General features: G+C 68.7%; 211 protein-coding genes, 1 tRNA gene, 3 rRNA genes, 1 other RNA gene, 3 pseudogenes and 1 riboswitch (1 of these 220 running past the window's edge). Of the genes and pseudogenes, 86 read left to right on the forward strand and 133 right to left on the reverse strand.

The genetic code is table 11. The features are described 5' to 3' along the window. Window positions 1-310 carry the 5' portion of an SPW repeat protein gene (locus ABD289_RS13335; protein WP_344131039.1) on the reverse strand. The gene continues 80 nt to the left of window position 1, outside the view, so 310 of the gene's 390 nt are visible here — the first part of the coding sequence; it begins with the start codon at window positions 308-310; the stop codon falls past the left edge of the window. 159 nt (window positions 311-469) lie between these two features. Between ABD289_RS13335 and ABD289_RS13340 the strand changes: the two genes are divergently transcribed. Further along, window positions 470-2005 carry a coiled-coil domain-containing protein gene (locus tag ABD289_RS13340; RefSeq protein ID WP_344131042.1) on the forward strand — a complete coding sequence of 512 codons (1536 nt, stop codon included), beginning with the start codon at window positions 470-472 and terminating at the stop codon, window positions 2003-2005. Between the two features lies 1 nt (window position 2006). Here the strand turns inward: ABD289_RS13340 and ABD289_RS13345 are convergent, their stop codons facing one another. Then, entirely contained in the window at window positions 2007-2825 is an 819-nt protein-coding gene (locus ABD289_RS13345; RefSeq protein ID WP_344131045.1) for an alpha/beta fold hydrolase, read from the reverse strand. A 143-nt stretch (window positions 2826-2968) separates the two neighbouring features. Here ABD289_RS13345 and ABD289_RS13350 point away from each other — a divergent pair, with 143 nt between their 5' ends. Then, window positions 2969-3493, forward strand: a complete 525-nt coding sequence (locus ABD289_RS13350) for a GNAT family N-acetyltransferase (protein ID WP_344131048.1) — start codon at window positions 2969-2971, stop codon at window positions 3491-3493. A gap of 33 nt (window positions 3494-3526) precedes the next feature. On the opposite strand, the gene ABD289_RS13355 is transcribed toward ABD289_RS13350, so the two are convergent. The 9 genes from ABD289_RS13355 to ABD289_RS13395 all read right to left on the reverse strand — a co-directional run bounded on the left by ABD289_RS13355 (window position 3527) and on the right by ABD289_RS13395 (window position 11944). Then, entirely contained in the window at window positions 3527-4276 is a 750-nt protein-coding gene (locus ABD289_RS13355; RefSeq protein WP_344131052.1) for an alpha/beta hydrolase, read from the reverse strand. Between the two features lie 51 nt (window positions 4277-4327). After that, the gene (locus ABD289_RS13360) at window positions 4328-4642 is read right to left on the reverse strand and encodes a hypothetical protein (RefSeq protein ID WP_344131055.1); all 315 of its coding nucleotides are present in this window, start codon (window positions 4640-4642) and stop codon (window positions 4328-4330) included. A gap of 36 nt (window positions 4643-4678) precedes the next feature. Then, on the reverse strand, window positions 4679-5638 hold the full coding sequence (locus tag ABD289_RS13365; RefSeq protein WP_344131058.1) for a DUF3558 domain-containing protein: 960 nt from the start codon (window positions 5636-5638) through the stop codon (window positions 4679-4681). Window positions 5639-5754: 116 nt separating this feature from the next. Further along, entirely contained in the window at window positions 5755-6432 is a 678-nt protein-coding gene (gene dhaM / locus ABD289_RS13370) for a dihydroxyacetone kinase phosphoryl donor subunit DhaM (protein ID WP_344131061.1), read from the reverse strand. Beyond that, complete coding sequence (dhaL, locus tag ABD289_RS13375) at window positions 6429-7067, reverse strand: dihydroxyacetone kinase subunit DhaL (protein ID WP_344131065.1); 639 nt, start codon at window positions 7065-7067, stop codon at window positions 6429-6431. The genes dhaM and dhaL overlap by 4 nt, the downstream gene beginning before the upstream one ends. 10 nt (window positions 7068-7077) lie before the next feature. Then, window positions 7078-8073: a dihydroxyacetone kinase subunit DhaK gene (dhaK, locus tag ABD289_RS13380; protein ID WP_344131068.1), complete on the reverse strand. Its 996-nt coding sequence runs from the start codon at window positions 8071-8073 to the stop codon at window positions 7078-7080. Between the two features lie 196 nt (window positions 8074-8269). Then, window positions 8270-9775, reverse strand: a complete 1506-nt coding sequence (locus ABD289_RS13385; RefSeq protein WP_344131071.1) for an aldehyde dehydrogenase family protein — start codon at window positions 9773-9775, stop codon at window positions 8270-8272. Between the two features lie 206 nt (window positions 9776-9981). Further along, window positions 9982-10236: a hypothetical protein gene (locus ABD289_RS13390; RefSeq protein ID WP_344131074.1), complete on the reverse strand. Its 255-nt coding sequence runs from the start codon at window positions 10234-10236 to the stop codon at window positions 9982-9984. A gap of 34 nt (window positions 10237-10270) precedes the next feature. Next, entirely contained in the window at window positions 10271-11944 is a 1674-nt protein-coding gene (locus tag ABD289_RS13395) for a sodium:solute symporter family protein (protein ID WP_344132040.1), read from the reverse strand. Window positions 11945-12257: 313 nt separating this feature from the next. On the opposite strand from ABD289_RS13395, the gene ABD289_RS13400 reads away from it, so the two are divergent. Further along, window positions 12258-12431: a hypothetical protein gene (locus ABD289_RS13400; protein ID WP_344131077.1), complete on the forward strand. Its 174-nt coding sequence runs from the start codon at window positions 12258-12260 to the stop codon at window positions 12429-12431. A 92-nt stretch (window positions 12432-12523) separates the two neighbouring features. Here ABD289_RS13400 and nucS read toward each other — a convergent pair whose 3' ends face one another. Next, window positions 12524-13183, reverse strand: a complete 660-nt coding sequence (gene nucS / locus ABD289_RS13405) for an endonuclease NucS (RefSeq protein WP_344131080.1) — start codon at window positions 13181-13183, stop codon at window positions 12524-12526. A 141-nt stretch (window positions 13184-13324) separates the two neighbouring features. Between nucS and ABD289_RS13410 the strand changes: the two genes are divergently transcribed. Together ABD289_RS13410 and ABD289_RS13415 are read left to right on the forward strand one after the other, a co-directional pair. After that, window positions 13325-14734: an amino acid permease gene (locus tag ABD289_RS13410; protein WP_344131082.1), complete on the forward strand. Its 1410-nt coding sequence runs from the start codon at window positions 13325-13327 to the stop codon at window positions 14732-14734. Between the two features lie 178 nt (window positions 14735-14912). After that, window positions 14913-15449, forward strand: coding sequence for an NUDIX domain-containing protein (locus ABD289_RS13415; RefSeq protein ID WP_344131085.1), 537 nt, complete (start codon window positions 14913-14915; stop codon window positions 15447-15449). On the opposite strand, the gene ABD289_RS13420 is transcribed toward ABD289_RS13415, so the two are convergent. Continuing rightward, entirely contained in the window at window positions 15450-15773 is a 324-nt protein-coding gene (locus ABD289_RS13420) for a putative quinol monooxygenase (protein WP_344131087.1), read from the reverse strand. Between the two features lie 117 nt (window positions 15774-15890). Then, the gene (gene murA, locus ABD289_RS13425) at window positions 15891-17147 is read right to left on the reverse strand and encodes a UDP-N-acetylglucosamine 1-carboxyvinyltransferase (protein ID WP_344131091.1); all 1257 of its coding nucleotides are present in this window, start codon (window positions 17145-17147) and stop codon (window positions 15891-15893) included. 138 nt (window positions 17148-17285) lie between these two features. On the opposite strand from murA, the gene ABD289_RS13430 reads away from it, so the two are divergent. Further along, window positions 17286-17858: a cob(I)yrinic acid a,c-diamide adenosyltransferase gene (locus ABD289_RS13430; RefSeq protein WP_344131094.1), complete on the forward strand. Its 573-nt coding sequence runs from the start codon at window positions 17286-17288 to the stop codon at window positions 17856-17858. A gap of 84 nt (window positions 17859-17942) precedes the next feature. Here the strand turns inward: ABD289_RS13430 and ABD289_RS13435 are convergent, their stop codons facing one another. Continuing rightward, window positions 17943-18413 (reverse strand): GNAT family N-acetyltransferase, encoded by a 471-nt coding sequence (locus ABD289_RS13435; RefSeq protein WP_344131097.1) that lies wholly within the window; start codon window positions 18411-18413, stop codon window positions 17943-17945. 29 nt (window positions 18414-18442) lie between these two features. Then, entirely contained in the window at window positions 18443-18916 is a 474-nt protein-coding gene (locus tag ABD289_RS13440) for a GNAT family N-acetyltransferase (protein ID WP_344131100.1), read from the reverse strand. Window positions 18917-19214: 298 nt separating this feature from the next. Between ABD289_RS13440 and ABD289_RS13445 the strand changes: the two genes are divergently transcribed. Then, window positions 19215-19817 carry a dihydrofolate reductase family protein gene (locus ABD289_RS13445; RefSeq protein WP_344131103.1) on the forward strand — a complete coding sequence of 201 codons (603 nt, stop codon included), beginning with the start codon at window positions 19215-19217 and terminating at the stop codon, window positions 19815-19817. Window positions 19818-19942: 125 nt separating this feature from the next. Here ABD289_RS13445 and ABD289_RS13450 read toward each other — a convergent pair whose 3' ends face one another. The 12 genes from ABD289_RS13450 to ABD289_RS13505 all read right to left on the reverse strand — a co-directional run bounded on the left by ABD289_RS13450 (window position 19943) and on the right by ABD289_RS13505 (window position 30352). Continuing rightward, window positions 19943-20380: a DUF2550 domain-containing protein gene (locus tag ABD289_RS13450; RefSeq protein WP_344131106.1), complete on the reverse strand. Its 438-nt coding sequence runs from the start codon at window positions 20378-20380 to the stop codon at window positions 19943-19945. A gap of 9 nt (window positions 20381-20389) precedes the next feature. Beyond that, window positions 20390-20755 (reverse strand): F0F1 ATP synthase subunit epsilon, encoded by a 366-nt coding sequence (locus ABD289_RS13455; protein ID WP_344131109.1) that lies wholly within the window; start codon window positions 20753-20755, stop codon window positions 20390-20392. Window positions 20756-20916: 161 nt separating this feature from the next. Further along, on the reverse strand, window positions 20917-22347 hold the full coding sequence (gene atpD, locus ABD289_RS13460) for a F0F1 ATP synthase subunit beta (RefSeq protein ID WP_344131112.1): 1431 nt from the start codon (window positions 22345-22347) through the stop codon (window positions 20917-20919). Between the two features lies 1 nt (window position 22348). Then, on the reverse strand, window positions 22349-23269 hold the full coding sequence (locus ABD289_RS13465; RefSeq protein ID WP_344131115.1) for a F0F1 ATP synthase subunit gamma: 921 nt from the start codon (window positions 23267-23269) through the stop codon (window positions 22349-22351). An 11-nt stretch (window positions 23270-23280) separates the two neighbouring features. Next, the gene (gene atpA, locus ABD289_RS13470) at window positions 23281-24924 is read right to left on the reverse strand and encodes a F0F1 ATP synthase subunit alpha (RefSeq protein WP_344131117.1); all 1644 of its coding nucleotides are present in this window, start codon (window positions 24922-24924) and stop codon (window positions 23281-23283) included. A 94-nt stretch (window positions 24925-25018) separates the two neighbouring features. Next, window positions 25019-25849, reverse strand: a complete 831-nt coding sequence (locus tag ABD289_RS13475; protein WP_344131121.1) for a F0F1 ATP synthase subunit delta — start codon at window positions 25847-25849, stop codon at window positions 25019-25021. 22 nt (window positions 25850-25871) lie between these two features. Continuing rightward, window positions 25872-26420, reverse strand: coding sequence for a F0F1 ATP synthase subunit B (locus ABD289_RS13480; RefSeq protein WP_344132043.1), 549 nt, complete (start codon window positions 26418-26420; stop codon window positions 25872-25874). Between the two features lie 33 nt (window positions 26421-26453). Continuing rightward, on the reverse strand, window positions 26454-26711 hold the full coding sequence (locus tag ABD289_RS13485; RefSeq protein ID WP_344131124.1) for an ATP synthase subunit c family protein: 258 nt from the start codon (window positions 26709-26711) through the stop codon (window positions 26454-26456). Between the two features lie 91 nt (window positions 26712-26802). Next, the gene (gene atpB, locus ABD289_RS13490) at window positions 26803-27582 is read right to left on the reverse strand and encodes a F0F1 ATP synthase subunit A (RefSeq protein ID WP_344131127.1); all 780 of its coding nucleotides are present in this window, start codon (window positions 27580-27582) and stop codon (window positions 26803-26805) included. Window positions 27583-27864: 282 nt separating this feature from the next. Then, on the reverse strand, window positions 27865-28320 hold the full coding sequence (locus tag ABD289_RS13495; protein WP_344131130.1) for a Cg1360 family ATP-synthase-associated protein: 456 nt from the start codon (window positions 28318-28320) through the stop codon (window positions 27865-27867). Next, window positions 28320-29495, reverse strand: coding sequence for a glycosyltransferase family 4 protein (locus tag ABD289_RS13500; RefSeq protein ID WP_344131133.1), 1176 nt, complete (start codon window positions 29493-29495; stop codon window positions 28320-28322). The genes ABD289_RS13495 and ABD289_RS13500 overlap by 1 nt, the downstream gene beginning before the upstream one ends. A gap of 206 nt (window positions 29496-29701) precedes the next feature. Next, entirely contained in the window at window positions 29702-30352 is a 651-nt protein-coding gene (locus tag ABD289_RS13505) for an L-threonylcarbamoyladenylate synthase (protein ID WP_344131136.1), read from the reverse strand. A gap of 200 nt (window positions 30353-30552) precedes the next feature. Between ABD289_RS13505 and ABD289_RS13510 the strand changes: the two genes are divergently transcribed. After that, window positions 30553-31440: an alpha/beta fold hydrolase gene (locus ABD289_RS13510; RefSeq protein ID WP_344131139.1), complete on the forward strand. Its 888-nt coding sequence runs from the start codon at window positions 30553-30555 to the stop codon at window positions 31438-31440. A gap of 124 nt (window positions 31441-31564) precedes the next feature. On the opposite strand, the gene prmC is transcribed toward ABD289_RS13510, so the two are convergent. From prmC to rpmE, 3 genes and pseudogenes are all read right to left on the reverse strand, one after another. Then, window positions 31565-32449 carry a peptide chain release factor N(5)-glutamine methyltransferase gene (gene prmC, locus ABD289_RS13515; RefSeq protein WP_344131142.1) on the reverse strand — a complete coding sequence of 295 codons (885 nt, stop codon included), beginning with the start codon at window positions 32447-32449 and terminating at the stop codon, window positions 31565-31567. Between the two features lie 9 nt (window positions 32450-32458). Beyond that, the gene (gene prfA, locus ABD289_RS13520) at window positions 32459-33529 is read right to left on the reverse strand and encodes a peptide chain release factor 1 (RefSeq protein WP_344131145.1); all 1071 of its coding nucleotides are present in this window, start codon (window positions 33527-33529) and stop codon (window positions 32459-32461) included. A gap of 130 nt (window positions 33530-33659) precedes the next feature. Further along, window positions 33660-33863 (reverse strand): annotated as a pseudogene (gene rpmE, locus ABD289_RS13525) (50S ribosomal protein L31); the annotation flags it as partial. A 330-nt stretch (window positions 33864-34193) separates the two neighbouring features. Here rpmE and ABD289_RS13530 point away from each other — a divergent pair. Next, a complete protein-coding gene (locus ABD289_RS13530; protein ID WP_344131148.1) occupies window positions 34194-34520 on the forward strand; it encodes a hypothetical protein in 327 nt (108 codons plus the stop codon). A 130-nt stretch (window positions 34521-34650) separates the two neighbouring features. Here ABD289_RS13530 and rho read toward each other — a convergent pair whose 3' ends face one another. From rho to argS, 6 genes are all read right to left on the reverse strand, one after another. After that, window positions 34651-36564 (reverse strand): transcription termination factor Rho, encoded by a 1914-nt coding sequence (gene rho, locus ABD289_RS13535; RefSeq protein ID WP_344131151.1) that lies wholly within the window; start codon window positions 36562-36564, stop codon window positions 34651-34653. Between the two features lie 898 nt (window positions 36565-37462). Further along, entirely contained in the window at window positions 37463-38380 is a 918-nt protein-coding gene (gene thrB / locus ABD289_RS13540; RefSeq protein WP_344131154.1) for a homoserine kinase, read from the reverse strand. Further along, window positions 38377-39465: a threonine synthase gene (gene thrC, locus ABD289_RS13545; protein ID WP_344131157.1), complete on the reverse strand. Its 1089-nt coding sequence runs from the start codon at window positions 39463-39465 to the stop codon at window positions 38377-38379. The genes thrB and thrC overlap by 4 nt, the downstream gene beginning before the upstream one ends. Next, on the reverse strand, window positions 39462-40766 hold the full coding sequence (locus ABD289_RS13550) for a homoserine dehydrogenase (RefSeq protein WP_344131160.1): 1305 nt from the start codon (window positions 40764-40766) through the stop codon (window positions 39462-39464). The genes thrC and ABD289_RS13550 overlap by 4 nt, the downstream gene beginning before the upstream one ends. Next, window positions 40767-42185, reverse strand: a complete 1419-nt coding sequence (gene lysA / locus ABD289_RS13555; protein WP_344131163.1) for a diaminopimelate decarboxylase — start codon at window positions 42183-42185, stop codon at window positions 40767-40769. 103 nt (window positions 42186-42288) lie between these two features. Then, window positions 42289-43950, reverse strand: a complete 1662-nt coding sequence (gene argS / locus ABD289_RS13560) for an arginine--tRNA ligase (RefSeq protein ID WP_344131166.1) — start codon at window positions 43948-43950, stop codon at window positions 42289-42291. A 308-nt stretch (window positions 43951-44258) separates the two neighbouring features. Between argS and ABD289_RS13565 the strand changes: the two genes are divergently transcribed. Together ABD289_RS13565 and ABD289_RS13570 are read left to right on the forward strand one after the other, a co-directional pair. After that, window positions 44259-45044: a thioredoxin-like domain-containing protein gene (locus tag ABD289_RS13565; protein ID WP_344131169.1), complete on the forward strand. Its 786-nt coding sequence runs from the start codon at window positions 44259-44261 to the stop codon at window positions 45042-45044. Window positions 45045-45049: 5 nt separating this feature from the next. Further along, entirely contained in the window at window positions 45050-45718 is a 669-nt protein-coding gene (locus ABD289_RS13570) for a DUF305 domain-containing protein (protein WP_344131172.1), read from the forward strand. A 120-nt stretch (window positions 45719-45838) separates the two neighbouring features. On the opposite strand, the gene ABD289_RS13575 is transcribed toward ABD289_RS13570, so the two are convergent. Beyond that, the gene (locus ABD289_RS13575) at window positions 45839-46762 is read right to left on the reverse strand and encodes a cation diffusion facilitator family transporter (RefSeq protein WP_344131175.1); all 924 of its coding nucleotides are present in this window, start codon (window positions 46760-46762) and stop codon (window positions 45839-45841) included. A 233-nt stretch (window positions 46763-46995) separates the two neighbouring features. Between ABD289_RS13575 and ABD289_RS13580 the strand changes: the two genes are divergently transcribed. Continuing rightward, window positions 46996-47068 (forward strand) — tRNA-Arg (locus tag ABD289_RS13580). A 141-nt stretch (window positions 47069-47209) separates the two neighbouring features. On the opposite strand, the gene ABD289_RS13585 is transcribed toward ABD289_RS13580, so the two are convergent. The 3 genes from ABD289_RS13585 to ABD289_RS13595 form a co-directional block, all read right to left on the reverse strand. Continuing rightward, a complete protein-coding gene (locus ABD289_RS13585) occupies window positions 47210-47749 on the reverse strand; it encodes a GNAT family N-acetyltransferase (RefSeq protein ID WP_344131178.1) in 540 nt (179 codons plus the stop codon). A gap of 186 nt (window positions 47750-47935) precedes the next feature. Then, entirely contained in the window at window positions 47936-49510 is a 1575-nt protein-coding gene (locus ABD289_RS13590) for a solute symporter family protein (RefSeq protein WP_344131181.1), read from the reverse strand. After that, window positions 49507-49956 carry a DUF485 domain-containing protein gene (locus ABD289_RS13595; RefSeq protein ID WP_344131184.1) on the reverse strand — a complete coding sequence of 150 codons (450 nt, stop codon included), beginning with the start codon at window positions 49954-49956 and terminating at the stop codon, window positions 49507-49509. The genes ABD289_RS13590 and ABD289_RS13595 overlap by 4 nt, the downstream gene beginning before the upstream one ends. 778 nt (window positions 49957-50734) lie before the next feature. Between ABD289_RS13595 and ABD289_RS13600 the strand changes: the two genes are divergently transcribed. The 5 genes from ABD289_RS13600 (at window position 50735) to ABD289_RS13620 (ending at window position 56476) form a co-directional block, all read left to right on the forward strand. Further along, window positions 50735-53671 (forward strand): sensor histidine kinase, encoded by a 2937-nt coding sequence (locus ABD289_RS13600; RefSeq protein WP_344131187.1) that lies wholly within the window; start codon window positions 50735-50737, stop codon window positions 53669-53671. A 31-nt stretch (window positions 53672-53702) separates the two neighbouring features. Then, on the forward strand, window positions 53703-54143 hold the full coding sequence (locus ABD289_RS13605) for a roadblock/LC7 domain-containing protein (protein ID WP_344131190.1): 441 nt from the start codon (window positions 53703-53705) through the stop codon (window positions 54141-54143). A 253-nt stretch (window positions 54144-54396) separates the two neighbouring features. Continuing rightward, complete coding sequence (locus ABD289_RS13610; RefSeq protein ID WP_344131193.1) at window positions 54397-54822, forward strand: DUF742 domain-containing protein; 426 nt, start codon at window positions 54397-54399, stop codon at window positions 54820-54822. 75 nt (window positions 54823-54897) lie between these two features. Then, a complete protein-coding gene (locus ABD289_RS13615; protein WP_344132046.1) occupies window positions 54898-55533 on the forward strand; it encodes a GTP-binding protein in 636 nt (211 codons plus the stop codon). A gap of 202 nt (window positions 55534-55735) precedes the next feature. Continuing rightward, window positions 55736-56476: a hypothetical protein gene (locus ABD289_RS13620; protein WP_344131196.1), complete on the forward strand. Its 741-nt coding sequence runs from the start codon at window positions 55736-55738 to the stop codon at window positions 56474-56476. Here the strand turns inward: ABD289_RS13620 and ABD289_RS13625 are convergent. The 5 genes from ABD289_RS13625 to ABD289_RS13645 form a co-directional block, all read right to left on the reverse strand. Next, window positions 56466-57416, reverse strand: a complete 951-nt coding sequence (locus tag ABD289_RS13625; RefSeq protein WP_344131199.1) for a patatin-like phospholipase family protein — start codon at window positions 57414-57416, stop codon at window positions 56466-56468. The two genes, ABD289_RS13620 and ABD289_RS13625, sit on opposite strands and share 11 nt — an antisense overlap. 64 nt (window positions 57417-57480) lie before the next feature. Further along, the gene (gene arfB, locus ABD289_RS13630) at window positions 57481-57918 is read right to left on the reverse strand and encodes an alternative ribosome rescue aminoacyl-tRNA hydrolase ArfB (protein WP_344131202.1); all 438 of its coding nucleotides are present in this window, start codon (window positions 57916-57918) and stop codon (window positions 57481-57483) included. Window positions 57919-58040: 122 nt separating this feature from the next. Next, entirely contained in the window at window positions 58041-59408 is a 1368-nt protein-coding gene (locus ABD289_RS13635) for a serine hydrolase domain-containing protein (RefSeq protein WP_344131204.1), read from the reverse strand. A gap of 76 nt (window positions 59409-59484) precedes the next feature. Beyond that, entirely contained in the window at window positions 59485-60450 is a 966-nt protein-coding gene (locus ABD289_RS13640; protein ID WP_344131207.1) for a CPBP family intramembrane glutamic endopeptidase, read from the reverse strand. 106 nt (window positions 60451-60556) lie between these two features. Then, the gene (locus ABD289_RS13645) at window positions 60557-62635 is read right to left on the reverse strand and encodes a transglycosylase domain-containing protein (protein WP_344131210.1); all 2079 of its coding nucleotides are present in this window, start codon (window positions 62633-62635) and stop codon (window positions 60557-60559) included. A gap of 324 nt (window positions 62636-62959) precedes the next feature. Here ABD289_RS13645 and ABD289_RS13650 point away from each other — a divergent pair, with 324 nt between their 5' ends. Continuing rightward, entirely contained in the window at window positions 62960-63340 is a 381-nt protein-coding gene (locus ABD289_RS13650; RefSeq protein WP_344131213.1) for a hypothetical protein, read from the forward strand. Here ABD289_RS13650 and ABD289_RS13655 read toward each other — a convergent pair. The 4 genes from ABD289_RS13655 to ABD289_RS13670 form a co-directional block, all read right to left on the reverse strand. Beyond that, entirely contained in the window at window positions 63337-63753 is a 417-nt protein-coding gene (locus tag ABD289_RS13655) for a hypothetical protein (RefSeq protein WP_425564686.1), read from the reverse strand. The two genes, ABD289_RS13650 and ABD289_RS13655, sit on opposite strands and share 4 nt — an antisense overlap. Before the next feature lie 159 nt (window positions 63754-63912). Next, window positions 63913-65046, reverse strand: a complete 1134-nt coding sequence (locus ABD289_RS13660) for an MFS transporter (RefSeq protein ID WP_344131219.1) — start codon at window positions 65044-65046, stop codon at window positions 63913-63915. Between the two features lie 169 nt (window positions 65047-65215). After that, a complete protein-coding gene (locus ABD289_RS13665) occupies window positions 65216-66013 on the reverse strand; it encodes a DUF6319 family protein (protein ID WP_344131222.1) in 798 nt (265 codons plus the stop codon). A gap of 110 nt (window positions 66014-66123) precedes the next feature. Then, window positions 66124-67611 carry a flavin-containing monooxygenase gene (locus ABD289_RS13670; RefSeq protein ID WP_344131225.1) on the reverse strand — a complete coding sequence of 496 codons (1488 nt, stop codon included), beginning with the start codon at window positions 67609-67611 and terminating at the stop codon, window positions 66124-66126. An 83-nt stretch (window positions 67612-67694) separates the two neighbouring features. Here ABD289_RS13670 and ABD289_RS13675 point away from each other — a divergent pair, with 83 nt between their 5' ends. The 3 genes from ABD289_RS13675 (at window position 67695) to ABD289_RS13685 (ending at window position 69778) form a co-directional block, all read left to right on the forward strand. Further along, window positions 67695-68306 (forward strand): TetR/AcrR family transcriptional regulator, encoded by a 612-nt coding sequence (locus ABD289_RS13675; protein ID WP_344131228.1) that lies wholly within the window; start codon window positions 67695-67697, stop codon window positions 68304-68306. Between the two features lie 207 nt (window positions 68307-68513). Next, entirely contained in the window at window positions 68514-69290 is a 777-nt protein-coding gene (locus tag ABD289_RS13680) for a hypothetical protein (RefSeq protein WP_344131231.1), read from the forward strand. Between the two features lie 239 nt (window positions 69291-69529). Continuing rightward, window positions 69530-69778, forward strand: a complete 249-nt coding sequence (locus ABD289_RS13685) for a hypothetical protein (protein ID WP_344131236.1) — start codon at window positions 69530-69532, stop codon at window positions 69776-69778. A gap of 66 nt (window positions 69779-69844) precedes the next feature. Here ABD289_RS13685 and ABD289_RS13690 read toward each other — a convergent pair whose 3' ends face one another. The 9 genes from ABD289_RS13690 to ABD289_RS13730 form a co-directional block, all read right to left on the reverse strand. Beyond that, window positions 69845-72061, reverse strand: a complete 2217-nt coding sequence (locus ABD289_RS13690) for a 3-hydroxyacyl-CoA dehydrogenase NAD-binding domain-containing protein (RefSeq protein WP_344131239.1) — start codon at window positions 72059-72061, stop codon at window positions 69845-69847. Window positions 72062-72075: 14 nt separating this feature from the next. After that, the gene (locus tag ABD289_RS13695) at window positions 72076-73290 is read right to left on the reverse strand and encodes an acetyl-CoA C-acetyltransferase (protein ID WP_344131242.1); all 1215 of its coding nucleotides are present in this window, start codon (window positions 73288-73290) and stop codon (window positions 72076-72078) included. A gap of 226 nt (window positions 73291-73516) precedes the next feature. Beyond that, window positions 73517-74833 (reverse strand): (Fe-S)-binding protein, encoded by a 1317-nt coding sequence (locus ABD289_RS13700; RefSeq protein WP_344131245.1) that lies wholly within the window; start codon window positions 74831-74833, stop codon window positions 73517-73519. Further along, window positions 74833-76086 (reverse strand): FAD-binding oxidoreductase, encoded by a 1254-nt coding sequence (locus tag ABD289_RS13705; protein ID WP_344131248.1) that lies wholly within the window; start codon window positions 76084-76086, stop codon window positions 74833-74835. Before ABD289_RS13705 ends, ABD289_RS13700 begins: the two co-directional genes overlap by 1 nt. Beyond that, a complete protein-coding gene (locus ABD289_RS13710; RefSeq protein ID WP_344131251.1) occupies window positions 76086-77576 on the reverse strand; it encodes an FAD-linked oxidase C-terminal domain-containing protein in 1491 nt (496 codons plus the stop codon). Before ABD289_RS13710 ends, ABD289_RS13705 begins: the two co-directional genes overlap by 1 nt. Window positions 77577-77821: 245 nt before the next feature. Then, window positions 77822-78664 (reverse strand): oxygenase MpaB family protein, encoded by an 843-nt coding sequence (locus ABD289_RS13715; RefSeq protein ID WP_344131254.1) that lies wholly within the window; start codon window positions 78662-78664, stop codon window positions 77822-77824. 5 nt (window positions 78665-78669) lie between these two features. Next, a complete protein-coding gene (locus ABD289_RS13720; protein WP_344131257.1) occupies window positions 78670-79833 on the reverse strand; it encodes an alkaline phosphatase family protein in 1164 nt (387 codons plus the stop codon). A gap of 51 nt (window positions 79834-79884) precedes the next feature. Then, entirely contained in the window at window positions 79885-81027 is a 1143-nt protein-coding gene (locus ABD289_RS13725; RefSeq protein WP_344131260.1) for an acyl-CoA dehydrogenase family protein, read from the reverse strand. A gap of 103 nt (window positions 81028-81130) precedes the next feature. After that, on the reverse strand, window positions 81131-82255 hold the full coding sequence (locus tag ABD289_RS13730) for a CaiB/BaiF CoA transferase family protein (protein ID WP_344131263.1): 1125 nt from the start codon (window positions 82253-82255) through the stop codon (window positions 81131-81133). Between the two features lie 272 nt (window positions 82256-82527). Here ABD289_RS13730 and ABD289_RS13735 point away from each other — a divergent pair, with 272 nt between their 5' ends. The 4 genes from ABD289_RS13735 (at window position 82528) to ABD289_RS13750 (ending at window position 85079) form a co-directional block, all read left to right on the forward strand. After that, window positions 82528-83247, forward strand: coding sequence for a MerR family transcriptional regulator (locus ABD289_RS13735; RefSeq protein WP_344131266.1), 720 nt, complete (start codon window positions 82528-82530; stop codon window positions 83245-83247). 569 nt (window positions 83248-83816) lie between these two features. Beyond that, window positions 83817-84224 carry an SSI family serine proteinase inhibitor gene (locus ABD289_RS13740; protein WP_344131269.1) on the forward strand — a complete coding sequence of 136 codons (408 nt, stop codon included), beginning with the start codon at window positions 83817-83819 and terminating at the stop codon, window positions 84222-84224. A gap of 135 nt (window positions 84225-84359) precedes the next feature. Further along, window positions 84360-84752, forward strand: coding sequence for a YidH family protein (locus ABD289_RS13745; RefSeq protein ID WP_344131272.1), 393 nt, complete (start codon window positions 84360-84362; stop codon window positions 84750-84752). Between the two features lie 3 nt (window positions 84753-84755). Next, complete coding sequence (locus ABD289_RS13750) at window positions 84756-85079, forward strand: DUF202 domain-containing protein (protein WP_344131275.1); 324 nt, start codon at window positions 84756-84758, stop codon at window positions 85077-85079. A gap of 171 nt (window positions 85080-85250) precedes the next feature. Here ABD289_RS13750 and gcvH read toward each other — a convergent pair whose 3' ends face one another. After that, a complete protein-coding gene (gene gcvH, locus ABD289_RS13755; RefSeq protein WP_344131278.1) occupies window positions 85251-85625 on the reverse strand; it encodes a glycine cleavage system protein GcvH in 375 nt (124 codons plus the stop codon). A 163-nt stretch (window positions 85626-85788) separates the two neighbouring features. Beyond that, a riboswitch (glycine riboswitch) is annotated at window positions 85789-85883 on the reverse strand. A gap of 113 nt (window positions 85884-85996) precedes the next feature. Here gcvH and ABD289_RS13760 point away from each other — a divergent pair. From ABD289_RS13760 to ABD289_RS13795, 8 genes are all read left to right on the forward strand, one after another. Continuing rightward, the gene (locus ABD289_RS13760; RefSeq protein WP_344132049.1) at window positions 85997-87559 is read left to right on the forward strand and encodes a helix-turn-helix domain-containing protein; all 1563 of its coding nucleotides are present in this window, start codon (window positions 85997-85999) and stop codon (window positions 87557-87559) included. Between the two features lie 164 nt (window positions 87560-87723). After that, window positions 87724-88839 (forward strand): alanine dehydrogenase, encoded by a 1116-nt coding sequence (gene ald, locus ABD289_RS13765; protein ID WP_344131281.1) that lies wholly within the window; start codon window positions 87724-87726, stop codon window positions 88837-88839. A 473-nt stretch (window positions 88840-89312) separates the two neighbouring features. Continuing rightward, window positions 89313-89846, forward strand: a complete 534-nt coding sequence (locus ABD289_RS13770) for a hypothetical protein (protein ID WP_344131285.1) — start codon at window positions 89313-89315, stop codon at window positions 89844-89846. Between the two features lie 142 nt (window positions 89847-89988). Further along, on the forward strand, window positions 89989-90993 hold the full coding sequence (locus ABD289_RS13775; RefSeq protein ID WP_344131288.1) for an ABC transporter ATP-binding protein: 1005 nt from the start codon (window positions 89989-89991) through the stop codon (window positions 90991-90993). After that, window positions 90993-91847, forward strand: a complete 855-nt coding sequence (locus ABD289_RS13780; RefSeq protein WP_344131291.1) for an ABC transporter permease family protein — start codon at window positions 90993-90995, stop codon at window positions 91845-91847. Before ABD289_RS13775 ends, ABD289_RS13780 begins: the two co-directional genes overlap by 1 nt. 224 nt (window positions 91848-92071) lie before the next feature. Further along, window positions 92072-95854 carry an ABC transporter ATP-binding protein gene (locus ABD289_RS13785; protein WP_344131294.1) on the forward strand — a complete coding sequence of 1261 codons (3783 nt, stop codon included), beginning with the start codon at window positions 92072-92074 and terminating at the stop codon, window positions 95852-95854. 593 nt (window positions 95855-96447) lie between these two features. Beyond that, a complete protein-coding gene (locus tag ABD289_RS13790; RefSeq protein ID WP_425564687.1) occupies window positions 96448-100092 on the forward strand; it encodes a multifunctional oxoglutarate decarboxylase/oxoglutarate dehydrogenase thiamine pyrophosphate-binding subunit/dihydrolipoyllysine-residue succinyltransferase subunit in 3645 nt (1214 codons plus the stop codon). Window positions 100093-100244: 152 nt separating this feature from the next. Beyond that, complete coding sequence (locus ABD289_RS13795) at window positions 100245-100421, forward strand: DUF6104 family protein (protein WP_344131300.1); 177 nt, start codon at window positions 100245-100247, stop codon at window positions 100419-100421. A gap of 47 nt (window positions 100422-100468) precedes the next feature. On the opposite strand, the gene ABD289_RS13800 is transcribed toward ABD289_RS13795, so the two are convergent. The 6 genes from ABD289_RS13800 to hutH form a co-directional block, all read right to left on the reverse strand. Then, a complete protein-coding gene (locus tag ABD289_RS13800; RefSeq protein ID WP_344132052.1) occupies window positions 100469-101437 on the reverse strand; it encodes a zinc-binding dehydrogenase in 969 nt (322 codons plus the stop codon). Window positions 101438-101538: 101 nt separating this feature from the next. Beyond that, entirely contained in the window at window positions 101539-102699 is a 1161-nt protein-coding gene (gene hutI, locus ABD289_RS13805; protein WP_344131304.1) for an imidazolonepropionase, read from the reverse strand. A gap of 14 nt (window positions 102700-102713) precedes the next feature. Beyond that, complete coding sequence (locus ABD289_RS13810) at window positions 102714-104003, reverse strand: formimidoylglutamate deiminase (RefSeq protein ID WP_344131307.1); 1290 nt, start codon at window positions 104001-104003, stop codon at window positions 102714-102716. Further along, the gene (locus ABD289_RS13815) at window positions 104003-105187 is read right to left on the reverse strand and encodes an allantoate amidohydrolase (protein ID WP_344131310.1); all 1185 of its coding nucleotides are present in this window, start codon (window positions 105185-105187) and stop codon (window positions 104003-104005) included. Before ABD289_RS13815 ends, ABD289_RS13810 begins: the two co-directional genes overlap by 1 nt. Continuing rightward, complete coding sequence (gene hutU / locus ABD289_RS13820; protein ID WP_344131313.1) at window positions 105184-106830, reverse strand: urocanate hydratase; 1647 nt, start codon at window positions 106828-106830, stop codon at window positions 105184-105186. Before hutU ends, ABD289_RS13815 begins: the two co-directional genes overlap by 4 nt. Beyond that, on the reverse strand, window positions 106827-108362 hold the full coding sequence (hutH, locus tag ABD289_RS13825; protein ID WP_344131316.1) for a histidine ammonia-lyase: 1536 nt from the start codon (window positions 108360-108362) through the stop codon (window positions 106827-106829). The genes hutU and hutH overlap by 4 nt, the downstream gene beginning before the upstream one ends. Before the next feature lie 77 nt (window positions 108363-108439). On the opposite strand from hutH, the gene ABD289_RS13830 reads away from it, so the two are divergent. Continuing rightward, entirely contained in the window at window positions 108440-109222 is a 783-nt protein-coding gene (locus ABD289_RS13830; RefSeq protein ID WP_344131319.1) for an IclR family transcriptional regulator, read from the forward strand. A gap of 76 nt (window positions 109223-109298) precedes the next feature. Here ABD289_RS13830 and ABD289_RS13835 read toward each other — a convergent pair whose 3' ends face one another. From ABD289_RS13835 to ABD289_RS13850, 4 genes are read right to left on the reverse strand one after another with little or no spacing between them, the layout of a single operon-like run. Then, window positions 109299-110174: an ABC transporter substrate-binding protein gene (locus ABD289_RS13835; protein WP_344131322.1), complete on the reverse strand. Its 876-nt coding sequence runs from the start codon at window positions 110172-110174 to the stop codon at window positions 109299-109301. Further along, window positions 110171-110851 carry an ABC transporter permease gene (locus ABD289_RS13840; protein WP_344131325.1) on the reverse strand — a complete coding sequence of 227 codons (681 nt, stop codon included), beginning with the start codon at window positions 110849-110851 and terminating at the stop codon, window positions 110171-110173. Before ABD289_RS13840 ends, ABD289_RS13835 begins: the two co-directional genes overlap by 4 nt. After that, a complete protein-coding gene (locus ABD289_RS13845; protein WP_344131328.1) occupies window positions 110848-111489 on the reverse strand; it encodes an ABC transporter permease in 642 nt (213 codons plus the stop codon). Before ABD289_RS13845 ends, ABD289_RS13840 begins: the two co-directional genes overlap by 4 nt. Next, window positions 111486-112568 carry an ABC transporter ATP-binding protein gene (locus ABD289_RS13850; RefSeq protein ID WP_344131331.1) on the reverse strand — a complete coding sequence of 361 codons (1083 nt, stop codon included), beginning with the start codon at window positions 112566-112568 and terminating at the stop codon, window positions 111486-111488. The genes ABD289_RS13845 and ABD289_RS13850 overlap by 4 nt, the downstream gene beginning before the upstream one ends. 279 nt (window positions 112569-112847) lie before the next feature. Here ABD289_RS13850 and ABD289_RS13855 point away from each other — a divergent pair, with 279 nt between their 5' ends. Next, window positions 112848-114371, forward strand: coding sequence for a bis-aminopropyl spermidine synthase family protein (locus tag ABD289_RS13855; protein WP_344131334.1), 1524 nt, complete (start codon window positions 112848-112850; stop codon window positions 114369-114371). Here ABD289_RS13855 and ABD289_RS13860 read toward each other — a convergent pair. Both ABD289_RS13860 and ABD289_RS13865 read right to left on the reverse strand, forming a co-directional pair. Continuing rightward, window positions 114358-117156: a sensor domain-containing protein gene (locus tag ABD289_RS13860; protein ID WP_344131336.1), complete on the reverse strand. Its 2799-nt coding sequence runs from the start codon at window positions 117154-117156 to the stop codon at window positions 114358-114360. The two genes, ABD289_RS13855 and ABD289_RS13860, sit on opposite strands and share 14 nt — an antisense overlap. Window positions 117157-117475: 319 nt before the next feature. Next, window positions 117476-118675 (reverse strand): NAD(P)-dependent malic enzyme, encoded by a 1200-nt coding sequence (locus ABD289_RS13865; protein WP_344131339.1) that lies wholly within the window; start codon window positions 118673-118675, stop codon window positions 117476-117478. 467 nt (window positions 118676-119142) lie between these two features. Between ABD289_RS13865 and ABD289_RS13870 the strand changes: the two genes are divergently transcribed. Then, window positions 119143-119760, forward strand: a complete 618-nt coding sequence (locus ABD289_RS13870; protein WP_344131342.1) for a dTDP-4-dehydrorhamnose 3,5-epimerase family protein — start codon at window positions 119143-119145, stop codon at window positions 119758-119760. Between the two features lie 56 nt (window positions 119761-119816). Here the strand turns inward: ABD289_RS13870 and ABD289_RS13875 are convergent, their stop codons facing one another. Next, complete coding sequence (locus tag ABD289_RS13875; protein ID WP_344131345.1) at window positions 119817-120131, reverse strand: S24/S26 family peptidase; 315 nt, start codon at window positions 120129-120131, stop codon at window positions 119817-119819. A 79-nt stretch (window positions 120132-120210) separates the two neighbouring features. Between ABD289_RS13875 and sodN the strand changes: the two genes are divergently transcribed. Next, window positions 120211-120618, forward strand: coding sequence for a superoxide dismutase, Ni (gene sodN, locus ABD289_RS13880; RefSeq protein ID WP_344131347.1), 408 nt, complete (start codon window positions 120211-120213; stop codon window positions 120616-120618). Here the strand turns inward: sodN and ABD289_RS13885 are convergent. Further along, window positions 120570-121781, reverse strand: coding sequence for a tyrosine-type recombinase/integrase (locus ABD289_RS13885; protein WP_344131350.1), 1212 nt, complete (start codon window positions 121779-121781; stop codon window positions 120570-120572). The two genes, sodN and ABD289_RS13885, sit on opposite strands and share 49 nt — an antisense overlap. A 3-nt stretch (window positions 121782-121784) precedes the next feature. Continuing rightward, complete coding sequence (locus ABD289_RS13890) at window positions 121785-122297, reverse strand: helix-turn-helix domain-containing protein (RefSeq protein ID WP_344131353.1); 513 nt, start codon at window positions 122295-122297, stop codon at window positions 121785-121787. Between the two features lie 94 nt (window positions 122298-122391). Here ABD289_RS13890 and ABD289_RS13895 point away from each other — a divergent pair, with 94 nt between their 5' ends. From ABD289_RS13895 to ABD289_RS13945, 11 genes are all read left to right on the forward strand, one after another. After that, entirely contained in the window at window positions 122392-122586 is a 195-nt protein-coding gene (locus tag ABD289_RS13895) for a helix-turn-helix transcriptional regulator (protein WP_344131356.1), read from the forward strand. Continuing rightward, window positions 122583-123101, forward strand: a complete 519-nt coding sequence (locus ABD289_RS13900) for a hypothetical protein (RefSeq protein WP_344131359.1) — start codon at window positions 122583-122585, stop codon at window positions 123099-123101. The genes ABD289_RS13895 and ABD289_RS13900 overlap by 4 nt, the downstream gene beginning before the upstream one ends. Beyond that, window positions 123098-123322 carry a hypothetical protein gene (locus ABD289_RS13905; protein WP_344131362.1) on the forward strand — a complete coding sequence of 75 codons (225 nt, stop codon included), beginning with the start codon at window positions 123098-123100 and terminating at the stop codon, window positions 123320-123322. Before ABD289_RS13900 ends, ABD289_RS13905 begins: the two co-directional genes overlap by 4 nt. Next, window positions 123319-123483: a hypothetical protein gene (locus ABD289_RS13910; protein ID WP_344131365.1), complete on the forward strand. Its 165-nt coding sequence runs from the start codon at window positions 123319-123321 to the stop codon at window positions 123481-123483. The genes ABD289_RS13905 and ABD289_RS13910 overlap by 4 nt, the downstream gene beginning before the upstream one ends. A 2-nt stretch (window positions 123484-123485) precedes the next feature. Continuing rightward, window positions 123486-124532, forward strand: a complete 1047-nt coding sequence (locus ABD289_RS13915) for an AAA family ATPase (RefSeq protein ID WP_344132055.1) — start codon at window positions 123486-123488, stop codon at window positions 124530-124532. 106 nt (window positions 124533-124638) lie between these two features. Further along, on the forward strand, window positions 124639-124917 hold the full coding sequence (locus ABD289_RS13920; protein WP_344131368.1) for a hypothetical protein: 279 nt from the start codon (window positions 124639-124641) through the stop codon (window positions 124915-124917). Then, window positions 124914-125273, forward strand: coding sequence for a hypothetical protein (locus ABD289_RS13925; protein WP_344131371.1), 360 nt, complete (start codon window positions 124914-124916; stop codon window positions 125271-125273). The genes ABD289_RS13920 and ABD289_RS13925 overlap by 4 nt, the downstream gene beginning before the upstream one ends. Then, window positions 125270-125770, forward strand: coding sequence for a hypothetical protein (locus ABD289_RS13930; protein WP_344131374.1), 501 nt, complete (start codon window positions 125270-125272; stop codon window positions 125768-125770). Before ABD289_RS13925 ends, ABD289_RS13930 begins: the two co-directional genes overlap by 4 nt. A 34-nt stretch (window positions 125771-125804) precedes the next feature. Beyond that, complete coding sequence (locus ABD289_RS13935; protein WP_344131377.1) at window positions 125805-125999, forward strand: hypothetical protein; 195 nt, start codon at window positions 125805-125807, stop codon at window positions 125997-125999. Continuing rightward, window positions 125992-126447 carry a hypothetical protein gene (locus tag ABD289_RS13940; protein WP_344131380.1) on the forward strand — a complete coding sequence of 152 codons (456 nt, stop codon included), beginning with the start codon at window positions 125992-125994 and terminating at the stop codon, window positions 126445-126447. Before ABD289_RS13935 ends, ABD289_RS13940 begins: the two co-directional genes overlap by 8 nt. A gap of 182 nt (window positions 126448-126629) precedes the next feature. After that, a complete protein-coding gene (locus ABD289_RS13945) occupies window positions 126630-127535 on the forward strand; it encodes a phage major capsid protein (RefSeq protein WP_344131383.1) in 906 nt (301 codons plus the stop codon). 84 nt (window positions 127536-127619) lie between these two features. On the opposite strand, the gene ABD289_RS13950 is transcribed toward ABD289_RS13945, so the two are convergent. Beyond that, on the reverse strand, window positions 127620-127799 hold the full coding sequence (locus ABD289_RS13950) for a helix-turn-helix domain-containing protein (RefSeq protein ID WP_344131386.1): 180 nt from the start codon (window positions 127797-127799) through the stop codon (window positions 127620-127622). A 122-nt stretch (window positions 127800-127921) separates the two neighbouring features. On the opposite strand from ABD289_RS13950, the gene ABD289_RS13955 reads away from it, so the two are divergent. Beyond that, the gene (locus tag ABD289_RS13955; RefSeq protein ID WP_344131389.1) at window positions 127922-128191 is read left to right on the forward strand and encodes a hypothetical protein; all 270 of its coding nucleotides are present in this window, start codon (window positions 127922-127924) and stop codon (window positions 128189-128191) included. A gap of 84 nt (window positions 128192-128275) precedes the next feature. Here the strand turns inward: ABD289_RS13955 and ABD289_RS13960 are convergent, their stop codons facing one another. Next, complete coding sequence (locus ABD289_RS13960) at window positions 128276-128494, reverse strand: hypothetical protein (RefSeq protein WP_344131392.1); 219 nt, start codon at window positions 128492-128494, stop codon at window positions 128276-128278. A gap of 488 nt (window positions 128495-128982) precedes the next feature. Here ABD289_RS13960 and ABD289_RS13965 point away from each other — a divergent pair, with 488 nt between their 5' ends. After that, window positions 128983-129579 carry a histidine phosphatase family protein gene (locus ABD289_RS13965; protein WP_344131395.1) on the forward strand — a complete coding sequence of 199 codons (597 nt, stop codon included), beginning with the start codon at window positions 128983-128985 and terminating at the stop codon, window positions 129577-129579. Window positions 129580-129720: 141 nt separating this feature from the next. Further along, window positions 129721-130188: a GNAT family N-acetyltransferase gene (locus tag ABD289_RS13970; RefSeq protein WP_344132058.1), complete on the forward strand. Its 468-nt coding sequence runs from the start codon at window positions 129721-129723 to the stop codon at window positions 130186-130188. Between the two features lie 35 nt (window positions 130189-130223). Here the strand turns inward: ABD289_RS13970 and ABD289_RS13975 are convergent, their stop codons facing one another. Next, window positions 130224-130652 carry a hypothetical protein gene (locus tag ABD289_RS13975; protein ID WP_344131398.1) on the reverse strand — a complete coding sequence of 143 codons (429 nt, stop codon included), beginning with the start codon at window positions 130650-130652 and terminating at the stop codon, window positions 130224-130226. Window positions 130653-131053: 401 nt separating this feature from the next. Between ABD289_RS13975 and ABD289_RS13980 the strand changes: the two genes are divergently transcribed. Next, entirely contained in the window at window positions 131054-131980 is a 927-nt protein-coding gene (locus tag ABD289_RS13980) for a diacylglycerol/lipid kinase family protein (protein ID WP_344131401.1), read from the forward strand. A 246-nt stretch (window positions 131981-132226) separates the two neighbouring features. Further along, window positions 132227-132481: a WhiB family transcriptional regulator gene (locus tag ABD289_RS13985; protein ID WP_344132061.1), complete on the forward strand. Its 255-nt coding sequence runs from the start codon at window positions 132227-132229 to the stop codon at window positions 132479-132481. A 290-nt stretch (window positions 132482-132771) separates the two neighbouring features. Here ABD289_RS13985 and ABD289_RS13990 read toward each other — a convergent pair whose 3' ends face one another. Both ABD289_RS13990 and ABD289_RS13995 read right to left on the reverse strand, forming a co-directional pair. Next, window positions 132772-134265, reverse strand: a complete 1494-nt coding sequence (locus ABD289_RS13990; RefSeq protein WP_344131404.1) for a histidine kinase N-terminal domain-containing protein — start codon at window positions 134263-134265, stop codon at window positions 132772-132774. A gap of 27 nt (window positions 134266-134292) precedes the next feature. Then, a complete protein-coding gene (locus tag ABD289_RS13995) occupies window positions 134293-134508 on the reverse strand; it encodes a biotin/lipoyl-binding carrier protein (RefSeq protein WP_344131407.1) in 216 nt (71 codons plus the stop codon). Between the two features lie 184 nt (window positions 134509-134692). On the opposite strand from ABD289_RS13995, the gene ABD289_RS25340 reads away from it, so the two are divergent. Continuing rightward, window positions 134693-134767, forward strand: a complete 75-nt coding sequence (locus ABD289_RS25340; RefSeq protein ID WP_425564688.1) for a 50S ribosomal protein bL37 — start codon at window positions 134693-134695, stop codon at window positions 134765-134767. A gap of 76 nt (window positions 134768-134843) precedes the next feature. Here the strand turns inward: ABD289_RS25340 and rsrA are convergent, their stop codons facing one another. Then, window positions 134844-135173: a mycothiol system anti-sigma-R factor gene (rsrA, locus tag ABD289_RS14000; RefSeq protein ID WP_344131410.1), complete on the reverse strand. Its 330-nt coding sequence runs from the start codon at window positions 135171-135173 to the stop codon at window positions 134844-134846. Next, window positions 135170-135817, reverse strand: coding sequence for a sigma-70 family RNA polymerase sigma factor (locus ABD289_RS14005; RefSeq protein ID WP_425564676.1), 648 nt, complete (start codon window positions 135815-135817; stop codon window positions 135170-135172). Before ABD289_RS14005 ends, rsrA begins: the two co-directional genes overlap by 4 nt. A 225-nt stretch (window positions 135818-136042) precedes the next feature. Here ABD289_RS14005 and ybaK point away from each other — a divergent pair, with 225 nt between their 5' ends. After that, a complete protein-coding gene (gene ybaK / locus ABD289_RS14010) occupies window positions 136043-136519 on the forward strand; it encodes a Cys-tRNA(Pro) deacylase (protein WP_344131413.1) in 477 nt (158 codons plus the stop codon). A 53-nt stretch (window positions 136520-136572) separates the two neighbouring features. Here ybaK and ABD289_RS14015 read toward each other — a convergent pair whose 3' ends face one another. The 3 genes from ABD289_RS14015 to ABD289_RS14025 are packed head-to-tail and all read right to left on the reverse strand — an operon-like array spanning window position 136573 to window position 138680. Continuing rightward, complete coding sequence (locus ABD289_RS14015; protein ID WP_344131416.1) at window positions 136573-137184, reverse strand: alpha/beta hydrolase family protein; 612 nt, start codon at window positions 137182-137184, stop codon at window positions 136573-136575. Next, window positions 137181-137897: an SOS response-associated peptidase gene (locus tag ABD289_RS14020; RefSeq protein WP_344131419.1), complete on the reverse strand. Its 717-nt coding sequence runs from the start codon at window positions 137895-137897 to the stop codon at window positions 137181-137183. The genes ABD289_RS14015 and ABD289_RS14020 overlap by 4 nt, the downstream gene beginning before the upstream one ends. Before the next feature lie 15 nt (window positions 137898-137912). Further along, a complete protein-coding gene (locus ABD289_RS14025; RefSeq protein ID WP_344131422.1) occupies window positions 137913-138680 on the reverse strand; it encodes an SOS response-associated peptidase in 768 nt (255 codons plus the stop codon). A gap of 128 nt (window positions 138681-138808) precedes the next feature. Between ABD289_RS14025 and aroA the strand changes: the two genes are divergently transcribed. The 3 genes from aroA (at window position 138809) to ABD289_RS14040 (ending at window position 142148) form a co-directional block, all read left to right on the forward strand. Beyond that, window positions 138809-140077 (forward strand): 3-phosphoshikimate 1-carboxyvinyltransferase, encoded by a 1269-nt coding sequence (gene aroA / locus ABD289_RS14030; RefSeq protein ID WP_344131425.1) that lies wholly within the window; start codon window positions 138809-138811, stop codon window positions 140075-140077. 16 nt (window positions 140078-140093) lie between these two features. Then, complete coding sequence (gene rsgA / locus ABD289_RS14035; RefSeq protein ID WP_344131428.1) at window positions 140094-141101, forward strand: ribosome small subunit-dependent GTPase A; 1008 nt, start codon at window positions 140094-140096, stop codon at window positions 141099-141101. 189 nt (window positions 141102-141290) lie between these two features. After that, window positions 141291-142148, forward strand: coding sequence for an SCO4651 family lipoprotein (locus ABD289_RS14040; protein ID WP_344131431.1), 858 nt, complete (start codon window positions 141291-141293; stop codon window positions 142146-142148). A gap of 72 nt (window positions 142149-142220) precedes the next feature. On the opposite strand, the gene ABD289_RS14045 is transcribed toward ABD289_RS14040, so the two are convergent. Together ABD289_RS14045 and ABD289_RS14050 are read right to left on the reverse strand one after the other, a co-directional pair. After that, on the reverse strand, window positions 142221-142730 hold the full coding sequence (locus ABD289_RS14045; RefSeq protein ID WP_344131434.1) for a DUF6912 family protein: 510 nt from the start codon (window positions 142728-142730) through the stop codon (window positions 142221-142223). Beyond that, window positions 142727-144163, reverse strand: a complete 1437-nt coding sequence (locus tag ABD289_RS14050; RefSeq protein ID WP_344131437.1) for a WS/DGAT/MGAT family O-acyltransferase — start codon at window positions 144161-144163, stop codon at window positions 142727-142729. The genes ABD289_RS14045 and ABD289_RS14050 overlap by 4 nt, the downstream gene beginning before the upstream one ends. An 83-nt stretch (window positions 144164-144246) precedes the next feature. On the opposite strand from ABD289_RS14050, the gene ABD289_RS14055 reads away from it, so the two are divergent. Further along, window positions 144247-145008 (forward strand): TrmH family RNA methyltransferase, encoded by a 762-nt coding sequence (locus ABD289_RS14055; protein WP_344131440.1) that lies wholly within the window; start codon window positions 144247-144249, stop codon window positions 145006-145008. Window positions 145009-145169: 161 nt separating this feature from the next. On the opposite strand, the gene rrf is transcribed toward ABD289_RS14055, so the two are convergent. The 7 genes from rrf to ABD289_RS14090 form a co-directional block, all read right to left on the reverse strand. After that, window positions 145170-145286: ribosomal RNA gene (gene rrf / locus ABD289_RS14060) — 5S ribosomal RNA — on the reverse strand. 136 nt (window positions 145287-145422) lie between these two features. Further along, window positions 145423-148501 (reverse strand): 23S ribosomal RNA (locus tag ABD289_RS14065). Between the two features lie 236 nt (window positions 148502-148737). Beyond that, window positions 148738-150259, reverse strand: a 16S ribosomal RNA gene (locus ABD289_RS14070). Together the 16S, 23S and 5S rRNA genes form the textbook arrangement of a ribosomal RNA operon. Before the next feature lie 605 nt (window positions 150260-150864). After that, window positions 150865-154527: an FkbM family methyltransferase gene (locus ABD289_RS14075; RefSeq protein ID WP_344131443.1), complete on the reverse strand. Its 3663-nt coding sequence runs from the start codon at window positions 154525-154527 to the stop codon at window positions 150865-150867. 262 nt (window positions 154528-154789) lie between these two features. Then, window positions 154790-156133 carry a type I glutamate--ammonia ligase gene (glnA, locus tag ABD289_RS14080; RefSeq protein WP_344131446.1) on the reverse strand — a complete coding sequence of 448 codons (1344 nt, stop codon included), beginning with the start codon at window positions 156131-156133 and terminating at the stop codon, window positions 154790-154792. Window positions 156134-156269: 136 nt separating this feature from the next. Further along, entirely contained in the window at window positions 156270-157883 is a 1614-nt protein-coding gene (locus ABD289_RS14085; RefSeq protein WP_344131449.1) for an SLC13 family permease, read from the reverse strand. Between the two features lie 128 nt (window positions 157884-158011). Then, window positions 158012-159601 (reverse strand): alpha/beta hydrolase, encoded by a 1590-nt coding sequence (locus ABD289_RS14090; RefSeq protein ID WP_344131452.1) that lies wholly within the window; start codon window positions 159599-159601, stop codon window positions 158012-158014. A gap of 84 nt (window positions 159602-159685) precedes the next feature. Here ABD289_RS14090 and ABD289_RS14095 point away from each other — a divergent pair, with 84 nt between their 5' ends. The 4 genes from ABD289_RS14095 (at window position 159686) to panB (ending at window position 166353) form a co-directional block, all read left to right on the forward strand. Next, window positions 159686-161428 carry an NAD+ synthase gene (locus ABD289_RS14095; protein ID WP_344131455.1) on the forward strand — a complete coding sequence of 581 codons (1743 nt, stop codon included), beginning with the start codon at window positions 159686-159688 and terminating at the stop codon, window positions 161426-161428. A gap of 114 nt (window positions 161429-161542) precedes the next feature. Next, a complete protein-coding gene (locus ABD289_RS14100) occupies window positions 161543-164530 on the forward strand; it encodes a DEAD/DEAH box helicase (protein ID WP_344131458.1) in 2988 nt (995 codons plus the stop codon). Continuing rightward, window positions 164523-165356 carry an SWIM zinc finger family protein gene (locus tag ABD289_RS14105; RefSeq protein ID WP_344131461.1) on the forward strand — a complete coding sequence of 278 codons (834 nt, stop codon included), beginning with the start codon at window positions 164523-164525 and terminating at the stop codon, window positions 165354-165356. Before ABD289_RS14100 ends, ABD289_RS14105 begins: the two co-directional genes overlap by 8 nt. 139 nt (window positions 165357-165495) lie before the next feature. Further along, complete coding sequence (gene panB, locus ABD289_RS14110) at window positions 165496-166353, forward strand: 3-methyl-2-oxobutanoate hydroxymethyltransferase (RefSeq protein WP_344131464.1); 858 nt, start codon at window positions 165496-165498, stop codon at window positions 166351-166353. Between the two features lie 66 nt (window positions 166354-166419). Here panB and ABD289_RS14115 read toward each other — a convergent pair whose 3' ends face one another. The 16 genes from ABD289_RS14115 to cobC form a co-directional block, all read right to left on the reverse strand. Continuing rightward, a complete protein-coding gene (locus ABD289_RS14115) occupies window positions 166420-166815 on the reverse strand; it encodes a DUF4326 domain-containing protein (protein ID WP_344131467.1) in 396 nt (131 codons plus the stop codon). 102 nt (window positions 166816-166917) lie between these two features. Beyond that, entirely contained in the window at window positions 166918-167583 is a 666-nt protein-coding gene (gene npdG, locus ABD289_RS14120; RefSeq protein WP_344131471.1) for an NADPH-dependent F420 reductase, read from the reverse strand. Window positions 167584-167664: 81 nt separating this feature from the next. Next, a complete protein-coding gene (locus ABD289_RS14125; protein ID WP_425564677.1) occupies window positions 167665-169101 on the reverse strand; it encodes an RNB domain-containing ribonuclease in 1437 nt (478 codons plus the stop codon). Window positions 169102-169107: 6 nt separating this feature from the next. After that, window positions 169108-169290, reverse strand: coding sequence for a hypothetical protein (locus ABD289_RS14130; RefSeq protein WP_344131474.1), 183 nt, complete (start codon window positions 169288-169290; stop codon window positions 169108-169110). Window positions 169291-169444: 154 nt separating this feature from the next. Next, the gene (locus tag ABD289_RS14135; protein ID WP_344131477.1) at window positions 169445-169885 is read right to left on the reverse strand and encodes a hypothetical protein; all 441 of its coding nucleotides are present in this window, start codon (window positions 169883-169885) and stop codon (window positions 169445-169447) included. Between the two features lie 43 nt (window positions 169886-169928). Further along, a complete protein-coding gene (locus ABD289_RS14140) occupies window positions 169929-170942 on the reverse strand; it encodes a C40 family peptidase (protein WP_344131480.1) in 1014 nt (337 codons plus the stop codon). Window position 170943: 1 nt separating this feature from the next. Beyond that, window positions 170944-171531, reverse strand: a complete 588-nt coding sequence (locus ABD289_RS14145) for a hypothetical protein (protein WP_344131483.1) — start codon at window positions 171529-171531, stop codon at window positions 170944-170946. An 18-nt stretch (window positions 171532-171549) separates the two neighbouring features. Beyond that, window positions 171550-173451: a hypothetical protein gene (locus ABD289_RS14150; protein ID WP_344131486.1), complete on the reverse strand. Its 1902-nt coding sequence runs from the start codon at window positions 173449-173451 to the stop codon at window positions 171550-171552. Further along, entirely contained in the window at window positions 173448-176345 is a 2898-nt protein-coding gene (locus ABD289_RS14155; RefSeq protein WP_344131489.1) for an ATP-binding protein, read from the reverse strand. The genes ABD289_RS14150 and ABD289_RS14155 overlap by 4 nt, the downstream gene beginning before the upstream one ends. Continuing rightward, complete coding sequence (locus ABD289_RS14160) at window positions 176320-176901, reverse strand: hypothetical protein (RefSeq protein ID WP_344131492.1); 582 nt, start codon at window positions 176899-176901, stop codon at window positions 176320-176322. Before ABD289_RS14160 ends, ABD289_RS14155 begins: the two co-directional genes overlap by 26 nt. Before the next feature lie 6 nt (window positions 176902-176907). After that, the gene (locus ABD289_RS14165) at window positions 176908-177198 is read right to left on the reverse strand and encodes a hypothetical protein (protein ID WP_344131495.1); all 291 of its coding nucleotides are present in this window, start codon (window positions 177196-177198) and stop codon (window positions 176908-176910) included. A 578-nt stretch (window positions 177199-177776) separates the two neighbouring features. Beyond that, an RNA gene (gene rnpB, locus ABD289_RS14170) (RNase P RNA component class A) lies at window positions 177777-178164 on the reverse strand. A 314-nt stretch (window positions 178165-178478) separates the two neighbouring features. Next, entirely contained in the window at window positions 178479-179693 is a 1215-nt protein-coding gene (locus tag ABD289_RS14175; RefSeq protein WP_344131498.1) for a bifunctional RNase H/acid phosphatase, read from the reverse strand. Next, window positions 179690-180415 carry a zinc ribbon domain-containing protein gene (locus tag ABD289_RS14180; protein WP_344131501.1) on the reverse strand — a complete coding sequence of 242 codons (726 nt, stop codon included), beginning with the start codon at window positions 180413-180415 and terminating at the stop codon, window positions 179690-179692. Before ABD289_RS14180 ends, ABD289_RS14175 begins: the two co-directional genes overlap by 4 nt. Next, on the reverse strand, window positions 180412-181263 hold the full coding sequence (locus tag ABD289_RS14185) for a Nif3-like dinuclear metal center hexameric protein (RefSeq protein WP_344131504.1): 852 nt from the start codon (window positions 181261-181263) through the stop codon (window positions 180412-180414). Before ABD289_RS14185 ends, ABD289_RS14180 begins: the two co-directional genes overlap by 4 nt. Window positions 181264-181267: 4 nt before the next feature. Further along, the gene (gene cobC, locus ABD289_RS14190; protein ID WP_344131507.1) at window positions 181268-182305 is read right to left on the reverse strand and encodes an Rv2231c family histidinol phosphate aminotransferase CobC; all 1038 of its coding nucleotides are present in this window, start codon (window positions 182303-182305) and stop codon (window positions 181268-181270) included. An 89-nt stretch (window positions 182306-182394) separates the two neighbouring features. Between cobC and ABD289_RS14195 the strand changes: the two genes are divergently transcribed. The 3 genes from ABD289_RS14195 to ABD289_RS14205 all read left to right on the forward strand — a co-directional run bounded on the left by ABD289_RS14195 (window position 182395) and on the right by ABD289_RS14205 (window position 184867). Then, entirely contained in the window at window positions 182395-182850 is a 456-nt protein-coding gene (locus tag ABD289_RS14195; RefSeq protein WP_344131510.1) for a low molecular weight protein-tyrosine-phosphatase, read from the forward strand. Beyond that, window positions 182847-183704, forward strand: a complete 858-nt coding sequence (locus ABD289_RS14200; protein ID WP_344131513.1) for a fructosamine kinase family protein — start codon at window positions 182847-182849, stop codon at window positions 183702-183704. The genes ABD289_RS14195 and ABD289_RS14200 overlap by 4 nt, the downstream gene beginning before the upstream one ends. Before the next feature lie 293 nt (window positions 183705-183997). Further along, window positions 183998-184867: an SURF1 family cytochrome oxidase biogenesis protein gene (locus tag ABD289_RS14205; RefSeq protein ID WP_344131516.1), complete on the forward strand. Its 870-nt coding sequence runs from the start codon at window positions 183998-184000 to the stop codon at window positions 184865-184867. A 210-nt stretch (window positions 184868-185077) separates the two neighbouring features. Here ABD289_RS14205 and ABD289_RS14210 read toward each other — a convergent pair whose 3' ends face one another. Next, window positions 185078-186007: a cobalamin biosynthesis protein gene (locus tag ABD289_RS14210; RefSeq protein ID WP_344132070.1), complete on the reverse strand. Its 930-nt coding sequence runs from the start codon at window positions 186005-186007 to the stop codon at window positions 185078-185080. Window positions 186008-186133: 126 nt separating this feature from the next. Here ABD289_RS14210 and ABD289_RS14215 point away from each other — a divergent pair, with 126 nt between their 5' ends. From ABD289_RS14215 to ABD289_RS14230, 4 genes are all read left to right on the forward strand, one after another. Then, window positions 186134-187753: a TIGR02677 family protein gene (locus ABD289_RS14215; RefSeq protein WP_344131520.1), complete on the forward strand. Its 1620-nt coding sequence runs from the start codon at window positions 186134-186136 to the stop codon at window positions 187751-187753. After that, entirely contained in the window at window positions 187750-188943 is a 1194-nt protein-coding gene (locus ABD289_RS14220; protein WP_344131523.1) for a TIGR02678 family protein, read from the forward strand. Before ABD289_RS14215 ends, ABD289_RS14220 begins: the two co-directional genes overlap by 4 nt. Beyond that, a complete protein-coding gene (locus ABD289_RS14225; protein ID WP_344131526.1) occupies window positions 188940-193061 on the forward strand; it encodes a TIGR02680 family protein in 4122 nt (1373 codons plus the stop codon). The genes ABD289_RS14220 and ABD289_RS14225 overlap by 4 nt, the downstream gene beginning before the upstream one ends. Window positions 193062-193205: 144 nt before the next feature. After that, window positions 193206-194411, forward strand: coding sequence for a DUF2399 domain-containing protein (locus ABD289_RS14230; RefSeq protein WP_344131529.1), 1206 nt, complete (start codon window positions 193206-193208; stop codon window positions 194409-194411). 205 nt (window positions 194412-194616) lie between these two features. Here the strand turns inward: ABD289_RS14230 and ABD289_RS14235 are convergent, their stop codons facing one another. From ABD289_RS14235 to ABD289_RS14255, 6 genes and pseudogenes are all read right to left on the reverse strand, one after another. Further along, on the reverse strand, window positions 194617-195105 hold the full coding sequence (locus tag ABD289_RS14235; RefSeq protein WP_344131532.1) for a GNAT family N-acetyltransferase: 489 nt from the start codon (window positions 195103-195105) through the stop codon (window positions 194617-194619). Window positions 195106-195153: 48 nt separating this feature from the next. Beyond that, window positions 195154-196203 (reverse strand): saccharopine dehydrogenase family protein, encoded by a 1050-nt coding sequence (locus ABD289_RS14240; RefSeq protein ID WP_344131535.1) that lies wholly within the window; start codon window positions 196201-196203, stop codon window positions 195154-195156. A gap of 154 nt (window positions 196204-196357) precedes the next feature. Continuing rightward, window positions 196358-197089 carry an IclR family transcriptional regulator gene (locus ABD289_RS14245; protein WP_344131538.1) on the reverse strand — a complete coding sequence of 244 codons (732 nt, stop codon included), beginning with the start codon at window positions 197087-197089 and terminating at the stop codon, window positions 196358-196360. Window positions 197090-197116: 27 nt separating this feature from the next. Beyond that, window positions 197117-197380, reverse strand: a pseudogene (locus tag ABD289_RS25345) (zinc ribbon domain-containing protein); the annotation flags it as partial. Window positions 197381-197882: 502 nt separating this feature from the next. Next, on the reverse strand, window positions 197883-198461 hold the full coding sequence (locus tag ABD289_RS14250) for a TMEM165/GDT1 family protein (RefSeq protein WP_344131541.1): 579 nt from the start codon (window positions 198459-198461) through the stop codon (window positions 197883-197885). A 683-nt stretch (window positions 198462-199144) separates the two neighbouring features. Further along, entirely contained in the window at window positions 199145-199627 is a 483-nt protein-coding gene (locus tag ABD289_RS14255; protein ID WP_344131544.1) for a DoxX family membrane protein, read from the reverse strand. An 86-nt stretch (window positions 199628-199713) separates the two neighbouring features. Between ABD289_RS14255 and ABD289_RS14260 the strand changes: the two genes are divergently transcribed. Beyond that, complete coding sequence (locus ABD289_RS14260; RefSeq protein ID WP_344131546.1) at window positions 199714-200316, forward strand: MerR family transcriptional regulator; 603 nt, start codon at window positions 199714-199716, stop codon at window positions 200314-200316. Between the two features lie 83 nt (window positions 200317-200399). After that, a complete protein-coding gene (locus tag ABD289_RS14265) occupies window positions 200400-201122 on the forward strand; it encodes a maleylpyruvate isomerase family mycothiol-dependent enzyme (protein ID WP_344132073.1) in 723 nt (240 codons plus the stop codon). Window positions 201123-201444: 322 nt separating this feature from the next. Here ABD289_RS14265 and mshB read toward each other — a convergent pair whose 3' ends face one another. Then, a complete protein-coding gene (gene mshB / locus ABD289_RS14270; RefSeq protein ID WP_344132076.1) occupies window positions 201445-202266 on the reverse strand; it encodes an N-acetyl-1-D-myo-inositol-2-amino-2-deoxy-alpha-D-glucopyranoside deacetylase in 822 nt (273 codons plus the stop codon). Between the two features lie 80 nt (window positions 202267-202346). Further along, the gene (locus ABD289_RS14275) at window positions 202347-203309 is read right to left on the reverse strand and encodes a DUF3048 domain-containing protein (protein ID WP_344132079.1); all 963 of its coding nucleotides are present in this window, start codon (window positions 203307-203309) and stop codon (window positions 202347-202349) included. A gap of 171 nt (window positions 203310-203480) precedes the next feature. On the opposite strand from ABD289_RS14275, the gene ABD289_RS14280 reads away from it, so the two are divergent. Together ABD289_RS14280 and ABD289_RS14285 are read left to right on the forward strand one after the other, a co-directional pair. Further along, window positions 203481-203669 carry a hypothetical protein gene (locus ABD289_RS14280; RefSeq protein WP_344131548.1) on the forward strand — a complete coding sequence of 63 codons (189 nt, stop codon included), beginning with the start codon at window positions 203481-203483 and terminating at the stop codon, window positions 203667-203669. A gap of 11 nt (window positions 203670-203680) precedes the next feature. Beyond that, window positions 203681-203896, forward strand: a complete 216-nt coding sequence (locus ABD289_RS14285; RefSeq protein WP_344131550.1) for a hypothetical protein — start codon at window positions 203681-203683, stop codon at window positions 203894-203896. A 697-nt stretch (window positions 203897-204593) separates the two neighbouring features. Here the strand turns inward: ABD289_RS14285 and ABD289_RS14290 are convergent. From ABD289_RS14290 to ABD289_RS14305, 4 genes are all read right to left on the reverse strand, one after another. Further along, window positions 204594-205349, reverse strand: coding sequence for a D-Ala-D-Ala carboxypeptidase family metallohydrolase (locus ABD289_RS14290; protein ID WP_344131553.1), 756 nt, complete (start codon window positions 205347-205349; stop codon window positions 204594-204596). Window positions 205350-205557: 208 nt separating this feature from the next. After that, entirely contained in the window at window positions 205558-206133 is a 576-nt protein-coding gene (locus ABD289_RS14295; RefSeq protein ID WP_344131556.1) for a dihydrofolate reductase family protein, read from the reverse strand. 72 nt (window positions 206134-206205) lie between these two features. Continuing rightward, the gene (locus ABD289_RS14300) at window positions 206206-207705 is read right to left on the reverse strand and encodes an MFS transporter (protein ID WP_344131559.1); all 1500 of its coding nucleotides are present in this window, start codon (window positions 207703-207705) and stop codon (window positions 206206-206208) included. Window positions 207706-207724: 19 nt separating this feature from the next. Beyond that, window positions 207725-208294 carry an NADPH-dependent FMN reductase gene (locus tag ABD289_RS14305; RefSeq protein ID WP_344131562.1) on the reverse strand — a complete coding sequence of 190 codons (570 nt, stop codon included), beginning with the start codon at window positions 208292-208294 and terminating at the stop codon, window positions 207725-207727. 17 nt (window positions 208295-208311) lie between these two features. On the opposite strand from ABD289_RS14305, the gene ABD289_RS14310 reads away from it, so the two are divergent. From ABD289_RS14310 to ABD289_RS14335, 6 genes are all read left to right on the forward strand, one after another. Continuing rightward, entirely contained in the window at window positions 208312-209031 is a 720-nt protein-coding gene (locus ABD289_RS14310) for a TetR/AcrR family transcriptional regulator (RefSeq protein WP_344131565.1), read from the forward strand. A gap of 114 nt (window positions 209032-209145) precedes the next feature. Then, window positions 209146-209712, forward strand: coding sequence for a DUF5994 family protein (locus ABD289_RS14315; protein ID WP_344131568.1), 567 nt, complete (start codon window positions 209146-209148; stop codon window positions 209710-209712). A 25-nt stretch (window positions 209713-209737) separates the two neighbouring features. Next, window positions 209738-210484 carry a GAF and ANTAR domain-containing protein gene (locus tag ABD289_RS14320; RefSeq protein ID WP_344131571.1) on the forward strand — a complete coding sequence of 249 codons (747 nt, stop codon included), beginning with the start codon at window positions 209738-209740 and terminating at the stop codon, window positions 210482-210484. 2 nt (window positions 210485-210486) lie between these two features. Further along, entirely contained in the window at window positions 210487-211236 is a 750-nt protein-coding gene (locus ABD289_RS14325) for a GAF and ANTAR domain-containing protein (RefSeq protein WP_344131574.1), read from the forward strand. Window positions 211237-211304: 68 nt separating this feature from the next. Beyond that, window positions 211305-212042, forward strand: coding sequence for a GAF and ANTAR domain-containing protein (locus ABD289_RS14330; RefSeq protein WP_344131577.1), 738 nt, complete (start codon window positions 211305-211307; stop codon window positions 212040-212042). A gap of 207 nt (window positions 212043-212249) precedes the next feature. Then, on the forward strand, window positions 212250-213119 hold the full coding sequence (locus ABD289_RS14335) for an acyl-CoA desaturase (RefSeq protein WP_344131579.1): 870 nt from the start codon (window positions 212250-212252) through the stop codon (window positions 213117-213119). A 367-nt stretch (window positions 213120-213486) separates the two neighbouring features. Here ABD289_RS14335 and ABD289_RS14340 read toward each other — a convergent pair whose 3' ends face one another. After that, on the reverse strand, window positions 213487-214308 hold the full coding sequence (locus ABD289_RS14340) for a bifunctional allantoicase/(S)-ureidoglycine aminohydrolase (RefSeq protein ID WP_344131582.1): 822 nt from the start codon (window positions 214306-214308) through the stop codon (window positions 213487-213489). A gap of 250 nt (window positions 214309-214558) precedes the next feature. Between ABD289_RS14340 and ABD289_RS14345 the strand changes: the two genes are divergently transcribed. Then, window positions 214559-216037: an NCS1 family nucleobase:cation symporter-1 gene (locus ABD289_RS14345; protein WP_344131585.1), complete on the forward strand. Its 1479-nt coding sequence runs from the start codon at window positions 214559-214561 to the stop codon at window positions 216035-216037. A 275-nt stretch (window positions 216038-216312) separates the two neighbouring features. On the opposite strand, the gene allB is transcribed toward ABD289_RS14345, so the two are convergent. From allB to ABD289_RS14360, 3 genes are all read right to left on the reverse strand, one after another. Then, complete coding sequence (gene allB, locus ABD289_RS14350; protein ID WP_344131588.1) at window positions 216313-217674, reverse strand: allantoinase AllB; 1362 nt, start codon at window positions 217672-217674, stop codon at window positions 216313-216315. Window positions 217675-217713: 39 nt separating this feature from the next. Further along, complete coding sequence (locus ABD289_RS14355) at window positions 217714-218439, reverse strand: aspartate/glutamate racemase family protein (RefSeq protein ID WP_344131591.1); 726 nt, start codon at window positions 218437-218439, stop codon at window positions 217714-217716. A 148-nt stretch (window positions 218440-218587) separates the two neighbouring features. Continuing rightward, window positions 218588-219247 (reverse strand): GntR family transcriptional regulator, encoded by a 660-nt coding sequence (locus tag ABD289_RS14360; protein WP_344131594.1) that lies wholly within the window; start codon window positions 219245-219247, stop codon window positions 218588-218590. 402 nt (window positions 219248-219649) lie between these two features. On the opposite strand from ABD289_RS14360, the gene ABD289_RS14365 reads away from it, so the two are divergent. Further along, window positions 219650-220099: an Hsp20/alpha crystallin family protein gene (locus tag ABD289_RS14365; protein WP_344131597.1), complete on the forward strand. Its 450-nt coding sequence runs from the start codon at window positions 219650-219652 to the stop codon at window positions 220097-220099. Window positions 220100-220462: 363 nt separating this feature from the next. Then, window positions 220463-220774: a MerR family transcriptional regulator gene (locus tag ABD289_RS14370; protein WP_344131600.1), complete on the forward strand. Its 312-nt coding sequence runs from the start codon at window positions 220463-220465 to the stop codon at window positions 220772-220774. Between the two features lie 36 nt (window positions 220775-220810). Here the strand turns inward: ABD289_RS14370 and ABD289_RS14375 are convergent, their stop codons facing one another. The 4 genes and pseudogenes from ABD289_RS14375 to ABD289_RS14390 all read right to left on the reverse strand — a co-directional run. Continuing rightward, complete coding sequence (locus tag ABD289_RS14375) at window positions 220811-221305, reverse strand: nitroreductase family deazaflavin-dependent oxidoreductase (RefSeq protein ID WP_344131603.1); 495 nt, start codon at window positions 221303-221305, stop codon at window positions 220811-220813. A 163-nt stretch (window positions 221306-221468) separates the two neighbouring features. Further along, entirely contained in the window at window positions 221469-222020 is a 552-nt protein-coding gene (locus ABD289_RS14380) for a peptidoglycan recognition protein family protein (protein WP_344131606.1), read from the reverse strand. 106 nt (window positions 222021-222126) lie between these two features. Next, window positions 222127-222750, reverse strand: coding sequence for a class F sortase (locus tag ABD289_RS14385; RefSeq protein WP_344131608.1), 624 nt, complete (start codon window positions 222748-222750; stop codon window positions 222127-222129). Between the two features lie 292 nt (window positions 222751-223042). Continuing rightward, window positions 223043-223222: pseudogene (locus ABD289_RS14390) on the reverse strand (excalibur calcium-binding domain-containing protein); the annotation flags it as partial. 543 nt (window positions 223223-223765) lie between these two features. Between ABD289_RS14390 and ABD289_RS14395 the strand changes: the two are divergent. The 3 genes from ABD289_RS14395 (at window position 223766) to ABD289_RS14405 (ending at window position 226209) form a co-directional block, all read left to right on the forward strand. After that, window positions 223766-224173 (forward strand): YciI family protein, encoded by a 408-nt coding sequence (locus tag ABD289_RS14395; RefSeq protein WP_344132082.1) that lies wholly within the window; start codon window positions 223766-223768, stop codon window positions 224171-224173. Then, a complete protein-coding gene (locus tag ABD289_RS14400; protein WP_344131611.1) occupies window positions 224170-225315 on the forward strand; it encodes an RNA polymerase sigma factor in 1146 nt (381 codons plus the stop codon). The genes ABD289_RS14395 and ABD289_RS14400 overlap by 4 nt, the downstream gene beginning before the upstream one ends. 315 nt (window positions 225316-225630) lie before the next feature. Then, a complete protein-coding gene (locus ABD289_RS14405; protein ID WP_344131614.1) occupies window positions 225631-226209 on the forward strand; it encodes a dihydrofolate reductase family protein in 579 nt (192 codons plus the stop codon). 34 nt (window positions 226210-226243) lie between these two features. Here the strand turns inward: ABD289_RS14405 and ABD289_RS14410 are convergent, their stop codons facing one another. Further along, window positions 226244-227443, reverse strand: a complete 1200-nt coding sequence (locus ABD289_RS14410; protein WP_344131617.1) for a saccharopine dehydrogenase family protein — start codon at window positions 227441-227443, stop codon at window positions 226244-226246. Window positions 227444-227808: 365 nt separating this feature from the next. Beyond that, complete coding sequence (locus tag ABD289_RS14415) at window positions 227809-228618, reverse strand: SAM-dependent methyltransferase (RefSeq protein ID WP_344131620.1); 810 nt, start codon at window positions 228616-228618, stop codon at window positions 227809-227811. Window positions 228619-228763: the final 145 nt, after the last annotated feature.

Raw genomic sequence — 228763 nt, forward strand, 5'->3', positions numbered from 1 at the left:
CGACGATCCACGACGTCCACGCCGCACCGAGGAGCTCGGCGTAGCCGAGGACCCACGGTGAGATGAAAACAAGCGCACCCAACAGCATGTGGCTGTACTCGCTGGTCATTGATCCGGGCATGGCCAGCGACCAAACGCTGGCGACAACCAGAAGCGCACCCAGCACGATCATCGCCAACACTGCGGCGCCGTTCGTCGACGTCCACATAGTGGCCAGGATCAAGTAGGCGCCCAGGACCACACCTGCCCAGTCCTGCCAGCGCATCCACGGTTTCGAGGTCGACTGCTCGGCCACGTCGATCACCTCCATTGATGCCCGACTAACTACTCCATAGTCACGCTTGGTTGGCCAGCCGGTCAAGACACGACAGGATGAAGCCGATGTGGTTGGTGTGACGTGGAGAGGAAAATCCCGTTCTTCACCGCCGCACCTCCCACAACAACGTCCGCTTCCAGGTAGCTTTGTCGTATGGGCCTTGCCGACGACCGCGATTTGCTGCCACTGGGGTCTGGCTTCGACCTCGCTCGCAAGAACGGCTATGACCGCGCCCAGGTCGACGAGCACCTCGAGCGACTGGATGCCGACATCCGCATCCTCACGTCGGATCGCGACGCCGCCGTCTCGCAGGCGGCGGACCTGTCCAAGCAGCTCGAGTCGGCCCGCTCGGAGATCGAGAGCCTGCGCGGGCAGGTGGACCGCCTGGCCAAGCCGCCGACAACGCTGGAAGGCCTCAGCGAGCGCCTGCAGCGAATGCTCCGGCTCGCGCAGGACGAAGCCGCCGAGATCCGCAACCGCGCCGAGAACGACGCGGCCGTGATCCGGAACAAGTCCGAAGCCGAGGCCACGAACCTGCGCAACCGCTACGAGCGGTTGATCAGCGAGGTCGACAACCGGCGCAGCGAGATGGAAACCGAACACCGCTCGCTGATGGAGAGCGCCAAGGCCGAGGCCGAGCGCATCACCCGCGAGGCCGAGGAGAACCGCAAGCGCGCCGACGAGGAGTCCGAGGCCCACCGCATCCAGGTGGAAGAGGACTTCGAGATCGCCATGGCCGCGCGGCGCACCGAGGCCATGCGCACGCTCACCGAGCAGGAGCAGACCAGCAAGGCCGAGGCCGAGCGGCGCGTCCGCGAGGCCACCGAGGAGGCCAACCGACGCCTGCGCGAGGGCACCACCGAAGCGCACCGCCGCGTCCAAGAGGCCACCGAGAAGGCGACCTCGCTGGTCAACGAGGCCACCGAGAAGGCCGAGCAGCTCACCAAGGAATCCACCGAGGCCGCGGACGCACGCGAGCACTCCAGCAAGGAGGCCGCGCAGCGCAGGCTCAGCGAGGCCAAGCAGGAGTCCGAACGCCTCGTCCAGGAAGCGACCGACAAGTCCGAGCGGATGCTCCGCGAGTGCACCGAGGAGGCGACCCGGCGCATCGACGTCGCCACCCGCGAGGCCAAGCGCCTGGTCAACGCCACCCGCGCGGACGCGCAGCGCCGGCTGGGTTCGACCAACGAAGAGGTGCAACGTCGGCTGGCCCAGGCCGACGAGCACGTGCACTCGCTGACCGAGCTGCGCGACGCGGTCGCCAAGAAGCTGCGGGACGCCGCGGAGATGCTCGGCCAGACCACTCCGCTGCTGGAGCGCCTCGATCAGGAGGACGCCGAGGAGGAAAAGCTGCGGAAGGCCGCACGCGAGGCTCGCGAGCAGGCGCACAAGGACGCCGAGGCCGCGATCGCTCGCGACGACCGCGAGGTCGGCACCGAAGAGGCCCGGACGCAGGCTCAGAACACCCAGCCACCGCAGGCCATGCCCGCGAATTCGACGCTCACCGAGTCAGGTGCGTCGAAGAGCCCGAGCAAGAGCGAGCTCTCCGCCAACGACGCGCCCACCGACAAGATCCGCAGGCCGGGGCCGGGCAACGAGGAAACCCGAAGGATTCAATTGCCCGTCCCCGACGAGCAGGACAAGACGCACTCCTACAGCGGCGGCAACAACCAGCAGCAGAACGGCTGAGTCAGACGTCGACGCGGCTCAGCCAGGGCCGCACGGCCTCGGCCAACGCCTCCGGCGCCTCCATTGAAGGCAGGTGGCCGGATCCGGGCAGTTCCACCAGCTCACCCCGCGGCAAGGCTTCGGCCATCCGGCGAGCTTCGGCCGTCGGGGTGATGGTGTCCTCCTCGCCCACGACGACCATCGCCGGGCCCTCGAAGCCCTGCAGCGTATCGAGGCAGTCCGGACGTTGGGCCATGGCGCGCTGCGCCCACGCCACTCCCTCGGTCGGCTGAGACTCGATCAAGTCGCGCACCGCGGCAACGATCTCCGGGTGATTTTCGCGGGTCGTCGCGCCGAGCAGCGCGGGCAACATGGCCTCGGACAACCACTGCGCCGTGCCCTCGCGCTCCGCCCGGTCGGCGACATCGCCGCGCTTGGCGCGCTCTGCGTCGGTGTCCGCGGGCGCCTTCGTGTCGATCAGCAGCAGCCCTGCGACGCGCTGCGGCGCGGCCCGCAAGAGGGCCGATGCCACATATCCGCCCATCGAGCAACCACCGAGGACCACGCGCGGCAGCTCCAGTTCATCGAGCAGAGCGAGGATGTCCGCAGCAACCACGTCAACGCTGGGGGTTTCCGCGACGAGGCGTTCCTCCGGCGGTGTGGCCAGGCCGTGCGCCGATGACCCGTCCAGCGAGCTCTCCCCAAGTCCACGCTGGTCAGGGGCGATGACCCGAGCCTGGTCTTCCAGGCGCACGCGCAGCGGATTCCACATTCGCGCGTCCACCGGAAAGGCGTGCAGCAGGACCAGCGGCGTTCCGGCTCCGGATTCGATGTAGTGCACGGGCCCATCCTGCCGGAAATCACGCCCGCGTCGTGCGGGGCAGGCCGAGTCGGGCAGGGGAACCTTCCTGTCAGGTTCCCGCCCGCGCGGTAGCGGGAAAAATCGAGCTGCCGAGCACCTGCGGCTACGGCTAGCGTGTGGCAATGCCCGAACCAGCAGAGCTCCGCACGAATCGCCTGCTGTTGCGTCGGCCGCGACCCGCAGACACCGAGGCGTTCGTCGAGGTGCACACCCGCCCGGAAACACACGCCCATTCGGGATTCGCGCAACGGACCCGCGAGCAAGCGCTGCGGCTGCTGGAGCTGATCCAGCGGGACTGGGACGACACCGGCATCGGCTACTGGACCGTCCTGACCGCCGGTTCGGACGAGATCCTGGGCTTCGGCGGTCTGCGGCACGCCGACGACGGGGGCGAGTCGATCCTCAACCTCTACTACCGGTTCCAGCCCTCGGCATGGGGAAACGGATACGCGACCGAGATGTCGGCGGCAGCCGTGCGGTGGGCACGGCGCGACCTACCCCGCACCCCTGTGCTGGTTCGTACCGCGACCCGAAATGCTCCCGCCGTCGGCGTCGCCGAGAGACTCGGGTTCCGACGAGTCGCAGAACGACTGCACCAAGGCGTCCCCGAGGTGGTGCTCCGGTCTCCGCACCCGGCGGTGTCCTGAGGAAGGGAACCTTCCTGTCACATCCCGCCCGGATCAGGAGTCGACGATGGTCACCTGACGGTTCTCGGACGGCCCATCCCAGGTGCGTGGCAACGGGGTCGGCACGTCCGGGGCCACCGCACCGACGATCGCGTCGAGAGCGGCTTCGGCCTTGCCCACCCACAGGTGCTTGGTGTCCGGGAAGCCGATTACCTGCGCCTGGGTGAGCGGCTCGAAACGCCGCTTGGCTTCTTCGGGCCGCAGGTAATCGTCGAACTCCGGGATCAAGGCGTGCACCGGCTTGCCCGACTCCGCCCAGGAGCGCAAGTGTTCCTCGCCGCTCCAGCGCAGCGGCGGCGAGATCAGCACCGTTCCTTCGACCAGCGGATCCAAGCCGTGTACGAGGGTGAGATCGGTGCCGAAGGACCACCCGATGAGCCACACGTTGGGCAGGTCGTTGAACTCCGCGTACTCCAGGGCCGCGGCGACATCGAAGCGTTCCGAGTCGCCGTTGTCGAAGGAACCCTGGCTCCGGCCCGCTTCGCTAGCGGTCCCGCGGGTGTTGAACCGCAATACCGCGATATCGGCCAGCGCGGGCAGGCGGAAAGCGGCCTTGCGGTAGATGTGCGAGTCCATCATGCCGCCGTGCGTGGGCAGCGGGTGCAAGCAGATCAGCGTGGCCTTGGGCGGCCGGGACTCCGGCAGCGCGAGTTCCCCGATCAACTCCAGCCCGTCGGCGGTGTGCAGGGTGATCTGCTCGCGGCGAGCGGGCAGCATCGTGTTGGCTCGGATCTCGGTGCTCATCGACTCAAATCCTGCCACGGCCGTGTGACGGCCAAGCGGTGACCTGCGTGATCAGGACCAGCGGCGGGTGGGGCCTCGACGAGACCGGGCGTTCCAGCAGCCGTTGTGCCAGTGACGTCGCTCGTCGACTCCCCCCAGCTCGACCTCCGGCCAGGCCACCACGTGAGCCATACCAGGACGGATCTCGTGATCGCAGCCCGGGCAGCGGTAGAACTTGGTGGCCTGGGACCCGGGAACGGTGCGCACCATCCAGTCACCATCCGGCCCGTGCTCGACGCGGGAGGCGCCGTACGAGGTGCCCGAACCACGGTGGCTGGTGTCCGCACGGTAGCCCTTGGCGCGGTGCGGGCGATTACGTCGAGGCACCCCACAACGGTAACGGCTGTGACGGTCTGCGGTCGGTCACGGGTTGACCTGGGGAAGCTCCGGCCACGCCAGCCGAGCCAGCCCGCGCGCGTATTCGCAAGCTTCGGTGCCGTCGCTACCGGGCAGGGCGACCACGAGCTGAGCGACCTCGACACCTCCGGAATCACCGAAGGGGATGTGCCCGGTTTCAGCCGAGCACAAGGGCACCATCGGATCACCACCGACGACGCTGATCACGGTTTTGCGGTCGGCGACCTGCTCCTCGACGGCTGCTCCGTGCAGCAGCCTCGGTGGTTCGCCCGCGGTGTGCAGCAGCCGCACACGTGGTGAGGTGGTCGACTGCTCTCCCCAAGAGCACTCGTGCCCGGTCGGGCTGGGACGTGGTTTCGCTTGCTCGAGCCCGGGGACCTGCCGCACGAACTCGGTGTCGAGCACGCTGCAGGGGTCGACCAGGGCCAAGGAATTCGACGGGGTGTCGCGATGCCCCGCCCGGTGCTGTTGCAGTGCTTCGGCGGCCACGTGCGCGCCGGAATCGGCCAATCCGCACAATCCGGCGGCTGGATCACCGGTGAGCAGATCCGCGCTGACCTGCATCGCGAGGCCATCATCGAAGAGCACCTGCCTGCTGCAATGACCCGGAATCGGCGCGTTCTTGGCGATGCGCAACGAACCGTCCCGGACAACCGGATCACCTTTGCCCCGGGTGTAGGGCACGAGTTCGCCGACGGCCAGCTGGATCAAGGTGTTCTCGTCGGGCCTGACGTGCAACAGGCAGTAGTCCATGGACACGGTGCCGGCCCTGGAGATCTCCCCGAACCCGGTGATGGCCGCCGGGTCGGTCAACGTGCACGGGTCCACTGTGCGCGGATCGCCCATCAGGCTCTGCGCCGTGCTGTCGTGGGTTTCGGCGGGCGGCGGGGCATTTCGCGCAGTGCACGCGGCCAGCAGCACCCAGCACAACACCAGCAGCAGGCCCTGGTGGCGACGCGGCGACATCAACTCAGCCTAACGTCCTGGGCAGCCTCGATCCCAGGCTTTCGGATCACCGAAGGATGGGAACCTTCCTGCCAGATCGATGACAGAAAGGTTCCCATGCTCGCTGCAGCCGGGAACTACTCGTCGAAGTCGCGCCTTGCCAGATCGAGGATGCGATCCACTGCCTGCTGGGCGTCGGGCCCGCTGGCGCGCAGCGTGATCCGGTCGCCCTTGCGCGCCCCCAGACCCATCACGCCGAGAACGCTCGACGCGTCGGCTTCCTTGTCGCCGGACACGACCGTGACCGACGTCTGCAGACCGTTGAGGCTGCGGGCCAGCAGCGCGGCCGGACGCGCGTGCAAGCCGACCTCGTTGGTCAGCTCGAGTTCCTCGGTGACCTCGCCGCTGGTCGAGGGCTCCGCCACGGTCTCGGTTTCCGCACCCTTGCCTGCGCTCTCCGCCGCTGCTGCCACGGCCTGCTTGTCCTTGCCGCTCTGGGCAGCAACCGCGGCCGCGACCGCTCCCTCGACCAGCGGAGCGTCGACGACCAGCGCCGCGTCCGGATCACCGAGGGACTCGACCGCGAGTTCGGCGACCATCTGCGCGCTTCCCAGGTCGTAGAGCACGACCGCGCCATCACCGGTGTCGGCGTCGGAAAGTGCGGCGGAAACCCGTTCGAAGTCGGTGCCGATACCGCCGTCCGGGAGTCCGCCCGCGGCGGCGATGCGGACCTCGGGCGCCATCTGGCCGGCGAGTTCGACAACGCCTTCGGCGAGTTTGGTGGTGTGCGAAGCGATGACCAAGCCGACGCTCATGAACGGGCCCTCGCGGATTCGGCGAATGCGGACAACAACAGTGCGGTGGAACGGGCACCGGGATCGACGTGCCCGGCGCTGCGGTCACCCAGGTAGGAAGCACGTCCCTTGCGCGCCACCATCGGTTCAGTGTTCCGGGCACCCTCGTGGGCGGCCTCGGCGCCCGCGGCGAGCGCCTTGACGCCATCGGCCTCCGACTCGGCCACGCTGCCCGCGGCATCTGCCGCCGGCGACAGCGCGTCGATCATGGTCTTGTCCCCGAGTTCGGCCTTTCCGCGCGCGACAACGCCGTCGACCCCGGCCCGCAACAGCTTGGCCACGGCCGTGGCGTCGAGTTCCTCGGCGTCTCCTGCTGCGGATGCGGCACGCAGCAACGCCGTCCCGTACAGCGGACCGGATGCCCCACCGACGGTGGAGATCAGCACGGTCGCGGCGAGTTTGAGCGCGGCACCTGGGGTCTCCGGCGCGGAGGTGTCCAGTTTGTCCACCACTGCGCGGAATCCCCGCTCCATGTTCTCCCCGTGGTCCGCGTCGCCGATCTCTCGGTCCAGCTGGATCAGCTCGTCACGATGTTCCGCGACGACCGCAGCACCCGCGCGCAGCGCGGCGATCACGTCCTTTGCGGTGCAACCCATCGGTTTCTCCTCACCAGTGCAGCGCCGCGGTGTGCACGGGCGCATCCCAGAGCTCGGTGAGCTCGTCGTCCAGCTTCAACAGGGTCAAGCTCATGCCCTGCATTTCCAGGCTCGTCACGTACGGCCCGACCAGACGCCTGCGCACCGTGATGCCGCGCTCGGCCAGCAGCTGCTCGGCGATGCCGTGCGCGAGGTACAGCTCCATCGGAGGCGTGCCGCCCATGGAGTTGGTGAACAGCAACACCTCGTCACCCTCGGCGAACGGCAGGTCCTCCAGGATTGGTTCCAGCAGCTGCTGCACGATCTCGTCGGCGGACCCCATCGGGACACGCGCACGGCCCGGTTCGCCGTGGATGCCGATGCCGATCTCCATCTCGTTCTCGGCGAGTTCGAAGCTCGGCCGGCCCGCGTGCGGGACCGTCGGGGCGGTGAGCGCCATGCCCATCGAGCGCACCTGCGAGACGACCTTCTTGGCGAGCTCCTCGCACCTGTCCAGGCCAGCTCCGCCTTGCGCGGCCGCGCCCACGATCTTCTCCACCATCACGGTTCCGCCGACACCACGACGGCCCGCGGTGTGCGTGGAGTCCTTCACCGCGACATCGTCGTCCACGACGACGCTGCGCACATCGGTTCCCTCGGCGCCGGCGAGTTCTGCCGCGGTCTCGAAGTTGAGCACGTCGCCCGTGTAGTTCTTGACGATCAGCAACGCGCCCGCACCACCCTCGGCGGCGCTGATCGCTGCTTGCACCGCGTCCGGTGTCGGGGAGGTGAACACCGCCCCGGGCACCGCGGCCGCGAGCATCCCCGAGCCGACGAAACCGCCGTGCAGCGGCTCGTGACCGGAACCGCCACCGGAGATGACGGCTACCTCGCCCCGCACCGGCGCATCGGCGCGCACGATCACCGCCGGGTCGGTCTGCACCCGCAACAGCTCGGGGTGAGCGGCAGCCATGCCGCGCAACGACGCGGCCACCACGTCCGACGGATCGTTGATGATCTTCTTCACCCGCTGGCCTCCTTGCCTGCGTTCATCTGCCGCGCACCTGCCCGGCGATGGGGATTTCACGCGATCGGCCGCACGGGATCAACTCTGCCGGGCAGCCACCACCTGACATCCCCCGGGCCTCCGCCAGGGGGATGCGTGTGAGCAAGGGAACCTTCCTGTCACCGGCACCGCAAGCCCGGCACCGGGGCGGACGACATCACCGACCGCGCATCAGCCGGATCAGGCGTACGACGGTGCCCACAGTGCTCTTCGGGCGGGCGAAGCTCATCGGGTTGAGCGGGATCTTGAACTTGGTTCGGGTCACCGCCTGCGTACGGGCGAACTCGCGCAGCCCGTCGGCTCCGTGGATGCGGCCGAAGCCAGAGTCGCCGACACCGCCGAACGGCAGTGCGGGAACGCCCGCGAACGAGATCACCGAGTTGACCGCGACCATGCCGCTGCGCAGCTTGCGCGCGAGTTCCATGCCGCGAGCCCGGGAGAACACGGTGCCGCCGAGCCCGTAGCGCGAGTCGTTGGCGCGGGCGATGCCCTCATCGGCGTCGCGCACCCGCTGCACCACGATGGTCGGTCCGAAGGTCTCCTCGGCCACCGCGGCGGAGTCCTCGGGCACGTCGGCGAGCACCACGGGCTCGACGAAGGGCGGGCGCACCGAGTCACGGCCACCGACCACCGCACGTCCGCCACCGCTGATCGCGTCGTCGATGTGCTCGCGGATCAGGTCGACCTGCGAGGCCATCGTGATCGGTCCGAACTCGGCACCCGGCTCGGCACCAGGGCGCAGCTTCTTGGCCCGCTCGGCGACCATCTCCAGGAACCGCTCGGCCACGGCCTCGACCACGTACACCCGCTCGACACCGATGCAGGTCTGGCCCGCGTTGGACATCGCGCCCCAGACCGCGGCGTCCGCGGCCGCCGCCAGGTCGGCGTCGGAGTCGACGATGAGCGCGTCCTTGCCGCCGCACTCGACCAGCACCGGCGTCAGGCTCTGCGCGCAGGAGGCCATCACGCGCTTACCGGTCGCGGTGGAACCGGTGAAGGCCACCTTGTCCACACCGGATTCGCACAGCGCGGCGCCGGTCTCGCCGAAACCGGTGATCAGCTGGAACACGGGGTACTCGGGTACCGCCTCGGCGAAGGTCCTCACCAGCCACTCCCCCACGCCCGGGGTGAGTTCGCTCGGCTTGAACACCACGCCGTTACCCGCGGCCAGCGCGTAGGCGATGGAGCCCATGGGGGTGAAGGCCGGGTAGTTCCAGGGCCCGATCACGCCGACAACGCCGAAGGGGAGGTATTCGACGGTGGAGACCTGGTTGGACATCAGCACGCCGGAGGAGACCTTGCGGCGCTTGAGCACCTTCTCGGCGTTGGCGCCTGCCCAGTGCAGATGGTCGAGGACCAGCACGAGTTCGAGTCTTGCGTCGTCGAGCGGTTTGCCCGTCTCGGCGCAGATCACGCCCGCCAGCTCATCGAGGCGTTTGGCCAGGATCTTCCGCCACTTGTCGAGATGTTGCTTGCGCCCGGCGAAGCCGAGTTCGGCCCATTCCCGCTGGGCCTTGCGCGTCGATGCGACCCGGCTGTTCACCGTCTCCGCATCGTGAATCGGGTGCTCACCCACGACCTCACCGGTTCGGGGGTCGATCGATTGGAAGGTCTCCGACCGCGCGCTCGCGATCTCGACGCTCCCCCGGGCGGTCTGGGTCATGGCCGGCCTCCCAAGTTAACGACGTTCGTTGTCACCGTGCAGCCTACGAAATGACCAGCCTAAGAAGAACCGCCCTGTACCGCCGGACTCAACCACTGGACACGCAGGGTTCGTTCCTGGTGCACTCAGCGGCTGGCCACCAGAAATGCGAAACGGCGCCCACGCAAGTCCGCGCGGGCGCCGTTTTAGCTGTTCACCGGGGTAGCTTACTCGCCGCCCTCGGGTTCCTCCGGCACGACGATCGGCCGCAGCCAGGCCCAGCCGACCATCACGATCGCGAACACGAGCATGCCGACGCCGGCCCACAGGTTGATGTTCAACCCTGCGGACTTGGTGATTTCGGCCTGCGGCTCGACCACTCCGAGCACGATCAGCACGACACCGTAGATGGCGAACAGCAGAGCGATGACCGTGCGAATGTCGAAGGCACCAGCGGTGCGCCCCGAACCTCCACTCGCCATTTGAAGACCTCCTAGTCAGCCTTGTCCGGCATCGTCAGCCGAAGATGATGTTGAGAGCGATGATCAGAATCAGCGCGATGCCGGCCAGCAGGCCCGGACGGCGGTACCAACCGGCGTCCTCACCCGTGGTGGAGGCGCGCAGGCTCTCCCGCGGGGTCAGGCCCCACACGAGGCCCGTGAGCTCGGCCTCGGCCTTCGGCCGGGTGGCCAACGAGACCGCGACGCTGACGACGATGTCGACCACGAAGGCCGCGCCGGCGGCGACGAAGCTCGCGCCCTGGCCGGGCAGATCCAGAACGCCGGTCTCGGACATCACGAACACCGCGACCGCCGAGGCCGTACCGAAGACCAGACCGGACCAACCGGCGTGCGGGGTCATCCGCTTCCAGAACATACCGAGGATGAACGTGGCGAACAGCGGCGCGTTGAAGAACGAGAACAGCTGCTGCAGGTAGTCCATCAGGTTCGCGTAGCCCGACGCGATGAACGCGGTACCCACGGCGACCAAAGTGGCGCCGACGGTCACCCAGCGGCCCATCTTCAGGTAGTAGCTGTCCGGCTTGTTGCGGACGATGTAGGACTGCCAGATGTCGTAGGTGAACACCGTGTTGAACGACGACAGGTTCGCGGCCATACCGGCCATGAACGAGGCCAGCAGACCGGCCAGCGCGATGCCGAGAATGCCGTTGGGAAGCAGGTCCCGCATCATCAGCAGGATCGCGTCGTTGTAGTCGTACGGCCCCTCACCGGTGGCCTTGTACTGCGTCATCTCCGGGATCAGCACCGCGGCGATCATGCCCGGGATGATCACGATGAACGGGATAAACATCTTCGGGAACGCACCGATGATCGGGGTGCGCTGCGCAGCGGACATCGACTTGGACGCCATCGCGCGCTGGACCTCGACGAAGTTCGTGGTCCAGTAGCCGAAGGAGAGCACGAAGCCCAGACCGAACACGAGGCCGACCGCGCTCAGGAAGTTGTTGCTGAACCCGGTGAGCTCGGTGCCGGGCCATGCGGTCAACTGCTCGGCGCCACCGGTACCCGCCGAGACCTTGTCGATCAGGCCCTGCACACCACCGACCTTCATCAGGCCGACGATGGTCAGCGGTGCCAGTGCCGCGACGATCACGAAGAACTGCAGCACCTCGTTGTAGATGGCGGCCGACAGGCCGCCCAGCGCGGTGTAGGAGAGCACAACGGCCGCCGCGACCAGCAGCGACACCCACAGCGGCCAACCCAGCAGCGCGTTGACGATGCTGGCCAGCAGGTAGAGGTTCACACCGGCGATGAGTACCTGGGCCAGTGCGAACGAGAGGCCGTTGACGAGGTGCGCGGCCTTGCCGAATCGCCGCAGCATGAACTCGGGAACGCTGCGCACCTTCGAGCCGTAGTAGAACGGCATCATGACCACACCGAGGAACAGCATGGCCGGAACTGCACCGATCCAGAAATAGTGCATCGTCGGCATGCCGTACTCGGCACCGTTGGCCGACATGCCAATGATCTCAACAGCGCCGAGGTTCGCCGAGATGAATGCCAGACCGGTCACCCACGCCGGAAGCGAGCGCCCGGAGAGGAAGAAATCCAGGCTGGTGGAAACAGCCCGCTTGGCCAAGTAACCGATACCCAGCACGAACACGAAGTACAGCGCCAACAACGCATAGTCGACGCCGTTCGCGTCGAGTAGCTGACCTTGGGCTAGCAGCACTGCCGCCCCACCTCCCAGACCAAACAAAGTCGAACGACAACCACCACATTCGCGATAGCGGTCGGACAGTACCGCACACCCGCACGAGCAACACGTAGCCGATATCAATTCTTTGCACAAAACACTAAATCGATCATGGGGAATCCGCTGGGCGGCCCCACTCGCGAACCTTTCCGGAGGCATCCGTGCGCGCCCCGTGTTCAATCGGGGCCGTTCAGGTCCGTGCGAGTGAGATACGCATTTTCCCAACTATTTCGACGCTTCGTGACTGTATGATCACGCAGAGCATCGATCTACTGGGAGGACAACCGTGAACGCCCGGATCGACCTGGCGATCAGCGCCGGACTCGCGGAACACACGCCCGCCCCGACCCCCGATGAACCCGAGCGGTCCGAACGAGCCCGGCGGCTTGCCGCCGTTCTAGCGCCGCTGACCGCCGTGCACCTGAGGCTCTGCGGACGCACCGCCGAGCAGCGCCGCTGAGGCGATCAGGGCGCTCACTTCCACCGCGGAAAGCAACGAGCCCGACCGGGAGCGAAGACCCGGCCGGGCTCGGCGACTGCTGATCGAAAAGCTCAGAACAAGCGGTACTCGTCGGGCTCGATCCCGCGGAGCTTGTCGTAGTCCAAAGTCACGCAACGGATGCCGCGATCCTCGGCGAGCGTGCGAGCCTGCGGTTTGATCTGCTGCGCGGCGAACACGCCGGTGACCGGGGACAGCAGCGGATCGCGGTTGAGCAGCTCGAGATAGCGGCTGAGCTGCTCGACGCCATCGATCTCGCCACGCCGCTTGATCTCGACGGCCACGCTAGCCCCATCAGAGTCCCGGCACATCAGATCGACCGGCCCGATCGCGGTGGGATACTCCCGGCGTACCAGCGACCAGCCCTCCCCCAGGGTGGTGACGTGTTCGGCCAGCAGCTCCTGCAGGTGCGACTCGACGCCGTCCTTGACCAGACCGGGCTCGGCACCCAGCTCGTGCTTGGAATCGTGCAGCACCTCGTCGACGGTGATCACGAGCTTTTCGCCGGCCTTGTTCTGGACCGTCCACACGCCCGGATCCTCGATCAGCCAGCACGGCGGGCTCATCCAGTTCAACGGCTTGTAGGCGCGGTCGTCGGAATGCACGGACACCGAACCATCGGCCTTGACCAGCAGCAAGCGCTGCGCCATCGGCAGATGCGCGGTCAGACGGCCGACGTAGTCCACCTGGCAGCGGGCAATCACGAGTCGCACTCGGCACAGAGTACGGGCGTCGATCTCGTTGTCGAGCACCCCCACGGGTGATCAACCGGGACATATGGGGCGTGATCATGCAAACTTCTGCATAGACACCCGGATGGGGGAGATCAAAGGCACGAGTTACGGTTACTGTTCGTGATTTCCGCCCGTAACCTGCTTCGCGTCAAGCCCGCTGAGCAGCTCTCCAGCGAGGGCTCGCACAGCGCACTGTCCCGCACGCTCGGCCTGGTGCCGCTGGTCGCGCTGTCGGTCGGCGCAACCCTGGGAACCGGCATCTTCGTGGTGCTCGCCGAAGCCGCGCCCGCCGCGGGCCCCGCCGTGGTGATCTCGTTCGTGCTGGCAGGCGTGGCGGCGCTGTGCTCGGCGCTGTCGTACGCGGAGCTCGCGGGCAGCGTGCCGGTCTCCGGTTCGGCCTACTCCTACACCTACGCCACCCTCGGCGAGATCGTCGCCTGGATCTGCGGCTGGTGCCTGCTGCTGGAGTACGGGGTATCGGTCGCAGCTGTGGCGGTCGGCTGGGGCGGCTACCTCAACGAGTTCCTGCAGGGCACCATCGGCATGGCCATCCCGGAGGCGCTGTCGGCGCCACCCGGCGAAGGCGGCGTGGTCAACATCCCGGCAGCGCTGGTGGTGCTGATGGCGACAGCAGTGCTGATGAAGGGCGTGCGGGAAAGCGCGTGGGTGACCACGATCACCACCCTGCTCAAGATCGCGGTGCTGGTCTTCTTCGTGGCGGTGGCCTTCACCGGCTTCCGGTCGGGAAACATGGCCCCGTTCGCCCCGACCGGTTTCGCGGGCATCTCGGTGGGCGCCTCGGCCGTGTTCTTCTCGTTCATCGGTTTCGACGCGGCCTCGACCGCCGGCGAAGAAGCCCGCAACCCCAAGCGGGACATGCCGCGGGCGATCGTCCTGTCGCTGCTCATCGTCACCGCGATCTACGTTCTGGTGTCCTTCGCCGCGGTCGGCGCGGTCGGTTCCGACGCCCTAGGCGATTCCGAAGCATCGCTGGCCACCGCCTTGCGCGTGGTCACCGGGCAGGGTTGGCCCGCGGTGATCCTCTCGCTGGGCGCCGTCATCGCGATCGCCTCGGTGGTGCTGACGGTCCTCTACGGACAGACCCGAATCCTGGTCGCGATGTCCCGGGACGGTCTGATGCCGAAGATGTTCTCCAAGGTCAACCACCGCTTGGTCCCGTCCCGCAACACCCTGCTGGTCGGCGGTGTGGTGGCTCTGCTCGCCTCGGTCGTGCCGCTCAACCAGCTCGCCGAGGCCACCAGCATCGGCACCTTGATCGCGTTCGGGCTGGTCAACATCGGCGTGGTCATCCTGCGCCGGACACGTCCCGAGCTGCCTCGCGGCTTCAAGACACCGCTGATGCCGATCGTGCCGCTGCTCGGGCTCGGGCTGTGCCTGTACCTGATCACCGGGCTCGACTCGATCACCTGGCTGGCCTTCGCGATCTGGACCGCGGTCGGTCTGGCGGTCTACTTCGGCTACGGGATGCGCAAGTCGCAGCTCAACGACACCGCCGCGCCGGTCGAATAGGCCGCTGCGCAAGTCGCGGTCGAGGGTGGGGCGGTGCTGACCGAAAGGTTCCCTTCATCGCCCCACCGCGACGCCCCCATTCGCATCGACCAACAGCGCTCGCAACGCCGATGCCCGGCTGGGAAGATCAACGCCTCCCTTCACCGGTTCGACCGCCGCTGTCGGGCACCATTGCCGCATGGAGCAGATGAGCAGCCGCGAGATCTATGCGAACCCGTGGATGGTGGTGCGCGAGGACGACGTCCGACGCGATGACGGCTCCGAGGGCGTCTACGGCGTCATCGACAAGCCGACCTACGCGCTCGTGATCGCCCTCGACGACTCCCGGGTGCACCTCGTCGAGCAGTTCCGCTACCCGATCGGCATTCGGCGCTGGGAGTTTCCGCAGGGTACAGCGCCGGACCGAGCCGATGTGGAGCCAGCGGAACTGGCCGCGCGCGAACTGCGCGAGGAGACCGGCCTGCGCGCAGCACACATGCAGGAGCTGGGCACGCTCGACGTCGCGCCGGGAATGTCCAGCCAGCGCGGCCGGGTTTTCCTCGCCACCGGACTCACCCAGGGCGAGCACTCCCGCGAGCTCGAAGAGCAGGACATGAGGACGGCCTGGGTGGAGCGCTCCGAATTCGAGAAGATGATCGAAACCGGCGCGGTCACCGACGCCCAGTCGATCGCGGCCTACACCCTGCTCCTGCTGCGCGAACGCCGCGGCGAGTGATCAGAGCCCGACTCCGCCCAGCGGGTTCACGTCGAGCTGCTCCGGTGGTTCGACGAGCATGTCCAGCAGCTCGTTGAGGTCGACGTCGGCGTGCGTGGCCACCGTGGTCGCCAACGCCGCGTCGGCGCTCTTGAGGTCGGTCCACGTCTCGATGACCCGCACCTTGTCGGGCTCGGCAGCGTCCACGCTGACCACGTAGAGCTCGCAACCCATCGACCCGCGAAGTCCCTCGGCGATCTGCAGCATCACCGAAGCGAGTTCCTCACCACGACCGGGCTTCGCGGTGAAGGTCACGATCCGGCCGACCCGCGTAGAGGTGCTCAACGGTTCCCTTTCCGGAATTCGGCTGGCCCTATCGGGTTCCAGCCACCGATGATCTTCAAGTGCAGCGATGGGCCGCACCGGCGACCCTCACCGATCAGTCCACGACGCGCTCACCGATCAGTCCACGACGCGCTCGATATCGGCGCCCATGCTGCGCAGGTTCTCCACGAAACTCGGGTAACCGCGATCGATGTGGAACGTGTCCCACACCTCGGTCGGCCCCTCCGCGCACAACCCGGCCAGCACCAGCCCGACGCCGGCGCGGATGTCGGTCGCCCACACCGGAGCGCTGGAGAGCCGCTCCATGCCGCGCACCACCGCGTGGTGACCATCGGTGCGCGCGTCCGCGCCCATCCGCACCAGCTCTTCGATGAAGCGGAACCGGGATTCGAAGAGATTCTCGGTGATCATCGAGGTGCCGTCGGCCACCGCCGACAGCGCCAGCGCCATGGGTTGCAGGTCGGTCGGGAAGCCCGGGTAGGGCAGCGTCACGTAGTCGACGGCCTGCGGGCGTTGCGGCATGACGATGCGGAAGCTCTCGTCGCCGTTGGTGACCTCCGCGCCCGCACTGCGCAGCTTCTCCAGAACCAGGTTCACGTGCTGCGGGTCCACCCCGCGCACCGTGACGTCGCCACGAGTCGCGGCCGCGGCGAACGCCCAGGTCGCACCCACGATCCGGTCACCGATCACGCGATGTTCGACCGCCTTGAGCGAACTCACCCCGTGCACCGTCAGCGTGGAGGTGCCAGAACCTTCGATCTTGGCACCCATCTGCTGCAGCATCACGCACAGATCGATGATCTCCGGCTCGCGCGCCGCGTTGTCGATCACCGTGGTTCCCTCGGCGAGCACGGCCGCCATCAGGATGTTCTCCGTCGCGCCCACGCTCGGGAAGTCCAGCCAGATCTGCGCGCCGTAGAGGTTCTCCGCCTCGGCCACCACCGCGCCGTGCTTGATGTGACTGGTGGCGCCCAACTGCCGCAGCCCGTTCTGATGCATGTCCAGCGGCCGCGATCCGATCGCGTCACCACCCGGCAGCGTCACCTCGGCGCGCCGGCAACGCGCCACCAACGGCCCCAGCACGCACACCGAGGCACGCAGCTTGCCCATCGATGGCGAGATGGCCTCGTGGCTGATCGACGCCGGGGTGGTGATGTGCACGGTGCCACCATCGATGGACACCTCGCAGCCGAGGCTGCGCAGCACATCGGCCATCAGGGGAACGTCCAAGATCTCCGGGGCATTGACGAGCGTCGTAGTGCCCTCGGCCAGCAGCGCAGCCGCCATCAGCTTCAACACGCTGTTCTTCGCCCCGACCACGTCCACCGCGCCGACGAGGCGGGCTCCGCCGTGTACCCGGAAATGCTCACTCACAGGAAACGAGGTTACGGCCCCTGCGCCGCGGGCATCGGAGCGGGTGGAGCGCATGAAGGGAACCTTTCTCCGCACCAACCCGAGCGGGGAACCTTTCTGCCGACACCCGAGCCCGCCTGCTCCCCCTAGGCTGTGGGCATGGCTGTCCACCTGACGAAGATCTACACACGGGCCGGCGATGCGGGCACCACGCGCCTGTCGGACAACTCCAAAGTGCACAAAACCGACCCACGCCTGATCGCCTACGCCGACGTGGACGAGACGAACTCCGTGCTGGGTGTCGCCCTGGCCACCGCACAGCTCGACGAGGAGATCGTCTCGGTGCTGCGCGCGGTGCAAAACGACCTGTTCGACGTCGGCGCCGATTTGTCCACACCGGTGATCGACGATCCGCCCTATCCCCCGCTGCGTGTCACCGACGCCTACATCGAGCGGCTCGAGAGCTGGTGCGACGAGTTCAACGAACGCCTCGGCAAGCTCGAGTCCTTCATCCTTCCCGGTGGCACTCCCGGTGGCGCGCTGCTGCACCAGGCGCGGTGCGTGGCGCGACGGGCTGAGCGGTCGGCCTGGAGCTTGCAGGAAGCCGATGAGGAGGGCACCTCGCCGCTGCCAGCGAAGTACCTCAACCGGCTCTCGGACCTGCTTTTCATCCTCGCCCGAGCGGCGAACCCGGACGGCGACGTGCTCTGGAAGCCGGGCGGCAACGCCTAGTCCGCGCAGGATCCGAAACCGGGGCGGGCCGGTGGAACAACGGCGGGCGCACCGCACGATGGGTCTGCGACCCGCAGCCGCGGGCTAGATCTCCTTGGCGAAGCACCTGCTCAGCGGGTCGTCCCGGTAGACACCGAACTTGACGGTCTCGACATAACCGGCGGAGAGGTACAGCCCGATGGCCTCGGGCTGGCGAGTGCCGGTCTCGAGAACCAGCCGCTTGTGCCCGGCGAGCGCGGCAGAGGTCTCCAGCTCGGAGAGCATCCGCCGCGACAACCCCTTGCCGCGCTCCTCCGGCACGATGTACATGCGCTTGAGTTCGACGTCGCCGTCCTGAAAGCCCGGTTCATCGGCGGTGTGCACTCGCCAGCCGCCGGAGGCCACCGGACGATCATCGAGATATCCGATCATGAACAGGCCTTCGGGCGCCGAGAACTCCGCAGGATCGACCGGGGTGAGGTCCGGCTCGCCGTAGCGGCGGACGTACTCCTGCTGCAGGTCCTCGATCAACCGAACCGAATCCGGGTGGTCGTACCCGGAGACCTCAATGCGCACGAATCCAGCGTAATCGGCTCGAAGCTCGATCAACCAAGAGTTTTCGCGAACCAATGCGCGGCATAGGAGTTGTCGTTGTAGGCGGGCACCTCGCGGTACCCGGCCTTGGCGTAGAGCGCCCGCGCCTCGGTGAGCTCGGAAGCGGTGTCCAACCGCACCTCGGTGCAGCCCAGCTCCCGCGCGTGCTCTTCCAGCGCGGCCAGTAGCGCCTTGCCCACTCCCCTGCCGCGTAGCGCAGGAGAAATCCACATCCGACGAATCTCGGCGATCCCGCTCTCACGCCTGCGCACCGCGCCGCATCCCAGAGCACGGCCGCCAGCGCGCACGAGAAGGAAGACCCCGTTCGGCGGGATGAAGGCGTCCTTCGCGGGCGGCGCGGCGCGCGCGGTGTCGAACCCACCCGGGAACCGCTGCTCCAGCTCAGCGACGTACTCAGCCAGCACGTTCTGAGCCTCGGAGCTCTCGTACGGCTCGGAGTCGATGGTGAAGTTCTGCTCGGTCACCCGACCAGTGTCTCCCCGAAAGTTCGCCCGACCTGCAACGGGCTCCGCACTGCGGACGTTGTCCGCCCAGCCCCGAGACAGCCCTGGAGACGAGCAGGGGAACCTTCCTGTCATCGGGCCGCTGGAAGTGACAGGAAGGTCCCCTGTCGATCAGTTTTGGCCTGCGCGCTGCGTATACAGCGGATCGAACAACCGGGCTCGTGGCCGGCCCTTCCCTACGACGCGGAACACGTACCGCTCAGTTTCGTGCGCTGAACCGGTCTGACTTCCGAGACCGACTGACGGAAGGCATGGCGCGATGCGGAAACTGATCTACGGCATGAACCTGACGTTGGATGGCTACATCGCCGCGCCCGGCGACGACCTCGGGTGGAGCGAGCCGAGCGACGAGCTGTTCCAGTGGTGGCTCGATCAGGAGCGGGCGATCGGCTTGCTGCTGTATGGGCGCAAGCTGTGGGAGGCAATGAGTTCCTACTGGCCGACGGGCGACCAGCAGCCCAATGCCACTCCCGCGGAGATCGAGTTCGCGCGGAACTGGCGCGACACGCCGAAGGTGGTGTTCTCCTCGGTCACGGAGAAGGTCGACTGGAACACGCGCCTGGTCACCGGTGACGCGGTCGCGGAGATCACGCAGCTCAAGGCCGAGGACGGCGAGCCGATGAGGGTTGGTGGCGCAACGCTCGCCGGGACAGCCATGCGGTCCGGCCTGATCGACGAGTACGCGATCGTGACCCATCCGATCCTGGTGGGCGGCGGCACGCCGTTCTTCACCGCGCTGGATAGCTGGGTCAACCTGAACCTGGTGGAGACGCGAACATTTCCCGGCGGAGTGGTTCTGACCAGGTACGAGACCAGGCGTCAAGCGCGGCTGCTCGAGGACGAAGCCGGGGCGAGAAAATGATCACCGGTACGTGGCCTGAACTGGGGATACGCGTGCCCGAGCCGTAGTGACAGAAAGGTTCCCCTGCTCGAACCCCGGACACGAAAAAGCGGGGCCCCGCAGGACCCCGCCATTTCCTGGTCGGTTCACGATGCTCTGGGCACCGAGCGCCCCGGAGGTGCCGACTCCAACCAGGACAGGAAGCCGGTCAGGGCATCGGAGTTCATGGCCAGTTCCAGGTCCGGGCCCGTGAGGTCCAGGACAGTGGATCCGGCAGGCATCGCGTACGCCTCCGCACCCGTGGGTTCGCGGCGTTGCGCGATCTCCACGGTGTGCCGGTTGATCACCCAGTTCGGCCCGGACCGCAGGCTCAGGATGCGATACCAGGCGAACTCCTCACCTCGGTAGTGCGCCACCCCGAGATTCCAGCCGCGGCCCCTGCCGTTCCTGGTGGCGCGGAGGGCCACGTCGATGCCTCCGACGCGGAGCTCGCGCAACCTTCGCCAGGCGAGCACCCCGATGAGCAGGGCCGCAAGCACAAGCAGCCCCAGCAACACCACGAGGAACACGACCGGCGAACCCATACGAGCGGCTCAGTCCGTCTGGCCCGCTGCTCGCAATCGGGCGGCAGCCTGTGTTCGGGCCTGCTCGTCGCCGCTGTTTACCTCTTCGCGGGCCTTGGCCACGTCGATCTCCTGAGAGAGCTCAGCGTCCTCGGCGAGCACGCTGACCCCATCCCCGGTGACCGACAGGAAGCCGCCGTGGACCGCAGCGGTGACGGTGTCGTTGTCGGTGGTGTTGATGCGCACCACGCCACCCTCGATCAGCTGGCCGAGGACCGGCTCGTGCCCCGGCAGAATGCCGATCTCGCCTTCGGTGGTCTGCGCGACGACCGAAGTCGCTTCACCGGACCACAGCAGGCGCTCGACGGCGACCAGTTGGACGGACATGTTGGCCACGCGCGTCTCCTTTGTCGGGTGTATGCCCAGCAGTCTAGCCAACGCCAGTAGGGCAATCGTGACTGGCCAGGTTGGAAGTGCCTAGTGGCAAAGGGGGTCGGGACCCGCAGGGCCCCGACCCCGTTTGCCGGTATCGCACACCCCGTGGACGGGGTGGCGGATCACTGCTCGGTGTACTTCTTGTACGCCTGCTCGAGGTCCTCGAGGCCACCGATGGACAGGAACGCCTGCTCCGGGTAGTGGTCGAAGTCGCCCTTGCACAGCTTGTCGAAGGCCTCGACGGTCTCCTTCAGCGGAACGAAGGAGCCCTCCTGACCGGTGAACTGCTTCGCGACGTAGAAGTTCTGCGACAGGTAGCGCTCGATGCGACGCGCGCGCTGCACCGTCACCTTGTCCTCTTCGGACAGCTCGTCCATACCGAGGATGGCGATGATGTCCTGCAGCTCCTTGTACTTCTGCAGGATCCGCTTGACCTCCTGGGCCACCCGGTAGTGCTCGTCGCCGACGATCGCCGGGTCGAGGATCGTGGAGCTGGAAGCCAGCGGGTCCACGGCCGGGTAAATACCCTTCTGCGTAATCGCACGGGAGAGCTCCGTGGTCGCGTCCAGGTGGGCGAAGGTCGTCGCCGGGGCCGGGTCGGTGTAGTCGTCCGCAGGCACGTAAATGGCCTGCATCGACGTAATCGACCGACCGCGGGTGGAGGTGATCCGCTCCTGCAGCTCACCCATCTCGTCGGCCAGCGTCGGCTGGTAACCCACGGCGGAGGGCATCCGGCCCAGCAGGGTGGAAACCTCCTGGCCCGCCTGGGTGAACCGGAAGATGTTGTCGATGAACAGCAGCACGTCCTGGTTCTGGACGTCGCGGAAGTACTCCGCCATCGTCAGCGCCGACAGCGCCACGCGCATACGCGTCCCCGGCGGCTCGTCCATCTGACCGAAGACCAGGGCGGTGTCGGCGAGCACGCCGGACTCCGCCATCTCCGTCCAGAGGTCGTTGCCCTCACGGGTGCGCTCACCGACACCGGCGAACACGGAGGTACCACCGAAGTTCTTGGCGACTCGGCGGATCATCTCCTGGATCAGAACGGTCTTGCCGACACCGGCACCACCGAACAGACCGATCTTGCCACCCTGCACGTACGGGGTGAGCAGGTCGATCACCTTGATGCCGGTCTCCAGCATCTCGGTCTTGCCCTCGAGCTGGTCGAAGGCCGGCGCCTTGCGGTGGATGCCCCACTTCTCGGCGTCCGAGGCGTAGCCCGGCTCGTCGAGGCAGTGGCCCAGCGCGTTGAACACGTGGCCCTTGACGACGTCGCCGACCGGGACGGAGATACCGGCGCCCGAGTCGGTGACGGTCACGCCGCGCACCAAGCCCTGGGTGGGCTGCATGGAGATCGTGCGGACCACGCTGTCACCCAGGTGCTGGGCGACCTCGAGGGTCAGCGTCTTTGCCATGCCCTCGGCGGTGATATCCACCGTCAGAGCGTTGTTCAGGTCCGGCACCTGGTCACGAGGGAACTCGACGTCCACGACCGGGCCGAGTACCCGGACGACGCGGCCCGTGCCAGTGCTAGTGGCAGTAGCAGCAGTCATGTCACTCACTTCCTGCGGACGAGAGCGCCTCGACACCGCCGACGATCTCGCTGATTTCCTGGGTGATCTGGGCCTGGCGGGCCTGGTTGGCCTCGCGGCTGAGGTTGCGGATCAACTCGTCCGCGTTGTCCGTCGCCGACTTCATCGCCGTGCGTCGAGCCGCGTGTTCCGAAGCCGCCGCGTCCAGCAGACCCGCGAACAGCCGGGTCTTGATGTACTTCGGCAGCAACGCGTCGAACAGCGTCTCGGCGTCCGGCTCGAACTCGAAGGCGGGCTTGGGCTTGCGCTCGTCGGTGTACTCGACCTCCATCGGAGCAACCCGACGCACGACCGGCTTCTGCGTGAGCATCGAGACGAACTCGGTGTGCACCATGTGCAGTTCGTCCACGCCCAGCTTACCGTCTGTGCCCGGGTGGTCGAGGTAGTCGTCGGCGCCCGCGAGGAACGCCTTGACCATGGTCTCGCCGACGTTGGACGCGTCGCCGTAGTCCGGCCGGTCGCTGAACCCGGACCAGCTCGCCTCGACGTGCCGCTGACGGAACCGGTAGTACGACTCGCCCTTGCGGCCGATGACGTACAGGACCGGCTCCTTGCCCTGCGAGCGCAGCAGCGTCTGCAGCTCCTCCGCCGCCCTGATCACGTTGGAGTTGTAGCCGCCGCAGAATCCGCGGTCACTGGTCACGACCAGCACACCGGCGCGCTTCGGGTTCGAGCGCTCGGTCAGCAACGGGTGGTCCAACGTGCTCTCGTCGGCCAGCGCGGACAGGACCTTGGTGATCTCCTCGGCGTACGGACGCGACGCCTCGACCCTGGCCTGTGCCTTCATGATGCGCGAGGTAGCGATGAGCTCCTGCGCCTTGGTGATCTTCCGGGTCGATTTGATCGACCGGATGCGGTTCCGGAGTTCCCGAAGTGAAGCCATAACTTACCCGGTCACTTCTTCGGTTCGGGCTTGTCGACCTTCACGGTCTCCTGCCCGACCTCGTCGGCTGCCAGTGCCTCGGCTTCCGGGGCGCTCGGCGCCGGAGTGCCCTCGGAACCGGTGAACTGCTTCTTGAAGTCCTCGACCGCGTCCGCGATGGCCTTCTCGCCATCGGCCGACAGCTTGCCGGTCTCGACGATGTCCTTGAGCGTGGTCTCGTGGGCGCGCCGCATGTGCCCCAGGAACTCCTGCTCGAAGCGCTTGACGTCGTTCAACGCCACGTCGTCGAGGTGGCCCTTGGTGGACACGAACAGCGAGACGACCTCTTCCTCGACCGGCATCGGCTCGCCCTGGCCCTGCTTGAGGACCTCCATCAGGCGGGCACCGCGGTCCAGCTGGGCCTTCGACGCGGCGTCCAGGTCCGATGCGAAAGCGGAGAACGCCTCCAGCTCGCGGTACTGGGCCAGGTCCAGCCGCAGCGAACCGGCAACGCTCTTCATCGCCTTGATCTGCGCGGAACCACCGACACGCGACACCGAGATACCGACGTCGATGGCGGGCCGCTGACCCGAGTTGAACAAGTCGGACTGCAGGAAGCACTGACCGTCGGTAATGGAGATGACGTTGGTCGGAATGTAGGCCGACACGTCGTTCGCCTTGGTCTCGATGATCGGCAGACCCGTCATCGAACCGGCGCCCATGTCGTCGGACAGCTTCGCGCAGCGCTCCAGCAGGCGGGAGTGCAGGTAGAAGACGTCACCCGGGTAGGCCTCGCGCCCCGGCGGACGGCGCAGCAGCAGCGACAGCGCTCGGTAGGCCTCGGCCTGCTTGGTGAGGTCGTCGAAGACGATCAGAACGTGCTTGCCCTGGTACATCCAGTGCTGGCCGATGGCCGAACCGGTGTACGGGGCCAGCCACTTCAGACCCGGCGAGTCGGAAGCCGGGGCCGCGACGATGGTCGTGTACTCCATCGCGCCGGCCTCTTCCAGCGACCGCTTCACACCGGCGATCGTGGAGCCCTTCTGGCCGATCGCGACGTAGATGCAGCGAACCTGCTTGTTCGGGTCGCCGCTGTCCCAGTTGGCCTTCTGGTTGATGATCGTGTCGGCCGCGACCGTGGTCTTACCGGTCTTGCGGTCACCGATGAGCAGCTGGCGCTGCCCGCGACCGATCGGGGTCATCGCGTCGATGGCCTTGATACCGGTCTGCATCGGCTCGCCGACGCCCTGGCGCTGCACGACCGTCGCGGCCTGCAGCTCGAGGGCGCGGTCGTTCTCGGCCTTGATCTCGCCGAGGCCGTCGATGGGCTCGCCCAGCGAGTTCACGACGCGGCCCATGAAGTTGTCGCCGACCGGGGTCGACATGACCCGACCGGTGCGCTTGACTTCCTGGCCCTCTTCGATCTTCTCGGCGTCACCGAGGATGACCGCACCGATCTCCTGGGACTCCAGGTTCATCGCGACACCGTAGATGCCGCCGGGGAACTCCAGCAGTTCCTCGGTCATGACCGAAGGCAGGCCCTCGACATGGGCGATGCCGTCACCAGTATCGGTGACGACCCCGACCTCCTCGCGGCTGACCTCCGGGGAGTAGCTGGAGACGTAATTCTCGATCGCACTGCGGATCTCGTCCGACGAGATCGTCAGCTCCGCCATGTCTCGTTCCTGCCCTCGGTTCGTTCTTGGAAGGGAGTTGGTGTTGCGTGCCGCGCCCGGCCTCTCGGCGAGCGCGGCACGTCGCTAAGTCGGCTCAGTCGGCCAGGTCGCGCCGCAACATCTGCAGGCGGCCCGCCACGCTGCCGTCGATGACCTCGTCACCGACCTTGATCAGCAGCCCGCCCTTGACCTCGGGGTCGATCTCGAAGTGCAAAGCGATCGGGCGGGCGTAGATCCGCTGCAGGGTGTCCGCCAACCGCTGCTGCTGTTCCTCGTTGAGGGGGAACGCAGAGCGGATGTGCGCCACCGAGCGTTCGCGGCGCTTTGCCGACAGCTCGGCCAGCTCTTCCAGCCCCTCGCTGACCCGCTGGCCGTGCGGCCGGGCCACGAGCTGGCGGACCAGTTCGAGGGTCACGGGCTCGACCTTGCCCTCGACCAGCTGGTCCAGCACGGCGGTCTTGCCCGCCGGATCCCCGGTGGGGTCCGACAGCAGCCGCTCCAGGTCCACCTCGGAGGAGATGATCCGGCCGAGCCGGAACAGCTCGTCCTCGACGTTGTCGAGTCGGCCTGCCCGCTCGGCCTGCACCAGCAGCGCGGTGCGCCCCAGCCGCTCCAACCCGTTGACCAGGTCGGACGGACGGGACCAGCGGGCACGGACGGCCTCGACGACCACCGGCAGCGAGCGCGCGCCGAGCTTGCCCTCCAGGAGGCCGCGGGCCAGGTCTTCCCTGGCTCGCGGCTCGGTGGAGGCGTCGGCGAGCGCGCGCCGCAGGGTGGACTCGCGGCCCAGCAGTGCGGCTACGCCGAACAGCTCGTCGGCGAGCCCGGTGATCTCCGCGGCCTGAGCCCCGTCGGTGGCCTGCAGCAACTGCAGCTCACTGGCTGCCATTGCCTCACGGCTCGCGGCGTTCACGAGGGTGCTCAACTCTCAGCGCCTTTCGTTCGGTTCAGGACTCGGACCGGGCCGCGGTGGCCTCCAGGTCGTCGAGGAACCGGTCGACGGTTCCACGACGGCGGGCCTCGTCCTCGAGGGACTCGCCGACCACTCGGCCGGCCAGGTCGACGGCCTGACGACCCAGGTCGGCGCGCAGCTCGGCGACGATCTGAGCCCGCTGGTGCGCCAGCTGCGCCTCACCCTGGCTGACGATGCGATCCGACTCGGTCTGAGCCTGAGTGCGCATCTCCTCCAGGATCTGCTGACCCTCGGCACGGGCGTCGTCGCGGATCCGGGCCGCTTCCGCACGGGCCTCGGCCAGCTGTTCCTTGTACTGCTCGAGCGTCCGCTGTGCCTCGGCCTGCGCGGCCTCGGCCTTGGCGATGCCGCCCTCGATCCGCTCACTACGCTCGGCGTAGAGCTTCTCGAAGCGCGGAACCGCGTACTTCCAGAGCACGAACAGCAGCAGCAGGAACGCGATCAGACCGACCACGATCTCGGCAGGGGCCGGGATAATCGGGTTGTGCCCGCCTTCAGCGGCCAACAGCATCTGGGTCTTCACCACAACGCCTCCCAACGCTCTTTAGCCGTCAGATCAGGCAGCCGACGCGATGAAGTAGATGACCAGACCGATCAGCGCCAGCACCTCGACCAGAACGAAGGAAATCCAGGCGATGCCCTGCAGCTGACCCTGGGCCTCCGGCTGGCGGGCGGTGCCGTTGATGACGGCGGCCCAGATCAGACCCACACCGACACCGGGGCCGATGGCGCCCAGGCCGTAGCCGATCGCGGCAAGACCGGGGTTGATGTTGGCCGCGGCCTCGGAGGCCTGCGCGAGAACGATGTTGCTCACTTTCACTACCTTTCACTCGGTCCGCTTAGGAAGGGCGGATCGACAGGTCCTTTGCGGGTGGGAAAGTCTTTGTCGTCGCCCGGTCTTTTTCTCAGTGACCCTCGGCCAGCGCCGCGCCGATGAAGTTCGCGGTCAGCAGCGCGAAGATGTAGGCCTGCAGCACCTGAATCAGGGCTTCGACGAAAGTCAGGGCGATGGCGAAGGCGAAGGCCACGATGGACACGGGCTTGAACGCCGCGCTCGCCTCGATCAGCAGGTACTCACCGCCCATGGTGAACACCATCAGGATCAGGTGTCCCGCGAACATCGCCGCGAAGACTCGCACCGCCAGAGCGGCCGGCTGGGCGACGAACTTCTGCAGGAACTCGATCGGCGACAGCAGGACGTAGATCGGCTTCGGCACCCCGGGCGGGAACATGACGTGCTTGAAGTACCCGAAGAACCCGTGCCGGGCGAAGCCGACACCGTGGAAGACCACGTACACCACGATGGCCAGCGCGATCGGGAAGCCGATCTTGGACATGGTGGGGAACTGGATGAACGGGATGATGCCGAAAAGGTTGTTCACCAAAACAAAGGTGAACAGGGCGAAGATCAGCGGCACAAACGGACGGAAGTCCTTGGCGCCGATCTGCTCACGCGCGATCTTGTTGCGGGTGAACTCGTATGTGAACTCAGCCACAAACTGTCCCTTGCCCGGGACGAGCTTCATGTTCCGGGTGGCGATCAGGTAGTAGGCGCCCACGATGATCGCCGAAGCCACGACGAGAGCGATCGGCTTGGTAACTCCGCCGAAGATCGGCGGAAGGAAAAAGCTTTCGGCGTCCGGCGGCTGGAACGTTCCGCCTTGGGCCAGCATCAGCGCGCCCAACTGGGCTCCTTCCGGTTCTCCCGGCCGAACTTCACTCTTCCGGGGGAATCGTCACGTTTTGCTTTTAACGTACCCGATACAGGATCCGGTACGCGGAGGGGCCCTCCCCCACCGAAAGGTGATCCGAGGGCCTTCCCTGCGTTTGTCCTTCGACCCGCGTGAGGCAGGGAAGGCTAATTTCGGAGCAGACCTTACCAGCGAGTACGTAGTCACCCGACATGCCGGTGGCCTACTTCTCAGATTCCACCCATCGGTAGGCGCAGGTTAGGCCGTCGAAACGGTTCAGTTACCCGGAATGACGGTAGGGATCTTGGTCCGTTTGAAGGCAACCACCTCGGCACCGGCCCACACCATCACGGTGGCCAGGAAGGTGAGCGCCAGCGACTCGCGGTGGATGAACGCGATGGTCCCCAGCAACGTCATCACCACCAGCAGCACGAGCATCTTGCCCACGTAGCCGCCGAGCGCCACGACCATCACGAAGTTCGGGTTCATGCCGCCGGTGAACCGCATCAGCCAGATCGTCAGCAGCGACGAGCCGAAGGCCACCACGCCACCGATCAGCGCGCCGGCCAAGCCGGACGTGCCGGCCAGCAACGTCGCGACGATCGCTCCGACGGCAACGGCCGCCACGCCCGGCCACAACGCGGTGCGCAGCATCGCCGAGGCCAGCCTGCGCACGACCTGGGCGTGCGGGTTCTCCTGCTCGCCGGCGTCCGGCTCGGCTGCTTCGCTCATCAGGACTCTCGATCGGCTCGGGTTCGCATGCGCGGGATCAACGAAATGATAGCCGCCAGCAGCACCGCCAGAGCGACGACCCATGCCACCAGCACCGCGTTGAACAGCGTCAACGACACCGCACCGAAGGCGATCACCGCCGCCCACAGGTAGATGAGCAGTACCGCGCGGCGCTGCGAATGTCCGATTTCCAGCAGCCGGTGGTGCAGGTGCATCTTGTCGGCGTGGAAGGGGCTCTTGCCCGCGCGAGTGCGGCGGACCACCGCCATGATCAGGTCCAGCAGCGGGACGAACAGCACCGCGGCGACCACCAGCAGCGGCGAGAGCAGGGCGATCGTGTCGCCGGGTCCGGCACCGTCGCCCGCGGTGGGCAGGATCCGCCCCGAAGCCGAGGTGCTCGCGGTGGCCAGCATCAGACCGATCAGCATCGATCCGGAATCGCCCATGAAGATCTTGGCCGGCTGGAAGTTGTGCGGCAGGAAGCCCAGGCAGGCACCGGCGATGGCCGCGGCGATCAGCGCGGGCGGGTAAGCGGTGACGTCACCGTTCTGGCGATCCAGCACGCCCAGGCAGAACACGAACGTCGCCGCAGCGGAGATCAGACCGATCCCCGAAGCCAGCCCGTCGAGACCGTCGACGAAGTTCATCGCGTTGATCATCGCCACGACCAGCAGCACGGTCAGCAGCTGCCCCTGGGTGCTGCCCAGCACCAGCAGCTGACCCACGTGCCCCTCGACGCCGCCCCACGGAACCCACAGCAGGAACCACTGCACGCCGGAGAGCACCAAGATCCCGGCGGCGGTGACCTGGCCTGCCAGCTTGGTCAGCGAGTCCAGCTCGAACCGGTCGTCGAGCGCGCCGACCAGCACGATCAGGCCTCCGGCGATGACCACCGCCAAGGAATCCTTCGAGTAGGTGAACCCGCGGGAGAGCGCCGGCAGGTTGGCGGCCAGGAACATCGCGGCCAGCACCCCGCCGTACATCGCCACCCCGCCCATCCGGGGCATCGGCTTGACGTGCACGTCCCGGACGCGCGGATAGGCCACCGCGCCGACCCGGATCGCCAGCAGCCGCACCAGCCCGGTCAGCAGGAACGTCGTGACCGCGGCGGTGAGCAGGACCAGCAGGTACTCACGGGCTGGTAGCCCGACTGGCGCCCAAGGTGTGTCGTCCATACCGGTGGCTCACCCGCGCAAGCGCGCGATGTCGATGTTTCGCCCCCAGAACGGAGTACTCAAACCCGGCGCTCCTCGTCGCATGCTCGAATCGCGGTCCCAATGCCGGTCCGCAACCTGGCGAACACGGGCGTCCCGCGCGAACCCGGCGCGCGCGGGCGATTTTGGTGCGTGCCCAACGCTATCGATCGCCGACGCGGACGCTGTCACCGGTCCGCTTCAATCTCCACGCCGAGCACGTCGGTCAGCTGTTCTCTGGTCACCGCGCCATCGCGCAACACCCGCGGCTGCCCCTGCGTGAGATCGACGATGGTGGACGGAACCGCCTCCCCCGATGGCCCGCCGTCCAAGTAGGTCTGCACGCGGTCGCCCAGCTGCTCCTCGGCCTCGGCGGCGGTCGCCGCGGGCGGGTGCCCGGTGCGGTTGGCGCTGGAAACGGCCATCGGGCCGACCTCGCGCAGCAGGTCCAGCGCAACCGGGTGCAAGGGCATCCGCAGGTTCACGGTGCCGCGGGTCTCCCCCAGGTTCCAGTTCAGCGACGGGGCCTGCTGCAGCACCAGCGAGAGCCCACCGGGCCAGAACGCCTCGATCAGCGCGCGAGCCTGCTGCGGAACCGACATCACCAGCCCATCGACAGTGGACCAGGACCCGACCAGCACCGGCACCGGCATGTCCGGGCCGCGCCCCTTGGCCGCCAGCAGCGCCTGGACCGCGTTGGCGTCGAAGGCGTCGGCCCCGATCCCGTAAACCGTGTCGGTGGGAAGCACGACGAGCCCACCTGCGCGAACGCTGTTCGCCGCGGCGGCCAGACCGGCCTCCCGATTGTCCGGAGTGGTGCAGTCAAAAACGGTGCTCACTCCTCGAATCCTGGCACGCCCACTTGCAACCCTTTCGAGCGGTGCGGCAGATCACCGACTCGGTGCATCCTGACTGGATAACACCAGCGCTTCCGCGCGAGATCACCTCCGTGTGAGCACCGCCATCGCAACGAAGGCGCGGTCGCGGACGTCTCCCGGCCACGGGTAGCAATACGGACAACCAGAGGAGCACACCAGCGATGACCGCCCCACCCCAGGGTGTCGAGGTCGATCAGATCGAATTCCCGGCAGGCACGATCCGGTACTACCGAGCGGGAACCTCCGGTACGCCGGTAGTCCTGCTGCACGGTGGCGGTCCGGACAACGCCCTGCTGAGCTGGCGAAACACCATCGGGACGCTGGCGGCAGACCACCGGGTGTTCGCACCCGACCTACCCGGCCAGGGCGGCAGCACCGCGTGGCGCGGCCGAGCCAACCAGCGCACCTTCGAGGAAGTGCTCCGGTGGCTGCTCGACACCTGGCAGGTCCCGCAGGCGATCCTGGTCGGCCTGTCCATGGGCGGCAGCATCGCCGCTGGTTTCACGCTGCGCCACCCGCAACGCGTGCGTGCACTGGCACTGGTCGACAGCACCGGTATGCAGCACCGGATGCCCCGGCACCTGCTCACCTACCTGCTCATGCACACCGACCTCAGCGGCCGCGTGGCGGCGAACCTGCTGCGCCGTAGCCGTGCGCTGACCCGCACCGCGCTCAGCCGCATCTTCTTCGCCGACGCCACCAAGGTCACCGACCTGGAGTCCATCGTCGACGAGGTCGTCGCCGAGGCCCGAGTTCGCCGTTCGGTGTTCGCCGACTGGCACGGCGATGCCATCGGCCGCCGCGCCATGAACATCAACCACCTCCCGCAGCTCGGCCGCGTGTCGTGCCCGACCACGGTCATCCACGGTGAGCAGGACGCGCTGATCCCGGTCGCCGCGGCCCGCGACACCGCAGCGGCGATCCCGAACTCGACGCTGCGGGTGCTGCCCAACAGCGGGCACTGGCCGAACCGGGAGCGCCCCGCGGAGTTCAACGCCCTGCTGCGGGAGTTCGTTAACGGGCTCGGCGAGGAGACACCGGCGGAGTAAGGAAGGGAACCGGCCTGTCACTTCCGTCGCGCGGCCGGGCCGAAGGTGTGCACGGGAACCTTCGTGTCACCGAACGCCCGGCCCGCTCGTTCCCGCCGCTGAGCTGCGGAAGGGAACCTTGCCGTCAGTCCGCCGGCTCGTCCGGGTAGGTCCGGCGGGCGGTCGCGAAGCGCGGCCGCCCGACCAGGTCGGGATGCTCCTGCACATCTGTGAGCACGCGGCGGGCCCGCAGCAGAGCGGGCACCGAGCCGCCGTGGGTGTCATCGTGTTCGATGGCCACGCCGCCACCCGGGCGCAGCAGGCGCGCTGCGGCGGCCACGACGTGACGGACGACGTCCAGGCCGTCGCGGCCGCCGAAGACCGCGTCGTACGGGTCGTGGTTGCGGACCTCCGGCGGAACCGGCGTGCCGTCAGGCACGTACGGCGGGTTGCACAGCACCAGATCGACCACGCCGTCCAGCTCCATGAACAGCGTCGGGTCGGTGACATCGCCCGAGTACAGGTGGATCGGGGTGTCCCCGGCCTGCGTTTGCTGATCGGCGTTGCGCCGAGCCCAGGCCAGCGCGGTCGGGTCCTTCTCCACAGCGTGCACGCCAGCGTCCGGGCGCGCGTGGGCGACCGCCAGCGCGAGGGCGCCGGACCCCGTGCACAGGTCGACCACGGTCGGTTCGTCCACGCATTCGAGGGCGTGCAAGCCCCACTCGAGCAGCAACTCGGTTTCCGGACGCGGCACGAACACGCCCGGCCCGACCCCCAGATCGACCGCCGCGAGATGTGCGCTGCCGGTGAGGTGCTGCAGCGGAACCCGCGCGGCGCGCCGACGCACCAGGTCCTCGAGGGCCTGCACCTGTGGCGGGTCCACCAGCGGCACCATCATCAGTTTGGTGCGCTCGACACCGAGCAGGTGGGCAGCGAGCAGCTCGGCATCGGCACGAGGACTGGCCACTCCGGCCGCGGTCAAGGTGCGCTCGGCCTCGAGGATGGCAAGCCGCAAGGGCTGTCGGGTCACGTCGCCAGCTTAGGACGCCAGGCGTTCTTCGCGGTCGGCCGCGAGCAGCGCGTCGAGCACAGCTTGCAGGTCGCCGTCGAGAACCTGATCGAGGTTGTAGGCCTTGTAGTTGACCCGGTGGTCGGAGATGCGGTTCTCCGGGAAGTTGTACGTGCGGACCCGTTCGGAACGGTCCACGGTACGCACCTGGCTGCGCCGGGTCTCGGTCGCTTCGCGCTCGGCCTCCTCCTCGGCCATCGCCTGCAACCGGGCCTTGAGCACCTGCATGGCACGCAGCTTGTTCTGCAGCTGCGACTTCTCGTTCTGGCAGGAGACCACGATGCCGGTCGGCAGGTGCGTGATGCGCACGGCCGAGTCGGTCGTGTTGACGCTCTGCCCACCGGGACCCGACGAGCGGTAGACGTCGATTCGGATGTCCTTGTCCTCGACCTCCACCTCGTCGACCTCTTCGGGCTCGGGGTAGACGAGGACGCCCGCTGCGGAGGTGTGCACGCGGCCCTGCGATTCGGTGACCGGCACGCGCTGGACGCGGTGCACGCCACCTTCGAACTTCATCAGCGACCAGACGCCGTCGAGGCCAGGATCACCGGCCTTGGTCTTGAGCGCCACAGTGGCGTCCTTGTAACCACCGAGGTCGGATTCGGTGGTGTCGAGGATCTCGGCCTTCCAGCCCTGGCGCTCGGCGAAGCGCAGGTACATCCGCAGCAGATCCCCGGCGAACAAAGCCGACTCCTCGCCACCTTCGCCCGACTTGACCTCCAGGACCACGTCCGTGCCGTCGTGCGGGTCGCGCGGCAGCAGGAGCTCGGTGAGCCGCGCCTCCATCCCGGGGACCTCTTCGGCCAGCCGCTCGGCCTCCTCGGCGAAGCCCGCGTCATCCGCGGCGAGCTCGCGGGCCGTCTCCAGGTCGGAACGGGCCTGGTCGAGCTCCCGCGCGGCACGCACGATGGGCGTCAGCTCGGCATAGCGGCGACCGAGCTTGCGCGCGTTGGTCTGGTCGGCGTGCACGCTGGGGTCGGCCAGGCGCTGCTCCAGCTCGGCGTATTCGGCGAGCAGACCTTCGAGCTTCGATGTCTCCACTGGCGACCCTCTTCACTGGCTGCGGACGTTGGACCTCGCGAAGCCGCCCCCGGCGCCGTCGCACAGCCGGTTCACCTCGTCGAAGACGGTTCCGAACGCAGTAACGGCGCCCGCTCTCCCGCATCGCANTCCGCTTGCCGTAGCGGGCCTCGAAGCGGGCGACACGACCACCGGTGTCGAGGATCTTCTGCTTGCCCGTGTAGAACGGGTGGCACTTCGAGCAGACCTCAACGGTGATCTGCCCGCTCTGGCGGGTGCTGTGGGTGGTGAAGGTGTTGCCACAACCGCAATTGACCTGCGTCACCACGTACTCGGGGTGGATACCACTCTGCACGGCTTTTTCCTCTCTACCTTGGCCGCCGGGTCCACGTGCCATTCGCAACGTGGTGAACCGGAGCCGGAATCAGCCTTCGATTGTGCCAGACCGTGGCACGCGACCTGCAACGCAGGTGCGCGGGGAGCTATTCCCCGGGCCGCTCGTCGTGGCAGCACAACCGCCCGCCGCAACCAGACGACCGCCCGGCGAAGCGGGCTGCGGTGAGGATGCCCTCAGGCCGGTCGGACGTCCATCCTTCTTCGTGTGTTGCTGTGCGCGGTGCTTGGCAGACTCACCATCCGGTCGTGGTTCGTCCTGCCCCTGTTGTTCCTCGGCAGCGCCAGCGGAGTGGCGGCGCTGCTGGATCTCGTGCTGCGCCAGCCCACCAGCCTCGACGGTGACCTGACCTTGTCAGCACCCTTGCTGTTCGGTTTCGCGGCGGGCCTGACCATGCTCAGCGCCGGCAACGTGCGGTGGAACCACCGCTGGCAACGGTTCGGACTGCGAACCGGCTACCCGCTGCTCATGCTGGCTTGCGCGATCAGCATGGACGGCCTGACGCTGCCGATGGTGGCGGCGCTGGTGATCGGTCCGATCGCGGCGATGCTACTGACGACGATCTTGATCAGGACCTACCACGAACGCGACGAGGCCGACTGCTTGCGCGCGACCTGATCGAGCAGGGGAACCTTTCTGTCACCACGCGCGGCCAAGCGAGCATGGGAACCTTCCTGTCATCCCTCCCCCAGACATGACGAGGCCCGCACCGGAATCGGTGCGGGCCTCGTCATCGGGCAGGAGGAGGTCAGTCCTCTTCCTTGCCCGGGGTGGTCTTGGCGACCTGCGTCAGGAACTCGATGTTGGTCTTCGACTTGCGCAGTCGATCCTGCAGGAGTTCCAGCGCCTGCTGCGCATCGAGCGCGGCGAGCACCCGGCGCAGCTTGTGCGTGACGGCCAGCTCGTCCGGCGAGAGCAGGATCTCGTCCTTACGAGTGCTGGAGGAGTCCACGTCGACCGCGGGGAACAGGCGCTTGTCGGCCAGCTTGCGGTCCAGCTTGAGCTCCGCGTTACCGGTACCCTTGAACTCCTCGAAGATGACCGTGTCCATCGTCGAACCGGTCTCCACCAGAGCCGTGGCGAAGATGGTCAGCGAGCCGCCGTTCTCGATATTGCGGGCCGCACCCAGGAACCGCTTCGGCGGGTACAGCGCGGTCGAGTCGACACCACCGGACAGAATTCGCCCGGAAGCCGGAGCCGCCAGGTTGTACGCGCGACCCAGACGGGTGATCGAGTCCAGCAGAACGACGACGTCGTGTCCCATCTCGACCAGGCGCTTGGCGCGCTCGATGGACAGCTCGGCGACCGTGGTGTGGTCCGACGGCGGACGGTCGAAGGTGGAGGCGATGACCTCACCCTTGACCGAGCGCTGCATGTCCGTGACCTCTTCGGGACGCTCGTCGGCGAGGACGACCATCAGGTGGCACTCGGGGTTGTTGGTGGTGATCGCGTTGGCGATCGCCTGCAACACCATCGTCTTACCGGCCTTCGGCGGCGAGACGATCAGCGCCCGCTGCCCCTTGCCCACGGGCATCACCAGGTCGATGATCCGGCCGGTGAGGTTCTGCGGATCCGCTTCCAGGCGCAGCCGCTCGTTCGGGTACAGCGGGGTCAGCTTGTGGAACTCGTTGCGGCTCTTGGCCGCGTCCGGCTCCAGACCGTTGATGGAGTCGACCCGCACCAGCGGGTTGAACTTCTGCCGCTGCTGCTCGCCATCACGCGGCTGCCGGATGACGCCCTTGATCGCGTCACCGCGGCGCAGGCCGTACTTCCGAACCAGCGACAGGGACACGTAAACGTCGTTCGCGCCCGCCAAGTAACCGGAGGTCCGCACGAAGGCGTAGTTCTCCAGCACGTCCAGAATACCGGCGACCGGCAGCAGGACGTCGTCCTCGCGAACCTCCGGCTCACCGCCGCCTTCACCGCGACCGCGGTTGCGGCGACGGTCGCGGAACCGGCGCCCGCGTCCGCGACGACCGCCCTCGTCGTCGTCATCGTCCTGGCGGTTGTCCTGGCGGTTGTCCCGGTTGCCCTGCCGGTTGTCCCGGTTGTTGTCCCGGTTGTCCTGGCGGTTGTCCCGGTTGTTGTCGCTCTTGCGCTCGTTGTTCCCGCCGCGCTGGTCGTCTCCACCGCCGGACTCGGCGCCTGCGTTGTTGCGACCGGACGAGCGCCGACGACGGTTGTTGCCCCCGCGACGGTTGTCGTCATCGCCCTCGCCGGAACGGCGCGGGCGGTTGCGCGTGGGAGCCGACGAGCCGTTGTTGCCCGACTCGGACGTGTTATCGCGCGAGGTCTTCTCGGTCTTCTCGCCCTTGTCGGCCTTATCGGCCTTGTCGGCCTTCTCGCCGCCCTCGTTTTCATCGAGGGCAGGCTGACTGGCCTTGGACGAGGCTTCCTCCGTGCTCGCCGTGGCCTTCTTGGCCGAACGGGCGCGCGGCGCCGTGCTGCCACCTTGCTTTTCCTTGATGGCGGCGATCAGGTCGCCCTTGCGCAGGCCGCCGGTCTCGATCCCCAGTTCCCCCGCGAGTTGGCGCAGCTCGGCAAGAACCATGCCGGAAAGTCCGCCGCGTCGCCGAGGAGTGCCGTTGGCCTCGGCGTCCTGCTGGCCAGCAGATGAGGAGCCGTTAGCCGCCTCGCTGCTCAACAGTTCGGTGTTGCTCACGAATGTCCTTCCTGACCGGACCGCGTCTCCTACGCGACCCAGCGGATTGCCCGCCCGCTCATCTGAGTGCGGGCGGCCGGTGTGTGCTACCAGCCCTATCGCCGGTCGGATTCGCCCCGCGCACGCAGCATTACCGACGACGGCGTTGGCTCGGGGAACCAGCAGCACCGGGCAGACGGAGGCACCCGGCTCGCGTGGTCCATGTGCGACGCATCCACTCCGATCCACACGTGCCGATGCACGTACTGCTGCCTCATTCCAGGAATCCCCGACTCTTGCAATGCCCCCGTGGACCGGGAAGCTCCGGGAACCGGGCCGGCGTCATGATCACCTTGAGGGCCACACCGTGGAACTTAAGGCCCAAACCCCGACGTCGGCAACGGATCGACACCGAATGGCCCCGAAGCGAACTCACATTGAGTTGACAACTCCTGCCTCGGCCACCGCTACGCCGAACCCGCTAAGTTGATCTTCACCCGTGTCGGGCAAAGTCCAATACACAGCGGGAGAGTGCGCACCGGAAAACAATGTTCCGGATACGGCACCGGCCCTAGGCGCGGTGACTGATTGACCTTGAGGGTAGACGCCCCGTAGTCCCGGTGCAACAACCCCCTGGGCGCGTTGCGCCCGTGCAGATCAAGCCGTCGACTTTCCGCCAGCGAAAGCCTTGGGAGCGAGCGCGGCCACTGAGACCGGGTTCGCGGCGACCCCGAGCGACTTACCGCGGTCGGGCTGTCGGCGACGGTTCCTTTTTACCACTCTACGCCGACCTACCTCGCGCTGGGGGCTCTGAACAGGACATACACCTGGGTGGGGCTGAGCGGCGGCGCGGGCGTGACGTGGGCAAGGGAACCTTCCTGCCACCGGCACGCCCGGCACGACCACTGCGATCCTGCGATCAGCCCTCGAAGTGCATCCGCACGCCGTGCGTGTCCACCGGAAGTCGCAACTCTTGGAACCCGCCGGTCTCGACCCCGGCGAGGTCGTCGCGGCCGACGGGCAGCGCGAGCACCGTCGGCCCCGCCCCGGAGACCGCAGCGGCGACCCCCGCCGCGCGCAACCTGCGCACCAGGGCAACCGTCTCCGGCCAGGCCGGTTCGCGGTAGTCCTGGTGGAGGCGGTCGTCGGTGGCTTCCAACAGCAGTTCAGGACGGCGAGTGATCGCCTCCACCGCCAGTGCGGCACGCCCCGCGGCGAACGCGGCATCGGCGTGCGGGACCTCGTCCGGCAGCAGCCCTCGCGTCGTACGCGTGGACGACTCCCCTTGGGGGACCAGCGCGATCGGCGAAACATCGGGGTGCGCTTGCAGGCTCACCGCGCGGAACGACTCGGGCGAACGCCAGGCGAGCACGAACCCGCCGTGGAGACTGGCCGCCACGTTGTCGGCATGTCCTTCCCGCACGGCAGCCAGGTGCAGCGCACGCCGAGCGTGCTCCGGGGCGTTCAGATCGATTCCGGCGAGCCCGTGCGCGATGGCGATACCGGCGATGATCGCCGCCGCCGACGATCCCAGCCCGCGCGAGTGCGGAATGGCGTTATCGCAGTGCAGCTCCAGCGCAGGCGGGGCCGCAAAGCCCAGTTCGGCGAGGGCGTCGTGCACCACGCGCACCACCAGGTGCCGTTCGTCGCTCGGCAGGGCGCCGGCGCCCTGCCCCTGCACCGACACCAACGCCGTGCCCGCGGGCCCGTCGGTGATGCGGGCGGAAACGTTGTCGTACAACGACAGCGCCATGCCCAACGCGTCGAACCCGGATCCCAGATTGGCCGTCGACCCGGGCACCGACACCCGCACGGCGGACACGGGAAGCCCGCTCATCGCAGTTCCAGTGCGCTCGCCACGGCACTCGGGTCAACCGGCAGCGGTTCGACCTCGACCATGCCGGACAGCGCCGTGTCCGGGTCCTTGAGGCCGTTGCCGGTCACCGTGCAGACGACCGTGGAGCCGGCGGGCAACGTGCCGTCGGCAGCGGTGGCCAGCAAGCCGGCAACGCTGGATGCCGAAGCGGGTTCGACGAACACGCCTTCCCTGCTCGCGAGGGTCCGGTAAGCGCTGAGGATCTGCTCGTCGGTGACCGCCGAGAACAACCCGTTCGAAGCGTCCTTCGCCTTGACCGCGCTCTCCCAGGAAGCGGGGCTGCCAACCCGGATGGCGGTGGCGACCGTCTCCGGCTCGGTGACCGGCTGACCGTGCACCAGTGGTGCGGCGCCGGCGGCCTGGAACCCGAACATGCGCGGCAGCTTCTCGATGAGCCCGTCGTCGCCGTATTCGGCGTAGCCCTTCCAGTAGGCGGTGATGTTTCCCGCGTTGCCGACCGGCAGGCAGTGCACATCGGGCGCTCGGCCCAGCACGTCGCAGATCTCGAACGAGGCGGTCTTCTGCCCCTCGATGCGCACCGGGTTCACGGAGTTGACCAGGGTTACCGGATGCTCGGCCGCTGTCTTGCGGGCCAGCTCGAGGCAGTCGTCGAAGTTGCCCTGGACCTGCAGGATCTTGGCGCCGTGCACGACGGCCTGAGCCAGCTTGCCCAGCGCGATCTTGCCCTGGGGCACCAGCACCGCCGAAACGAGTCCGGCGCGTGCCGCGTACGCGGCGGCCGAGGCCGAAGTGTTGCCGGTGGAAGCGCAGATGACGGCCTTGCTGCCCTTGGCCAGGGAATGCGTCATGGCCACCGTCATGCCACGGTCCTTGAACGAACCGGTGGGGTTGGCGCCCTCCACCTTGAGGTAGACCGTGCTGCCGGTGAGCTCGGAGAGGTGCGGTGCGGGCACCAGAGGGGTATTTCCCTCCTGCAGGGTCACGACGCGGGCCCCGTCAGGAATCTCGACCCGCTCCCGGTAGGCCTCGATCAGGCCCGGCCACCCCGCACCGGACGAGACCGGAGCGCCCTGGATGTTCGTCACGTCGCTTCACCTTCCACGCGCATCACGCTGACCACCTCGCGCACGATCGAAAGCTGCGCGATCTTGTCCACTGTGGACGAAAGTGCCGCGTCCGGAGCGGTGTGGGTAACCACCACGAGGCTGGCCTCCTCGCCCCGCCCCTGCTGACGCACCACCGAAATGCTCACATCGTGCTCGTTGAACGTGGCCGCGACCTGCGAGAGCACGCCCGCCTTGTCCGCCACGTCGAGGCTGATGTGGTAGCGGGTCGGAGTCTTGCCCATCGGCTGCACCGGCAGCTGGGCATGGGCCGACTCGCGGGGACCTTTGCCCGCCAGGACCTTGTTGCGAGCAACTGCGACGAGGTCCCCCAGCACCGCACTGGCCGTGGGCGAGCCGCCCGCGCCCTGGCCGTAGAACATGAGCTGTCCCGCGGCCTCGGCCTCGACGAACACCGCGTTGAACGCGTCGCCGACACCGGCCAAGGGGTGGCCGCGCGGAATCATCGCCGGGTGCACTCGAGCCGAAACGGACTCGTTGCCATCGGCGTCGACGACCCGCTCGCAGATCGCCAGCAACTTGACCGTGCGATCGAGCGCCTTCGCGGCGGCGATGTCTCCCGGCGTGACCGAAGAGATCCCCTCCCGGTGCACCTGGTTGGCCGTCACGCGGGTGTGGAACGCCAGCGACGCGAGGATGGCCGCCTTCGCCGCGGCATCGAAGCCGTCCACGTCGGCGGTGGGATCCGCCTCGGCGTAACCCAGCCGCCCGGCCTCGTCAAGGGTCTCCGAGTAGCCGGCACCGGTGGAATCCATCGCCGAGAGGATGTAGTTCGTGGTGCCGTTGACGATGCCCATGACCCGGTCGATCCGATCCCCGGCCAGCGACTCGCGCAGCGGCCGCAGCAGCGGGATGGCCCCGGCGACCGCGGCTTCGAAATAGATGTCGGCGCCGGATTCGTCGGCCGCCGCGTAGAGCTCCGAGCCGTGCTCGGCCAGCAGCGCCTTGTTCGCGGTCACCACGGACTTGCCCGAGCGCAGCGCGGTCAGCAACAGGGATCGGGTCGGTTCGATGCCGCCGATGAGCTCGACCACCACGTCGACGTCGCCCTCGACCAGGGCCTGAGCGTCCGCGGTGATCAGGTTCTCGGGCACCTCGGGATGTTTGTGCGGACGTCGAACCGCCACCCCGGTGACGAGCACCGGCGCACCCGTGCGCGCCGCGAACTCCTCCGATTGATCCTGCAGCAGCCGCAGCACCTCTGTACCGACGGTGCCGCACCCCAACAGCGCGACCCTGATCGGTTCACGGTCCCGGATCACTCACACCTCCAGCCGAAGCAGGTCGTCCTCGGTCTCCCTGCGCAGCAGCAACCGTTCCTGACCAGCACGAACCGCCACTACGGGCGGCTTCGGCAGGCGGTTGTAGTTGCTGGCCATCACGTAGCAATAAGCGCCGGTGGCGGCCACTGCGAGCAGGTCTCCCGGAGCAATGTCCTCTGGAAGCCAGCAGTCGCGCACCACTACGTCACCGGACTCACAGTGCTTGCCCACGATGCGGGACAGCGCGGCGGGTGCCTCGGCGGCGCGCGAGACCAGTCGGCTGTCGTAGACGGCGTCGTAGAGCGAGGTCCGGATGTTGTCGCTCATACCGCCGTCAACGCTGACGTAGCGGCGCTGCATCTCGGCGCTCAGGGCGACGTCCTTGGTGGTGCCGACCTCGTAGACGGTCATCATGCCGGGACCGACGATCGCCCGACCGGGCTCCACTGCGATGTTGGGCACCGGCAGCCCGGCGTTGTCGGCCTCCTTGGCCACGATCTCGCGCAGCCGAGCAGCCAGCTTCTCCGGCGGCAGCGGGTCGTCGTCGGCGGTGTAGGCGATGCCCAGCCCGCCGCCGAGGTCGACGGTGGTGGCCGTTTCCAGCGCCCCCGGTCCGTGCTCCTCGCGCAAATCGGCCAGCAGGCGCACCACGCGGTGCGCGGCCAGGTCAAAACCTTCCACGTCGAAGATCTGCGAACCGATGTGGCTGTGCAGACCCGCCAGCACCAGCGAGTCGGTCTTGAGCACCCGGCGCACGGCCTCGGCGGCCTGGTCGTCGGCCAGGGAGAACCCGAACTTCTGGTCCTCGTGGGCGGTGGCGATGAACTCGTGGGTGTGCGCCTCGACGCCGACGGTCACGCGCACCAGCACGCGCTGCTTGAAACCGCGCTCGGTCGCGATGTGCTCCAGCCGGGCGATCTCGTGGAACGAGTCCAGCACCACCGAACCGACCCCTGCCTCCACGGCGGTGGTCAGTTCCGCGACGGACTTGTTGTTGCCGTGGAAGGTGATCCGCTCGGCGGGGAAGCCCGCGCGCAGCGCAACCGCCAGCTCACCACCGCTGCACACGTCCAGGCTCAGCCCTTCCTGATCCACCCACCGAGCGAGCTCGGTGCACAGGAAGGCCTTGGAGGCGTAGTGCACGGCGGCCGGGTCCCCGAACGCCTCGGCGTACTCACGGCAGCGCGAGCGGAAGTCGTCTTCGTCGAGCACGAACAGCGGGGTGCCGTACTTCTCGGCCAGCTCGCGGACGTCAATACCGGCCACCCGCACGACACCGTCCTCGCCGCGCTCGGCGTTGCGCGGCCACACATTCGGGTGCAGCCGGTCGATGTCGTCATTACTGACCGGAACGGGTCCTGCGGTACTCCCGGGCGGCACGACCTCGGCGTGCCGGGGCCCGGCGGGATGGGCGCGCATCGTGAAACGCTCCTTCGCAGCCTGTCGATCGGCAGGCTGGTGAGTGTGTGGGCAGGGCGGGCTCCCCAAGCAACACTGCTCAGGTCACTGCGCATACCTGCGATTACATCTGCTCCGGGGCGCTGACGCCGAGCAGGCCGAGGCCGTTGGCCAGCACCTGGCGAGTCGCTTCGCACAACTGGAGCCGCGCGATGGTCAACGGGTTTGCCTGGTCGTCACCGGGCTGCAGCACGCGGCACGCGTCATAGAACTTGTGGTATGCGCTGGCCACGTCCTCCAGGTAGCGGGCCACCCGGTGCGGTTCACGCAATTGGGCGGCCGAACGCACCACCCGGGGGAATTCCCCGAGGGTGCGGATCAAGTCGCCCTCACGTTCGTGGGTGAGCAGCGACAGGTCGGCATTTTGCACGTCTCCGCGCTCGATTCCCAGCGACATCGCGTTGCGCTGCAACGACGACAGCCGGGCGTGCGCGTACTGCACGTAGAACACCGGGTTCTCGTTGGTGCGCTTGCTGATCAGGTCCAGGTCGATGTCGACCGCCGAGTCGACCGAGGAGCGGATCAGCGAGTAGCGCGCGGCATCCACGCCAACGGCCTCGACCAGATCCTCCAGGGTGACGACGGTGCCCGCCCGTTTGCTCATCCGCACCGGTGTGCCCTCGCGCACCAGGTTCACCATCTGCCCGATGAGCACCTCGACCACCGCCGGGTCATCGCCCAGCGCAGCGGCGGCTGCCTTCAGACGGGAGATGTAGCCGTGGTGGTCGGCACCGAGCATGTAAATGCACAGGTCGAACTCGCGGGAGCGCTTGTCGCGCAGGTAGGCGATGTCCCCGGCGATGTAGGCGGGGTCTCCATCGCTCTTGATGACGACCCGGTCCTTGTCATCGCCGAACTCGGTGGAGCGCAGCCACCAGGCGTTCTCGTCGAAGTAGAGGTGCCCGGAAGCCTTGAGCGTCTCGACGCACTCGGCGACCTGCCCGGAGAGGTGCAGCGAGTTCTCGTGGAAGTAGACGTCGAAGTCGGTGCCGAACTCGTGCAGGCTCTGCTTGATCTCCTCGAACATCAGGCCCACACCGATGCGGCGGAAGGTCTCGTGCCGCTGTTCGGCGGGCTGATCCAGCGCACCCGGCTCGGCCTCGGTGACCTGCGTGGCGATATCGAGGATGTAGTCGCCGCCGTAGCCGTCCTCGGGCGCGGCCTCGCCCTTCGCAGCGGCGATCAGGGAGCGCACGAAGCGGTCGATCTGCGCGCCGGCGTCGTTGAAGTAGTACTCGCGGGTGACCTCGGCACCTTGCGCGGACAGCACCCGGCCGAGCGCGTCACCGGCAGCGGCCCAGCGGGTGCCGCCCAGGTGGATCGGACCAGTGGGGTTGGCCGAGACGAACTCGAGGTTGACCCGGAGCTTGGCGTAGAGGTCACCGCGACCGAAGCCCGCCCCGTTGCTCAACACCTCGCGCACGATCTGGCCCTGCGCATCGGCGGCCAGCCTCAGGTTCAGGAAACCGGGACCCGCCACGTCGACGGAGTCGATACCGTCCTGGTCCGCCAACGACTCGGCCAGCCAGCCCGCGAGGTCGCGCGGCACCACACCGACCTTCTTCGCGACCTGCATCGCCAGGTTGGTCGCGTAATCGCCGTGCTCGGGATTGCGAGGTCGCTCCACGGTGACGACCTCGGGCAGCACGGACGTGTCCAGCCCACGAGCGGAAAGCACGTCGACGGCGGTGGTACGGACCAGTTCTGCGAGCGCTGCGGGAGTCACCCTGAGCAGTCTAGGGATGTGTCCGCGCTGCTCAGCCAACGGGTAGACGTCGTGGTGTGGCCAACATGCTCGGCGGGACCGCGTGACAGGAAGGTTCCCATGCGCGCCCCGGCCTGCCGCACACCCGAAGCCGATCACATCGGGCAGGATGTGCCCGCACAACATCGAATCGAGCCGGGTCGCCACCGGATGCCGTGGCGGAGACCTGCGATGGCGAGCAATCGCCTAGCACCCCACCGCCACCTCAGCAATCTCTACACTGATGGGCGCTGGTCCCCGGTTCTGGCGAGACGAGGTTTGCGAGCAGGATGTCGAGCAAGAAGAAGAATGCGGTAAGCGGCGCCGCGGTGGTCAACCAACGGTCGATTCCGTGGCTGCCAATCGCCTTGGTAACCGTTGTTGCAGTTTTCGCGGCGGCCATCTTCGGTTTCGTCTACTCCAAGCATTCGGACAAGGCGGAGGCGAAGGCAGCGCAGACGGCGCGAGAGCAGGCCGCTGCGGAGTTCAAGCCCTCCCCGCAGAACCCTGACCCGTCCAAGAACATCCCGGGCGTGAAGACCGCCGATTACGCGGGCCAGAAGCACGTCCGGCCGAACGACCGAGTGGCCTACGACCAGAGCCCGCCGTTCGGCGGCCCGCACGACGGCGTCTGGGCCGACTGCACAGGTGTCGTCTACCCGCAGGCCGTGCGCAGCGAGAACATGGTGCACTCCCTCGAGCACGGCGCGGTGTGGATCGCCTACAACCCCGACAAGGTCGACCAGCCGGGCATCGACAAGCTCAAGCAGCGCGTCGAGGACAAGCCCTACACGATGATGTCGCCCTACCCGAATCTGGATAAGCCCATTTCGCTGCAGTCGTGGGGCCACCAGCTCAAGGTCGACAACGCCGGTGACCCGCGCATCGACCAGTTCATCACCGCACTGCGCCAGAACAACAACGGCGTCTACCCCGAGATCGGCGGCTCCTGCCAGGCCTACCCGGGCGCGTTCGACACGAACAACCCGCCGCCGTTCAACCCCACCCCGCCGGGACCGGACGCGATCCCGATGAGCGGTGAGGGCGCCAACGCCGGCTCCCCGATGGGTCAGTGATTCCAGTGACCCAGACACGGCGCCTACCGCTGGTATTCATCGGTGTTGTCGGCGCGATCGCACTGCTGCTGCTGGGCGCGGCAGGCGGGATGCTGCTGGTCTCGCCTGCCCAGGACAGCGCGCAGCAACAGGCCGGACCCAACCAGGTCGACATCGGATTTTCCCAGGACATGTCCCTGCACCACCAGCAGGCCGTCACGATGGCCACGCTCGCCCGCGAGCACGGCAGCACGGTCGACGTGCGCCAGTTGGCGTTCGACATCGAAACCAACCAGCGCGACCAGATCGGCCGCATGCAGGGCTGGCTGAGCATGTGGAATCAACCCGCGCACGCCAGCGGTCCGTTGATGCAGTGGATGAAGTCCGGCGACGACCACGGCCAGCACGCCACCATGCCGATGACCGACGGCCCGCTGATGCCGGGCATGGCCACCAGCGAGGAGATGTCGCGCCTGCAGTCGCTGCGCGGCGAGGAGTTCGACGTCTTCTTCCTCCAGCTGATGCTGCGCCACCACCAGGGTGGCGTCCCCATGGCCAAGGCCGGCGCGGCACGTGCCGCATCGCCTGCCGTGCGCGCCCTGGCCGAGAACATGCTCGGTTCGCAGGGCAACGAGATGAAGCTGATGACGACCATGCTCGACAAGCGCGGCGCGAAACCACTGCCGATGAACTGATCTCGGGAACCTTCCAAGCACTCAACGGCCGTCCTTCCTCGGAAGGGCGGCCGTTGGTATCAGGCCAACCGGTCAGTCGAGAACGAGCAGGGGAACCTTCCTGTCACCACGCGCATCTGCTCACCAGGTGAGCTCCTGGCAGCGCTTCGCGCACTCGGTGGGTTCGACCTGCAAAGTCGCGTGCTCGATCTCGTAGCGCTCGGACAGCAGCCGCTGCGCGGCGACGAGCACTCCCCCGTGATCGGCACCGGGCTTGGTGGTCAGGTGCGCCGAGGCCACCTCCATGCCCGAGGTCAGCGTCCACACGTGGAGGTCGTGCACCTCGGTGACCGACGGCAGCGAGGCCAGCTCATCGCTGAGTTCGCTCACGTCGACGCCCTCGGGGGCTTGCTGGACGAGAATCCGCAGGGCCTGGCGGGCGAGCTTGAAGGTCCTCGGCAGCACGAACAACCCGACCGCCATCGCGATCACCGGGTCGGCCATGTACCAGCCGAATGCCCAGGTCATAAAGCCGCCGATCAGCACTCCGACCGAGCCGATGGTGTCAGCGAAGACCTCGAGGTAGGCGCCGCGGACGTTGAGGCTCTCGCTCGCGCCCTGGCGCAGCAGCAGGAACACGACGATGTTGGCGACCAGCCCGGCAGCGGCGGTGAGCATCATCGGCACGCCCGCGACCTCGTGCGGCTGCATGAACCTCTGGATCGCCTCGTAGACGATGTAGCCGGCGACGCCGAACAGCAGAACCGCGTTTGCCAGTGCTGCCAGCACTTCAATTCGGTAGAGGCCGAAGGTGCTCTTGTTGGTGACCGAACGCCGTGCGGTGGTGATCGCGGCAAGCGCCATGCCAACACCGAGCACATCGGTGAACATGTGCCCCGCGTCCGATAGCAGCGCCAGCGAGGACGTAAGCAGCCCGACGACCGCCTCGAGCACGAAGAAAACCAGCAGGATGCCGAGGGACGCCGACAGCCTGGTCAGGTAGCGGCCGGACGCGCTGTTCGCATCCGTGGCCGAACCATGTCCGTGGCCGTGGCCGTGGCCCATTCCAAGCTCCTCGCGCCTACGCCAGATACATAGCAAAGTATGCATGATTCCGAGCGCCAGTGAACAGTGTGGCGTGCGGCACGACCCCCGGTTGGGTTGTGCGGCCAACCGGCGACGTGCCTAAGCCGTTCCCCCTCCGAACAAGGCCGCGACCGATCACCACGACTTGCGAGGGACCCCCGCCAAGACGCGCACCGCCGATGCGATAAGCTATCGATCGTCCGCAGCGGCGAGCCCTCGTAGCTCAGTGGATAGAGCACTGCCCTCCGGAGGCAGGTGTCGCAGGTTCGAATCCTGCCGAGGGCACATAGCGAGATAGATCAGATCCACCCTGAGCAGGTTCTAACCGCCAAGGGTGGATTTTTCTTTTCGCACCGACTGCGGTGCGAGTTTCGCCGTGGCGCTACCAGTACACCGCGGTTGGCGATCCACCGCGGAAACACCGGTTCAGCAGACCTCCTTGCGCATGCACGCACGTGGCGATCGGTCGAGGCCGTACGCAACCTCGTCGGCCCGTATCTTCCGCAGACCCGGCGTCTCCTCCGCCGGGCGCAGGTACCGGAAGCCCAAACGCTCGTAGTACGGCCCGTTCCACGGCACCACGACGTACGTCGTCAGGGTGACCGCAGGCAGACGACGTGCCTGCGCCCACTCGATCAAGTGCTCCAACAGCGCCCGCCCGATTCCGCGGCCCGCGTAGCCCCTAGCCACCGAGACCTGGTCCAGATGCGCATTGCCGTCGACGATCTCCACCAGCAGGTAGGCGACAGGCCGATCATCGCGATCGGTGCTCACCCACGCACGGCCATCCGCGGCGAAGCCTCGCAGAACCTCGATCGTCGGCGGCGCGTCCTCGGCCACGAAGTCCATGCCGATCTCGGCGAAAAGCTCACCGGCCGACCGCTCGACGTCCTGGAGCGCGGGAAGGTCGCCTTCCTTCGCCGGACGTATTGGCGGAAGACCCATCAACTCACCCCCGGAGGCCATGGCACCGACACCGGTAGCGACCGCGCCGTTGATGTGACCACGATAGGCACGCTCCCCGGAAACGCTAGAGCCCGTGCCACCGCCTCGACTCCGGTGGCTACCACGTGCGCACGCGATAGTGGATGCCGGAAACGGGCAAGGGAACCTTCCTGCCGCCGGACTGGCAGGAAGGTTCCCATCCTCAGATCACCGCCGTCCGTGGGCGCCGATGCCCGTGAGCGAGCGAACCTCCATCTCGGCGGCACGACCGGGCTCGTCCCGCTCGCCGAACACCGTGCCGATATAGCCGCACAGGAACGACACGGGGATCGAGACCAGTCCCGGGTTGCGCAACGGGAACCACGCGAAATCCACGCCAGGGAGGATCGAGTCCGGGGCTCCGGACATCACTGGGGAGAAGATGACCAGCACGAGGCAGGTGCCCAACCCGCCATAGATGCCCCACAGCGTGCCGAGGGTGTTGAACCGCCGCCAATACAGCGAGTAGAGCAACGTCGACAGGTTCGCCGAGGCTGCGAAGGCGAAGGCCAGCGACACCAGGAACGCGAGGTTCTGACCGTTGACGAGGATGCCACCGAGGATCGAGGTGGCGCCGATGATCAGCGCGGTCAGGCGCGCGACCCGCACCTCGGAGTCCGGCTCGGCCATTCCGCGCTTGAACACGTTGGCGTAGACGTCGTGCGCGAACGAGGCGGACGCGGTGAGGGTCAGCCCGGCCACGACCGCGAGGATGGTGGCGAAGGCGACCGCCGCCACCACACCCAGCAACACCGTGCCGCCGATCCGGTAGGCGAGCAGCGGCGCCGCGGAGTTCTCACCTCCAGGGGCCGCCAGGATCGCGTCAGTCCCGCTGACCGCTCCCGCGCCGAACCCGATGACCAGCGTGCAGAGGTAGAACACCGCCATCGAGCAGGTCGCCCACACCACCGACTTTCGGGCTTGCAACGCGTTCGGCACGGTGTAGAAGCGCATCAACACATGCGGGAGGCCGGCGACGCCCAGAACCAGCGCCAGCGAAAGCGAAACGAAGTCGAGTCGGCTCGTGGCGTCCTTGCCGTACTGGGCGCCGGGCGAGAAGATCCGCTCCCCCAAGGGGTTGCGTTCAGCCGCCTGCTGCATCAACGAGGTCAGGCTGTACCCGAACTTGCCCAGCAGGAACAGCGTGATCATCGCGACGCAGAGCATCAGCGCGACGGCTTTGATCATCTGCACCCAGGTGGTGCCCTTCATGCCGCCGACCAGCACGTAGAAGATCATCAGCACGCCGACGCCGCCGATCACCAATGCTTGCCCACCCGCGCTGTGGACGTTGAGCAGCAGCGCCACCAGGCTTCCGGCGCCGGCGATCTGCGCGATCATGTAGATGAACGAGATCATCAGGGTGGAGACCGCGGCAGCTGCCCGCACGGGTCGCTGCTGCATGCGGTAGCTGAGCACGTCTCCCATGGTGAACCGGCCTGTGTTGCGCAGGAGTTCAGCGATCAGGAGCAGGTTCACCAACCATCCCACGAGGAAGCCGATGGAATAGAGGAACCCGTCGTAGCCGTGCACGGCGATGGCACCGGCGATTCCCAGGAACGACGCGGCGGACAGGAAGTCGCCGGACAGGGCGATCCCGTTCTGCGCGCCGGTGAATCCAGACCCTGCCGCGAAGTAGTCGGTGGTGGTGCCCGCGCTGCTGACGCGGTAGACGATGAACAGGGTGATCAGGACGAACGCCGCGAAAATGCTGATGTTGAGGACCGGGTCGGCATTGCTCATCGCGGCTCCTCCCCGGTGACGTTGACATAGAGGTCGTGAACCCGCGGGTCGATCTCGCGCGCCGCGTAGCGCAGGTACCAGACGATGATCAGCACCGTGCTGGCGAACTGGCCGAGCCCCAGCAACAAGCCGATGTTGACCGCGCCGAACACCCTGGTCCCCATGAACTCGGGGAAATAGGCGGCCAACACGACATAGACGAGGTACCAGGCGAGGAACGCCGCGGTCATCGGGAAGGTGAAACGGCGGACCCTGCCGCGTAGTTCGCGAAACTCGGACGACTGTCCGATGCGCTCGAAGTCAGGGGCGGGTCTGGCGACGTCCGAGCGCCACGCGGATTTGTCGATCTCGCCGAATGTGGCGTCACCCTGCGGCGGGGACGGGGTGGCGTTACGCATGCGTCCTTCCAAGCGGTCGTACACCTGCATCGGCGTGCTCGCCGACACCTGAAATCCCCCGACGTTCCGCGGACAGCCGCACAGCACGTGATCTTCTCGATCGGGCGAGGCGAATGTCCGACGACCGCACTCCCTGCGATGCCAACCAGGCGGAGAGTCTAACCACCCAACGCCGATAGCTGGACCGTCACAGCGACACACCACACCTATTGATGAATCTCCCGATCACAGATCGCATTCACGGCTGTCGCATAAGCCCAATTGAGCTAGTCGGATGAACCATCGGTGAGTCCTTCCCGAAGAGCGAAAGCCTGCGAATCACCCCAGCTCAGCACAGCCGTGGAACCAAACCGGGCTCCAAGGCCGAGGAAGCGTTATACCGGCACCCACCGAATCCGACTGAGGCTCGCCGCCTCTCACTATCGGGGGACTAAAGGGCTGCACGCGTCCAGAAAAACGAACACGATCAGTATCCAAACTGGGCCTCATCTGCGCAGTTCCTCACGCAGATGATCTTTAGATCGGCGAATTCGCTGGTCAGCGCGACAAATGCAAGATCGTTGATCTTCCAATCCTGTCGGGTAGTGTTCTGCACGCCCTCGACCGGCGCGAACAGGTTCGATGCGGCCGCGATCCCCCCGACATCGCAGGCCTTCGAACGCCGCCGTCGAAGACCGCACTGCCACCCGCGAAAACCCCCCGAAACGCAGGCAGCGCCGCCGACCACGAATTGACCTGCCGCGCATACCCCGAACGGGCACGCTTGCCCACCACACGAACGCGCAGTTGGCGACAACAGCTTTACCGCGCGGGAAAGGACTGCGTCGTGAGCAGCGGACCCAAAGACCCGCCCGCGAACGCGACTTGGACGTCCATGTGGTCGCGCGCCACATCGAAGGTCGTCAAATGGCGGAACTGGAAGCTTCCCGTCAAGATCGCCGCGATCGTGCTAGTACCGGTGATCTTCGCGATCGTGCTGGGCGTACTGCAGATCCGCGGCCAGATCACCCAGGCACACCAGTACGAGCAGATGGAGCACATCGTCTCCGCGGGTAGTGCCATGCGCGGCGCCGTCGCAAGTCTGCAGGACGAGCGCAGCAAGGCCACCGAATACCTCGCGGACGGCGATGTCTCCGAAGAAGAGCTGAGCAATCGCTTCGGGGCCTCCGAACAAGCGCTCAACGAAGCCCGGCGCCAGCTCAGCTCGACCTTCGACAGCGACGCGGTCCGGTTCGCCCGCGAGGAGACCGACCAGCAATTCAACCAGCTCGCGGTGCTGCGCTCCCAGATCGTCAACAACCAGACCGACCCGATCGCGGCCACCGGCTCCTACACCAAGCTGATCGATGCCATGCTGGCCCTGGACCGCACGCTGATCAGCGAAATGTCCTCGTCGCAGCTGGTCTCCACGGCAACCACCGCCCACGAGCTGGCCAAGGTTAACGAAGAGGTTTGGCTGCAGCAGTCCCTTGTGCTCACCGGACTTTCCGAAGGGCTGTTCACCGAGGACAACCTGACCCGCCTCGCCGCCAGCGAGACCCGCCGCACCGCAGCCGTCCAGGAATTCCGAGCGGCGGCGACTCCGCAGCAGCGCAGCAGTTACGACCGCCTGTACTCCAACCCCGCGCTACCCGCGCGGGAAACGACGGTGCAGCTCGCCATGGCCGAGCGGGACAACCCGAGCTCCGAGTTGTCGTCGAACCTGGCCGAGCCGAGCACGTGGAAGGAGCAGTCCCAGTCCGCTTCGCAGGCCCTTGCAGGGCTGCAGACGCGTCTGGAAAACCAGCTGCGCCGCACCGCGTTCACGCTGCAGGACACCACCAGCGACCTGGCCGGTCTGCAGTCGGTGATCCTGCTGACGGCGCTGCTGCTCTTCGGCGCGATCGTGGTGGTGATCGCACGGCACCTGCTCGGTTCCCTCGATCAGCTGCGCCGCAGCGCGCTGGACACCGCCAACCATCAACTGCCCAGCGCGGTGGCCGACGTTCGAGCCGGGCGAGCACCGATGTCCTCGGTCAAGCAGGTACCGGTGGAAACCACCGATGAGATCGGTGAGGTGGCCCGAGCCTTCGACGACGTGCACACCCAGGCCGTCAACCTCGCCACGGAGCAGGCCGAACTGCGCCGCAGCTACAGCGACTCGTTCGTCAACGTCTCCCGTCGCAGTCAGAGCCTGCTGGAGCGGCAGCTCCGGTTGTTCGAGCAGCTCGAACGCGACGAAGAGGATCCCGACCAACTGGCGACGCTGTTCCAGCTCGACCACCTGTCGACCCGGATGCGCCGCAACAACGAGAACCTGATGGTGCTTTCCGGTGCGGACCTGGCCCGCCGTTTCAACAAACCGGCCGTGCCTGCGGACCTGTTGCGGGCCGCGGTCTCGGAGATCGAGCACTACCCGCGGGTCAACGTCCAACAACTTCCGGACACCAAGATCGTCGGCTACGTGGCGGGCGACCTGGTGCGGCTCCTGGCCGAGCTGCTGGACAACGCAGCGAACTTCTCCGCCCCGAACACGCAGGTCGTGGCCACCGGACAACGTGATCGCGATGCGTCGCTGCGCATCGACATCACCGACGAGGGCATCGGCATGTCCGAGGCCGAGCTCGCCGAAGCCAATCACAGACTGGCCAACGACGAGGAGCTCAAGCTGTCGACCTCTCGGCGCATGGGGCTGTTCGTGGTGGGACGACTGGCCCGGCGGCACGGTCTGGAAGTGTGGCTCAAGCCGGGCCCGGAAGGTATCGGCACTTGTGTCTCGGTGCGGCTCAACGCCGATCTGCTCATCGACGACGTGGCATTGCCGGAACCGCGCACCAACGGCGTGTACCGGCCGGGGCACGACGACGACGCACTGATCCAGCGGTTCGATTGGGAAGCCGCCGAGCTGGACGCGACCAACCATGCCCCGACGCACAACGGTTTCCACCTGTTCCAGGGCCCCGGCGAGGGCACGCCCCCGCCGAGCGAGGGTGAGGACCTGTTCAACACCCAGGAAATCTCCCTGGATCTACCGGAGCCGCCTGCCGAGGTCCCCGACATCACCGCCGAGTTCCCCGACGCGTCGTCTTCGGCGTGGTTCCAGGAGCTGTCGGAGACCGGCGATGAGCCGAGCGGCGGCGAGCCGGACTGGCCGGGAACGGCAATCGAGAACGCAGGCGGGCAAAAGAGCAAGGGAACCTCTCTTTCACCGCACCCCGGGGACGCCTCCGCCCCCGACACCGAGGGCTCCGCCCAGTCCTGGATCTTCGCCAGCGACCAGGAGTGGGAGCGCGCCGAACAGGTCGCGGCCTCCGAACCGGTCGACTTCACCACCGCAGGCCTCCCGATGCGGACTCCGCGGGCGAACCTGGTCGCGGGTAGCGCCAACAGCCAGGACCAAGCGTCCCGACCGGCTCGCGACCCCGATCTCGCCCGCGGACGCCTGGCCAGCTTCCAGGCGGGTGTGCGCCGCGGTCGGCACCGCATGCAGCACACCACGGCGAACGCCGACCCAGCGCACGTGCCGCAATCTCCGCCAGCCGGGACCGACGAGGCCGACGCAGGTGGCGAAGCAGTCGAACCGGAAACGCAGTACACGTCGTCCGGACTGCCACGCCGGTCGCCGCAAACTCAGCTGGTCCCCGGCCTGAACACCGAAAACCGCGCTAAGCCACCCCGCGACGCGGACATGATGCGCGGGCGGCTCGCCAGCTTCCAACGCGGTGTCCGCGAGGGCAAGCACACGCTCCGCGGCCCGCATCCTTCCGGCGACGAACCCCGGTGACCCCCAATCAGTGAGGAAGAAAGGAGGCGCCATGAACGCCCAGAACGCCCAGCCGAGCCAGTTCGGTTGGCTCGTCACGGAATTCACCGAGCGAGTCCCCGGTGTGGCGCACGCCGTCGTGGTCTCGGCGGACGGTCTGTTGCTGACCGCATCGGCGAAATTGCCGACCGACCGGGCCGATCAGCTCGCCGCCGTCGCGTCGGGGCTGTTGAGCCTCACGCAAGGCGCCGCTCGGTGCTTCGAAGCGGGGACGGTCACCGAGACCGTTGTGGAGATGGATCGCGGCCTGATGCTCCAGATGGCCATCAGCGACGGTTCGTGCTTGACGGTATTGGCGGCACCGCACTGCGACATGGGGCTCATCGCATACGAGATGGCCCTTCTCGTGGAGCGAGTCGGGCAGATCCTTACCCCGGAGTTGCGTTCCCAGCTGCAGGGAACCTCTCACGTGATGACTGGGCAAACGGTGTGAGGACACGATGAGCACAGGTCCGGATCCAACTGGGCAGCACCGGCGTCCCGACGACCCCCATGCCGACGGCGACGGTGTCGCGGAGGTCTTCGCCCGATTCACCCTGGACAGCGGCCGCCGTCGTGGTCGACGCCGGAAACGTGCGCAGGAGGACCCCGGACCGCATGACGCAGCGCAGTCACCACAGCCCTCCCGGACTGAAGCCGGTCACGATGAGCAAGCGGCGCCGCCGGCGGCAGAGTCCTGGCCAAAGGTGACGACCGGCGCTGCGGATGGGGCCGGGGCAACCGACAACGCCGCCGACTCCGGCCAACCACGGGCCGAGTACGACACCGACGACCAGCAAGCGGCCTACATCCGGCCGTACGCGTGGACGGGTGGGCGCACGCGGTCGAACCAAGAGCTGGAGCTAGAGACCCTGGTCTCGGTCAGCGAGATGTTTCGGCCCGACCGCCTGCTGCGCACCGAGCACCACACCATCGCCGAGATCTGCAAACACCCGCGTTCGGTGGCTGAGGTCGGCGCGCTGCTGGGGGTTCCGCTCGGCGTGGCGAAGGTGCTGGTCAGCGACATGGCCGAGCTGGGTTTGCTCACCGTGCACGACACCGTGAGCGATAGCAGCAGCTCGTCGCACTTTTTGTTGATGGAGCGAGTTCTGAGTGGACTTCGTCGGCTTTGACCGTCGCCAGCGCGTGTCACCAGGCAGCGCACGAGACGCGGACTCACAGCCTTATTCGAGGAATGAGTGGGCAAATTGAAACCTGATACGCAACCGCCACCGGCGGACGCGCACCAGCCGCCGGCCACGACCTCGGCGAAGATCGTCGTCGCGGGTGGTTTCGGTGCAGGGAAAACGACTTTCGTCGGCTCCGTGTCGGAGATCATGCCTCTGACGACCGAAGCGGTGATGACCGAGGCCAGCTCCGAAGTCGACGACGTGCGCAAAACCCCCGACAAGACCACCACGACGGTGGCCATGGATTTCGGCCGACTGTCGCTGGACCAAGACCTGATCCTGTACTTGTTCGGCACTCCCGGTCAGCACCGGTTCTGGTTCATGTGGGATGACCTGGTGCGTGGCGCCATCGGCGCGGTTGTGCTGGTCGACACCCGTCGGCTTGCCGACTGCTTTTCGGCGATCGATTTCTTCGAGGACCGCAAGCTCCCCTACATCGTGGGGCTGAACTGCTTCGACGGAACTCTGTACCACCGCGTGCAGGAGGTTCGGGAAGCCATGGCCATCCCCGACGAGGTACCGATCGTGACCTGCGATGCCCGCAATCGCGAGTCCACCAAGCAATCGCTGATCCGGCTGGTGGAGTACGCGATGCAGTGGTGGATGCGGCACGCGCCCGCGCAGCAGCAGAGCAATCTCTCAGCGACTCGCTGACCCGGTCGGTCACGCAACCGACGCGGGTTTCCACTCCCCCGCCCGCGTCGGCTCGTGGCGGTGGGCTTGGCCCTTGTGATTTGCGAGAGAGGTTCCCAAGCTCACCGCCACCCCGTTCCATCGCGAGTCCACGACACGCGAGCGCACCCCATTTCAGGCCGAAATACCGTGTTCCCGGCAAAAAATCCGGATAGTGCGGTGCATGCCAAAGACAACGACCGCAAAAGCCGCCGTCCTGGCGTTCCCGCGCCGCGTCTACCGCGTGGCCGAGCTCGAGAAGCACGGCATCAGTCAGTCCAAGTCTTACCGGTGGGCCCGGGCGGATGGCCCGTGGACCCGGCTCGCTCCGGGAATCGTCCTCGTCGCCGCAGGTCAGCCAACCATTCGAGATCGCATCGATGCCGCGCTGCTGCGCGCCGGGCCAGGGGCGATGGTCACCGGCCTGCACGCCGCGAAGCTGCACGGCTTGAAATCGCCTCCCGATGACGCCGAAATTCACGTGCTCATACCGCACAGCCGGAAGATCCAGAGCTATGCCGGGACCAGGTTCGAGCGCACCACTCGTCTACCCAAACCGGTGATGGTCGACGGCATTCCCGTGGCCCCGCCCGTCCGCGCCGTCATGGACGGCGCACGGTCCTGGCTGAGGACCGCACTGGCCAAGCGGCTGCTGTTCGAAGCCATCCGCGAGGAGAACTGCTGCGGGTTCCGCGATCTCGTCACCGAGATGAATTCGGGAAGCCGTCGCGGAACCGCGGTCCCGCGCGCGATCTTGCGAAGGCACCGCGGCGAGCTCGAGACACCACGTGTGTTGCCCGTTCGAGTCCACGAAGGGGCCCACGACCCCTCACCTGCTCCACCCAGCCCTATCGGCAGCTTGGGCAGAACTCTCCGGGAGACGTTCCTGCACCGGTTCTTGCCCAGATCTCTCGTCAGGACGTAGCCGGAGCAGTGTCGTTGACCCCGAACTTGCCGCTGTCTACCGGCTTTCCAGTGATGTCGACAGCCCCGTCGGGAACCGGGCGGGCGTTCGGGTACCACTGGCGGGCTATCTGCCACGAGTTGTCGATCAGTGCGCCGGAGTGCGCGAAGGAATAGGGCGAAAGGCCCGCGATGGAAGGAGCGGGAAGTACGTAGAGCTCGCAACGCGACGAGTTGAGCTGCATGTCCAGGCGTGCGGCCGAGACCATCGCGGCACCGAGCGCGGACCCGTTGACGGCGCCCACGGAGCGCGGCGGGGTCTTCGGCGGTGGCCAGGTAGCGATCGATCCGACGCCTCGCCGCCTGCCCGCGCTATCGATGTCGAACGGTTCGGTGCCCCCGCAGGGCAGTACGAACACGCGTTCCGCACCCTGCTCAACCGCACGACTGATCGGCATGAACGCAGCAGGCCCACCGTCGACGAGCCAGCGATCCCCGACTTGAACAGGTGGGAACATCCCGGGAATCGAGCACGAGGCCACCAACGGTGGCAGTGCGGGACCACTTTCGAAATACACGGCGTCACCGGTGTCGAGATCCGTGGCGGTTACTGTCACCGGGACTTTGGCGTCCTGCAGGCGCCGAAAAGGCAGGTTGTTGAACAGCCAGCGAGCCAACCCGTGATTGCCCATCACGTGGTTGGACAGTCCGAGCTTTCCCGCGAGCATCCTGCTCGGCTGGATCGGGAAGACATCCGACCGACGCATCGACATCCACAACTCGCGCAGCTTCGCCGCTCCACTCGCGGTGGGGTTGCCCGCGAGCCATGCGGAGTTGAGCGAGCCGGCGGAAGTGCCCACGAGCAGATCCGGCTCGACCCCGGCCTCGAAGAGCGCCGAAGCCAGGCCTGCCTGGATCGCGCCGAACGTGGATCCGCCTGGCAAGACCCATGCGGTACGCATCGCATATGTCCCTTCTGCGCTTGCCTTTAGCAGGAAGACTAGCGATGAATGGAGTCAACGCAGCTCAGGCATCACCGGGGTCGCCGCGGCGACGATGTTTCTTGACCTCGGAGCGACGTTTCTTGCCCGCCAGGCGTCGGCGCTGCGAACCCTTCGTGGGCTTGGTGGGGCGACGCTTCGGCCCGGGCGGCGCGACGGCCTTGGCCAGCACCTCCGCGAGCCGTTCTCGCGCGGCCTGCCTGTTGGCCAGCTGCGAGCGGTATTCCGAGGCCGCGATCGTGAGCACACCACCGACCAGGCGGGACTGCAGACGTTCCAGCGCACGGGCGCGCAGCTGCTCGGGAACCGATGCTGCCCCGGCCAGGTCGAAGGAAAGCTCGACACGGGAGTCTGTGGTGTTGACCCCCTGCCCACCAGGACCGGATGACCTGGAGAAACGCTCGGAGAGCTCACTTTCCAGAATGCTCCAGCTCCCGGTGATCGACAAATCGGCGGTGCCCATGCCGCCAGCATGCCGCACGCCCACCGGCGGACCCCAGCGGATTTGTTCGCTCGGGAGCAGGGCCTGGGCAAGGTGGCGGTGCGCAATGCTGCGAGAAAGGCTCCCTTGCCCAGGTCACGACCTCAGCTACCGGCCGGACGCCAACCAGCCACGCCCCCTGGCACAGGAGCATCCGCGGCATACGGCGTGCGGGTGAAGATGAACGTGTTCAGATCCAGATAGGTCGGCGTCCCGTCGGTGTCGCGCCCGATCCGCAGGATCTCGCCCGAGTGATAGCCGTCGAGGCCGGTCCAAGTGCCGTCACCGTTGGGCTTGAACCGGGACGCTCGGCCACGCCGCCCATGCCCGGGCACGAGATCGAGCAACCCGTTGCTGCGCACCTTGAGCACGTACGGCGACGGCCCCCAGTACCACTCACCGGTGAGCTCGAGCAGTGTCATATCTACATCGGGGCTGGGCAGCCAGGTCTCCGGAATTCGCGGTTCGAGTTCACCGAGCGTGTCGAGCAGGTCGGTGAGCAACGTGCCGTTGACCCCTGCGGTGGTGTTGGCCATGAAGATTGCGCTCGTTGACTCTTCTGGATCGGTCCAGAGCGTGGACAGGAAGCCCGGCATCGAACCGGTGTGACCGGCCAAGCGGCGATTGTTGTGGCGCAACAGCTGCAGCCCCAAGCCGTATCCGCCACGCCACTGCGGGCCGTCGTCCACCGAACCGGGAAGTCGCATCTCCAAGACGGTGTCCGGGTGCAACACCTCGCCGGTGTCGCCACCGATGAACTTCGCCCAGCGGGCCATGTCGTCGAAGGTCGACCACAGCTGTCCCGCGGGTGCCATCGCACCGGCGTCCTCGGCGGGCTCGGGCAGCAGGACATCCGCCCACGGGTGCACGCCATAGCCGTCCGCGTGCGGAGCCACGGGACTCAGAGTCGTGCGCTTCATGCCCAGAGGGTCGAGGATCTCGCGCTGCATCGCTTCGTACCAGGGCACACCGCGGATGCGCGCGACAAGCTCACCGAGCACCCCGAAGCCCACGTTCGAGTAGTGGAAGCCGTGCCGGGGCGTGGGACGCAGCGCGGAGTCGTCAATGCCGGACAGCAGCTCCTCCGCGCTTCCGCCCGGGGTGCGCTCCCACCACTGCCCGGCAGGCTCCGCGGTCAGACCACTGGACTGCGACAGCAACGACCCGATGCTGCGGTCGCCGATCGAGGTTCCCGGGATGAATCGGTCGAGCGGCTCGGCGAGATCCAGCAGACCTTCATCGCGCATCCGCATCACCAGCACCGCGACGAAGGTCTTCGTGATCGACCCGACCCGGTACTGGGTGTCCGTCGTAGCCGGTTCGTCACCGACCTTGCCCCGGGAATCCACCCAGATCGTCTCACCATCACGCACCAGCCCAGCGATGAGCGAAGGGACCCGGTTCTCGCTCTGCTCCACGGCCAGGCGCCGCAACAGGGCGCGCTGAGTGGAGGGCAGCAGACTAGTCACCATGGCCACATGCTTTCACGCCGCCGGGGCGATCTTGTGGTCTCCGACCCGCTGGCCGTGGTGGGAGGGAACCTTTCTCTCACCCTTTGCGGCTCAACCGGCTCACCCCTTTGCTGATCCCCGCCTTCGGTGCCGCGGGTAGTTTCACCGGCAGCTTGCCCACCAGCATCAGCACCAAGATCAGCAGGACGAGCACGATCCAACCGCTCCAACCGAGAAGCCCCACGTGGACGTTGTTGACCGGGTGTCCGGCCGCACTGAAAATCCCGCCGAGCGCGGCTGCGGCGTTGAGAAAGCCGTGCGCGATCGCCGCAGGCCACACACTGCCCGAGGCCAACCGGAGCCAGCTCAGCAGTGTGCCGACCAGAACGCAGAAGCAGATCATCATGATGAAGGCGACCACGATCGGCACGCTCGGATAGTTGTAGCCGAGGATCAGGATCGGCGCGTGCCACAGTCCCCACAACGCGCCGGTGGTCAGGAACGCCCCGGGCTGCCCGAGAGGCAGCAGCGCCTTGGTCAAATAACCGCGCCACCCCAGCTCTTCGCCGAGTGCGGGCACGGCGTGCACCCAACCCATGAGAAAGATCTGGCCGATCTGCGTCAGCGCCAGCGACGTGGGAACGGTCTGCGACTCGGGCTGCCCAACGATCTCGGGCGCCGATCGTTCGGCCAGGCCGGAAAGGCCGGTCCAATCCGCGTGGTAAACGCCGAGCATGTAACCGACGGCGAGCGCCAGCATCGCCGCGATCGGCGGGCCGAACCAGGCAAGAAGCGCGTAGTGCCACCACTTCTTGATGCCGCCGGGGTTGGTGAGACCAGTGGCGCGCAGCGGTTTCGGACTGGGGCTGATCCACTTGTTGACCACCAGCGCCGCAACCGCGGGCATGAGCATCATCGCGGTCAGCGCAAAAGGAGCCCCCGACCATGACAGCCCTTCACCGGTGATGAACATCGGCACCGATAGCAACCACGCCGGGCCAATGGCGATCGCGACGAACCAGACCGTTCCGCGAACATCCACTCGATCTTGCTGGGAAGCCACGCCAGCATTTTGCCAACGCTTCCTGAAAGGAAGCTAAGCATCCAAGCACGAAAAGCAAAGGAACCTCCCCGCCATCAAATGGCAGGAAGGTTCCCTCGCTGATGACTTATCCGCCCGGCGGAGGCGCCGGCCCCGGCAACGGGGCCACTGGCAGACCGTCATGAATCTTCATCATGGCGTCGAACCAGGTTCGAGCTGGAACCTTACCTCCGTAGATGTTGCCGTTGCTGCCGCACAGGTACGGCGGGTTGTCGCCACCGGCATCGCAGATTCCCTCCGGGTTACGACCGTCCGCGTAGGTCAGCACCGCGCCTGCCATCTGCGGGGTCGCGCCAAGCAACGCCGCGGACTGGTGCGCGCTGGTCGTACCCGTCTTACCGATCATCGGCCGGTTCCATCCGGCGGCCTTCGCCGCAGCGCGCGAGGTGCCCTCGGTGTGGTCCTTGCCCATGCCCTGCGCGAGCTGGTGCGCGACCTCGGGCGACACGGCCTGATCACAGCCCGCTTCGTTGATCGGAACCGGATTGCCGTTGCGGTCGGTGACCTGCTCGATCGGCGACGGCGGGCAGAACACACCGTCGCTCATGATCGTGGCGCCGACGTTGGAGAGTTCAAGGACGTTGGTGGGCGTGAAGCCGAGGGTGAACCCGCCGATGTTTCTCTGCTTGACGTACTCCGCGATCGTTGGACCGTTGGACCCGTCTTCGCCGACCAAGCCACCCTTCATGTTGAAGCGGTTCATGGTCGCCCGCAGTCCGAGCTTGGCGGCCATGTCGACGACGTTGTTAAGCCCGACCTGCTCTTGCAGCTTCACGAAAGCGGTGTTCGGCGAGGTCGCGAGCGCCATCTGCAACGTCCTCGGCCCCGGATCCACGCCTTCGGCGTTGCGCACCGTGTAGGGCGTCTGATTGTTCTTGTAAACGCGCGAGGTGTAGCTGGCGGGCACGTCGACGGTGTCGTAGATGCTCATGCCCTGTTCGAGAGCGACCGCCGAGGTGAAGACCTTGTAGATCGAACCGGCGCCAAAAGGCACCGTCCGGCTCACGATGTCGTAGGCGGTCTGACCCTTGCTCGCGTCGTTTCCGAAGTCGCGGTTGGCCGCCAACGCACGGACCTTGTGCTTTTCATGGCCCGGCTCCACGATCGCCATGGCGTTGGCGATGCCCTCGGTCTGCGTGGGCACGTACCTCTCGGCCGCTTGCTTCGCCGCGTCGGAAGCCTCGCGATCCAGCGTCGTGCGGATCGTGTAGCCGCCCGTCTTCAGCGTCTTCTCGTCCACGCCGTGGCGTTCGAGGTAGTTCTCGACGTAGGTGCAGAAGAATCCGTCGGTCTCGCTGTTGCCGGTGCCGACACAGCCGTTCGGCGGACGCCCCAGTGGTGAGACCACGCCGAGCGGCTTCTTCTTCGCCCGCTCCGCGTCCTCCTTGGTGATGCGCATGTCGTTGTGCGGGTCCGCCATCAGGTCGATGACCAGGTTGCGCCGCGCCATCGCATCGGCTGGGTTGGTCTCGGGGTTGAGCGCACCCGGCTGGTTGACGATCGCGGCCAGCAGGGCGGACTGGGCGATGTCGAGCTTGTCCGGTGTCGTGTCGAAGTACGTCTGAGCAGCAGCACCGACACCGAAGGTCTGGTTGCCGAACGGCACCACGTTGAGATACCCGGTGAGGATCTCTTCCTTGCTCATGGTGCGCTCGAGCTCAACGGCCAGCTTGGCCTCGCGAAGCTTGCGCGCGACCGTCGTCTCCTTGGCCTTCTGGGCTTCCATGGCGTTGCGCGCCGTGACGTGCACCAAGTAGTTCTTCACGTACTGCTGGGTGATCGTCGAGGCACCCTGCGCGGTCTCGCCGCTGGCGATGTTCTTGGCCAGCGCGCGCATCGTGCCCTGCCAGTCAACGCCCTGGTGATGCCAGAACCGCTTGTCCTCGACCGCCGTGATCGCGGCACGCATGCTGTCCGAGATCTCCCCGGGCTTTGTCTCGACCCGGTACTGGTCGAAGAAGTGCGCGATCGGCTTCCCGTTGCGGTCGGTGACCGTGGACACGAGGGGCATATCGCGCTTGGCGAGCGAGGTCGACATCCGGTCGATGGCGTCCGACGACTGATTGATCACCGCCCCGGAACCGGTCGCCGCCGGCAGAAGCAGCGCCGCGACCAGCACGCCGGCCAGGACGCACAATCCGAACATTTTCAACAGCACGCCGCTGCGCACGCCAGCCCCTATCACCAAAGTGTCCGCAAGACCCGACCACCGACGCGGGACCAGGAGAGAACCCACGCCCCGGCGCACCGATCCAACCGACCGGAAAAAGCCACCGAATCAGACCAAACGAAGCAGATCGCCCTTGTTCCGTTTAGTCGTCAGCCACTGCGTTGATATCACATGCCGCCAGTACGACGGCCGCGCGCCACCGAGGACCGCGAAGTCGTTTCGGCCACGCACAGGCGATCGACTGACTACACTCAGACGCCAGGAAGGTTCCCATCCATCGCCCCGGACCGCGGAGGACACATGACCGGCGACCCGTTCCTGGATTCACTGGCCACCGCCCTGGGCGGGCAGGCCGCAGCCGCCCTGGGAATGACCGGCAAGGCCGCATTGGAAAAGGTCCGCGAGCTGGTGCGTCGCAGGTCAGAGCAGGATCCGCAGACGCAGGCCGCCTTGGAAGCCGCCGAGCAGCCCGAGTCGGGGGAGGAACAGATCGCTGCGCTGGCCGAACGCCTCGACCGGGTCTGCACCGAGGACGCCGAGTTCGCCGAACAGCTGCGTCACGAGGGCCAGGCAGTGCACAACGAGATCGTGACCAGTGACAATGTCGTGAACATCAATCACGGGCAGGCGACGAACCTGGTTCAGACCCGCGAGATCAACGGCGGCATCACGTTCAACTAACGTTCCTCAGCCTTGTTGAGCTCGGCCAGGTACCGGTTGTACTCGGCGAGCTCGGGATCTTCATCGGGATCGACGCGGGGCGCCGGCGGTGGCACCAACGGGCGCCTGCGTCGCGTCCGCGCGATCTCCTCCTCCGGCGCCTCGCCGGGCTGGTCCTCCTCGCTCGCCTCCGTGGCAGCGGTGCCCTCTTCAGCCCGGCCTTCTAGATCCATGCGGGCGATCCGGATCCACAGGAAGATCGTGAAGGCACCGAACAGTGGCCACTGCAGCGCGTAGCCGAGGTTCTGGAAACTTCCACCGGCTTCGTGCGCGCGATCCCACTGCCACACGGCGAAGAAGCCGGTGGCGATCGTGGCCACGATGAACAGCAGATGCAAAAGCAGCCAACGTGGCGTCAACAGGCCGCGTAACACGTCGTCGATTCTAGGTGCCTTCGCGGAGCACCGGCCGGTCGGCACCTAGCCCGGCTTGCCGATCAAGGTCGGCTTGCTCCCGAGAGCCACCAGCGGTGATCGGCACGTGCCCAAGGACACAGGCGCGCTCGATCCTTGGTGACAGAGAGGTTCCCTTGCTCAGCACTGCCTCCGCACACCCAGCGCCAGGCGGCTGACCACGATTAGCACCGCCGTGACCGCGAACGTCGCCGAGAATCCGGTGGTGGAAACGAGCGCTCCGAACCCGATCGCGCCGATCCCCTGACCGCCGTCGAAGGCGATGTTCCAGGCCGTGCTGGCCGAACCCGAGCTGGTTCGCTCGAGCATCAGCACCAGGGTGGTGTTCTGCACTGCGCCGAAGCCCGCGCCGAACAGCGCCGCGCCCGCCAAGGCCACCGGCTCGGCCAGGCCCGCCGCCACCGACAGCAACCCGAAACCGACAGCCCCGATGATGATCGACGGTGCCAGGACGCGGAGTTGACCGAAGCGGTCCCCGAGGCGACCCGCGGCCCATCGGCCGAGCATTCCCGTAGCACCGAACGCCAGCAGCGCCACCGAGGCCAAGGTCTGGTCAATGGCCATCGACAGGAACGCCGTGAGCCCACCGGCCGAAGCGGTCGCGACGACCATGACCGTCCAGGACGGCAACAGGGCCGTTAGCCCGGACAGGCCCTCGCCGTGCTCGCGGCCACCGACTCTGACCCGTTCGATCCAAAACACCGACGAAGCGGAAGCCACCGGCAGCACCCCGGCCACCCAGAACAGCGGCACGAACCCGACGTGCTCGCTCAGCCACACACCTGCGGGAAGCAGGAGCACGTTCGGCAGCCCGATGGCCAAGCCGTACAGCCCCGCCGCACGCCCCCGCTGCGCCACCGGAACGAGCTCGGCGACCAACGCGGACCCGGTGACGGTCAGGAGCCCGAACCCGATACCCCGCAGCGCCGAGACACCGAGCAACGGCCACAGCTCGGCCGAGAGCGCGTACAGCGGCGTCGGCGCCCCGATCAGCATCGTGCCCGCGGCGAAGAGCGCCCTGATGTCGACGCGCTGGAGCATCCACGGCATAGCGAGCTGGGTAATAACCGTGACCAGCATGAACACAGCGTTGGTCGCACCCGCGGCGGTCTCGCCCGCTCCCCCGGCCACCGCCCAGAGCGGCACCACTGGAAGCAGCAGCGCATACCCGGAGAACCCACCGACCGTCGCGGCCAATAGGAACCGCAGCGAGCGACTGCGTAGTGGAGTGGCGGGATCGATGGGTGTTCGCACGCGTTCTTGATAAGCGGTGGCAGCTACCCGTGTCCATTCCGCGCGAACTCCGCACCGAGCAGAGCGGGGTCACCGAGGTGCGGCGGCGGTCGATGTGCCAGAAAGGTTCCCATGCTCAGCTCGGACACCTGAGCCGCCGCGCCGCGCGGCGGTGCGATGTTCCGAGGGGTCAGTCGTCCAGCTCTTCCAGCGCCGCTTGTGCGGCTTCCAGCTCGGCGCGCAGTGCTTCGACCCTGGCGCGGTGCTGTTCGCGCGCCGCTTCGATCACCGGCTCGACGGCTGCCGAAACGTCCTCGTGCAGCAACCGGGCCGCCTGCTGCACGGCGTTGGCCGAGACCTGGGTCGGCTTGACCACGCGCTTTCTCGGCGTGCTGACCTCGACGCTCCACTGCCCGTCCGAATCGGCGGTCAGCGTCACAGTCGCGCCGTTGACCGCGGGCTTCGACTGCCGCGACTTGCTGCGCGTCGCACCGGCCTCGGACGGTTTGGACGCCGGTTTCGAAGCGGGCTTGGCCGTGGTTTCCGTCTGGGACTTCGCGGCGGCAGCCGACTGCGACTTCGCCGCGGCAGCCGTCTGGGACTTGGCCGCGGCAGCCGTCTGGGACTTGGCCGCGGGAACCGTCGACGGGGCCGAAGCCGCTCCGGAAGCGGGCTTTGCTGCTTCCGGAGCGGGCTTGTCGGCGCGGGCCTTCGTCGACGCCTTGGCGGGCGCCGGATCCGGCGCGGACTTCTTGCGCGCCGGTTTGACCCGGGTGAGCTCTGCGACCGAAAAGGACAGCACGTCTTTGGAACTGGCCGGACGAACCTGGATGAAGTCACCTTCGGCAGGCTCGTTGAGCGCGATCACCTTGCCGGAGCGCCCTTCTGGGACCCCCACGGCGGACCCGGTGAACCACACGACCGGCGTGGTTCCCGCGTTCAACTCCTCGCGGATCGCGTGCAAGTCGTCCGACGACAGCGGAGACATCGCCGCCCCTAAACTCGGGTGGGCCCAAAAATGGGACTGCTCGACAGTGACCAGATCACTATATCGAACGCCCGTGCGAAGCTACAACGGGGTTTCCGGCGATTCGCCCTTCACCGCGCCGTGACTTCGTACTCCGCGAGATCGACTTTCTTGGTGCGCATCCAGTACTTCCACGTGAATCCCGGCCACAACGTCCGGTTCACGCCGTTCTGGTCGAGGTACCAGCTGCGGCAACCGCCGGCCGACCAGACCTCCCCCTCCAACGAGGAGTGGATCTCGTCGAGGAACTTGTCCTGGGCGGACTTGCGCACGTCGACCTGCCCGACCTTGCCCTTCACGATCGGCTTGATGCAGTCCAACACGTAGTTGAGCTGCGACTCGATCATGAACACCACGGAGTTGTGCCCGAGACCGGTGTTCGGGCCGAGCAGGAAGAACAGGTTTGGGTACCCGGAGACCGTGATGCCCAGGTGGGCGAACATGCCGTCCCGCCACTCGTCCTGCAGCTTGCGACCATCCCGACCGATGATCGACAGGTGGCTGTAGGCGTCGGTGACGTGGAAGCCGGTGCCGTAGATGATGGCGTCGACCCCGTGCTCCCGGCCGTCGCCGGTGACCACCGAGTTCTCCTTCACCTCGGCCACACCGCTGGTGATGACATCCACGTTGGACCGCGTCAGCGCCGGGTAGTAGTCGTTGGACAGCAGGATGCGCTTGCACCCCATCGCGTAGTCCGGGGTGACCGCCTCGCGCAGCTTCGGGTCCTTGATGGTCTTGCGGATGTAGCGCTTGGACATCGCTTCGGCGATCCTGCCGAAGCGCTTGTTGAACACCGCGAAGTACCGGGCCTCCAGCACCCAGTAGAGCGCGGCTCGCGCAGTGCGCTGAACCAGCGGGACACGGCGGAAGACCTTCTTCAGCGCCTCGGGAATCGCGCCGTCGGGCTTGGGCTGGATCCACGGAGGGGTCCGCTGGAACAGGTGCAGCTGATCGACCTGTTCGGCGACCTTGGGCACGAACTGGATCGCGCTGGCGCCGGTCCCGACCACGGCGACGCGCTTGCCGCGCAGGTCGTAGTCGTGGTTCCACTCCGCGGAGTGGAAGACCTCGCCCTTGAAATCCTCCATCCCCGCTAGCTCGGGATACATGGGCAGGTGCAGCGCGCCCACGCCCGACACCAGGGCGCGGCCGACGTACTCGGTGCCATCGCCGGTGGCGACCGTCCAGGTCTTGGAGTTCTCGTCGTACTCGGCTCCGGTGAACTCCACCCCGTAGTGGATGTGATCGCGGACCTCGTACTTGTCGGCGCAGCGCTGCAGGTACTCGCTGATCTCACCCTGCTCGGCGAACATCCGCGACCAGTTCGGGTTCTGCTCGAACGAGAACGAGTACATCAACGAGGGCACGTCGCAGGCACACCCCGGGTAGGTGTTGTCCCGCCAGGTGCCACCCAGATCAGCGGACTTCTCCAGCACGATGAAGTCCTCGATACCGGCCTGCTTGAGCTTGATCGCCATGCCGAGCCCGGAGAAGCCGGTTCCGACAATGACCACCGAGGTCTCGTATCGACGCTGGTCAGACGACTGCGGTTGCACCATCAGGCCCCTCCTTGGACACCGGCACAGTGAGCTACTGCCAAGTAGGCTACTACGAGTAGGTTACTTGCGGTAGGGTTGAGTTCGTGAACAGCCCGCAGGCACCCGAGCGCGCACGTAAACGCATGTCCCGCGCCGAGCGGGAGAAGCAGATCCTGGCCGTGGCCGAACGCGTGTTCGCGAACGAGGGCTACCAGATGACGTCGATGGACGAAGTCGCTGCGGAAGTGGGCTTGTCCAAGCCGATGCTCTACGAGTACTTCGGCTCCAAGGAGGGCCTGCTGCTGGCCTGCCTGCAGCGCGCCAAGCGCGAGCTACTGGAGTCGACCAACCTGGCGGCCGCCGCTGCCGAAGGCCCCGAACAGCTGCTCTTCGACTGCCTGCTGGCCTTCTTCAAGTTCAGCGACGAGCACGGGCAGGCTTGGGCACTGCTGCGCAACGAGTTCTCGATCCCCAACGCCTCGATCAACACCGAGCTGGAGGCCATCCGCGTCCAGCAGCGCGACTTCACCGCAGGGCTGCTGGGCAACATCCGCACCGACCTCGACGACCAGCAGCTCGAAGCGTTCGCCGAATCGATCATCGGCGCCTGCGAACGCCTGGCCATGTGGCGGGAGCAGCGCCCTGAGGTCACCGCCGAGAAGGCCACCGAACACCTGATGTCGCTGATCGCCCCGAGTCTGGCAGCCGGGTTATAGCGCCAGAACCGAGCATGGGATCCTTTCTGTCACCCCGGGCAGCGGGAAACCGGCGGATGGGAACTTCCATCCAGCGATCACCGTGCCGCGCCACTCGCTGAGTTCACTCGTTCGTGCCACATCTTCGGCGGTGGGGTCAAGATCGTGTTGAGGGTCTCCGATGCGAAGTCAGCCGTGTCAACACTTCTGACTCGAGGAGAACGAATCTTGCCCTCCTGGACCACGCGCACAGCCAAGGTCGCCATCGTGGCTGCGGGCTTCGCCACCGCCGGCGCAGGTGCCGCCAATGCGGCGGGAACCAGCGACATCCAAAAGCCGGACCTGTCAACGGTTCCGGATACCATCGACGCCCAGGCCCCGGCCAACGCCTGCCAGATGCAGGAAGGGGCCGCGTTCAGCCCGACCAAGGCCCCCTGCGTGGACGCGCAGCTGGGCGCCAAGTCGCCGAACGTGATCAAGCAGGTCGGGGTGGACATCACCAAGACCGCGCACGGAGCCGCCGGCGAGCTGCAGGACGGCCGCCAGCTGCTCGCCCCCGGTAAGCCGAACCGCGTGCTGGGGCACGTGTTCGCCGAGACCACGCGTCTGTCGAACATGACCAAGACCCGCCCCACCGTGAGCGGTTCGGTCCAGCCCGAGCACGTCGGCGTGGTGCACGAGCACACCGACTCGGCTTCCCTGCTGGACTTCAAGGTCGGACCCCGCGGGCCCGCCCACGAGGGCTTCTCGGCCGCGGACACCGCTGTTGAGATGACCGCGGCGCAGGGCTACGAGAACGAGCCGATCGCCGACCCCGCTGGCCTGGCTGCTCCCACCCTGGAGAACAACCCGCTGCAGACCTCGGGCGAACCGGTGACCCTGGCCAAGCCGAGCGATGTGCTGCCCGCCGCGTCCGACGCGCCGGTGCTGGGCAAGGTCGACAAGGCCGTTGGCGGCGTGGCCGACGCTCCGGTCAAGCACGTCGGGCAAGCCCTGGCCAACTGATCGACCACCGGGCTCCTCGTTCCCACAACGATTTCCAAATGTCCCTTGTGGACAAAACGGACCTCAGGTCACTCCATAGTGGGAACTTGGCCGAAAACGCGGGTTTGAGTTCGACGTGGCCTCACGTCGTACCGCAGACTCTGCCGCGCGAAGCAACGTGAATGACGAACACATTTACCTTGCCTCGCAACGGGATTCGTCAATCCCACCGAGAAACACCATCCAGAAGGAGAACCACAGTGCGTACCGCTGCACGTATCGCCGGCGCCGCCGGCGTCGCCACCGCCATGCTCGCCGTGGGCGGCCCGGCGTTCGCCGACAGCGCGGACAACGAGGGCGTCAACGCCGGCAACGACAACAACATCAGCGCCGTGCCGGTGCAGCTGTGCGGCAACAACGCCGCTGTGCTGGGCGCCGTGGTGCCGATCCTGTCGCCGCAGACCCCGTCCTGCGTCAACGCGCCGGTGGTCGACCACCCGCAGGGCTGAAGTCTCAGCCAGCGAAAAAGCGCCGGGCCCATCGAGAGCCCGGCGCTTTTTGCGTTTCCCGAAAAATCAGGCGGCGGTCATGTCCACCACGCCCGCATCCGGCTCACCGATGTTGAACGGTTCGCCCTTTTCCGCGCGCTCCACCAGCGACTGCGGCGGCTGGAAGCGCTCGCCGTAGCGCTCGGCAAGCTCGTTGGCGCGGGCGACGAACCCGGCCAGACCACCCGGGTAACCGTTCATGTACTGCACCACGCCACCGGTCCACGGCGGAAAACCGATGCCCATGATCGAGCCGATGTTGGCATCCGGCACCGACCGGAGCACGTCCTCGTCGAGGCATTTGACCGTTTCCAGCGCCTCCACGAACAGCATCCGCTCCTTGAGGTCGACGAGGTCGACCTGTGACTGGTCCCGGTCGGCAGCACCGAACTGCTCAGCCAGCCCCGGCCACAAACCGGTTCGCTTCCCGTCCGAGTACTCGTAGAAACCGGCGCCGCTGGAACGACCCTTGCGGTCGAGCTCATCGACCATGCGGTCCAGTACCGACTCTGCGGGGTGGGCTGCCCACGTGCCGCCTTTCGCTTCCACCGCTCGCTTGGACTCGTCGCGGATCTTGCGCGGCAGGGTCAGCGTCAACTCGTCGAACAGCTGCAGCACCGGCGCCGGGAACCCTGCCTGCGAGGCCGCCTGCTCGATGCTGGCCGGATGCACGCCCTCGGCCAGCATCGCCACGCCCTCGTAGAGGAAAGTTCCGATGACGCGGCTGGTGAAGAAGCCGCGGCTGTCGTTGACCACGATCGGCGTCTTCTTGATCTGCTGCACGACGTCGAAGGCGCGGGCCAGGCTGCGGTCGCTGGTCTCCGCACCGGAGATGATCTCCACCAGCGGCATCTTGTCGACGGGTGAGAAGAAGTGCAGACCGATGAAGTTCTCCCGGCTGCGCACCCCCTCGGCCAGGTCCGTGATCGGAAGCGTGGAGGTGTTGGAGCAGATCAGCGCGTCGTCATCGATGACGTCCTCGATCTCGGCATACACCTGGTGCTTGATCTTGGGGTCCTCGAAGACGGCCTCGATGACGAGGTCGCAACCCCGCAGGGGCTCGACCTGATCGGTGGGCGTGATGCGAGCCAGCAGCTCGTCGCCCTTCTCCTGAGTGGATCGGCCCTTCGCAACGGCCTTCTCCACCAGCGTGTTCGAGTAGTCCTTGCCCTTCTCGGCGTTCGCGAGAGAGACGTCCTTGATGACGACCTCCATGCCCGCCTTGGCGCAGACGTAGGCGATGCCTGCGCCCATCATGCCCCCGCCGAGCACCGCGACCTTGTTGGCGCGGGTTTCCGGCTGACCATCCGGGCGGCTACCGCCGGCGTTGATGTGCTGCAGGTCGAAGAAGAACGCCTTGCTCATGTTCTTCGAGGTCTGCCCGCACAGCAGTTCCACGAAGTAGCGTCCCTCGATCTGCAGGGCGGTGTCGACGTCGACCTGGCTGCCCTCGACCGCGGCTGCCATGATGTTGCGCGGCGCGGGCATCGGAGCGCCCTTGAGCTGCTTGCGCAGATTCGCCGGGAACGCGGGGAGGTTCGCGGCGAACTTGGGATTGGACGGCGTGCCGCCCGGGATCTTGTGCCCGGCGGTGTCCCACGGCTGCGCGGCCTCGGGGTTCGCCTTGATCCACTCCTTGGCCTTGGCCAGCAGCTCTTCCTCGGTCTCGACGATCTCGTCGAGCAGGCCGGTCTTGAGCGCCTTCTCCGGACGCAGCTGCTGGCCCTGCAGCAGCACGCCCATCAGGGCCTCTGCGATTCCGAGCAGCCGAACGCTGCGCACGACGCCGCCTGCGCCGGGCAGCAGGCCGAGCTGCACCTCGGGGAAGCCGAAGCGGGCCTTGGGGTTGTTCAACGCGATGCGGCGGTGGCACGCCAGCGCGATCTCCAGGCCACCGCCCAGCGCGGTGCCGTTGAGCGCGGCAACCACCGGCTTGCCGAGGGTTTCCAGCCTGCGCAGCTGCTTCTTGACGTTGGTGGTGGTCTCGGAGACCGCCTCGGCGTCGTCCGGGCGTGCCTGAATGAGTTCGCGCAGATCGCCGCCCGCGAAGAAGGTGCTCTTCGCGGAGGTGATGACCACGCCGGTGATGTTGTCGCGTTCGGTTTCCAGACGCTGCACGATCTCGTCCATGCTGCGCTGGTACCGCGTGTTCATGGTGTTGGCCTGCTGCTGCGGGTCGTCCAGCGTCAGCACGACGATGCCGTCGGCGTCGGACTCCCAGCGGATGGTGTTCTGCTCGCTCATGTCAGATGTGTCCTTCAGCCGATCCGTTCGACGATGGTCGCGATACCCATGCCTCCGCCGACGCACAGGGTTGCCAGGCCGTAGCGCTGGTTGCGGCGCTCGAGCTCATCGATGACAGTGCCCAGGATCATCGCGCCGGTGGCGCCGAGCGGGTGCCCCATCGCGATGGCACCGCCGTTGACGTTGACCTTGTCGTGGCTGAGGCCGAACTCCTTCATGAACTTCAGCGGCACCGCTGCGAAGGCCTCGTTGATCTCGACGAGGTCGATCTGGTCGATGGTCATGTCGGCCTTGTCCAGCGCCTTGCGCACTGCCGGGCCGGGGCCGGTGAGCATGATCGTCGGGTCGGCGCCGGACAGCGCGGCCGAAACGACGCGGGCGCGCGGCTTGAGACCGGTGCGCTCGCCGAGCCCTTCGCTACCGATCAGCGCCAGCGCGGCACCATCGACGATGCCCGAGGAGTTTCCCGGGGTGTGCACGTGGTCGATCTGCTCGACCCAGTGGTACTTCTGCAACGCGACCGCGTCGAAGCCGCCCATCTCGCCAATATCGGCGAACGAGGGCTTCAGGTCGCCGAGGGCGTCGACAGTGGTGCCCGCGCGGACGTGCTCGTCGCTGTCTAGCACGACGGTGCCGTTGCGGTCGCGGACCGGGATCACCGACTTGGCGAAGCGCCCATCGGCCCAGGCCTTGGCGGCGCGCGTCTGCGACTCCGCGGCGAAGGCGTCGACGGTGGCGCGGTCGAAGCCCTCGAGGGTGGCGATGAGGTCGGCGCCGATGCCCTGGGGCACGAACGACGTCTCGTAGTTGGTCTCGGGGTCCATCGCCCAAGCACCGCCGTCGGTGGCCATCGGCACGCGCGACATCGACTCGACGCCGCCTGCCAGCACGGCGTCCTCCCAACCGGAGCGCACCTTCTGCGAAGCGGCGTTCACCGCTTCCAGCCCAGATGCGCAGAAGCGGTTGAGCTGCACACCGCTGACGGTGTCGGGCAGTCCCGCGGCCAGCGCTGCCGTCTTGGCGATGTCGGCGCCCTGGTCGGAAACGGGCGTGACGACGCCCAGAACGACATCATCGATCAACGCGGGATCGAGCTGCGGGTGACGCCGCTTCAGTTCTTCGATCAGGTCTACGACCAGGGAGATCGGCTTCACCCCATGCAGCGACCCGGATTTCTTCCCGCGACCCCGCGGCGTGCGGATCGCGTCGTAGACGAACGCCTCGGACATTGGTGGCGTGCCTCCTCGTTGCGGCAGGTGCTCCACTCAGAGTGTGACACCGATGCTGTCACAGTCAATGTCTGCTGCACCGCAGCCGCATGAAACCGGGATGACGAGGATGGGAACCTTCCTGCAAGAGCAACCCTGACCTGACAGAAAGGTTCCCCTGCTCCACGGGCACCTCGAACCGAAAAGGCGGGGCCGTCCGCACGACCCCGCCTTCCTCACGCATTCCTCAGCGCAGCAGCGGCTCCGCACCGAGACCGCGGATGGAGGCATCCAGCACCTGCACGGTGTGCGCCATAGCCAGCTGCTCACCGCGCCGCTCGAGTGCGGTGCGGATCTGCATGGAGCAGCCCGGGTTCGCTGTAACCAGCAACTGCGAGCCTGTGGCCAGCACGTTCTCGGCCTTGCGGTCGCCGAGCTCGCGCGCCGGTTCGGGTTGCAACAGGTTGTAGACACCGGCGGAACCACAGCAGAGCTCGGCACGGTTGATCTCGCTGAGCTGCAAGCCGGGGATGCCGCGCAGCAGCTCGCGAGGCTGACTGCGGATGCCCTGCCCATGGGCCAGGTGGCAGGCATCGTGGTAGGCGATGTGCACCGGGACCGGGTGCCGCTCGGCCACCGGTCCGAGCTCGGTGAGCAACTCGGAGACGTCGCGCACCCGCTCGGAGAACTTCTCGGCCTTGGCCTTGTACGCGGGGTCGTCCTGCAGCAGACGCGGATACTCCTTGAGCGTGGATCCGCACCCGGCGGAATTGATCACCACGTAGTCCACATCGGACGCTTCGAACGTGTCGAGGAGTTTCCGGGCGAAGCCGATGGCCTCCTCTTCCCGTCCCGAGTGTTCGCTGAGCGCGCCGCAACACCCCTGCCCGGGCGGAATCACCAAGTCGCAGCCTTCGGCCGACAGGATCCGGGCGGTTGCGGCGTTGACATCGGGGAAGAACGCCGACTGCACGCAGCCGGTGATCAAACCGACGGTTGCCCGCTTCTCCCCTCGTGCCCGCACGCGCGAAGGGAGCTTTTCCGCGCGGTCGATCGGCGGCGCGAGCGATTCCATAACCTGCAGCCCCGCCGGAAGTTTGGACATCAGGCCGCTGCGGTTGAGCAACCTGCTCAACCGGGACTTCTGGTATAGGGCCAGCGGGCCGCGCATGGCCCGCAACCGATTGGGATACGGGAACAGGGTAAAGATCATCGTGCGCATGAACTTTTCCCAACGACCACGCTTGTGATTGCGCTCCACCTGGGCACGCGTCTCGGAGATCAACGTCCCGTACTGCACACCGGAGGGGCACGAACTCACGCAGGCCATGCAACCCAGGCAAGCGTCGAAGTGCTCGACCACGTTGCCGGTGAGCGGTTCGCCTTCCAGCCCCTCCTGCATCAGGTAGATGCGGCCGCGCGGCGAGTCCATCTCCTCGCCCCACAGCTCGTAGGTGGGACAGCTGGGCAGGCAGAATCCGCAGTGGACGCAATCGTCGATGAGTTCACGTTGTGGCGGGTGAAACGCGTCGAACGCGCCTTGCCCGGCAGAGGTCTCGGCCATCAGATTCCTCCCACGAACCGACCGGGGGACAGTCGGTGCTGCGGATCGAACTGGTCCTTGCTACGCCGCATGAGCGTCTGCACTCCCGGCGCGATCGGCCCCCACGGATCGACGGCATCGAGCACGGCACGCGGTGCCCGTTCCACCACCACGTACCCGGCGCGGTCGCGCAGTCGCCGAGTGAAGCCGGCGACCTCGCTGGGGTCGGCCTCCGCTGGGATGCCCAGGTGCAGCACCCCCAGTCCGACCGCGCCGCGCACCGAGACCGCCAGGTCTCCAGCGCTCTCGGCGATGGACTCGAGCAGGTGTCGCATTGCTGCCGGCTCGGCGCCGACGCGCAGTCCGATGCCATCGGGTTCGAAGGCCTGCCTGCCCCACCACGACGGTGGCTCTTCGAGCACTTCGGCCTTGTCACCGACGGCTGCGGCCAGCACCTGCGCGCGTTCCTGAGTGACAGAAGGACGCCCTTCCAGTTGCGCGCACACCGTCAGGGGCACGCTCGACTCAGCACGATCGATCTCGACGGCAGTGGGCATGGCTTGGGAAGCGCGGACGGTGTCGGCAGCGGCCACAGCCTCGGCCGGGGTGTCGCAGGCGATCGAGATCCATCGGTGTTCCACGGCCACGGGGTGCAGCCGGAACACGGCTTCGGTGATGACGCCGAGCGTGCCGAACGAGCCGGTGTACATCTTGCCGAGGTCGTAGCCCGCGACGTTCTTGACGACCTTGCCGCCGGAGGTGGTCACCGTGCCGTCGGCCAGGACCACGGTGATGCCGATCAGCAGATCACGCACACCCCCGAACAAGTGCCTGCAGGGACCGGAGGTCGCGGTGGCGACGACGCCTCCGACGGTGGCCGAAGGCAGGGACTGGTCGATGGCGAGTTGCTGCCCGCTCTCGCTCACCACAGCGTTGATGTCGGCGATGGGGGTACCGGCCGACGCTCGCACGACGAGATCACCCGCGGCGTGCTCGATGACGCGGTTGGCCGGCGAGAGATCCAGCACCAGGTCGACCGCCCGCGGTGGGGCTCCCCAATCGAGTTTGCTTCCCGAACCTTTGGGCACGACCCGTAGGTCGTGCTCTGCGGCGACCTTCATCGCGGCGGCGGCCTGCTCGGTGCCGTCGACGGCGGCAACCCATGTCGGGCGCACACCGCAGATCTCGTCGGCCCCGGTGGCCTGCCGCACCCGGTCGGCACCTAGCGCGGCCACCAGTGCGTCGTGCGCGGCGTCCGTGGTCTTCGTCGGCATCAGAACTGCTCCGCCAATCCCGCTTCGGTCAGTGGATGCACGCCCTTGCGGCGCCCGGGAACTTCCCCGCACAGCCGCGGCGTTGGGAACACCTTGCCGGGATTGCAGATCCCGACCGGGTCGAACGCGCAGCGCACGCGTTGCATGGTGTCGAGGTCCTCGGCGGTGAACATGCGGCCCATGTACTTGATCTTGTCCGCGCCGACCCCGTGCTCACCGGTGATGGATCCGCCGTGCTCGATGCACAGGTCCAGGATGGCTCCGGACACCTCCTCCGCGCGTTCGCCCGCGCCGGGTTCGGCGTCGTCGAACAGCACCAGCGGGTGCAGGTTGCCGTCACCCGCGTGGAAGACGTTGGCCACTCGCACGCCGCTCTCAGCCGACAACCGCGCGATGCGGCCGAGCACCTCGGGCAATGCGGTGCGGGGGATGACGCCGTCCTGAACGATGTAGTCCGGGCTGATTCGCCCGACGGCGGCGAACGCGGATTTGCGACCTTTCCAGATCATGGCCCGTTCGTGGTCGTCGGCGGCCACCCGGATCTCGAAGGCGCCGTGCGCGCGGCAATGACGTTCGACCTCGGCGAAGGTGTGTTCCACTTCGGCGGCCGGGCCATCGAGTTCGACGACCAGCACGGCCCCCGCGCCGTCCGGGTAGCCGCACTGCACCGCCTGTTCGGCCGCTTCGATGGACAGTGCGTCCATCATCTCGATCGCAGCGGGTGTGACCCCGTCGGCGATGATCGCTGAAACGGCCCCGCCTGCCTCGTCGGTAGAGGGGAAGCCAGCCAGGAGCGTCTGCACGGATTCGGGTTTGCGCAGCAGCCGCACGGTGATCTTGGTGACGATCCCCAAGGTCCCTTCGCTGCCGATGAAGGTCCCCAACAGGTCATATCCCGGAGCCTCGCGCGCCGTGGAGCCGAGCTCGATCAGATCACCATCCGGCGTGACGACTTCCAGCCCGAGAATGTGGTTGGTGGTGAAGCCGTACTTCAAGCAGTGCGCACCACCGGAGTTCTCCGCGACGTTGCCGCCGACCGAGCAGACCTGCTGGCTGGACGGGTCCGGAGCGAAGTAGTAGCCCTGCGGCGCGGCGGCTTTCGTGACATCCAGGTTGATCACGCCGGGTTCAACGACCGCCCGCTCGTTGGCCGTATCGATCTCGAGGATGCGACGCATCTTCGAGGTCACCACGAGCACTCCCGAGGAGTGCGGTAGCGCCCCTCCCGAGAGCCCGGTTCCGGAGCCCCGCGCCACGAACGGGATGTCGTGGGCGGCGCAGGCCTTGACCACCTTCTGAATCTGCTCGGCCGTTTCGGGCAGCACTACTGCGGCCGGCACGACCCGGTAGCTGGCCAGACCGTCGCACTCGTAGGTCCGCAGCCGCTGTGGATCGGTGATCAGGGCACCGTCCGGCAGGGCCGCCTGGAACTCCCGCACCACCGCAGCCGGCAGCACCCGGCCTTCGGGCTCGGCACTCGTCGACGGCATCGTCAACCTCCCGAGAGAACTTCCACTTTACGAAAAAGTGGTTCCACAGGTGAAAATCCTAGGTTGTTCACAACATAGATACAAGAGTTCGACAAGAAGGAGCTCCTGCTCGCCTCGATTGTGCCGCTGCGCACGCTTGCCGACGACCTGCGAAGCCACCGGGCATCCGGCTCGTACCTGACAGGTTGGTTCCCTTCCGCAGCACCCCTAGTCGTGCAACTGCGAGGACGGTTCCCTTCCCGCCGCTACAGCGCCGGAAGTCGCGTCAGCGAGGGGTATGCCTGCATGCCCAACCGCTCAACGGCCCGCGGCACGTACCCGCTGGGCCAGCGGTAGCGAACGCGGTCCGGCACCGCTCGGCCAAAGCACCGGAAGCCGCGCAAACCGGCCTCGGCCACCGGCTGCGGCAGGCCGGATCGGCCGTGCAATGTCCTCGCCCAACCCGGCAGCTGCGCGTAGGCCAGCCGCCCGAGCGGCTGGTAGGCGAGGTTCACCGGTTGCAGCCGCCAGTCCCTGAACGGCCGGTGCAGGAACCTCACCACCAACTCGGAATCCCCGGTTCGCGCCAGCTCGGGACGCACCCGCTGAAAGTATTCGGTCATTTCGCGCCGCGATCCGGGAACACGATCGGGATCGATGCCGACCAGCGCGGCCGAACGCCGTTGCTCGTCGAAGTAGCGATCATGAGCCTCGTCGCTGAGCGGAAAACCCGCGTTGCGCACAACCGAGGCGAAGGAAGCGACCTCGGCGCAGTGCACCCACAGCAGCAGCTCCGGATCGTCGAGGCGGATCGGCTCGCCGCTGCGCCGGTCGTGCGCGCACAACGTCCGGTGGACCTTGCGAACCTTCGCGGCCGCGGATTCGACCTCTTCGGTGGTGCCGTAGGTGCTCACGGCCACGAATCTGCTGGTGCGCAGCAGCCTTCCCACCGGATCCTGCTGGAAGCGCGAGTTCTGCACGACGGCCGCCACAGCGCGCGGGTGCAACGACTGCAGGAACAGGCTCGTGATCCCGGCGATCCACATCGTCGGGTCGGCGTGCAGGTGCCAGGTGACCGTGCTCGGCCCGAACAGCCCCGGGTCACCCATGGCGATCAACCACCTGCGACCAGCATCGGGATCAACTGCTCCGCTGCCGTCAATGACCCGTGGTGGCCGCGCATCGCCGATTCACCCGGCTCGGCCAGGGTGCGAACCACGCAGCCTCTTCGCATGATCGCCAGCACGTCACCGATGCGTTGCCGCGCGGCTTCGGTGACCACCGGTCCGAACCAACCCTCATCGATGGCCTGTTCACCGGTGAGCACGATCCCGTTCGCGCCGATGGTCTCCCGCCAAGCCGACATCACTGCGTCGCGGGCGCCGGGCTCGGTGTAGACGTGGCGCACGCGCGCCTCACCACCGAGCAGTTGGACACCGTCCTGCAGCACGCGGTCGGTATCGGCGTCGAACACCTCGGACTGGTCGGGGGAAACCATGCCGTGGTCGGCGACGACCGCCAGCACCGCGCCGGGCGGCAGGTTCTCGACGATCAGCTGCACCAGGCGATCGATCTGAGCCAGCTGCAACCGCCATCGCGCGGACCCCGGGCCGTAGATGTGCCCGAGCATGTCCAAACCGCCGTGATAGCCGTAGCAGAACGTGGTCCTGTCGGCCCTGGCCGCGTCGATCAGCTCGCCGGCCAGATCACCGAACTCCCGCACCTCGCGGAACGCCCCACCGCGCATCGAGGCCCGGGTGAATCCGGTGCCCTGGAACTGCGCGGGCAAAGCGGTGCGAACATCGACGCCCGCCGCCGCAGCGGTCTCCAGGACTGTCGGCACGGGTTGAACCTGTTCGGGTGGCCATTCCTCGAGCAGGCTGCGCCGATCGCCCGCGGCATCGGCTCGGGTTCCGTGCGTGCTCCACCGCAAGGGGTGCAGCAGGCTTCCGCTGGGCTCGGCGAACGAAGTGCCGACCATGCCGTGCTCACCAGCACAACGTCCGGTGCCCAACGAGGTCAAGCTGGTGACGGTGGTGGTCGGAAAGCCCGCCGTCAACGGCGCGGAGCTGGGCAGGCTCGCCAGGAACGGCGCGTCGGCGGGGTGCTCGCGCAGCAGCTGCTCGCCGAGGCCATCAACGAGCAGCACCGCGCCCGTGCGGCAAGGAGGCAGGCCGACCGTGTCGCTGAACCCGCTGACGCCCAGCGCGGCCAGCATCGACGGCACGACATCGCACAACGCGCGGCCATCACGATCCGGAGCGACGATCCAGTCCACGCAACCAGCCTCCTCGCGATGCGGGCGCACCAGTGCGCGCCCGCGCACTCGTCAGAATCCCATGGAGCGGCCGATGATCTCCTTCATGATCTCGGTGGTGCCGCCGTAGATCGTCTGGACGCGGGAGTCCAGGAACGCCTTGGCGACCGGGTACTCGGTCATGTAACCGAACCCTCCGTGCAGCTGCAGGCAGCGATCCACCACGCGCTTGTTGAGTTCACTGAGCCACCACTTGGCCATCGCGGCGTGCTCGATGTCCAGTTCACCGCGCACGTGGTCCTGCACGCAACGGTCCGTGAAGACCCGCCCGATCTCGACCTCGGTTGCCATCTCGGCCAGTTCGAAGCGCGTGTTCTGGAACTTGCCGATCGGACGACCGAACGCGGTGCGCTCGCGGCAGTAGTCCTTGGTGAGGTCGAGGACCTTCTCCGCGGTCGCCGCCGAGGCCACCGCGATCGACAACCGCTCCTGCGGCAGGTTCTGCATCAGGTAGATGAACCCCTGGCCCTCCTCGCCGAGGAGGTTCTCGGCGGGAACGCGCACGTCGTTGAAGAACAACTCAGCCGTGTCCTGGGCCTTCTGCCCGATCTTGTCGAGGTTCCGGCCGCGCTCGAAGCCCTCCATTCCGCGCTCGACCACGAGCAGGCTGATTCCCTGGTGCCCGGCATCGGGATCCGTTCGCGCGACCACGATCACCAGGTCGGACATGATGCCGTTGGAGATGAAGGTCTTCTGCCCGTTGAGCACGTAGTGGTCGCCGTCGCGGACAGCGGTGGTGCGGATGCCCTGCAGGTCGCTGCCCGCACCAGGCTCGGTCATGGCGATGGCGGTGATGGTTTCGCCAGAGCAGAACCCCGGCAACCAGCGTTGCTTCTGCTCCTCGTTGGCGAGCTTCATCAAATACGGCGCGACGATGTCGTTGTGCAGCGGGGATCCGAATCCCGAGCTGCCGCCCGCCACGAGTTCCTCGTTGAAGACCACGTTGAACCGGAAGTCGTCCACTCCCCCGCCGCCGTAGGCCTCGTCGACGGCGAAACCGAGCAACCCTTGCTCACCCGCAGCGCGCCAAGCTTGCCGACTGACCTGACCAGCGGCCTCCCATTCGGCCGCGTGCGGCTGCAGCTCCTTGCTGACGAAGGTCCGAACGGTCTCTCGGAACGCTTCGTGTTCGGGTTCGAACATTTCCCTGCGCATCGGTCACGCTTCCTTCCGGGATAGCTGCGGGCGGGGCGAGGAAGGGACCCTTCCTGTCACTCTCGGCTCGATCAGCTCGACTGCGAGCTTGGGAGCTTTTCTGTCATTGCGCAGCACGCATCGCTCCGGAATCCAGGAACTCCAGCGAAATCCCCCATTCCCGCAACACCTGCTCGGTGTGCGCGCCGGGCTGGGCGATCGCCCCCGGTGGCGGATTGGCGGTGCGGCTGAAGCGAGGAGCAGGGGCGGGCTGCAAAGCACCATCGCGACGGACCAGCGTTTCCCGGGCGGCGATGTGCGGATGCTGTTCGGCTTCGGTCATCGACAGCACGGGCGCGACGCAGGCGTCCGAGTCGGCGAAGTGCTCGGCCCATTCGTCCCGGGTGCGCTGCTTGAAGGTCTCGGTGAAGATCTCGCGCAGCTTGGGCCAACTGCCCTCGTCGTCCCGGTCGGGAAGCTGTTCGGCGATGCCGAGCTTGTCGACGAGCTCGGCGTAGAACTTGGGTTCCAGCGCTCCCACGGAGACGTATTCACCGTCCGCGGTCTCGTAGACGTCGTAGTACGGAGCGCCGGTGTCCAGGAGGTTCGTGCCGCGCTCGGTGCTCCATCCTCCGGAGGACAAGAACCCGAACAGCATCGCGCCGAGATGCGTGGTTCCGTCGACGATGGCCGCATCGACGACCTGACCTCGTCCGCTGGTGCGCGCTTCCAGCATGGCGGCGAGCACGCCCACGGCCAGATACATCGCACCGCCGCCGAAGTCTCCGAGCAGGTTGGCGGGCACCTGCGGAGGCCCGCCTTGGCGACCGATGGCGTGCAACATGCCGGTCAACGAGATGTAGCCGATGTCATGACCGGATGCCGAGGACAACGGACCGTCCTGTCCCCAGCCGGTCATGCGGCCGTAGACGAGCGCCGGATTGACCTTCCAGCAGTCCTCGGGGCCGACCCCGAGCTTTTCGGTGACTCCGGGTCGCAGGCCTTCCAGCAGTACATCCGCCTGCTCGACGAGCGCGAGCACAGCGCCGGCCCCCTGTTCGTGCTTGAGGTCGACCTGCACTGACCGTTTGCCCCGGTTGAGCAAGTCCTGCCCCGCCGGGGCGTTCGGCCGATCGACCCGGACCACGTCAGCCCCCAGGTCGGCCAGCAGCATCGCGCAGAACGGCGCCGGCCCCAGCCCGGCCAGCTCGACGACTTTGAGACCAGCCAGCGGTCCGCCCTGAGACATCACACCACTTCCCCTTTGAACGGCTGTGCCCTCGGTTGATGGGCGGCGCCGGATTCTCGTTCGAAGCTGTGTCGCGCAACACAAGCATTACGACGCGCTTAGTGTTACACAGTTGGTGTCACAGACGTCAACCGTGAAACCGTCGAAGCCACCGGACGCCGGCAGGCGTCCAACACCAAAGGACGTCTGCGGCGCGCTCAGCGCGGAACGCAATCGACATCGGCTACGTGACACCGTTGGTGTTACAACGACCAGGGAGTAACCTGGCAGGCATGCTCCGAACTGCGGACGAAGAGCTCACCATCGACGAACTGGCCACCCGCGCAGGAGTGACCGTGCGCACCGTGCGGTTCTACTCGTCGCGCGGCCTGCTGCCCGCGCCGCGCCTGCGCGGCCGCTTGGGCCTCTACGGTGCTGAGCACTTGGCGCGGTTGGAACTGATCCGGGAGATGCAGACCCTCGGTTTCACCCTGCAGGCGATCGAACGTCACCTTCAGCGGCTGCCCGAGGACGCCTCCCCCGACGAACTGGCCTTGCAGCGCGCTTTGATCGCTCCGTGGACGGACGAACACGTCGAGGACCTCGACCGCCACGAACTCGATCGTCGCGCCGGGCAACACCTCGACGACGACCTCATCGAGCAGCTGGTGGAGCTGGGCATCCTGGAGCGGATCGCGGATTCCGACGACCTGCGACTACCCAGCCCGGCGATGCTGGGCGTGGGGCTGCAGATCCTGAACCTCGGGCTGCCGCTGGAAATGCTGGTGCAGGCCAAGAACATCGTCGAGCAGCACACCGGGCAGATCGCCACTGAGCTTCGCGAGCTGTTCGCCACCAACGTCCTGCGCCCCTACATGGAGCACGGCCGACCCGAGGACGAGCGCGAAAGGGTGCGCGCGGCGACCGACCAGCTGCGACCGCTGACGATTCAGGTGCTGGTGAACGGGTTCCAGCGCGCGGTCAACGATGTCATCCGGACACACGTGCGATGACCTGGTGGACGAAGGGCCGCTGTCGGTCAGGCGGCCGTCGGCAACCGTAGGGGTTGTTCAGCACGCTGCGGTAGCCGCTGCCTCAAGCGTGGGACTCAGCCCGCGCCGTGGCGGGTTCTCGGACGTCGTCGGACGAGTACAGCAGCAGCGCTGCGCATTTGCATATCGAAGATCCCGCAGCCCGGCGGCGTCCGAGGTTCCGCCACCCGCACCGCCACGCAAAGCGCGAACTGAAATATCTCCCCAGGGGCGGCAGACTCTGCCACCTGCGCAAGGGAACCTTCCTGTCACCTCCGCGCCCGAACCGGCAGGCTTCCTCCCGTCACATCTTCCGATGCTCAACAAGTGACGCTGCATTCCTGCGACAGGATCCCGGCGCGGTTCCGCAGCCCCGACCGAACGATTCGCGATCGGCCGCTTTTGCCCGTTTTGATCACCTCGTGTGATAAATCCCTTAATGGGTGAACCACGTTCCGGTGTTCCCCGCGACCCGCCCGGCGAGCCGGGACGCAGAGCGATAGGCAAATGACGAAGAGTCCACTGAGGACCCGTCAACCCGGAGGTTCGAAATGGTTTCACCAAAGCTGTTCGGGACCGCTCTTCTCACCGGGGCCGCCATCGCGTGCGCGATCCCGGCCCCGATCGCGCTGGCCGAGGGCAACCAGCCAGCAGAGCGGCTCGGCCTGGTCAATCTCACGATTCACGACCACGCCACGAAGACGTTCCGCACCGCACTCCTGGCCTGCGGACTGAACACCGGCAGCCATCCCGATCCGGAAGCGGCGTGCGACGCCATCGCCAACGCCGAGGGCGACATCGACGCCATCGAAGGCGACGACGGGATGTGCCCGCTCATCTACGCACCGGCGACCGTGCGAGCTACCGGCTTCTTCGCGGGCAAGCCGGTGGAGTACTCCGAGACCTTCTCCAACGCCTGCGTCGCCGCCAATGCCACCGCAGGAGTTTTCGACTTCTAGTCCGGACTCGCTCGCGGATCGCAGGAACTTCCGCGTCGCGCACCCACGCCATCGCGGCACGCACTAGCGTCGCCACACACCGTGACCCGGGAATACATCGCTCAGACCCGAACCGCCACCGGTTACGGTTAAGCCATGGCAACCGATGGTGATCAAGGTTCCGCGCGCCGGCCGCGCCGCGTCTACGACGAGGGCGACGAGCCAGATCCCCGGTTCACCCTCGCCAACGAGCGCACCTTCCTGGCTTGGATCCGCACCGCGCTGGCGCTGATGGCCGCCGGAGTCGGCATCGAAGCGCTCAACGCGGTCGCGGATCACCCCAGCACCATCCGCACCGTGCTGGCCGTCAGCCTGTTGCTCGCCGGAGTGCTGTGCAGCGCAACGGCTTTCACGCGGTGGATGGCGGCTGAACGTGCCCTGCGGTGCAGCCGCCCGCTTCCGGCGCCGAAACTCGCGCCGGTGCTCGGCTACGGGCTCGCCATCGTGGGCGTCGTCGCCTGCGTCCTGCTGTTCGTGAGTTCGGTCTAGACGATGCCCCGCACGCACCCGTGGGATCCCGGCCTGCAGATCGAGCGCACCACCCTGGCCTGGTTGCGCACCATTCTCGCCTTCACCGCCAGCCTGCTGGTGCTGCTGCGCTTGATCGCTCACCACAGCGCGACAGCTGCCGTCGCCTGCACGCTGGTGACGCTGCCCGTGAGCGGGATCGTGGGCTGGTTGATGTGGCGCAGGCACCGGTTCAGCGACCACAGGCTTCGCGCGAGCGCGCCACTGCCGGGCGGGGCGTTGCCCGCAGCGGCGACGGCCTTGGCGATGCTGGTCGGAGCGACCGGAATCGTCTACGTACTGTTCTGAACCGGCGGGGCCGATGACAGGAAGGTTACCTTCCTCAGGTCACCGGCTTGCGCACTCCGCGACGGCCACGGCCGGGGAGCCGCGGACCGGTGCCCCGCTCGGACGCCCAAATCGGGTCGATGACGCTGATCGCCATTGATCGCGCCTCGTCCCCGGCTGAGCCGCGTGGGTCTACTCGTTGATGAACTCCGAGTACTGCTGGGCCGTGAGCGTGGCGCCGGTGGAGGTCACCCGCACCTCCAGCAGCCAGCCCTTGTCGTACGGGTCGGAGTTGACCACCGACGGGTCCTCCTCGACCGCCTCGTTGATGGCCACGACCTCACCGGTGACCGGCGCGAACAGGTCACTGACGGACTTGGTGGATTCCAGCTCACCGCATGTCTGACCGGCCTCGATCTGCTCGCCGACCTCCGGCAGCTGCACGAACACGATGTCGCCGAGCGCGTCGGCGGCGTGCTGGGTGATGCCCACGCGCGAAACCTCGCCGCGGTCCTCGATCCACTCGTGCTCTTCGGTGTAGGACAGGTTGGTGGGCAGCGTCGACATAGCGGGAGGCTCCATAGCGTTGCAGGGGGCACGTTCGACGCGCCCCGGGATTTGGCTGGGCCTCCCCCTCTGTTGCGGGACCTGAGAGCTTCACCGCGGCCGAGGGCACGCGACTTGCACCGTGGGTGGCGCGTCGACGTTGACGAGCGCTTTCCAGAGTTGCCTTCCCCGAACGGTCATGGGTGCCTGAGAGTTTGCTGGGGAGATTTGCTCCTTCGGCGCCCTGCCAAGTGGCAGAGGCTCTCCCGCACGGGGTCGATGGCCGGTATGCGATTGTCGATGTGCTCAGCAACGATAAACGGGCCAGTGCAGCTGTCAATGACCTGCCTAACAGTGCCAAGCAAAGGCACAGGTCGTGGGGAGGACCGGTGATGCTCGACGTCGGGGCACTGGTCGAACGAGTCGGCCCCACCCTGCTGCGCACCGTGATCGCCGGGGAACCCTCCGTCTGCGTGGGGGACGTGGTCATCGCCGAACCCGACGAGCCGGTCACCGCCGCCGAGGGCGACCTGGTGCTGGGCGTTGCCATCGGTGAGCGGCAGGACGCGGTGGCGCTGGTGCAGCGCTGCAGCGAGCTGGGAGCCGCAGCAGTACTGCTGAAACCGCCGGCGGGAACCGATGAGGTAGTCGCCGAGGCCGCGAAGACCGCGGGCGTCGGGCTGGTCGAGGTCCGTACGGGCACAGCGTGGGCCCAGCTGGTGTGGCTGATCCGAGCGGCGATGGCCGGCACCGGTGTTGGTCAGCCATCCGAGCGCGGCGCCGATGTGGGCGTGGCCGATCTGTTCCGTCTGGCCGATGCGGTCGCCGACGTGGTGGATGCGCCGGTGACGATCGAGGACGCGCATTCCCAGTTGTTGGCCCATTCGGCGCGTCAGGACCTGACGGATCCGGCGCGCATCTCGACGATCATGGGCCGCCGCCAGCCCGACGACGTGCTGGCGAAGTTTCGCTCCCGCGGGACGTTTCGGCAGCTCAGCAAGGGCAATTCTGCGATCTTCGTGCCGGCTCAGCAGGACGGAACGCTGCCGCGGCTGGTGGTACCCATCCGGATGGGTGGCGAGCTGCTCGGCTCGATGTGGGCGGTGGTCCCGGGCCCGGTATCCGACGAGCGCTCCTCGGCCTTCGCCGATACCGCGCCACTGGTGGCCCTGCAGCTGCTGCGCTGGCGTGCCGTGGCGGACGTGGCGCGGCGACGCTCGGCCGAACAGGTGCGGCTGCTGGTCGACGGCGGCGAGGGCTGGCGAGCGGCGGCCAACGAGCTCGCGGTACCCAACGAGGAGCACCGGGTCATCGCCATCGAGGTTCCCGACTCCGGCGAGCCCGCCGAGGGACAGCGACTGGCGTTGTGGGAATGGATCACCCGCGGCATCGGGCGACGACCGCTGGTCACCGAGATCGGGACGGTGCTTTACGCGCTGGTCCCCGACCGAGCACGCGGTGGCGGCTGGCCCGAGCTGCGCGAGGCCCTCATGTCGCACGAGGCCACACCGCAGCCGCTGATCGCCGTGGGAACTGCGGTGGGGGTCGCCGATGTGCCGCGGTCGCGGGCGCAGGCCGATGAGCTGATCGGGCTGTTGCGCGCGGGTCACCTGCAGCAACGCGTGGCGGTCTACGAGGACGTGTGGCACCTGTTGGCGCTCAGCCGGATGGCGGGCGCTGCCACCGATGCGGGCGTGGGTGCGCTCGGGCCGTTGCCGCGGTTGCGCGAGCACGACCGCGCTCAGGGAACCGACTACTTGGCGACCCTGCACGCGTGGCTTCGCCATCCCGGGGACCCGCGGCGAGCCGGCCGAGAGCTTCGGGTGCACCCGAACACCTTCCGCTATCGCATGAAGCGGATCGGCCAGCTGGTCGAGATCGACCTGGACGATCCGGATGTGCGGTCGGCGCTGCTGATGCAACTGCTGGCCGAGCAGTGGGCGCAGCACGCGTGAGCAGGGGAACCTTCCTGTCACTTGCGGGCCCCTCGGCTGTGCGACATCAAGCGGAGTTGTTCTCGGAGCACAAACGGCGCCGTTCAATCTCATCTCATGGGAATGATGCGCCGGGGCGCGACTGGGCCGATCGTTGTCCGTAACAGCAACGAAAGGACCCCACGGTGAAGATCGCAGTACCTCGCGAAATCAAGAACAACGAGTACCGGGTCGCGATCACTCCGGCTGGTGCGCACGAACTCACCGACCGCGGTCACGAGGTGTTCGTCGAGACCGGTGCGGGCAGCGGCTCGTCCATTCCCGATGAGGACTACCTGGCTGCGGGCGCCAAGGTGCTGCCCTCCGCCGCGGATGTGTGGGCCGAGGGTGAACTGGTGCTCAAGGTCAAGGAGCCGATCGCCGAAGAGTACCCGCGCATGCGGCGCGACCAGGTGTTGTTCACATATCTGCACCTGGCGGCTTCGGCTGAGCTCACCGACGCCATGTTGGACTCCGGCGTCACCGGTATCGCCTACGAGACCGTGCAAACCGCCGACGGTGGGCTGCCGCTGCTGGCGCCGATGAGCGAAGTCGCCGGGCGCTTGGCACCGCTGGAGGGCGCGCACTCGTTGATGCGGCCCAGCGGCGGACGCGGAGTGCTGCCGGGAGGTGTCCCGGGTGTCCACCCGGCGCGCGTTGTGGTGATCGGCGGCGGGGTCGCCGGGCTCAACGCGGCGCGGGTCGCGCTGGGCATGGGCGCCGATGTCGAGCTGCTGGACACCAACGTGGACAAGCTGCGCGAGATCGACCGGGACTTCCACGGACAGATCCGCACGATCACCTCCAACCGCTACGCGGTGGAGCAGTCGGTGCGTGCCGCCGATCTGGTGATCGGCGCCGTGCTGATCCCGGGCGCGAAGGCGCCGAAGCTGGTGTCCAACCACCTGGTCTCGGAGATGAAGCCGGGCAGCGTGCTGGTCGACATCGCCATCGACCAGGGCGGATGCTTCGCCGATTCGCGCCCCACCACGCACGACGAACCGACCTACCGGGTGCACAACTCGGTGTTCTACTGCGTGGCGAACATGCCGGGCGCGGTGCCCAACACCTCCACGCACGCGCTGACCAACGTGACCTTGCCGTACGTGCTGCGCATCGCCGAAGCCGGTTGGCAGCAGGCGTGCAAGACGGACGCGGCGCTGGCCGGTGGGCTCAACACCCACGAAGGAAAGCTGGTCAACCAGGCCGTGGCCGAGGCGCACGGACGCAGCAGCGTCGAGCTGAGCTCCGTGCTGGGCTGATCTCGAGGAGGGGAACCTTCCTGGCAGATGACAGGAAGGTTCCCCTCCTCATCTCATCGTTCGCCCGGCCATCCGGCCGATGGCGCGCGGTGAATTCCTGCCGCGTGGTCGAATGAATCGGCCGGTTCTTCACAGAATGCGTTTCAGAGCAGGCGCCAAAATAGCGAGAAGCGCAGAATAGGGACGAATAGGGGCGGCCCGCTCAACCAGCCTGGGGGTCACCGGGAGCAGGCCGCCACACTCAAGTGTAGGACACGATCGCCGGTTTGCCGACGACGCAAGCCCGCCCTTCGGTGCCAATTTCCAGCCGAATCGATAACCACTCGATGGGGTGAGTCTGCTCGGGTGCCCGTGCAGGCGTGAACCTCAGCTGCCGATGTCACCCGTTGGAGTAAGGCCAGGGCGCCGCGCCCGGACTTCTCCACCGGCAATAACGCCGCATGCGAAACGTTCGCCGACGGGTGGGAGAAAGCATGACGGACACGGCACTTCGCAAGGCTGTTCTCGATCGACTCGACCGACTCGATCGATTGGTGGGCAAAGAAGACGATCCGGAATCGCTGTTACCGATTGCCCGTTCAGAGCTGCACCGGCTCTCCGAAGGGCTGCTGTTTCTGCTCGACGAACACCAGCCGGATGACGACGGTCGCTGCCCCACGTGCACGGGAACCACGCGCAGCAACCCCTGGCCGTGCACGGTGTGGCAGACGGCCCACCAGCACCTGATCGCCCATCGGGACGACGAACGCGGTCGTTCCGGCGATGATTCCACCGAGGCGCACGAGAGCGAGCCGATCGCCAAGCACCTCAGCGAGGCATCGGACGTATCGGTGATTCCGGAACCGATCGTGGCCGCCACCGGCCCCGGGCCAAGCGACTGGGACACCGGCGAGTTCACGCGGCCGAACCTCACAACCGCGCCGCAGCAGCCTCCGACTCAGCTGTCCGGACAGTTGGAGACCGATCACACCAAGATCTACCGGGCAGCGGTGGTCAGCCTCCACTGAGCGCAGTGCGCACAACACCCTCCGCTCGGCGATCCCACCACGCGTCGTCTGAGCATCCACGTCGGTCGTGCAGGATGGTTCCAGCGGGCCGGGCCCTCGGCCCGGCCGCGCACCGATCGGCGAGGGTGAACTGGAGGAGCGTGTGCACGACGGCAGCGGCCGGATCCACGTGCAAGGGCTGAGCAAGAGCTTCGGCCAGCTCCCTGCAGTGCAGAACCTGAGCTTCACAGCGCACCCCGGCATGGTGACCGGTTTCCTCGGCCCGAACGGGGCGGGCAAGACGACCGCCCTGCGCATGATCCTCGGGCTGATCCAGCCGACCTCGGGCACAGCGACCATCAACGGGTTGCCGTTCGCCGAGCTGTCGAACCCGGCCGGAGTGGTCGGCGCCGTGCTCGACGCGCACGGCTTCCACCCCAGTCGCACCGCTCACCATCACTTGCGCTGCTATGCCGCGGCGATGAACGTGCCCGACGAGCAGGCCGAGCGGGCCCTCGACCTGGTCGGCCTCAAGATCGCTGCCAACCGCAAGGTCGGTTCGTTCTCCCTCGGCATGCGACAGCGCCTCGCACTGGCCACCGCCCTGATGGGCGATCCGCAGATCCTGGTTCTCGATGAGCCAGCCAACGGGCTGGACCCCGAGGGCATCGCGTGGCTGCGGGAGTTCCTCAAGGCCTTCGCGGCAAGCGGGCGAACGGTGTTGATGTCGAGCCACTTCTTGCGCGAGATCGAGCACACCGTGGATCGGCTGGTCATCGTCAGCCACGGCTGCAACGTCTACGACGGCTACCTCGACGAGCTTCGCGCCGAGCAGAGCTCGCGAACCCTGGTGCAGACCCCTGACCCGCAACAGCTGACGGTCGAGGCGCAGGATGCCGGGTTCGGCGTGGAATACCTGCCGGACGGGCGGCTGGCCGTGCTCGGGACGGATTCGCAAACCGTGGCCGACCTCGCCGCCGCGCGCGGGATCGCGCTCTACGGGGTTCAGGACGAGCGCATCGACCTGGAACACCTGTTCTTCCAGCTGACCCACGGTCAGTACAGCGGCGCTCAGCCCCACGGGGCTTGGGTACCGCCGGTCGGCCCGGGGCAACAACCACTCCCGCCACCGGGACAGCACGGCCCGACGAGCAGTGGAGGTCTGTGATGTTGGGGCTGGTCAGGGCGGAGTTCCGCAAGATCTTCAGCACGAACCTGTGGTGGGCGATGCTGATCCCCGTCGTCGTTCTCGGGTTCTGCGCGGGCTGGCTGGGTACCGCGTTCGTGGGGATCATCGATGTTGTCGAGCAGTTCCAGACCTCGCTGCCGCTGGGCCTGCTGGCGGTCTCCCTGTCGACGAACTTCGGGACGATCTTCGCGCTGCTGTTCGGCGCGATGTCCTTCGCGGGGGAATTCCGCCACAGCACCATCACCGCCACCTACCTGACAGCGAACCCGCGCGGCTCGGTGCTGGCAGCCAAGTTGATCACTTGCGCGACGATCGGACTCGTCTACGGGCTGGCCAACGTGCTGTTCGCCAGCCTCGGCGCGTTGCTCGGATCAGGTCCGGACATGACCAACTTCGGCAGCATCGACGACTGGCTCAGCGTCGGCGGCGCGGGCGTGCTGTCCATGCTGCTGTGGGCGCTGCTCGGAGTCGGTTTCGGCGCACTGGTGACCAACGTGGTCCTGGCCGTGATCGCACCGCTGGTCTACAAGTTCGTCATCGAGTTCACCGTCTCGATCAGCCTGATGGAAACCAGCCTCGCCGGTGTCGCCCCGTACCTGCCGGGCGCTGCCGGGAACGGCATCGTCTCGAACCTCGCGGTACCGCTGTTCGTCTCCGCGGTCGCGGGACCGAACGAGCCCAACACCCCGCGCGGAGCGTTCGAACTCCTGCACCTGTTCTTCGGCGGCACCTACAACCACCCGTGGTGGCTGAGCCTGCTGACGTTCCTCGGCTACGCCGCTGCCTTCGTGGCCGGGGCCTGGTTCGTGGGGCGGCGGCGCGACGTCGCGTGAGCTGCGCAAGGGAACCTTCCTTCCATCATGCCGCCACCTGCGAGGGCAGGAGATGAGCGGAAGGTCCCCATGCGCACCTCCCAGCTGATCGGCCGCGGGTGAGGGGAACCGAAGAACGCGGACGGCGTAGTCGCGTCGGGGAAGATCGCCGCACCGGGTTTCAGTGGTCACATCCGACCGCTCGGCTGTGCTGCGCGGTCGGGGGTGCGGCATAACCTGGGGACGTGAGCGACTCCGGTAATCCCCGCCCCTCCTCCGGCGGCTGGATCCGTCGCCTCTTCACCGCTTGCAAGCGTCACCCGGTCGCATTGGTACTGGCCATGGGCGCCTCGGTGCTGGCGGTCGGGTTGGAGGCGGTCGTCCCGCTGCTGACCAAGGTGGCCGTCGACGATGCCGTGGCGCACAACACTCACCGGCTGCTGCCGATCGTGCTCGGAATGCTGGCGCTCGGGGTGTTCAGCTTCGCCGCGGCGTTCGTCCGCCGCTACAGCGCAGGCCGGTTGGCACTGGACGTGCAGCACGACCTGCGACGCGCGGTTTTCGCCGCGATGCAGCGCCTCGATGGCGGCAAGCAGGACGCGCTGCGGACCGGGCAGGTCGTCTCGCGGTCGATCAGCGACCTGCAGCTGGTGAACGCGTTGCTGTCCATGACTCCCCTGGCCGCGGGGACCGCCGTGCTCGCGGTGTTCGCGATCTCGGCGATGCTGTGGCTATCGCCGCTGCTCACCGTCGTCGCGCTGATCGTGACTCCCCTGGTGGCGGTGATATCGGCGCGCAGCAAGAAGAGGTTGTTCCCGGCCACCTGGTCGGCGCAGCAGAGCGCAGCCGACATCGCGCAGCACGTCGAGGAGACGGTCACCGGTGTGCGCGTGGTCAAGGGGTTCGGCCAGGAGGAACGCGAGGTCGGCCAGCTGCGAGAGCGGGCACGTCGGCTGTTCGGCGAGCGGATGCGCGCGGCCCGGTTGACCGCGCTTCCCTCCGCGAGCCTGGCTGCGCTTCCCTCGGCCGGACAGGTGGGGGTGCTCGGCCTGGGCGGTTGGCTGGTGCTGCAGAACGAGGTCAGCATCGGAACCTTCGTGGCATTCGCCGGCTACGTCACCATGCTCACGGGACCGGCCCGGATGCTCTCCAGCATCGTGATCCAGGGGCAGCTGACGCGAGCTGCCGTGGAGCGCATCTACGAACTCGTCGATTCCCAGCCGGAGGTCCAGGAGAAGCCCGACGCGCGCAGCCTGCCCGAGGGGCCTCTGGAGGTCCGGCTCGACGACGTCGACTTCGGCTACACCCGTGGCCAGCCGGTGCTGCGCGGGACGTCGTTGCAGGTGCGCCCCGGCGAGACCGTCGCTCTCGTCGGACCGGCCGGTTCCGGCAAGTCCACGGTGTCGCTGCTGCTACCCCGCTTCTACGACGTGCATTCGGGAAGCATCACCATCGGCTCGGCGAATGGCGACGCCCGTGGCCACGGCCACGATCTTCGAGACCTGCGGTTCGAGTCGCTGCGCAGCGCCGTGGGCGTGGTCTTCGAGGAAGCGTTCCTGTTCTCGGACTCCATTCGCGGCAACATCGCCTACGGGCGTCCGGACGCCACCGAGGACGAGGTGATCGAGGCTGCCAAGGCGGCCGAGGCGCACGAGTTCATCTCGGATCTGCCCGACGGCTACGACACCGCTGTCGGCGAGCGCGGGCTGACGTTGTCCGGCGGGCAGCGGCAGCGCGTGGCGTTGGCACGGGCGCTGCTGTCGGACCCCCGCGTGCTGATCCTCGACGACGCGACCTCGGCGGTGGACCCGACGACCGAGGCGGCCATCCACGACACTCTGCAGTCGGTCACCGCTCAGCGCACCACTCTGCTGATCGCACATCGCCGCTCCACGCTGGCTCTGGCGGATCGGATCGTGGTGCTCGACGAGGGCCGCGTCGTCGACACCGGGACCGAGACCGAGCTGTTGGCGCGCTGCGAGCTGTTCCGATCGCTGCTCGCCGGTGCTGGCAAAGTCATCGACGCACCCGCGCACCAAGCCACCGAGGCGAACTCCGACGGCCCCACACCGAAGCTGTGGCCGGAGCCCGAAGATGACGACGATCCGCTGCTGGCCGTTTCCGCTGGTCCGGAGACGATCGGACGGGGCGGCGCGGGAAGCAGGTCGGGTACGTCGACGCCACCTACACCGGAGCTGATCAAGGGGATCGGCGAACTACCGCCGATCAAGGATGCCCCGCGTGACCACGGTCAAGATCCCACCGCACCCGATCCGCAGTTCAGACTGCTGCGGCTGCTCAAACCGATCCGCTGGGGACTGCTGCTCACGGTCGCGCTGGTGGCGGGCGACGCGTTGACCTCCGTGTTCCTGCCATCGCTGGTGCGGCACGGCGTTGATAGCGGCGTCGGCACGGGCCAGGCCGACGCGTTGTGGCTGGCGACCGCGCTGGCGGCGCTGGTGGTGGCGGCTGGCTGGCTGGCGGTTCTGCTGCAGACCGTCGTTGCAGCGCGCACCGGCGAGTCCTTGCTCTACGCCCTGCGGATGCGCAGCTTCGCGCACCTGCAGCGGCTCGGGTTGGACTTCTACGAGCGAGAGCAGGCCGGGCGGATCATGACCCGGATGACCACCGACGTCGACGCGTTGTCGACGTTCCTGCAGACCGGTCTGGCCACCTTCGTGGTCAGCGCGCTGACTCTCGTGGGCATCGCGGTCGCACTGCTGGTCACGGACGTCTCGCTGGCGCTGGTCGCGATGGCCGTCCTGCCCGTGCTGGTGCTGGCCACAGTGGTCTTCCGGCGTGTCTCCTCGCGGGCCTACACCGAGGCGCGCGAGCGGGTCAGTGTCGTCAACGCCGACCTGCAGGAGAACGTCTCCGGTATGCGGGTGGCCCAGGCGCACCGCCGCGAAGGGCACGCGGCGAAGGTCTTCTCCCAGCGCAGCGACGCTTACCGGCGCACGCGCCTGCGGGCGCAGCGCTACATCGCCACCTACTTCCCGTTCGTCACGATGCTCTCGGACATCGCTCAAGCCGCCGTGCTGGGTGTGGGTGCCGCGCGGGTGGCTTCCGGAGACCTGACCTCTGGCGTGCTGGTCGCGTTCCTGCTGTACCTGCGGTTGTTCTTCTCCCCGGTGCAGCAGCTGGGCAGCGTCTTCGACGCCTATCAGCAAGCCAAGGTCGGACTGAGGCGCATCGGCGAGCTGCTGCGCACGCCGAGTTCGGTGCCGGACGCGACCGCACCGGCCGCCCTCGGCGAACGACTGCGCGGCGAGGTCGAGCTTCGAGACGTTTCGTTCCGCTACCCGGGCACCGAGCAGTACGCGCTGAGCGACGTGTCGTTGACCGTGCACCCTGGTGAGACGGTGGCTCTGGTGGGCGCGACCGGTGCGGGCAAGTCGACCTTGATCAAGCTCATCGCCCGGTTCTACGACATCACGGACGGGTCGGTCCTGGTCGACGGGGTCGATGTGCGCAGCTACGGGCTCACCGACTTCCATCAGCGGCTGGCCGTGGTGCCGCAAGAGGGGCATCTCTTCGCCGGCGACGTGGCCACCAACATCGCCTACGCGCGGCCCGAGGCGACTCCGGACGAGATCGAGGCCGCCGCGCGCGACGTCGGGGCGTTGCCGGGCATCGCGATGTTGCCGCGCGGCTTCCGCCAGCAGGTCGGCGAGCGGGGCCACGGGCTCTCGGCCGGGCAGCGGCAGCTGGTGGCGTTGGCCCGCGCCGAACTGGTCGATCCCGATGTGCTGCTGCTCGACGAGGCGACGGCGGCCCTGGACCCGGCCACGGAGTCGATGGTGGTTGCCGCCAGCGACCGGGTCGCCGCGCGGCGCACGACCTTCGTCGTGGCGCACCGGCTGGGTACGGCGGCACGGGCTGACCGGATCGTGGTCGTCGATGACGGTCGCATCGTCGAGCAGGGAGGCCACCAGCAACTGCTGGCCGGCAACGGGCACTACGCACGACTCTGGCGGGCCGCCGAGGAGCATCGTGGCAGCGGCCGAAGCGTCGGCAGCATCGCCTGAGCGGGAGTTTCTTCCGGGCTTGAGCGGTGCGGTGCGGAAGGGAACCTTTCGATCAACTCCGCGCGGGTGGCGGTGTGAGTTTGGGAACCTTTCGGTCACGAACCCTGCCCGAACCCGGCGAACAAACACGTTCCGGCAAAGGAACGCCACGCTGCGCCACCGATGGACCCCGCAACCCGCGTTCGTAGGCGCTCATCTGAGCGCACAACCGAGTTGCGCCCGCCACATCGATGGGCCCGGTGATCATCCGGACACACAACGTGGCGCTGAAACGTCATAATGGGGGCGGACGACATTCTCGGTAGGGAAGTACCAAGCGGCGCTGAGCAGCGAGTAGGCATCGTAGGCGTGGCCGTTGATCGTCCGCGTGGGCCGTTCGGGGGTCATCCCCGCTGGAAAGACGATCCTGATCGATTTTGTGACGGATATCGGTCCATCGAACGGCCGTCCTGTGTGTCAACCTCGCGATTCGGACGGCTAGCCTGGTACCCGAGTGTGTCTGTAAATCACGAGCAGATGGATCGAGGCGAACGCCAGCCGTGTCCAGCAGCCCCGCGTCACAGTTCGGCCCCAATGAGTGGTTGATCGAGGAGATGTACGAGAAGTACCTCCAGGATCCCACCTCCGTAGACTCGGCGTGGCACGAATTCTTCGCCGACTACAAGTCGGGCCAGACAGCAAAAGACAACACCGCGACCGCTGCTGCGGCCGGCGCCGCGGCGGCCCCGGCGACCACCGCCACCGCCAAGCGTTCGGGTGAGACCAACGGCCAGGCGCCGTCGGCCGCGACTCCGGCTGCGGCTCCGGCTCCGGACCCGCAGCCGGCCAAGCCCGCGGCCAAGCCGTCTCCGCAGCAGGCCGCCAAGGCGGCACCGGTCAAGGAGCCGCAGGCCGAGGGCGACGTGAAGACGCTCCGAGGCGCTGCGGCGGCGATCGCCAAGAACATGGATCAGTCGCTGTCCGTTCCGACCGCGACCAGCGTTCGCGCGGTTCCGGCCAAGCTGCTGTTCGACAACCGCATCGTCATCAACAACCACCTGAAGCGGAACAAGGGCGGGAAGGTCTCCTTCACCCACCTGATCGGCTACGCGCTGGTCCGGGCAGTCCGGGACTTCCCGAACATGAACCGCCACTACGGCGTGGACGCCAAGGGCAAGCCCGCGGCCATCACGCCGGAGCACATCAACCTCGGCCTGGCGATCGACCTGCCGAGCAAGGACGGGTCGCGCAACCTCGTGGTCGCCTCCATCAAGGCCTGCGAGGAAATGACCTTCTACCAGTTCTGGCAGGCCTACGAGGACATCATCCGCAAGGCGCGCAACAACGCGCTGACCGCGGACGACTTCGCCGGAACGACGATCTCGCTGACCAACCCGGGCCCGTCGGGCACCAACCACTCGGTGCCGCGCCTGACCCAGGGCCAGAGCGCGATCATCGGTGTCGGCGCGATGGACTACCCGGCCGAGTTCCAGGGAGCCAGCGAGAAGACGCTGGTCGACATGGGCATCAGCAAGATCGTGACGCTGACGTCCACCTACGACCACCGCGTCATCCAGGGCGCCGAGTCCGGCGACTTCCTGCGCCGCGTGCACTCGCTGCTGCTGGGCGAAGACGGGTTCTTCGACGACGTCTTCGCGTCGCTGCGCATCCCGTACGAGCCGGTGCGCTGGACCAACGACATCCCCGAGGGCGCTGTCGACAAGACCGCCCGGGTGCTCGAGCTCATCGACGCCTACCGCACGCGCGGCCACCTGATGGCCGACATCGACCCGCTCAACTACCGGCAGCGGCGGCACGAGGACCTGGACGTCCTCTCCCACAGCCTGACGCTGTGGGACCTCGACCGCGAGTTCGCGGTCGGCGGGTTCGCGGGCAAGGAGAAGATGCGGCTGCGCGACGTGCTCGGGGTGCTGCGCGACTCCTACTGCCGCACCGTCGGCGTGGAGTACATGCACGTCCTCGAGCCCGACGAGCGCGAGTGGCTGCAGGAGCGGGTCGAGAAGCCGCACACCAAGCCGGACCCGACCGAGCAGAAGTACATCCTGTCCAAGCTCAACGCGGCCGAGGCCTTCGAGACCTTCCTGCAGACGAAGTACGTCGGGCAGAAGCGCTTCTCGCTGGAGGGCGCCGAGACCGTGGTGCCGCTGCTGGACGCGGTGCTGGACAGCTCCGCGGAGCACGAGCTCGACGAGGTCGTCATCGGTATGCCGCACCGCGGCAGGCTCAACGTGCTGGCCAACATCGTGGGCAAGCCGATCTCGCAGATCTTCCGCGAGTTCGAGGGCAACCTGGACCCGGGCCAGGCGCACGGCTCCGGTGATGTGAAGTACCACCTGGGTGCCGAGGGCAAGTACTTCCGCATGTTCGGCGACGGCGAGACCAAGGTGTCGCTGACCTCGAACCCCTCGCACCTGGAGGCCGTGGACCCGGTGCTGGAAGGCATCGTCCGCGCCAAGCAGGACATCCTGGACAAGGGTCAGGAGGGCTTCACCGTCCTGCCCGTCCTGCTGCACGGTGACGCGGCGTTCGCCGGTCAGGGCGTTGTCGCCGAGACGCTGAACCTGTCGCTGCTGCGCGGCTACCGCACCGGCGGCACGGTGCACGTGATCGTCAACAACCAGGTCGGTTACACCACCGCGCCGGAGCACTCCCGCTCCAGCAAGTACTGCACGGACGTGGCCAAGACGATCGGCGCGCCGGTCTTCCACGTCAACGGCGACGACCCCGAGGCCTGCGTGTGGGTCGCGAAGCTGGCCGTGGAGTACCGCAAGGCGTTCGGCAAGGACGTCGTCATCGACATGGTCTGCTACCGCCGCCGCGGTCACAACGAGGGCGATGACCCCTCGATGACGCAGCCGAAGATGTACGACGCGATCGACAAGATGCGCAGCGTTCGCAAGGTCTACACCGAGTCGCTGATCGGCCGCGGTGACATCACCGTCGAGGAGGCCGAGAAGGCGCTCAAGGACTACGCCGCTCAGCTGGAGCACGTGTTCAACGAGGTGCGGGAGCTGGAGAAGACCCCGCCGGAACCGAGCCCTTCGGTGGAGGCCGAACAGCAGGTCCCGCGTGGCCTGTCCACGGCCATTTCCAAGGACGAGCTCGAGCGCATCTCCGAGGCGCAGATCAACCTGCCCGAGGGCTTCAGCCCGCACCCGCGGGTCAAGCCGGTGCTGGAGCGGCGCGCCAAGATGGGCCGCGAAGGCGGCATCGATTGGGCCTTCGGTGAGCTGCTGGCGTTCGGGTCGCTGGTCAGCGAGGGTCGTCAGGTCCGGCTGACCGGTCAGGACTCCCGCCGGGGCACCTTCGGCCAGCGCCACTCGGTGCTCATCGACCGCAAGAACAACTCCGAGTACACGCCGCTGCAGAACCTCTCGGACGACCAGGGCAAGTTCCTGGTCTACGACTCGGCGCTGTCGGAGTTCGCGGCTCTGGGCTTCGAGTACGGCTACTCGGTGGGCAACCCGGATTCGCTGGTGCTGTGGGAAGCGCAGTTCGGTGACTTCTTCAACGGCGCCCAGCCGGTCATCGACGAGTTCATCTCCTCCGGCGAGGCCAAGTGGGGCCAGCGCTCCGACGTGGTCATGCTGCTGCCGCACGGGCAAGAGGGCCAGGGCCCGGACCACAGCTCGGGCCGCATCGAGCGGTGGCTGCAGCTGTGCGCCGAGGGTTCGATGACCGTGGCGATGCCGTCGACTCCGGCGAACTACTTCCACCTGCTGCGGCGCCACGCCCTGGACGGCATCCACCGTCCGCTGGTGGTGTTCACGCCGAAGTCGATGCTGCGCCTGAAGGCCGCGACCAGCCCGGTCGAGGACTTCACCGAGGGCAAGTTCACCTCGGTGATCGACGACCCGGCCCAACCGGACCCGTCGCAGGTCAAGAAGCTGGTGCTGTGCACCGGCAAGCTCTACTACGAGCTGGCCTCGCACCGCGACAAGGAAGGCATCACCGACACCGCGATCGCCCGGCTCGAGCAGCTCTACCCGCTGCCGCACCGCAAGCTGGGCAGGTTGTTCGAGCGCTACCCGAACTTGGAGTCGGTGCGCTGGACGCAGGAGGAGCCGGCCAACCAGGGCGCATGGCCGTTCCTGGGCTTGGCGCTGCCGGAGCTGTTCCCGCAGCTGGCCGGCGCGCTCCAGCGGGTGTCGCGTCGGCCGATGGCCGCCCCGGCCACCGGTCTGGCCAAGGTCCACGAGGTCGAGCAGGCAGAGGTCGTGGAGTCGGCCTTCGCCTGATCCACGACTGACGCGGGCCGCCGGTTCTTTCGGGAGCCGGCGGCCCGTTTTCGTTCCCAGCGGGGTGCGGGCTCGCGATCAACGCGGGTTTCGTACCCTGCTGTTCCCGAACCGCTCCGCCAAGACATCTCAGGTGAACGAGGAGGAAGCAGGTGTACTTCACCGACCGCGGCATTGAGGAACTCGAGGAGCGTCGCGGAGACGACGAGGTCGCCCTGTCCTGGGTCGCTGACCGGATGCGGGCCTTCGTGGATCTCAACCCGGATTACGAGGACGCCACCGAGCGGCTCGCGACGTTCCTGGCGCGCGACGACGCGGACGACGAGTGACGCCGAGCCCGGCCGCGAACCCCCAGCCCGCGGCCGGGCTCCCCGGATCAATCCGGCAGCAGGACGGCGCGTCCGAGCACGGTGCGAGCTTCGATCGCCGCGTGCGCTGCGGCCGCTTCCCGAAGCGGGAAGCTCGGCCCGACGGTCGGTTCGATCTTGCCCGCTGCTGCCTCGGTCAACGCGCGCACCAGCAGCTCCTTGCGCTGCTGCCGGGAGCTGTGCTGGAGGTCGAGCAAACCTGTCACGACCACGCCGCTGCGCTGTGCCTGCGCCTCGTCGATCACCGCGAAGTCCCCGCTGGAGGCCCCGTAGGTGTAGACGCGGGCTCCCCGGTCGGCCGCGTCGAAGGCGGCTCCGCCGAGCGATCCGCCGGCTCCGTCGAACACGACGTCGACGCCACCGGTCAGCTCGCGGACCCGTTCCTGCCAGCCGGGCTCGCTGTAGTCGACCGGTTCCGCACCCAACTCGCGCACCAGGTCGAGTTTCGCCGCACCGCGCGCCGCGCCGATCACGCGTGCACCCGCGCCCCGGGCCAGCTGGACGAGGATCGTCGCCGCTCCACCGCCAGCAGCGGTGACGAGCACTCGTTCGCCGGAACCGATCCGAGCGTGCTCGGCGAACAGCAGCGCCGTGGTCGCGTCGTGCAGCAACACCACCGCTGCCCGCTCGTCCAACCCATCGGGCACCACGACCAGCTCGGACTCCGCGACGACGACCAGTTCGGCGTAGGTTCCGGCGTTTCCGGTGCTCGCGACGACGGTCTTGCCCAGCCAATCGGGATCGACGTCGGCACCGAGCTCCACCACTTCCCCGGCCACGCCGTCACCGGGAACGTAGGGCGGCGTGGTCCCGAAGTACTCCTGTCCCCATCCCCGGCGAAGCTGAGTGTCCACGAACAACACGTCCACAGCGGACGTCCGCACCAGCACCTGCCCGGCCGAAGGCCGCGGATCCCCGATTTCGACCACCGACAGGACCTCCGGTCCGCCGAACTCCTTGACCTGCACCGCACGCATCACGACCACGCTCCGTTCCGCTCGACTCCAAGCATCTTCGAACTTCGAGTTAGCTGGAGGTCAAGGTGCGGGAAGGTGACAGGAAAGTTCCCTTGCTCAGATCAGCGCACGCGGTCTCCCTTGCGCCACACCGCGTGCGTCAGGGGCACCCCCGGCCGGTAGGCCAGCCACGTGGCGCTCGGGGCGTCGAGCACCTGGACGTCCGCGCGGGCACCGGGCCGCAGCACACCGACCGCGTCCGCACCGCTCTCGCGGCGCAGCGCGCGGGCTCCGCCCCAGGTCGCGGCACGCACGGCTTCGTCCACGCTCATCCGCATCTGCAGCACCGCAGTGGCCACGCAGAACGCCATGGACGAGGTGTAGGAGGAACCCGGGTTGCAGTTGCTGGCCAGGGCGACGGTGGCTCCCGCGTCGAGCAGCGCACGCGCGTCCGGAAGCGGCTGGCGGGTGGACAGGTCGCAGGCGGGCAACAAGGTCGCGACCGTGTCGGACTCGGCGAGAGCGCCCACATCGGCGTCGGTCAGGTGCGTGCAGTGATCGACACTGGCGGCACCCACCTCGACGGCCATCGCCACCCCTGGGCCGGGTTCGAGCTGATTGCCGTGGACCCGCAGTCCCAGCCCGCGTCTCGCGGCAGCGGCCAGCACGCGCCGGGACTGATCCGCGTCGAAGGCGCCCTTCTCGCAGAACACGTCGCACCAGCGCACATGGGTGGCCACCGCATCGAGCATCTCCCCGCACACCAGGTCCAGGTAGTCCTCGGCCCGCTCGCCCGGCGGAACCAGGTGCGCCCCGAGGAACGTGACCTCATCGGCGAGCCCGTTCGCGATCTCGGCTGCCCGCACCTCGTCCTCGACGGTCAGCCCGTAGCCGGTCTTGGTCTCCACGCAGGTGGTGCCTTGGGCTGCTGCTTCGTCGAGGTGCCTGCGCAGGTTCCTCGCCAGTTCCTCGTCACCGGCCCGGCGGGTCGCCTCGACCGTGACGGCGATGCCACCGGCCCGGTAGGGCTCGCCCGCCATGCGGGCGGCGAACTCGGTCGTGCGGTCGCCTGCGAAGAGAAGGTGCGTGTGGCTGTCCACCCAACCGGGCAAGACCGCGCGCCCCTCGACATCGACGCGTACGTCGGCGGCGGGTGCCCGGCTCGTCGGACCGGCCCAGGTGATCCGCTCGTCTTCCAGGACCAGCGCCGCGTCCTCGAGCTTGCCGATCTCGGGCTCGTTGGTGGTAAGTTCACCGATTCCAGTGATAACAGTGGCTGGCATCGTTGGCTGCTTCCTCACGTTCGAAGAGCGGAGATGGATTCGCGCAGTTCACGAGCGGTGTCGACGACGACGTGGCTGCCCTGCCGCACGATGTGCCGTCCGTCGACGATCACGTCGCGCACGTCGTCGGCGCGGGCCACCACTGGCACGGCGTGCGGGTCGACACCGGCGAGACGGGCCGAGCCCATGCCGATGGCCACGAAGTCAGCTCGAGCGCCCACCTCGAGGCGCCCGGCGTCGGGATATCCGATGCTGCTGTGCGCCGTGGCCATCTCCAACATCTCGGCAGGCGTGTGGTGACCGCGGGTTTCGGTGGCCAGCCGCTGGTGGGCCTCCACCGCTTGGGATTCGCCGAGGATGTCGATGCTCGAGTGGCCGTCGCTGCCCAGCGACATCGCGCTGCCCGCGGATCGCAGTTCGCCCGCCGGGCCGATGCCGTCGGCGAGGTCGGCCTCGGTTCCCGGGCACAGGCACACACCGGTGGCGCTGTCTCCGAGCAGAGCGACGTCCCGCGAGGTCAGGTGCGTGGCGTGCACTGCGGTGACGTTGTTTCCCAAAGCGCCGCGCTCAGCCAGCAATTCCGTCGGCGTGCATCCGTGGGCGGCCAGACACGCGTCGTTCTCGGCACGCTGCTCGGACAGGTGCACGTGCAGCGGTCCTCGGGAGGCGTAGGACGCGATCTCGGGGATCGCTTCGGCCGGAACCGCCCGAACCGAGTGCAGGGCGGCGCCGATCAACACGTCGTCGGCGTCGAACCGCTCGACACGCCGCATCCAGCCCGCCGCGTCCACGTCGGAGAAGCGCCGCTGCACCGAATCGAGCTCGCGCCCGAAACCTCCTGCCAGGTAGCAGGTGTCGAGCAGCGTCAGCCGGATACCCGCATCGCGGGCAGCCTGCGCGAGCGCGTGGTTCATCGCATTGGGGTCGCGGTAGCCGACGCCGCCGGGCGCGTGGTGCAGGTAGTGGAACTCACCGACACCGGTGATACCGGCTTGCGCCATCTCGGCGTAAACGCCGCGTGCCAGCCGGTAGTAGGTGTCCGGGTCCAGGGCGGCCGCCACCTGGTACATGCGTTCCCGCCACGTCCAGAAGGTTCCGCGGGTGGTGTCCCCGCGCAGTGCCCGGTGGAAGGCGTGCGAGTGCGCGTTGGCCAGCCCGGGCAACACCATGCCCGCCAGCACCTCCGCTTCGCCCGGCCCTTCAGTTCGGCGAACCTCGGTGATCCGGCCACCGTCGGTTTCGAACTGCACGCCCTTCGCGGGCCCTTCGGGAAGCCAGGCCCATTCGCACCAGAACACGCCCATCACCCCGCCAGCTCCGCGAGGACATCGGCCAGTGCAAGGGAACCTTTCTGGCAGTCGTCGTCCTCGACGTGTTCTTCGGGTGCGTGGCTGATCCCGGTCGGGTTGCGCACGAACAGCATCGCCGACGGACGTTCCGCCGCGAGGATTCCGGCGTCGTGGCCCGCCCCGGAGGCCAATGCGGGAGCGCCGTCGAGCACGCCGCGAATCCGGTCGCGCAGCACGGTGTCGAAGTGCACCGTGTCGCCGAAGGACTCCTCGGCGATGTCGACCTCGCAGCCCTCCTCCGCAGCGCATTCGGCTGCCCTGGCGGACAGTTCGTCGACCATCTCCCGGGCTCGTCGAGGTGCGCGGGCGTCGAGGTAGACGTCGACCGCGGAGGCGATCACGTTGGTGCCACCCGGGTTGGGCACGATACTGCCGACCGTGGCGCGACCGCCGGCGCTGGCTTCGGCGGTCCGTCGAGCGGCCAGCACGAGTTGCGCGGCGGGCAGCATCGGGTCACGGCGGTCGTCGATCAGGGTGGCTCCGGCGTGGTTACCCTGCCCGCGGAACCGGAAGCGCCACCGGCCGTGGCCCAGGATCGAATCGGCCACGGCGATGGGACGTTCCTGGTGCACCAAGCCCTTGCCCTGTTCCACGTGCAGCTCGACGAACTGCCCGATCCGTCGCAGCGCGGCATCGTCGCGCCCGGAACGCCGCGGGTCGGCGCCGAAGGCCACCATTGCCTCGGCGAAGGTGTTGCCGTCGACGTCTCGCAGAGCGCGGGCCCGGTCCGCGTCGATCTGCCCGGTCAGCAGCTTCGATCCCAGGCACGGCACTCCGAACCTGCCGCCCTCCTCCTCAGCGAAGACCACCACGGCGAACGGCCGCTGCGGATGGAAGCCCCTGGCACGCAGGATGTCGATGGCCTGCAATGCGCTGGTGACGCCCAGCGGCCCGTCGAAGGCTCCGCCGCCGGGCACCGAGTCGAGGTGGCTTCCGGTGACCACGGCGTCGTCTCCCGGCTCGCCCCACCACGCCCAGATGTTGGTGTTGGCATCGGTGCGCACTCCGAGTCCGCGCCGCTGCGCCTGTTCGACGAACCATTCCCGCAACTGCCGCTCGGCATCGTCGAAGACGTGCCGGGAGTACCCGCCGCGACGTGGGTCCGTGCCGATGTCGGCGATGTCGGCCAATGTGCTCATCGGCCCACCAGCGGGGTGCGCACGCCGCGCTCGGCGGCGACCTGCTCGGCACGTTCGTAACCTGCGTCGACGTGCCGGATGACGCCCATGCCGGGGTCGTTGGTCAGCACCCGGTGCAGCTTCTGCCCCGCGAGCGCGGTGCCGTCGGCGACGGTGACCTGTCCGGCGTGCAAGGAACGCCCCATTCCCACGCCGCCACCGTGGTGCAGCGATACCCACGTCGCACCGGAAGCGGTGTTGACCAGGGCGTTGAGCAACGGCCAGTCGGCCACCGCGTCCGAGGTGTCGGCCATGGACTCGGTCTCCCGGTACGGCGAAGCCACCGATCCGCAGTCCAGGTGATCTCGACCGAGCACGACCGGGGCGGAGAGTTCACCGGAAGCGACCATCTCGTTGAACCGCATACCGGCTTCTGCTCGCTCGCCGTAGCCGAGCCAGCAGATGCGGGCGGGCAAACCGTGGAAGGGAACCTTCCTGTCAGCCAGCCGCAGCCATCGCGCCAGGTGCTCGTCGTCGCCGAAGAGTTCCAGCACTGCCCTGTCCGTCTTGGCGATGTCGGCCGGGTCGCCCGACAGTGCCGCCCACCGGAAGGGACCCTTTCCTTCACAGAAGAGGGGACGGATGTAGGCGGGGACGAATCCCGGGTAGACGAAGGCGCGGTCATAGCCCCCGAGGCGGGCTTCGCCGCGCAGCGAGTTCCCGTAGTCGAACACCTCGGCGCCGGCGTCGAGGAAGCCGACCATCGCCTCGACGTGGCGAGCGATCGAATCGCGGGCCCTGCTGGTGAACTCGTCGGGCTTCTTCGCCGCGTAGTCGGCCCAGTCGTCCAGGTCCACGTTCAGCGGCAGGTACGACAACGGGTCGTGCGCCGAGGTCTGGTCGGTGACGATGTCGGCCGGAACGCCTCTTCGGAGGAGTTCGGGCAGGATCTCGGCCGCGTTGCCGATGACGGCGACCGAGTACGGCTTGCGCTGGTTCTTCGCCGCCGTAGCCGACTCGATCGCCTGGTCCAGGCTCGGGGCGACCTCGTCGAGATAGCCCTGGCGGGCGCGGCGGTGCGCACGCTCGGGGTCGCACTCCACGATCAGCGCGGCGCCTTCGTTCATCGTGATCGCCAGTGGCTGCGCGCCACCCATGCCACCGAGGCCTGCGGTGATCGTCAGCGTTCCGGCGAGGCTGCCGCCGAAGCGCTTGGCCGCGATCGCGCCGAAGGTCTCGTAGGTGCCCTGCAGGATGCCCTGGGTTCCGATGTAGATCCAGGAGCCTGCGGTCATCTGCCCGTACATCATCAGCCCGAGCTCGTCGAGACGGCGGAACTCGTCCCAGTTCGCCCAGTCGCCGACCAGGTTGGAGTTGGCGATGAGAACGCGGGGCGCCCATTCGTGGGTCTGCAGCACCCCGACGGGCTTGCCGGACTGCACCAGCAGCGTCTCGTCCTCGCGCAGCCCGGTGAGCTCGCGAGTGATGGCGTGAAAGCTCGCCCAGTTGCGGGCGGCCTTGCCGGTTCCGCCGTAGACGACGAGGTCATCCGGGCGTTCGGCGACTTCGGGATCGAGATTGTTGTGCAGCATCCGCAGCGGCGCTTCGGTGCTCCAGCTGCGCGCGGTCAGTTCGGTGCCGCGCTGGGCACGCACGTCGGTCATGCTGACCTCCCGGTCTCGGCGGCGGCGTGAATGGCACCGCCGCGGATGAGTTCTTCGGCAGCGGCGATCTCCGGGGCCACGTGGCGGTCCGGGCCGGGACCGGGCACCCGCGCGCGCAGCGCCGCACGCACTGCGCCGGTGGCGGGTCCGGGTTCCAGCGGAGCCCGCAGGTCGAGGGCTCGCGCGGCGGTGAGCAGTTCGACGGCCAGCACGGTGGTCAACCCGTCGACGGCGCGACGCAGCTTGCGCGCCGCCGACCAGCCCATCGACACGTGGTCTTCCTGCATAGCGCTGGTCGGGATCGAATCCACCGAGGCGGGCGCGGCCAGGCGCTTGAGCTCGGAGGTGACCCCGGCCTGGGTGTAGTGGGCGATCATGTGCCCGGAATCCACGCCCGGGTCGTCGGCCAGGAACGCGGGCAGCCCGTGGGAGCGAGCGACGTCGAGCATCCGGTCGGTGCGCCGCTCGCACATGCCGGCCACGTCGGCCAACGCGATGGCCAGGAAGTCCAGCGCGTAGCCGAGCGGGGCACCGTGGAAGTTCCCGTTGGACTCGATGCGCCCGTCGTCGAGCACCACCGGGTTGTCGATGGCCGCGGCCAGCTCCCGGTCGGCCACCGCACCCGCGTGCGTGGCGGTGTCGCGGGCGGCACCGTGCACTTGCGGTGCGCAGCGCATCGAGTAGGCGTCCTGCACGCGCGGGCAGTCGGGGCCGCGGTGGCTGGCCACGATCGGCGAGCCCGCGAGCAAGGTCGCCATTCGTTCAGCCGAGACCGCCTGTCCCGGGTGTGGCCGCAGCGCCTGCAGGTCGGCGGCGAACGGACGATCTGTGCCGAGCAGTGCCTCGATGCTCATCGCGGCGGTGACATCGGCGATGTCCAGCAGCGCGGCGATGTCGTCGAGGGCGAGCACGAGCATCCCGAGCATGCCGTCGGTGCCGTTGGTCAGCGCCAGCCCTTCCTTCTCGGCCAGCACGACCGGCTCGATACCGGCCTCGGCGAGAGCTTCGGCGGCCGGTCGGCAGTTCCCGGCGCTGTCGAAGACGTTCCCTTCGCCGGTCAGCGCGAGCGCGACCGAAGCCAGCGGCGCGAGATCGCCGGAGCATCCCAGCGACCCGTGTTCCTGCACCACGGGAACGATTCCCGCGTTGATCAGTGCGTTCAGCGCCTGGGCGGTCTCCGGGCGGACGCCGGTGCGCCCGGTGGCGATGGTGTGCAGGCGAAGCAGCATCTGCGCGCGAACCACCTCGGGCTCGACGGCCGCACCCGCCCCCGCGGCGTGCGAGCGCACGAACGCCTGTTGCAGCGCGGCCCGCCGGTCGGCCGGGATGTGGCGCACGGCGAGGGCGCCGAAGCCGGTGGAGACGCCGTAAACGGGGCGCTCTTCGGCGGCGAGTCCCGCGATGTGCTTTCTGGTCGTGTCGATGCCCTGCTGGGCGAGATCGTTCAACCGCACCCGGGCGCCGCCACGCGCCACGGCCACGACCTCATCGCGCCCGAGCGGTTGCGGACCGAGGAACAACTCGTTGTGCATGACTCCATCCCAGCTCGCTGAAGGCCCTGGCAGAAGCCCGGATGGAGTGAGACTGTCTGGGATGCCAGACTTCAGGCGTGGGTGACAGCAGCGACGTTCCCGCGCTCCGGCGCGGGCTGGGCATCTTGCGGGCCCTGGCCGCGCGCCCGGGCCCGGTCTCGGCGGGCGTGCTGGCGCGCGAGCTGGAGCTGCCGCGCTCGACGACCTATCACTTGTTGGCGGAGCTGGTCGCGGCCGGATTCGTCGTCCACTTGCCCGAGGAGCGGCGCTACGGCCTGGGCGTGGCGGTCTTCGAGCTCGGCTCCGCCTACCTGCGTCACGATCCGCTCGAGCGGCTGGCAGGCCCGCTGCTGCGGCGCCTCGTCGACCGGGTGGGCCGCACGGCGCAACTGGGCGTGCTGCACGGCGGCGAGCTGTTGTACCTGATCAAAGAACGGCCATCACAGCCGCAGACGCTGGTCACCGATGTGGGCGTTCGGCTGCCTGCGCAGCTGCCCGCTTCGGGGCGGGCGATTCTGGCGCATCTGCCTGCCGCTCAGGTGCGCGCGCTGCTGCCTTCCGGTGATCGGTTCGTGCTTCGCACTCAGCGGGGGCCGCGCAATCTGCCGGAGCTCAGGCGCCTGCTCAACGCCGAGCGGCGGCGCGGCTGGGCGGTCGAGGACGGTTTCATCACCGCCGGTTTCGCTTCGGTGGCATGCCCGGTGTTCGACCACACCGCGCATCCCATCGCGGCGATCAGCGTGACCTTCCGCCATCACTGCGACGGCCCGGATTGCACCAACACCTGGCCGGACCTGGCCGAGCACGTCGAGCACGCGGCCAGCGAGCTCACCAACCGAATCAGCGGGCGAGCCGGTTAGCAGGGGAACCTTTCTGTCACTCGGCGACGTGCCGGTGGCAGAAAGGTTCCCCTGCTGCGGCTCTGGACTGCCGTTGTCACAGTCCGATGCTTGCGACGAAGTCCTTCGCCACGTCCTGCGGGTTGTCCTTGTCCACCTCGATGCGCTCGTTGAGCTCGGTGAGCTTGTCGGTGGTCAGGGCGCGGGAGACCTTGTTGGCCGCTTCGGTCTGCTGCGCGTTGAGCTTGCCCTTGCCGACCAGCGGGACGACGTTCTGCGCGGGGAACATGTTCTTCGGGTCGTCGAGCTTGACCAGGTCGTTGGCCCTGATCGCCGAGGATGTGCTGAACAGGTTCGCGACCTGGATCTGGCCGGAGGTCAGCGCGTCGACAGTCAGCGTGCCCGCTTCGACGCTGCGGATCTCCTTGAAGGTGCAGCCGTAGTCCTGGGCGATCTGGGCTTCCCAGCGCGACTTCCACTCCGCCGGGGCGCCGAGCACGAGCTCACCGCAGCGCGGTCCGAGGTCGGCCATGGAGCGCAGGCCCGAATCGGCGGTGCGGCGGGTCACGGTCAGCACGTCGGAGTCTTCGGCGCCGGATTGCTCCAGCACGTCCAGGTTGCCGGGCAGAGCCTTCTCGAGCTGGTCGTAGACCTGCTGGGATTCCGTGGCCGAAGCCTCGGAGTTGAGGAAGTACAGCAGGTTGCCGGTGTATTCGGGCACCATCGTCAGTTCACCCGAGCGGACGCCGCCGACGTAGAACTCGCGGGCACCGATGCGCGGCCGGGTCTGCACCTGCGCGCCCGTGCTCTTCAAGGCCTCGGCGTAGACGTGCATGAGCAGCTCGCTCTCGGCGAAGTCCGCCGAGCCGATGACCACTTGCCCGCCCTGGGCTTGATTGGCTTCCAAGGGGTCTTGGGATCCGCATCCGGCCAGCAGCAGGGCTGCGGCCGCTAGCGCGAGCAGTCGTCTCAATGGTTCCCTCCTCGTCTCGCGGCCAGCTGCAGACCGCGCGGCACCAACAACCGGGTGAGCCCGGCCAAGGCCAGGTCCAGCAGCACGGCCAGGCCTGCGATGACGATCGCGGCCGAGGCCATCTGGGCGTAGTCGCTGACCTTGAGCCCGTCCAGCAGGATGCGTCCCAGACCGCCGAGTCCCACGTAGGCCGCGACCGCGGCGGTGGCCACGACCTGCAGCATCGCGCTGCGGACGCCGCCGAGCACCAGCGGCAGCGCGGTCGGGAGCTCCACCTGCCACAGCACCTGCCGCGGCGTCATGCCCATTCCCTTGGCCGAGTCCACCGCGTCGGCCGGGGCGTTGCGAACACCGGCGTACGCCCCGGACAGGACCGCGGGGACCGCCAGGATCACCAGACCGCCCAGGACGGGTGTCACACCGATCCCGAAGCCCAGCACCAGCAGCGTCACCAGGCCCAGGGTCGGTAGGGCGCGCATCGCGTTACCCAGTCCGACCACGAGCACCGCACCGCGCCCGGTATGTCCGATGTAGACGCCTGCGGGCACTGCGATCGCGCTAGCCACAGCGACCGAGAGCACGCAGTAGTACAGGTGCAGCAGCGCCTGCGCCACGACACCGCCCGGACCCGTCCAGTGCGCCGGGTCGGCCAACCAGGCGAGGATCTCGGCGATCATCGGCGCGCCCACGGTGTCGCGAGCCGCCAGGCCAGCACCAGCAACAGGTCCACCATCAGGGCCAGCAGCAGCGTGACCGCGATGCCGATGACGATCTGGACCGGGTAGTCCCGCTGGAAACCGTCGGTGAACAGCCTCCCGAGACCGCCGATGCCGACCAGCGCACCGACGCTGACCAGGCTGATGTTGCTCACCGATGCCACGCGCACCGCAGCGGTCAGCACCGGGACCGCGAGCGGCAGCTCGACCGCCAGCAGCCGGCGTCCGGGCCGGTATCCCATGGCGGTGGCCGCGGCGACGATGTGTCCGGGTACCGATTCCAGCGCGTCCAAGACCGGCCGGACCAGCAGCGCAGCGGTGTAGAGGGTCAGGGCGATGATGACGTTGAGCGGCGACAGCAGCGGGGTCCCCAGCACGCCCGGGATGATCACGAACAACGCCAGCGAAGGAATCGTGTAGACGATGTTGGCGCTGCCCTGCAACGCTCCGCGCAACCAGCCGACCCGCTGCGCCAACCGCCCGAACGGCAGGGCGAGCAACGTGCCGAACAGCAGCGGGAGCAACGACAGGTACACGTGCTGGCCGAGCTGGCCCATGAGCAGCTCGCGATTGCTGGGGCTGTCGAAGAATTCGATCATGACGCCGCCCGGCGCCGTTCCAGCAGCGCCAGGACCTCCTCGGCGGTCACCACTCCGAGGCTCGCGCCCTCGGAGTCGACGACCACGCCCTGCCCGGACGGTGCGGACAGCGCCGCGTCGAGCGCACCGCGCAGCGGCCCGTCCTGCTGATGCAGCGATCCTCCGGCGACCAGGGATTTCTCGCTGAGCACAGCCTCGGCTCCGTGCCCGGGTGCGAGCCAGCCGCGCGGCTTTCCCTCGGTGTCGACGGCCAACCGCCACTGGTCGGAGGGGTCAACCGCGGTTCCGAGCTCCACAGTGGGCACCGGGCGCGGCTTCAGGTCGTGGGAGTCCACGAACGACAGCCGCCGGTAGCCGCGGTCGCGGCCGACGAACGAGGTGACGAAGTCGTCGGCGGGTTCGGCCAGCAGTTCGTCGGGTTCGGCGCACTGCGCGAGGTGCCCGCCCTGGCGCAGTACGGCGACCTTCTCCCCGAGCTTGATCGCCTCGTCGATGTCGTGGGTGACGAACAGGACCGTCTTGTCCAGCTCGTCCTGCAGCCGCAGCAACTCGTCCTGCAGTCCTTCGCGCACGACCGGGTCGACCGCGCTGAACGGCTCGTCCATCAGCAGCACCGGCGGGTCGGCAGCCAACGCCCGCGCCACGCCGACGCGCTGCTGCTGGCCACCGGATAGCTGCGCCGGATAGCGCTTGGCCAGCTCGGCGGGCAGTCCGACCCGGTCGAGGAGCTCGGCCGCCCGCGCCCGTGCCGCGCGGCGGGTCTGCCCGTCCAGGATCGGCACCGTGGCGATGTTGTCCAGCACCGTGCGGTGCGGAAACAACCCCGCCTGCTGGATGACGTAGCCGATGCCGCGGCGCAGCTGCGCGGGGTCGCGTTGCCGCACGTCGGTGCCGTCGACCAGCACGCTGCCCGAGGAGGGTTCGATCATGCGGTTGACCATGCGCATCAGCGTGGTCTTGCCGCAGCCGGAAGGCCCGACCAGCACCGTGACGGTGCCGACCGGCACCGACAGGCTGAGCTCTTCGACGGCGACGGTGCCGTTGCCGTACTGCTTTCGGACGGCCTGGAACTCGATCACGCGAGCCCCCTTCTCATCGCAGACCGCCACAAACCTGCCCGACCCTAATCGCCCATCCGGCGTATCGCGATCTCCCGATACCGACGCGTGACCTCCAGCGGCGACCTGTGCGCAGCACAACTACGAGGGTCCTTGCAGTACGCGGGGGAGCCGCATGCGGTGTGGGACTCAGCTCGCTACTCGAGTCGCGGATCCCGCAGCCCGGCGGCGCCCGAGGTTCCGCTCCCGGCACCGCCGCGCAAGCCCCGAACTGAAACATCTCCTAAGCTGGGCGTCCTCATGAATGCTGCTGAATCCGAACCGGTCGAAGCCGTGCGCGATCTGCTCAACTCCGCGGGGCCGCTGGCCCGCCGCAGGCGGGATGTTCTGGGCGAGCTCACCGGAGGCCACCGCTCCCTCGACGAACTGATCCGCCGCACCGGGGTCTCCCGCCGCACCGTGGAGGACCTCCTCGACGCCGCGGGCGATGACCTCCAGCAGGACGCGTCCGGCTACCGGCTCACCGACGAGGCGGCCGCGCGCTATCGCGAGGAGTTCGACCTGGACGAACTCAGGGCTCCGCGGGCGCGCACCGACGAACAGCTGGACCTGATGTCCGGTTTCATCACCTCCGGTCCGAAGCCGACGGCGGCACTCGATCACGTCACCGCCACGCCGGAGACCGCGTTGCGCCGTGCGGAGTGGATGCGCGACAACTACGACCTGCCGGGCACCAAGGTCCTGCTGCTGGGTGATCACGACCTCACCTCGCTGGCTCTGTCCATCGTGGAGCCGCGCGCGCAGCTGCGCGTGGTCGACCTCGACGAGCAGATCCTGCGGCACATCGACACGGTCGCCGCGGACCGCGGGTACGGCATCGGTACCCTTCACGCGGACCTGCGCTTCGGTCTGCCCCCGGACCTGGAGTCCTGGGCCGATCTGGTGTTCACCGACCCGCCCTACACCGCCGAAGGCATCGGCCTGTTCGCCGCTCGCGCGGCCGAGTGCCTGGCCCGGGCCAACAGCCGGCTGCTGCTGGCCTACGGCTACAGCGACCGCACCCCCGCGCTGGGGCACAAGGTGCAGCAGGAGGTGTTGCGCCTCGGCATGGTGTTCGAGGCGATTCTGCCCGGCTTTCACCGCTACTACGGTGCTCAGGCGATCGGCAGCGCCAGCGACCTGTACGTGTGCCAGCCGACCGCGCAGACCCGCAAACTCGCCCTGCGTCAGGTCCACTCGATCTACACCCACGGTCCGCAGTCGGTCGAATCGATGTCCTCGGCGACGTCGGAAACCCTGCTGAGCGCCCTGGCGGACCCGGTCGGTGCACCGGTGGCCGAGTTGCGTTCGCCGGGTTGGACGCGTCCGGTGCGCGGCCAGCACACCCCGGTGTTCGATCTACGGGCGGACCCGGGTCCGTGGCTGCTGCGGATGCTGTTGGCCTGCAACGCCGACCGGGCCGGGTTCCTGGTGGACAACAACCATCCCGACATCACCAGCGAACGCGCCCAGACGGACCTGGTGAACCTGGTCAGCAGCAAGTTCCGGCTGCGCTTCCACCGCAGCAGCCCGGACGCCAAGCACGCCGTGGTCATCGCCGATGCCGTCGAATCGGACTCGGTGGCCGCGCACCTGCTGCGGCGAGCGCACGGCAAGCTCGGCAACGTCTGGCGCGAAGGGCTCATCGCGCACACCGCCGAGCTCACCAAGCGCGAGGCCAAGGACAAGGTCGCCGAACTGGCACCCGACACCGGTGACCTGGCGTTGCGGCTGATCGACCTGCCCCGTCACCGGGTCGGCGAGGTCGTCGTCAGGGCACGTTGATGCCGTCGCCGGCCACGATCTCGCGGAACTCGGTCGCGGGAACGGCGCGGGCGAACAGCCAACCCTGGTAGCTCTCCACGCCCATGCCGCGCAGCAACTGGAACTGCGCGGCCGTCTCGACTCCTTCGGCCACGCACTGCCGGTCCATCGCATAGGCCATGTCCACCACGGCCCGTGCGACGGCGAAGTCGGAGGCGTCGCCGTCCACACCGGCGACGAACCGCCGGTCGACCTTGATGATCTGCGCGGGCAGGTCCTTCAGGCGGGCCAGCGAGGAGTACCCGGTGCCGAAGTCGTCGACGGCGAAGCGCACACCGCGCCCCGCCAGTTCGGCCATTTCGTGCCGGGTGCGGGAGGGCAGATCGACCAGGGCCGTCTCCACCAGCTCGAGGATCACCCGGTCCCAGTCGATGCCGGTTTCGGCGACGATGTCGGCCACCGAATCCACGAAGTCCGGTCCGCCGGGCACGAGTCCGGCGAGGTTCACCGCGATGCTGACCGATCGCCCGTTGCGCGCCGGCCATTTCACGGCCTCGCGCAGCGCGGTGCGCAGGACCCAACGATCCAGCTCGCGTAGCAAGTCACCTTGCTCGGCCACCGGCAGGAACGCGTCGGGGGCGAGCATGCCGCGTTCGGGATGCGGCCAGCGGACCAGGGCCTCGGCACTGACCACGGCGCCCTCGCGATCCACGACCGGCTGGTAGTGCAGCTCTAAGCCGTCGTTGGCCAGGGCTTCGCGGAGCTGGCCTTCCAGGTGCAGCTGGCGGTCCGCGGCGGCCATCAGCGCCGAGCTCGCCAACGACACCTTGCCCGCGCCGCGGCGCTTGGCTTCGAACATGGCCGCGTCCGCGAACCGCAGCAGGTCGTCGCCGCACGTTCTGCAGTCGTTGGGCACCGCCGCGCCGATCGAGGAGGACACGCGAACGAGCTGGCCGTGCACCGGGACCGCGGTGCGCAGCAGTGCCACCACCCGCGTGGCCAGCGAATCGACCCCGCCGACGGCCTCCGCGTCGGGGCAGATGACGACGAACTCGTCCCCGGACAAGCGCGCGGCCGTGCAGTGCTCCGGAAGGCTGCCCTCCAACCGCCGCGCCAGCGCCACCAGCAGTTCGTCGCCCGCGTCGTGCCCGAGGGAATCGTTGACCCGCTTGAAGTTGTCGATGTCGCAGAACAGCACGGCCACGCCCTGCGAGTCCGCGCGGCCGAGGATGCTGCCGAGCAGTTCTTTGACCGCGGTCCGGTTGGGCAGTCCGGTCAGCTCGTCGTGGGTCGCCTGGTAGCGCAGCGCCTCGGCCGCGCGGCGGCGTTCGGTGATGTCCTGGAAGACCACCAGCCAGAACTCCGTGCCGTCGTCCTGCACCGACGTGGAGATGTGCAGCTCGCAGTGGACCGGTTCGCCGTCGGCTCGCACCAGCACTCGTTGCGGCGCCCGGCGCCGCACGCCCGGTTCGCCCGGTGCGGGCAGGCTGGGGTCGGGCTCCTCCGAGTGGGCGACGTCGCGCACGCTCATGCCGCGCAGCTGGTCCAGGCGATATCCCAGCAGGGCGCAGAGCGCGTCGTTGGCATCGACCAGCTTCTCGGAGCGGTCGAACAGGCCGATGCCGACCGGCGCGATGTTGACCAGGTCGGCGAAGCGCTGGCTGGTGCGCTGCATCTTGGTGACGACGGCGCGCTGCTCGGTGACGTCTTGCGCGGTGCCCACGTAGAGGTCTTCCCCGGCCGCATCGACGATCTTGGTGCCGTGCACCCGCAGAATCCGGATGCTGTCGTCGGCCCGCTGGTAGCGGTGCTCGATCTCAACGGGTTCACCGGTTTCGACCAGCGGCTTCCAGGCGTGCCGCACGCAGGACCTGTCGTCCGGATGGACTTTGTCGAGATAGCACTCGAAGGTGCATTCCGCGTCGAAGGGCAATCCGAGGATCTCGCGCAGCATGTTCGACAGCCGCATCACGTTCGTCCTGGGGTCGACCTCCCAGGTGCCGAGCTTGGCGATGCGTTGAGCGTCCTGCAGCCGGCGGCGCTCGTCGCGCAACTGCTTTTCCAAGGCACGATGCTCGGTGACGTCCTGGACCGTGCCCTGCACGCGCGCGACCTGCCCGGCCTTGTCGTACTCGGTGCTGCCGGTGCACAGGAACACCCGGCTGCCGTCTCGGTTGCGGAGCTCGGTCTCGACGAGCTCGCCGGGTGCGGCGTTGAACACCTCGGCGTAGAAGCGCTCGGCAACGGCGCGATCGTCGGGATGGGTGATCTCGATCATGGAGGTGACGCGATCGGCCCGCTCAGCGCCGTCTTCGCCGATGAACTCGGCCAGCAGCGGGCTTCGGTAGATCACGCCCGTGTCGGGGTAGTAGACCCAGCTGGCGACCTTGGCCAAGCGCTGGGCGTCGATGAGCCAGTAGTGCTCTTCCGAGTCGGCCGATGAGGACAGCACCGAGCTGTCGTCGGCGAGGTCGGAGACGTCGACCAGCACGGTTACCCGCAGCCCGGTGCCCTCCGCGTGCGGCCAGGTCTGCATCCGGACCGGCGTCCTGCCATCGCGAGTGATCAGCCAGGTGGCGCGCCCGTCGCGTTCCACGAGATCTTCGAGCTTGGTGCCGATCAGAGCTGATGGGTCGGGCGCGCCGGCCAGCACGGCGGCCTTCTCGGTGGCCGTCACCACGAGCCCGTCCTCGGTGCTGAGCAGCGCCGGAGCGTCGGGCAGCGCTGTTCGGCCGGCCTGAGCTCTCGCCGACCCGAGGCCACCGTTGGCCGTTCGGGCCTGCTCCCTCCGCTCGATCAACTGCACCCCTCCTGCGTTGCAGCCCCACCGGCTGCGCCTCACCACGCCACTGAGTGATGTGGGACACAGCGAGTCACAGTGCAGACTTTACCGCTCTGTGCCCGGCCGATACCGGCATGGTGCCGGGTCGCGGTGACCGACACCTGAACAAGTGACGCCGTCCGCACCAACTCGATGACGCCCATCGCTCGAATTCGTCGTGCTTGTGGACCGATGGCACCACCGATGCTGATGGGGCCGGGAGCATCCAGTTGGACGCTCCCGGCCCCATCAGCCGAACGTTGAATCTACCGCCGGTCAGTCGACCACCGGTGTCTTCCGTCGATCACGCAGTGGCCACGCCCTCGGCGCGAGCGGCCTTCGCCACGGCCGCGCTCACCTCAGGCGCGACCCGCGGGTCGAGCGGGCTCGGCACGATGTAGTCGGCGCTGAGGTCGTCGGCGGCCACCTCCGCGATCGCCTCGGCCGCCGCCACCTTCATCCCGTCGGTGATCGCTCGCGCACCGGCGTCCAGCGCACCCTTGAAGATGCCCGGGAACGCCAGCACGTTGTTGATCTGGTTCGGGAAATCGCTGCGCCCGGTGGCCACCACCGACGCATGCCGATTGGCGACCTCGGGGTGGATCTCCGGATCCGGGTTGGACAGCGCGAAGATGATCGCCCCGTCGGCCATCGAGGCCACGTGCTCCTCGGGAACCTGCCCGATGGACACGCCGATGAACACGTCCGCCCCGTTCATCGCCGCCTCCGGGCCACCGGTGATGCCCCGCTGGTTGGTGTAGGAAGCCAGCTCCTGCTTGATCGGGGTCAGCCCCTCCCTGCCGGAGTGGATCACGCCGCGCGAGTCGAGCACGACGATCTCACCGACCCCGGCGGTGTGCAGGATCTCGGCGCAGGCCACCCCAGCGGCCCCGGCGCCGGAGATCACCACGCGCATCGAACCGAGGTCGCGGCCCGCGACCTTCGCGGCATTGCGCAGCGCGGCCAGCACGACCACGGCGGTGCCGTGCTGGTCGTCGTGCATGACCGGGCAGTCCAGCGCCTCCTTGACGCGGCGCTCCAGCTCGAAGCAGCGCGGAGCGGAAATGTCCTCCAGGTTCACCGCACCGAACGACGGCCGCAGCCGGACCAGGGTCTCGACGATCTCGTCGACGTTGCTGGTGTCGAGCACCAGCGGGATCGAGTCCAGGTCCGCGAAGGTCTTGAACAGCGCGGACTTGCCCTCCATGACCGGCAACGACGCCTTCGGGCCGATGTCGCCCAGCCCCAGCACCGCGGAGCCGTCGCTGACCACGGCCACCAGGCGCTGCGTCCAGGTGTAGCGGTCGGCCAGCGCGGGATCGCTGGCGATCGCGCGGCTCACCTGCGCCACTCCGGGGGTGTAGGCGATGGAAAGGTCGCGCGCGGTGTCCAGCGGAGCGCTCACCGAAGCGGTGAGCTTGCCCCCCTCGTGCGCGGCGAAGATCTCTTCGTGGGTCAGTTCAGAACCGATGCCGGTACTGATGCTGTCGTTCACTGCGGTCACGGCGTCCCTCCTGTAGCCATGCCTAGCGCCCGAAACACAATCCGGGCAGGCCAAACGCGGTTTTTACACCGCTATTCGACGACCACTCGCCGGGCGTTCCGGCGGAAGCGGGCGCCTCAAATACCGATACCTGCCGTCCTGTTCGGACAGCGACTCGGCGGACGCTGCGGTGCGGTTAGTCTGCCAGGCTTCGGAAGGACTGTCAGCGACAGGGATCACACCGCATACCAGCAAAAAGGCGAATTTTTTACGGGAGTTGACAGTACGAGCGTCATATTTTCGATGCCCGTACGATTGTCCGATTTGAATTCATCGATTCAGAGACCGAGCACCGTTCTGCAGAATCCGGCCTGGCGATTTCAAATCCGCCCGGGCGCGAATCCGCTCGTCGAAGTGCGGATGGGAACCTTCTTGCCAGGACCGCCCCACCGAACCGGCCCCGGTCGCGCCTCCTAGGCTCTGCGAGCGTGCAGGTACGTCGACTCGACATCACCGGGGCCTTCGAGTTCGCCCCGAAATCCTTCCCGGATCACCGCGGCCTGTTCGTCGCGCCCTTCCAGGGGACCGCGTTCGCCGAAGCCACGGGGCATCCGCTGACAGTCGCCCAGACCAATCACAGCGTCTCCGCTCGCGGCGTGCTCCGGGGCGTGCACTTCTCCGACACCCCACCGGGGCAAGCCAAGTACGTCTACTGCCCGCAGGGGGCACTGCTCGACGTGATCGTCGACGTCCGCGTCGGATCTCCCACCTTCGGGCGATGGGAAGCCATCCGACTGGACTCCACCGAATACCGCGCGGTCTACCTGGCCGAAGGACTCGGGCACGCGTTCATCGCCCAGACCGACAACACGGTGATGAGCTACCTGTGCTCGACCGAGTACAACCCGAGCGCCGAACACGGCATCAATCCGCTCGACCCGGACCTCGCCCTGCCGTGGGCCGACGAACTCGACGGCGAACCGGTCCTGTCCGAAAAGGACCGCACCGCGCCGAGCCTGGCCGAGGCGACCGAGCAGGGATTGCTGCCCGACTACCACGCCTGCCTGGCCCACTACGAGACGCTGCGCACCGCCGCGCGGTCGTAAGCGAGGAAGGGAACCTCCCTGTCACCGCGAATGACAGGAAGGTTCCCTTCCTCAGCTCACCGGATCCGGCGGGGAGAGGGCCACAACCTCCAACGCACCACGCCCAGCACTCGGGCCGGGCCCAGTTCGCGCGAGTCGGTTGAGCCGAAAGCGTTGTCGCCCTCCACGTGCCATTCCTCGCCGACGCGTCGCACTGCGCGCTTGACCGACAACTGCTGCGGGCGGGAATCCCATCGCACCAGCACCACGTCCCCCGGCTCCGCACGATCGCCGACCCGCAACGCCACGACATCGCGGTCTCGCAGTGTGGGAGTCATCGACGGTCCGCGCACCCGCAACCTGCGCCAGGGCCATCGATCGAGCGAAGTCACATTTACCTCCAGTAGGACGTCGAGGATCTTCAAGAGTAGGGTCAGACCCGTCGGAGCACTGATCTGTCTGGGAGGAAACATGCGACTCCTGTCGCGAATCCTCGGCCCTCGCCTGGAGGCCACCGCGCACTGCGACCTTCCGTGCGGCGTTTACGACCCCGCACAGGCGCGGATCGAGGCTGAGTCCGTTAAGGCGATTCAGGAGAAGTACCAGAACAACGAGGACCCGGAGTTCCGCACTCGCGCGATCACGATCGCCGAGCAGCGCTCCGAGCTGGTCAAGCACCACCTGTGGGTGCTGTGGACGGACTACTTCAAGCCGCCGCACTTCGAGAAGTACCCGGAGCTGCACGAGCTGGTCAACAAGGCCACCAAGGCCGCGGGCGCCTCGGGCACCAAGGGCTCGATGGACCCGGCGACCGGTCAGCAGCTGCTGGACTACATCGCCGAGATCGACAAGATCTTCTGGGAGACCAAGAAGGGCTGACCGCCACTTCCTGTGCTCTCACCAGCGGAAACGCTGGAAGCAGCATCACTGAGTCCGCACCCGGTCCGCAAGACGTTCAATTGGGCGTCGATGATGGACCGGGTGCGGTCTTCATCTCCGGGCCAAAGATGCGAGTACACGCGCAGCGTGATCGCCGCCGACGAATGCCCGAGCACCGTCTGAACCTGCTTCACCGACGCTCCCCCGGCGATCAGCGCCGAGGCGTAGAAGTGCCGCAGATCGTGACTGGTCATCTCGGCGCCCGCCTCATCGGTCACGCGCACCTCGCCGGTGGACGTGTCGCGGGTACGGAACGCGCGATCAAGCCCCGCGGCCCACACACGTTTCCACCGCCAGTACGGCACCGGATCCCCGCCGTGGTCGGTGAACAGCCACTCGCCCGAGGGAAACGCCGCCAGGTGCGCGGCCAGCTCGTCGACGACCACCTGCCCGAGCGGCACCGTCCGCACCGACTTGTCGGTCTTCGGCGGCGCCAGTTTCCCGCTCTGTAGCCGCTGCCGCTCGACACGGACCGTGCGCCGCAGGAAGTCCACATCGGAGACGCGCAGCCCCAGCAGCTCACCGATGCGTAAGCCACTGCCGGCCAGCATCGACACCGCGGCCCGATACCGCTCGTCGACGGCGCCGGCGAGCCGGTGCACCTGCTCGACGGTCGGCGGCACCACTTCCACATCCGAGACCTTCGGCAGCGTGATCCGCTCGCACGGCGTCGTCGGAATCACCCGGTCGTAGACCGCGGCCGCGAACAGTTTCGCCGTCACGTCGTAGACGTTGCGCACCGTGCCGGGCGCCAGCTCGTCCGAGAGCCCTTTCACCAGGGTTTGCACGTGACTACGCCGCACCGCCCGCATCGGCTTGTCGCCGAGCTCGGGCAGCACGTGCAGCCGCAGGGCGTTGTCGACGATCCGGGCAGCCGCGGCTCCCCCGACCTGCTGCGCCTCCCAGCTGGCCGCGTACTGGCGCACGGTGATCTTCCCGGCGTCGGGCGCGACGTACTGGCCGGTGACGATCGACGCCTCGACTTCGCGTAGCCACCGCTCGGCCTCGACCTTCTTGCCGAAGTGCCGGGAGTGCTCTTTGCCTGCCTCGTCGCGATACCGCGCCCGCCACTTCCCGTTCGGGCGTCTCTTAACGCTCGCCACCCGCTACTCCCCCAGCTCGTCGGCCTCGGCAGTCCCAAACGCTTGGTCGAACTTCGCCTTGGCCTGCTCGTAGCTCGCCTCACGCTCTTTCATGGCGTTGAGCGCTTGTTGGTACTCGACCTCCGCCGCGTCACGCCGCGCCACGGCCTCTTCGACCCGCGACATGCTGCTGAGGTACATCGAGAAGGCAACCCGGTATTTCGACTCGATCTTCGACTGCTCTGGCGTATCGGCCTGGTTATCGATCAGCTCGTTGACCGAGACGCCGAAATGGAGCGCCAACGCGGCAGCTTCGTCGAGCCGTACAGGACGGTTGCCCGCTTCTGTCTTGGCGACCGTCGTCTGCCGCCAGGAGAACCCGGCACGGCTCATCATCGTCGCGATGTACTCCTGCGACATCCCGCCTGCGGTCCTGAGTTCTTTCAGGCTCTCCCCAAGCGCGCGCTCGGGCCGGTAGCCGTATGACCAGAGGGTTTCATGCCGGTCCGCTCCCTTTGACTGGTGCTTATCCTTCATGGGGATAGAGGCTACAGGCGCCCCAGGGTTGAAAGCACCCCCAACGTCATCTATTCTCCTGGAGAATCACCTAATGATCCTAGGAGAGGATGACATGGCTGCCGAGCAAGCCCCGTATCTCACCACCGCCGAGGTCGCCGAGCGCTACCGCACGACGCTCAACACCGTCCGGTACTGGCGCCACATCGGCTACGGCCCCAAGGGCGTCAAGGTCGGCCGGAAGGTGCTCTACGCCGCCGCCGAACTCGACCGCTTTGACGCCGAGCTCGCCAAAGAGACCGCGGCATGACCAGCCGCGAAAACCTGCCCCAGACAACGAAAGCGGCGGCCCTCCCCACCACAGAGACAGGCCGCCGCCAGGATCGATTGGAAAGCCACCAGATGACTACCTCGACCTCCGCAAGTATCGCAGACGCCACCGGCCGCCACCAGCTTGCCGAGCCCAAGCTCGCACACACCGACACCGCCGTCAGCGGCGGCGAGTTCATCAGCACTGAACTGTGGTCCGAGGGCGACGGCACGTACCGCGGATACCTCCACATCGGCGACCAGGCCCTCGACAGCCTCACGCCCCGCCAGATGCGCCAGCTCGCCGGACACCTCGCCGACATGGCCAACGCCGCCGAGGGGGTGCAGGAGCCCGACCGCGGTACCGACCTGGCCGAGCAGGTCGAGCGCCTGACCGCCGAGCGGGACGCGGCGATCCGGCAGGCCGACGAGTATTCCGCCGAGCTGACCAAGGCAGGACGCAAGCGCGACGAGTACCGCGCCCGCGCCGAGGCCGCCGAGGGGGTGCAGCAGTGACCACCCCCGCCCGCGACCCCCGCAAGCTCACCGACGACGAGCTTGACCGCCTCATCATCATTCACGACGAGGCCGCCCAGCTCGCCTGCGACATCCCCGGTGAACGTGAGGGCCAGGAAGTCATCACCCTCTCCGCCCTGCTGCGCATCGAACGACGCCAGCGCCAGGCCCGCCGAGCAGCCCTGCGCGCCCTCGACGAATGGGGGCACGTCACCCAATGAGAGACCTGCTCGACGAGGGCCCCTCGACGTTCGGCCTCACCGACGACGAGCTGCGACGCCACGCCAACGACCTCGCCGCCCAAGGCTGGAGCGTCGACGAGATCACCGAACGCCTCGCCATCAAACCCCGGCGGTACGCCGCCCAGGAGACGACAGAGTGACCATGCCGCCCGACGTGCAGCCCGCCCCGACCGGGTACACCGTGACCAACGGTGCCCGGCCGGGCGGCACCCCCGACTCATTCGAGCCGGTCAACCCCGCTGCCCTCGCCCGCCAGCAGGAATTGGCGGCACGGCTGCTCAACCGCGCCCAGCTCGCCGACCTCCCCGCGCCCACGCCGCTGATCGAAGACACCATCGACCTCGGCACCGTCGCTGTCCTCGCCGGACACTGGGGCAGCCTCAAATCGTTCATCGCCCTCGACTGGGCCGCCAGCGTCGCCACCGGCCGCCGCTGGCAGAACCGCGCGACCGAGCCCAAGCGCGTCCTCTACGTCGCCGCTGAGGGCGCCTACGGGCTGCACCAGCGCCTCGACGCGTGGGAACGCGCCTGGAACCAGACGATCCACCCCGACGAGCTCGCCGTGTACCCCGAACCCGCCAACCTCGGACACGTCGGCACCGTCGACGCGCTCGCCGCGGTCATCGACTCCCACGGCTTCGGCCTGGTCGTCGTCGACACCCTCGCCAAAAGCATGGTCGGCATGGACGAAAACAGCTCACAGGACATGGGTACCGCCGTCGGTGCCCTCTACACCCTGCAAAAGGCCACGGGCGGCGGAACCGTCCTCGCCGTCCACCACACCGGCAAGGACAAAACCACCATCCGCGGATCCAGCGCACTCGAAGCGGGCGTCGACACCGTGTACATGACCGAGGGTGACGCGTCGCAGGTCAAGCTGTCGCGCACCAAACGCAAGGACGGCCCCAAAGACGACGTCCACACCCTCGCGCTACAGACCATCACCGGCAGCGAAAGCGGCGCCGTCGTGTCCGCGATCGGCGCGGACATCACGGGCAAAGCAAGCGAGCTGCTGTCCGTGTTCATGTCCGCATTCAGCGAGACCGGCGCCAGCAAGGCCGAACTCCGCAACTCTGCCGAGATGGCACCCGCAACGTTCCACCGAGCACTAAATGAGCTGGTCAGCGAGGGTGCCCTGATCAACGAGGGCACAGACCGCCGAGCGTTCTACAGGCTCGGCGAAACCTAGAAATGTCCGTCTGTCCACCGCTGTCCACCGATCACGGACATGTCTGTCCGCTGTCCCCCCCTATAAGGGGGGACAGCGGACGGACAGACCCCCGAACAGGAGAACCATGACCGCCATCGACCTCATGGTGCTGGCCGCCGCCCTCGGCCTCTACAGCATCGAACGCCACCGCCAAGTGCGCTTCCGCCGCTGGCTCAACCACCACACCAACCGCCCACGGGCGGCCGGAGTGGTCCCACGCGCACGCGCGCGTACGGCGGACCCTGCGCTTCAAGGTCCACCCGGCCTGGTGAGCCCGTCCGCGGCCCTTCACAACCGCCCCAAAAACACCGCGCATAACTCGGCTTATGCGCGGTTTACGCCCGAAACCGAGGTGCACCCGTGACCGCCAAGCGCCCCGCCGCAGTCGTCGCACTCGCCTCCGGCGCCACCACCGAACAGGCCGCACACCAAGCCGGTGTGTCCGGACGGACCGTGCGCCGTTGGCTCGACGACCCCGCGTTCGCCGAGGAAGTCCGCGACACCCGCACAGAGATCCTGTCCACCGCCGTCGGCCAGCTCGCCGCGGGCGCCACAGAAGCCGTCTCCGCCCTCCGTGCCGCCCTGGTCGACGACGACGGCCGCAACCGGGTGCAGGCCGCCCGCGTACTGCTCGAATCCTGCCTGTCCCTGCGCGAATCGCTCGACCTCGAGCAGCGCTTGGCCTCGCTCGAAGCCGAGCAGGAACGGAGGCCACGGTGAAACGCCCCGCCAAGCTCGCCGACCGCCTGGCCGAGGCCGAGCGCAGCATCTTGCCGCACATGTGCACGTTCACCGACGCCCGCACCGGCCGACCGCTACACGTGCCCATCCTCGACGTGCTCGGCACGATCAACGGCCGGTGCTCGCCGGAGTCCAAAGCCAAGATCGCCCGCGCCGATGTGGACGCTCAGGAATCCATGCTCAGCGCGGTGGCGGTCCAGATGGCCCAGGGCTGCTACGACCACGAGTACGGCCCATGCGATCGGAACTACAACGAACCGTGGCCGCCGCAGTCTCAGCCCCAACCCGCGGCCGAGCCGGAGCCGCACCCGGCCGGGGCCGGATGGGAAACCCAACTCACCTCGGCGCCCGAACCGGACCCCGCGGCCGAGCCGGAGCCCGAACCGGAAGCGCCAGCGCTTGCCCCAGCCGACGACGTGGAGTCGTCGCAGCTCACCCAGGCCCCCAGCGGCAACTACGAGGTGTTCCGCCCGTAACAAGCCCAACCCGACCGACCAGGAGTCGTGACCGATGCGCACCCCCGGCAACCGCGAAGCCGCCAAGTACCGCGTCCGCGCCCGCGCCGCCGAAATCGAGCGGGACGCCCTACGCGCCGAACGCGACACCCTCGCGGCCCGCCTGACCCGCTTCGAAGCCCTCGAAGCCGAACGAATCGCCACCGCCCCGGTGGCCAACCGCAACCGAAAGGACCACACCCATGCCTGACCACGACCAGGCCGCCGAGCAGGCCCCCGCCGACACCACACCGGAGACCACCGAGGCCGAGCAGGACCAGGCGCCCGAGCCGGACGAGCAGCCCGAGCGCGCCAAGACCGGCAACCGGGAAGCCAAGTACCGCACCGAACGCAACGAAGCCCGCGCCGAACGCGACGCGATGGCCGCCCGCATCGACACCTACGAGCGGCGCCAGCTCGACCGCCTGGCCGCCGACAAGCTCGCCGACCCGGCCGACTGGCAGCCCGACCGCGACGCCCTGCGCGACGAGGACGGCAACCTCGACGAGGACAAGGCCGCCGCGGCCCTCGACGAACTGCTCGCCGCCAAGCCGCACTACGCCAAGCCGAAAGTCCCGACCCGCAGCAGCGGCCCGATCGCCGGTGGCAACGGCTCGCCACCACCGCCCCCGCGGATGGGGTCGATCTTCCGCGGCTGACGCCGGGTGCATGGCCACGGGCGCGCGTCTATACTCGAATGCAAGTTCGATGCGGGTCCGTGGCCTGCCCGTTCTCACCGTTTCGCCCCGTGGGCACCCGGCCGTCGGCTCGACGCCGCGCCGTTTTCCTCGCGCACCTCTGCGCAGTCGAATCTCTGCACGCCCACAGGAGGCACACAACCATGACTTGGCTGACCAACACCCGCCCCAACGACGGCGGCGCCGTCGCACCCCCGCAGCACCCCGACTACTTCTTCGAGCACCTCTACGCCCAGTCCGTCGGGCTCCGCTCCGGCTTCCGGCAGGTGCGCACCAACCGCGCCCAGATCGAAATCCCGCGGCTGCTCGCCGACGGCACCGCGAACTGGACCACCGAAGGCTCTGAGATCGCCACCAGCGACCCCACGGCCGACGTGCTGACCGCGATCCCCCAGAAGCTCGCCGCGCTGTCGTATCAGTCCAATGAGCTGGTGTCCGACTCGAACCCCAGCTCGCAGGACATGGTCGCCGAATCCCTCGCTCGCGCAATCAGCCTCAAGCTCGACCTCGGATTCTTCGAAGGCTCCGGCACCGCACCGGAGATCACCGGGCTCAAGAACCAGCCGGGTATCCAGACCCTCGACATGGGCACCGACGGCGCTGCGATCAGCAACCTCGACCCGTTCGCCGACGCCCTCGGTATGCTCTCCGGCGTCAACGCCGAGCCCGGCGCGATCGTGATGCACCCGCGCACCTGGCGCGCCATCACCAAGCTCAAGGAAACCGGCACCAGCAACAAGCCGCTGATCACCGACGGCTCCGGCTCGCCCACCGAGCGCATGTCGCGCGCGATCTACGGGGTGCCGGTGCTGCTGACCTCGCAGATTTCCACCACCGAAACGCACGGCACGAGCACCGACGCCACCAGCGTCTACGTGTACGAGCCGTCGCAGGTGGTCGCCGTGATGCGCGAGGGCGCACAGATCGATGTGGACACCTCGACCGCGTTCAGCAGTGACCGCACCGCGGTGCGCGTGACCATGCGCGCCGACATGGTGCTGCCCAACCCCGAAGCAGTCGTGCGCATCGCCGGAGTGGTCCCCGCGTAACCCAGCGCCGCTCGTTCGCCCCGCACCCGATCACACCGGGGGCGGGGCGTTCGTGCGTCTGTGGCGATCTCAGCGCCTCTACGGCTACTCGTCGCGCTGCTGATGTTCGCGCAGCTGGGCTTTCACGTTGTCGAGCCCGAACCGGTAGTGGCCGCTGGGCAGCGTCACGTCCGGGACCACCCAGCCCCGATCCACCCACCGCTGCACCGTCCGCACCGACACGGACAGTTCCGCGGCCAGTTCGCGTGTCGTCAGTAGCGCCACGTGGCCACTGTTGCCGCCCCGACACGCCCGCGCAGCACGCCTGTAGCCGCACGCCTATCTGTGTCAACAAGGATCTACTAGAGTCATCACGTGTCGCCCAATGTCCGATTTTGGGGGTAGTGATGGCGGATGGAACGTGGGTGGTCACCCTCGGCAACACCGTCTACACCACGGCCGGGCCGATGGCCGAGATCGTCAACGTGTGGACGTGCGAGGGCTGGCGTGAGCACTGCACCTCGACGGCGCCCGTCGTGAGCGAAGGCGCGTTCCCGTTCCGCAGGATCACCGCGGGCCGCTTCGCCGACATCGAAGCGTTCGGGCGGTGGTGCACCCGCCGCCACGCCGACGAGGACGCGAGCTATCGCCGCTGGCGCCTCATGCCGAGGCCGTAGCGCCCGCCGAGGGACCCTCACAATCTGAGTACCTCTGGTGGTGACCAGCGGCGAACAGAGATGGAAAACCCATCTCTGTTCGGCTCACCCTCGGGCGCGCCACCTGGCCGTGCGCCACACGAGCGCGAGCAGCCGCGCGTCCCGCGCTCTCCGCTCGTGCTCGGACCGCTCGGCCGCAGACAGCCGCCCCCGCTCCCACGGCGGCAGGTACACGCCCGCGTACGGGCAATCGATCGGCCGCGCCTCACGCCCCGCGGCGTACCCGGCGTCGCGCGCTTGGCGCACCTGCTCGGCGGTGACCATCGGTACATTCCTCCCAGTCCGCAGCGAGTCCGCAAGACGCTCGATTCCGGCCAACAACGATCAACGCTGGCCGTCGCTATATCTCCTGGTCACAGGATCACACTCCCCGTTTCCGCTGGTCTGCTCGTCGGCCGGATTCTGGGAGACCAAGAAGGGCTGAGGTCCGATCTCACCTGGGGCGCCGCCCGGCGAAATCATTTCGCCGGGCGGCGCCTTTCTTTGTCGCCCGCTTCCCTCGGCTCGAAGACCCGCCAGTGCGCACGAGTCCCGCGCGTCTCGCGCGTTCCATCATTCGGTGCGCGGATTTACCTACAGCGCATTGTTGGCAACAGCCAGATTCCGGCGGCGAACGACGACGCTCGCGCAGTACCGTCCTTCGTGGCCGATGACGACCGCACCGACGCAACCGGTTCGAGCGATCTCGGGCGACCACACAGGACCGGCGGCGACCGAGGTGCGAGCCGGGTGCATGACCGTAGGCTCGAGGCGTGACTTCGCCCGCTCATCACGTCTACCTTCTCCGGCACGGCACCACCGAGTGGTCACTGACCGGACAGCACACCAGCCGCACTGACATCCCGCTGACCGCCGAGGGCGAACTGCGCACCCGCCAGGCCGGGCAGACCCTCACCTCGTTGCGCGCAGCCGGTCCCCTGCTGACGCTGGCCAGTCCGCTGCAGCGCGCGCAGCGGACCGCGGCCCTGGCGGGGTTCGCCGATGTGGTCACCGAACCGCTGCTGACCGAATGGGACTACGGCGAGTACGAGGGACTGACCACCGATCGGATCCGGGAGACGGTGCCCGGTTGGACGGTGTGGACCCATTCCTGCCCCGGCGGTGAATCGGCCAACGAGGTGGCCACCCGCGCGGACCAGGTCATCTCCCGAGTCCGCGAAGCGGAATCCGACGTGGTGCTGGTCGGCCACGGGCACTTCAGCCGCGTCCTGATCGCTCGCTGGATCGGCCTGCCTGCCACCGCGGGCGTGAACTTCGCGCTGGACGCGGCAGGCGTCACCGTGCTCGGTTTCGAACGCGGCGAGCCCCAGATCCAGCGCTCCAACATCCCGCCCTGGCAGCACGGCTGAGCGCCCCCGCTGGGCGAGGAAGGGAACCTTCCTGCCACTGACACCGGTCGCCGGTGACAGAGCGGTTCCCTTCCTCGCCCAGCGGCCGCGGTGGGGGGCGCGCTTATGCTGGCCGGCGTGCTGACGAGTGGAGGTCGCTTGATGATTCGCCGGGCCCGTGCGGCCGATGTGCCCGCCATGGTCGAGCTGGTGCACGAACTGGCGCTCTACGAGAAGGAACCCGAGTCCTGCCACCTGACCGAACAGCAGTTGCGAACGGCGTTGTTCGGGCCGGACCCGGCGCTGTTCGGGCACGTGGCCGAGTCCGATGGTGCGGTCGTCGGGATGTCGCTGTGGTTCCTGAACTTCTCCACCTGGGAGGGCGTGCACGGGATCTACTTGGAAGACCTCTACGTGCGGCCCGAGCACCGCGGATCCGGCCTGGGAAAGGCGCTGTTGCAGACGCTGGCCAAGGAGTGCGTCGATCGGGGTTACGCGCGCCTGGAGTGGTCGGTGCTCGACTGGAACGAGCCCTCCATCGACTTCTACAAGTCCCAGGGCGCGTTTCCCATGGATGGCTGGACGGTCTACCGCCTCACCGGTGAGCCGTTGCACGCGTTCGGGGCCTGAGCGGGCCGTGCCCGAGCGGGCTCCGCACAGCTCGGTCAGTCCTCGCGGGCGTCCGGGGCCAGGGAGGCGTGGAAGGACCATTCCCGGCCTCGCCTGTTGAACAGGAAGTAGATGACCGCGATGGCCGGGACGCCGATGATCGCGGCGATCAGGGGACGTCCGGACGGGCCGAAGGCGTACCAGGCGGTGCCCAGGAAGAGCAGCTGCATGAGCAGCGCGGGCGTGCGTGCCCAGTGCTTGCCCTTGAGCAGTCCGATGCCCGCGGCCAGGACTCCTGCGGCCAGGATCGCGTAGTAGCCGGCCTCTCCCCAGGTCTCGGCGCGCTCCAGCTGTCCGACACCGCCGAGGTCGCTGGAGGCGCTGCGGACGAGCAGGGCCCCGACGAAGATCAGGCCTGCCACCGCCTGCAACGTGGTGAGCGCTCCGGCGATGCGCACGGTGCGGGGAACGGTTTCAGTTGACACGGTGGCGGCCTTTCAGAACCCGGGGTTCGTGACTCTGCGTATGCAAGCACGATGGTAATACCGCCCGAACGCCGCATAGCTCGGGCGGGGTTGGCACGAAATGATCGGCCCATGGCCACAGCGGCGATCGGGGATATCGGGGTGTCCACCGGCCTCGTCGCGTGCCCGCACAACGCCGGCGGGAAACGATCGGATGCGTTCCGGGGTTACGCATCCGGCTGCCGCCGGCGTCCAGTGGTCTCCGCTGGTGCGCCGCTCTCGCTCCTGGCGCGCGCACCCGCTGAGTCCATCGCCACCGGGCACCTGGGCCGATCATCGGCGATGCGGCGGAGGGAGGTCCGCCACCGGGACTGAGACCACCGTGACGCCGCATGCCCGGCGGCCTTACGTAGGCTGCGGTTGTGCGCGCCGTACTCGTCGTCAACCCGCAGGCGACGTCCACCACCGCGGCCGGTCGCGATGTGATCGCTCACGCGCTGGCCAGTGAGCTGAAGCTGGACGTCGTGGAAACGCAGCACTGGGGCCATGCCGGTGAAGCGGCGCGAGCGGCCGCCTCGGACGGCGCCGACCTGGTGATCGCGCACGGCGGCGACGGGACGGTCAACGAGGTCGTCAACGGCCTGCTCGAGACCGCCGAGCCCGGCTCGCCCGCGCTGCCGACCCTCGGTGTGGTGCCTGGCGGTTCGGCGAACGTGTTCGCCCGCGCTCTGGGTTATTCGAAGGACCCGGTGGAGGCGACGCATCGCTTGCTGCGAGCGGTGACCGAGCGGAGCACCCGATGGGTGAGCCTGGGAAAGGCTTGCGACCGGTGGTTCACGTTCAACGCGGGCATCGGCTGGGACGCCGAGGTGGTCGCCGAGGTCGAGCGGCAGCGTGAGCTCGGCCACGACGCGAGCCCGGCGCTGTACGCGCGCACGGCGCTGCGGTGCTACTTCCGGATGGCCAGGGATGAGCCGAAGGTCAGCGTTCAGGTCGGCGAAGAGGAACGGATCGACCGGCTGCACAGCGTGTTCGTGTCGAACACCGACCCCTGGACCTACCTAGGCTCCACCCCGGTGCGGATGAGTCCGGAGACGAGCTTCGAAACACACCTCGGAGTGTTTGCGCTCTGTAACATGCGCGCCTACCCTGTGTTGCGACACATCGCCGAGATGCTACTCGGTAGAGCGAAACCACACGGAAAGAACTCAATTCAGCGTGCGGATGTGCCCCATCTGCGCGTAACCTGTACGGAGCCGTTGTCGCTGCAGGTTGATGGCGACTGCTTGGGCGAGCGGTCGGACATCGAGTTCTCCTCGATCCCGAACGCACTCCGCGTCGCCGTATAACCTTCCAGTAACGGATGAACGTCGCTGCCGACTCATGACCCCCGTCTGAGTTCGGCGGCGCACTGAAACCCCTGGTCAAGCCTGTCGATCTTTCAGGTGAGTTCGCTCACCGAGCTGGATCGAGGTCTTGACATTGCGGCAGTTCGTGAAAGCATTCACAAGCGCACGGACTCCGTGAAAGCATTCACAAACACCCCGAACGAACTACCGGCGCGCATAGGCGTGCCTAGCGAGGAGCAAGGAACAATGGACTGGCGCCACGATGCGGTTTGCCGTGACGAGGACCCGGAGCTGTTCTTCCCCGTTGGGAACAGCGGTCCTGCTGTGCTGCAGATCGCCGAGGCGAAGGCCGTATGCCACCGTTGCCCCGTTGCCTCCGAGTGCCTGGCATGGGCACTGGAGAGCGGTCAGGACGCCGGTGTCTGGGGCGGCATGAGCGAAGACGAGCGGCGTGCCCTCAAGCGGCGCAACGCTCGCACTCGGGCGCGCACCACTGCCTGAGTAGAAGCTCGCCAGGAACGTATCGGGTCGGTCACACCCCCGGTGGCCGACCGTACGTTTCACCCAGGCCGGACAATACGGCCCTCGCAAGAAGGTTCAGCAACCCGCCCCAACTAGCCCCCAGGCCGATCAGCGTCGATGTCGGTCCCGGCACTACCACCGAGCTCTGAGGCGTGATGAGCAGGTGGGAGCACCGGAGGTCCGACCCGATCGGCCCGACGCTCCGAGTCGGACCGCGGAGCCGTCACCACACCATCGACGCATCGCGTGGCGCGAGCGACGGGAGACCGTCACCGCCGGTACTTGAGCGGGACTCGCAGCACCGCTTCGGTGCCTTTTTGCTCGCCGCGACCACGCAAGCTCAGCGACCCGCGGAGCTCCGACTCCACGAGGGTCCGCACGATCTGCAGGCCGAGACGTTCGGCGCGCTCGAGGGAAAAGCCCCTCGGTAGGCCACGACCGTCATCCGAGATGACGACGTCGAGCCAGCGCGCCGAACGCTCCGCCTGCACGATGACTTCTCCGCCCTGCCCTTCCGAGAAGGCGTGCTCGAGGGCGTTCTGCACCAGCTCGGTGAGCACCATCACCAGTGGCGTGGCCAACTCCGCCGAAACCACGCCGAAGCGCCCGTCGCGGCGCACGTTCACACCGGTCTCGGCGACGGCGACATCGCTCATCATCGGGATGACCCGGTCCACCACGTCGTCGAGGTCGACGCGCTCGTCGACCGACATCGACAACGTCTCGTGCACCAGCGCGATCGAGGTGACCCGCCGCACCGATTCGTCCAGCGCCTGCCGCGCCTCGTTGTTGCCGGTCCGCCGGGACTGCAGCCGCAGCAACGCCGCCACCGTCTGCAGGTTGTTCTTCACCCGGTGATGGATCTCGCGGATCGTGGCGTCCTTGGACATCAACGCCCGGTCCCGCCGCTTGACCTCGGTCACATCGCGCACCAGCACCAGGGCGCCGGCTTCCTGCCCGCGCGGGCGCAGCGGCAGCGCGCGGAACAGCACGGTCGCGCCCTTGGCCTCGGCCTCGATGCGCATGCTGGGCTGCCCGCCCATGGCCTTGCGCACGCGCTGTGAGACCTCGTCGGCGTCGAACGGGTCGTTGAGCAGCGAACGCGTCAGCGGCGCCAGCTGCACGCCGACCAGATCCGCGGCATGGCCCATGCGGTGATAGGCCGACAGCGCATTGGGGCTGGCGAACACGACGGTCCCGGAGCTGTCCAGCCGGATCAGCCCGTCCCCGACCCGCGGCGAGGTGTGCACGTCGGGTGCGGGTTCCGGCGTCGGGAACTCGCCATCGGCGACCATCTGGCAGAGGTCGGCGGCGCTGCCCAGGTAGGAGATCTCCAGCGGGCTCGGCACGCGCGGCACGGCGAGGTTGGTGTCGCGGCTGAGAACGGCCACGATCTCCTCGCCGAGCTTGACCGGGATGGTCTCCCGCCGCACCGGAACGCCGAGGTGCCAGCGCGGGTCCTCCTCGCGGCAGATCCGGCCTTCCATCGCCGCGCGGTGCAGCTGCGGGTGGTCGTCCTGGGTGGCCTCGGAACCGACCACGTCTTCCGGGTGCGCGGTGGGCGCGGTGGTCGGCCGGGCCTGCGCGACGCAGAGGAACAGATCCGCCGGCGCGTCCTCGGGACCGGTCGGCACCCACATCAGGAAGTCGGCGAACGACAGGTCGGAGAGCAGCTGCCACTCGGCGACCACCAGCTGCAGGTGGTCGGCGGCGGCTCCGGACAACCGGGTGTGCTCGGCGAGCAGGTCACTGAGCGTGGACAAGTGCGGCCCCTCCAGGTCGTGCGGTCGTCACTCCACGACCGCGATCAGATCGCCTTCCTGGACCACTGCACCCGGCTCGACCGCGACTGCGCTGACCTTGCCGGTGGTTTCGCTGAGCACCGGGATCTCCATCTTCATGGAGTCGAGCAGCACCAGCGAGTCGCCGTCCTCGACGTCATCTCCCTCGGACACCGACACCGCCATGACGTTGGCCACCATCTCGGCGCGGATCTCCTCGGCCATCGCTTCCTCCTCGTCGCGGCCGCAATCGGCCCCCGATTAGGAAACCACGGCGCCCACCACCCGCCGACGGCAGGTAGCGGACATGTCAGACTGGTGACTCGAAATCCCAGCGGAGACCGGGTGTGAGTTGATCACCCGCGGTCACCGGGCTGGTCGGTAAGCCGAACCTCGAGGGAGTCGCGACATGGGCAAGCGTGCGCGCAAGAAGAAGGACCGTCGCAAGAACAACGCCAACCACGGCAAGCGCCCTCAGACGTGAGCACGGCGGTCACAAACCGCTGGCGCAAGCGAATGGCCCCGGACCAGTTGGTCCGGGGCCATTCGCAGTTCTGGGGTCATTCCGCCGAGGTCTTCTTGCGAACCTCGACCGAGGTGCCGTCCGGGCCGCGCTCGACGGTGATGTCGGCCTGGCTCAGCACCGCCTCTCGGATGGAGGCGCGCAGGCGCTCCTTGAGCTCGGTGGGCGCGTGCTCACCGCTGCACTTGCGGTGCAGCAGGGCCTTGATGTGCTCTTCGATGCCGAAGTGCTCCAAGCAGGTCCCGCATCCGTCAAGGTGCTTCTGCACCGCGTCCCGGCGCGACTGGTCGCACTCGTTGTCCAAGAACAGCCACACCTCGGCAAGCACGTCCTCGCAGGAGGCTTCGTTCGGCTCGCCGCAATTCATGAAGTGCTCACCTCCGGCTTGGTCTCCCGCAGGAACCCGCGATCACGCGCGACGCCGGTGAGCATCTCACGCAGCTGCCTGCGACCACGGTGCAGCCTCGACATCACGGTGCCGATCGGCGTACCCATGATCTCGGCGATCTCCTTGTAGGCGAAGCCTTCGACGTCGGCGAGGTAGACCACCATGCGGAACTCCTCGGCGAGCTGCTGCAACGCCGCCTTCACGTCGGTGTCCGGCAGCCGGTCGAGCGCCTCCACCTCGGCCGAGCGCAGCCCTGTCGAGGTGTGGTTCTCGGCCTGCGCGAGCTGCCAGTCGGCGATCTCATCGGTGGGCTGCTGCTGCGGCTGACGCTGCCGCTTGCGGTAGCCGTTGATGTAGGTGTTGGTCAGGATCCGGTACAGCCAGGCTTTGAGATTGGTGCCCTGGGTGAACGACTTGAAGGCGGAGTAGGCCTTCAAGTAGGTCTCCTGGACTAGGTCCTCGGCATCCTGCGCGTTGCGGGTCATCCGTAGCGCGGCACCGTAGAGCTGGTCCAGCAGCGGCATCGCGTCCCGCTCGAAGCGGGCCGCGCGCTGCGCTTCGCTCTCTTCTGGAACCTCGGCCACCGGCGTGGCCGAGTCAGGGTGCTCTGGGGTGCTTGGCACCAGGCTCCTTTCCCTCCGCCGAGACGTTGCGGCGGCAGACGACGAACCCATGCGCTCCATCGCATGGTCCGTATTCGAGGATACCCGCGCTGTCCTGCTATTACCGGGTGGCGACAGCGGCTCACGCGGGGGGCGGTCCAGCACGCAGGTGCTCTTCGAATCCATCGTCACGCCCCGTACAACACGGGCCTCCGCACCGGCATTCCGGCCTCTAGAGTGACGTGCGTGGCAGGAACCAGCACCCCGGCGACCGCATTGTTGAGCAAGAAGGGCGTTGCACACCGAGTACACGCCTACGAGCACGATCCGCGCTCGGATTCCTACGGCCTCGAGGCCGCCGAAGCGCTCCAATTATCACCCGATCGGGTGTTCAAGACGTTGGTGGCGGAGATCGACGGTGCGCTGACAGTAGGCGTGGTGCCGGTCACCGGGCAGCTGCACCTCAAGGCGCTGGCCGCCGCGACGGGCGGCAAGAAGGCCAGGATGGCCGAGATCGCCGCCGCCGAACGCGCCACCGGCTACGTCGCGGGCGGCATCTCCCCGCTCGGGCAGAAGAAGCGACTGCCGGTCGTGGTGGACAGCTCGGCGCAGCTGTTCGACACGATCTACTGCAGCGCCGGACGGCGCGGGTTGGAGATCGAGCTGGCCGCCGCGGACCTGGTTCGGCTCGTGCAGGGAACCTTCGCCGATATCGCGGGTTGAGCCGATACTGCGCGAAAGGTTCCCTTCCTCGATTCCACCGATGCTGGCGGCGCTCAGCCGAAGAGCCGCAACATCCGGCCGAGCCATTCCTCGGTGGCCCGGTGCACCGCATCGACATCGGCCTTGAGGGAATGGTCCCCGGCCACGAGCACGACCTCGCGGTCCTGCGCGGGTTCGGGCTGGCCGAACGCGTCGCGCTCGCCCTGCACCACCAGGGCCGGCACCTCGACCGCATCGAGCTCACCAAGCCTGGACTTCTCCGGCTTGCCGGGCGGGTGCACGGGAAAGGCCAGGCAGAGCACGGCCGCCGCCTGACCGGCCTCGGCCGTGCGGCAGGCGACCCGCGCACCGGAGGAGCGTCCCCCGAAGATCAGCGGGAGTTCGGCGAACCACCGGTCACCGAGATCATCGGCAACCGCCTGCCACGCGGCATCGAGCTGCTTGGCCGGAGCCGGTGCCTTGCGGCCTGCGACCCGGTACGGCTGTTCGACCAGCGCCACGTGCACGCCCGAGCCGGTGGCCGCGCGCGTTGCCGCCACCAGGTCCGGCGCCGCCGTGCCACCACCGGCCCCGTGCCCCAGCAGCAAGGCCGCCCTGCCTTCTTCGGCGCAGTGCAGCTCGGCCCGTGCCGGGCCGTGCGGGGTATCGATCTCGACGCTGGTCATGACTCGAACAACGCCACTTGCTCGGCCGGCTCGGGCACCGGGTCAGCGGGTTCCAGCAGTTCCGGGCGGTTGTTGCGCATGCTGTTCACCTCCGTGGACACGGAGTGGACCATCAATTCACCGAGCGCACCGGGTGTGGGATCGAGCAGGTCGTCGATCTCGGTGCGCGTGGGGTCGAGCCAGTCGTCCCAGCGCTCCTCCTCGAGCACCAGCGGCATCCGGTGGTGGATGTCGGCGAGTTCGCCGACCGCCGAAGTGGTCACCACCGCGCAGGTCACCAGCGGCCGGTCGGTCGAGTCCGGCGCCCACCAGGCCGAGAACACCGCGGCCATGGCCATGCTCCTGCCATCGCCACGCCGGCACAGGTGCGGCTGGCGGCGCTTGTCGCCCGGCCGCCACTCGTACCAACCGGTGGCCGGCATCAGGCAGCGGCGGCGCCGCGCGGACTCGGCGTAGGCGGGCTTGGTGGTGATCGACTCGGCGCGCGCGTTGATCATCGGCGGACCGCTGCTCGCGTCCTTGGCCCAGGTCGGGACGAGTCCCCAGCGCACCGGACGCACGCTGAGCTCACTACCCCGCTGCACCACGATCGGCACGCTCTTGGTGGGCGTGACGTTGAAGTCCGCGCCGAGCACACCCCCGGTGCGATCGGTTGCCCCGAATTCCTCGGCCAGCCCCGCCGGATCACGCTGGACGGCGTAGCGACCACACATCCCCGCTCACCCGTTTCACCTCGCTGTTTCGCCGTCCAAACCTACCGCGCGCGCCTCGGTGCCCGGATCGACGCGGTCGACGAGCTCCGCACCGTTGTTGCGCACGCTGTTGACCTTGGTCGACACCGGCCGGACCTCCAGCGAGTCGACCAGTTCGGGCGGCGGACCGGTCAGCAGGCCGGAAACATCCGGCTGATCGGGATCGAGCCAATCCCGCCAGGCCCGCGCGGGCAGCACCAGCGGCATCCGGTCGTGCACCTCGGTGAGCGGGCCGATCGCGCCGGTGGTCAGCACCGAGCAGGTCACCAGCGGCTCGGCTTCCTCGTCCTGCGGGTCGCGCCAGGTCGCGTAGATCCCGGCCAGGGCCAGGCTGGAATCGTCCCCGGGAGTCATGAAGAACGGCTGCTTTCCACCGGCCTCCCGCTTCCACTCGTACCAACCGTCGGCGGGTACCAAGCAGCGGTAGCGCTTGATGGAACTGCGGAAGGCCGGCTTCCGGGTCACCGTCTCGGCCTTGGCGTTGATCATCCGACTGCCGATGGACTTCTCCTTGGCCCACGGCGGCACCAGTCCCCACCGCATCACCCGCACCGACCGCTCGGTGCGTTCCAGGTCAGCGGCGCCCTCCTCGTCGCGCGGGTGCCGTTGCACCACGGTGAGCACTCGCTTGGTCGGGGCGACGTTGAAGTCCGCGCCCGGGGCCGCACCACCGGTGGCGTCGAGCGCGGCGAACTCCGCCGCGAGCTTGCCCGGGTCCTTCGTCGAGGCGTACCTGCCGCACATTCGGGTTCGACCCCCAGCTCGGCACGAACAGTGATGTCCACCTCATCTTTGCAGGCACCACCGCACGAGGCGAGACCTGCGCGGCCCCGCCGCTGAAATGCACCGGCCGGATGCGGGATCATTGACCCATGACCCAGCTCTGGCCTGCGCCCGTCGCCGACGGCCCGGTGCGCGCGACGGTTGCACTGCCCGGTTCGAAGTCCATCACGAACCGGGCCCTGGTGCTCGCCGCCCTCGCGGACGGGCCTTCGACGTTGCGCGCACCGCTGCGCAGCCGCGACACCGAGCTGATGGCTGCCGCGCTGCGCTCGCTCGGCGCGCAGATCCAGGACGGGCCGGACGGCTCGTGGCTGGTCGCTCCCGCCGAGCTGCGCGGCCCGGCGCGGGTCGATTGCGGCCTGGCGGGCACCGTCATGCGCTTCGTTCCGCCGGTGGCCGCGCTCGGCGTCGGCCGGATCGAGTTCGACGGGGACGCCCAGGCGCGCACGCGCCCGCTGGACACGGTGCTGGACGCGCTGCGCTCGCTGGGCGCCGACATCACGGGAACCTCCCTGCCATTCGAGGTCCGCGGCACGGGTTCGCTCGCGGGCGGCAAGGTCACCATCGACGCATCGGCGTCCTCGCAGTTCGTTTCCGGCCTGCTGCTGTCGGCCCCGCGGTTCGCCGAAGGCGTCACCGTTCGCCACGTGGGAGAAACGCTCCCCTCCCAGCCGCACATCGACATGACGGTGGCCATGCTGCGCGCCGCGGGTGTCGAGGTCACCGACGACGAACCGGAGACCTGGACCGTCGCGCCCGGACCGATCCGAGCGATGGATCTGGCCATCGAGCCGGACCTGTCCAACGCCACCCCGTTCCTGGCGGCCGCAGCCGTGACCGGGGGCAGCGTCACGGTTCCCGGGTGGCCTGCCGAGACCACGCAGCCGGGCGCGGCGATCCGCGACATCCTTTCCGACATGGGCGCGACCGTGACCCTCGACGAGGCCGGGCTGACCGTCACCGGTGGTGGCGAGCTCGCCTCGATCGATATCGACCTGCGCGAAGTCGGCGAGCTGACTCCGACAGTGGCGGCGCTGGCCGCACTGGCCTCCGGAACGTCGAGGCTGCGGGGCATCGCTCACCTGCGCGGGCACGAGACCGACCGGCTGGCCGCGCTGGAAGCCGAGCTGAACAAGCTCGGTGGCGCGGTGCGGCAGACCGACGACGGTTTGCTCATCGAGGCCAAGCCGCTGCACCGCGGCGTCTGGCACTCCTACGCCGATCACCGGATGGCCACCGCGGGCGCGATCCTCGGACTGCGGATTCCTGATGTGCAGGTGGACGACATCGCCACCACCGGCAAGACCATCCCGGACTTCACCGGGATGTGGGCGAACATGCTTGGGGCGCGGGCTTGAGCCCGGAGGCGAATTGATGGGCAAGCGAGGCTGGCGGGATCTCGACGAGTCCGACGTTCGAGTGCGCCCGGGGCGGGGCAGCAGCAGGCCCCGCAGCAAACAGCGCCCCAAGCACGCCGACGCGACCGAGGCCATGGTCATCGCCGTCGACCGCGGCCGCTGGACCTGCGCGCTCAACGGCGACCCGGCACAACTGGTCACCGCCATGCGAGCCCGCGAGCTCGGCCGCACGCCCGTCGTGGTCGGCGACCAGGTGAGCGTGGTCGGCGACATCTCCGGCAAGCCCGACACCTTGGCCCGCATCGTGCGGGTCGCCGAGCGCACCAGCGTGCTTCGCCGCACCGCCGACGACACCGACTCCTACGAGCGGGTGGTGGTGGCCAACGCCGAGCAGCTGATCATCGTCACCGCGTTGGCCGATCCTCCACCGCGGACGGGCTTCATCGACCGCTGCCTGATCGCCGCCTACGCCGGTGGGCTGGCTCCCGTGCTGTGCCTGACCAAGGCAGACCTCGCCGCTCCGGGTGACTGGCTCAAGACCTACTCCTCGCTGGACATGCCGATCGTCATCACCAACCTGGAGGACGAACCCGAGGAGTTGCGCGAGCTGCTGACGGACCGGGTGTCCGCGCTGGTCGGGCATTCCGGCGTCGGCAAGTCCACGTTGGTCAATCGGCTGGTACCCGCGGCCGAGCGCGCGACCGGCGAGGTCAGCGGCGTCGGTAAAGGTCGGCACACCTCCACCTCCGCGGTCGCTCTAGCGCTGCCGGAGCGAGGCTGGGTCGTGGACACCCCCGGCATTCGCTCGTTCGGGCTCGCGCACATCACCGCCAACGACATCTTCGCCGCTTTCGAGGGATTCGCCGAAGCGGCCGAGGAATGCCCGCCGAACTGCGGTCACCTCGGTGGCGAGGACGACCCGGACTGTCACCTCGACACCTTCGCCGCCGGGAACAGCAACGCCGACCAGCTGGTCTCCCTGCGACGACTGCTGCGTTCCCGGGCCGGACTGGACGACGACTGACCTCAGCGCACCGTGCGAAGGGAACCTTCGCGTCGGCGAACTGACAGGAAGGTTCCCTTCCTCGCACCAGCACGGCTGTCCCCCAGAAGGGCTTTCTCTACCAGGTGCGCGGCAAGCCTGATTGCTAGCGTTGGCCAGCGACCAGTGCGGAGCTCCGCACGCCACCACCTGCCTTCAGGAGCGCGCCCGATGCCCCGAGCTCGCACCAGGACTGCGGTGTTGTCCGCCGGTCTCGTTCTCGTCGCCGCGCTCGGTGCCTGCACCGGTCAACCACCCCCACCCCGACCGACCGAACCGATGGCCGCACCCCCGGATCCGAGGCCGGTCGCCGATGCCGTGTTGCACCGGGCCATCGACCAGATCAACCAGCACCGCACCGCGCGCACCTCGCTGCGCGGTGATCTGGGCATGGTCGGCGAGTTGAACGCGGATGGCGCCGTGCGCTACCAGGGCCCCCGAACCGACATCTCGTTGTCCGGGCAGACCCGCAACACCAGGCCGAACCCCCTGGACCTCGCCGTGATCGACGGCACCGGCTATGTGAAGACGCCGATGGCCCAGCCCGAGCCGGGAAAGCCGTGGCTGCGCATCAGTCCCGGGGCGAACGACTTCGGTTCGAAACTGCTCGGCCCGGCGCTGCAGCAGATGCACCAGGCCGTCGACCCCCGCGCCACCTTCACGGGCATCGAGCAGGCCACCCGAATCCAGAACTCGGCACCCGACAACGTCGACGGCCGCCCCGCAACGCGCTACGACTTGCGGGTGAACACTGCTCGGGCCGCCGAGATCGCACCCGATCAGCAGCAGCGGGAGCGGTTCGAGGAAGCGTCCCACGAGGGCCGGCGGGAAATGGGCTTCCAGCTGTGGGTCGACGACAAGGGCGCGCCCGTGAAGTTCGCCGCCACCGAGGACGTCAAGCAGGCAGGCGAGGTGTCACTGACGTCCACCTACCGCGAGTGGGGCAGTTCCGTCGACATCGCGGCACCCCCGCGCAACGAGGTCGGCGTCTTCGAAGACGCCCCACCAGTCGCCCAGCCGCCGCGTTGACCGAAACGAGGATGGGAACCTTCCTGTCACGAAGCCGGGCGCCGGTGACAGGAAGGTTCCCATCCTCGTTCCTCACATCAGTTCGAGGAGGAACGGGACTTCCTGCGGGGCGAACCAGGCGAGTTCGTGGTCCTCGGCGTCGCCTAGGGCGAGTTCGGCGTCCTGGTCTCCGAGATCGGCCGCGTCGATCACCCCGGCCGCCGCGCGTACCGCTTCCTCGGCCTCACCCGCGTCGACGTGCACGGCAGCGAGCTGCCGCCAGCTCACCTGGCCGGTGACCTTCACGACCGCGTAGTCCAGATCGGGCCGCAGCGTCACCTCCTCGACGTCGGCGGAGATCACCACCCGCCGCGAGGTGGCCTTCCCCTCCTCGTCCCCGTCGAGCTCGGCGGCCAGCAGTCGCAGCGAGGCGCGCGAGGCCTCGCGCATCGCCGCGTACTCGAGCTCTTCCGAATCGCCGCTGGCGTAGGACTCGCGTAGCGCCGGAGTCAACGCGAAAGCCGTCCCGCCGGGCGGCTGCATCTGCTTGTCCGCCACGAGTTGCTGCAGCATCGGCAGCGTGGCAGGCAGGTAAATCCTCATGCGTCGACCGTCCCGATCATCTCGTCAATTGCCTCACCGACCATCGACGCGAGCACCCCGAGATCGGGCATCGCATCGCGGTCGGCGTTCAAGCCGAAGTACACACCACCGTCGTAGGAGGTGATCCCGACGGACAACGACTGGTTCTTGGCCAGCGGGACCACCGGGAACATCTCCATCATCTTCGCCCCCGCCGCGTAGAGCGGCACCTGCGGGCCCGGCACGTTCGTCACCAGGACGTTGAACAACCGGTCCGAGAACTGATTGGCCACCCGCGCGCCCAACGCGTGCAACGTGGGCGGCGCGAAACCGGACACCCGCACCAGGGCCCCCGCAGCCACCGACTGACCGGACTCGGCGTGGGCGCGCATGGCATGGCTGACCTGGTGCAACCGCACGGTCGGGTTGCCCTCCCCGACCGGCAGGTCCACCAGGTAGGCCGAGACCTTGTTGCCGATCGCGCCGACCGGCAGGCTGGCGGTGTCCCAATAGGTGGCGGCCGCTTCGGCATCCCCGGCGTTCACCGATACCGGCACCATCGCGCGCAGCGTCGTCGACGGCGAGACCACCTCGCCGCGGGAGAGCAGCCAGTTGCGCAACGCGCCGGTCACCACCGCGAGCACCACGTCGTTGACCGTGGTGCCGTGGGCATTGCGAACAGCCCTCAAGTCCTCCAGCTTGGCCTTGGCCACCGCGAACCGCCGTTGCGTGGTCGTCGGCGCGTTGAGCGGGCCTGCGGGTGCGGGCACGATGGCGGTGCGCAACGCCGAGGCCACCCCACCGAGCGCACGTCCCACCTTCTGCGCGGTGGCCGTCACGTCGACCGCCGCAGCACGCGCGTTCTCCACCACCTCGCCCGGACTCTTCACCGCATCGGTCACCGCCTCGACCAGCAGTTCCGCAACTCGCGGCTGCGGGCGTGGCATCCACAGATCGTCCTCGTCACCGAGATCGCGATCCTTCTCGGTGTCGTAGATGACCTGGCCTATGTCAATGGCCCCGATGCCGTCCACCATCGCCTGATGGGTCTTGGTGATGACCGCGACGCGGTTCTTCGACAGCCCCTCCACCAGGTACAGCTCCCACAGCGGGCGGGTGGGATCGAGCTTGCGCGACATCAGCCGGGCCACCAGGTCGTGCAACTGATCGTCGCTTCCCGGTTTCGGCAACGCCGAACGCCGGACGTGGTAGGTGAGGTCGAAATCTTGATCGTCCACCCACACCGGGCGCGCGAGCCCGCCGGGCACCTCCATCACCCGCTGGCGATAGCGGGGCACCAGTCCCAATCGGCGGTCGATCAGGGACAGCACCTTGTCGTAATCGAAACCGCTTCTCGGGCGCCGGAAAACCGCCACACCCCCGACGTGCATCGGGGTCGTGTAGTCCTCCAGATAGAGGAAGGAGGAATCGACTGCGGAGAGACGATCTGACATGCCCGTGATCCTGGCACACGTCCGCACCCCTCCGGAGGGGTTCACCCACCGACCGGGATCACCGGCATGTGACACTTGAACATGTGACCAGCGAAGTTTCTCCGAAAGACCGATTCGTCACCGTCTACGGCCGCAAACCCGTGCTCGAGGCGCTCGCCGACTACGACCTGCGCGTCGACAAGGTGATCGTTGCCGAGGGCCTGCGCGGACCGGTCATCGAGGAGATCAAGGAGGCTGCCGCCGACCGAGCGGTCAAGGTGCAGCGCGCCAGCGCCCACCGGGTCAAGGTGCTCGCGGGCAACGGCAGGCACGACCAAGGCGTGGCGGCAGACGTGGTCGCGCGCAAGATGCGTCCGCTGGCCGATGCGCTCGCCGACCGGGCCAACGCCCCGCGCAACGTCCTGCTGCTGGATGGCCTGACCACTCCGGCCAACGTGGGCATGATCCTGCGCACCGCGACCGCCTCGGGCATCGACGGCATCGTGGTCCCGCACCGCGGTGTCGCGGCCATCGATCCGCTGGTCATCAAGGCTTCCGCGGGGGTCGCGTTCCACGCTCCCGTGCTGCGCAGCCACACCGCGGGCGAAGCGGCCGAGCTCCTCACCGAGGCGGGATATCCCCTCTACGCCCTGGAAGCAGGCGCGCCGGAGAACATCTACCAGACCGACTTCGGCTCCCGCGCGGTCTTCGTCCTCGGTAGTGAGACCGCCGGCCTCTCCGAAGAGGTCCAGGAGCGCATCGCCCAGCCCCTGTCCATTCCCATGTCCGGTGGCGTGGAATCCCTCAACGTCGCCAGTGCTGCGGCCGTGCTCTGCTTCGAGATTCGCAGGCGTTTCCTCAGCTGAGGTCGGGGTGGCGGTGCTGCGGACCTCCGGGCACCGCCACTCCAGCAGCGGACACCCGGAAGCGGGAGCAATCCGCCCCAGTCCCAGGAATGCAAAAAAGGGAGGGGTGTGACACCCGGAAAGTTTCATTCCGGGTGTCACACCCCTCCCTGTAAGGAATGTGTCGGCGGTGTCTTACTCTCCCACACCCTGTCGAGTGCAGTACCATCAGCGCAAGGGAGCTTAGCTACCGGGTTCGGAATGGGACCGGGCGGACCCTCCCCGCCATCGCCACCGACAACCCACACCCACCCCACACACAAGGGGTGGAAAACCACGAGGGCCACCACACGGTGACACATTATTCACTTAAACATCCTCAACAACAATCGGGTTGTTGTTTCAGACATCGTATAGTGGGTGCGTAACATCTTCGTAGACAAGTCCTCGGCCTATCAGCACCGGTCAGCTCCACACATTACTGCGCTTCCACATCCGGCCTGTCAACCCGGTCATCTACCGGGGGCCTTAACCCCACAACGGGGTGGGAGCCCTCATCTAGGAACAGGCTTCCCGCTTAGATGCTTTCAGCGGTTATCCCTCCCGAACATAGCCAACCAGCCGTGCTCTTGGCAGAACAACTGGCACACCAGAGGTCCGTCCGTCCCGGTCCTCTCGTACTAGGGACAGCCTTCCGCAAGACTCCTACGCGCGCGGCGGATAGGGACCGAACTGTCTCACGACGTTCTAAACCCAGCTCGCGTGCCGCTTTAATGGGCGAACAGCCCAACCCTTGGGACCAACTCCAGCCCCAGGATGCGACGAGCCGACATCGAGGTGCCAAACCATGCCGTCGATATGGACTCTTGGGCAAGATCAGCCTGTTATCCCCGGGGTACCTTTTATCCGTTGAGCGACACCGCTTCCACCAGCCAGTGCCGGATCACTAGTCCCTGCTTTCGCACCTGCTCGACCCGTCAGTCTCACAGTCAAGCTCCCTTATACACTTACACTCAACACCTGATTGCCAACCAGGCTGAGGGAACCTTTGGGCGCCTCCGTTACCCTTTAGGAGGCAACCGCCCCAGTTAAACTACCCACCAGGCACTGTCCCCGATCCGGATCACGGACCCGAGTTAGATGCCCGGAACGACCAGAGTGGTATTTCACCAACGACTCCACACCCACTAGCGTGGACGCTTCACAGTCTCCCACCTATCCTACACAAGCCGAACCAAACACCAATACCAAGCTATAGTAAAGGTCCCGGGGTCTTTCCGTCCTGCCGCGCGAAACGAGCATCTTTACTCGTACTGCAATTTCACCGGGCCTGTGGTCGAGACAGCGGAGAAGTCGTTACGCCATTCGTGCAGGTCGGAACTTACCCGACAAGGAATTTCGCTACCTTAGGATGGTTATAGTTACCACCGCCGTTTACTGGCGCTTAAATTCTCCGCTACACCCACGCATGGGCTTTACGGGTCCTCTTAACGTTCCAGCACCGGGCAGGCGTCAGTCCATATACATCGCCTTACAGCTTCGCATGGACCTGTGTTTTTAGTAAACAGTCGCTTCTCCCTGGCCTCTGCGACCACCACCAGCTCCCACCGCACGGGCGTTCACCAGCAGTGGCCCCCCTTCTCCCAAAGTTACGGGGGCAATTTGCCGAATTCCTTAACCACAGTTCACCCGACCGCCTCGGTATTCTCTACCTGACCACCTGTGTCGGTTTCGGGTACGGGCCGTGCGCACACTCGCTAGAGGCTTTTCTCGACAGCATGGGATCACTCACTTCACCACCACGGCTACGCATCACCTCTCACCCACATGGCATGCGGATTTACCTACACACCGGGCTACAGGCTTACACCAGTACAACCACTCACTGGCAGAGCTACCCTCCTGCGTCACCCCATCACTTGACTACTACCCCCTCAGGTCCCATGCACTCACAGCATCACCTCGAAAGGATCCACCACTCGCGGATGGTTAGTCTCAGGAGCCTCACCATGGACGCGCACACACGGGTACGGGAATATCAACCCGTTAACCATCGACTACGCCTGTCGGCCTCGCCTTAGGCCCCGACTCACCCTGGGCGGACGAACCTTCCCCAGGAACCCTTGGTCATCCGGCGGCAGAGATTCTCACTCTGCATTCGCTACTCATGCCTGCATTCTCACTCCCACACACTCCACCGGACGTTTCCACGCCGGCTTCACCGCATGCAGGACGCTCCCCTACCCAACAACACAAGGCTGTTGGCATGGCTTCGGCGGTGCGCTTCAGCCCCGCTACATTGTCGGCGCAGGACCACTTGACCAGTGAGCTATTACGCACTCTTTCAAGGATGGCTGCTTCTAAGCCAACCTCCTGGTTGTCTCTGCGATCCCACATCCTTTCCCACTAAGCGCACACTTAGGGACCTTAGCCGATGCTCTGGGCTGTTTCCCTCTCGACGACGAAGCTTTTCCCCCGCCGTCTCACTGCCACACTCCACTCAGGCGTATTCGGAGTTTGGCTGATCTCAGTAACCCGTGAAGGCCCATCAACCAACCAGTGCTCTACCCCACCCAAGAACCATGCGACGCTGCACCTAAATGCATTTCGGGGAGAACCAGCTATCACGAAGTTTGATTGGCCTTTCACCCCTACCCACAGCTCATCCCCCAGGTTTTCAACCCTGGTGGGTTCGGGCCTCCACACGGTCTTACCCGCGCTTCACCCTGGCCATGGGTAGATCACTCCGCTTCGGGTCTACACCACGCGACTCAACGCCCTCTTCAGACTCGCTTTCGCTCCGGCTACCCCACACCGGGTTAACCTCGCCACGCAGCAGTAACTCGCAGGCTCATTCTTCAAAAGGCACGCCATCACACAACCAAAAGATCATGCTCTGACGGATTGTAGGCACACGGTTTCAGGAACTCTTTCACTCCCCTCCCGGGGTACTTTTCACCATTCCCTCACGGTACTATCCACTATCGGTCACCAGGAAGTATTTAGGCTTAGCGAGTGGTCCCGCCAGATTCACAGCACCCTCCACGGAAACGCTGCTACTCGGGAACACCACCACACGCACAGAACAAGCTTTCGTCTACCGGACTCTCACCGTCTCTGGTCGACCTTCCCAGATCATTCGACTAACCCGAACTGCCACGCTGAGAAAGTGGTAGCTCTCTCCAACGATGTCCCACAACCCCGTACACGCAACCCCTACCAGGTCTCCCACGCGCACGGTTTAGCCTCCTCCGCTTTCGCTCGCCACTACTCACGGAATCACCAGTGTTTTCTCTTCCTACGGGTACTAAGATGTTTCACTTCCCCGCGTTCCCTCCAACACCCTATACATTCAAGTGCTGGTAACCCGACATCACTCGAGCTGGGTTTCCCCATTCGGACACCCTCGGATCACAGCTTGGTTGACAGCTCCCCGAGGACTATCGCGGCCTCCCACGTCCTTCATCGGCTCCTGGTACCTAGGCATCCACCATGTGCCCCTCAAAACTTGGCCACAAAGATGCTCGCACCCACTATACAATTCTCAAACAACAACCCAAGACAACAACACCACCCCCACACGAGGCGGCGGTGTGTTCCCTCAGACACCCAACAGCGAACCATTCCCCGACCACCAGGCCAGGCAGTTAGTGCGTTCCACAATCCATCGAGCACCCACAGTGGAAAACACGCGTTTCCAAACCATGGACAACTCCAGCCACAAACAGGCCGGGGTGTACTGCTCCTTAGAAAGGAGGTGATCCAGCCGCACCTTCCGGTACGGCTACCTTGTTACGACTTCGTCCCAATCGCCAGTCCCACCTTCGACCACTCCGTCCCCGAAGGGTTCGGCCATGGGCTTCGGGTGTTACCGACTTTCATGACGTGACGGGCGGTGTGTACAAGGCCCGGGAACGTATTCACCGCAGCACTGCTGATCTGCGATTACTAGCGACTCCGACTTCACGGGGTCGAGTTGCAGACCCCGATCCGAACTGAGACCGACTTTAAGGGATTCGCTCCACCTCACAGTATCGCATCCCTCTGTACCGGCCATTGTAGCATGTGTGAAGCCCTGGGCATAAGGGGCATGATGACTTGACGTCATCCCCACCTTCCTCCGAGTTGACCCCGGCAGTCCCCCACGAGTCCCCGCCATCACGCGCTGGCAACATAGGGTAAGGGTTGCGCTCGTTGCGGGACTTAACCCAACATCTCACGACACGAGCTGACGACAGCCATGCACCACCTGTACACCAGCCACAAGGGAAACCACATCTCTGCAGCAATCTGGTGCATGTCAAACCCAGGTAAGGTTCTTCGCGTTGCATCGAATTAATCCACATGCTCCGCCGCTTGTGCGGGCCCCCGTCAATTCCTTTGAGTTTTAGCCTTGCGGCCGTACTCCCCAGGCGGGGCGCTTAATGCGTTAGCTACGGCACGGAAACCGTGGAACCAGTCCCCACACCTAGCGCCCAACGTTTACGGCGTGGACTACCAGGGTATCTAATCCTGTTCGCTCCCCACGCTTTCGCTCCTCAGCGTCAGTATCGGCCCAGAGACCCGCCTTCGCCACCGGTGTTCCTCCTGATATCTGCGCATTTCACCGCTACACCAGGAATTCCAGTCTCCCCTGCCGAACTCAAGTCTGCCCGTATCGACCGCACGCCCACAGTTAAGCTGTAGGTTTTCACGGCCGACGCGACAAACCGCCTACGAGCTCTTTACGCCCAATAAATCCGGACAACGCTCGCACCCTACGTATTACCGCGGCTGCTGGCACGTAGTTAGCCGGTGCTTCTTCTACAGGTACCGTCAGTCACCCTTCGTCCCTGTCGAAAGAGGTTTACAACCCGAAGGCCGTCATCCCCCACGCGGCGTTGCTGCGTCAGGCTTTCGCCCATTGCGCAAGATTCCCCACTGCTGCCTCCCGTAGGAGTCTGGGCCGTGTCTCAGTCCCAGTGTGGCCGGTCACCCTCTCAGGCCGGCTACCCGTCGTCGCCTTGGTAGGCCACTACCCCACCAACAAGCTGATAGGCCGCGGGTTCATCCTGCACCGCCGGAACTTTCCACACACAGACCATGCGGCCATGTGTCCTATCCGGTATTAGACCCCGTTTCCAAGGCTTATCCCAGAGTGCAGGGCAGATTACCCACGTGTTACTCACCCGTTCGCCACTCATCCACACCCGAAAGTGCTTCAGCGTTCGACTTGCATGTGTTAAGCACGCCGCCAGCGTTCGTCCTGAGCCAGGATCAAACTCTCCAACAATGCTGTTGAAACAATCCCAGCAAACACACTCAACAACCCACAGGTCGGAGCGTGCATACTCAAAGAAACCACCAACCACACAACACACAACCGTGCATCACATGATCAGGGGCATAAAAGAACACTAACCAAAACAGTCCGCTGTTGAGTTCTCAAAGAACACACCCACACCATCACCCCAACCCAATCAAGAGCTGGAACTCCGGGGAGTTATTTCCTCGTCGTTCTTGTGTTGATTACTTTAGCAGGCTCGCTTTTCGGCGTTTTCAGGGGGGTCCCCCGAACTTTCCCGCCGGAGCGAGAGCCTTGCTTGAAGTTTTCAACTGCCTTCGGATCGAGAACCTCGGTTCCAGTTCCGTTGGCGGCCGTTTTACGTTACCCGGTGCGCTTCGCGGTGTCAACCCGCGCGCCCCGGGCCGGTCTGCGCTCCACATCCCCGGACTCGAAAGTCCGATGAACTCGGGCGCTCCCGGCGCCGTCAGCCACAGGGCGAACGCCCCGCACCTTCCGGCTTTCCGTGCGGCAAATAGAAAGTTACGCACACTCTCCGTCGATGTCAAATCGCCTGATCACCGGGTTGACACCACCTGTTCGGCCCAGCGGGGTCACTTGCCCTTCGGGCGCAGCCAGAGCTTGACGGTGCTCCCGCCGCCCGCTGCGTTCATGGCTTCGAGCAGGTCATCGGCACTGACGGGGTGCTCGCGGCCGACCGGGACGAGCTCGTAACCCCAGGTGCCGAACTCGCGCAGCGCAGCCGCCGGGTCGTCGCCCATCTGGGTGATCGCTTCCGGGGTGAACGAGCACACGATCGACGGCTTGTCCCGGCGGAGCAGGCGGACCAGGCCGCCCAGCACGCGGTGCACCCGGCCACCGACGTCGACGTGCACCACGGACAACTTCATGTCCTTGACCGCGGCGAGGCCTTCCAGCTCCTTGTCCAGGCGGATCGCGCGCACGCGCTCGCCCTCGCCCTCCGGGGAGACCGAGACGCCCCCGGCGAGCGAGGGCTCGGCGGTGACCTCCCCGGCGCTGTCCCAGGCAGCGCCTTCCACGACCACGAGCCGATCTCCCCAGGCGGCCGGAACGTTCACCTCGACGTTGTGCTTGAGCAGCGCACTGCTCTGCGCGGAGGGCTCGACGGCCACCACGGCTCCGCTGTTGCCGAGCCTGCTCAGCACCCGCACCGTCTGGTAGCCCACGTAGGCACCGACGTCGAGGAAGACCCCGTCGGGTTCGAGCAGCGAGTCGATCAGCGCGGAGATGTCCGCGTCCCAGGTCGGGTGCGACGACAACCACGGCAGCATGAAGCTGTCGTCCGCGGGCAACCGCATCAGGCCCGCGTCGCAGAGCACCGGTGTCGTGGTGCCATCACCCGAACCGGTGGCCCGCTCGTGCTCGCGCAGCAGGATCCGCTGCAGCACGTCGGTGCGCTGCAGGGCGTTCGCCGCGTCGCCGGCCGCAGCGCGCACACCGGCCTCGACCTCCGGGTCGGTCTGCTGCCTGCGCTCCAGGTGGTCCATCCGGTCCAGGAGCTTCTCCATCGCCCCGGTCAGCCCGTCGATGCGTTCGGTGAGCGCGTCGACGCGGTCGTCGCGACCGCTCGTCCCGCCCTCCTCGAGCTGTTGCAGCCTGCGGTGCTGCTCCGCGAGATCGGTGCGGGCGCGAACCAGCCCGTCATCGGTGCCGTCGAGCTGAGCGCCGAACTGCTCCTGACGTCGCAGCACCTGGGCGAGGTCGGCGCGCATGCTCTCGACATCGCCGTCCCCGTCGGCCTCGTACTGCCTGCGCAGCAGCTCGGAGGCGGTCTGCTCGACGCCGTCGACCAGCGACCGCATCACGTCGCGGATGTGCTCGTCGTAGTGGCTGAGCGCGCGCAGCACCGCCTTGCGCAGGGCGGGAGCCATCGCGTTGCGGGTTCCCGCGGCGTTGCCGACGTCCGGGGCGCGGTGCAGCGCGTGCCTGGCGACCAGCAACGCGCGCAGCGGGTCGTCGAACTGCCCGTGCTTGTCCCCGGAGTGCTTGGTGCGCCAGTTGCGGTAGGCGTGCTCGACGCGTTCCCGCAGCTTGGCACCCGCGCGGACGACCGTGTGCGTGCCGAGGAGCGTCTCCCTCGCGGCGGCACCGAAGGCCGCGGTGCCCGCGGGATCGTCGGCGGCGGCGCGCAGGATGTCGGCGGCGGCCTCGATGTCCGGCTCGCCCGCGCCCTGGCAGGGCACCAGGCGAGCCGCCTGCGCACCGAAGATCTCACCGACCGCGCCGTGGTCGCCCGCGACGACCGGCACACCGTGCGCGGCGACCTCCAGCAGCCGCAGCACGTGGTCGTCACCCGCGTCGGCGCGGTGCAGCGAGGTGAAGCAGTCGGCGGCCGCGAGCAGCTTTCCGAGGTCGACGTCGGTCTCGACCAGTTGGATCCGGGAGTCCGAGGCGGTGGCGAGCCGGAGCCGCTCGGCGGCCTCCGGGTGCTCGTGCGCGCCGTCGACGCCCAGGACCAGGCGCACGTCCTCGCGTTCGGCGAACGCGGTGCGGAACGCGGAGACGACGCCCAGGGCGTTCGCGGCGCGTTCAGCGCCGTGATCGACCCGCGCGGCGATCACGAACTCATCGGAGAGCTCGAACCGAGCGCGGGCGCCCTTGCGGGCGGCCAGGCCCACGGGTTCGCGGTCCGGCGCGGGCAGCGCGACCACGCGCGTCTTGATGCCCGCGCGGCGCACCGCCGCTCGGCTGCGCTCGGAGAGCACCCAGGTTTCGGCGGCGTCGGTGCTCTGCGCTCCACCGGCGTGCACGTCGATGACGTAGCGACCCGCCGGAACCGGCAGATCGGGCTCGCAGCGCAGCACCACCGGGTAGTAGGCGGTGTCGGCCGAAGGTAGGCCGGAGGCACCGACCGCGGCGCGCATCAGCTCCGCGAGCGGTCCGGTGCCCAGGATCGCCACGCCCAGCTGGTCGACGAGCGAGGTGCGCTCGGTGGTGCGGCGGTGCACGGCCTCGGCGGGGACGCGACCGCTGGCCACCCCGACGTCCGCGCACCACTCGTGGAACGCCTCGGCATCGGCGCCGAACGGATCCGGGTAGTCGCGGCGCAGGATTTCGTCATCGGCCCAGATCGCGGCGGTCCAGCGGGAGGCGCCCGCGACGCGCTGGCGTTCGTCGGCCGGGCTGAAGGCCCACTCGCGGAACCCGGCCTCACCACCGGGCTCGAACGGGCTGGGCGGAGCGTCTCCCCCGCTCAGCCAGGCGTTCAGGTACTCCGCCCGGAGGCTCGTCGGAACGATCTCGCCGCCCGGCAGGGCGTCGTAGGAGTGCGGCTGCTCGAGCGAGTAACCGGCGCCGACCAGGGCGCTGCGATAGCTCGCGCACAGACCCGCCAGGTCCGGGTGCTCGGAGAGCAGGATGCGCGGCCGGTCGGTGTACTCGGCCGAGAGCAGCCACGGGCGCTGCGGCTGGAACCCGTCGAAGTGCACGCTGCGCAACCTCGCCCCGTCGACGATGTGCCCGTCCTCGCCTGCGGCGAAGTCGCGCTGCGCGGCGTTCCACACCGACAGGCCCACGCCCGGATCGCGGATCACCTGGTGATCGACCAGCGCGGAGACGCCCTCGAGCATCGGCGTGGCGATGGTCGGGTCGGCGCGCAGCTGCTCGGTCCAGGTGGACAGCAGTTGCTCAGCGCCGGGGCGCACGGCGAACGCGCTGGGATCGAAGGTCCCCGATTCGGCGAGGTCGGCGGAGCTGGGCCGGAGGCCGTCCACCGAGAGGGGTTGCAGCACGCGGGGAACCAGCGCGACCGGGCGCTCGGCGGTGAGCCCCGCCAGCAGGTCGTCGAACCGGTCGAAGACCTGCACCCACGGCTCGAAGTGCAGCACCGTGGCGCCCGTCTTGAGCAGGTGGCCGAGCAACCGCGGCCGCAGCACCTCGCGCAGCTGCCGGGCGGTGCACCCGGCGGCGAGCCTGGCGAACTCCTGCGGGTCGACGCCGATGTCGCCGACCGACAGGGCATCCGGTTCGTCCCGCGCCGCGTCCACCTCGTCGACGAGCAGCAGGACGAACCCGGCCGAGGGGTGGTGCTCCCGGAAGCTGTCCCTTAACACCCGCGCCGCCGGGAGCTGGTCCCGGCAGGCCAGGGTGCAGCCGAGAAGCTGCAGGGCAACGGGTTCGGCGGGCTGCTCGGCCGGCCACTCCGGCTCGACGGGCTCCCCCGGCTGCTCGAGAACGCCCGATTGCAGCGCGGCCTCGGACTCGGAGCCGCGGGAGTCGTCCTGCGAATCAGTCACGCGCGCAACCTATCGCCTCACCCATCACAGCAAAACGCCCAGTACCAGTTAGTACCCACGCCCCAACCGGAGGACGCCGCTAGGAGCCATTTGACTCACTGCCTCAGGGGTGTGGGACTCAGCCAGCACCGCGGCGGGTTCTCGGGCGTCGTCGGGCGAGGACAGCCGCAGCGCCGCGCAGGCCGCTACTCAAGTCGCGGATCCCGCAGCCCGGCGGCGTCTGCGGTTCCGCTACCGGCACAACCCCGAACCGAAACCTCTCCTAGAGCACCGGGAGCATCGTGCTCAGTTCGTACGGTGTGACCCGGCTCCGGTAGTTGTTCCACTCATCCCGCTTGTTGCGCAGGAAGAAGTCGAAGACCTCCTCGCCCAGGGTCTCCGCGACGAGCTCGGAGTTCTCCAGCTCGCTGAGCGCCTCGTTGAGGTTCTGCGGGAGGTTGGCGAATCCGGCGACCTTGCGCTCGTGCTCGGTCAGGCTCCACACGTCGTCCTCGGTGGCGGGCGGGAGCTCGTAGCCCTTCTCCACGCCGCGCAGCCCGGCACCGAGCATCACCGCGTAGGCCAGGTACGGGTTGCACGCCGAGTCCAGGCTGCGCACCTCGACGCGCCGCGACGAGGACTTGCCCGGGGAGTACATCGGCACCCGGACGAGCGCGGAGCGGTTCGCGTGGCCCCAGCAGACCGCGGTCGGGGCCTCTCCCCCGGTGACCAACCGCTTGTAGGAATTCACCCATTGGTTCGTCACCGCGCTGATCTCGCGCGCGTGGTGCAGGATGCCCGCCACGAAGGCCCGGCCGGTCTCGGAGAGCTCGTAGGGGTTCTCCGGGTGGTAGAAGGCGTTCTGGTCGCCCTCGAAGAGGCTGAAGTGCGTGTGCATGCCCGAACCGGGCTGCTGGCTGAACGGCTTGGGCATGAACGACGCGCGCACGCCCTGGGTGATCGCGACCTCCTTGACCACGTACCGGAACGTCATGACGTTGTCGGCCATGGTCAGCGCGTCGGCGTAGCGCAGGTCGATCTCCTGCTGGCCTGGCGCGCCCTCGTGGTGGCTGAACTCCACCGAGATGCCCATCGCCTCGAGGGTTTCGATGGCGTTGCGCCGGAAGTGCGGAGCCGCGTCGTGGCTGGCCTGGTCGAAGTAGCCCCCGGAATCGGCGGCCTCGGGCTCGCTGCCGTCCGTGGGCAGGCTCTTGAGCAGGAAGAACTCGATCTCGGGGTGCACGTAGCAGGTGAATCCGGACTCGGTCGCGCGCGCCAGGGTCCGGCGCAGCACGTGCCGCGGGTCCGACCAGCACGGCGAGCCGTCCGGCATGTGGATGTCGCAGAACATGCGGGCGGAATAGTGCGAGCCGTCCGAGGTCTCCCAGGGCAGCACTTGGAACGTGCTCGGATCGGGCTTGGCGACCATGTCCGACTCGTAGACGCGCGCGAATCCCTCGATCGCCGAGCCGTCGAACCCGATGCCCTCGGCGAAGGCGCCCTCCAGTTCGGCTGGCGAGATCGCCACCGACTTGAGCATGCCGAGTACGTCGGTGAACCACAGCCGCACGAAGCGGATGTCACGTTCCTCCAAGGTGCGGAGCACGAACTCCTGCTGGCGGTGCATGTCAGCAGCCTAACTCCCGATCACCGCTCGCGTCCTGCCCGGCGCACCCGTTCTCCCGCGTCCCGGGTTCCCCTCGGAATCGGACGCGGTTTCCGAGGGGAACCGGGTGCGGAGCGCCGAGCGACGGCCGACCCGGTCAGGCGAGGCCGACGGCGGCGATCATCAGGGGCAGCACCAGCAGCACCAGCAGGATCCCGGCCACGTCGAAGACTGCGCCGGAACGGATCATCTTGGTGATGGGAACCGCGCCGGAGCCGTAGACGACCGCGTTCTGCGGGGTGGAGACCGGGAGCATGAAGCCCAGCGACGCGGCGAAGGTGGCCGCCAGCGCCGGGATGAACGGGTTCGTGCCCGCGGCGATCGCCACCGGGATGACGATCGGCACCACCACCGAGGCCGAGGCGGTGTTCGACGTGGTCTCCGAGACCAGGACGGCCAGCACGACGGCGAACAGCGTCACCGCCACACCGCTGCCCAGCCCGAGCGCGCCTGCGGTCGACTCGCCGATGGTCTTGGCCAGTTCGGTGTCGGCCAGCATCGACCCGAAGATGATGCCGGTGCCGAACAGCACCACGGTTCCCCAGTCGATGCGGCTGGCCTCGGTCCAGGTGAGCGTGAAGTGGCGCTTGGACCAGTCGGTGGGCAGCAGGAACAGCAGGGCCGCGCCGATCACGGCGACGATGCCCTCGTCGAGCCGGTCGCTGACCACGTCGTAGATGGCCGACTCGTTGCCCGCGAACAGCGCGATGAAGCCCGGCGTCACCCACAGCACCACGGTGACCGCGAAGGCGACCAGGGTGTTCTTCTCCGCCCGCGACATCCGCCCGAGCTTCGCGCGCTCCTCGGCGACGTACTCCTCGACTCCGGAGAGCTCGCGGATCTCCGGCCGGTTGAGCAGCAGCAGGACGCCGGCCAGCACCGCGAACATCAGCAGGCAGATCGGGGCGGCCATGCCCATCCACTGCAGGAAGGTGATGCGTTCACCGGTGGCTTCCTCGATCAGCCCGCGGCCGATGAGGTTCGGCGGCGAACCGATCGGCGTGAGCAGACCGCCGACGCTGGCGCCGTAGGCCAGCATCAGCATCAGGGCGACGCCCACCCGCAACCGCAACGGGTCGAACGAGGCGCCTTCGGGCAGCTGCTTGCGGACGAGGTCGGCGATGACCGACAGGATCCCGACCGCGGTCGGCAGCAGCATCGCCACCGTCGCGGTGTTGGACACCACCGCCGACAGCAGCGCCGTGATCACGCCGAAGGCGATGATCACCCGCCAAGCGCTCCGGCCGACGCCGGGCAGCGACAGGATGGTGAAGGCGAACCGCCGCGCCACCCCGTGCCGCAGCATGGCCTGGGCCAGGATGAACGCGCCGATGAAGGTGAACACCGTCGGCGAGCCGAACGGCTCGAGCACGTCGTCGGGCGGCATCACGCCGAGAACCACCACGGCGGCCACGCCGAGCAGGCCTCCGACCGGGATCGGCACCGGCTCGCAGACCCACAGCACGATCACGCCGAGCAGCACGGCGGCGAGCTTGTGCTGCGCGGGTTCGAGGCCGGTGGGCGCCAGCAGGAACAGGATGGTCAGCGCCGGGGCCAGGAACAGGCCGATGGTGCGGCGGGCGCGCTCGAAGCGCTCCTCGGCCGGGGACAGCACCTGTTCGCCCAGGCTCTTGTACGTGCTGCCGGAAAGCAGCACCGAGGTCACGCTCTGCTCGCCGGGTGAGGCACCGGGTTCGTCCGCTTGCGACATGCCGATGACCCTAAGCGCGTGTGATCGCGTTCACTATCCGGCGTTTGACGGACGGATGGGACGGCCTCCCGCGGGACCGTCCCATGACCAGAGGGGATCGCCGCGCGCGATATCGGGGAAATGTCCGGTCAGCCGGTGCAGCGAGCGCCCTTGGCGGGCGGTTCGCCCTCCACCAGGTAGTCGATGCCCGCGTCGTCGACGCACTTGGCGCCCTGCAGGAAGACGGTGTGCTGAGTGCCCTCGTAGGTCAGCAACCGGCCGCCGAGCGCACGGGCCAGCTGCACGCCCGCCTGGTACGGCGTCGCCGGATCGGCGGTGGTGGAGATGACCAGGATCGGCGGGACATCGCCCACCTCGGGCTGTTCGGACTCGCCGGTGACCGGGACCGGCCAGAACGCGCACATGTCGCGGGCGGGGTTCGGGGGTCGTCCGTCGTCGAGGAAGGGGGCGACCTCGCGGTAGCGGCGGTCGGCGGCCTTGACCTTCTCCGGATCCCGCACGCGCTCGTCGTCGACGCAGTGGACCGCGTCGAAGGCGTCGATGGTGTTGGAGTACTCGCCGTCGGGTTCGCGCCCGAAGTAGCTGTCCGCCAGCGACAGCAGGATCCGGCCGCTGCCCCGCTGCAGCTCGCCGAGCCCGGTGTTGAGGTGGCTCCACATGGACGGCGCGTAGAGCGCCTGGATGGCCGCGGTCGTGGCGTCCGAGTAGGACAGCTCGCGCTCGCCCGCGGGGGCCGGGTTCTCCACCAGCGGACGGGTCAGCTGCTGGAACCGCCGCACCGCGTCGCTCGGGTCGCCGCCCAGCGCGCACTGTCCCTGGTCGGCGCACCAGGCGGCGAAGTCGTCGAACGCGCGCTGGAACCCGGCGCCCTGGGCCACCAGGGATTCCACTGTGGATTGGCCGGGGTCGATGGCGCCGTCCAGCACCATCGCGCGGACGTTGCCGGGGAATTCCTCGGCGTACTCCGAACCGATCCGGGTTCCGTAGGAGTAGCCGAGGTAGTTCAGCTTCCGGTCCCCGAGCGCCGAGCGCAGCACGTCGAGGTCGCGCACCAAGTCCCGGGTTCCGATGTTGGCCAGCACTTCCGGACCGTTGCGCTGCGCGCACTGGCGCGCGTAGTCGCGTTCCTCCTGCTCCGTCTCGGCGACCCCGGACGGCGAGCTGTCGGCATCGGAATCGAGGCGGTAGTCGTCGCGTTCGGGACCGGTCAGGCAGCGCACCGCGGGCTCCGAGGCGCCGACGCCGCGCGGGTCGAAACCGACCAGGTCGAAGCGCTGCCCCAGCCTGGTCTGGTCGACCGTCTGGGTGAGGCTGGCCGCCGCGCTCATGCCGGAGGCGCCCGGACCGCCCGGGTTCACGGTCAGCGAGCCGATCTTGCGCTCCTGGTCGATGGCGCGGCTGCGCAGCACCCCGATGTTGATCGTGCGGCCGTCCGGGTTCGAGTAGTCCAGCGGCACCTGCAACCGGGTGCACTCCAGGGTCGGCGCGCGGTAGGCGGCCCGGTCGGAGTCGGTGGTGGCGAAGCCCGCGCACGGGCCCCAGCGGAGCTGCTGGCCGTAGAACCGCTCGAGCCCCTGCGGGACCGGCCCGGCCGGACCGTCGCGCTCGGTGTGCGGCTGCAGCGGCTCACTGCTGCGCTGCGGGGAGCACCCGCCTGCGATCAGCGCCACCGCGACGCTGATGACCAGCAGGGGCAACGCGGGGCGTGAGCGGATCATTGCGGAATACTGACATGGGTGATGCGGCAAGATTCACACCGGGCGATGACCGCGCGACCAGCGCTGGTACGCGAGGATGGAACCATGCCCCAGTTGCGGATCGCTCTCGCACAGGTCAACACATGCGTCGGTGACATCACCGGCAACACGACGCTCGTCCGCGACTGGACCCGACGCGCGGTCCAGGACGGCGCGCACGTGGTCGCGTTCCCGGAAATGGCCCTGTCCGGCTATCCGATCGAGGACCTCACGCAGCGCAAGTCGTTCGCCGCCGCCAACCGGGACGCGCTGGAGCGGCTGGCCGCGGACCTGCGCGACGACGGGTGCGGGGACGCGCTGGTGATCGTCGGACACCTGGGCCGCGACGATGAGGGGCCGCGCAACTCGGCGTCGCTGCTGCACGGCGGCGAGGTCGTGGCGACCTACGACAAGCATCACCTGCCCAACTACGGCGTCTTCGACGACGCGCGCAACTTCGCGGCGGGCTTCGACCTGCCGATCGTGAAGTTCCACGGCCTGGACGTCGGCGTGGTGATCTGCGAGGACATCTGGCAGAACGGCGGGCCGGTGACGGCGCTGGGCAAGGTCGGCGTGGACCTGGTGATGTGCATCAACGCCTCGCCGTACGAGCGGGCCAAGGCCGACCAGCGGGTACCGCTGGTGACCGCGCGCGCCGTCGAGGCGGGAGCGCCGCTGGCCTACGTCAACCTGGTCGGGGCGCAGGACGAGCTGGTCTTCGACGGGGATTCGATGATCTCCAGCGCCGCCGGCGAGATCATCTCGCGCGCTCCGCAGTTCACCGAGCACCTGCTGGTCGCCGATCTGGAGATGGCCGCGGGTGGCTACACCTCGACGACCGTGCCGCCGGAACCGGGCCCGATGCAGCTGCCCGCGTTCGACGTGCACCGCACCGTGCTCAACCCCGATCCGGTTCCCGCCTACGAGCCGCTACCGCTGCCGCAGGCCGAACCGCTGCCGGACGCCGCCGAGGTCTGGGCCGCCCTGGTGACCGGGCTGCGCGACTACGTGCACAAGAACGGCGCGAAGTCGGTGACCTTCGGTTTCTCCGGCGGGATCGACTCGGCGGTGTGCGCGGCGCTGGCCGTGGACGCGCTGGGCCCGGACGCGGTGCACGGCGTGTCGATGCCCTCGGTCTACTCCTCCGAGCACTCCCGTTCCGACGCCGCCGAGCTGGCGCGACGGCTGGGCTGCCACTTCGAGGTGCAGCCGGTTGCCGACATGGTCGAGATCTACGTGCGCCAGCTGGAGCTGACCGGGCTCGCCGAGGAGAACATCCAGGCGCGGGTGCGGGGCATGCTGCTGATGGCGCTGTCCAACCAGCACGGGCACCTGGTGCTGGCCACCGGGAACAAGACCGAGCTCGCGGTTGGCTACTCGACGATCTACGGCGACGCGGTGGGCGCCTTCGCGCCGATCAAGGACGTGCCCAAGACGCTGGTCTGGGAGCTTGCCGAGTGGCGCAACTCGGATGCGGAGAAGCGCGGCGAGATCCCGCCGATCCCGGAGAGCTCGATCACCAAGCCGCCGTCGGCGGAGCTGCGCCCGGAGCAGACCGACCAGGACTCGCTGCCCGAGTACGACGTGCTCGACGTGGTCATCGACGGCTACGTCGAGGGCGACAAGGGCTATGCCGACCTGGTCTCGGACGGTTTCGACGCGCAGCTGGTCGAACGGGTGCTGCAGCTGGTCGACCGCGCCGAGTTCAAGCGCAGGCAGTACCCGCTGGGCACCAAGATCACCTTCAAGGCGTTCGGCCGGGACCGGCGCCTGCCCATCACCAACCGCTGGCGCGAGGTCTCGCCCTGACGCCCGTCCCGGAACCGTTCGGTCACCCCGCTGCCGGGAGAACCCGGTCCCGGACGGCTCCTAGGATCCGGGTATCGCCCCGGGAACGGGCACGCATCGAGGGGGAGGTCTGCCGTGTGGGTGGTGCACGCGTTGTGCGGCTCGAACGGCCGGATCCTGATGTGGGCCGAGGACTCGGAGCTGCCCGGGCGGGTCTCCGGACGGGCGCCGAGCGGCCCGGTGACGCATCCGTTCGCGGTGCGCGCCGACAGGCTGCGCGAACAGCTGCCGATCGGGGCTTCCGAGGAGCCCGTCGTCGAGCTGCACCTGCCGTCCTACCCCTCGGCGCCGGTCGGCTCGCCGGAACTGGTGCGCGACCCGTTGACCGCGGGCGCCAAGCCGCGCGGCAAGCTGCGGCTGGGGCGCTGGTTCGTCCCTTCGGTCAGCTGTGATGCCGCTGCGCTGCGGGAGCTGCTCGACGCGGTGCCAGCGGGCTGCCGGTTGGGCTCGGATGCGCGGTTCGTGCTGGAGGTGGCCGGTTTCGCCGAGCAGCTCGTCGACTCCGGGCGCGTGCTGCCCGGTCTGATCCGCGAGGACGACCGGCTCGCCGCGCGCTGGTGCGCTGCCCTCTCCGGTGCGGACGTCGCGCGGTTCGGCGCGCTGCGAGCGGGCATGCCGCCCGCGCTGCGCGCCCGCGGCGGCGCGGCACCGGAGGACGTGCTGCGCGAACTCCTGGACGTCCTGGTCGACGGCCGGGCGCGCGAACGCCTCGGCGGGACGAAGCTCGGGACCGGGCGCAGCGCGGCGGCGAGCTGGCTCGACGCGCTCAGCGGTGAGCCGCATCTGGACGACACGCCGAAGCTCCGCGCGCTCGGCGCCCGCATCGAGGACTGGCGTGCCGGCATCGCCCGCCGCAATCCGGTGCGCACCTGCTTCCGGCTGCACGCACCGGAGGACGACGAGCAGGACTGGATCGTCGAGTTCCTGCTGCAGGCCGTCGAGGATCCGAGCGTGCTGGTCTCCGCGCAGGACGTGTGGTCGGGCACGAGCCACGTGCTGCGCCGCTGGGTCTCCCAGCCGCAAGAACTGCTGCTCGCCGACCTCGGCCGGGCCGCCCGGATCGTGCCGGAGCTGGAGCGGGCGCTGCGCGACAGGCAACCCACCGAGCTGGTGCTCGACACCGAGGGCGCCTACGAGTTCCTCACCAGCGCCGGGCAGCTCGACAACGCCGGATTCGGGGTGCTGCTGCCGTCCTGGTGGGGGCACGCGCCCAAGCTCGGCCTGAAGCTCAACGCGTCCAGCACCAGCACCGCGGGCGTGGTCAGCAAGGACAGCGCGGTCAACATGGGCACGCTGGTCGACTACCGCTGGGACCTGGCCCTCGGCGACGAGGAGCTCACCGAGGCCGAGCTCGAGGAGCTCGCCGCCGCGAAGGTACCGCTCGTGCGGTTGCGCGGTCGCTGGGTGCAGGTCGATCACAAGCGGCTCAACGCCGGGCTGCGGATGCTGTCCGAGTCCGGGTCCGGGCAGATGACCGCGGCCGAGGTGCTGCAGCAAGCAGGCGAGTCCGGGCAGGACGGGTCGCAGCCGCTGCCGGTGGTAGGCGTCAACGCCCGCGGCTGGCTCGGCGACCTGCTCTCCGGTGACACCGAGCAGCACCTGGAACCGGTCGACCCACCGGACGGTTTCGGGGCGCAGCTGCGCCCCTACCAGCGGCGCGGGCTGGCCTGGCTGGCCTTCCTGGACCGGCTCGGCCTGGGCGGCTGCCTGGCCGACGACATGGGCCTGGGCAAGACGGTCCAGCTGCTCGCGCTCGAAGCGCTGGCCCGGGACGGGGTGGCGAGGCCGCCGACGCTGCTGGTGTGCCCGATGTCGGTGGCGGGCAACTGGCAGCGCGAAGCCGAGCGGTTCGCGCCCTGGCTGAAGGTGCACGTGCACCACGGCGGCGATCGGCTCGGCGGCGGGGACCTCGAGGGCGAGGCCGGGTGTCACGACCTGGTGATCACCACCTACTCGCTGGCCGCCCGCGACCGCGCGGTGCTGCGCCAGATCCGCTGGGACCGCCTGGTTCTCGACGAGGCGCAGCACGTCAAGAACAGCTCGTCCAAGACGGCCGGGGCCGTCCGCGAGATCTCCGCGCGACAGCGGATCGGGCTGACCGGCACGCCGGTCGAGAACCGGCTGGCCGAGCTGTGGTCGGTGATGGATTTCGCCAACCCGGGGATCCTCGGGTCGCTGAGCAGGTTCCGCGCCCGCTACGCGGTGCCGATCGAACGCGATCAGGACAGCGCGGCGGCCGCCAAGCTCCGGCAGGTCACCGGGCCGTTCATCCTGCGCCGGACCAAGACCGATCCGACCGTCATCGGCGATCTGCCGGACAAGATCGAGCTCAAGCAGCTGTGCAACCTCACCGGTGAGCAGGCCTCGCTGTACCAGGCGGTGGTCGACGACATGCTGCAGCGCGTCGAGGACAGCGAGGGCATGGAGCGCAAGGGCCTGGTGCTGGCGACCATGTCCAAGCTCAAGCAGGTCTGCAACCACCCGGCCCAGTTCCTCGACGACGGAACCGCGCTCGCCGGGCGCTCCGGCAAGCTCCAGCGGCTCGAGGAGATCCTCGATGGCGTGCTGGCCGACGGGGAGAAGGCGCTGGTGTTCACCCAGTTCGCCGGGTTCGGCGGGAGGCTGGTGCCGCACCTGTCCGCGCGGTTCGACACCGAAGTGCTGTTCCTGCACGGCGGCACGGCCAAGAGCGCCCGCGACGCGATGGTGCGGCGGTTCCAGGACCCGGACGGGCCGGGCATCTTCCTGCTGTCGTTGAAGGCCGGTGGCACCGGGCTGAACCTCACCGCGGCCAACCACGTCATCCACCTGGACCGGTGGTGGAACCCGGCGGTCGAGGACCAGGCCACCGACCGGGCGTTCCGGATCGGCCAGCGCAAGGACGTGCAGGTGCGCAAGCTGTCCTGCATCGGCACGCTGGAGGACCGGATCGACCAGATGATCGAGGAGAAGAAGGCGCTGGCGCAGCTGGTGGTCTCCAGCGGGGAGAACTGGCTCACCGAGCTGTCCACCAACGAGCTGCGCGACCTGGTGACCCTGGACAGGGAGGCCGTCGGTGAGTGACTGGTGGCGGGAGAACCCGCCCTCGGCTCCGATCCCGGTCGAGGGCGGGATCCGGGCGCGCAGCAAGCGGGGCAGGATCGCGCAGACCTGGTGGTCGCAGCGGTTCATCGAGGTACTGGAGTCGCTGCAGCTCGGCGGCAGGTTGCAGCGCGGCAAGCGGTACGCGCGGGCCGGTCAGGTCATGAACCTGACGCTGTCTACCAGCGTCGCGGTCGGACTGGTGCAGGGCTCGCGCCCCGAGCCGTACCGGGCGCGGATCGGGGTCAAGGCGTTCACCGCCCAGCAGTGGGCGGCGCTGGAGCGCGATCTCGCCGGGCAGGCGTGGTACGCGGCGAAGCTGCTCGCGGGCGAGATGCCCACCGACATCGAGGACGTCTTCGCCGCGCACGGGCTGTCGCTGTTCCCGACGACGCTGCACGAGCTGACCATGGACTGCTCGTGCCCGGACTGGGAGATCCCCTGCAAGCACTTGGCGGCCACCTGCTTCCTGCTGGCCGAATCGTTCGACGAGGATCCGTTCCAGATCCTGGCCTGGCGCGGGCGCAGCCGGGACGAGCTGCTCGAACGGTTGCGCGCGCTGCGCGGATCGGCCGCACCTGCCGCGGACGAGCCCGAGGTCGCGCCGTTGGAGGATCACCTCGCGGACTTCTGGACCGCGCCGCAGCACCCGGAGGCGGCGCACGATCCGGGACCGCCGCAAGAGCCGGCCGCGGCGCAGCAGCCGGACGCGGTGCTCGACGAGCTCGACCCGCTGCCTGTCGAGCTCGGCTCCCAACCGGCCACCGAACTCCTGCGCCCCGCGTACTCGGCGTTCACCAGGCGGTGAGGAGCCCGCGCGGCGCACTGTGATATCGGCCGCTGGAGCATCGCCCCGGTGAGCCCGGCGTGCCAGGCTTTCGGCAGGTAACCATCCACAACTACCCGGGGACCCGCGTGCGGGCCTCGAGGGAAAAGGACGGTCAAGGATGACTGCTGCCCACCGCGGGGAAGGCGAAGCGGCCGCGCCCTACGGCTCCGGACCGACGCGCAAGCGGGTCCGCGTCCACCACCTCCAGCAGCTCAAGGAGCGCGGGGAAGCGTGGCCGATGCTGACTTCCTACGACATGTACAGCGCCAAGATCTTCGACGAGGCGGGCATCCCGGTGCTGCTGGTCGGTGACTCGGCGGCCAACAACGTCTACGGCTACGAGTCCTCGCTGCCGGTGACCGTGGACGAGCTGCTCCCGCTGACGCGCGCGGTGACGCGGTCGGCCGAGCACGCGCTGGTCGTCGCCGACCTGCCGTTCGGCTCCTACCAGGCCTCCCCGGAGCAGGCGCTGACCACCGCGACCCGGTTCATGAAGGAAGGCCGGGCGCACGCGGTCAAGCTCGAGGGCGGGCGCCGGTTCGCGCCGCAGATCGAGGCGCTGGTCTCGGCCGGTGTTCCGGTCATGGCGCACATCGGGTTCACCCCGCAGCACGAGCACGGGCTCGGCGGTTACCGGGTGCAGGCGCGCGGCGATCAGGCCGAGCAGCTGCTCGAGGACGCCCGGGCGGTGCAGGAGGCCGGGGCGTTCGCAGTGGTGCTGGAGATGGTCACCGCCGAGGCGGCCAAGCAGGTCACCCACGAGCTGCGCATCCCCACCGTCGGCATCGGTGCGGGCCCGGACACCGATGCGCAGGTGCTGGTGTGGACCGACATGGCAGGCATGAACACCGGCCGGACCGCGAAGTTCGTCAAGAAGTACGCCGATCTCGGTGGGATCCTCGGCGACGCGGCCACCCGCTTCGCCCAGGACGTGCGCGACGGCCACTTCCCGGCCTCCGAGCACTCCTTCCACTGACGCACCACGCCCCGAATTCCCTGGTTTTCGTGGCCACGATTTCCAGGGAATTCGGGGTCGGGCGGGTCAGGAGTCGTGGTCGGCGCGGCGGGCCAGGACCTGGGCGTGGCACTGCTCCGGCGCGCACCAGCAGCCCAGCGCCCTTCCGGTCAGTTCGCCGGTCCTGATGCGGGCGAGGAGCTCCGGCTTCTCGTCCAGCCACTGCTCGTAGTGCTGGACCATGGCCTGCCGGTCCTTCTTGGCCTCGGTGACGAACGGGCTCGCGAAGTCGGAGGCCGGCCAGGAGTGCCGCGGCCCGGAGTGCCCCACGTAGGTCAGCAACCCCTGGGTCTTGAGCCAGGGCACCAGATTCTTGTGCGGACCGTTCTTCCGGACGTTCACCACGATCGTGTGACCGTCGAGCAGGGCCTCGCCGCGCTCGCGCTCGTCATCGCTCCACCGACTCGCTTCCTCCGGCAGCAACCTGACCACCTCCGAAGGGCTGCACCTACAGTTTTGCCCAAAACTGTCCCGAGGAAACGGACATGCTCTCGCGGTGCAGTTCTAGGCAAAGCTGTCACGCGGTCACACGTCCGTGATGCGCAGACCCGCGTGGGCCTTGTACCGGCGGTTGATCGCGATGATGTTGGCCGTGAAGGCCTCGACCTGGTGGGCGTTGCGGAGCCTGCCGCCGTAGATGCCGCGCACGCCCGGGATGGTGTCGGCGAGCTCGCGGACGACGTCGGTGGCTTCCCGGTCATCGCCCAGCACCAGCACGTCCAGGTCCACCTCGGGAACCGACAGATCCGCCAGCGTCACCGCCGAGACGTGGTGGAAGGCCGCCGTGACCCGCGACTCCGGCAGGAGCTGCTCGGCCTGCTGGGCAGCGCTGCCCTCCTCCACCGGCAGCGCGTAGGGCCCCTTCTTGTCGAAGCCCAACGGGTTGACGCAGTCGATGACGATCTTGTCCGCGAGCGCCTCGCGCAACGACTTCAGCAGCTCGTCGTGGCCCTCCCAGGGCAGCGCGACGAGCACGATGTCGGCCTCGGCGGCGCAGCCGGCGTTGTCCTGGCCGGTGACGTCACCACCCGCGATCTCGACGATCTCCGCCGCGGCCTGCTGCGCGCGCTCGGCGCTGCGGGAACCGATCACGACCCGCAACCCGGCCTTGGCCCACCGGATCGCCAGCCCGCGGCCCTGCGCTCCCGTCCCGCCCAAGACGCCGATGATCATCTCCCGCACTCCAGCCACGTCGTGGCCCCTTTCGCATCGCCGGTGATCTTCTCCGGTCCACGATCGACCCGTCCCGGCGAATATGCCACGCGTTGTGCGTCAAGCCACCTCGAACTCCACGTCACGGCGGTGCGTGTCGGCGGTGGCCAGGCGGACCCGGACCTGCTGGCCCTCGGTGAGCCCGTCGCCGGCGCAGCGAGCGATGATCGGCGGGTCGGCCACGAAGACCTCCCCGGCCACCCCGTTGGGCACGCGCAGCACCGTCGCCGGGAACTCCTCGCCCACCCGGTCCGCCAGCGACCACGCCTGGGCCTGCGCGATGCAGGCGCGTTCGACCTGCGCGGCGACCCGGTCCGAGCCGCCCATCGCCGACGGCAGCTCGGCCAGCGCCGAGGACGCCCAGTCCGGGACCTCGCGCCCCGCCGCGACCGCCAGGCACACCTCGGCGCCGTAGCGGTCGACCAACCGCCGCAGCGGCGCGGTCACGTGCGCGTACGACGCGCCGATGCCGGCATGTCCGGACTTGGCCGGAGCGCCCTCGCCGAAGGCGGTGTAGCCCGCGCCGCGCAGCAGCCGGGTCGCGGCCACGTGCACCGCCAGGGCTTCCGGACGAGCCGGATCCAGACCCGCCAGCGCGGGCGCGGGCGGTTGATCCGCGGGCCAGTGCACGCCCAGCTGGTTCGCCGAGCGGCGCAGCCCGGAGACCACCTCCGGATCCGGATCGGGCACCGTGCGCAGCACACCGATCCCGGACTCGAGCATCATCTCGGCGGCGCACATGCCGGTCAGCAGGGAAATCTCGGCGTTCCACTCCTCCACGACCAGCCGCGGCCGCAGCGCCAGCCGCCACCCGCCGCTGCCGTCGGACTCGACCTGCTGCTCGGGCAGCCCGAGCTCGATGGCGCCCCGCTGCACCGCCTGTTCGCGGCGCAACCGCCCGACCCGCGGCAGCAGCTCGATCGACGGATGCGCGCAGTCCTGCTCCAGGCCGCGCTGCACGCCCTCGTAGTCCAGCCGCGCGACCGAGCGCACCAGCGCGCGCCGCACGTCCACCCGCACGGGCGAACCGTCCGGGTCCAGGTCGATGCGCCACAGCACCGCCGCGCGCACCTGGTCGGGCAGCAGGCTCCCGGCGTCCTCGGACAACCTGGTCGGGTGCAGCGGGACATTGCCATCGGGCAGGTAGAGGGTCTGGCCGCGCCGCCGGGCCTCGCGGTCGAGCGCGCCGCCGGGCCGCACGAACGCGGCCACATCCGCTATGGCGTAGTCGATCCGGTACCCGCGCCGCCGGCGGCGAACCAGGACCGCCTGATCGAGGTCCTTGGCGCCCGGCGGATCCACGGTCACCAGCGGGAGATCCGTGGCGTCCACTCGAGTTCCGGTGGGCAGCGGCTCGGCTACGGTCTGCTCCACCTCGGCGAGCGCGTCGGTCGGGTAGTCGGCGGGAAGTCCCATTTCCCGGCGGACCGCGGAGAAGTCCTGCCCCAACTGGACGACGACGTCAACGCCACCCGGGAACCTCTCCGCCGCCGCCACGAGGAATCAGTCCTCGTCTTTCCAGCGGTCGGCCTCATCGGCCGCCTCGGTGCGCTCCTCGGCTATCTCCAGCGCGCGAGCGGCCGTCCGCTCGTCCGGATACGGCCCGAGGCGGTCGGCGGCGCGGCAGCCGGCCTTGGGCTCGACCTGCCGATGCTTCAGGCAGAAGTACCAACGTCCGCGCGGCATACCACGAGCCTCGCATGACCACCGCGCCCCTGTCACGTGCAGCGCACGGGTACGACCGGGATGTCCGATACGGGCACGGCGGACGGCCGCTCGGGACCCGCCGCCGAGCCCGCGGTTCTCGGCGAACCTCGTGGCCTTCCGCACCGGGGACTCCTCACCACCCGGGCGGCGGAGGCGGGCCCGCGGCGGGCGCCTGCGGGACGGGGTCCAGACAGGACACCAGCACCTGGTGGGTCTCCGGGTCCTCGATGATCCGCCCGTCGCGCATCCGGTACTCGAGTTCGCCGTCGTCGCCGACCTCCACGGTGCAACCGACCTCGGCCAGCTGATCGTCGTCCAAGTCGGCCAACCGCTCGTGGCGCGACGGCACGACCTGGTAGAGCGGCCAGGGGACGTGCCCGAACGCCTGGTGGAACTCGGCGAGCAGGTTGCGCATCTGCTGCTGCCACGGCAGCGGCATCGCCTCCGCAAGCGAACGCGGTAACACCGCGTAGCTCGCCGTGGTCGCGGGTGGCGCCTGGTCGAGGTAGTCCCCCAGCGGCGTCGAGGAGGCGGGTGGGCCGCTCGGCCGCGGAATCTGGTCCGGCGTGAACATGATCAACCCTTCCGGGAGGTCAGCAGGCCACCGCCATTGTTACCTACCGAGCGCCTCCTGCGGTGGGCCCTGCGGATTGTGGCGCGTCTCCGGCGGGCCGGACCGCCTGCGGAAGCAGCTCGCCACCGTCCCAGAGCTTCTCGATCTCGACGTTCTCGCCGCGCTGCGGCGCGTGCAGCACCTTGTTGTCCCCGAGGTACAGCGCGACGTGGTGGATGCCGTGCGGATCGCGGGCCTCCCCCCAGAACACGAGATCACCCGGTTGGGCCTCGTTCAGCGGGATGTACTTGCCGCCCTCGAAGTACTGGGTCTGCGAGTACTTCGGGATCTCCACCCCGGCCGCCTTCCACGCCTGCTGGGTCAGGCCCGAGCAGTCGAACGCGTGCGGCCCGACAGCGCCCCAGTCGTAGGGCTTACCGAGCTGGCCGCGCGCGTACTCGATGGCCTTGGTGGCCAGCACGCTGGAGCTGGGCAGGTCGTCGCACGCGGTGACGCCGGAAACATTGCCCTCGACGCTGACCAGGTGCGCCGCCATCGGCTCCCAGCGGTGGTAGCGCAGCGGGAACGCCGAGCGCTCCACGCGCTGCGCCGCGCTGCCGGGGCGCAGCTGCTCCCAGTTCGGGACCGACTGCAGCACGTCGTAGAACTTGTTGATCTGGTAGTCCACGTCCGAGAGCTGGGCGATCGAACCCCAGCCCATCGACGGCCGCATCTGGAAGATGCCCCGCGAATCCCGGTCGCCGTAGTCGAGGTTCGCCAGGTTCGACTCGGTCTTGCCCGCCTGGATGGCGATCTGCCACGCGCGCGGCGGCAGGTTGCGCTCCTTGCCGATCTCGATGATCCGCTTGGCGATGCCGACCGACTCCCGGTCCAGCGTGCCCGCGTCGCGCTTGCCGCGGCCCGCGCCGTCGCCCCACGGGCCGAGGTTGGCCGAGCAGTTCGACCAGCTCGCGCTGCCGCCACCGCCGACGCCGATCAGCAGGGTCGCCATCGCGCCCATGCCGATCAGCCCCGCGAAACCCCCGATGATGAACAGGAGGACCACGAGCTTGCGCATGTCAGCCTTCCTTGTTGTATTCGGCCACGCGCCAGCCTGCCTCGGTCTTGTTCAGCGTCACTCGCAGCGTGCCGACGTCGGTCGGCAGCTTGACCTGCATTACCCCCGGGGAAGCCGGTCCGACCGCCATCGGCACTCCGGTGACGGCGTTGCCCGCGTTCGCCGGGTCCACGGTGGACATCACGGTGTAGAACTCGTCGGTGGTGTAGGGCTTGAGACCCGACAGCCACTGCTGCTTGTCGGTGCCGGGCGGGTGGTTCACCCACGCGTCACCCCACTTCTCGGCGATCTCCACGCCGGCCGGGTCCGGGGCGACCTCCTTCGGCGGGGTGTCCGGCACCGAGATCGTCGGCGGCGACGGCGGGTCCTCCACCACCGCGGAGCGCTGCGGCGGCAGCGTGATGCTGGTCTGCGTACCGCCGTCGGCGACGGTGCTGGTCGGTGGTGGCTCGGGCAGCAGGAGACCGACGACCGTGGCCGCGCCGGCCGCGACCACGAGCGCGCCCAGCAGATGCTTGGGCGAACGCAGCGGCCAGCCCCAGAGCCTGCGGTACACCGCGGCACGACCGCGATGCGTCCGGATCGGCATCAGTTCCCCCTCTTGCGCTTAACCATCGGCGATCTCCAACCCCCGGGAGGGCCGGTAGACCACGTGCACCGGACGGCCGGACACGACCTCCCTCTCGGCAGGACGCGGCTCGCTCGGATCGGCCGGGCGGCCGGGCCCTTCCGTCGTGCGAGAAGGGACCAACACGGGATCTTCGTCGGTTCGATCCCATTTGGCATCCGCCACCGGGCTGGTATCAACCACACGGCTGGCGGAAGGAGCCTGCGGGAGCGCCTGAACCCCGCCCGGACGTCGTCCCGAGGGACCCGAGGACGACCCCGATCCCGGCAGCTCGTCGGCGGCGGGCGGATCCGGTTGCCCGGTGCGGTCCAGCCGCTCGGCGGTCGCGGACACCGACGGCCCCTCGGCCTCCGGGCGGCGACGCCGCGCCCGCGACTCGGTGAACTCGCTCTCGGGATCCATGTCCCGCACGTTCTCCCAGAAGTCGCCGTCGCGATCGCTGTCCGGACGTCTGCCGCGGAAGCGGGAGAAGATGCCCTGCGGCGTGCTGGACGCGCTGCGCCCGACGGTGCCCACCGACAGCTCCACCATCTGCGCGATGCGCCGGAACGGCCGGGCGATCATCAGGAACACCACGGTGATCAACGCGGCGAGCAGGATCTGGGTGAGCAGCGGGAAGCCGCGCGTGGGATCGAAGATCCAGGTGAGGATGAGCGTGTGCAGCCCGGCGAGCGCCGATACCAGCACCACGTTCAGGACCGCCGCACCGGCGACGCGGCCGATCGCGCGCAGCAGGTTGTGATACACGAGCGCCACGAGGCCGATCAGCGGCCCCGCCAGGATCAGCACCCGCAGCAGGACCTGCGCGAGCAGGATCGTCAGCTTGGCCAGCAGCTGGAACGAGGCGAACGCCAAGGACTGCGCCAGCGAGAGGGTTCCGGTGCCGACGCGGCTGCCGTCGATGCCCTGGAAGTAGCCGTAGGCGCTGCCCATCCTGGCCGCGACGTCCTCGAACTGCTGCTTCTTCTGCTCCGGGGATCCGGCGTCGGCGCCCTGCAGCACTTCGTCCTTGCTCCAGGCCTGCGCCGCGAGCAGCTCACCGCCGAGTTCCTTGGCCTGCGGGGAATCCGGGGTGCCGAACTCGCCGCGCAACCAGTTCCGGTAGACGATCTCGTCGTGCAGCATGGTGGGCAGCCGGTCGCGCTGGTCCACGCCCACCTCGGTGAGGAAACCGGCCTGCACGGCCGATGTTCCGGTGATCACCACGTCGTCGAGGGCGTGCGTGTAGACCAGCGGAGTCAGGTAGGTCGCCGAGGCGAACCAGAGCCCGGCAAGCGCCCACATGCCGCGCTTGCCGATGGTGGCGAGGTCGCCCTGCCAGATGTAGCGGAAGAGCACCACGGCCAGCACGAGCGCGACCACGCCGAACCAGGGCGCGAAAACGCTGGAGTACAGCGCGGAAGTGCCCGTGGAGATCAGGTCGTCGAACGGCCGCATCATGTCGCCGTCCATCAGCGCGTAGTGCAGCGCGTTGGTGGTGCCGACGATGTTCTTGGCCAGGTTGAACAGCTCGTTGCCCAGCCAGGTGTCGACCATCGCGTTCGGGTGCACCACGCCCTGCGGCCCGCAACCCAGGTCGTAGGTGTGCCAGACCATTCCGGCGTAGCCGTACTGGTCGTAGGCGCTGCCCGCGTCGCCGACGCCGTCCAGCGCGGGGTCGATCGCGCCGACCATGCCCGACCCCGGGCGCTCCGGGTTCGGGGCCTCCTTGCAGTCGAAGTCCTGGCCGAAGGCCGGAGCCGCGAAGAGGGCCTGCAACGCCAGCAGTCCGGCGACCAGGAAGTACACCCGGCCGCGGCGGCGCCCACCACGGCTACGGCGCAGCGACCACACCAGTGCCGCGGCGCCCAGCGCGGCCGTCGCCAACAGCACGCCGCTCACGCGTCGTCCCCACCCCGCTCGCCGCCGGGTCGGCGGGTCGAGCGCTCGGCGCCGTCGTCATCGCGCTTGCCGATGCCGACGCTTTCCAGCTCGAACTCGTCGAACGACTCGAAATCGTCCGCGTACCCGTCCTCGGTCAGCTCCGGTTCGGGGACCCGCGAGTCGGAGTTGACCCCGTCGCCCATGGTGGGCTGCAGCTGCCGCTGCTCGGACTCGGAGACCGAAGCCGGGGTCGTGTCCAGCGCATCGCGCAGGTGCTCCAGGTGCGGGCCGGAGAAGTCGATGCGGATCTTCTCCACGCCGCCCGCGCCGTCGCCGAATATGAACTGCCGCGGTGCGCGGTCGCGCTCGGTGGCGTTGCGCGACGGGCCGGGCCGCCTGCCGAGAGCCGAGACGACCTGCTCGTAGCCCGCGTCGACCGGGACCTTGAGCAGCCGCAGCGCGTCGGCCTGGGCCTGCTCGTCGTCGAGCCTGCCGATGAACACCGAGTCCAGCAGCGAGACGAAGCCCTGGATCTTGAGGAAGTCCGCGGGGATCTGGCTGGACAGCAGCACCCGCACGTTCCACTTGCGGGAGTCGCGAGCGAAGCGGTTCATCAGCACCCGGCCGGTGGGGACCTCGGAGAGGAAGAACGCCTCGTCGATCCACACGCCCTTGCGCTCGCCCTTCGGGCGCTCGTAGATGGAGCGCTGGGTCAGCCAGGCCGCCAGGTTGAGCATCTCCACGCCGAGCGCCTCGGCGTCGGTCCAGTGCTCGCGTCCGACGCTGTCCTTGGGCAGCGTCAGCCCGGCCATGGTCAGCACCGTGAGCCGGTCGTCGCGGGACTCGGAGTACGGGTCGGCGTCGTTCTCCGGGATCAGCAGCGCCATCCGCTCGCGGATCTCGTCGAGGAAGTCGGCCACGACGATCGCGTGCTCGTGGTGCTCGCTGGCGTCGCGGCGCAGCGCCTCGAAGACCATTCCCGGGTGCGCGTCCGGTCGCCCGCCGACCGCCCGGACCGCGCGCAGCAGCACGATCCGGGTCTGCGGCAACCTCGCCACCTCGTAGGGCAGCAGCCCGGTGAGCACGTCGAGGACCAGACGCCTGCGGGTCGCCGCGGCGAGCGCGCGCTCGCGGCGCCACCCGCGCTCCGGGTCCTCCTCGTCGACGAAGTGCTCCAGCGCGGGCTCGGCGACCACCCGGTAGGGGTTGAGGATGCCGGGCTGGGCGTTGAGCAGGTTGATGTTGCGCGCGTAGGGCTTGATCTCCGGCAGTTCGCACAGCTCGGAGAGCGGGCCCGACGGGTCCAGCAGCGTCCAGTGCGCTCCGGCGCGCAGCGTCTTGTAGACCATGCCGCCGCCGAGGAAGCTCTTGCCACCGCCCAATCCGGCGACCATGGCGGTCAGGCCGGATGCGTCGCGGACCTCCTGGGCCATCCACGGGTCCCAGGCCACCGGGCGCCGGGTCGCGGTGCAGGTCTCGCCGAGCAGGATGCCGCGCCGGTCACCGACTTCCGCGGTCGCCTGCGGCACCGCCGAGGCCGCCCACACCACCGAGCCGCGCCGCAGGTAGGCGGCGTTGGCCAGCGGCTCGCCCGGGATGAACTCGCGGGCCAGCGCGTACTGCGCCTCCGGGTGCTCGATGGCGATCTTGGGCTTGTAGAGGTCCAGGACCTGCTGGGCGAGCCGCAGCGCGTCGCGCTCGGTCGGACCGGAGACCGCGCAGCGCCACCAGGACTTGACCCGGGTGGCCAGCGCGGTGAACCCGGAGGTCATCTCGTCGTCGATCTCCAGCACCCGGCCGGCCTGCCGCTCCAGCGAGGTCGGGGGCTCGAGGCCGTGCTCCTCGGTGTAGTGCCGCACCTGGGAGCGCACCTTGTTCATCTGCCGCTGCAGCTCGCCACCGACGTCCTCGGGGCGGCGCACGTAGATGCGCGCGGACCACTCCACCGGAGCCGACAACCGGTCGGAGTGCTGCATCCACGGGTCGTCGATCTCCGGGATCTGCAATCCGTGCGTCTGCCCCACGGTCATCACCGCGACGTGCCGCGTGACGCCCGCGTTGGAGCCCGTGCGGCCGCGCACGGTCACCGTCGGCGCGTACGGCTCCTGGTGCATGTCCGAGGCGTCGGTGAAGGAGGCGAGGTCCTCGGGCTCCCACGGCGCTCCGGGCACCGCGGGCAGGTTGCGCGGCGCGGGAAGCCCCAGCGAGCAGGACCGGTGCATCAGCCAGGAGACCTCCTCGGCGGTCACCGGACGGCCGTCCAGCCCCGCGGAGCCGATCACCTGGTCCAGGTGCTCGATCTCGCTGTCCAGCGCCATCAGCTCGGCGTCCACGGCCTCCGGGAAGACCTTGCGCAGCAGCGGCGCGGCGGTCTCGACCGCGCGGTCCACGACGTTGCGGGTCTGCACCTGAACGCCCAGGTAGACCTCCTTCTCCGCCATGGAGCGGCCCATCAGCTGCTGCTGCTCGCCGACCATGTAGTCGTCGAAGCTCAGCGCGTCCTCGGAGTCGGGCAGCGGGTTGCGCGCGTTGTGCACGTGCGCCTCGGCCCACATCCGGATGGGGTACGGCCGGTTGGTCACCCGCAGGTGCATCCAGCGGCCCTGGAGCTCCGCGTACTGGCCCGCGATGGCCGCGATCAGGTCCTGGCGCTGCGAGTCGGAGCGAAACGACCAGCGCTGCGAGGAAAGCCGGTACCAGGCGAAGACGTCCTGACCGGTGCGCAGCAGGTGCCCGTCGATGCTGCGCGCGGCGATCGACGGCGTGTAGTTCGGGATCGACTGCTCGTCGCCGAGTCCCCTGGCGCGCTTGCGCTGCTTGGTGCTGCCGCCCTTCTTGCCCTGGCGGATCTTGCCGTTCGAGCCACGGGGGACCTGCTGTTGCTGTTCACGGCCTCGCCGGCGACCGAACACCGCGAACCTCCTTGCTACGCGTGCGCCTGGTGGGGACCGTGCCGCGAGCGGACTCGGCGGACCGCTGCGACTTCTGTCGGGACTGCTGCCGCGACCGCTGCGCGGACTTCGCTCGGGACTGCTGCTGTCTGGACGGTTGTCTCGACTTCTGGCGTTGCCCGGGACGGGGGCCGTCCCCGCGCTTCTGCTTGGGCATCGGGCGCCGCGAGCGCACCTTGAGCCGCGCCGCACCGGCCGCGCCGCCGGTACCCGAGGTCTTCTCGCGCGGCGCGGTCAGCTCCCGCATCCACATGGTCAGCACGGCGCCCAGCGGCCGCTCGTGGGTGATCTTCGAGGTGATGATCCGGGTGATCACGATCGTGATGACCACGGCCCAGGCGGTGGAGAAGAAGCCGAAGCCGATGTTCATCCGTCGCTCGGCGGCGAGCACCACCAGGAAGACCAGCAACCCCACGCCCCACGCCACGTAGCGAGCGCGCCAGGGGAAGGTGGCCTTGGGCGGCCCGAGCCAGACCGCGTCTACCCGGTAGACCTCGTCATCGGTGCGTATTCGCACGGGGCATCATCCGTTGGTGCTGAAGAGCTGAGCGATGAACGTGCCGATGTCGATACCGGCGTTGGTCACCGCGATACCAACGATGCCGAGCGCGACGAGCACGCCGCCGAGACGACGCATCACCCCGGCGTTGTCGCCCTTGCCGCCGCCGAGCCACAGCAGCAGGATCGCCACCGTCAGCAGCAGCAGCGGTAGCAGGTTGTTCAGGATCCAACCGCGAATGCCTTGGGTGCCCAGTTCGGTTTGCTGCGCGAGTACGTCGAGGTGCGCCAGTGTGTCCAGCGGCATGGCGGTCATCTCTTTACCCCTGAATACGCGGTGTGTCTGCGGGCCGGTACCTCGCGAGCCGGTGATGATCCGGCACGCAGGTACGAGTAGAACATGACAAGGTCACCAGAAGTAGTGGTTGCGGTTCGGGTGTGGCGGTCTCCGCCGCCCTCGCGGGATGCCCTTCACGCCACGAATAGGCCGTCCGGGCGCACCACTACGGAGGAATCTGTGCGGAATCGGCGCCCACCAGGCCGGTTCCCGGCCGAATTCGGAAAGCTGTTCACCCGCTTGCGAGCCCCTTCGTAACGCACCGTGATGTTGCGGTGGTTGAGTGGATTTCCGCACACAACGCCGGGAAAGCACCCGACCGGATCACCCGCGGTGACCCGCTCCCGGGCGCGATCACAGCGCCGATCTCAGGGTAGCGGCCCCGACACGCACCGCACCGCCCAGGGCGCCAGAAGTCCGGATCAGTCGATCAGGTGAGGTCAGAAGGCTTCTCGCGCGTTCCGGGCGGGTTTTCACCGGACAGCGGCCTGCAGCCGGAAGAAGCGCACTTTTCACTCGAAAGGGGCGCTAACGCCCGAGAAATGCCGAAGGAGATGCGGATGAGTCGGCCTATAAGCCGGATTCTGTTCCCAGCGACCTCGCGGCGCGCTGTTCGGTGACCATCTATCTGGTCCCGCCGTCGCCAGCGGGCTCGTGCGGCCTACCCGCGAACCTCGGACGAGCAGCCCTCGAACGTCCGCGCAGACACCGAGGTGCCCTCTTGGCCTTGCTCCGGGCGGGGTTTACCAAGCCACCCCGGTCACCCGGGGTGCTGGTGGTCTCTTACACCACCGTTTCACCCTTACCCGACGAAGCGCCGGGCGGTCTGTTTTCTGTGGCACTTTCCCGCGGGTCGCCCCGGGTTGCCGTTAGCAACCACCCTGCTCTGTGGAGTCCGGACTTTCCTCGACGGGCAGCGCCCGCCGCGGTCACCCGGCCAACTCATCCGCACGACCGAGTTTACCGCCGGTTCACCGGCGCCCCTCCCCCGCCTCCCACCGAGGCCCTCGCAGTTTTAGGGGGCCTTGCAGTATGCGGCGGAGCCGCACGCGGTGTGGGACTCAGCTCGCACCGCCGCGGGTTCTGCCGCGGCGTGTGGCGAGGACAGCCGCGATACCGCGTAGGCCGCTACTCAAGGAGCGGATCCCGCAGCCACGCGGCGCGGCAGGTTCCGCCACCCGCACCGCCACGCACACGGCAAACCGAAATGTCTCCTGAGGCAAAACTGTCACCACCGCGCGCTCGGCGGAGCCGCTGGGTCAGGAGTAGTGGGAGGTGTCGTTGACGAGGCGGACCGAGGTGTTCTTGTCCGGGTAGAACTCGACCGTGGAGAGCGAGGCCAGGTCGAGGTGCAGGCGGTAGAAGAGCTCCGGGCCCGAACCCAGGCCCATCCGGAGGAAGGACTTGATCGGCGTGACGTGGGTGACCACGATGATCGTCCGGCCCGCGTAGCGCTCCAGCAGGTCGTCGCGGGTGGCCAGGACGCGCTCGTGGACCGACTCGAGGCTCTCGCCGTTCGGCGGGACGACCGAGGGGTCGCCGATCCACTGGCGGTGCAGCTCCGGGTACCGCTCGGCGGCTTCGGTGAAGGTCAGCCCGTCCCAGTCGCCGAAGTCGGTTTCCAGCAGGCCCTCGTGGAAGTCCAGGGCACCGCCGGTGGCTTCGGCGACCGCCTCGGCGGTCTGCCGCGCGCGGGCCAGCGGCGAGGCGACGATCTGCGCGTCGCCCACCCCGCTCATCGCCGCGAGGCGGTTGGCCGCCGCAGCCGCCTGACTTCTGCCGAGCTCGGTGAGCTCGACGTCCACGCGCCCGGAATAGCGGCGGTCGACCGACATCCGGGTCTGACCGTGCCGCAGCAGCAGCATCCGAGTCGGCTCACCACCGAGGTACTGCCAGCCGGACGGCCCCCCGCGCGCCGCCTCGGACCGCCCACCGCCGGACGACCCGGCCGCCCCGAGCACCCCCGACCGCGCGGCCGTCTCGGCCCCGCCGGAGGCCCCCGGTGCCACGGACGGCACACCGCGCGCCGACTCCGTCTGGGTCGCGTCCGTCTCGGTCGCGTCCTCGGGCAGCTTGCCGTCCATGGCGTCGTTGGCCAGCCGGTCGGCGTGGGAGTTCTGCGCGCGCGGGATCCACTCGAACCCGACCCGGCCGAACTCCGCGACCAGCTCGCGCGCCTCGGCGACCAGCGGCTGCAGGTTGGCGTGCTTGACCTTCCAGCGCCCCGTCATCTGCTCGACGACGAGCTTGGAGTCCATCCGCACGTCGACCTCGGTCGCGCCCAGCTCGCGCGCGGCGCGCAAACCGGCGATCAGGCCGCGGTACTCCGCGACGTTGTTGGTGGTCTCGCCCAGATCGACGACGCGCTCGGCCAGCACCGCACCGGAGCGGTCCTTGACCACGGCTCCCGCGCCCGCGGGACCGGGGTTGCCGCGCGAGCCGCCGTCGGCCTCGACGACGACCTGAGCGCTCACCTCTTCTCCCGGACCAGGATCGCGCCGCACTCCTCGCAGCGGACCACGTCGTCCTCGGCGGCCTCACGGACCTCGTTGAGCGCACTGCGGTCGAGCTCGATGCGGCACGCGCCGCAGCGGGCGCCCTGCAGCAGACCGGCACCGACCCCGCGCTGCTCGCGAACCCGCTCGTAGATCTTGACCAGCTCGGCAGGAACCGACTTGACGATCAGCTCGCGCTCCTGGCGGTAGCGCTGCTCGGCGGCGTCGAACTCGGCCAGCGCCTCGTCCCGGCGCGCCTGGATCTCCTCGAGCTTGCCCTCGGCCTCGGTGACCGCCTCGCGGGACTTGGTCACGTTGGTCTCCAGCGCCTCGCGCTGCTCCATGATCTCGAGCTGCTCGTCCTCCAGCACGCCCTGGCGGCGGGTGAGGGTCTGCAGCTCGTGCTCGAGATCCTCCTGCTGCTTGGCCGGTCCACCGGAGGCCATCAGCTCGCGGTCGCGCTGCTCGCGCTTGCGGACCTGATCGACCTCGTTCTCCAGCCGCCGGACCTCGCGGTCGAGGTCGCTGAAGGCGGTCTGAGCGGTCACCAGCTCATCGCGCTTGGCCTGCAGTTCGCGTTCGGCCTCACCGATCTGCTCGAGTTCGGGCAGCGTGCGCCTGCGGTGGGCCACCCGGTTGAGCTCCGCGTCCGCCTCGGCGAGGTCGAGCAGGCGTCGTTGTGCGGTGGGGTCGGCTTTCACGCGAGCGCCCTCCCTGGGTTGGTTGCCGCACCGGCGTGCACGGTCCACGGGTCGGTGCGGCGAGTGGAAACGAGGACTTCGACAGTATCCGGCAGAGCCACCGCGACCACGTCGGCGGCCTGCTGGCACCAGGGCCATTCGCTGGCCCAGTGCGCCACGTCCACCAGCGCGGGGACCACGGTGCCCGGTACGCCGGACCGGGCCTGGTGCTCCTCGGCGGGGTGGTGGCGCAGGTCGGCGGTGACGTAGGCGTCGACGCCCGCGGCCGTGGCGGTGTCCAGGAAGGAGTCGCCGGACCCGCCGCTGACCGCGACGGTGCGGATTTCCCGGTCCGGATCGCCCGCGCCGCGCACGCCCCACGCGGTGGTGGGCAGGTTGTCCGCGACGCGCTGCACGAAAGCGCGGAACGGTTCGGGTTCGGGCAGCTCACCGATGCGGCCCAGCCCGGTATCGGCGCCTTCGCGGTGCGGCGCGAGCGGCCGGTCGACGCGCAGCCCGATGGCATCGGCGAGAGCGTCGGAGACTCCGGGGTTGGCGCTGTCGGCGTTGGTGTGCGCGCAGTAGAGCCCGATTCCCGCCCGGATCAGGCGGTGCACCACCCGGCCCTTGTGGTCGTCGGCGGGGACGCCGTGCACACCGCGCAGCAGCAGCGGGTGGTGCGAAACCAGCAGCTGAGCGCCGAAATCGATGGCCTCGTCCACCGTGGTCTCGGTCGGGTCGACGCAGAACAGCACGCGCTGCACCAACGCGTCCGGATCCCCGCACACGAGGCCGACCGCGTCCCAGCTCTCGGCCAGTTCGGTCGGGTACGCCTTCTCGAGCGCGCCGATCACATCACCGATGCGCACTGCCTCACCCACATTCCAATACATCGCGAAACGCCTTGACCAGCAGCGAGTTCTGTTCCGGGGAGCGAACGGCGACCCGGAGGTGGTCCGGGCCCAGCCCGGGGAAGGTATCGCCCCTGCGGACCGCGACGCCGCGGGCGCGCAGCTCGTGCCGCACCCGCTCCCCTCCGGGCACGCGGAGCAGCAGGAACGGTCCTTCGGCCGGCTCGGCGACCGAGACCTCGGGCAGGTCGGCGAGCCGGTCCAGCAGGTCCTGCCGGTGCGCGGCGAACTCCTCGGCGGCGCGCTCGGACTCGGCGACTGCGGCGGGTTCGCAGCAGGCCCGCACGGCTTCCAGGACGAGCGCGTTGACCGGCCAGTGCGGGCGGAGCCTGCTCAGCTCGGCGAGCAGTTCGGCGTCGCCGAGGGCGTATCCGGCGCGCAACCCGGGCAGGCCCCACATCTTGGTGAGGCTGCGCAGCACCAGCAGTCCCGGTTCGGCGCACCCGGCCAGCGACTCGCGCTCGCCCGGGACGGTGTCGGCGAAGGCCTCGTCGACGACCACCACCCGGCCGGGGCGCAGCAGCTCGCGGATACCCGCGGCCGGGTGCAGCACCGAGGTCGGGTTGGTCGGGTTGCCGAGCACGACGAGGTCGGCTGCCTCGGGAATCGCGGAGGGGTCCAGCCGGTAGTCGTCGAGCTGGACGCGCTCGACCGGCACGCCAGCGTCGCGCAGCGCGAGCTCGGGCTCGGTGAACGACGGGTGGACCAGGGCGGCGAGCCGCGGCTTCAGCGCGGGCAGCAGCGCGAAGCCCTCGGCGGCTCCCGCGAGAACGAGCACTTCATCGGGACTGCGCCCGTGCCGGGTCGCGGCGGCCGAGCGGGCGGCGAGGTCGTCGGCGGCCGACGGGTAGTGGCCGAGCTGGTCGAGGGCGCCCGCGAGCCGGCCGCGAAGCCACTCCGGCGGGCGATCCAGCCGCACGTTGACCGCGAAGTCGACCAGTCCGCGCTCCGCCTCGACGTCACCGTGGTGGCGCAACAGATCCCGATCAACCCGACTCATCCCTGGCAGTGTATGTAGTTCCCGGACAAACCCGTGTTGCGGGGCGGTGCGGGTGGCCTGCCCGCGGGCCGCCCGTACCCTCGGTGGACGTGCACATCAGCTTTATCTGTACGGGCAACATCTGCAGGTCGCCGATCGCCGACCTGGTCTTCCGCGAGGAGCTGCGCCGCACCGGGCTCGACGCGCAGGTCACCGTGACCAGCGCCGGAACCGGCGGCTGGCACATCGGCGAGCCCGCCGACCCGCGCACCTGCAAGGTGCTCGCCGAGCACGGCTACCCCACCGAGCACGTGGCGGCGCAGATCGACGACCGGCACCTCGGCGCGGACCTGCTGGTGGCGATGGACGCGGGCCACCTGCGGGCGGTGCGGCGGATGGTCGACGATCCGGACAAGGTCCGGTTGCTGCGCTCGTTCGACCCGGACGCCGACGGCTCCGAGGTCGCCGACCCCTATTTCGGCGGACCGAGCGGCTTCGACGACACGCTGACCATGGTCGAGTCGGCCATGCCGGGACTGCTCGAGTGGGTCCGGGAGCGGCTGTGAACGCGGCGGCGGCGATCGGGGAGCTCACCGGCCGGGAGGTCGTCGAGGTGCGACGGCTGGCCGGTGGGGACACCGCGTCGGCGTTCGCCGCGCGGCTGTCCGACGGCACCGAGGTCTTCGCCAAGACGTCGCCGGCCATGCCGGGTGCGGTGGAGGCCGAGGCGGCCGGCCTGCGCTGGCTCGCCGAGCCCGGCGTCGTGCCGGTGCCCGAGGTGCGCGGCAGCAACGCCGACTGGCTGGTCATCGAGCACGTGCCGGAGTCGGCGCCGACCCGGCGCGCCGCCGAGCAGCTGGGCGCCGGGCTGGCCCGCTTGCACGCGGCGGGCGCCCCCGCCTTCGGCTCGGCCCCGCCCGGTGGTCCGGCGGACGCCTGGATCGGCCTGGCTCCGATGCGCAACGAACCCACCGACGACTGGCCGACCTTCTACGCGCGGCACCGGGTCGAGCCCTACGTCCGCAGCGCCCGCGACAGCGGCGCGCTGGACGACTCGACGGCCCGGCTCGTCGACCAGGTCTGCGCCGAGCTCGACCGGCTCGTGCCGGACGAGCCGCCCGCCCGGCTGCACGGCGACCTGTGGAGCGGGAACGTCCACTGGTCCGACGACGGGGCCTGGCTCATCGACCCGGCCGCGCACGGCGGTCACCGGGAGACCGACCTGGCCATGCTGCACCTGTTCGGCTGCCCGCAGCTGGACCGGGTGATCGCGGCGTACGAGGAGGTCACCCCGCTGGCCGCGGGCTGGCGCGAGCGCATCGGCCTGCACCAGCTCTTCCCGCTGCTGGTGCACACCGTCCTCTTCGGCGGCGGCTACGCGCGCCAGGTCGCGCAGGCCGCCCGGAACGCGCTGCGCTGAGGGAGGGTAGTTCTGGTTTTGCGTGACGGTGCGGGTAGCGGGGCCTCAGACGCCGTCGGGCTCCGGGATCCGCGACTTGAGCATGTCCAATACGCGGCGCTGCGGCTGTCCTCGCCCGACGACGTCTGAGGCCCCGCGGCGGTGCCGACTGAATCCCACACCTGGAACGGCGGCTGGCGCCGCGAACTCAACAACCCCTAACCGCCGCCCAACCTGCCGGTCAGCTGTGGGGTGCGCGACGTCCGGGTGGGGTCTCGGCCACGGCGGTCGGCGGGGCCGCCTACCGTGGGGGCGTGCGTCTGAAGTTTCTGCTGCGGCCTCGCTGGCTCGGGTTGATCGCGCTCGTCGTGGTCTTCGCCACGTTGTGCTTCACGCTGCTCGCACCGTGGCAGTTCGGGCGCGACGCGGAGACCCAGGCGCGCAACGCCGCGATCCAGGAGTCCTTCCACACGCCGCCCAAACCCCTGGACCAGGTGCTGCCGCCGGGCCGGGAGATCGACGTGCGCACCGAGTGGGCGAAGGTCGAGATGCGCGGCCACTACCTGCCGCAGGGCGAGGTGCTGGGCTGGCAGCGGACCGTGCTCGGCGAGGCCGCCTTCGAGGTGCTCACCCCGTTCCGGCTGCAGGACGGCACGACGGTGCTGGTCGACCGCGGCTATGTGCGGCCGGTCGGCGCGACGCACGCGCCGTCCTACGCCGCCGCGCCCGAAGGGCCGGTCACGATCGTCGCCAGGGTCCGCGCCGACGAGATCGACCACGAGCAGCGCCCGCTGTTCGAGCACGACGGGCGGCGCTGGGCGTACGCGATCAACTCCGGCACGATCTCGCGCGGCACCGGCATCGACCTGCGCCCGGGCTACTTCACGCTCACCGAGCAGCAGCCCGGCGTGCTCAACCCGCTTCCGCTGCCGAGACTGGAGACCGGGCCGTACTTCTCCTACGCACTGCAGTGGATCACCTTCGGCGTGATGGCGCTCGGATCCATCGGCTACCTCATCTACTCCGAGCTGCGCCCGGGCGCGACGGCCCCGTGGCAGCAACAGCAGCAGGCCTCGGACGGCCCGGCCAAGCCCAAGGCGCGCAGCCGCAGGAAGTCGGTCGCCGCGGCCATCGCCGAGGAGGAACGCCTCGAGGCCGAGGCCGAGGAGCGCTCCCGCAACTAGGAGCTGCTCAACGGGTCGTTTCAGTTCGCGGCGAAGCCGCTGCTTCGAGCGTGGCACTCAGCCCGCACCGCCGCGGGTTCCCAGACGTCGTCGGGCGAGGACAGCCGCAGCGCCGAGCAGCCCGCTACTCGAGTCGCGGCTCCCGGAGCCCGACGACGCCTGAGGTTCCGTTCCCGGCACCGCCAGGCAAAGCGGCCCCTCAAACAGAAATCAGCGCAGGGCCGCCGTCGCGGCGGCTAGCGCGCCGGTGACCGTGCCGATCAGGCGGGAGAGCTCCACGCCGCGCGTCACATCGCCCGCGTCGGCGGTGCGTCCCTCGCCGAGCATCGGCCGCTGCTCGGCCACATCGCCGTAGACGGTCCGCCCGCCGAGGCGGATCTCCAGCGCACCGGCGAAGGCCGCTTCGACCTGCCCCGCGTTCGGGCTCGGGTGCGCCGAGGCGTCCCGGCGCCAGGTCCGCCACGCTCCCCCGGCCGAGCCGCCGACCACCGGCGCGCACGCGGCGGTGACCACCGCCGCCACCCGGGACGGCAGCAGGTTCAGCAGGTCGTCGAAGCGCGCGGGCGCCCAGCCGAACTCGCGGTAGCGCGGTGACTTGTGCCCGACCATGGCGTCGAGGGTGTTGGCGGCCCGATAGCCGACCAGCCCGGGAATCCCGGCGATCGCGCCCCACACCAGCGGCGCGACCACGGCATCCGAGGTGTTCTCGGCCACCGACTCCACGGTCGCCCGCGCCAGGCCCTGGCCGTCCAGAGCCGCCGCGTCGCGCCCGCACAGGTTGCCCAGCCGCTCGCGCGCGGCTTCCAGTTCCCCGGCCTCCAGCAAGCGCGCCATCGCGGCGCCCTCGTCGCTCAGCGACGTGCCGCCGAGCACCGCCCAGGTCACCACGCCCGTCGCGGTGGCCTCCAGCACCGGACCGCGGCGCGCGGTGCGCTCGACCAGCACGCCGAGCGCGGCGGTTCCGCCCACCAGCAGCCCGGTGTAGACGACCCCGGCCGCGCGGCGATCCCGGTAGAGCGCCTTCTCCAGGGACTGCGCGACACGCCCGAACAGCGCGACCGGGTGCCCGCGGCCCGGATCGCCGAACGCTGCGTCCGCAGCAACCCCGAGCAGGAGTCCGACCGCTCGCCCCGCACCCACCGGCACCTCTCCAATCACCCGAAATCCGCGAAAATCCCCAGGAAAACTACCGCCACCCCAGCTGTGACCCAGCACCACCCGACAGGTGACCGCCCGTATCCGGGCTACGGGATATCGTGGCGCACCGTGACAGCCCCTGATCAGGAAGCAGATGTGCTGCGCGCGGGCATCGCGGGAACTCCTGCGGCCGCGCGCGCTCCCGAGCAGCCCGGCGACGACGGGCGGCTCCAGCTGTTCGCCTACCTGCAGGCGCAGGAGCACCGCACCTACCTGGCGATCATGCGGCTGTTCACCTCGACGCTGCTGGCCGACCTGTCCGCCGGTGAGGTCGCCGCAGCGCTGGCCGCTGCCGAGCGGGAGGTGCGAGTAGCACCCGGCGAGTCCGATGTGGACACCGTGATCGACCGGCTCAAGCAGCTGGTTCGCTGGGGGAACCTCGTCGTCGGCAGGCGCGAGACGATCGCTTCGAGCATCGCCGAGTTCCAGCACGGCAGCGTTCGCTACCAGGTCAGCAAGCTCGCGGTCCGCGTGCAGCGCGACGTCGACGCGCTGCTGCACGTGCCGGAGGGCGCCCGCGAGGTCTCCCGCGAGCTGCTGCCCGCGATCGACCGCGGGCTGGCGGCCATCGGCACGGCGCTGTCGGACGCGCTGACCGCCGAGAGCCGCGATCCGAACGGCAAGGCGGCGCGGCAGGCCCGGGAACGGCTCGCCGAGCAGGTCACAACGGTGTTCCTGCAGCACGCCGAGCTGGCCGCCACGGTCCGCGACTTCTACGCCTACCTGGGGCAGGTCGTCACCCGCCACCAGCTCGCGCCGGACGAGATCTCCGGGTTCCGCAACCTGCTGGTCGAGTACATCCAGATGGTCGTCGAGGACGTGCTGCGGCACACCGAGACGATCGCGAACTCGCTGGCCGGGCTCGCCGAAGCGCGCAGCGAGCTGCTGCGGCTGCTCGGGCCCGCCGACCAGCTGGGCACCGACGTCGAGCGGGCGCGCGGACGAGCCGCAGCCGACTGGCAGGAGCTCACCGACTGGTTCGTGGACGCTCCCGGCAGGCCGAGCCAGGTCGCCGCGCTGCGCGAGGCCACGGCCCGGGCGATCGGATCGCTGCTGGCCAGCGTCAAGCGCGCGACCTCCGGCGGCGGCCTGGTCCCCGGCAGGCGCGGCGAGCTGCTCAAGCTGGCCAAGTGGTTCGACGACTCGGACGAGCGCACCTCCCACCAGCTCTACGCCGCGGCGTTCGGGCTGCACTCGGCGCGGCACCTGCAGCCCGCCCCGGACTACGACACCGACAACGACAAGGTGCCCTGGCGGGACGGACCCGTGCAGGACGTGACGGTCAGCGTCCGCAGCCGCGGCGATCGGGGCGCGCGCGGCCGCACCTCGCGGGTGCTCGACGACCCGATGACCGAGGAGACCCTGCTGCAGGAGGCCAGGGAGGCCGATCAGCAGCGCAGCGCGGCCGTGGCCGAGCTGGCCGGGGCCCGCATCGGCGAGCAGCGGCTCTCCCCCGAGGCGCTGAGCGTGCTCTGCGAACTCCTGACCCTGGCCATGGCCCAGCGCGACGGCTCCGACGACGTCGGTTCCGCGCTCGACCCGGTGCACCGGCTGCGGGTCACCGTGCGCCCGGAACCGGGGCGGGAGACGCGGATCAGCAGCGCGGCGGGCGAGCTGACGCTGCGCGACACCGCACTGGAGCTCGCCGGTGACGGCACCGTGCCCAACTCCGAAGGAGCCACCCGGTGATCGCGAGCTTCGAGGAACTGCCGGACATCGACGCGGCCAACGTGGTGCGGTGCGCCCGCGTGCTGCTGCGCCGCCCGCTGCTGCGCGCCGACGGGCCGGACGGCGACCTGCTGCCGATGATCTACCGGCAGCGCACCGCGCTGCAGGACGTGTTCTCCTCGCTGCTGGGCTACCGGCTGGTGGTGGAGCGCCGCTTCGCCCGGCTGTACAAGTCAGGACCGGGGCAGGACGCCGGCCGCGGCGTGGACCTCACCCCGCGCGGCTACGCCTACGTCGCGCTGACCCTGGCCGCGCTGACCGGGATCGGCCGCCAGGTCCTGCTGTCCCGGCTGGTCAGCGACGTCCGGGCGGCCGCGTCCGAATCCGGCATCGAGATCGTCGACGATCCGGCCGATCGGCGGGCGCTGACCGCCGCGCTGCGGCACCTGGTATCCATCGGCGTGATCACCGAGACGGAGGGCTCGGTGACCGCCGACTCCGCCGCCGAGGCGCTGATCACCATCGACACCGACATGCTGGGCCAGCTCGTCGCCGGGCCGCTGGCCGAGGCGGCTTCTCCCGAGGAGCTGGTGGAGCTGGCCGCCGCTGCCGGGCCCCGGCAGCGCGAGCACGCGGTGCGCCGCAAGCTCATCGAGAACCCGGTGGTGCTCTACGGCGACCTGCCCGAGGAGCAGGCGACCTGGCTGCGCGAGCGCGTGGTCTCCGAATCGCGGCTGCTGGAGCGGTTCTTCGGTCTGGTGAGCGAGTGCCGCGCCGAGGGCGTGGTGGTCTGCGACCCGGAGGACTACCTCACCGATGTGATCTTCCCCGGGCCCGGCACGGTCGCGCGCATCGCGCTGCTGGCGCTGCCCGATCTGCTGGCCCGCAACGATCCGGATCAGTCCGGCGGGCACCCGGTAGGCTGGCAGGACTTCGCCGACGTCTGCCAGCGGCTGGTCGACGACTACCCCGCCGCGTGGTCCCGCTCGGCCACCGAGGACCACCAGGACCTGGTGCGATCGGTGATCGCCCTGTTGTCCAGGCTCGGCCTGCTGCAGGAGCGCGACGGGGAGTGGTCGCTGAGCCCGGCCGCGCACCGATGGCTCCCACAACCTGACGCCACCCCGGCCCAGAACCGGGAACCCGAGCCGCCTCCCGCGCCGGAGGAGCCCGGCTTGTCACTGTTCGACGACATGGAGGCACAGCGGTGAGCCAGCACAGCACCGAGACGGCCGAGCACGGGCCGATCGCGGAGGTCGGCAACCGCTGGCGGCTGCACCGCGGTGGCATCGTCAACATCTGGCAGTACGCCGAGACGACCTTCGACCTCGACGGCGGCCGGGCCATCTTCCAGGGCACCAACGGCTCCGGGAAGTCCCGGACGCTGGAGCTGCTGCTGCCGCTGTGCCTGGACGGCGACCTGCGGCAGCTCGGCTCCAAGGGCTTCGACACGGTCAGCGCGCGGCGGTTGATGCTCGACGAGTACCCGGGCGGACCCAACCGGATCGGCTACGCCTGGATCGAGCTCCGCCGGGAAACCCCCGAGGGCGGCGAGGAATTCCTCACCTGCGGCATCGGCGTGAAGGCCTCCAAGACCTCGCAGTCGATCAGCGACTCCTGGCGGTTCATCACCAGCCGCCGGGTCGGCCACTCGCTGCACCTCGTCGGGGCCGACCGGGTGCCGCTCGGATCGGCGCAGCTGCGCGAACTGCTCGGCGCCGACTGCGTGCTCGACGACCAATCCTTCCGCGCGAAGGTCGCCGCGACCGTCTACGGCGTGCCCGCGGCGCGCTACGGCGACCTGCTGCACCTGCAGCGCACCCTGCGCAACCCCGATGTGGGCCTGAAGGTCCTGGAGGGCCAGCTCGAGCAGATCCTCTCCGACGCGCTGCCACCGCTGGATCCGGGTCTGATCGAGCGGCTCGCGACCTCGTTCGACGACCTGGAGTCGATCCGGGAGAACATCGTCCGGCTCACCGGCGCGGACAAGGCGCTCACCGCGTTCCTGACCACCTACTCCGGCTACGCGTTCGGCGCGCTGCGCGACCGGGCCGAGGCGATGCGCTCGGCGCAGCGCAAGCTCGGCGCCCTGCGCGAGGAGCTGGCCGGGCTGTCCGAGCAGGTCGACGGCAAGCGCGCGGAGCGCGAAACCGCGGAGCGGACGATCGCCGAGCTGGAACAGCGCGAGACCGAGCTGGAGTCCAGCATCGACGCGCTGCGCTCGCACCCGGCCTACTCCGAGTTGCAGAACCTCCGGGACCGCGAGGCGCTGGTGGAAAGCACCCGCGCCGCAGCCGTTTCCGCCCTCGACACCGCCACGAGGCACCGGGCGCAGGAGACCCGCTCCGCGGAGTCGGTGATCGGCCTGCTGCGCAGGCTCTCCGGTGACGCCGAGGCGGCGGGGCAAGCCGCGACGCGGGCGGGCCAGCAGCTGACCACCGCCGGACTCGGCGATTCCGGGTTGCCGCAGCCACCGCAGGTCCCCGCCGCCGAGCTGCGCACCGAGACCGGTCAGGTGCGCACCTCACCGGAGCCCGACGCGGAACCGACCGCCGTGGACCGCTGCCTGACACCGGAGTTCGACGCCGACGAGCTGGCCCGGGAGTTCCGCGCCGTGGTGGACTCCTCCGTCCAGGCGGCCGAGGAGGCGCGCGAGCGCGCGGCGCTGACCATGGCGCTGCACCAGCAGGCCGAGGAGCTCGACGCCGAGGGGCGCCAGGTCGCCGAACTGCAGCGCAACGCGCGCCAGGCGCAGCTGACCGCCACCGAGTCCGCGGGACGCCGCAACCAGGCCCACCAGGAGGTCGCCGAGGCGGCCGCGGTGTGGGTCGAGCGCGCCCGCAAGTGGGCCACCGAGTGGCCCGCGGCGACCGAGGAGCCCGCACCGGAACCGCCCTCGGCCGACGACCTCGTGGCGGGCACCGCCGCCACCCGCAAGGCCCGCGAGCGGGCGCGGCAGTGGGCGCGCCCGCAGCTGCACGAGGCGCGCCGCGAGGTCTCGGCCGTCGAGCAGGAGCTCACCGAGCTGCGCGCCGAGTGCGAGATGCGCGAGGACGAGCTCGCCGAACTGCGCGCGGGCCACGAGCAGCGCCCCGCACGACCGGCGTGCAGCGAGGGCGACCGCGACACCAGCCGGGGCCGCGCCTTCTACGAGCTCGTCGACTTCCAGGCGTCGCTGAGCGAGACCGACCGCGCCGGGCTGGAGGCCGCGCTGCAGTCCAGCGGGCTGCTCAACGCCTGGGTCACCGCCGACGGGCAGGTACCGGGCATGGCCGAGCTGCTGGCGGTGCCCTCCGATCCCGCGAGCGGCGGCAAGTTGTCGGATCTGCTGTCGCCGGCGGCGATTTCGGACTGCCCGGTACCGCCGGAGCGGGTCTCCGAGCTGCTCGCCGCGGTCTCGACCGGTGGTGGCGGCGGGCTCTCCGTGTCGGTGGACGGTTCCTGGTGCGCGGGCGTGCTTTCCGGCCGCTGGCGCAAGGACGCCGCCGAATACGTGGGCGCGGGAGCGCGGGAGACCGCGCGGGCGCGGCGGATCGCCGATCTCGAGGACGAGCTGGCGGGCCTGCGCGATCGGATCGGGCAGGCCGAACGGCGCCAGCGCGAGGCGGGCGAACGCGCCACCGCGCTGGAGCAGCACCTGGAGACCTTCCCGGACGACGGTGAGCTGCTCACCGCGCAGGCGAAGCTGACCACCGCGATCGAGACCGCCGAGGACAACGAGCGCCAGGTCGCCCAGCTGCGCGAGCAGCACCTCGAGGTGGAGCAGCGCTGGCAGGCCGCGCAGGCCGAACTAGTCCGGGCCGCGGGCGAGGCGGGACTGCCCGCCGAGACCCAGGCGCTGGAGGCCGCGCACCGGGCCGCCACCGACGCCCGCTCCGGCATCGACGCGCTGCGCGAAGCCGTCGAGTCCCGCTGCCTACCGACGCTGACGGACCTGCGGGATGTCTCGCTGCACCACGACGTGGCGGTCGCCGACCGGATGGAGGCCGAGAACCAGGCGGACCGGCGCTGCGCCGAGTACGCCGACCAGGCCACCGGGCTCTCCGAGCTGACCTCGGCCGTCGGCGGTGCCGCGCAGGAGATCTCGGAGAAGGTCGGCGCGTTCGAGCAGGAACGCACCGACCTGCGCAAGCGGCTCCCGCAGGAGCGGGAGCGCATCTCCGGCCTGCGCGAGGCCTCCGCCCGGCTGGAGACCCAGCTGGAGAACAAGCAGGCGCAGCTGGCCGGTCGCGAGCAGGACGCCGACTCGGCGACCGAGTCGTTCCGGCGGGCGTTGCGGGTTCCGGGGCTGTGGACCGCGGCCGAGGTGTCCGACGAGTCGCCGGGCGAGCTCGACGAGGCCGCCGAGCTGCTCAGCGGCACCGATCGCAAGGGCGCCACCGAGTCGACCGTGCTCAACCGGCTGCAGACCCTGCAGCAGGCGCTCAGCGGCAACTACGACATCACCGCCGCCGACCAGGACGGCCTGCTCACGGTGACCGTCACCGGCGAGGAGGGACCGCAGCCGGTCGCCGAGGCCGCGCGGCGGGTCGGGCAGCGGCTGGACGAGCAGCGCGGCTACCTCAACGAGCGCTACCAGTCGATCTTCGCCGACTACCTCATCCGCGACCTCGCCGAACGGTTGCGCGGGCAGATGAGCATCGCATCGGACCTGTGCAAGCGGATGAACGAGGTCCTCGACCGCGCCCGCTCCAGCCAGGGCGTGCACGTCCAGCTGGAGTGGCAGCCCTCGGCTGCGCTGGGCGAGGACATCAAGCAGGCCATCGAGCTGGTCCGCACCCCGTTCGCCGACCGCAGCGAGGACCAGGACGCGTTGCTGCGGCGGGTGTTCACCGATCTCATCGAGTCCGAACGCGACAGCGGCACCGGCGGCTACGCCGAGATCCTGGCCCGCGCGCTGGACTACCGGTCGTGGTTCGCCTTCACCGTGCGGGTGCGCGATGAAGGACCGGACGGCAAGCCGCGCGTGCGGCGGCTGCGGCAGCTGTCCTCCGGCGAGACCCGGTTGATCTCCTACGTCACGCTGTTCGCGGCCGCGGCGGCGTTCTACGACGCGGTCAGCGTCTCCTCCGGGGGACGCGGCCCGCTGCGGCTGGTGCTGCTGGACGAGGCCTTCGAGCGCCTGGACGACCCGACCATCGCGCGCATGCTGGGCCTGCTGGTGGATCTGGACATGGACTGGCTGATCACCTGGCCCAGCGGCTGGGGCGTGTCCCCGAAGATTCCCAAGATGCACATCTACGACGTGCTGCGTCCCCGGAGTGGGCACGGCATCGCCTGCACCCACACCACCTGGACCGGCACCGACCTGCACCGATCGAACGCCTGAGTGCTCCGCCCGTGCTCGCCCACCGGCGGGACGGTCGAGGACGAGCACTGATGGTTGCGGACGCAAGGGGGCGCCTTGCGCAGATCTGCGGAGTAGGTGGTTTGCTTGGCGGTGGGAGGACTTTCGTTGGATTCAGGAGAACACGTGCGGGCAGTGTTGCGGGAGCCCGCGCTGCAGGGGCTGTGGGCGGCCGCTCGCGAGGCGCTGGCCTCGCCGAAGCAGCCGCCGACGTTCCGGCTCGAGCTGCCCGACGAGACGGCCCGGCAGGCCGTGGGCGAGCTGTACGGACGGCCGATGTGGGGGCAGGGCACGCGGATCAGCGTGTCCAAGTTGGACGAGGCGATGCGCGCGAGGTTCGGCACCGGCCTGGCCGAGGCGCTGCAGGCCGAAGCGGCCGGTCCCTCCGAAACGGCCGAGTCCGGCCCGGAGGAGGTGCTGCGCGCCGCGCTGGACGCCCAGGGGCTCGCCGACGAGCCCTGGGCGCAGCCGTGGATCGCCTGGGTCCTGCGCTACGGCCGGGTGGCCGCGGACGAGCTGCCGGTCGTGGCGCGGCGTTCCGCGCGGGTGCTGGCGGCGATGAACCTGCACGGGATGCCCCGGATCTGGACCTCGCGCGGCGAGCTCGCCGGCCTGACCGGAGATCCGCACCTGCTCGACGACGGCACGACGACGAGCCGCGTGGTGATCAAGGCGGCTTCGCTCGCGCACGAGCAGGCCGCCCCGAGCAACGATCGCGAGCGCCGCGCCCTGTGGGAGCGTTGCGGCGTCGCGCCCGACGGGGTCGCCGACACCACTCTGACCTGGGCGCTCCCGCTGTCCGGCAACGACCCGTGGTCGGCGGGCATCCGGCAGCGCACCGAGCTCGGGCTACCCGCGCACCTGACCCACCTGGACCTGCGCGCCGCCCCGCCCCGGCTGGTCGAGCCGGACACCGCCATCGCGATCTGCCAGCACCCGCGCGTCCTGGAAGCGGCCATCCGCGAAGGGATCCGGCACCCGATGCTGTGCCTGTCCGGCCCGCCGACGACGGCGACCCGGGCGCTGCTCGGCCGCCTGATCAGCGACGGCGCCACGCTGCACCACCACGCCGACTTCGACTGGCACGGGATCAGCGCGGCGCACGCGGTTCAGCAGTTCGGCGCCGAGCCCTGGCGGATGACCGCCACCGACTACCGCAACGCGGTGGACCAGGCCGCGGCCGACCGGATCGACCTCTCGAACCTGGTGGGCACTCCGGTACCGACGCCCTGGGACCCGGCGCTGGCCGAGCTGATGTCGACCGCGGCCCGCGCGGTGGAGGAGGAGCAGCTGCTCCCGCAGCTCCTCGCGGACTTGCGGGAAGGGCTCTGAGGACCGCTCGGGAACGGGCGCTGCTCGGCGGTGCGGGTCGGCGAAGGCGCGCGGGCTCCCCGGGCCGCTCCCCGAGCATCCGAAGGGGCATCGCGCCCGAAGCGGCGCCGGACTTGCTCAACGGTTCCCCGGGCGGTCCGCTCCGGTCTCCGCTGCCGGAACCGGACCGCTCGTCGGGGTCGCCGGGCAGCGGGCAGCCGCGGCGTCAGAGGAACCGGTACATGACGTGCAGTCCCACGTAGCCCTTGGTGGGGTGGTAGAAGGCCTCGGGGATGGTGCCGATGATCTCCATGCCGAGCGATTCCCACAGCGCGACGGCCGCGGTGTTGGTCTCGACGACGGCGTTGAACTGCATCGCCCGGTAGCCCTCGGAGCGGGCACGGCCGAGGACGTGTTCGCCGAGCGCCCGGCCCACTCCCAGGCCACCCGCCTCGGGATCGACCATGAAGCTGGCGGTGGCCACGTGTGAACCCGGTCCCTCCCGGTTCGGCCCGGAGATCGCCGTTCCCAGCACCGTTCCGTCGTCGTCGACGGCGACGACGGTGTAGCCGGGCGAAGCGGGGAACCACCGTTGGCGGGCCTTGTCCTCGTTCAGGTCCGGGTCGTAGGCGTAGGTCTCACCCGCGGCCACGATCCGGCGCATGAACGGCCAGATCGCGGGCCAGTCCGCAGTGGTCGCCTCTCGAATTCGCATGCTGCCCAGCTTCGGCGATGCCCCCGCCGGACGCCAACGTATTCCCGCTCACGCGGGCTCGACGACCTTGATCCCGTGCAACCTGCGGACGAAGTCCGGGCCGAAGGCCGTGGACGGGGTGTGCGCGCCCGCGCGCGGTGAGACCGCGTTCAGCGCGCCGATCGAGCGCACCACCGCGTCGGCGGTGAGGTCGTAGGTGTCCGGTCCGATGAGCGCGGCCGAGACGGTGCGGCCGGCGTCATCGGTGGCTTCGGCGTAGACCTCGACCCAGCTGCGCGAGCGGTGACCGCGACCCGGTCCGCGAACCAGCGCGCCGATCGCTGCCTTGCCGAGCCGCTGCACCGGGGCCGAGCCGAGCAGCGCGCGGGACGGGCCGGAAGCGCGGGCCGGCATCCGATCCAGGCCCGGCAGCCTGGTGAAGGTGGTGATGGTGCCGATCCCGGTGCTGTGGAAGGCCGTGCTGACATCGCCCCAGGGCAACGACGTCACCCTGCGCTGCCCGGAGGGGAACGCGACGTCGCGCTGCCGCCAGGCCAGCGGCACCGCGCAGATGTCGCCGTCGATGCGCGCGCGGCCGCCCATTCCCGCGCCCTCCAGGGCGCTCTTGAGCGTGCCGCCGCTGATTCCGCCGGAGGCCTGGAAGGCCAGGTCCAGCCGCGTCGCGTCCGGCAGCTCGGCGGCGACCAGGGCGGCCAGGCAATCGGTGGGCACCACGTCGAAACCCGATCCGGGCAGCAACACCACGCCCGCCTCGCGGGCCTGCGCGTCCCGGGCGAAGGCCGCCTCGAAGACGTCGATCTCACCGGTGATGTCCAGGTAGTGCGTGCCGGAACGCAGGCACGCGGAGATCATCGGCTCCGAGGTCGCCGAGAACGGGCCCGCGCAGTGCGCCACCACGTCGATGTCCCGCAGCCGCTCGGCGACCTCCTCCGGATCGGACAGGTCGAAGGTCCGGTAGGGCAGGCCGCGGGGCGCGGCCATCGCGGCGATCTTGGCCGGGTCGCGGCCCGCGAGCACCGGACGCTCACCGCGGTCGATCGCCAGGTCGGCGATCAGCCGCCCGGTGTAGCCGCTCGCCCCGTAGATCATCCAGCTCATGGTGGCCCCACTCCCGTTCGAGCGCTCGTCCCGGACTCGTCGTGCGCGGCGGTGCGGGCGGCGGAACCTGGCACGCCGTCCGATCCCGGGAGGCGCTCCCGGCATCGCCCCGTCCCCAACGAACACCGCCGCGAGCGGTCACGGGTTGTCCACCTCACCCGATCGCCGAACCGAGATCGGCGGCGACGGCCGCCGCGGTCGCGGACACCTCGTCGAGCAGAGCGCTGGGATCGGGCTCGTCGGTTCCGGTCCGCACGAGCGTGATCGACACGGCCGCGGGCAATCCGGGCACCGCGGTACCGATGCAGTGCACCAGCGATTCGAACTCGGCCCGATCGGTCGCGTACCCGTCGCGGGCGACCTCGCGCAGGTGCGCGCGGAAGGCCGCGGGGTCGGTGATGGTGCGGTCGGTGAAGCGCCGGAACTCGTGCCCGGCCAGCAGGCGTTCGGCCTGCTCGGCGGGCATCGCGGCCAGGATCGCCTTGCCCGCCGCGGAGGTGTGCAACGACACCTCCCGCCCGATCCGCGACCAGGTGCGGATGGACGAGCCCTCGATCTTGTCGAGGTAGACGACGCGATCGTCGACCAGCTGCACGAGATGCGCGGTCGCCCGGGCGGATTCGGCGAGTGCGAGCAGGTGCGGGCGGGCGATGACCCGCAGGTCCATCTCCTCGAGGACCTGCTGGCCGAACTCGACCATCCGCAGGCCGAGCCGGTAGCGCCCCTCCGGGCCGCGCGCGATCAGCCCGCCGTCGACGAGCGGCTGGAGCATGCGCAGGGCGGTGGAGTGGTGCACGCCGAGCTCGCGGGAGAGCTCGGCGATGCCGCGCGGCCCGTCGGCGAGGACCTCCAGCACGTGCACCGCCTTGGCGACCGTCTTCGACATGCGCATCCTCCTCCAGCGGAGCGGGAATTATCGCATCGACATCATCCCGGCTCCGCATGACCGAGATCGCTCCTGCGGCGCATACCACTCCGGTGGGTTCCTGGTCCATCGAGACGTGCTCCCCGCTGAGCGGCGAGGCTGACCGTCTCTCCGCAGGCGGTTGACCCCTCCGCCCGTCCTGCGGCGAGGATGTTTGGCTGCGTTCAGGTCCCGGTCGTGCGTTGCTCCGCACGGGCACGGCCAGGTTCGGATCGAGAGCGGTTTCGGCCCGTCAAGATGCCCGCACTCCGAGCACGTCCGGCATGCGTGACGGACGGACGGAAGCTCCCGCGACCACGTGTTGCGCGGGTCCCCCGATCTTCGCCGCGTACAGCCTTCTGCTCGGTTTCAGGGTGAATCCGTTGCGGGTGAGGCGGATCGCTTGCCGGTTGACCTCGCGAGACCGGCAACGCGGTGCACCGAGCTCGCGGTTGCCGGACATCGAGTCGAACCAGTTGCGGTGCGCCGCGCGTGCGTCCTGACATGCCTGCACCAGAGCGACGCTGGCGACCTCGGGACAGCCGGGGACAACACGGCGTTGCCGGCGGACGGCGGCACGAGTTCACCGAACGGGTGAACCGGTTCTCAATGCACGGGCACTCGTGGCCCGTCGCACTTCGCCGCGTTTTCGGCGGCGCGCGGTCGTCGATCATGCGGCGGTGCACCGAGCAGCCGCAACGGGCCGGGTCGCCCGCGAAATTGAGGCGCCGACCCGGCCTCGAACGGCCGGACTTGCCCACTGCGCCGCGCGCAGTCAGCTCAGCGCGAGCGCCGAGTCGCCGATCAACCAGATGCCGAAGACCACGAACAGGGCCGCGGCGCCGTAGCGCACGAACTTCTCCGGCAGGTGCCTGCCGAGCAGCAGCCCGACCCCGATGGCCAGCGCATCGGCCAGCACCATGCCGACCGTGGAGCCGATCCAGGTACCCAGCCAGTCCTGGTGGGTGGCCAGCGTCACGGTCGCCAGCATGGTCTTGTCGCCGAGCTCGGCGAGGAAGAACGCGACGGTGACCACCAGCAGCGCCGATCCGGTCCGGCGGGAGGCCTTGCTCTTCTCCTCCTCGGTGAGGTGATCACCGCGCAGCGTCCACGCCGCGAACCCGAGGAACGCCACGCCGGCCAGCAGCGCGATCCACTCGGCGGGCAGCATTTCGCCGAGACCGAATCCGAGTGCCACCGAAACCAGGTGCACGATGGTCGTCGCCACGGTGATGCCCACAAGGACCTGCCACGCCCGGTAACGCGTGGCGAAGGTCATGGCCATCAATTGCGACTTGTCGCCGAGCTCGGCGACGAAGATCGCCGCAGAACTCAGCGCAATACTGCCCAGCACCGTGGATCCTTTCCGGTCGGCCAGCGCGGCCGATCCCGATCTGACGCGCATTTCAGCAGCGCAACAAGGCCATTCGTGACCTCGCGGCCAAACGCGCGGGAAGTTCCGCCATTGCGCGGAACGCTCGACTTCGATCAAACAAAACTCTATCGGAAACCGCTCGGAATTCACAATCAACCCGCTTCGCGGGAATTTGTTTTTCCATTTCGCAAAATAGCTATTTCGGCGCGCCGCAAAACGAATTCAGCCGCAGCGTCCGATGAGGCTGGGCTCACATTCGCGAGCGGAACATCGGCTCGGCCCGATCCGTTGGACGGGGTGGTCGATGCGCTACGTGTCCCCCGGGCCGCATCTATTGCCTTCGCGGAATACCGTTCGGCTGGAACCGCGTCGCGCCTACCGCCGACAGAGGCGACCGGCGCATCGACCCCAGCCGGCACGGCCCCCGCTCCTTCTCCTCGGAGCCGGGGGCCGTTCGGCGTTTCCGGGCTAGGAGCTGTTCATGAATGCGGCGGCAGCAGCTTTTCAGGTGCGGGACTCAGCTCGCACCGCCGCAGGTCCTGGTCGGCTTCGCGGCGAGTGCGCCGGGACGCCGTGCATTGGCACACATCAGGAGCGGCGCGCGGAGCCGACCGGCTTCTGCTACCCGCCCCGCCGAGCAAAGCACTTCCCGAACACGCGCCCTAGCTCACCCGGCCATCGACTCCGTCCGACGAACGCCGCGACCGGAAGTGGTGCACCGCGACCACCCCCGTCGCCGCCAGGAACACCAGCTGGATCAGCGTGCGCAGCAGCAGCCCTTCGCCCGGATCGAGCGCGGCACCGGACAACGCGTGCTGGACGTTCGCCGGGAACATCGCCAGCAGCAGCGCGAACAATCCCGCCGCCGACCACGGCGCGAGCGCGCGCACGAGCAGCGCGAGCGCTCCCAGCAGCTCCAACGCCCCGGTCAGGCTCACCAGCACCGCAGGCGAGGGCAGCCCGGGCGGCACCATCTCGATCATCTCCTGGCGCATCCACGCGAAGTGCACGACGCCGGTGAGCAGGAACATGGCGGCCAGTCCGCCGCGCAGCGCGACGGGCCAGGCGCGAAGCCCGCGCACGCCCAGCGTCCCGGCCGCAAGCAGGAGGCCGGTCACGACGACCAGCACGATCAACGGTTCCATGCCGACCCCCTGGGTATGTTGGATAGTGCCACTATCAACACTAGAGAGTGGCACTATCCAATACAAGGGACGGGCGAAGGCGGAACGTGCGAATCTCCGAGCTGAGCGAGGAAACCGGCGTCGCGGTGGCGACCATCAAGTACTACCTGCGCGAAGGACTGCTGCACGAGGGCGAGCGGACCTCGACCACCCAAGCCCGCTACGACACCTCGCACGTCGCGCGGCTGCGCCTGATCCGCGCGCTCATCGGCGTCGGCGGCCTGAGCGTGGCCACCGCGCGCGATGTCCTGGATCGGCTGGCCGAACCACCGGAGTCGTTGCACGAACTCCTCGACACCGCCCATCCCCCGCTGCGACCGCAACCCGACGAGGAGGTCGACACGACCTCCGCCGCGGAAGTGCTCCACGAGCTCGGCTGGGAACTGCGGACCGCCCACTCCGAGCCGGTGCGGCGACTGGCCGCAGCTCTCGAGGGACTGGATTCCGCCGGGTTCCCGATCAGCCGCGAGGACGTGCTGAACTACGCGCGGCGGATGCATCAACTCGCCGAGGCCGAGGTCGCGGGCACACCGCAGGACCCGGGTGAAGCGTTGCGCTACGTCGTGCTCGGCACCATCCTCGTCGAGCCGCTCCTGCTGGCCCTGCGCCGCCTCGCGCACATCGAGCTCTCCGGTCGCTTGCTGCCCTGAACGGATGATCATGAGACTTTCGGGTACAGCTGCGATCCGGATGGGTTCAAAATCGTCTCGCACCCCTAGGATCCGGCCGCGTGATGCCTCCGTTGAAAGCCGTCGCAGACGCTCATCGACGTCTGCTCGAGGTGACCGCCCCGCTGACCGACGAACAGGTCCGCACGCCATCGCTGCTGCCCGGCTGGTCCCGCGCGCACGTGCTCGCGCACCTCACCGACAACGCACGCGCGTTCGCGCGGGTGAGCGCGCTCGCGCTGCGCGGTGAACTGGTCGACGCCTACGAAGGCGGTCGGGCCGAGCGCGACGCCATAATCGAAGGCCTGGCCGCCGGCAACGCCCACTCGCACCGCGATGGGCTCACCCGGCACCTCACCGCCCTGGAAGCGGTGTGGTCGCAGGCCTCCCCCGCCGACTGGGAGCTCCCGGTGCGCTACCGCAACGGCGACCTCGCCGAGGTCGTGCGGATGCGCTGGCGGGAGGTGTGGATCCACCTGGTCGACCTCGATCTCGGCGTGAGCCCCGAGGAGTGGACCGATGACTTCTGCCACCACACCATCGAGTTCCTGCTTCCCCGGCTGCCGGACGGTGTCGCGCTGCGGCAGACGGACGGTCCCGCGCGCTGGTCGCCCGACGGCGAGATCTCCGCGGTTCGCGACGTCGAGATCGCCGGACCGGCGCGGGACCTGGCCGCCTGGCTGACCGGCCGCCCCACGCACCGGCTGACCGCGAGCGAGCTGCCGGAACTGGAGCCGTGGCCCGCACATCCGGAACCGGCCCCGGACCGCTCCAGGGCCGCGGGTTAGCACGGGCGCGCGGCCGAGCCGCGCAGCACCGGCCGGCTAGCAGCTGTTGGAGGAGTGCGGCGGAGCCGCTGTTTTCGAGCGCGGGACTCAGCTCGCACCGCCGGCCAGAGCGGTCCCCGGGAGATTCTCTACATGCGGCGGCGGCAGCATGCGATGCGGGGTGCGGTGCGGGACTCGGCCCGCACCGCCGCGGGTTCTCGGACGTCGCCGGGCGAGGACAGCCGCAACGCCCGCAGGTGGCTGGTCGAGTCGCGGCTCCCGCAGCCCGGCGGCGTCCGAGGTTCCGCCACCCGCCCCGCGACCCGGAACATCTCCATGAGGCCTAGTCGATCCCGGCGAACAGGCAAGGCTCCCGGTTGTACGGGCCTTCACCCGGTCCGCGTTCGCCGCGCACCAGCAAGAAGTGCTCGTTGGCGAACTCCGGCTGGCGGATCATGGTGGCGAAGAAGCCGTCGTCGTCGACGACCACCTGGCTCGGGTACTGCCGCAGCGCGTTGAGCTTGGCCTCGTGGAACTCGCCGCCCTCGAGCACCGCGGTCAGTTCCGCGTCCGGGACGGTGCGCGGCTGGAAATCGACGCCGACCTCCTTCGCGCGCTCCAGGATCGACTCCGGCAGCGCGGTCCAGTAAACCTTCGGCACCTGCCAGGCCTCGCCGAGCTCCGGCTCGTAATCCGGGTCGGCCGCGGGGTCGAGCGCGTGCATCACGGCGAGGTTGGCGGCGATGTGGTCCGGGTGCCCGTAACCGCCGAAGTCGTCGTAGGTGATCACGACGTGCGGGCGTTCGGCACGCAGCAGCTCGACCATCGCGCGGGTCACCTCGGCGCGATCGGCGGCCGCGAACGATCCCGGGGCGGTGTTGCCCTCGGTGTCGGCCATGCCGCTGTCCTTGAACCGGCCCGGACCGCCCAGCCAGTGGTGCCGGACGTCACCGAGTTCGGCCAGCGCCTTCTCGATCTCGCCGCGCCGGTGCTCCCCGAGCGCATCCGGGTCGCCGCGCAGATGCGCGAGCTCGTCGCTGACCACTTCGCCGAGTTCCCCGCTGGTGCAGGTCACCAGGCTCACCGTGGCGCCCTCGCTGCAGTATCGGGCCATCGTGGCCCCGGTCCCGGTGGACTCGTCGTCGGGGTGCGCGTGCACCAGCATCAGTCGCCGCTCGCTCATGTCCACCGAGCCTAGCCGCGCGCACCGACACCACGCCCGGCTGCGGGGGACAACGTGACGCGTCAGACCTCGGGAACGAGGACGACCCAGACCTGGCCCGGGGCGAAGGTCATCGGTTCGCCGGATTCGGTGGTGTAGGTGGTGCCCGCCTCCGGCGCCGGGCGGTCCCAGTGAGCGTTGTAGGCCATCCCGTCGCGCAGCACGACCGCGCGGCCGCTGCCAACGGTCTCGGCGTACGGCGAGATGTTGCCCGCGACATCGGCGATCGCGGACTCGGTGATCGGAACCTCCTGCAGGACAACCGTGCTCGGCGCCAGCCGCCCGCTGTCGGTTGCGCTGTACGGTGCGCCGTCGAACGAGACCAGCCAGCGCCGCTCGGCGGGCGACCAGTCGAAGCCGATGCGCGTGCGCTGGTAGGAGACCTCCTGGTGCGGGCTCGGCACGCCGCCGGTGGCCGGCGGCGGCCCGAACGGCAGCGCGGCGCCGGGCGCCCAGCCCGCGCCCTCGGGCAACAGGCCGGTGCGGACGAACATGTTGTGCGGCGCGCTGCCGGGACCGCGGTAGAACGCACCGGGCCTGGTGCGCTGGGAGGCGTCGTGCACCGGCGCCTGATCGATCATCGGAAGGAGTTCCGGTGCGGCACCGGAGAACGCCAGCGCCGGGTGCCCGAACTGCGGCAGGAACGACAGATCCGTCTCCCGCGCGCTGCGCACCGGACCGACCACCGGAGGCACGTGCGAGCCGAAAAGCGCGATCAGCCTGCTGATTCCGGCCTCCACCGGCTCGACGGCGATCAGATCGGCGGCCCCGATGCCCGTCGGCGGCCGCGCTACCGGCGCGTTGTCGATCTTGACCGCGAGCACCGGCGGACCAGGCGGCGGAGGTGGCGGAGGCGGCGCCGGAACCGGTGCGGGAGCGGGATCGCCGACCGGCACCCGCGCGGTCTCGGTGGATTGCGCCAACGCCCCGGCGATCACGAGCGAAACCATCGTCACCAGGGTGCCGAACACCCGCAGAACCCACATAACCACGCCTCCACGATCACTCTCACCCGTCCCCCATCCGGGTGCAATGGACCATCCGGACCAGCGGCGGACCGAGGTGCCACGTCGATTCCGTTGGCTCAGCGCGGAGTTGGCGCTGTGCGACCCGGTCCGGCGGCGGTAGCGTGGCGGGTGCGACGCCCGGAGGTGCCGATGTCCGACGAGGATGAGGAAACCGAGGATTCCCTCTGCCGCGGCTGCGGCGGATCCGGGAACATCAAGGTGGCTCGGCGGTTCATGCACCTCGACACCGGCGAGATCTCGACCGTGATGGCCCTCGGTCGCTGCCCGTACTGCCGGGCGAACCCGGGGCGCCAGCCGGGCTGCGGCCCGCCCGTGTGAGGATCGACCCCATGTCCGAAGAGGTCGGCGACAACGCCGGGATCGCGGCCAACGGCCCGAACGCCCTGTGCTTCACCTGCGGTGGCCTGCGCAAGATCAGCGAGCCCCGCTTGTACCTGATCCAGGCCACCGAAGACCTCCAGACCGGTATGACGATGGCCGAATGGCGCACCTGCCCCCGCTGCGGCGGCAAGGGCTACGTCCCCGGCATACAACCTCCGGTGTGACCGGCGGCGCATCTCCCGAGCCCGTGGGCACTTTCGCACTGGCGGCGATGCTCCACCGCGTGACCGCGGTCCGGTGAACGCGCCGACGGCGCAGCCGTTCGCGGTGCGTCCCGCGAGCTCGTGCTCGAAACCGGTGCGACGCGGGCCGAACGGCCGGGGGCGAGAAAGCCGTCCGGCCCGCCATCCCCGTATGCGGCGAGAGCGGGGCGGGCCCTGGGGGAATTCAGGCCCTGCCCCGCCTCATCGCCGGGTCGGGGGCCGCCCTCGGGGGTACGGCGGCCGCGCCCGACCGGCCGGGCCGCATCTCGCAGCGGGCGGCCCGCCCCCGCTCCCCGAACCCGCGCCCACGACGGGGAAAGAAGGGGCCGGGGAGGATTACCGGTTCGCCGCGCGGCGAACCTCGGAAGTCGACGGGGCGGTCGAGGTGGGCGTGCCTCGACCGGTGAAGCGGAGGCCTCGGCGGCGGACGTCACGCACCGGGTTCGGAACTCTCGGCCACGGCTGCCTCGGTCCGGCCCTCGCCTTCTTTTGGAAGCTTCAACCATGAAGTCGTAGAACGGCGCGGATCGTTACCGACAGTGGGAGATGAGCGCGTCACACGTAACCGTGAGCACACACCGGTAACACCGCGCCGCGACCTGGCGACCAGCTGTCCTCGACCTGCGGAATGGCGCCCGGCGGACCGGGCGCCAACGGCTCACATCCCGCAGTCGGGCGCGGACCAGACGTCGCCACCGCCAGCGACGTGCACGTGGTCGTCATGACCGGGGTAACCCGGTCCGAGGGCCTCCCCGAAACCGTGGTCGCGCGCCTGCAGCACCAGCGCGCAGAAACCCTGCGAACCGGCCGCGAGGTCGGCGGCATCGCCGTAGAGGTGGCGGCTGTTCGGCGCGCCGCCCACCGCGTCGTTGCAGGAGACGCTGCGGAATCCGCCGTTTACCACGATCGGCGCGTCACCCATCGCGTGCCTCATGGCCTGCAGCTTCCACATCGTCACCAGGGCGTTGGCCTTGGCGCCGGCGGCGGAGGTCTTGCCGCCGGACCAGTCGGCATTGCAGTTGTTGAGCTCGGAGAAGTCGAAGTTCGCCGGCGAGCAGTCGGACTCCTGCAGCGCGTAGAGCTTGGCGAAGGTGGCCTCACCGGCGATCCCGTCGGCGGCCAGTCCGTAGGCGCGCTGGAAGCGGGTCACGGCGGCCTCGGTGGCCGGCCCGTACTGCCCGTCGATGGCCAGCCGGGCCCCGCGACCCGGATACCCGGCGACGCGGATCTGCAGGTTGCGGACGTCATCGCCGGAGGCGCCCCGGCTGAGCGTGCGGCCCCAGGTGTAGCAACCATCGGCGGCGGAGGACTGCGCGGCGGGCGCGGGCGCCGAGACCGCAACGGGTGCGACGAAAGACGTGGCGGCGGCGCCCGCCACCAGGGCGACCGCCACACCGGCTAATCGGGATCTCATCCGGGACTTCCCTTCGCTGCGAGTGATCATGTGCAGCTGCGGATGCTCCCGGAAAACGCCCTCCTGTTGCCCGGCCTGTCAGGAATTCACCAAAAAAGCGACATCACGGCGGAATCTCACCACCCAGACGGCCCATCCCCGACACCCGCAACATCCGCCCCGAACGGGAACGTGCCGCCCGCCGGATGGCGAGCGGCACCGGCTCCGATCACCGGACGACGTCGAGGACGTTCTTCTGAATGCCGTTCGGGTACACCTCGTGCTCGACGAGCTCGAGCTTCTGCACGTCCTTGTCGGTGTCGCTGAAGAGTCGCTTGCCCGCACCGAGCAGCAGCGGGAACACCAGCAGGTGATACCGGTCGATCAAGCCCGCGTCGGAGAGGTTCCGGTTCAGGTTCGCGCTGCCGTGCAGGACGATCGGCCCACCGTCGGCCTTCTTGAGCGCCGCCACGTCCTCCAGCGAGCGCAGGATCGTGATCTCGCCCCAGTTCGACACCAGGTCCTCGTCGCGCAGCGTGCTGGACACGACGTACTTCGGCATTGCGTTGTAGCCCGCGAACTCCTCGGTCATCGTCGGCCACACCGGGGCGAAGGCCTCGTAGCTGACCCTGCCCATCATCATCGCGGCCGCCTCCCGCTGCTCCCGTTCCTTGATCGCGTAGGCCTCTTCCAGGAACTCGACGTCCCGGAACGTCCAGCCGGAGTTGCGATACCCCGGCTCACCGCCGGGGCCTTCCACGACGCCGTCGAGCGAGACGAAAGCGGTCGAGATGAGTGTGCACATCGAGGGCTCCCTTCGGATCGATCGTGCCGGCAACCGGCTACCACGCGTTGAGACCGCGCGGTGGCGCGGAACTCATCGCTGCCCTCCGAATCCCCGGCCGCTGGTGCATCCCGCCGCGACGGGCCGTCCGGAAAGCATCCGCTCGGGCGGCGCGGTCCGCACGGTCTTCCGGGCGGCGAGCAGCGTCGCGACCACCAGGGCGCCCAGTGCGGTCAGTCCCGTTATCCCCCAGAGAACGAGCTGCCACGCTTCCGTCAGCCGCGCCGCGTCTTCCGGCCCGGCGACCTCTCCGGTGGCCACCCGACCCGCCTGCTCCGTGCCGACCCGGCCGGTCAGCAACGTGATCAGGACCGAACCGAACAGCGCCAGCACCAGGGTCTGCGTGCCCCCGCGAACCGTGTTCACCAGACCTGCCGCCATGCCGGCACGCGATTGGTCGATCTGGTTCATCGCCTGGGCATCGATCAGACCGATCGCCAGGCCGCTGCCGATTCCGACCGTCGCCAGCGGGCCGAACAGCTCCCAGCCCCCGACGCCCGGGTGCAGCACGGTCAGCCAAGCGTTGCCGACCGCGATCAGCAGCAGACCGCCGGTGATCAGCAGTCGCGGTGGGACGCCGCGGTTGACCAGCCGTCCGGTGAGCGTCGGCAGAAGCAGCATCGGCACGGTCGTCATCAGCATGACCACACCGGAGTCGCGCACCCGCATCGCGCTCGCGCCCTGCAGGTAGGTGGGCAGGTAGGACATCATCCCGCCGAAGCCAAGCACCATCACCACTCCTGCCAACAACCAGCCGACGAACCGTCGGTTGCGCAGCAACGTCAGATCCAGCACCGGGTTCGGGCTGCGCTGCTCGACGAGGACGAACGCGGTGAGCAGCCCGGCGCCGCCCGCGAGCAGTCCGAGCACCAGCGCGCTCGTCCAGCCGGCTCGCGAGCTCTGCGTGATCGCGAGCATGACCAGCGCGAGCCCGGCGATGAAGGTCACCGCGCCGCCCCAGTCGACCCGCGCACGCCGCTCGGCTCCGGCCTCGACCATCGCGAAAGTGCCTGCCAGCACGAGCAACCCCGCCACTCCGAAAGCGCCGAAGGTGGCGCGCCACCCGAGTTCGCCGACCAGCCACCCGGCCAGCGTCGGGCCGATCGCCATGCCCACGCCCGCGATGGTGCCCATCGCGGCGAACGCCTTGGTTCGCTCGGCGCCGGTGAACGTCGACGCCAGAAACGCGCCACCACCCGCCATCACCCCGGCCGCACCAACACCGGTAGCCGTGCGCGCCACGTCCAGCAGCAGGATGTCCGGGGTGAGCGCCGCGACCAGGTTGCCGAGCGCGAATGTCGCGGCGCCGATCCGGTAGACCCGACGGCGGCCGAACAGATCTCCGAGGGATCCGGTGACGAGCATGAACGACGAAGCGGTAAGGAAGTAACCGGTCACCACCCATTGCAGTGCGCCGCCCGAGGCGTTCAGGGCGGTTCCGATCTTCGGAAGGGCGACCGCCGTGCCGGACATCGACATCGGTAGCGCCAGGCAGCCGAGCAGTACGACGACCAGCGTCAGCTTGTTCCGCACGGTTCAACCTCCAGGTCGGTCAACCGGCGTACGGCTCGGCTGCCCGGGCGTTGCGCAGCGCGCGCGCCCACCAGGTGAGCTGGTTGAGCATTCCCTTCGCGGCGCCGTTGCAGCCCTCGTCGATCGGCCGTCCGCTCTCGTCGAAGCGGTCCCAGGCGTTGTGGAAGCTGACGCTGTCCCGGACCGTCGTCGCGTGCAGCTCGGCGAAGACCAACCTCAGCTGTTCGACGGCGCGCAGGCCACCGCCCATCCCGCCGTAGGAGACGAAGCCGACCGGTTTGGCCTGCCACTCCGCGCGGTAGAGGTCGATCGCGTTCTTCAGCGCCGCCGGGAAGCTGTGGTTGTACTCCGGCGTGACGACCACGTAGGCGTCGGCTGCGGCCAGCCGGGCCCCCAAGCCGGTGACGTGCTCGTCCGGCGCGGCTCCGAAGTCGATAGCGGTGGGCAGCGAGATCTCGGCCAGGTCGATCACGTCGACGTCCAGCCCGTCGAACTGCCGGGCCTGCTCGGCGAACCAGCCGGCCACCGTTGGTCCGAAACGACCCTCGCGGTTGCTCCCGATGATCACGGCAAGGCGCAGTGCGGACATCTTCACTCCTCGGTTCGGTGTGCTCGAAGCGGACGAGTGATAAAGTACAACATGTAATGCACTTACTACAACACTCGTTGTACTTCTTCCTGGAGGGCGATTTGAGCAGGGATAACGTCACCCGACGCGGATCGGTGAAGCGCCAAGCGATCCTCGAAGGCGCCCGCGAGGTGTTCGGCCGCGACGGCTACAGCCGCGCCAGCATCGACGCGATCGCCAAGGTCGCCGAGGTCTCGACGCGCACCATCTACAACCACTTCACCGACAAGGACGAGCTTTTCCGCGCGGTGATCCTGGAAAGCGCGGAGCAGGTCCGCGAGAGGCAACTGGCCGATCTGGAGCGGCACCTGGGCAAGGTGGTCGACCTGGAGTCCGACCTGATCGCGCTCGGTCTCGCCTTCACCACGGTGATGCCCCAGTTCGGCGCGCACTTCGCGCTCGTGCGGCAGATCCAGGCCGAGATCGGGCACATCCCGGAGGACGTGCTGGTCGCCTGGCAGGAAACCGGGCCGCAGCCGGTACAGGCCGGCTTGGCGCGCCGACTGGCCGAGCTGGACGAGCGCGGCCTGCTCGACGTCGAGGATCCGAACCGCGCTGCCCGCCACTTCGTCGCCCTGGTCGGCAGCGAGGTGCAGAGCCGCACCTATTCCGGCGCGCTCCCGATCGACGAGGCCGCCCGGGAGGAAATCGTCACGGCGGGGGTCAGAACCTTCCTGCGTGCATACGGCCTCCGGTAGACCGGGTAGGCTGGGATTACCGGAGACGATCCAGCACCAGCGGTTTCGCGAGTGCCGTCTTCGGCGAATGATCTATCCCCGGCCCAGAAGCAGGCCGGAGGCGGGAGCGCCGAGATGATCGCAAGCGATCTGAGTTCGGCACGCACAGCAGAGCAGGAACGCGCCCAGACCGGGCCGCGGTTGCGCATGAAGCCGGCCGATGCGGTGCACGGCCGGATCAACGGAGGTTGGTGGCCTCGATCGCGGGACCCCGAAGTGGAGTTCCCCGAGCTGGTGACCGCGCTGCGGCCATGGCTCGGAATGGCCAATCGCGTTTCCTACCACCTCGACATGTGGGCCGCCGCGCCGCGAAAGATGGTGCTGGAGGGCCGGGCAATCCATTTCGAGGGCTTCCGATCGATGGAACCGCACACCGTCGCGGTGACCAGTTCGTCGGCCGGGCGGCTGAACCTGCTGACCGTCCCGCCGGACACTCCCGACGAGACGGCTCGTGCGGTCATGGACTCGGCCGCCGACCCGAATTCCACCACCCGTGCCACCGAGTTGATCTCATCCCGAAGCGCGGTACCGCCGCAGGTTCCGCGCTCGGACACCGCGGTCGTGCCCCAGGCGCGCTCGGGAGAGACGACTCCGGAGGAACGCTGGGAAGGCGAAGGCGGGCAGATCCGCGCGCGAGCCTGACCCGCCCCGATCACGGAGTCCGATGATGGCCGAAGACAGGCGACGGCAATTGCGAGCCGCGCTGACCATTGACGGATCCGCGCCCGAGGTGACCGCCGTCTGCGAGCGGTGCGTGACGCATCTGTCCGTCTCCGGAGCGGGCGTGACGGTGCTCAGCCACATCGGGGCGAACGGCGATGGACCTCAGCGCGGCTTGGTGCACGCCACCAACGACGTCAGCAGCGGATTGGAAGACCTGCAACTTACCGTCGGGGAAGGTCCGTGCCTGGACGCGTTCGCCACCGGCGGACCGGTGCTGATCTCCGATCTCGCCACAGATCCCGCGCGCTGGCCCGGTTTCGGCCCTGCCGCGCTGGAACTGGGTGCGGCGGCGCTGTTCTCGTTCCCGCTCACGATCGGCGTGGTGCGGCTGGGGTCGCTGGACCTCTACCGCGACGCGCCGGGTCCGATGGCGGGCGTGACGTTCTCCGACGCGCTGCTGCTGGCCGATCTGGCGACCGAGGCGATCGTGCACGACCTGGACGGGCACGCGACCGAGGACCTGAGCTGGCTCGCAAATCCGCACGCGGAGGTGCACCAGGCATCCGGGATGGTGCAGGTGCAGCTCGGCAGCAGCACCGAGGTGGCGCTGCTGCGGCTTCGCTCCTACGCCTATCAGCACGAGCTGTCGGTCACCGAGGTGGCGCACCAGGTGGTGACCCGCAGGCTGCGGTTCACCGGCGAAGACGATCCCGCCCAGCCCGGCGGCGAGAGGGGAGAACGAGACCGGTGACGGTGACCGAACGAGAACAACGACTCGCCCAGACCTTCGTGGCATTGTCCGACACGCTGGTCGACGACTTCGACGTCATGAACTTCCTGAGCCTGCTCACCGAGCGGGCTGCGGAACTGCTGGACGTCACGGCGGTGGGAGTGATCGTCTCCGACCAGCGCGGCGGTTGGCATCCCGCGGCCGCCTCGAACGAGGACGTGCGGTTGCTGGAACTGTTCGCGAGCCAGACGCGCGAAGGACCCTGCCAGGACTGCATCCGCGATTCCGCCGCAGCCTACAGCGCCGATCTGGAAACCGACCGCGCCCGGTGGCCTTCCTTCGCCGAGTCCGCGGCGAAGGCCGGTTTCCGGGCGGCCGCCGCGGTACCCATGCGGTTGCGCCGCGAGACCATCGGCGCCTTGACGCTGCTCAACCGGAACGCGGTCGGCGTCAGCCAGTCCGATGCCGAGCTCGGGCAGGCGTTCGCCGACGTGGCGACGGTGGGCATCTTGCACCAGCGCGCGGCGGCCCGGAAGGAGACGGTCTCCGAGCAGCTGCAGGCCACCTTGCACCACCGCGTGGTGATCGAGCAGGCCAAGGGCGTGCTCGCGGAGAGCGGCGACCTGTCCATGCAGAACGGCTTCGAGCTGCTGCGCGACTACGCGCGCAGCAACGGCCAAGGGCTCACGGACCTGGCGCACAGCATCGCCGACCGCACCATCGACCCGCACGACCTGCTGACCGCGTACCGCCTCCAGCAGCTCTCGTCGTAGGCGACGGACCGCGGTGCGACACGGCGCGGGATCCCAGATGCGGCCTCCGGCTGCCTATACTCGCTGAAGTGAGCGGCGCACTCCCCGAACGGCTGAGCCAGGCTTTCGTCGAACTGGCGGACACCCTGGTCAGCGACTTCGACAGCACGGAACTGATGCAGCGGCTCACCGAGCACTGCGTGGAGCTGCTGGACGTGGACGCGGCAGGCCTGCTGCTGGCCGACCCGGCCGAGGACCGTCCCGTCCTGCGCCTGGTGGCGTCGTCCACCGAGCGGGCGCGGGTGCTGGACCTCTTCCAGCTGCAGGACGAGGAGGGTCCGTCGCTGGAGTGCTATCGCACCGGTGAGCCGGTCAGCACGCGCGGCGACGTGGCCCAGCGCTGGCCGCGCTTCGCCGCCGCGGCCGACGACGCGGGCCTCACCGAGGTGCACGCCGTGCCGATGCGGCTGCGCGAGCGGACCCTGGGCTCGCTGAACCTCTTCCGCGCGCGACCCGCGCTGGCCGAGAGCGACCTCCGGCTCGCCCGCGCGCTGGCCGACGTCACCACCATCGGACTGATGCAGGAACGCACCTTGCGGCAGCACGAGACGCTGAGCGACCAGCTCCAGGTCGCGCTGGACAGCCGCGTGGACATCGAACAGGCCAAGGGCATCCTCTCCGAACGCCTCGGCCTGGACCTCGAACAGGCCTTCAGCACGCTGCGCGGGTACAGCCGCAGCCGGGGTCGCAGGCTCAAGGACGTCGCGCAGGCCGTGATCGACGGGTCGTTGCGCCTGGACGACATGCCCGCACCACCCCGCCGCTGACCACCCGGAAGCGCGAAAGAGATCGGTTGATGGCGACACAGCTCGCAAATGGGCGGGTAGTCTGGGGGGAGTCGCCCCAGCCCCTGGCGATGTCCTGAAAATCCATCCCAGGGAATCGGTGCTATGAGTTCACCTGCCACAACGCGGACGTCTCAGTCGGAGAGCGCCGCGCCTCCCGACCTCGCGGGAAAGGTCCCGGTCGGTCAGATGGCGCTGATCGCGCTGTTCACCATCACGCCCCTGCTGGCCCTGCTGGCGGCCGTGCCCTTCGCATGGGGATGGGGACTGGGCTGGTGGGACATCGGGCTCGCCCTGTTCTTCTACTACGCCAGCGGCCTCGGCGTGACGATCGGCTTCCACCGCCACTTCACCCACCGCGCGTTCCGCGCCAAGCGGCCGCTGCGCATCGGGCTTGCCATCGCGGGCAGCTTCGCCATGCAGGGGCCGGTGATCCAGTGGGTCGCCGACCACCGCCGCCACCACGCCTACGCCGACAAGGAAGGCGACCCGCACTCGCCGTGGCTGTACGGCACCGGGCCGATCGCCGTGGCCAAGGGCTTCTGGCACGCCCACATGGGCTGGCTGTTCAACCGCGCGCAGACCAACCAGGACAAGTTCGCGCCCGACCTGCTCAAGGACCGCGGCCTGACCTGGGTGAACCGGCTGTTCCCCGTCTGGACCCTCGGCACGCTGCTGCTGCCTGCGCTGCTGGGCGGGCTGCTCACCTGGTCCTGGTGGGGCGCGCTCACCGGGTTCTTCTGGGCCGGCCTGGTGCGCGTGGGAGTGCTGCACCACGTCACGTGGGCGGTCAACTCGATCTGCCACATGATCGGTGAGCGCCCCTACGCCTCCCGCGACAAGGCGGCCAACTTCTGGCCGCTGGCGATCGTGTCTTTCGGCGAGTCCTGGCACAACTCGCACCACGCCGATCCGACCTGCGCACGGCACGGGGTCGACCGCGGTCAGCTGGACACCTCCGCGCGGGTGATCTGGGCCTTCGAGAAGCTCGGCTGGGTGAACCAGGTCCGCTGGCCCACCCCGGAACGACTCGCCAAGCGCACCGTGCAGAGCGCCTGACCGGACGAGTCCGCTCGTCCTCGAACGTGAAGTGGGCCGCTCGCCATCCGGCGAGCGNTTCGACACCCGACAGTTTTGCCTAAAACTGCACGCAGACTTCGGGCGCCGAAGCCGCACAGCTCCAGGGGCCTTTCAGTATGCGGCGGAGCCGCATGCGGTGTGGGACTCAGCCGGCACCGCGGCGGGTTCTCGGACGTCGCCGGGCGAGGACAGCCGCGACGCCGCGTAGGCCGCTACTCAAGGAGCGGATCCCGCAGCGCGGGGGCGTCTGAGGTTCCGCTCCCGGCACCGCCACGCGACCCGCAAACCGAGATATCTCCTCAGGCAAAACTGTCGCCGCCCGGCGCCGGAGCCGAGCGGGCCCGAGTCAGGTGAGCTTGATCTGGCGGTTGACGTCCTTGTAGAGCAGGTAGCGGAACCGGCCCGGGCCGCCCGCGTAGCAGGCCTGCGGGCAGAAGGCGCGCAGCCACATGAAATCGCCCTCCTGGACCTCGACCCAGTCGCCGTTGAGGCGGTAGACCGCCTTGCCCTCCAGGACGTAGAGGCCGTGCTCCATCACGTGCGTCTCGGCGAACGGGATCACCGCGCCGGGCTCGAAGGTGACGATGTTGACGTGCATGTCGTGCGAGAGGTCGTCGGGGTCGACGAACCGCGTCGTCGCCCACGCCCCATCGGTGTCCGGCATCGGCGTCGGCTCGACGTCCCGCTCGTGCACCACGAACGACTCCGGGGCGGCCAGCCCTTCGACCGCCTCGTAGGGCTTGCGCACCCAGTTGAAGCTCGCCGCCTGCGCACCGTCGTTGTGCACCGACCAGTCCGCACCGGGCGCCAGGAAGGCGTAGCCGCCGGGGGTCATCCGGTGCTCGACGCCGTCCACGACCAGCCGCAGCTCGCCGGCCAGCAGGAACACCACCGATTCCACCCCGGCCTCGGGTTCCGGCCGGTCGCTGCCACCGCCAGCAGCCACCTCCACGACGTACTGCGCGAACGTCGTCGCGAATCCCTCGATCGGCTTGGCCAGCACCCACGCGCGCGTGCCCCGCCACCCGGGGAACTTGCTCGTCACGATGTCCCGCAGCACACCGCGCGGAATCACGGTGTACGCCTCGGTCACGATCGCGCGATCGGTCAGCAGATCCGTCTGCGGCGGCAAACCACCAGCGGGCGCGAAGTACGACGGCTCGTTCACGTGGACTCCTCCTCGGCCTGTTCGGCTTCGCCGGCGATCGTCGGCACTCCATGTATACACAACCGTATACGGGGTTGACGAGGGTGGCGAGCTTCGCTTAGCTTCTTCCGCAACATAAGCGTATACTTTCGCATCACGAAATATCGCTGATCGGGGCCGCCGCACAGCTGGTGGTCGGACGTGCCCGCCATACACCCCGGCGCGGGCCAGAAAAAGCCAACCGCGAAGCGGAAACCTTGGAGGCAGCTCGATGACTGCCACGGACAGCCCGTCGGCTGCCGATCCCGGCACGGCCAGCTCCCGCCTGTACAGCTACGACCTCGCCCCCACGAAGAAGGAGGGGCGTCGCTGGGGCGCCTACAACGTCTTCACGCTGTGGGCCAACGACGTGCACAGCCTCGGCAACTACGCGTTCGCGCTCGGGCTGTTCGCCCTCGGGCTCAACGTGTGGGGAATCCTGGCGGCCTTCGCTCTCGCGTCCGTGCTGCTGTTCCTGCTGCTGACGCTGTCCGGCTACATGGGCCACAAGTCGGGCGTGCCGTTCCCGGTGATGAGCCGGATCGCCTTCGGCACCCAAGGCGCGCAGATCCCGGCGGCCGTGCGCGGGATCGTCGCCATCGCCTGGTTCGGCATCCAGACCTACCTCGCGTCCGCGGTGTTCAACGCCCTGCTGGTGGCGATGTTCCCCTCGCTGGAAGGGCTGAAGGGCCAGTCCTTCCTCGGGCTCTCGGCGCTCGGCTGGATCACGTTCCTCGTGCTGTGGGTGGTCCAGGTGCTCATCGTCAGCTACGGCATGCACGTCATCCGCAGGTACATGGCGGTGGCCGCGCCGACCACGCTGATCACCATGTGCGGTCTGGCGGCCTGGATGTTCTTCCGCGCGGACTTCTCCATCTCGCTGTCCACCGCGCAGCCGCTCACCGGCGGGGCGATGTGGCTGCAGATCCTGCAGGGCGCCGCCCTCTGGGTGGTCATCTACGGGACGTTCGTGCTCAACTTCTGCGACTTCACGCGATCGGCCAGGAGCCGCAGCTCGATCGTCTGGGGCAACGTGACCGGGATCCCGGTGAACATGCTCTTCTTCGCCGGGATCGTGATCGTGCTCAGCGGAGCGCAGTTCAAGCTCAACGGGAACGTGATCACCAGTCCGACCGACATCGTCCAGACGATCCCGAACCTGGCGCTGCTGGTGATCGCCTCGATCTCGCTGATCATCCTGACGATCGCGGTGAACCTGCTGGCCAACTTCGTCGCGCCGATCTACGTCCTGGTCAACCTCTTCCCGCGGCACCTGAACTTCCGCCGGGCGGGGCTGGTGAGCGCGATCATCGGGCTGGTCATCCTGCCCTGGAACCTCTACAACAGCCCGATCGTGGTGAACTACTTCCTCGGCGGGCTCGGCGCGCTGCTCGGCCCGCTGTTCGGCGTGATCATGGCCGACTACTGGCTGCTGCGGAAGACCCGCGTGAACGTGCCGGACCTCTACAGCGAGGCCGCCGACGGCGAGTACCACTACCGCAACGGGTACAACCCCAAGGCGGTCCTCGCGTTCCTGCCGTCGGCGGCGATCGCCGTGGTGCTCGCGCTGGTGCCCGCGTTCGGCGCGGTCGCCGGGTTCTCCTGGTTCATCGGAGCGATCCTGGGCGCGGTGATCTACGCCGGCATCAGCGGCCGGAACCCGCACGCCACGGACGTCGACGGCGAGTCCATCGCGGTGGCCGCCGAGTAATCCCGCACACCGGCGACGCACGACGAACCGGGGCCCGGACGCGGTCGAGCACCGCACCCGGGCCCCGGTTTCGTCTCGGGGGTGTTCAGCCTGCGGCGGCAGCCGCGGGCGGTGGGGAACTCAGCCCGCACCGCCCGCGGGTTCTCAGACGTCGCAGGGCGAGGACAGCCGCAGCGCCGCCCAGGTCGCTGCTCGAGTCGCGGATCCCGCAGCCCGACGGCGTGCGAGGTTCCGCCACCCGCGCCGCTCCGCGAACCGCGAGCTGAAGCATCCCTTCAGGCCTCTCCCCTGCGCAGCAGGCGACCCGCGGGTTCGGGGGTGTCGCCACCGACGATCCGCTGCCCGCGCAGCCAGGTCTGCCGGACCACGCCCGCCAGCGGCCTGCCGTGATACGGCGAGACCGGGTTGCGGTGGCGCAGCTTCGCCACGTCGACGACGAAGGCCTCGTCCGGGGCGAACACGCACAGATCGGCGTCCCTGCCGATCTCGATGGCGCCCTTACCGCGCAGACCGGCGAACTCGGCGGGCTTGCGGGCCATCCAGGCCACGACGTCGTCCAGGGCGAAACCGCGCTGCCGCGCCTGCGTCCACACCGCGGGCAGGCCCAGCTGCAGGCTCGACACGCCGCCCCAGGCCACCCCGAAGTCACCCGTGTCGAGACGCTTGAGATCGGGCGTGCACGGCGAGTGGTCGCTGACCACGCAGTCGATCAGCCCGTCGGCCAGGCCCTGCCACAACAGCTCGCGGTTGCGCGCCTCCCGGATCGGCGGGCAGCACTTGAACGCGGTGGCGCCGTCCGGGATCTCCTCGGCGATGAAGCCCAGGTAGTGCGGGCAGGTCTCGACGGTGATCCGGACGCCCTCGGCACGCGCCTCGGCGATCAGCGGAAGCGCCTCGGCCGACGACAGGTGCAGGATGTGCACCCGCGCACCGGTCTCCCGAGCCAGGTCGATGACCTGCTTGATCGCGATGTTCTCGGCGCCCTGCGGGCGAGAGCCCAGGAAGTCGTCGTAGTGCGTGCCGTGCGCATCGGGCGCGCCGTCGATGGTGTGCGCGTCCTCGGCGTGCACGATCATCGTCGCGTCGTGCGAGGCGAGCTCGCGCAACGCGTCCTCGAGCTCGTCGGCGCCCAGCGGCGGGAACTCGTCCACGCCGGAGTGCAGCAGGAAGCACTTGAACCCGTAGACCCCGTCGTCGTGCAGTCCGCGCAGGTCGGCGAGGTTGCCCGGCACCGCGCCACCCCAGAACCCGATGTCCACGTGCGCCTTCGGCCCGGCCGTCGCGCGCTTGACCTCCAGCGCGTCCACGTCCGTGGTCGGCGGCAGGCTGTTCAGCGGCATGTCGATGATCGTGGTGACCCCGCCCGCGGCGGCGGCTCGAGTGGCGGTGTCGAAGCCCTCCCACTCGCTGCGGCCCGGATCGTTGACGTGCACGTGCGTGTCGACCAGACCTGGCAGCAGCACCTCGTCCTCGGCGAGTTCGACCACCTCGGCGGCCTCGATCCGCGCGTCGAGCGGCTCGACGGCCGCGATCCGGCCGTTCCGGATCGCCACGTTGCCCGAGGTCTCCCCGTCCGGCCCGATCAGCCGCGGGGCGCGGAAGACCACGTCGAATGGTTCGTCTGTTGGTTCGGCCAAGGCGGACGCCTCCCTTGTCGCGATGGTTGCCGGCCGTTCTCAGCGACCGCTGAGCGGCCAGCCGGAAATCTCCTTGGACAGCGGCGTCGCCCAGCCGCCCACCTTGGAGGTCTTGAGCCCGAGCCGGACGAGGGTCTCGGCGAGCCCGACCGCGGCGGTGACCCCGTCGACCACCGGCGCTCCGATCCGCTCGGAAACCCGCTCGTCCAGACCGGCCATGCCCGCGCAGCCCAGGCAGATGACCTCGGCGCCATCGACCTCGATCGCCTGCTGCGCCTCCCGCGCGATGTGCTCGGCGGTGCTGTCCAGGTCGTTCTCCAGGTCGAGCACCGGCACCCCGGTGGCCCGAACCGAGGCGCAGCGGGAGTCCAGCCCGGTGAGCGCCAGCCGGTCGCGAATCTGCCCGGTGGTGCGGTGCAGCGAGGTCACCACCGAGTAGCGCCGCCCGAGCAGCGAGGCCGTGTGCGCGGCCGCCTCGGTGATGTCGACGACCGGGACCTCGAAGAGCTCGGCGAGACCTTCCTTGCCGTGCTCGCCGAATCCGGCCAGCACCACGGCGTCGAAGGGTTCGGTCACGGCGCTGACGCGGTCCATGACCCCGACGGCGGCCAGGTAGCTCTCGAAGTTGCCCTCCACCGAGGCGGCGCCGAACGACGGGGTCACGGCCGCGATCTCGGTTCCGGGGGCCGCGACGCTGCTCGCCTGCACCCCGATGGCCTCGGTGACGCGTTCGGTGGTGTTGACGTTGGCGACGACGATGCGCATGCGGGCCCTTCTCGGGTCGTGACCGTTCGGCGCTCCGGAGAACCGGGCGCTTCTTTCGTACTGCGAAAGTATATCTGCGTGTATACGTAAGTTAGGGAAGCGCGTGGTGCCCGTCAAGAGAACCGGCCACCCGCGCGCGGGCAGGACCTCAGTAAACGATCCCGCTGAGCACCATCGCCCTGCTCGAGCGCACGTGGCGCTGGGCGACCTCCGCGGCGAGCGCGACATCGCCGGCCACGATCGCGGCGTGCAGCTCCTCGTGCTCGGCGCAGACCCGCTCGGGCTCCAGGTTCACCCGGAACAGCCAGGCCAGCCGGCCGTGCAGCGGCTCCAGCATGGACACCAGCAGCTCGTTGCCGGACAGCGCCATGAGCTTTTCGTGGAAGGCGGTGTTGGCCTCGGACATGGCCTCCACGTCCGAGGCCTCCAGCGCCCGGCGCGCCTCGCGGGACAACTCCCCCAGGCGCTCGATGTCCTCGGCGTCGCTGCGCTCGGCGGCCAGCCGCGCGGCCAGCACCTCCAGCGCCTCGCGGACGTCGAAGAGCTCCTCCAGCTGCCGCCGATCCAAGCTCCGGACGAACACGCCCCGGCGGCGCTCCCGCACCTCGACGAGACCGCCGCTCTGCAGCATCCGGATCGCCTCGCGCACGGGCACCCGCGAAACCCCGAACTCGACGGCGATCTCCTGCTCGAAGATCCGGTCGCCGGGCCGCATCCGACCATCGCTGATGCGAGCCTGCAGGGCCTCGTAGACCTGGTCGCGCAACGGCGCGCTCGGCCCCGCGTCCGGCTCTTCGGTCACAGGCACAGACTCCTCCTCGATCGCTGTGCCCACCAGCCTAAGAGGTCCGCGGAGGATGCAGCGGAAGCCGCAGGCGGTGTGGGCCTCAGCCCGCACCGCCGCGGCGACTCGGGCGTCGTCCGACGAGGACAGCCGCGGCGCGTTTCGATGCTCGATCGCGGATCACGACGTCCGTTCCGCCATGCGCGCCGCGGGCCCCTCCGGCACGGCCCCTCGCCGACCGGCCACCGAGCAGGCGCCGCCCTGCGGGCGAATCGCCGCCCACGACGCCCGACGCCCGAGCAAATCTATGCCACGGACACTTGAAAACCTACTCCCTCGAATGCAGAATATGTGGTGCAGCCATGAAGGACCGGGTCCGCGAGCCCGGAGGCCGCGGACCACGCGCGGAAAGGGGGTCGCTCAACCATGACTGTGGCGTTCGATCCGCTGTTCCGGGACCTGAACCGGCTGGCCACCGAGGTGTTCGGCTCCAGCCGGGCACCGCAGGCGATGCCGATGGACGCCTTCCGGAGCGGGGATCAGTACGTCGTCCAGTTCGACCTGCCCGGCATCGATCCGGAATCCCTGGAGGTGCGGGCGGAGAACAACACGCTCAGCGTGCGCGCCGAGCGCCGCGTCCGGCCGACCGGCGAGGGCGATGCCGAGACGAGCTACATCAGCGCCGAGCGGCCGAGGGGCACCTTCTCCCGGCAGCTGTCGCTGGGCGAAGGCCTGGACCTGGACAACGTGAGTGCCGACTACACCGATGGCGTGCTGACGGTGACGTTGCCGGTAGCCGAGCAGGCCAAGCCCCGTCAGATCAAGGTCGGCCACGGCGGCGGTGGCCACAAGGTCATCGAGAACAGCGGTCCGTGAGCGCAGCTGTGGACGCCGAGCAGAAAACCTGTGCTCGCTGATGTAGACATGGCCGATCATCGCTGCTAGATTATTTGCCACCAAGGCGAAGTCAGTGAGCGCCATCAACGAGGAATCGGCGCCTTTGCTGGAGAAGAAGGGTGCGGTTCGACGGGGACGCGCAGGGTGGTCCCCGTCGGGCTAGGAAGAGATTCGCAATCCGCAGGCGAGAGAGAGGGGAGGCGTCGCATCGCAGGTGTTGAGGCCGCGTCGTCCCGGTATTCGCACGTGGATGAGCGGCTAGCAGTGAGCAAGTAATCCCCGCGACCCCCGGCGCACGCTGATGCGCCGGGGGTCCGATCGTGAGCGGGGACGAGGAGATGCATGACCAACGAGCACGCCGGGATCGAGGAGAAGTTCGACGACACCGACTTCCCCGCCTACACGATGGGCCGGGCCACCGAGCTGGTGGGCGCGACGCAGCCGTTCCTGCGCTCGCTGGAGGACGCGGGCCTGATCACGCCGACGCGTTCGGCCGGCGGGCATCGCCGGTACTCGCGCAGGCAGCTGCGGCAGGCCGCGCGCGCACGTGAGCTGGTGGATCAGGGCATGCCGGTCTGGGGCGCGTGCCGGATCATCGATCTGGAGGACCAGCTGGCCGAGCTGGATGCCGCATCGGCCAACGAGCAGAACTGAGCAGCGGCGTCCGCGCGATCGGCTCCCACGAGCGGTTCAGCGCGGGGCCAGCACCACCACCGGAATCTCCCGGTCGGTCCAGGCCTGGTACTTCGCGAAGTCGGCGTACAGCTCGACCAGGCGCGGCCAGAGCTCGTCGCGCTCGCCCGCGGTGGCGACCCGCGCGGTCACCGGAACACCGCGACGACCCTTGAGGTGGACGTGCGTCTCCGGGTACGCCATCAGGTTGAAGTACCACTGCGGATGCTTCGGCAGGCCGCCCTGCGAGGCGACGATCACCAGCTCCGCACCGGATTCCAGGTACAGCAGCGGTGTGGTGAAGAGCCTGCCGGACTTGCGGCCGCGGTGCTCGAGCAGCAGCGTGGGAACGGGCTTGCGAAAGCCCGCTCCGATCCGCCACTTGCTGCCGATGCGCCCGTTGGTCAGCTCGAAGAGCTTGACCTGAATCCTGGCCATGTACTTGATGGCCTTGGCCGTCACCGGTGAATCCAGGCCCTTGGGGGCCTCTTCGGGCAGGCTGAAGCGTCCCATCGCGAGCTCCTGACGATCTGGTGGCGTCCGGCCGACGGGTCGATCTCACCACCCCGGCCCGGTCACGCACCAGCTTTCGGCGCCCGATCCGGAAGCGCGGACGGCGTGAATCGGTCAGGCCGGGCGAGGCCCCCGCACCGAACCCGACCGGTTCATGGCGCCCTCATTCGGCGCCCGCGGTGGTCGCCGCAAGAACGCGACGCATGAAATCGTCGCTGCGGGCGACCGACCACCGGGGGTCGATGTGGCTGGTCTGTCGCCAGGTCGTCCCGACGTTCTCGTGATCGGTGATGCCGTGCCTCCAGGCGGCGAGGTCACCTGGCATCAGCCAGACCATCGGCACCTCGTAGGCCAGGCACAACTGCCGCACCAGAGCGGCGGCGCGATCGAGCATGGCCTGGTGATTGGCGTCGTCCCACCGGGAATCGGGCCCGGTCTGCGGGTCGCAGAGCTCGACGCCGATCGAGTGCTCGTTGGGCGGCGCGTGGTAGGCCACGGTCCAGTCGTCGACGCACTGGATGGTCTCGCCGGGGTCGACGATGTAGTGGCAGCTCGACACGTACGACGGATTCTGGAAATAGCGCGCGATATCGCGAGCACCGCCGTACTCGCACGGCGAGACGGTGCCGTGCATGACGATTCGGGACACCGGCAGATTGGTGTCGGCCCCGTGGTACTTGGCCGGGATGATCGGTGGCGTGGGCGGAGCGGTCATTCAACAAGTGTGCGAATCAAGAAACCCACCGTATAGGTCCGAGCCGGTGGTCTGCCTGAACACGTTCGGGGCATACCAACGCGTCCAGCTTCAACGAGCGACGCGCTCAACCTGTGCGTTGAGCGAAGGCGATGACGTTGGCGAGGTAGCGACCGTCCGCATCATCGAATCGCCCACCACAAGTGATGAGCCGGAGTTCCGGCCCTGGCGTGGGCCCGTAGACGGCCGCTGTGGGAAACGCGTCCTTCGGATGGCGCTCGATCTTGTACGCCGTGAATACCGCTGTGCTCCCGTCAGCTCGATCAACAAAGATCTGCGCACCGGCTTCGAGCCGTGACAGGCGATAGAAGACAGCCGGACCGCGATACGAATCAACATGCCCGGCGATTACCGACGGACCATTTTCACCGGGCTCCGGACCGGCTTCCCACCATCCCGCGACATCGTTCTTCGTCGGCGGTTGCAGCGCGCCACTTCGATCGACGTCGAGAGGCTGAATCGAAGCATCGATGGACTGCGCCGGAACACGAACCCGAACCGGTCTCGCTGCGTTCTCGCCACCGATTCCGGAGCTCGTCGAAGACTTCGAGCGCGAGAGCGAATCCCGCGGTGCCGCGTCGATGACGTGCGCCTTTTCTGCCGTCCCCTGACAGCCGAGCAAAAGCAGGACCAGGAGAAGACAGGCACCGGCGGACCAGTTCCGCCGACCGGCGCCGATGCCCGCCTCCATCGAGCTTTTCCCGTCCACTGGACGATCAGTCGGACTTGCCCGGACGCCGCTGCAGCACCAGCGTCCCACCAGCAGCCACCAAGGCCAGCCCGGTCAGCCCCAGCGGCAGGGCCGCGTCGGAAGCACGGTCAGCCATACCTCCGTGACCAGCCTCGACACCTCCAGTGGGCGCCATTCCTGAGTCACCCGCGCCGACGGGGGCCTGCGAGTCGCCTTCCCCCTCGACCGGCGCGGAACTTTCCCCTTCGGCAGGCGCTGACTCGGAATTGCTTTCCAAGGCTTCGCAGGCGAGGCCGTCGTTGTCCGCGTCCAATCGCTCTGGATCCCCGGGCACGCTCTCGAACGCGGATTGGGCTTCTTGTCTGCTCGAGAAATCAGCACAATCACGATCCTGCGCGATAGCGGTACCGGGAAGCGCGAAAGCCGCCGTACCCGCGAAAATCACTGCGATCATCGATGCGCGGCATCGCATGCAGACCTCCAAATATCATCAATTTACACGGACCGAAAACGTATTATCCAACGCACGTAGATCACAAATTTCCTTCCACCCACGTGGGTTCTTCTCAGGACTGCGAAGCCACTCGATTGGCTACGGCTCGTCTCAAGCCTTGTGCGACGAAGTCGCACGTGCGAGCGGACGCACATGGCTTGGACGATCTCCCGGAGATAATGAATTTCATCGCGACTTGTCGTGCCCCGGCCGAATGCGAACGACGAACAAGCGCATTCGTGGACGAACGTCCAACCGCGCGCGCCCGGGCCGTGGGAACACCGCCAGCCAACGGGATCGTGCGCAGTTGCCCACCGAACAGACGCGCCGACAGCTCCTGCCGGGTCTCCTCCGCCGCCCGCTGCGAGAGGATGTGCCGCACCCGACCGACCGCCTCGGCGGTTGCGAGACGTGCGACGAAACCCGCCGAGAATTGTTCGAGCGGGGTGTCGAGAACGCGGGAACGGCTGCGTCCCCGGGGTGAACGCATCACAATGGATCCGCACCACCGAGGAGAACACGATGGCCAAGTACCTGCTGCTCAAGCACTACCGAGGCGCGCCCGCGCCGGTCAACGACGTGCCGATGGACCAGTGGACACCGGACGAGGTCTCGGCCCACGTGCAGTACATGCAGGATTTCGCCGCTCGGCTCGAAGGAACCGGCGAGTTCGTGGACAGCCAAGCGCTCTCCCCCGAGGGAGTGTTCGTCCGCTACGACGGCGAGGGGCGGCCACCGGTCACCGACGGTCCGTTCGCGGAGACCAAGGACCTGATCGCGGGCTGGATGGTGATCGACGTGGAGACCCGCGAGCGGGCGCTCGAGCTCGCCGGCGAGCTGTCCGCGGCTCCCGGTTCGGGTGGCGAGCCGATCCACGAGTGGCTCGAGGTGCGCCCGTTCTACGGCGAGCAGCCTCCGACGGCCGAGTGAACGAGTCGCTGCTCCGGGAGCTGGTTCCCGTGGTGATCGGTGTTCTCGTCCGTCGCGGAGCCGACTTCGCGACGGCCGAGGACGCCGTGCAGGACGCGCTGGTCGACGCCGTGCGCGCGTGGCCGGACGACCCGCCGCGGGATCCCAAGGCGTGGCTGATCACCGCGGGCTGGCGCAAGTTCCTCGACACCATCCGCGCCGAGACGTCCCGGCGGCAGCGCGAGCTCCGCGTGGAGAGCGAGCCCTCCCCCGGCCCCGGCGAGGCGGTCGACGACACGCTCCGGCTGTACTTCCTGTGCGCACATCCGTCCCTGACACCGGCCTCGGCGGTCGCGCTCACGCTGCGCGCGGTCGGCGGGCTGACCACGCGCCAGATCGCGCAGGCCTACCTGGTGCCGGAGTCGACCATGGCCCAGCGGATCAGCCGGGCCAAGCGAACCGTCTCCGGCGTCGACTTCGATCGTCCCGGCGATGTCGCGACCGTGCTGCGCGTGCTCTACCTCGTCTTCAACGAGGGCTACTCCGGTGATGTCGACCTCGCCGCCGAGGCGATCCGGCTGGCTCGGCAGCTGGCGGCGCAGGTGGATCATGCGGAGGTCGCGGGCCTGCTCGCGCTCATGCTGCTGCACCACGCACGGCGTCCGGCGCGGACCGGTCCGAACGGCGTGCTCGTACCCCTGGCCGAGCAGGATCGCGGCCTGTGGGACACCCGGATGATCGCCGAGGGCGTGGAACGGTTGCAGCGCGCGCTGGCGCGCGACGCGCTGGGTGAGTTCCAGGCCCAGGCTGCCATCGCCGCGCTGCACGCCGACGCCCCGACGGCAGCGGAGACCGATTGGGCGCAGATCGTCGAGTGGTACGACGAGCTGGTGCGCCTGACCGACAATCCGGTGGCCCGGCTCAACCGGGCCGTGGCAGTCGGCGAGGCCGACGACCCGCAGGCGGGGCTGACCGCGCTGTCCGAGCTGGACGACACGCTGCCCCGGCACACCGCCGCCGCCGCGTACCTGCACGAGCGTGCCGGTGACCCGGCCACGGCAGCACGGCTGTACGCCGAAGCCGCCCGATCGGCGCCGAATCTCCCCGAACGCGACCACCTCACGCGACAGGCCGCCCGGCTCAACGCCCAGCTGCGCGGGTGAGCGCCGCGCAGGTCGACAGGTGCTCAGGGTGCGCGCGACCCGACTTCCCGCACCACCGCCCGCTCCCCGGAGACGGCATCGGGCAGCAGGCTGCGGGCTCGTCGGTCCCCTCGAAACGCGCGCGACCGCACATCGGGCCACGCGGTCCATTCCTCGATTTCCAGGCCCGCGCGGTCAGCACGTCGTCGGACGTCTGCCCCGGCGACGCGCACATCACCAGCGGTACCGGGATGCGGCACGCCGGGGCGATGAATCTCGTCTCCGCTACCGGTCCACATCACCGACAGGGAGATGCATCCCCCTTGAGGAGAAATCATGACCGCCACCTACACGTTCGACGTCTTCTCCAGCCTCGACGGCTTCGGCGCGGCCGGCGGCGACTGGACCGGCTACTGGGGGAAGCAAGGCCCCGAGCTCCTCGAACACCGCCTCGCGCTGTACAGCGAGGAGCAGCGGATGGTGCTCGGCGCGAACACGTACCGGGCGTTCGCGCAGATGCTGGCCTCGAGCACCGAGGACTCCGAGGTGCGCGACCCGTGGGTGACGCGAATGCGCAACCTTCCTGCCACCGTCGTGTCGAGCACTCTGCGAGGAACGCTCGACTGGCCCGACGCGACCGTCGCTGGCGGTGATGCCGTCGACGTCATCGCCCGGCTCAAGGAGGAATCGGACGTGCCGCTGCGCTCGCACGGCAGCCTGTCGATGAACCGTGCCCTGATGGCAGCCGGACTGGTCGACCGCATCCAGGTGACGCTCTTCCCAGTGATCACCGGACGAACCGGGCTGGACCGGATCTTCCAGGGTGCGGCCGATTTCGACCTCGAGCTGATCGAGCGCCGAACGCTCGACGACCACATCCAGGAACTCGTCTATCGGCCCACTCCGCACATCTGATCGCACCAGGTGCCCGGCGGATGTGAACAGCTGCTCACGACCGCTCGCCGGTCGCATCCCCGCGGTCGAGGGTGCGGATGGTCAGTCCCGCCGTGCGGAGCCGATCGAGCAGGGCCGGGCCCATGGCGGTCGCGGTGGTGACCTGTCCCGCCACGTTCGGGAGGTCGTCGAAGGCCAGGCACAGCGCCGACTCCGCGATCATCTTCGCGGTCTCGTCGTATCCCGGGTCGCCACCGGCGAACTCGGTGTGGACCCATCGCCCACCGGCCTCACCGATGAAGCGCACGGAGAACCACGACCTCGCCCGGCGCTGCTCGCTCGGTCCCGTGCCGGGCCCGCGCAGCGAACCCAGCGCACGCCGAGCAGGCGGGACCTGGGACAGCAGCACGAGCGCTCCGAGCCCGGCCATGCCCGCCGCGAACACGGGAAGTCGCCGCACGGCGGCATATTGCCGGTAGGTGAAGTCCGGTCCGTACTCCGGCAGCGCGGCCGCCGAGCGGGACACGATCCGCGGGTCGAGGCTGGGCATGGGTGCCAGCCACATCCCGCTGCCCCGGTCCCGCCGCGGGGATCCCAGCGGAGCGCGGACGCGCCGGTGCTCGGGGCGCTGCTCGGCTCGGCGGCGCTGCTGCGCGGCCTCGGCCATCTCGCGCGGCCGGGAGAACGCGGTCAGCGCGGAGGCGAAGGTGCCGCCGGAAAACGAGGCATCGGCCCTGACCTGGGCGGTCACGGTGACCGGCTGCTCGGTGGGAAGCTGCTGCACGGTGTAGTACGCGCCGAGGTCGTAGGGGATCGAGTCGAACCCGCAGGCGTGCACGATCCGCGCGCCGGTGCGCAGCGCCGTCTCGTGATGGCGCAGGAACATCCGGTCGACGAACTCGGGCTCACCGGTCAGGTCGACGTAGTCGGTCCCCGCCGCAGCGCACGCGGCGACCAGCGGCTCACCGCAGGACAGGTAGGGCCCCACCGTGGTGATCAGCACCCGGGTGGACTCGGCGAGCCGACGCAGAGCGGCCTCGTCGGCGCCGTCGGCCTGCACCAGCGCGAGGTCCGCGCATGCCGGATCGATCTCGCCGAGCCGCTGCCGCACCGCGGCCAGCTTGTTCTCGTCGCGCCCGGCCAGCGCCCAGCGGCATCCCGGCGGCACGACCTCGGCCAGGTGCCCGGCGATGAGTTCACCGACGAACCCCGTAGCGCCGAAGAGCACCAGGTCGTAATCCCGTTCAGCTGCCATCCGGTGAGCGTCCTTTCAATCGCGGGCGAGCGAGGTTCGTGCCACCTCGCTGGACATTGAACATAACGGCGTTATGGCAAACCGGCAAGGCCGCCCCGCCCTCCGCGGGTTCACCGCCCACCGGCGTCCGCCCCTACCGACGAACCCGCGAGTGAGCGATGGCGGCCGACGAGCGGAAGCGCCGCCGCCCGGCCGGAGAGACCTCGACGGACTTCACGACGTGACAGGGCCGACCGCGCCGCCCAGCCGCGCGAGCGGGGACGCCGCCGAGGTCGCGGGAAGAACCCCGCTCACCGGACCTGCCCCAGCGGTGGACCTTTGACTGATCGGCTTCAGCGCGGCCCGACCTGCCTCGCCGCACGTCGTCAGGCGATCTTGGCTACGGCGCTCCAGAACGCGGTTCGTGCACCATCTGCCGGCACGAACCCGGGCTCGGGGCGCCAGTCGGTCGCGTACACGGCGCCGGGCGCGACGAGCTCTCGGTCGCCGAGCATGGCGGTGAAGTCCTCGTAGCTGCGGTGCCTGGCGGCGTTCGTGGTGCTCGAGTACAGGCGATCGATCTCCGCGACCTTCTCCGGGGTGTCGTAGTGGTCCGTGATGTGCGAGACGGCCAGGAAGCTGCCCGAGGGCACGGCCCGGCAGTAGGCGTCCAGAATCCCCGCCGGGTCCTCGGCGTCCGGGATGAAGTGCAGCACGGCCACCGCCAGCACGGCCAAGGGCTCGCTGAAGTCCAGCAACCCCGCCACCCCGGGCGCGTTGAGCACTTCCCGCGGATCTCGCAGGTCCGCTTGCGTCACGGTGACCGAGGAAGCGTTCGAGAGCATCCGATACGTGTGCGCGACCGCGATGGGCTCGATGTCGACGTAGGCCACCCGCGTCGACGGGTCGACCTCGTGCGCTATCTCGTGGACGTGACCCACCGTGGGAATGCCCGAACCCAGGTCGAGGAACTGCCGCACACCGGCGTCCAGGCAGAACCGAACCACGCGCTGCAGGAACGCCCGGTTCGCCCGAGCCCCGGGAATCATCGTCGGGGTCACCTGCAGCGCACGCGACGCGGCTGCGCGGTCCTGAGCGAAGTTGTGCGAACCGCCGAGGTAGTAGTCGTACATCCTGGCCGCGTTCGGCGTCTCGACGTCCACATCGCCACCGACCCAGCTCAAGTCCTCGCTCACGTTCCGACCCCTCCCCTCGACGACATGCCGCCGAGCAGCCGATCGCGTCACCACGCCGCTGTCAACCATCGCGACGCGAAACGACGCCGGTGCAGGACTTGAGCGTACTGATCTCCTGGCCGACATGCCGGCGACGAGCGTGCCC

This window comes from Saccharopolyspora halophila (genome assembly GCF_039531955.1).
Classification (GTDB): domain Bacteria; phylum Actinomycetota; class Actinomycetes; order Mycobacteriales; family Pseudonocardiaceae; genus Saccharopolyspora; species Saccharopolyspora halophila.

Excerpts from the sequence above, each read along its gene's own strand:
- ABD289_RS13340 (WP_344131042.1), top strand. The coding sequence starts at position 470 with ATGGGCCTTGCCGACGACCGCGATTTGCTGCCACTGGGGTCTGGCTTC.
- ABD289_RS13350 (WP_344131048.1), top strand. The coding sequence starts at position 2,969 with ATGCCCGAACCAGCAGAGCTCCGCACGAATCGCCTGCTGTTGCGTCGG.
- ABD289_RS13355 (WP_344131052.1), bottom strand. The coding sequence starts at position 4,276 with ATGAGCACCGAGATCCGAGCCAACACGATGCTGCCCGCTCGCCGCGAG.
- ABD289_RS13365 (WP_344131058.1), bottom strand. The coding sequence starts at position 5,638 with ATGTCGCCGCGTCGCCACCAGGGCCTGCTGCTGGTGTTGTGCTGGGTG.
- dhaM (WP_344131061.1), bottom strand. The coding sequence starts at position 6,432 with ATGAGCGTCGGCTTGGTCATCGCTTCGCACACCACCAAACTCGCCGAA.
- dhaL (WP_344131065.1), bottom strand. The coding sequence starts at position 7,067 with ATGGGTTGCACCGCAAAGGACGTGATCGCCGCGCTGCGCGCGGGTGCT.
- ABD289_RS13385 (WP_344131071.1), bottom strand. The coding sequence starts at position 9,775 with ATGACCCAGACCGCCCGGGGGAGCGTCGAGATCGCGAGCGCGCGGTCG.
- ABD289_RS13390 (WP_344131074.1), bottom strand. The coding sequence starts at position 10,236 with ATGGCGAGTGGAGGTTCGGGGCGCACCGCTGGTGCCTTCGACATTCGC.
- ABD289_RS13415 (WP_344131085.1), top strand. The coding sequence starts at position 14,913 with ATGGAGCAGATGAGCAGCCGCGAGATCTATGCGAACCCGTGGATGGTG.
- ABD289_RS13430 (WP_344131094.1), top strand. The coding sequence starts at position 17,286 with ATGGCTGTCCACCTGACGAAGATCTACACACGGGCCGGCGATGCGGGC.
- ABD289_RS13445 (WP_344131103.1), top strand. The coding sequence starts at position 19,215 with ATGCGGAAACTGATCTACGGCATGAACCTGACGTTGGATGGCTACATC.
- ABD289_RS13450 (WP_344131106.1), bottom strand. The coding sequence starts at position 20,380 with ATGGGTTCGCCGGTCGTGTTCCTCGTGGTGTTGCTGGGGCTGCTTGTG.
- atpD (WP_344131112.1), bottom strand. The coding sequence starts at position 22,347 with ATGACTGCTGCTACTGCCACTAGCACTGGCACGGGCCGCGTCGTCCGG.
- ABD289_RS13465 (WP_344131115.1), bottom strand. The coding sequence starts at position 23,269 with ATGGCTTCACTTCGGGAACTCCGGAACCGCATCCGGTCGATCAAATCG.
- atpA (WP_344131117.1), bottom strand. The coding sequence starts at position 24,924 with ATGGCGGAGCTGACGATCTCGTCGGACGAGATCCGCAGTGCGATCGAG.
- ABD289_RS13495 (WP_344131130.1), bottom strand. The coding sequence starts at position 28,320 with ATGAGCGAAGCAGCCGAGCCGGACGCCGGCGAGCAGGAGAACCCGCAC.
- ABD289_RS13500 (WP_344131133.1), bottom strand. The coding sequence starts at position 29,495 with ATGGACGACACACCTTGGGCGCCAGTCGGGCTACCAGCCCGTGAGTAC.
- ABD289_RS13510 (WP_344131139.1), top strand. The coding sequence starts at position 30,553 with ATGACCGCCCCACCCCAGGGTGTCGAGGTCGATCAGATCGAATTCCCG.
- thrB (WP_344131154.1), bottom strand. The coding sequence starts at position 38,380 with ATGAGCGGGCTTCCCGTGTCCGCCGTGCGGGTGTCGGTGCCCGGGTCG.
- lysA (WP_344131163.1), bottom strand. The coding sequence starts at position 42,185 with ATGCGCGCCCATCCCGCCGGGCCCCGGCACGCCGAGGTCGTGCCGCCC.
- ABD289_RS13565 (WP_344131169.1), top strand. The coding sequence starts at position 44,259 with ATGTCGAGCAAGAAGAAGAATGCGGTAAGCGGCGCCGCGGTGGTCAAC.
- ABD289_RS13575 (WP_344131175.1), bottom strand. The coding sequence starts at position 46,762 with ATGGGCCACGGCCACGGCCACGGACATGGTTCGGCCACGGATGCGAAC.
- ABD289_RS13585 (WP_344131178.1), bottom strand. The coding sequence starts at position 47,749 with ATGGCCTCCGGGGGTGAGTTGATGGGTCTTCCGCCAATACGTCCGGCG.
- ABD289_RS13590 (WP_344131181.1), bottom strand. The coding sequence starts at position 49,510 with ATGAGCAATGCCGACCCGGTCCTCAACATCAGCATTTTCGCGGCGTTC.
- ABD289_RS13605 (WP_344131190.1), top strand. The coding sequence starts at position 53,703 with ATGAACGCCCAGAACGCCCAGCCGAGCCAGTTCGGTTGGCTCGTCACG.
- ABD289_RS13620 (WP_344131196.1), top strand. The coding sequence starts at position 55,736 with ATGCCAAAGACAACGACCGCAAAAGCCGCCGTCCTGGCGTTCCCGCGC.
- ABD289_RS13625 (WP_344131199.1), bottom strand. The coding sequence starts at position 57,416 with ATGCGTACCGCATGGGTCTTGCCAGGCGGATCCACGTTCGGCGCGATC.
- arfB (WP_344131202.1), bottom strand. The coding sequence starts at position 57,918 with ATGGGCACCGCCGATTTGTCGATCACCGGGAGCTGGAGCATTCTGGAA.
- ABD289_RS13635 (WP_344131204.1), bottom strand. The coding sequence starts at position 59,408 with ATGGTGACTAGTCTGCTGCCCTCCACTCAGCGCGCCCTGTTGCGGCGC.
- ABD289_RS13645 (WP_344131210.1), bottom strand. The coding sequence starts at position 62,635 with ATGTTCGGATTGTGCGTCCTGGCCGGCGTGCTGGTCGCGGCGCTGCTT.
- ABD289_RS13650 (WP_344131213.1), top strand. The coding sequence starts at position 62,960 with ATGACCGGCGACCCGTTCCTGGATTCACTGGCCACCGCCCTGGGCGGG.
- ABD289_RS13665 (WP_344131222.1), bottom strand. The coding sequence starts at position 66,013 with ATGTCTCCGCTGTCGTCGGACGACTTGCACGCGATCCGCGAGGAGTTG.
- ABD289_RS13670 (WP_344131225.1), bottom strand. The coding sequence starts at position 67,611 with ATGGTGCAACCGCAGTCGTCTGACCAGCGTCGATACGAGACCTCGGTG.
- ABD289_RS13690 (WP_344131239.1), bottom strand. The coding sequence starts at position 72,061 with ATGAGCGAGCAGAACACCATCCGCTGGGAGTCCGACGCCGACGGCATC.
- ABD289_RS13695 (WP_344131242.1), bottom strand. The coding sequence starts at position 73,290 with ATGTCCGAGGCGTTCGTCTACGACGCGATCCGCACGCCGCGGGGTCGC.
- ABD289_RS13700 (WP_344131245.1), bottom strand. The coding sequence starts at position 74,833 with ATGGCCGAGACCTCTGCCGGGCAAGGCGCGTTCGACGCGTTTCACCCG.
- ABD289_RS13705 (WP_344131248.1), bottom strand. The coding sequence starts at position 76,086 with ATGCCGACGAAGACCACGGACGCCGCGCACGACGCACTGGTGGCCGCG.
- ABD289_RS13710 (WP_344131251.1), bottom strand. The coding sequence starts at position 77,576 with ATGCCGTCGACGAGTGCCGAGCCCGAAGGCCGGGTGCTGCCGGCTGCG.
- ABD289_RS13715 (WP_344131254.1), bottom strand. The coding sequence starts at position 78,664 with ATGGGTGACCCGGGGCTGTTCGGGCCGAGCACGGTCACCTGGCACCTG.
- ABD289_RS13725 (WP_344131260.1), bottom strand. The coding sequence starts at position 81,027 with ATGCGCAGGGAAATGTTCGAACCCGAACACGAAGCGTTCCGAGAGACC.
- ABD289_RS13730 (WP_344131263.1), bottom strand. The coding sequence starts at position 82,255 with ATGTCTCAGGGCGGACCGCTGGCTGGTCTCAAAGTCGTCGAGCTGGCC.
- ABD289_RS13735 (WP_344131266.1), top strand. The coding sequence starts at position 82,528 with ATGCTCCGAACTGCGGACGAAGAGCTCACCATCGACGAACTGGCCACC.
- ABD289_RS13740 (WP_344131269.1), top strand. The coding sequence starts at position 83,817 with ATGGTTTCACCAAAGCTGTTCGGGACCGCTCTTCTCACCGGGGCCGCC.
- ABD289_RS13745 (WP_344131272.1), top strand. The coding sequence starts at position 84,360 with ATGGCAACCGATGGTGATCAAGGTTCCGCGCGCCGGCCGCGCCGCGTC.
- ABD289_RS13750 (WP_344131275.1), top strand. The coding sequence starts at position 84,756 with ATGCCCCGCACGCACCCGTGGGATCCCGGCCTGCAGATCGAGCGCACC.
- gcvH (WP_344131278.1), bottom strand. The coding sequence starts at position 85,625 with ATGTCGACGCTGCCCACCAACCTGTCCTACACCGAAGAGCACGAGTGG.
- ABD289_RS13760 (WP_344132049.1), top strand. The coding sequence starts at position 85,997 with ATGCTCGACGTCGGGGCACTGGTCGAACGAGTCGGCCCCACCCTGCTG.
- ABD289_RS13770 (WP_344131285.1), top strand. The coding sequence starts at position 89,313 with ATGACGGACACGGCACTTCGCAAGGCTGTTCTCGATCGACTCGACCGA.
- ABD289_RS13780 (WP_344131291.1), top strand. The coding sequence starts at position 90,993 with ATGTTGGGGCTGGTCAGGGCGGAGTTCCGCAAGATCTTCAGCACGAAC.
- ABD289_RS13790 (WP_425564687.1), top strand. The coding sequence starts at position 96,448 with ATGTACGAGAAGTACCTCCAGGATCCCACCTCCGTAGACTCGGCGTGG.
- ABD289_RS13800 (WP_344132052.1), bottom strand. The coding sequence starts at position 101,437 with ATGCGTGCGGTGCAGGTCAAGGAGTTCGGCGGACCGGAGGTCCTGTCG.
- hutI (WP_344131304.1), bottom strand. The coding sequence starts at position 102,699 with ATGCCAGCCACTGTTATCACTGGAATCGGTGAACTTACCACCAACGAG.
- ABD289_RS13810 (WP_344131307.1), bottom strand. The coding sequence starts at position 104,003 with ATGGGCGTGTTCTGGTGCGAATGGGCCTGGCTTCCCGAAGGGCCCGCG.
- ABD289_RS13815 (WP_344131310.1), bottom strand. The coding sequence starts at position 105,187 with ATGAGCACATTGGCCGACATCGCCGACATCGGCACGGACCCACGTCGC.
- hutU (WP_344131313.1), bottom strand. The coding sequence starts at position 106,830 with ATGACCGACGTGCGTGCCCAGCGCGGCACCGAACTGACCGCGCGCAGC.
- hutH (WP_344131316.1), bottom strand. The coding sequence starts at position 108,362 with ATGCACAACGAGTTGTTCCTCGGTCCGCAACCGCTCGGGCGCGATGAG.
- ABD289_RS13840 (WP_344131325.1), bottom strand. The coding sequence starts at position 110,851 with ATGATCGCCGAGATCCTCGCCTGGTTGGCCGACCCGGCGCACTGGACG.
- ABD289_RS13845 (WP_344131328.1), bottom strand. The coding sequence starts at position 111,489 with ATGATCGAATTCTTCGACAGCCCCAGCAATCGCGAGCTGCTCATGGGC.
- ABD289_RS13855 (WP_344131334.1), top strand. The coding sequence starts at position 112,848 with ATGAATGCTGCTGAATCCGAACCGGTCGAAGCCGTGCGCGATCTGCTC.
- sodN (WP_344131347.1), top strand. The coding sequence starts at position 120,211 with ATGCGACTCCTGTCGCGAATCCTCGGCCCTCGCCTGGAGGCCACCGCG.
- ABD289_RS13890 (WP_344131353.1), bottom strand. The coding sequence starts at position 122,297 with ATGAAGGATAAGCACCAGTCAAAGGGAGCGGACCGGCATGAAACCCTC.
- ABD289_RS13895 (WP_344131356.1), top strand. The coding sequence starts at position 122,392 with ATGGCTGCCGAGCAAGCCCCGTATCTCACCACCGCCGAGGTCGCCGAG.
- ABD289_RS13900 (WP_344131359.1), top strand. The coding sequence starts at position 122,583 with ATGACCAGCCGCGAAAACCTGCCCCAGACAACGAAAGCGGCGGCCCTC.
- ABD289_RS13910 (WP_344131365.1), top strand. The coding sequence starts at position 123,319 with ATGAGAGACCTGCTCGACGAGGGCCCCTCGACGTTCGGCCTCACCGAC.
- ABD289_RS13915 (WP_344132055.1), top strand. The coding sequence starts at position 123,486 with ATGCCGCCCGACGTGCAGCCCGCCCCGACCGGGTACACCGTGACCAAC.
- ABD289_RS13920 (WP_344131368.1), top strand. The coding sequence starts at position 124,639 with ATGACCGCCATCGACCTCATGGTGCTGGCCGCCGCCCTCGGCCTCTAC.
- ABD289_RS13935 (WP_344131377.1), top strand. The coding sequence starts at position 125,805 with ATGCGCACCCCCGGCAACCGCGAAGCCGCCAAGTACCGCGTCCGCGCC.
- ABD289_RS13940 (WP_344131380.1), top strand. The coding sequence starts at position 125,992 with ATGCCTGACCACGACCAGGCCGCCGAGCAGGCCCCCGCCGACACCACA.
- ABD289_RS13945 (WP_344131383.1), top strand. The coding sequence starts at position 126,630 with ATGACTTGGCTGACCAACACCCGCCCCAACGACGGCGGCGCCGTCGCA.
- ABD289_RS13955 (WP_344131389.1), top strand. The coding sequence starts at position 127,922 with ATGGCGGATGGAACGTGGGTGGTCACCCTCGGCAACACCGTCTACACC.
- ABD289_RS13960 (WP_344131392.1), bottom strand. The coding sequence starts at position 128,494 with ATGGTCACCGCCGAGCAGGTGCGCCAAGCGCGCGACGCCGGGTACGCC.
- ABD289_RS13970 (WP_344132058.1), top strand. The coding sequence starts at position 129,721 with ATGATTCGCCGGGCCCGTGCGGCCGATGTGCCCGCCATGGTCGAGCTG.
- ABD289_RS13985 (WP_344132061.1), top strand. The coding sequence starts at position 132,227 with ATGGACTGGCGCCACGATGCGGTTTGCCGTGACGAGGACCCGGAGCTG.
- ABD289_RS13995 (WP_344131407.1), bottom strand. The coding sequence starts at position 134,508 with ATGGCCGAGGAGATCCGCGCCGAGATGGTGGCCAACGTCATGGCGGTG.
- rsrA (WP_344131410.1), bottom strand. The coding sequence starts at position 135,173 with ATGAATTGCGGCGAGCCGAACGAAGCCTCCTGCGAGGACGTGCTTGCC.
- ABD289_RS14015 (WP_344131416.1), bottom strand. The coding sequence starts at position 137,184 with ATGACCAGCGTCGAGATCGATACCCCGCACGGCCCGGCACGGGCCGAG.
- ABD289_RS14020 (WP_344131419.1), bottom strand. The coding sequence starts at position 137,897 with ATGTGTGGTCGCTACGCCGTCCAGCGTGATCCGGCGGGGCTGGCCGAG.
- ABD289_RS14025 (WP_344131422.1), bottom strand. The coding sequence starts at position 138,680 with ATGTGCGGCAGGTACGCCTCGACGAAGGACCCGGGCAAGCTCGCGGCG.
- aroA (WP_344131425.1), top strand. The coding sequence starts at position 138,809 with ATGACCCAGCTCTGGCCTGCGCCCGTCGCCGACGGCCCGGTGCGCGCG.
- rsgA (WP_344131428.1), top strand. The coding sequence starts at position 140,094 with ATGGGCAAGCGAGGCTGGCGGGATCTCGACGAGTCCGACGTTCGAGTG.
- ABD289_RS14040 (WP_344131431.1), top strand. The coding sequence starts at position 141,291 with ATGCCCCGAGCTCGCACCAGGACTGCGGTGTTGTCCGCCGGTCTCGTT.
- ABD289_RS14045 (WP_344131434.1), bottom strand. The coding sequence starts at position 142,730 with ATGAGGATTTACCTGCCTGCCACGCTGCCGATGCTGCAGCAACTCGTG.
- ABD289_RS14050 (WP_344131437.1), bottom strand. The coding sequence starts at position 144,163 with ATGTCAGATCGTCTCTCCGCAGTCGATTCCTCCTTCCTCTATCTGGAG.
- glnA (WP_344131446.1), bottom strand. The coding sequence starts at position 156,133 with ATGCACCGCCAGCAGGAGTTCGTGCTCCGCACCTTGGAGGAACGTGAC.
- ABD289_RS14085 (WP_344131449.1), bottom strand. The coding sequence starts at position 157,883 with ATGTCGCAAGCGGACGAACCCGGTGCCTCACCCGGCGAGCAGAGCGTG.
- ABD289_RS14090 (WP_344131452.1), bottom strand. The coding sequence starts at position 159,601 with ATGATCCGCTCACGCCCCGCGTTGCCCCTGCTGGTCATCAGCGTCGCG.
- ABD289_RS14095 (WP_344131455.1), top strand. The coding sequence starts at position 159,686 with ATGCCCCAGTTGCGGATCGCTCTCGCACAGGTCAACACATGCGTCGGT.
- panB (WP_344131464.1), top strand. The coding sequence starts at position 165,496 with ATGACTGCTGCCCACCGCGGGGAAGGCGAAGCGGCCGCGCCCTACGGC.
- ABD289_RS14130 (WP_344131474.1), bottom strand. The coding sequence starts at position 169,290 with ATGCCGCGCGGACGTTGGTACTTCTGCCTGAAGCATCGGCAGGTCGAG.
- ABD289_RS14135 (WP_344131477.1), bottom strand. The coding sequence starts at position 169,885 with ATGTTCACGCCGGACCAGATTCCGCGGCCGAGCGGCCCACCCGCCTCC.
- ABD289_RS14140 (WP_344131480.1), bottom strand. The coding sequence starts at position 170,942 with ATGCGCAAGCTCGTGGTCCTCCTGTTCATCATCGGGGGTTTCGCGGGG.
- ABD289_RS14145 (WP_344131483.1), bottom strand. The coding sequence starts at position 171,531 with ATGCCGATCCGGACGCATCGCGGTCGTGCCGCGGTGTACCGCAGGCTC.
- ABD289_RS14165 (WP_344131495.1), bottom strand. The coding sequence starts at position 177,198 with ATGACCGCCATGCCGCTGGACACACTGGCGCACCTCGACGTACTCGCG.
- cobC (WP_344131507.1), bottom strand. The coding sequence starts at position 182,305 with ATGAGTCGGGTTGATCGGGATCTGTTGCGCCACCACGGTGACGTCGAG.
- ABD289_RS14235 (WP_344131532.1), bottom strand. The coding sequence starts at position 195,105 with ATGCGAATTCGAGAGGCGACCACTGCGGACTGGCCCGCGATCTGGCCG.
- ABD289_RS14240 (WP_344131535.1), bottom strand. The coding sequence starts at position 196,203 with ATGAGCTGGATGATCTACGGGGCGAGCGGCTACACCGGGCGGCTGATC.
- ABD289_RS14245 (WP_344131538.1), bottom strand. The coding sequence starts at position 197,089 with ATGTCGAAGACGGTCGCCAAGGCGGTGCACGTGCTGGAGGTCCTCGCC.
- ABD289_RS14255 (WP_344131544.1), bottom strand. The coding sequence starts at position 199,627 with ATGGAACCGTTGATCGTGCTGGTCGTCGTGACCGGCCTCCTGCTTGCG.
- ABD289_RS14265 (WP_344132073.1), top strand. The coding sequence starts at position 200,400 with ATGCCTCCGTTGAAAGCCGTCGCAGACGCTCATCGACGTCTGCTCGAG.
- mshB (WP_344132076.1), bottom strand. The coding sequence starts at position 202,266 with ATGCTGGTGCACGCGCACCCCGACGACGAGTCCACCGGGACCGGGGCC.
- ABD289_RS14275 (WP_344132079.1), bottom strand. The coding sequence starts at position 203,309 with ATGTGGGTTCTGCGGGTGTTCGGCACCCTGGTGACGATGGTTTCGCTC.
- ABD289_RS14280 (WP_344131548.1), top strand. The coding sequence starts at position 203,481 with ATGTCCGACGAGGATGAGGAAACCGAGGATTCCCTCTGCCGCGGCTGC.
- ABD289_RS14285 (WP_344131550.1), top strand. The coding sequence starts at position 203,681 with ATGTCCGAAGAGGTCGGCGACAACGCCGGGATCGCGGCCAACGGCCCG.
- ABD289_RS14290 (WP_344131553.1), bottom strand. The coding sequence starts at position 205,349 with ATGAGATCCCGATTAGCCGGTGTGGCGGTCGCCCTGGTGGCGGGCGCC.
- ABD289_RS14295 (WP_344131556.1), bottom strand. The coding sequence starts at position 206,133 with ATGTGCACACTCATCTCGACCGCTTTCGTCTCGCTCGACGGCGTCGTG.
- ABD289_RS14305 (WP_344131562.1), bottom strand. The coding sequence starts at position 208,294 with ATGTCCGCACTGCGCCTTGCCGTGATCATCGGGAGCAACCGCGAGGGT.
- ABD289_RS14315 (WP_344131568.1), top strand. The coding sequence starts at position 209,146 with ATGATCGCAAGCGATCTGAGTTCGGCACGCACAGCAGAGCAGGAACGC.
- ABD289_RS14320 (WP_344131571.1), top strand. The coding sequence starts at position 209,738 with ATGGCCGAAGACAGGCGACGGCAATTGCGAGCCGCGCTGACCATTGAC.
- ABD289_RS14335 (WP_344131579.1), top strand. The coding sequence starts at position 212,250 with ATGGCGCTGATCGCGCTGTTCACCATCACGCCCCTGCTGGCCCTGCTG.
- ABD289_RS14345 (WP_344131585.1), top strand. The coding sequence starts at position 214,559 with ATGACTGCCACGGACAGCCCGTCGGCTGCCGATCCCGGCACGGCCAGC.
- ABD289_RS14355 (WP_344131591.1), bottom strand. The coding sequence starts at position 218,439 with ATGCGCATCGTCGTCGCCAACGTCAACACCACCGAACGCGTCACCGAG.
- ABD289_RS14365 (WP_344131597.1), top strand. The coding sequence starts at position 219,650 with ATGACTGTGGCGTTCGATCCGCTGTTCCGGGACCTGAACCGGCTGGCC.
- ABD289_RS14370 (WP_344131600.1), top strand. The coding sequence starts at position 220,463 with ATGACCAACGAGCACGCCGGGATCGAGGAGAAGTTCGACGACACCGAC.
- ABD289_RS14375 (WP_344131603.1), bottom strand. The coding sequence starts at position 221,305 with ATGGGACGCTTCAGCCTGCCCGAAGAGGCCCCCAAGGGCCTGGATTCA.
- ABD289_RS14380 (WP_344131606.1), bottom strand. The coding sequence starts at position 222,020 with ATGACCGCTCCGCCCACGCCACCGATCATCCCGGCCAAGTACCACGGG.
- ABD289_RS14385 (WP_344131608.1), bottom strand. The coding sequence starts at position 222,750 with ATGGAGGCGGGCATCGGCGCCGGTCGGCGGAACTGGTCCGCCGGTGCC.
- ABD289_RS14395 (WP_344132082.1), top strand. The coding sequence starts at position 223,766 with ATGGCCAAGTACCTGCTGCTCAAGCACTACCGAGGCGCGCCCGCGCCG.
- ABD289_RS14405 (WP_344131614.1), top strand. The coding sequence starts at position 225,631 with ATGACCGCCACCTACACGTTCGACGTCTTCTCCAGCCTCGACGGCTTC.
- ABD289_RS14410 (WP_344131617.1), bottom strand. The coding sequence starts at position 227,443 with ATGGCAGCTGAACGGGATTACGACCTGGTGCTCTTCGGCGCTACGGGG.